The 187,339-nt window shown below is 72.3% G+C and carries 159 protein-coding genes and 1 pseudogene; 86 read left to right on the plus strand and 74 right to left on the minus strand.

Annotated features, from left to right (window positions below):
• The 4 genes from VA596_RS44730 to VA596_RS44745 form a co-directional block, all read right to left on the minus strand.
• A partial coding sequence (locus tag VA596_RS44730) for a LysE family transporter (RefSeq protein WP_323336402.1) occupies window positions 1-558 on the minus strand: 558 nt, incomplete at its 3' end.
• Between the two features lie 42 nt (window positions 559-600).
• Entirely contained in the window at window positions 601-1,704 is a 1,104-nt protein-coding gene (locus VA596_RS44735) for a DnaJ domain-containing protein (protein ID WP_323336116.1), read from the minus strand.
• A gap of 426 nt (window positions 1,705-2,130) precedes the next feature.
• Complete coding sequence (locus tag VA596_RS44740; protein WP_323336118.1) at window positions 2,131-3,714, minus strand: AMP-binding protein; 1,584 nt, start codon at window positions 3,712-3,714, stop codon at window positions 2,131-2,133.
• A 792-nt stretch (window positions 3,715-4,506) separates the two neighbouring features.
• On the minus strand, window positions 4,507-5,772 hold the full coding sequence (locus VA596_RS44745; protein WP_323336120.1) for a low temperature requirement protein A: 1,266 nt from the start codon (window positions 5,770-5,772) through the stop codon (window positions 4,507-4,509).
• 313 nt (window positions 5,773-6,085) lie between these two features.
• Between VA596_RS44745 and VA596_RS44750 the strand changes: the two genes are divergently transcribed.
• Window positions 6,086-6,247 carry a hypothetical protein gene (locus tag VA596_RS44750; protein ID WP_323336122.1) on the plus strand — a complete coding sequence of 54 codons (162 nt, stop codon included), beginning with the start codon at window positions 6,086-6,088 and terminating at the stop codon, window positions 6,245-6,247.
• A 1-nt stretch (window position 6,248) separates the two neighbouring features.
• Here the strand turns inward: VA596_RS44750 and VA596_RS44755 are convergent, their stop codons facing one another.
• Together VA596_RS44755 and VA596_RS44760 are read right to left on the minus strand one after the other, a co-directional pair.
• The gene (locus VA596_RS44755) at window positions 6,249-7,925 is read right to left on the minus strand and encodes an SIR2 family protein (RefSeq protein ID WP_323336123.1); all 1,677 of its coding nucleotides are present in this window, start codon (window positions 7,923-7,925) and stop codon (window positions 6,249-6,251) included.
• A gap of 142 nt (window positions 7,926-8,067) precedes the next feature.
• Window positions 8,068-8,946 carry an SAM-dependent methyltransferase gene (locus VA596_RS44760; protein WP_323336125.1) on the minus strand — a complete coding sequence of 293 codons (879 nt, stop codon included), beginning with the start codon at window positions 8,944-8,946 and terminating at the stop codon, window positions 8,068-8,070.
• A 642-nt stretch (window positions 8,947-9,588) separates the two neighbouring features.
• Here VA596_RS44760 and VA596_RS44765 point away from each other — a divergent pair.
• The 7 genes from VA596_RS44765 (at window position 9,589) to VA596_RS44795 (ending at window position 17,253) form a co-directional block, all read left to right on the plus strand.
• Window positions 9,589-12,000: a sensor histidine kinase gene (locus VA596_RS44765; RefSeq protein ID WP_323336127.1), complete on the plus strand. Its 2,412-nt coding sequence runs from the start codon at window positions 9,589-9,591 to the stop codon at window positions 11,998-12,000.
• Window positions 11,997-12,515 (plus strand): roadblock/LC7 domain-containing protein, encoded by a 519-nt coding sequence (locus tag VA596_RS44770; RefSeq protein ID WP_323336129.1) that lies wholly within the window; start codon window positions 11,997-11,999, stop codon window positions 12,513-12,515. The genes VA596_RS44765 and VA596_RS44770 overlap by 4 nt, the downstream gene beginning before the upstream one ends.
• Window positions 12,512-12,901 (plus strand): DUF742 domain-containing protein, encoded by a 390-nt coding sequence (locus VA596_RS44775; protein WP_323336130.1) that lies wholly within the window; start codon window positions 12,512-12,514, stop codon window positions 12,899-12,901. The genes VA596_RS44770 and VA596_RS44775 overlap by 4 nt, the downstream gene beginning before the upstream one ends.
• Before the next feature lie 32 nt (window positions 12,902-12,933).
• Window positions 12,934-13,704, plus strand: coding sequence for an MHYT domain-containing protein (locus VA596_RS44780; protein WP_323336132.1), 771 nt, complete (start codon window positions 12,934-12,936; stop codon window positions 13,702-13,704).
• Between the two features lie 89 nt (window positions 13,705-13,793).
• Window positions 13,794-14,315 (plus strand): PadR family transcriptional regulator, encoded by a 522-nt coding sequence (locus VA596_RS44785; protein ID WP_323336134.1) that lies wholly within the window; start codon window positions 13,794-13,796, stop codon window positions 14,313-14,315.
• Window positions 14,312-14,992 (plus strand): ABC transporter ATP-binding protein, encoded by a 681-nt coding sequence (locus VA596_RS44790; protein ID WP_323336136.1) that lies wholly within the window; start codon window positions 14,312-14,314, stop codon window positions 14,990-14,992. Before VA596_RS44785 ends, VA596_RS44790 begins: the two co-directional genes overlap by 4 nt.
• Entirely contained in the window at window positions 14,989-17,253 is a 2,265-nt protein-coding gene (locus VA596_RS44795; RefSeq protein WP_323336138.1) for an FtsX-like permease family protein, read from the plus strand. Before VA596_RS44790 ends, VA596_RS44795 begins: the two co-directional genes overlap by 4 nt.
• Window positions 17,254-17,259: 6 nt before the next feature.
• Here the strand turns inward: VA596_RS44795 and VA596_RS44800 are convergent, their stop codons facing one another.
• Both VA596_RS44800 and VA596_RS44805 read right to left on the minus strand, forming a co-directional pair.
• On the minus strand, window positions 17,260-17,814 hold the full coding sequence (locus tag VA596_RS44800) for a TetR/AcrR family transcriptional regulator (protein WP_323336139.1): 555 nt from the start codon (window positions 17,812-17,814) through the stop codon (window positions 17,260-17,262).
• 48 nt (window positions 17,815-17,862) lie between these two features.
• Window positions 17,863-20,073, minus strand: a complete 2,211-nt coding sequence (locus tag VA596_RS44805; RefSeq protein ID WP_323336141.1) for an aminotransferase class III-fold pyridoxal phosphate-dependent enzyme — start codon at window positions 20,071-20,073, stop codon at window positions 17,863-17,865.
• Window positions 20,074-20,368: 295 nt separating this feature from the next.
• On the opposite strand from VA596_RS44805, the gene VA596_RS44810 reads away from it, so the two are divergent.
• The 3 genes from VA596_RS44810 to VA596_RS44820 all read left to right on the plus strand — a co-directional run bounded on the left by VA596_RS44810 (window position 20,369) and on the right by VA596_RS44820 (window position 22,777).
• Window positions 20,369-20,836, plus strand: a complete 468-nt coding sequence (locus VA596_RS44810; RefSeq protein WP_323336143.1) for a hypothetical protein — start codon at window positions 20,369-20,371, stop codon at window positions 20,834-20,836.
• Window positions 20,837-20,861: 25 nt separating this feature from the next.
• Complete coding sequence (locus VA596_RS44815) at window positions 20,862-21,479, plus strand: hypothetical protein (RefSeq protein WP_323336145.1); 618 nt, start codon at window positions 20,862-20,864, stop codon at window positions 21,477-21,479.
• Between the two features lie 101 nt (window positions 21,480-21,580).
• The gene (locus VA596_RS44820) at window positions 21,581-22,777 is read left to right on the plus strand and encodes a GNAT family N-acetyltransferase (RefSeq protein ID WP_323336147.1); all 1,197 of its coding nucleotides are present in this window, start codon (window positions 21,581-21,583) and stop codon (window positions 22,775-22,777) included.
• A 28-nt stretch (window positions 22,778-22,805) separates the two neighbouring features.
• Here VA596_RS44820 and VA596_RS44825 read toward each other — a convergent pair whose 3' ends face one another.
• From VA596_RS44825 to VA596_RS44845, 5 genes are all read right to left on the minus strand, one after another.
• A complete protein-coding gene (locus tag VA596_RS44825; RefSeq protein ID WP_323336148.1) occupies window positions 22,806-23,219 on the minus strand; it encodes a hypothetical protein in 414 nt (137 codons plus the stop codon).
• Between the two features lie 75 nt (window positions 23,220-23,294).
• Window positions 23,295-23,915 carry a GNAT family N-acetyltransferase gene (locus tag VA596_RS44830; RefSeq protein ID WP_323336150.1) on the minus strand — a complete coding sequence of 207 codons (621 nt, stop codon included), beginning with the start codon at window positions 23,913-23,915 and terminating at the stop codon, window positions 23,295-23,297.
• Window positions 23,912-24,973, minus strand: coding sequence for an MAB_1171c family putative transporter (locus VA596_RS44835; RefSeq protein WP_323336151.1), 1,062 nt, complete (start codon window positions 24,971-24,973; stop codon window positions 23,912-23,914). Before VA596_RS44835 ends, VA596_RS44830 begins: the two co-directional genes overlap by 4 nt.
• Entirely contained in the window at window positions 24,966-25,472 is a 507-nt protein-coding gene (locus VA596_RS44840; protein WP_323336153.1) for a hypothetical protein, read from the minus strand. Before VA596_RS44840 ends, VA596_RS44835 begins: the two co-directional genes overlap by 8 nt.
• The gene (locus VA596_RS44845) at window positions 25,469-25,894 is read right to left on the minus strand and encodes a helix-turn-helix domain-containing protein (RefSeq protein ID WP_323336155.1); all 426 of its coding nucleotides are present in this window, start codon (window positions 25,892-25,894) and stop codon (window positions 25,469-25,471) included. The genes VA596_RS44840 and VA596_RS44845 overlap by 4 nt, the downstream gene beginning before the upstream one ends.
• Window positions 25,895-26,081: 187 nt before the next feature.
• Here VA596_RS44845 and VA596_RS44850 point away from each other — a divergent pair, with 187 nt between their 5' ends.
• A complete protein-coding gene (locus VA596_RS44850; protein ID WP_323336157.1) occupies window positions 26,082-26,342 on the plus strand; it encodes a hypothetical protein in 261 nt (86 codons plus the stop codon).
• A gap of 12 nt (window positions 26,343-26,354) precedes the next feature.
• Here the strand turns inward: VA596_RS44850 and VA596_RS44855 are convergent, their stop codons facing one another.
• Genes VA596_RS44855 through VA596_RS44870 form a run of 4 tightly spaced genes read right to left on the minus strand, consistent with a single transcriptional unit; the run spans window position 26,355 to window position 31,371 of the window.
• Window positions 26,355-27,311, minus strand: a complete 957-nt coding sequence (locus VA596_RS44855) for an NlpC/P60 family protein (protein WP_323336159.1) — start codon at window positions 27,309-27,311, stop codon at window positions 26,355-26,357.
• Between the two features lie 4 nt (window positions 27,312-27,315).
• Window positions 27,316-27,798 carry a poly-gamma-glutamate biosynthesis protein PgsC/CapC gene (locus tag VA596_RS44860; RefSeq protein ID WP_323336161.1) on the minus strand — a complete coding sequence of 161 codons (483 nt, stop codon included), beginning with the start codon at window positions 27,796-27,798 and terminating at the stop codon, window positions 27,316-27,318.
• On the minus strand, window positions 27,795-28,988 hold the full coding sequence (gene pgsB / locus VA596_RS44865; protein WP_323336163.1) for a poly-gamma-glutamate synthase PgsB: 1,194 nt from the start codon (window positions 28,986-28,988) through the stop codon (window positions 27,795-27,797). Before pgsB ends, VA596_RS44860 begins: the two co-directional genes overlap by 4 nt.
• Window position 28,989: 1 nt before the next feature.
• Window positions 28,990-31,371 carry a HAMP domain-containing protein gene (locus VA596_RS44870; protein WP_323336164.1) on the minus strand — a complete coding sequence of 794 codons (2,382 nt, stop codon included), beginning with the start codon at window positions 31,369-31,371 and terminating at the stop codon, window positions 28,990-28,992.
• Window positions 31,372-31,592: 221 nt separating this feature from the next.
• Here VA596_RS44870 and VA596_RS44875 point away from each other — a divergent pair, with 221 nt between their 5' ends.
• The 6 genes from VA596_RS44875 to VA596_RS44900 all read left to right on the plus strand — a co-directional run bounded on the left by VA596_RS44875 (window position 31,593) and on the right by VA596_RS44900 (window position 39,054).
• A complete protein-coding gene (locus VA596_RS44875) occupies window positions 31,593-32,474 on the plus strand; it encodes a hypothetical protein (RefSeq protein ID WP_323336166.1) in 882 nt (293 codons plus the stop codon).
• Between the two features lie 331 nt (window positions 32,475-32,805).
• Entirely contained in the window at window positions 32,806-34,737 is a 1,932-nt protein-coding gene (locus tag VA596_RS44880) for a hypothetical protein (RefSeq protein WP_323336168.1), read from the plus strand.
• Between the two features lie 21 nt (window positions 34,738-34,758).
• Window positions 34,759-35,766, plus strand: coding sequence for a right-handed parallel beta-helix repeat-containing protein (locus tag VA596_RS44885; RefSeq protein WP_323336170.1), 1,008 nt, complete (start codon window positions 34,759-34,761; stop codon window positions 35,764-35,766).
• Window positions 35,767-35,867: 101 nt separating this feature from the next.
• Window positions 35,868-37,328, plus strand: a complete 1,461-nt coding sequence (locus tag VA596_RS44890; RefSeq protein WP_323336172.1) for an FAD-dependent oxidoreductase — start codon at window positions 35,868-35,870, stop codon at window positions 37,326-37,328.
• Window positions 37,325-38,395 carry a hypothetical protein gene (locus VA596_RS44895; RefSeq protein ID WP_323336174.1) on the plus strand — a complete coding sequence of 357 codons (1,071 nt, stop codon included), beginning with the start codon at window positions 37,325-37,327 and terminating at the stop codon, window positions 38,393-38,395. Before VA596_RS44890 ends, VA596_RS44895 begins: the two co-directional genes overlap by 4 nt.
• 23 nt (window positions 38,396-38,418) lie before the next feature.
• Window positions 38,419-39,054 (plus strand): TetR/AcrR family transcriptional regulator, encoded by a 636-nt coding sequence (locus VA596_RS44900; RefSeq protein ID WP_323336176.1) that lies wholly within the window; start codon window positions 38,419-38,421, stop codon window positions 39,052-39,054.
• Here VA596_RS44900 and VA596_RS44905 read toward each other — a convergent pair.
• Window positions 39,008-41,404, minus strand: a complete 2,397-nt coding sequence (locus tag VA596_RS44905; RefSeq protein ID WP_323336178.1) for an FUSC family protein — start codon at window positions 41,402-41,404, stop codon at window positions 39,008-39,010. The genes VA596_RS44900 and VA596_RS44905 overlap by 47 nt on opposite strands.
• 112 nt (window positions 41,405-41,516) lie before the next feature.
• Between VA596_RS44905 and VA596_RS44910 the strand changes: the two genes are divergently transcribed.
• Entirely contained in the window at window positions 41,517-41,966 is a 450-nt protein-coding gene (locus tag VA596_RS44910; RefSeq protein ID WP_323336179.1) for a MarR family winged helix-turn-helix transcriptional regulator, read from the plus strand.
• A 204-nt stretch (window positions 41,967-42,170) separates the two neighbouring features.
• Window positions 42,171-42,431, plus strand: coding sequence for a hypothetical protein (locus VA596_RS44915; RefSeq protein WP_323336180.1), 261 nt, complete (start codon window positions 42,171-42,173; stop codon window positions 42,429-42,431).
• A gap of 96 nt (window positions 42,432-42,527) precedes the next feature.
• On the opposite strand, the gene VA596_RS44920 is transcribed toward VA596_RS44915, so the two are convergent.
• Genes VA596_RS44920 through VA596_RS44935 form a run of 4 tightly spaced genes read right to left on the minus strand, consistent with a single transcriptional unit; the run spans window position 42,528 to window position 48,598 of the window.
• Window positions 42,528-43,871: an MFS transporter gene (locus VA596_RS44920; protein WP_323336181.1), complete on the minus strand. Its 1,344-nt coding sequence runs from the start codon at window positions 43,869-43,871 to the stop codon at window positions 42,528-42,530.
• A 31-nt stretch (window positions 43,872-43,902) separates the two neighbouring features.
• Window positions 43,903-45,633: a CocE/NonD family hydrolase gene (locus VA596_RS44925; protein ID WP_323336183.1), complete on the minus strand. Its 1,731-nt coding sequence runs from the start codon at window positions 45,631-45,633 to the stop codon at window positions 43,903-43,905.
• Window positions 45,630-47,213 carry a CocE/NonD family hydrolase gene (locus VA596_RS44930; protein ID WP_323336184.1) on the minus strand — a complete coding sequence of 528 codons (1,584 nt, stop codon included), beginning with the start codon at window positions 47,211-47,213 and terminating at the stop codon, window positions 45,630-45,632. The genes VA596_RS44925 and VA596_RS44930 overlap by 4 nt, the downstream gene beginning before the upstream one ends.
• Entirely contained in the window at window positions 47,210-48,598 is a 1,389-nt protein-coding gene (locus VA596_RS44935) for an MFS transporter (RefSeq protein ID WP_323336186.1), read from the minus strand. The genes VA596_RS44930 and VA596_RS44935 overlap by 4 nt, the downstream gene beginning before the upstream one ends.
• Window positions 48,599-48,680: 82 nt before the next feature.
• On the opposite strand from VA596_RS44935, the gene VA596_RS44940 reads away from it, so the two are divergent.
• Window positions 48,681-48,812, plus strand: coding sequence for a hypothetical protein (locus VA596_RS44940; protein ID WP_323336188.1), 132 nt, complete (start codon window positions 48,681-48,683; stop codon window positions 48,810-48,812).
• 242 nt (window positions 48,813-49,054) lie between these two features.
• On the opposite strand, the gene VA596_RS44945 is transcribed toward VA596_RS44940, so the two are convergent.
• Window positions 49,055-49,795, minus strand: a complete 741-nt coding sequence (locus tag VA596_RS44945) for a TetR/AcrR family transcriptional regulator (protein WP_323336190.1) — start codon at window positions 49,793-49,795, stop codon at window positions 49,055-49,057.
• A 100-nt stretch (window positions 49,796-49,895) separates the two neighbouring features.
• On the opposite strand from VA596_RS44945, the gene VA596_RS44950 reads away from it, so the two are divergent.
• Together VA596_RS44950 and VA596_RS44955 are read left to right on the plus strand one after the other, a co-directional pair.
• Window positions 49,896-50,717, plus strand: coding sequence for an SDR family NAD(P)-dependent oxidoreductase (locus VA596_RS44950; protein WP_323336192.1), 822 nt, complete (start codon window positions 49,896-49,898; stop codon window positions 50,715-50,717).
• A 17-nt stretch (window positions 50,718-50,734) separates the two neighbouring features.
• Complete coding sequence (locus VA596_RS44955; RefSeq protein ID WP_323336194.1) at window positions 50,735-51,331, plus strand: TetR/AcrR family transcriptional regulator C-terminal domain-containing protein; 597 nt, start codon at window positions 50,735-50,737, stop codon at window positions 51,329-51,331.
• A gap of 12 nt (window positions 51,332-51,343) precedes the next feature.
• On the opposite strand, the gene VA596_RS44960 is transcribed toward VA596_RS44955, so the two are convergent.
• Together VA596_RS44960 and VA596_RS44965 are read right to left on the minus strand one after the other, a co-directional pair.
• Entirely contained in the window at window positions 51,344-51,835 is a 492-nt protein-coding gene (locus tag VA596_RS44960) for a universal stress protein (RefSeq protein WP_323336196.1), read from the minus strand.
• 11 nt (window positions 51,836-51,846) lie between these two features.
• Window positions 51,847-53,385: an MDR family MFS transporter gene (locus tag VA596_RS44965; RefSeq protein ID WP_323336197.1), complete on the minus strand. Its 1,539-nt coding sequence runs from the start codon at window positions 53,383-53,385 to the stop codon at window positions 51,847-51,849.
• A gap of 110 nt (window positions 53,386-53,495) precedes the next feature.
• Here VA596_RS44965 and VA596_RS44970 point away from each other — a divergent pair, with 110 nt between their 5' ends.
• Window positions 53,496-54,077 (plus strand): TetR/AcrR family transcriptional regulator, encoded by a 582-nt coding sequence (locus VA596_RS44970; RefSeq protein ID WP_323336198.1) that lies wholly within the window; start codon window positions 53,496-53,498, stop codon window positions 54,075-54,077.
• Window positions 54,078-54,143: 66 nt separating this feature from the next.
• Here VA596_RS44970 and VA596_RS50760 read toward each other — a convergent pair whose 3' ends face one another.
• Together VA596_RS50760 and VA596_RS50765 are read right to left on the minus strand one after the other, a co-directional pair.
• Window positions 54,144-54,545: an aromatic-ring hydroxylase C-terminal domain-containing protein gene (locus VA596_RS50760; protein ID WP_410171981.1), complete on the minus strand. Its 402-nt coding sequence runs from the start codon at window positions 54,543-54,545 to the stop codon at window positions 54,144-54,146.
• A gap of 78 nt (window positions 54,546-54,623) precedes the next feature.
• Window positions 54,624-55,609: pseudogene (locus VA596_RS50765) on the minus strand (FAD-dependent monooxygenase); the annotation flags it as partial.
• 36 nt (window positions 55,610-55,645) lie between these two features.
• Here VA596_RS50765 and VA596_RS44985 point away from each other — a divergent pair.
• Complete coding sequence (locus tag VA596_RS44985; RefSeq protein ID WP_323336202.1) at window positions 55,646-56,206, plus strand: TetR/AcrR family transcriptional regulator; 561 nt, start codon at window positions 55,646-55,648, stop codon at window positions 56,204-56,206.
• Window positions 56,207-56,375: 169 nt separating this feature from the next.
• Complete coding sequence (locus VA596_RS44990; protein WP_323336204.1) at window positions 56,376-56,987, plus strand: hypothetical protein; 612 nt, start codon at window positions 56,376-56,378, stop codon at window positions 56,985-56,987.
• Here VA596_RS44990 and VA596_RS44995 read toward each other — a convergent pair.
• Genes VA596_RS44995 through VA596_RS45005 form a run of 3 tightly spaced genes read right to left on the minus strand, consistent with a single transcriptional unit; the run spans window position 56,984 to window position 59,532 of the window.
• Window positions 56,984-57,442: a dihydrofolate reductase gene (locus tag VA596_RS44995; RefSeq protein ID WP_323336205.1), complete on the minus strand. Its 459-nt coding sequence runs from the start codon at window positions 57,440-57,442 to the stop codon at window positions 56,984-56,986. The genes VA596_RS44990 and VA596_RS44995 overlap by 4 nt on opposite strands.
• Window positions 57,439-58,236 carry a thymidylate synthase gene (locus VA596_RS45000; protein ID WP_323336206.1) on the minus strand — a complete coding sequence of 266 codons (798 nt, stop codon included), beginning with the start codon at window positions 58,234-58,236 and terminating at the stop codon, window positions 57,439-57,441. The genes VA596_RS44995 and VA596_RS45000 overlap by 4 nt, the downstream gene beginning before the upstream one ends.
• 51 nt (window positions 58,237-58,287) lie before the next feature.
• Entirely contained in the window at window positions 58,288-59,532 is a 1,245-nt protein-coding gene (locus VA596_RS45005; protein WP_323336404.1) for a helix-turn-helix domain-containing protein, read from the minus strand.
• A 386-nt stretch (window positions 59,533-59,918) separates the two neighbouring features.
• On the opposite strand from VA596_RS45005, the gene VA596_RS45010 reads away from it, so the two are divergent.
• From VA596_RS45010 to VA596_RS45060, 11 genes are all read left to right on the plus strand, one after another.
• Window positions 59,919-61,910 (plus strand): MMPL family transporter, encoded by a 1,992-nt coding sequence (locus tag VA596_RS45010; RefSeq protein WP_323336208.1) that lies wholly within the window; start codon window positions 59,919-59,921, stop codon window positions 61,908-61,910.
• 56 nt (window positions 61,911-61,966) lie between these two features.
• Window positions 61,967-63,541 carry a CocE/NonD family hydrolase gene (locus VA596_RS45015; RefSeq protein ID WP_323336210.1) on the plus strand — a complete coding sequence of 525 codons (1,575 nt, stop codon included), beginning with the start codon at window positions 61,967-61,969 and terminating at the stop codon, window positions 63,539-63,541.
• Complete coding sequence (locus VA596_RS45020) at window positions 63,538-64,473, plus strand: R2-like ligand-binding oxidase (RefSeq protein WP_323336212.1); 936 nt, start codon at window positions 63,538-63,540, stop codon at window positions 64,471-64,473. Before VA596_RS45015 ends, VA596_RS45020 begins: the two co-directional genes overlap by 4 nt.
• Window positions 64,470-65,918, plus strand: a complete 1,449-nt coding sequence (locus VA596_RS45025) for an MFS transporter (RefSeq protein WP_323336214.1) — start codon at window positions 64,470-64,472, stop codon at window positions 65,916-65,918. Before VA596_RS45020 ends, VA596_RS45025 begins: the two co-directional genes overlap by 4 nt.
• A 91-nt stretch (window positions 65,919-66,009) precedes the next feature.
• The gene (locus VA596_RS45030) at window positions 66,010-67,698 is read left to right on the plus strand and encodes a fatty acyl-AMP ligase (protein ID WP_323336216.1); all 1,689 of its coding nucleotides are present in this window, start codon (window positions 66,010-66,012) and stop codon (window positions 67,696-67,698) included.
• The gene (locus tag VA596_RS45035; RefSeq protein ID WP_323336217.1) at window positions 67,695-74,318 is read left to right on the plus strand and encodes a polyketide synthase; all 6,624 of its coding nucleotides are present in this window, start codon (window positions 67,695-67,697) and stop codon (window positions 74,316-74,318) included. The genes VA596_RS45030 and VA596_RS45035 overlap by 4 nt, the downstream gene beginning before the upstream one ends.
• Window positions 74,315-75,910: an acyl-CoA carboxylase subunit beta gene (locus VA596_RS45040; RefSeq protein WP_410171977.1), complete on the plus strand. Its 1,596-nt coding sequence runs from the start codon at window positions 74,315-74,317 to the stop codon at window positions 75,908-75,910. Before VA596_RS45035 ends, VA596_RS45040 begins: the two co-directional genes overlap by 4 nt.
• A gap of 13 nt (window positions 75,911-75,923) precedes the next feature.
• Window positions 75,924-76,904: an alpha/beta hydrolase gene (locus VA596_RS45045; RefSeq protein ID WP_323336221.1), complete on the plus strand. Its 981-nt coding sequence runs from the start codon at window positions 75,924-75,926 to the stop codon at window positions 76,902-76,904.
• 14 nt (window positions 76,905-76,918) lie between these two features.
• Entirely contained in the window at window positions 76,919-78,136 is a 1,218-nt protein-coding gene (locus VA596_RS45050) for a lipase family protein (RefSeq protein ID WP_410171978.1), read from the plus strand.
• Window positions 78,111-78,494, plus strand: a complete 384-nt coding sequence (locus tag VA596_RS45055; RefSeq protein ID WP_323336225.1) for a helix-turn-helix domain-containing protein — start codon at window positions 78,111-78,113, stop codon at window positions 78,492-78,494. Before VA596_RS45050 ends, VA596_RS45055 begins: the two co-directional genes overlap by 26 nt.
• Before the next feature lie 32 nt (window positions 78,495-78,526).
• Window positions 78,527-79,162 (plus strand): cyclase, encoded by a 636-nt coding sequence (locus tag VA596_RS45060; protein ID WP_323336227.1) that lies wholly within the window; start codon window positions 78,527-78,529, stop codon window positions 79,160-79,162.
• 57 nt (window positions 79,163-79,219) lie between these two features.
• Here VA596_RS45060 and VA596_RS45065 read toward each other — a convergent pair whose 3' ends face one another.
• Window positions 79,220-80,446 carry a helix-turn-helix domain-containing protein gene (locus tag VA596_RS45065; protein ID WP_323336229.1) on the minus strand — a complete coding sequence of 409 codons (1,227 nt, stop codon included), beginning with the start codon at window positions 80,444-80,446 and terminating at the stop codon, window positions 79,220-79,222.
• A gap of 142 nt (window positions 80,447-80,588) precedes the next feature.
• Here VA596_RS45065 and VA596_RS45070 point away from each other — a divergent pair, with 142 nt between their 5' ends.
• Both VA596_RS45070 and VA596_RS45075 read left to right on the plus strand, forming a co-directional pair.
• Window positions 80,589-81,059: a YdeI/OmpD-associated family protein gene (locus VA596_RS45070; protein ID WP_323336231.1), complete on the plus strand. Its 471-nt coding sequence runs from the start codon at window positions 80,589-80,591 to the stop codon at window positions 81,057-81,059.
• Window positions 81,060-81,070: 11 nt separating this feature from the next.
• Entirely contained in the window at window positions 81,071-82,030 is a 960-nt protein-coding gene (locus VA596_RS45075) for a threonine ammonia-lyase (RefSeq protein ID WP_323336233.1), read from the plus strand.
• Here VA596_RS45075 and VA596_RS45080 read toward each other — a convergent pair.
• From VA596_RS45080 to VA596_RS45095, 4 genes are all read right to left on the minus strand, one after another.
• On the minus strand, window positions 82,006-82,884 hold the full coding sequence (locus VA596_RS45080; RefSeq protein ID WP_323336235.1) for a hypothetical protein: 879 nt from the start codon (window positions 82,882-82,884) through the stop codon (window positions 82,006-82,008). The genes VA596_RS45075 and VA596_RS45080 overlap by 25 nt on opposite strands.
• 62 nt (window positions 82,885-82,946) lie before the next feature.
• Window positions 82,947-84,464, minus strand: coding sequence for a DUF2235 domain-containing protein (locus tag VA596_RS45085; RefSeq protein WP_323336237.1), 1,518 nt, complete (start codon window positions 84,462-84,464; stop codon window positions 82,947-82,949).
• Between the two features lie 137 nt (window positions 84,465-84,601).
• The gene (locus VA596_RS45090; protein ID WP_323336239.1) at window positions 84,602-86,644 is read right to left on the minus strand and encodes a cellulose binding domain-containing protein; all 2,043 of its coding nucleotides are present in this window, start codon (window positions 86,642-86,644) and stop codon (window positions 84,602-84,604) included.
• A 163-nt stretch (window positions 86,645-86,807) separates the two neighbouring features.
• Window positions 86,808-88,547, minus strand: coding sequence for a mediator complex subunit 15 domain-containing protein (locus VA596_RS45095; RefSeq protein WP_323336241.1), 1,740 nt, complete (start codon window positions 88,545-88,547; stop codon window positions 86,808-86,810).
• A gap of 364 nt (window positions 88,548-88,911) precedes the next feature.
• On the opposite strand from VA596_RS45095, the gene VA596_RS45100 reads away from it, so the two are divergent.
• The 3 genes from VA596_RS45100 to VA596_RS45110 all read left to right on the plus strand — a co-directional run bounded on the left by VA596_RS45100 (window position 88,912) and on the right by VA596_RS45110 (window position 92,320).
• Window positions 88,912-89,832 (plus strand): ABC transporter substrate-binding protein, encoded by a 921-nt coding sequence (locus VA596_RS45100; protein WP_323336243.1) that lies wholly within the window; start codon window positions 88,912-88,914, stop codon window positions 89,830-89,832.
• A gap of 1 nt (window position 89,833) precedes the next feature.
• Window positions 89,834-91,156: an NtaA/DmoA family FMN-dependent monooxygenase gene (locus VA596_RS45105; protein WP_323336245.1), complete on the plus strand. Its 1,323-nt coding sequence runs from the start codon at window positions 89,834-89,836 to the stop codon at window positions 91,154-91,156.
• Window positions 91,157-91,282: 126 nt separating this feature from the next.
• The gene (locus VA596_RS45110; RefSeq protein WP_323336247.1) at window positions 91,283-92,320 is read left to right on the plus strand and encodes an ion channel; all 1,038 of its coding nucleotides are present in this window, start codon (window positions 91,283-91,285) and stop codon (window positions 92,318-92,320) included.
• 442 nt (window positions 92,321-92,762) lie between these two features.
• Here VA596_RS45110 and VA596_RS45115 read toward each other — a convergent pair whose 3' ends face one another.
• The 5 genes from VA596_RS45115 to VA596_RS45135 are packed head-to-tail and all read right to left on the minus strand — an operon-like array spanning window position 92,763 to window position 98,346.
• The gene (locus VA596_RS45115) at window positions 92,763-94,085 is read right to left on the minus strand and encodes a cytochrome P450 (protein WP_323336248.1); all 1,323 of its coding nucleotides are present in this window, start codon (window positions 94,083-94,085) and stop codon (window positions 92,763-92,765) included.
• A gap of 49 nt (window positions 94,086-94,134) precedes the next feature.
• On the minus strand, window positions 94,135-95,538 hold the full coding sequence (locus VA596_RS45120) for an MmgE/PrpD family protein (RefSeq protein WP_323336250.1): 1,404 nt from the start codon (window positions 95,536-95,538) through the stop codon (window positions 94,135-94,137).
• On the minus strand, window positions 95,535-96,356 hold the full coding sequence (locus tag VA596_RS45125) for a cyclase family protein (RefSeq protein WP_323336252.1): 822 nt from the start codon (window positions 96,354-96,356) through the stop codon (window positions 95,535-95,537). Before VA596_RS45125 ends, VA596_RS45120 begins: the two co-directional genes overlap by 4 nt.
• Window positions 96,353-97,162, minus strand: a complete 810-nt coding sequence (locus VA596_RS45130; protein ID WP_323336254.1) for an HpcH/HpaI aldolase/citrate lyase family protein — start codon at window positions 97,160-97,162, stop codon at window positions 96,353-96,355. The genes VA596_RS45125 and VA596_RS45130 overlap by 4 nt, the downstream gene beginning before the upstream one ends.
• The gene (locus VA596_RS45135) at window positions 97,159-98,346 is read right to left on the minus strand and encodes a CaiB/BaiF CoA transferase family protein (RefSeq protein ID WP_323336256.1); all 1,188 of its coding nucleotides are present in this window, start codon (window positions 98,344-98,346) and stop codon (window positions 97,159-97,161) included. Before VA596_RS45135 ends, VA596_RS45130 begins: the two co-directional genes overlap by 4 nt.
• 246 nt (window positions 98,347-98,592) lie before the next feature.
• On the opposite strand from VA596_RS45135, the gene VA596_RS45140 reads away from it, so the two are divergent.
• The 9 genes from VA596_RS45140 to VA596_RS45180 are packed head-to-tail and all read left to right on the plus strand — an operon-like array spanning window position 98,593 to window position 108,147.
• Window positions 98,593-99,837 carry an ABC transporter substrate-binding protein gene (locus VA596_RS45140; RefSeq protein ID WP_323336258.1) on the plus strand — a complete coding sequence of 415 codons (1,245 nt, stop codon included), beginning with the start codon at window positions 98,593-98,595 and terminating at the stop codon, window positions 99,835-99,837.
• Window positions 99,834-100,847: a branched-chain amino acid ABC transporter permease gene (locus tag VA596_RS45145; RefSeq protein WP_323336260.1), complete on the plus strand. Its 1,014-nt coding sequence runs from the start codon at window positions 99,834-99,836 to the stop codon at window positions 100,845-100,847. The genes VA596_RS45140 and VA596_RS45145 overlap by 4 nt, the downstream gene beginning before the upstream one ends.
• A complete protein-coding gene (locus VA596_RS45150; RefSeq protein WP_323336262.1) occupies window positions 100,844-101,893 on the plus strand; it encodes a branched-chain amino acid ABC transporter permease in 1,050 nt (349 codons plus the stop codon). Before VA596_RS45145 ends, VA596_RS45150 begins: the two co-directional genes overlap by 4 nt.
• Entirely contained in the window at window positions 101,890-102,624 is a 735-nt protein-coding gene (locus VA596_RS45155; RefSeq protein ID WP_323336264.1) for an ABC transporter ATP-binding protein, read from the plus strand. Before VA596_RS45150 ends, VA596_RS45155 begins: the two co-directional genes overlap by 4 nt.
• Entirely contained in the window at window positions 102,611-103,312 is a 702-nt protein-coding gene (locus VA596_RS45160; RefSeq protein ID WP_323336266.1) for an ABC transporter ATP-binding protein, read from the plus strand. The genes VA596_RS45155 and VA596_RS45160 overlap by 14 nt, the downstream gene beginning before the upstream one ends.
• Window positions 103,309-104,658, plus strand: a complete 1,350-nt coding sequence (locus VA596_RS45165; RefSeq protein ID WP_410171979.1) for an MmgE/PrpD family protein — start codon at window positions 103,309-103,311, stop codon at window positions 104,656-104,658. Before VA596_RS45160 ends, VA596_RS45165 begins: the two co-directional genes overlap by 4 nt.
• On the plus strand, window positions 104,658-105,293 hold the full coding sequence (locus VA596_RS45170; RefSeq protein ID WP_323336270.1) for an aspartate/glutamate racemase family protein: 636 nt from the start codon (window positions 104,658-104,660) through the stop codon (window positions 105,291-105,293). Before VA596_RS45165 ends, VA596_RS45170 begins: the two co-directional genes overlap by 1 nt.
• Entirely contained in the window at window positions 105,290-106,669 is a 1,380-nt protein-coding gene (locus tag VA596_RS45175; RefSeq protein WP_323336272.1) for an FAD-dependent oxidoreductase, read from the plus strand. The genes VA596_RS45170 and VA596_RS45175 overlap by 4 nt, the downstream gene beginning before the upstream one ends.
• Before the next feature lie 8 nt (window positions 106,670-106,677).
• Window positions 106,678-108,147 (plus strand): dihydroorotase, encoded by a 1,470-nt coding sequence (locus VA596_RS45180; RefSeq protein ID WP_323336274.1) that lies wholly within the window; start codon window positions 106,678-106,680, stop codon window positions 108,145-108,147.
• Between the two features lie 24 nt (window positions 108,148-108,171).
• On the opposite strand, the gene VA596_RS45185 is transcribed toward VA596_RS45180, so the two are convergent.
• On the minus strand, window positions 108,172-108,990 hold the full coding sequence (locus tag VA596_RS45185; RefSeq protein WP_323336276.1) for an IclR family transcriptional regulator: 819 nt from the start codon (window positions 108,988-108,990) through the stop codon (window positions 108,172-108,174).
• Window positions 108,991-109,150: 160 nt separating this feature from the next.
• On the opposite strand from VA596_RS45185, the gene VA596_RS45190 reads away from it, so the two are divergent.
• Window positions 109,151-110,011 carry a phosphatase PAP2 family protein gene (locus VA596_RS45190; protein ID WP_323336277.1) on the plus strand — a complete coding sequence of 287 codons (861 nt, stop codon included), beginning with the start codon at window positions 109,151-109,153 and terminating at the stop codon, window positions 110,009-110,011.
• Window positions 110,012-110,304: 293 nt separating this feature from the next.
• Here VA596_RS45190 and VA596_RS45195 read toward each other — a convergent pair whose 3' ends face one another.
• Entirely contained in the window at window positions 110,305-111,090 is a 786-nt protein-coding gene (locus VA596_RS45195) for an alpha/beta fold hydrolase (protein WP_323336279.1), read from the minus strand.
• 66 nt (window positions 111,091-111,156) lie between these two features.
• Here VA596_RS45195 and VA596_RS45200 point away from each other — a divergent pair, with 66 nt between their 5' ends.
• The 4 genes from VA596_RS45200 (at window position 111,157) to VA596_RS45215 (ending at window position 119,609) form a co-directional block, all read left to right on the plus strand.
• Entirely contained in the window at window positions 111,157-111,828 is a 672-nt protein-coding gene (locus VA596_RS45200; protein ID WP_323336281.1) for a GntR family transcriptional regulator, read from the plus strand.
• Between the two features lie 94 nt (window positions 111,829-111,922).
• On the plus strand, window positions 111,923-115,117 hold the full coding sequence (locus VA596_RS45205) for a family 78 glycoside hydrolase catalytic domain (RefSeq protein WP_323336283.1): 3,195 nt from the start codon (window positions 111,923-111,925) through the stop codon (window positions 115,115-115,117).
• A gap of 13 nt (window positions 115,118-115,130) precedes the next feature.
• Complete coding sequence (locus VA596_RS45210; protein WP_323336285.1) at window positions 115,131-116,888, plus strand: SGNH/GDSL hydrolase family protein; 1,758 nt, start codon at window positions 115,131-115,133, stop codon at window positions 116,886-116,888.
• 312 nt (window positions 116,889-117,200) lie between these two features.
• Window positions 117,201-119,609, plus strand: coding sequence for a DUF7617 domain-containing protein (locus VA596_RS45215; RefSeq protein WP_323336287.1), 2,409 nt, complete (start codon window positions 117,201-117,203; stop codon window positions 119,607-119,609).
• A 49-nt stretch (window positions 119,610-119,658) separates the two neighbouring features.
• On the opposite strand, the gene VA596_RS45220 is transcribed toward VA596_RS45215, so the two are convergent.
• From VA596_RS45220 to pstC, 8 genes are all read right to left on the minus strand, one after another.
• Complete coding sequence (locus VA596_RS45220) at window positions 119,659-121,602, minus strand: DNA/RNA non-specific endonuclease (protein WP_323336289.1); 1,944 nt, start codon at window positions 121,600-121,602, stop codon at window positions 119,659-119,661.
• Between the two features lie 158 nt (window positions 121,603-121,760).
• On the minus strand, window positions 121,761-122,903 hold the full coding sequence (locus tag VA596_RS45225) for an FAD-dependent oxidoreductase (RefSeq protein ID WP_323336291.1): 1,143 nt from the start codon (window positions 122,901-122,903) through the stop codon (window positions 121,761-121,763).
• A 9-nt stretch (window positions 122,904-122,912) separates the two neighbouring features.
• Window positions 122,913-123,605: a TetR/AcrR family transcriptional regulator gene (locus VA596_RS45230; protein WP_323336293.1), complete on the minus strand. Its 693-nt coding sequence runs from the start codon at window positions 123,603-123,605 to the stop codon at window positions 122,913-122,915.
• Window positions 123,606-123,712: 107 nt separating this feature from the next.
• Window positions 123,713-124,426 carry an HAD family hydrolase gene (locus VA596_RS45235; protein WP_323336295.1) on the minus strand — a complete coding sequence of 238 codons (714 nt, stop codon included), beginning with the start codon at window positions 124,424-124,426 and terminating at the stop codon, window positions 123,713-123,715.
• A gap of 344 nt (window positions 124,427-124,770) precedes the next feature.
• Window positions 124,771-126,285 (minus strand): substrate-binding domain-containing protein, encoded by a 1,515-nt coding sequence (locus VA596_RS45240; protein ID WP_410171980.1) that lies wholly within the window; start codon window positions 126,283-126,285, stop codon window positions 124,771-124,773.
• A complete protein-coding gene (locus tag VA596_RS45245; protein WP_410171982.1) occupies window positions 126,285-127,082 on the minus strand; it encodes a phosphate ABC transporter ATP-binding protein in 798 nt (265 codons plus the stop codon). The genes VA596_RS45240 and VA596_RS45245 overlap by 1 nt, the downstream gene beginning before the upstream one ends.
• A 50-nt stretch (window positions 127,083-127,132) precedes the next feature.
• Window positions 127,133-128,278, minus strand: coding sequence for a phosphate ABC transporter permease PstA (pstA, locus tag VA596_RS45250; RefSeq protein ID WP_323336297.1), 1,146 nt, complete (start codon window positions 128,276-128,278; stop codon window positions 127,133-127,135).
• Window positions 128,278-129,264, minus strand: coding sequence for a phosphate ABC transporter permease subunit PstC (pstC, locus tag VA596_RS45255; protein WP_323336299.1), 987 nt, complete (start codon window positions 129,262-129,264; stop codon window positions 128,278-128,280). Before pstC ends, pstA begins: the two co-directional genes overlap by 1 nt.
• A gap of 246 nt (window positions 129,265-129,510) precedes the next feature.
• On the opposite strand from pstC, the gene VA596_RS45260 reads away from it, so the two are divergent.
• Window positions 129,511-131,817, plus strand: coding sequence for a hypothetical protein (locus tag VA596_RS45260; protein ID WP_323336301.1), 2,307 nt, complete (start codon window positions 129,511-129,513; stop codon window positions 131,815-131,817).
• On the plus strand, window positions 131,814-132,719 hold the full coding sequence (locus VA596_RS45265) for a class E sortase (RefSeq protein WP_323336303.1): 906 nt from the start codon (window positions 131,814-131,816) through the stop codon (window positions 132,717-132,719). The genes VA596_RS45260 and VA596_RS45265 overlap by 4 nt, the downstream gene beginning before the upstream one ends.
• Before the next feature lie 216 nt (window positions 132,720-132,935).
• Here VA596_RS45265 and VA596_RS45270 read toward each other — a convergent pair whose 3' ends face one another.
• Together VA596_RS45270 and VA596_RS45275 are read right to left on the minus strand one after the other, a co-directional pair.
• On the minus strand, window positions 132,936-133,973 hold the full coding sequence (locus VA596_RS45270; protein ID WP_323336305.1) for a PstS family phosphate ABC transporter substrate-binding protein: 1,038 nt from the start codon (window positions 133,971-133,973) through the stop codon (window positions 132,936-132,938).
• A gap of 218 nt (window positions 133,974-134,191) precedes the next feature.
• The gene (locus tag VA596_RS45275; RefSeq protein WP_323336307.1) at window positions 134,192-134,611 is read right to left on the minus strand and encodes a DUF1508 domain-containing protein; all 420 of its coding nucleotides are present in this window, start codon (window positions 134,609-134,611) and stop codon (window positions 134,192-134,194) included.
• Between the two features lie 269 nt (window positions 134,612-134,880).
• Here VA596_RS45275 and VA596_RS45280 point away from each other — a divergent pair, with 269 nt between their 5' ends.
• A complete protein-coding gene (locus VA596_RS45280; RefSeq protein WP_323336309.1) occupies window positions 134,881-135,579 on the plus strand; it encodes a peptidase associated/transthyretin-like domain-containing protein in 699 nt (232 codons plus the stop codon).
• 39 nt (window positions 135,580-135,618) lie between these two features.
• Here the strand turns inward: VA596_RS45280 and VA596_RS45285 are convergent, their stop codons facing one another.
• Window positions 135,619-138,747: an NACHT domain-containing protein gene (locus VA596_RS45285; protein ID WP_410171984.1), complete on the minus strand. Its 3,129-nt coding sequence runs from the start codon at window positions 138,745-138,747 to the stop codon at window positions 135,619-135,621.
• A gap of 387 nt (window positions 138,748-139,134) precedes the next feature.
• Window positions 139,135-140,061, minus strand: coding sequence for an AraC family transcriptional regulator (locus tag VA596_RS45290; protein WP_323336313.1), 927 nt, complete (start codon window positions 140,059-140,061; stop codon window positions 139,135-139,137).
• Window positions 140,062-140,143: 82 nt separating this feature from the next.
• Between VA596_RS45290 and VA596_RS45295 the strand changes: the two genes are divergently transcribed.
• Window positions 140,144-140,560, plus strand: a complete 417-nt coding sequence (locus tag VA596_RS45295) for a pyridoxamine 5'-phosphate oxidase family protein (protein WP_323336315.1) — start codon at window positions 140,144-140,146, stop codon at window positions 140,558-140,560.
• A 229-nt stretch (window positions 140,561-140,789) separates the two neighbouring features.
• On the plus strand, window positions 140,790-141,035 hold the full coding sequence (locus VA596_RS45300; protein WP_323336317.1) for an ATP synthase subunit c family protein: 246 nt from the start codon (window positions 140,790-140,792) through the stop codon (window positions 141,033-141,035).
• 42 nt (window positions 141,036-141,077) lie between these two features.
• Here the strand turns inward: VA596_RS45300 and VA596_RS45305 are convergent, their stop codons facing one another.
• A complete protein-coding gene (locus tag VA596_RS45305) occupies window positions 141,078-142,892 on the minus strand; it encodes an arabinofuranosidase catalytic domain-containing protein (RefSeq protein WP_323336319.1) in 1,815 nt (604 codons plus the stop codon).
• A 599-nt stretch (window positions 142,893-143,491) separates the two neighbouring features.
• On the opposite strand from VA596_RS45305, the gene VA596_RS45310 reads away from it, so the two are divergent.
• On the plus strand, window positions 143,492-144,853 hold the full coding sequence (locus VA596_RS45310; protein ID WP_323336321.1) for a beta-1,3-glucanase family protein: 1,362 nt from the start codon (window positions 143,492-143,494) through the stop codon (window positions 144,851-144,853).
• A 91-nt stretch (window positions 144,854-144,944) separates the two neighbouring features.
• Here VA596_RS45310 and VA596_RS45315 read toward each other — a convergent pair whose 3' ends face one another.
• Together VA596_RS45315 and VA596_RS45320 are read right to left on the minus strand one after the other, a co-directional pair.
• Entirely contained in the window at window positions 144,945-145,769 is an 825-nt protein-coding gene (locus VA596_RS45315; RefSeq protein WP_323336323.1) for an SGNH/GDSL hydrolase family protein, read from the minus strand.
• The gene (locus tag VA596_RS45320) at window positions 145,766-147,100 is read right to left on the minus strand and encodes an MFS transporter (protein WP_323336325.1); all 1,335 of its coding nucleotides are present in this window, start codon (window positions 147,098-147,100) and stop codon (window positions 145,766-145,768) included. The genes VA596_RS45315 and VA596_RS45320 overlap by 4 nt, the downstream gene beginning before the upstream one ends.
• A gap of 108 nt (window positions 147,101-147,208) precedes the next feature.
• On the opposite strand from VA596_RS45320, the gene VA596_RS45325 reads away from it, so the two are divergent.
• On the plus strand, window positions 147,209-147,868 hold the full coding sequence (locus VA596_RS45325; RefSeq protein ID WP_323336327.1) for a TetR/AcrR family transcriptional regulator: 660 nt from the start codon (window positions 147,209-147,211) through the stop codon (window positions 147,866-147,868).
• A 29-nt stretch (window positions 147,869-147,897) separates the two neighbouring features.
• Here VA596_RS45325 and VA596_RS45330 read toward each other — a convergent pair whose 3' ends face one another.
• Both VA596_RS45330 and VA596_RS45335 read right to left on the minus strand, forming a co-directional pair.
• Window positions 147,898-148,290 carry a hypothetical protein gene (locus VA596_RS45330; RefSeq protein WP_323336328.1) on the minus strand — a complete coding sequence of 131 codons (393 nt, stop codon included), beginning with the start codon at window positions 148,288-148,290 and terminating at the stop codon, window positions 147,898-147,900.
• A 90-nt stretch (window positions 148,291-148,380) separates the two neighbouring features.
• On the minus strand, window positions 148,381-149,280 hold the full coding sequence (locus VA596_RS45335) for an aldo/keto reductase (protein WP_323336329.1): 900 nt from the start codon (window positions 149,278-149,280) through the stop codon (window positions 148,381-148,383).
• An 83-nt stretch (window positions 149,281-149,363) separates the two neighbouring features.
• On the opposite strand from VA596_RS45335, the gene VA596_RS45340 reads away from it, so the two are divergent.
• Complete coding sequence (locus tag VA596_RS45340; RefSeq protein ID WP_323336331.1) at window positions 149,364-149,957, plus strand: TetR/AcrR family transcriptional regulator; 594 nt, start codon at window positions 149,364-149,366, stop codon at window positions 149,955-149,957.
• Window positions 149,958-149,967: 10 nt separating this feature from the next.
• On the opposite strand, the gene VA596_RS45345 is transcribed toward VA596_RS45340, so the two are convergent.
• Window positions 149,968-150,840, minus strand: a complete 873-nt coding sequence (locus VA596_RS45345; RefSeq protein WP_323336333.1) for a LysR family transcriptional regulator — start codon at window positions 150,838-150,840, stop codon at window positions 149,968-149,970.
• A 93-nt stretch (window positions 150,841-150,933) separates the two neighbouring features.
• On the opposite strand from VA596_RS45345, the gene VA596_RS45350 reads away from it, so the two are divergent.
• The 3 genes from VA596_RS45350 to VA596_RS45360 all read left to right on the plus strand — a co-directional run bounded on the left by VA596_RS45350 (window position 150,934) and on the right by VA596_RS45360 (window position 153,860).
• Window positions 150,934-151,761 carry a TIGR03620 family F420-dependent LLM class oxidoreductase gene (locus VA596_RS45350; RefSeq protein WP_323336335.1) on the plus strand — a complete coding sequence of 276 codons (828 nt, stop codon included), beginning with the start codon at window positions 150,934-150,936 and terminating at the stop codon, window positions 151,759-151,761.
• A gap of 76 nt (window positions 151,762-151,837) precedes the next feature.
• Window positions 151,838-153,067 (plus strand): HNH endonuclease signature motif containing protein, encoded by a 1,230-nt coding sequence (locus tag VA596_RS45355; RefSeq protein WP_323336337.1) that lies wholly within the window; start codon window positions 151,838-151,840, stop codon window positions 153,065-153,067.
• 316 nt (window positions 153,068-153,383) lie between these two features.
• Complete coding sequence (locus tag VA596_RS45360) at window positions 153,384-153,860, plus strand: winged helix-turn-helix domain-containing protein (RefSeq protein ID WP_323336339.1); 477 nt, start codon at window positions 153,384-153,386, stop codon at window positions 153,858-153,860.
• On the opposite strand, the gene VA596_RS45365 is transcribed toward VA596_RS45360, so the two are convergent.
• Window positions 153,857-154,255 carry an ATP-binding protein gene (locus tag VA596_RS45365; protein WP_323336341.1) on the minus strand — a complete coding sequence of 133 codons (399 nt, stop codon included), beginning with the start codon at window positions 154,253-154,255 and terminating at the stop codon, window positions 153,857-153,859. The genes VA596_RS45360 and VA596_RS45365 overlap by 4 nt on opposite strands.
• Window positions 154,256-154,483: 228 nt before the next feature.
• On the opposite strand from VA596_RS45365, the gene VA596_RS45370 reads away from it, so the two are divergent.
• Genes VA596_RS45370 through VA596_RS45385 form a run of 4 tightly spaced genes read left to right on the plus strand, consistent with a single transcriptional unit; the run spans window position 154,484 to window position 159,813 of the window.
• Window positions 154,484-155,425 carry an ABC transporter permease gene (locus VA596_RS45370; RefSeq protein WP_323336342.1) on the plus strand — a complete coding sequence of 314 codons (942 nt, stop codon included), beginning with the start codon at window positions 154,484-154,486 and terminating at the stop codon, window positions 155,423-155,425.
• Entirely contained in the window at window positions 155,425-156,420 is a 996-nt protein-coding gene (locus VA596_RS45375; protein ID WP_323336344.1) for an ABC transporter permease, read from the plus strand. The genes VA596_RS45370 and VA596_RS45375 overlap by 1 nt, the downstream gene beginning before the upstream one ends.
• Before the next feature lie 10 nt (window positions 156,421-156,430).
• Window positions 156,431-158,107: an ABC transporter substrate-binding protein gene (locus VA596_RS45380; RefSeq protein ID WP_323336346.1), complete on the plus strand. Its 1,677-nt coding sequence runs from the start codon at window positions 156,431-156,433 to the stop codon at window positions 158,105-158,107.
• Window positions 158,104-159,813 carry an ABC transporter ATP-binding protein gene (locus tag VA596_RS45385; protein ID WP_323336348.1) on the plus strand — a complete coding sequence of 570 codons (1,710 nt, stop codon included), beginning with the start codon at window positions 158,104-158,106 and terminating at the stop codon, window positions 159,811-159,813. Before VA596_RS45380 ends, VA596_RS45385 begins: the two co-directional genes overlap by 4 nt.
• Here the strand turns inward: VA596_RS45385 and VA596_RS45390 are convergent.
• From VA596_RS45390 to VA596_RS45400, 3 genes are all read right to left on the minus strand, one after another.
• The gene (locus tag VA596_RS45390) at window positions 159,810-160,523 is read right to left on the minus strand and encodes a DJ-1/PfpI family protein (RefSeq protein WP_323336350.1); all 714 of its coding nucleotides are present in this window, start codon (window positions 160,521-160,523) and stop codon (window positions 159,810-159,812) included. The genes VA596_RS45385 and VA596_RS45390 overlap by 4 nt on opposite strands.
• Window positions 160,524-160,594: 71 nt before the next feature.
• A complete protein-coding gene (locus VA596_RS45395) occupies window positions 160,595-161,866 on the minus strand; it encodes an LLM class flavin-dependent oxidoreductase (RefSeq protein ID WP_323336352.1) in 1,272 nt (423 codons plus the stop codon).
• Window positions 161,863-162,840 carry an LLM class flavin-dependent oxidoreductase gene (locus tag VA596_RS45400; protein WP_323336354.1) on the minus strand — a complete coding sequence of 326 codons (978 nt, stop codon included), beginning with the start codon at window positions 162,838-162,840 and terminating at the stop codon, window positions 161,863-161,865. Before VA596_RS45400 ends, VA596_RS45395 begins: the two co-directional genes overlap by 4 nt.
• 141 nt (window positions 162,841-162,981) lie before the next feature.
• Between VA596_RS45400 and VA596_RS45405 the strand changes: the two genes are divergently transcribed.
• Together VA596_RS45405 and VA596_RS45410 are read left to right on the plus strand one after the other, a co-directional pair.
• Window positions 162,982-163,176 (plus strand): hypothetical protein, encoded by a 195-nt coding sequence (locus VA596_RS45405; protein ID WP_323336356.1) that lies wholly within the window; start codon window positions 162,982-162,984, stop codon window positions 163,174-163,176.
• Between the two features lie 96 nt (window positions 163,177-163,272).
• Window positions 163,273-164,124 carry an alpha/beta fold hydrolase gene (locus VA596_RS45410; protein ID WP_323336358.1) on the plus strand — a complete coding sequence of 284 codons (852 nt, stop codon included), beginning with the start codon at window positions 163,273-163,275 and terminating at the stop codon, window positions 164,122-164,124.
• A gap of 1 nt (window position 164,125) precedes the next feature.
• On the opposite strand, the gene VA596_RS45415 is transcribed toward VA596_RS45410, so the two are convergent.
• Window positions 164,126-165,568, minus strand: coding sequence for an MFS transporter (locus VA596_RS45415; RefSeq protein ID WP_323336360.1), 1,443 nt, complete (start codon window positions 165,566-165,568; stop codon window positions 164,126-164,128).
• Entirely contained in the window at window positions 165,565-166,038 is a 474-nt protein-coding gene (locus VA596_RS45420) for a MarR family winged helix-turn-helix transcriptional regulator (protein ID WP_323336362.1), read from the minus strand. Before VA596_RS45420 ends, VA596_RS45415 begins: the two co-directional genes overlap by 4 nt.
• Window positions 166,039-166,171: 133 nt before the next feature.
• Between VA596_RS45420 and VA596_RS45425 the strand changes: the two genes are divergently transcribed.
• Window positions 166,172-167,167: an iron-containing redox enzyme family protein gene (locus tag VA596_RS45425; protein WP_323336363.1), complete on the plus strand. Its 996-nt coding sequence runs from the start codon at window positions 166,172-166,174 to the stop codon at window positions 167,165-167,167.
• A gap of 5 nt (window positions 167,168-167,172) precedes the next feature.
• On the opposite strand, the gene VA596_RS45430 is transcribed toward VA596_RS45425, so the two are convergent.
• Window positions 167,173-167,373 carry a CDGSH iron-sulfur domain-containing protein gene (locus VA596_RS45430; RefSeq protein WP_323336364.1) on the minus strand — a complete coding sequence of 67 codons (201 nt, stop codon included), beginning with the start codon at window positions 167,371-167,373 and terminating at the stop codon, window positions 167,173-167,175.
• Between the two features lie 553 nt (window positions 167,374-167,926).
• Between VA596_RS45430 and VA596_RS45435 the strand changes: the two genes are divergently transcribed.
• Both VA596_RS45435 and VA596_RS45440 read left to right on the plus strand, forming a co-directional pair.
• Window positions 167,927-168,430 carry an STAS domain-containing protein gene (locus VA596_RS45435; RefSeq protein ID WP_323336366.1) on the plus strand — a complete coding sequence of 168 codons (504 nt, stop codon included), beginning with the start codon at window positions 167,927-167,929 and terminating at the stop codon, window positions 168,428-168,430.
• Window positions 168,431-168,538: 108 nt separating this feature from the next.
• Window positions 168,539-169,195, plus strand: coding sequence for a phosphoribosyltransferase (locus tag VA596_RS45440; RefSeq protein ID WP_323336368.1), 657 nt, complete (start codon window positions 168,539-168,541; stop codon window positions 169,193-169,195).
• A gap of 9 nt (window positions 169,196-169,204) precedes the next feature.
• Here VA596_RS45440 and VA596_RS45445 read toward each other — a convergent pair whose 3' ends face one another.
• Entirely contained in the window at window positions 169,205-169,840 is a 636-nt protein-coding gene (locus VA596_RS45445; RefSeq protein WP_323336371.1) for a hypothetical protein, read from the minus strand.
• A gap of 18 nt (window positions 169,841-169,858) precedes the next feature.
• Here VA596_RS45445 and VA596_RS45450 point away from each other — a divergent pair, with 18 nt between their 5' ends.
• From VA596_RS45450 to VA596_RS45460, 3 genes are all read left to right on the plus strand, one after another.
• Window positions 169,859-170,035, plus strand: coding sequence for a hypothetical protein (locus tag VA596_RS45450; RefSeq protein ID WP_323336373.1), 177 nt, complete (start codon window positions 169,859-169,861; stop codon window positions 170,033-170,035).
• Between the two features lie 85 nt (window positions 170,036-170,120).
• The gene (locus tag VA596_RS45455) at window positions 170,121-170,306 is read left to right on the plus strand and encodes a hypothetical protein (RefSeq protein WP_323336375.1); all 186 of its coding nucleotides are present in this window, start codon (window positions 170,121-170,123) and stop codon (window positions 170,304-170,306) included.
• 322 nt (window positions 170,307-170,628) lie between these two features.
• Window positions 170,629-171,027 (plus strand): STAS domain-containing protein, encoded by a 399-nt coding sequence (locus tag VA596_RS45460; protein WP_323336377.1) that lies wholly within the window; start codon window positions 170,629-170,631, stop codon window positions 171,025-171,027.
• Here VA596_RS45460 and VA596_RS45465 read toward each other — a convergent pair whose 3' ends face one another.
• The gene (locus tag VA596_RS45465; protein ID WP_323336379.1) at window positions 171,028-171,903 is read right to left on the minus strand and encodes an alpha/beta fold hydrolase; all 876 of its coding nucleotides are present in this window, start codon (window positions 171,901-171,903) and stop codon (window positions 171,028-171,030) included.
• A gap of 161 nt (window positions 171,904-172,064) precedes the next feature.
• On the opposite strand from VA596_RS45465, the gene bglX reads away from it, so the two are divergent.
• The 3 genes from bglX (at window position 172,065) to VA596_RS45480 (ending at window position 177,596) form a co-directional block, all read left to right on the plus strand.
• Entirely contained in the window at window positions 172,065-174,290 is a 2,226-nt protein-coding gene (gene bglX / locus VA596_RS45470; RefSeq protein WP_323336381.1) for a beta-glucosidase BglX, read from the plus strand.
• Between the two features lie 129 nt (window positions 174,291-174,419).
• A complete protein-coding gene (locus tag VA596_RS45475) occupies window positions 174,420-175,109 on the plus strand; it encodes a P-loop NTPase family protein (RefSeq protein WP_323336383.1) in 690 nt (229 codons plus the stop codon).
• A 918-nt stretch (window positions 175,110-176,027) separates the two neighbouring features.
• Window positions 176,028-177,596 (plus strand): DNA polymerase Y family protein, encoded by a 1,569-nt coding sequence (locus VA596_RS45480; protein WP_323336384.1) that lies wholly within the window; start codon window positions 176,028-176,030, stop codon window positions 177,594-177,596.
• Here VA596_RS45480 and VA596_RS45485 read toward each other — a convergent pair.
• The 3 genes from VA596_RS45485 to VA596_RS45495 all read right to left on the minus strand — a co-directional run bounded on the left by VA596_RS45485 (window position 177,587) and on the right by VA596_RS45495 (window position 179,394).
• The gene (locus VA596_RS45485; RefSeq protein WP_323336386.1) at window positions 177,587-177,964 is read right to left on the minus strand and encodes a fluoride efflux transporter FluC; all 378 of its coding nucleotides are present in this window, start codon (window positions 177,962-177,964) and stop codon (window positions 177,587-177,589) included. The two genes, VA596_RS45480 and VA596_RS45485, sit on opposite strands and share 10 nt — an antisense overlap.
• Window positions 177,961-178,419, minus strand: coding sequence for a fluoride efflux transporter CrcB (gene crcB / locus VA596_RS45490; RefSeq protein ID WP_323336388.1), 459 nt, complete (start codon window positions 178,417-178,419; stop codon window positions 177,961-177,963). Before crcB ends, VA596_RS45485 begins: the two co-directional genes overlap by 4 nt.
• A 264-nt stretch (window positions 178,420-178,683) precedes the next feature.
• Complete coding sequence (locus VA596_RS45495) at window positions 178,684-179,394, minus strand: TetR/AcrR family transcriptional regulator (protein WP_323336390.1); 711 nt, start codon at window positions 179,392-179,394, stop codon at window positions 178,684-178,686.
• A gap of 51 nt (window positions 179,395-179,445) precedes the next feature.
• On the opposite strand from VA596_RS45495, the gene VA596_RS45500 reads away from it, so the two are divergent.
• Window positions 179,446-180,864: an MFS transporter gene (locus VA596_RS45500; protein ID WP_323336392.1), complete on the plus strand. Its 1,419-nt coding sequence runs from the start codon at window positions 179,446-179,448 to the stop codon at window positions 180,862-180,864.
• On the opposite strand, the gene VA596_RS45505 is transcribed toward VA596_RS45500, so the two are convergent.
• On the minus strand, window positions 180,813-181,238 hold the full coding sequence (locus VA596_RS45505; RefSeq protein WP_323336394.1) for a hypothetical protein: 426 nt from the start codon (window positions 181,236-181,238) through the stop codon (window positions 180,813-180,815). The two genes, VA596_RS45500 and VA596_RS45505, sit on opposite strands and share 52 nt — an antisense overlap.
• Window positions 181,239-181,288: 50 nt before the next feature.
• Between VA596_RS45505 and VA596_RS45510 the strand changes: the two genes are divergently transcribed.
• On the plus strand, window positions 181,289-182,524 hold the full coding sequence (locus VA596_RS45510) for an epoxide hydrolase family protein (protein ID WP_323336396.1): 1,236 nt from the start codon (window positions 181,289-181,291) through the stop codon (window positions 182,522-182,524).
• A 12-nt stretch (window positions 182,525-182,536) separates the two neighbouring features.
• Here the strand turns inward: VA596_RS45510 and VA596_RS45515 are convergent, their stop codons facing one another.
• Entirely contained in the window at window positions 182,537-183,319 is a 783-nt protein-coding gene (locus VA596_RS45515; RefSeq protein WP_323336398.1) for a maleylpyruvate isomerase family mycothiol-dependent enzyme, read from the minus strand.
• Between the two features lie 179 nt (window positions 183,320-183,498).
• Here VA596_RS45515 and VA596_RS45520 point away from each other — a divergent pair, with 179 nt between their 5' ends.
• Together VA596_RS45520 and VA596_RS45525 are read left to right on the plus strand one after the other, a co-directional pair.
• Entirely contained in the window at window positions 183,499-184,551 is a 1,053-nt protein-coding gene (locus VA596_RS45520) for an epoxide hydrolase family protein (protein ID WP_323336400.1), read from the plus strand.
• A 168-nt stretch (window positions 184,552-184,719) separates the two neighbouring features.
• Window positions 184,720-187,339, plus strand: a 2,620-nt coding sequence (locus tag VA596_RS45525) for an error-prone DNA polymerase (protein WP_323336408.1), incomplete at its 3' end; no start/stop codon positions are given.

Raw genomic sequence — 187,339 nt, forward strand, 5'->3', positions numbered from 1 at the left:
CGTTGCGGCCAGTGCGAGGCCCAGGGCGATGAGGATCGTGCCCACGACGCGGTTGAGGGCCGGTTTCGCGTGCTCGTACCAGCGCTGGGTGGCCGGGGCGGAAAACAGCAGGGCCACGCTCAGGTGCCAGGCCGTGGACGCCACGACGATCAGGGCGACCGCCGCCGCTTTGACACCCGCCGGTTCGCCCGGCGGGAGCGTCGCGGTCAGGACGCTGCCGAAGAACGCCGCGGCCTTCGGGTTGGTCAGATTGCTGACGACGCCCTGGCGGAACGCGCTCCCGCGCGCCTCGGGCGGGGCGGATTCCGGCGCGCGGGCGCGCAGCCACAGCCGGATCCCGAGCCAGGCGAGGTAGGCGCCGCAGACGACGCGCAGGGCCGTGGCCAGCCACGGCGTGCGGGCCAGGAGCGTGCCGAGCCCGAAGACGGCGACCGCGGCCAGCAGCCCGCCCGCGGCGACGACGCCGAGCGCGACCGCCAGCGCGGCGCGCCGGTTGCCGGCCGCCGCCGTGTGCGCGATGAGGACGAAGTTGGGGCCGGGGGAGACAGTGTCGTCCAGCGAGGTAGGCCAGCAGCACCGTGCCGAGGGTGGCGGCGGCGCTCACGCCGCCCGGCCGCCCCCGCCGACGACCTGGTCGCGCACGGACCGCAGGGCGTCGTGGTCCACAGTGGACGGTTCGGCGGCGAGCCATTCGCCGATCTCGTACAGGAACGTCTCGGGCGTCATCGGCGGGGCCGCCTCGTCGTCCGGGTCCGCGGTGGTCAGCTCGCCGCTGCGGCTGGGGTAGACGATCATCGCGCCGCGCAGCGCGACGCCGGGCAGCAGGTCGCGGTAGGCGGCGAGGCTCTCGGCGAGCCGGCTGCCGCCGCCGCGGAACGGCCGCCCGTTGCGCAGCAGCCTGCCGTCCTCGGCGGTCTCGTAGTGCCCGGGCAGCCACAGCTTCGATTCGATGAGCACCAGGCGCTTCCCGCACAGCACGGCGTGGTCGACGTCGGCGAACACCGAGCCCGGCCAGGCGAGCCCGTGGAAGATCCGCGCGCCGGGCAGCCGGGTCAGGTAGCGCTCCAGCAGCTCGGCGGTGAGCCGCTCGGCCAGCTCGTCGCGCTCGGTGCCGGGCGCGCCGAAGACGGTGCGGCCGCCGAACTCCTCGGCGAAGGCGTCCCGGGCGCGGGACGCGCGCAGGTAGCCGCGGGCCAGCCGCTGCACCAGCAGCGCGGTGCCGGCGGTGAGCACCAGCCAGGCGACCAGCACGGGCGGCGAGAACTCCACGCCGCTGACCAGGGGCAGCAGCACCAGCACCATGCCGCCCACCGCAGCGACGACCGGGGTGTGCCCCGGCCCGCGGCGGCGGCCGTGCCGCATCCGGGTGTCCTCGCCCGCGAAGTGCCACCAGTCGAGGTCTTCGGCGTCCAGGTCGGGCAGGTCGGGGACGAAGCCGGGCTCGTCGCCGAAGCGCCGCCGGGGTCGTGGCCGCACCGGGACCGGCACGACGGTGGCGGCCCGGGAACCCCGGGCGTCGTAGCGGTCGCGGCTGACCGGGTCGCTCAGGACGTCGTAGGCCTCGCGGAGCAGCCGGAACGTGCCGACCGTGCCGCCGGCGTCCGGGTGCAGGGACTTGGCGAGCCTGCGGTAGGCCGTCTTGACGTCGGCCGCCGTGGCGTCGCGGTGGACGCCGAGCACCTCGTAGTAGTCGACCTCGGGCACGCTGGCGTTCACCTCCGGATGGCTGCGCGAAGACTTTATGGGGTCGGGTCGCGGGGCCGGTCACCGCCTCCGCGGCACGGCAGGGTGATGGTCCCGCGGGCCTGGTCAGGGCGGTGTCAGGAGTTCTACCGCTCGCCTGGTGTGCCGTCACCGGCGCGCTCTGCCGACTCGCCGGGGTGCATGACGTGGCCCCGTCCGGGGCGGGCGTCACGTTTCCGGTGCTCCATTAGTGTCCACTGAGGACTGTTTGTCGCTCGAAAGTGGTGTAACGGCCGGGTTTTACCGGGGCGCGCTGACGTTGCGTAGCCGGAATCCACCCGGATGGACGCGAACAGGTGTTCGATTATCCGGGTATTGTTGTGGCATGTCCCCGGTTCCCCACGAACGTGACGGGCTCACCGCCACCCCACCTCGGCAGCGGGCCCGTCACCCCTCCCTCAGCAGGAAACGCTGCAGCTTGCCGCTCGCGTTGCGCGGCAGCGCGTCGACGAATCGCACCCGGCGCGGGTACTTGTACGGCGCGGCAACGGCTTTGGCGTGCTCCTGCAGGGCGTGCACGAGGTCCGGCCCCGCCTCGGCGCCCGGCCGGGGCACGACGAAGGCGGTCACCACCGAGCCGCGGTCCGGGTCGGGTGTGCCGACGACGGCGCAGTCGGCGACGTCCGGGTGCGTCAGCAGCACCTCTTCCACCTCGGGGGCGGCGATGTTGTAGCCGGAGGACACGATCATGTCGTCGCTGCGGGCGACGAACCGGAAGTAGCCCTCGGTGTCGCGGACGTAGGTGTCGCCGGTCAGGTTCCAGCCGTCGCGGACGTAGTCGGCCTGCCGGGGGTCGCCCAGGTAGCGGCAGCCGGTCGGCCCCTGCACGGCGAGCAGTCCCGGGGTGCCGTCGGGCACCGGCCGGCCGTCGAGGTCGAGCACGGTGGCGCGGAACCCGGGCACGGCGACCCCGGTCGAGCCGGGGCGGGCGGCCTCGTCGGCGGCGGAGATGAACACGTGCAGCATCTCCGTGCTGCCGATGCCGTCGATGAGGGGCCGTCCGACGACCTTGCGGTACCGCTCGGCCACGGCGGCCGGGAGGGCTTCGCCGGCGGAGACGGCGCGCCGGACGCCGGCCAGCAGCGGGCCGTCGCCGGAACCGAGGATCGCGCGGTAGGCCGTCGGCGCGGTGAAGAGCACGGTCACCGCCTGCTCGGCGACCGTCGCGGCCAGCTCCTTCGGGGTGGCGCGCTCGAGCAGGAGCACGGCCGCGCCGGCGTGCAACGGGAAGACGAGGAGGCCACCGAGGCCGAAGGTGAACGCGAGGGGAGGGGTGCCGCAGAAGAGGTCGTCGGCGGTGGGCTTGAGGACGTGCCGGGAGAACGTGTCGGCGATGGCGAGCAGGTCGCGGTGGAAGTGCATGGTCGCCTTCGGCGACCCGGTGGTGCCGGAGGTGAAGGCGAGCAACGCGACGTCGTCGGCGGCCGTCGGCACGTCGTCGAAGGCCGCCGGGTGCCGGGCGCAGCGACCGGCGAGTTCGGTGCCGTAGGAGACCACCGGCAGGCCGGGCGGCAGCTCGTCGAGCAGGCGCTCGTCGCAGAGGGCGACGCTGGGTTCCGCGCGCTCGACGATCTTGTCGAGCTCGTGGCGGCGCAGCATCGGCATGGTCGTGACGGCGACCGCCCCGGCCTTGAGGACGCCCAGCCAGCACGCCGCGAGCCAGGGCGTGTTGGTGCCACGCAGCAGCACACGGTTCCCGGGCACGACACCGAGATCGGCGGTGAGCACGTGCGCGATCCGGTTGGCGCGCGCGAGCACGTCGCCGTAGCTCCACGTCTCCTGCGGCGACCGCAGGCACGGCCGGCCCGGCCCGAGCCGCGCGACGGTGCCGTCGAGCAGTGCGGTGGCGGCGTTGAGCCGATCGGGATACCGCAGCTCCGGCAGGTCGAACACCAGCCGCGGCCACTGCCCCACGGGCGGCAGCCGGTCGCGGCAGAACGAGTCGATGTGAGCGCTGGGCGAAAGCGGCATCACGGCTCCTCGGGTCGGAACGACCTGCACCAGGAGAAACGTAGCACTGGTTGCGACCGTCGAGAAGACGCAATGCCGCACCCATGACGGCGACAACAAGAAGACGATGCCCCTGTGTTCACCAGGAACCGCACACAGTGACCACCCCTCGAGGAGGCGGCTGATCACCGACGCACAACAGACGGTCACCCGACCACAACGCCCCGGGCGGCGATGGTCGCAGCCACCACCGCGCGACCCGCGCGCGCCGAGAAGGCTGCCGGGCCGTCGGCGGCAGCCGGTCGCGCTTGCCGAGGCATTGTCGGGTCGCCTGTGGCAGTCGGTCGCGCGCTGAGGCTGTTGCTGGGCCCTGGCAGCAGCCGGTCGCGCGTGCCGAGGCGGTTGCCGGGCTGCCCTTTGCAATCGGTCACGCACGCCGAGGCTGCTACCCGGCCCCACCGCCCCGCTGCGGCCGATCGCTCGCCAGGGCGGCTACCGGGCCGCCCCCCGGCAGCCGACCACTCAAGCCGATGCGCAAACCGGTGGCCACCCGGTCCACGATGATGGTCGCGGCCCGCCACCAGTCAGCCTGTGGCAATCGGTCACGCGCGCTGAGGCTGCTGCCGGGCCTCCGGCGGCGGCCGGTCGCCTGCGCCAAGGCGGTTGCCGGGCGGTCGGTCACGCCCGCCAGCGCTGCCCCGGGTGAGCCCACGGTGGCGGCACCCCCAAGCCGGGATGCGGGCTGCGCCCAGCCACAGCCACCGCCGAAGCCACTCCGTCGGCTTCCCCCAGCACGGGGCGGATCGCCGAAACTCAGGCTCCCGAGTCCCGTTCCAAGTCCAGTTCCGAGGCCCTGAAGAACGCCGCCGGGTTGTCCGAAAGGCTCTCGAGCACCCCGTGCCGGACCCGGGCCGAGAGGGCGGCGCTGCCGACGGCCCACACCGCGATCACCATCACCACGGCCGGTGCCGACAGGACGTGGCGCAGCAGAGCCAGGTTCACCGTGGTGGCCAGCGCCGCTATCTGGAGCACGTTCACGTACCACTTGCGCGGCTGCATCGAGAACACGCGCGTTCCGCTGAGGTAGGCCGTCAGGCCGGCCGTGACGAACCACGCGGCGGAGGTCGGCGGGGACTCGTGCAGCGAAAGGTCCACCCCGGCCGCGACGAGCAGCAGCGAGAACGCCGGGAACAGGTGCCCGCCCGCGTACAGGAAGTAGGCCAGCGCCGGGTTCCCGCCGGAAAGGCCGAGCATGCGCTCGTAGATCTCCGCCGCCGACGTGAAGTACACCCACCACAGCGCGCCGGCGAGCACCAGGCCGCCGATCAGCGCGAGCCAGTAGCCGAGGTCGTCGGCCGGGCGGTCGAGCGCCGCGCCCCCGACCGTGATCACCAGCTCGCCGAGCAGCAGGATCATGAAGAGCCCGAACCGCTCGGACAGGTGCCCCGCGTCGACCGCCCGCCCCGGGGTGCTCGTCGGGGCGAGCAGCGAGCGCATCTTCGCCTCCCGGGACGGCCGGGGCCCGTCGTGGCGGTCGCGACGCCAGTCGTCGCCCTTGTCCAGCAGCAGGAAGCCCGCCTCCTGGATCAGCGCGAACGCCCACAGCACGAACACCCACGGCCGCGGGACGAACGCCGAGACCGCGAACACGGCCGCCGCCGCGGCGTAGCCCCAGGTGATCCGGCGGACCCCGGCCTTGCCCCGGCCGGACCACCAGTGCGCCACGGCCAGGATCAGCCGGACGCCGGCCAGCGCGCCCGCGAAGCCCGCCGGGTGCCCTTCGAAGACGTGGTGCGCCTGGGTGGCCGCGATCGCGCAAGGCACCGTCCCGGCGAGCACGAACAGCCGGTCGGTGACGCGGGTGTCGTCGCCGACGCGGTTGTAGAGCAGGGCGAAGCCGATCCACGTCCACCACAGCGTGGCGAACAGGCCCAGCGCGGAGGCGACGTGCGCCCAGCGCGGATCGGCGACGATCGCGTGTGTCACCTGGCTGACGGCGAAGACGAAGACGAGGTCGAAGTACAGCTCGACCCATCCGACGCGTCTGCCGTGCTCGGCGCTGTCCTGCTCCTCGGTCACAGCCGAAATTGTGCACTGTGCCTCGGACAGGGGGATGGGCGCGTTCCACCACCCGCCGTTTCTGTAACGGCGGAATGGGGGCGGACGACTCCCGCATTGAGCGGTTGCCTCGATGATACTACGGCCCGTAGCATCATCGACGCGGAATGCGACCCTGACGCGGAGTGTGATCGCATGAGCACCTGGACGAAGCCGTCCCCCGGTCGGCGTAATGTGGGTGCCGGAGAGTGGTATCCGACCCTCTCTCCAGAACGCCGTGCGATCGTCCTCGCAGACGGAACCGGTACGCGGCGCGAAAGGGTGTGCTGACGCCATGGACATCGACACGGCGGCTCGCGAGCAGGAAACCTCGCCGACGTCCGAACCGGGTGAGCCGATCATCGGCCAGTCCCCGCGGCGCAAGGTCGGGAGCTCGGTGTACGTCACCGTCCCCGGACCGGTGCCGATGATCAAGGCCAAGCAGAAGAAGAAATAGCTCAGCCGAGGTTCATGGCGTACTGCGCGGCCTGCTGGAGACTGCCGAGCAGGTAGTTGTAGCGCTCGGAGTCCAGCTTGCTGATCAGGGACAGGTGCCGGGGTGCTACCCGTTCGCCGTTCGCCTTGATGACGTAGGTCGAATTGAGGGTGATCGCGCCGACGGTGAGCACGTCCGCGGGAGCCTTCCCGACCATCCTGTCGCTTCCCGTCCCCGAAATGAGGATGGGGGCCGCGAGAATGCCCCGCCAGATCTGCGCGATCGGTGACGGTGTGAGGTTCGCGGCCTGCAGGTTGCCGGTGAAGATGGCTTGGGCGGCGGCGAAGTCGGAGCCGCGGTCGATGTTCACGTGGTGCCGGAGCGACCACTCCTCTCGGTGGGTGTACACCGAGGTCCCCACGAGGTTGATGGTGTAGCTCCGCCCGCCGTTCTCCTGGGTCCTGCTCCGAAGCCAGAGGAACAAGCCGAAGTTCTCGCCGTCGTTGCCGCCGAGGACGTGGTTGCCGTACTCGGTCGAGAACCGGTTCAGTACGTCCAGCGGACCATCGGGGATGCTCAGCGCTTTGTGCAGTCTCGTGGTGAGGTCCTCCGCGGCCTGGCCTGCGGGGATTTCGGCTTTCGGTGAGCAGCCGACGGCTGTGTAGCAGACATCGAGCGCTCTGGCGAACCGCCGGCTGTAGACCAGGGAATCGCCGACCGCATCGTCCAGCCGGTACCGCTCGGGTTCCAGGACGGCGAGGGTCAGGTCGGAAATCGCCTGGTTCAACTGCGAATACGACTTGAGGAAGATGGGCCTGAGGCCCAGTTTCTGCTCGAGGTAGCGAGCCGAGTTGATGGCGTAGGTCGCCGCGAGGGTCGGCGACACCCTGGGTACCGCGGGCGGGACCACGAGAGAAAATCGCGGCGAATTCGCGGGAGCACTCTCGTAGAGGGGGCCTACGAGGTTCGGGTCGGACATGCCGAGCCCGATGAAGATCGTGCAGGAGTCCTTCAGGGAGTCGGCGAGGATGGCCCGGACCTGAGCACCGTACTTGAGGAATTGCGACTCGGTGAGGAGAATCGGTTCCTCGTGGCCCGCTGCTTGCCGGATCCGGCCGTGCAGGTGCAGGACGCCGATTTGACCATCCCGGTTCCAGTCCTTCCATGCGCCCGTTTGATCGGACGGGACGGAGAAGGACTTCACATCGGCTCCGGCGAAGTAGGCCAAAAGCGCCTCTTCGAGGACGATGTCGAAGTTCGTGGTGAGCAAGCGGCTGTCGGTCCGCCGAACGTAGGCCAGCCGCGCGATCGACTCGGCCAGCAGGCCCGGTGTCACCTGCAGATCGCGCTGGTAGAGCGCCTTCCGGATGACCTCGTGCTCCTGGATGTCGCCCTTCGCTTCCTTGAGCAGCTGAAGGACGATCTCCGCCTTGCGCATCAGATCGGACTTGTCAGCCCTGGCGATCCGCTGAATGTTCTTGTCTGAGATCTCGTCAGTCATCTTCTCGATGAGGGACTGCCACGACGGCAGGCCGGAGTTCATCGAGACGCCCGCGCCGACCACGATCGTCAGCGGGAGACTGCGGTCTCGGACCGTTTCGAACAGTTCCGTGAGGTAGGTCTGCGTTTCAAAGGAAAAAGTGTCTCCGTCGTCGAAAGCGCTAGGATCGACGATTTTCGAGACGAATCCCTCTGGCATGCCCGTCCTCACGCGTCACGGCTGTGGTGTCATCTTGGCACCCGTGCGTCGTGAGGTCGGGCCGCGTGGTGAACTTGTTACGCCGTCCGGGAAGATCACGCTAATGGCCGAATGGGTCGTTACTCCGCGTTCCCGGAATTTGTCATTCTTTTGTCAAAGAAAGGGGCAGGTCGGCGCGGATCAGTTCCGCTTTCGCCATCGTGTCGTTGAGGAACGCGGGCAGGGGACGCCGGTAGCGCGCCGCGAGGGCGTCCGCGATGTCGGTGGTGACCCGCCAGCCCTGGCCGTCCAGCCAGGCCGCCGGGTCGCGGCGGGGCTCGGTGTTGAGCAGGCCCGCCATGCTGATGCCCAGGCGTTCGGCGGCCCGCATCGCCTCCATGCTCCGGTTCATGCCCTCGACGTCGCCGCCGGGGACCTGCTCCACGCCGAACCGGCTGCCGGGCGCCGAACGGGCGTGGACGAGGTCGAACAGCTCCTCCTCGGCCCGCGCGGGCAGGTACGGCAGCAGTCCCTCGGCGAGCCACACGGTCGGCCGGGTCCGGTCGAAGCCCGCCCCCTCCAGCGCGGCGGGCCAGTCGTCGCGCAGGTCCGCGGCGACGGGACGGCGGTGGCAGTGCGGCAGCGCGCCGAGGTCGTCGAGCACCTGCTGCTTGAACTCCAGGACCCGCGGCTGGTCCACCTCGTAGACGTCGCGGCCGTCCAGGTCGAGCCGGTAGGCGCGGGCGTCGAGGCCGGCGGCGAGGATCACCACCTGCGGGGCGCCGGAGGTGACGACGACCTCGTCGAAGAACCGCGACCGCAGGCCCATGTAGGCGGCCATCGAGCGCCACATCTCGTCGCCGTCCACGTCGGACGGGCCGGTCGGCAGCGGCTTGGGCGGATCCGCCGCGCGGACGAACTCGGCCGCGAACGGGTCGTCGACCAGGCCGCCGGCGGACTCCGTCGCGACGGCCCGCGCGGCCGCGACCGCCAGTGCCGTCAGGCCGACGCTGGTCACGATGTCCCACTGCCGGTGCGTCATCCGCGGGCCTCCCCTTGATCACTCGATCACCCCAGCATGACATTGCGCGACGGATCGAGTGCGTGGCGTGAGCGTTTTGCCCGGAATCGGAGTGTGTGGCGTGCGTCACCGGCTGTGATGTTCGGAAGTGTGCGCCGGACTCACGGTGCGTGCCGGAAATTAATAACGAACAACGCCCGGCGCGCTTTGTCAAATTGTGCCGATGTAGCGATCGGGTAACGCTGTGGGTAATTCTGCCGACGCCGGAAAAGATCCTTTCGGGAACATCGTGAGCCGGGCTAAGCACCGCGCGGAGCTGCGCGAACAGGGTTGTACGGTGTGCAAGGCGGAGTCGGCGGGACACGATGCGTGATATGTGCGGGCGTGTCGGAAAGTATTCGCGGTGCACTGTCGAAAATGTCGGTGTCAGGCTTGACAGGGGTGCTGGAGTTGATGTTCTCTGCAACCCGGCTCGGTCACGCCACGTCATTGGGAAAGCCGCAATTTCACCGGTTCGGGTGCCGGTGCTCGATCGTTCAGGACGTTCCGTGATCGGCCCGGGGGTCATCTCGTCCTGTCCGAGTTCGACGTCAGCCGCGCGCCGGCTGGGAATCGAGCGGTTCCACCATGCTTGACCGAGGCTCCAAAGCGCCCAGAGGGTCCATGCCACACCGGCCGGCCGACTCCCCGTGGTGGCCTGCGCACTGGAGCGTCCGCACCAAGATCAGCGTCGTCCTCCTGCTCCCCGTCCTGGTCGCCGTCGCGCTGGCCGTGGTCCGGATCCAGGGTGAGCTCGACCGGGCCACGACGCTCAGCGCGGCGCGCGACCGGCTGCCGGTGCTGCACGACACGATCGACCTGACCGCGTCGCTGAGCCAGGAGATGGTCGCCGCCGTTGCGGTACCCGGCGGCGCGCCGAACACCCTGACCGCCGCGGTCGACGCGAAGGTGAGCGCCATCCAGCGCGAAACCGGGTTCGCGCCGCTGACGGCCGACACCGGCCGCGCCCTCAACACCGCGCTCGGCAAGCTCGCCGGGATCCGCGCGGCCGGCGCCGCGAACGGCGACGTGCGCACCAAGGCCGCGGGCTACAACGACATCATCGCCTCGCTCGGCGACCTCGTGCCCGCGCTCGTCCCCGCCGACGTCGGCAGCGAAACGGCCGTCGCGGCCGACACCGCCCGGCTGCTGGTGCACCTGCGCGGCGAGCTGGCGACCGAGGAGACCTACGTGCGGGCGGCCGCGGCCAGCCCGGACGACGCGTCGCTGCGCCCGGCGGCCGTGTTGTCCACCGCCGAGCAGACCGTGCTCGGCGAGCAGGCCGGCCGTCAGCTGTCCGGCGCGCTGAAGACCCGGTTCGCCGCCGCGATCGCGCCCGCCCAGAACCGGCTCGGCACGCTGCAGGATCCCGACAGCACCGGCGCGTCGGCCCTGCTGTCGTTCCTCCCGTCCATCACCGCGGAAGTGCCCGGCGTGACCGGCGTGCTGAACGACGTCGCCACGCAGCTGGCCGGCAACGTGTCCGACGCGGCCGACCGCGCCCGTGCCGACTCCCTGCGCGACACGGCGCTCGTGCTCGGCGCCCTGCTCGGCGCGCTCGCGATCGCCCTGCTGGTCGTGCGGTCGCTCGTGACGCCGGTGCGGCGGCTGCGTGCGGCCGCCCTGCACGCGGCCAACGAGCAGCTGCCGGAGACCGTCCGGCAGGTCCGCGACGGCCAGGAGGTCGACTGGCGCGCCGTGCCGCCGGTCCCGGTCCAGACGGAGGAGGAGATCGGGCAGCTGGCCCGTGCCTTCGACGACATGCACCGCCAGGCCGTCCGGCTCGCCGTCGAACAGGCCGAGCTGCGCAAGCAGGTCAGCGAGATGTTCATGACGCTGTCGCGGCGCAGCCAGTCGCTGGTCGAGCAGCAGCTGTCGATCATCGAAGACCTCGAGTCGGGGGAGCAGAACCCGAGCCGGCTGGAGGAGCTGTTCCGGATCGACCACATCGCCACCCGGCTGCGCCGCAACGGCGAGAACCTGCACGTGCTCGCCGGTGGCCGTCCGGTGCGCCAGGGCCGCGAGCCGGTGCCCACGCGCGACCTGCTGCGGGCCGCGACGTCCGAGGTCAAGGACTACCGCCGGATCGCGATGGGCAACGCGCCCCGCAGCTCGGTGCAGCCGGAGGCGGCCGCCGACGTCGTCCACATCCTCGCCGAGCTGCTGGAGAACGCGACCCGGTTCTCCCCGCCGGAGCAGAAGGTCGCGCTGACCGCCGACCGCGGCGCCGACGGCGGCCTGCTGATCGAGGTCGTCGACCAGGGGCTGGGCATGACGGCCGCGGAGCTCACGGCGGTCAACGAACGCCTCGCCGCCGCCGGCACGGTCGGGCCCGAGACGACCCGGCGGATGGGCCTGTTCGTGGTCGGCAGGCTCGCCGCGCTGCACGGCGTCACGGTGCGGCTGCGGGCGACCGGGCCGGGCGGGCGGCACCAGGGGGTCACCGCCAGCGTGCACGTCCCCGGCGCGCTGGTCCTCGCCGACCTGGCGCGGCCGATCGGGGCCGGCCGGCCGGTCGAACCGGTGCGCCGCAACGGGTCGCACCGCCCCGTGGTGGTGCCGCCACAGGCGCCGACGCCGATCTTCGAGCAGGTCGTCACGAGCTGGTTCACCGAGCCGGTCGACCCGCCGCCCGGCCGTCCGCCGGTCGCGACGCCGGCCCCGGCGCCCGCCCCGGCACCGGCCGCGAAGCCGCAGCCGTCGCCCTCACCGGCCCAACCGCCGTCACAGCCGCAGCCGGTCGCCGAGTGGGCGACCCCGGCGGCGGAGCAGGCGCGCCACGCGGCGGAAAGCGCTCTCGAACCGGCGGCGGCGCCCCAGCTGACCGACGCCGGCCTGCCGACCCGGCGGCCCGGTGCGCAGCTCGCGCCCGGCGCGGTCGTCCCGCGCGTGCGCGAGCAGAACGGTGGCGGGTTCCGGGACGCCTCCGCCGTCCGGAACAGCCTGTCCCGGCACTACCAGGGAATGCGCGCGGCCCGGCGGCAGACCGCGTCGCGCACCGAAGAATCCGGAAAGGACGAAGTGGATCCGCGATGACGGAACTGCCCGAGGTTCACCACCACCGGCGCGCCCCCGGCGCCGACTCCGCGACTCGCACGCTGAGCGGCACCCTGGGGGTCTTCCCCGCGACGGCGCCACCGCCCGAACGGGCGGCCACGCTGAACTGGCTGGTCAACGGGTTCGTGCAGGACGTCACCGGGGTGGCCCACGCCGTGCTGGTGTCCGCCGACGGGTTGCTCGTCGCGGCCGACGAGACGCTGCCGCGCGAGCGCGCGGACCAGCTGGCGGCCATCGCGGCTGGGCTGTCCAGCCTGTCGCTCGGCACCGCCGAGCTGTTCACGGCGGGCCGGGTGGTGCAGTCGGTGATCGAGATGGAGCAGGGGTTCCTGCTGCTGATGAGCGTCGGCGACGGCTCCAACCTGGTCGTGCTCGCCACGACCGGCTGCGACATCGGCCTGGTCGGCTACGAGATGACGATGCTGGTCGAGCGGGTCGGGCAGAAGGTGGACGTGCCCGCGCGTGAGATGCCGGTGGCTCAGGACCGCCTGTGACCGACTACCCGCCGTTCGGCCCGGCCGGAGAGGAGCCGCGCCACGCACCGTCGCTCGCGCGGCCATACTCGTGGACCGAGGGCCGGACGGCGCCGGTGGTCGAGATCGCGGTCGAAGCGCTCGTGGAGACGACGGCCGCCGGCCGGAACGAGGCCTACCAGTCGACGAGTGCGCTGGCCCAGGTCATGGAGCTGTGCATCCGGCCGCGGTCGCTGATGGAGATCGCGGCGCTGCTGGTACTGCCGCTCGGCGTGGTCCGCGTGCTGGTCGCGGACCTGATGGAGGACCGGCTGGTCATCGTCCGCGACACCCTTTCGGACACCTCGTCCTGGGGCGAGCGCCACGACCTGATGGAACGCGTGCTGCACGGCCTGAAGGACCTGTGAGTCCCGCCGTGCCCCGGAGGAAGGACTGACCCATGGACCACGCGGAGAACTTCGCGCTGGGACGCTGGCTGCTCGTGCTCGCCTACCTGACCTCGGTGGTCGGCTGCGTGCTCGGCCTCGCCTGCGCCGTGCAGGCCCGCCACGCGGCCGACCCGCGCCACCGGCTCCGATGGCTGGTCCTGGCGTCGGTGTCGATCGGCGGCGTCGGCATCTGGCTGATGCACTTCGTCGCCATGCTCGGCTTCAGCACACCGGGGATGCCGGTGCGCTACGACGTCTTCCGCACGGTGCTGTCGGCGCTGCTGGCCGTGGCCGCGGTGTTCGTCGGGCTGCTGGTGGCGGGCAGCCAGGCCCGGATCGGCTGGCGGCTGCTGCTCGGCGGGCTGATCACCGGGCTCGCGGTCAACGTCATGCACTACACGGGCATGTCGGCCCTGCGCGTGAAGGGCGGCTTCACCTACGACACGCCGCTGGTGGTGCTGTCGGTGGTCATCGCCGTGGTCGCCGCGACGGCCGCGCTCTGGTTCGCGATCGTCCTGAACCGCCTGGTGCTGCGCGTGGCCGCCGGGTTCGTGATGGCCATCGCCGTCACCGGCATGCACTACACGGGCATGGCCGCGGTCCGGATGCAGATGGACATGGGCGCGCCGGACCCGTCGGGCACGGAGGTGTTCTCGTTCCTGTTCCCGGTGTTCGTCCTCGCGGCGATCGCGATGGCGGTGCCGCTGACGGCGGTCCTGATGGCGCCGGCGGTCGAGGCCGCTCCGAAGGCCGAGGTGGCGGCGGAGAAAGCCCTCGTCTGAGTGGTCGGTGTGCTTGCCGCGAGGCCGTGTAGATCGCTATGAACGGGGTGTATAAACCGGCGATATACTCCCGGTGTATAGTCGCTCGCATGTCGATCGGACTCACTCTGCTCGGGCTCCTCGAAGGCGGCCCGCGGCACGGCTACGACCTGAAACGTGCCTACGACGACCGGTTCGGGCACGACCGGCAGGTCCACTACGGGCAGGTCTATTCGACCCTCGCCCGGCTGCTCAAGCAGGGGCTCGTCGAGGCCGACGGGGTCGAGGTCGACGGCGGGCCCGAGCGGAAGCGGTACGCGATCACCGACGCCGGGGTCGCCGACGTCGGCAGCTGGCTCGCCACGCCGGAAAAGCCCGAGGTTTACCTGCAGAACACGCTCTACACCAAGGTCGTGCTCGCGCTGCTGTCCGGCCGGCCCGCCTCCGAGGTGCTCGACGTCCAGCGCTCGGCGCACCTCGACGCCATGCGCGAGCTGACCCGCCGCAAGACCGGCGGCGACCTCGCCGACCAGCTGATCTGCGACCACGCGCTGTTCCACCTGGAGGCCGACCTCCGCTGGCTGGAACTGACCGCGGCCCGGCTCGGCCAGCTGGCGGAGGAGGTCGCGTGAACGACGTCCTGCTCGAAGCCGCCGACCTCCGGAAGGCCTACGGCCCGACCGAAGCGCTGGCGGCCGCGAGCCTGCGGGTGCGGGCGGGCGAGGTCGTGGCGCTGATGGGGCCGTCCGGGTCCGGCAAGTCGACGCTCCTGCACTGCCTGGCCGGGATCGTCCGGCCGGACGCCGGGACCGTCCGCTACGACGGCGCCGACCTGGCCGGGCTGTCCGACCGCGCGCGCTCCGCCCTGCGCCGCACGGACTTCGGGTTCGTCTTCCAGTTCGGCCAGCTCGTCCCGGAGCTCACCTGCCTGGAGAACGTCGCCCTGCCGCTGCGGCTCAACGGCGAACGCCGGCGTGTCGCCGCGCAGCGGGGGCGGCAGCTGCTCGACGAACTCGATCTGCTGGACGTCGCCGGGAGACGGCCGGGGGAGGTGTCCGGCGGGCAGGGCCAGCGCGTGGCCGTGGCGCGTGCACTGGTGACCGGTCCGCGGGTCGTCTTCGCCGACGAACCGACCGGCGCCCTCGACTCCCTCAACGGGGAACAGGTCATGCAGCTGCTGACGTCGGCGGCCCGTGAGCGCAACGCCGCCATCGTCCTCGTGACGCACGAAGCCCGCGTTGCCGCCTACTCCGACCGTGAGGTCGTCGTCCGCGACGGCCGCACCCGGCAGTTCGAGGTGACCCGGTGATCCGGCGCTGGTTCGGCGACCTGGCGCTGGGGATGCGCCTCGCGCTCGGCGGTGGCGGCGCCCGCACGGCCCTGGTGCGGCTGGCCCTCACCGCGGCCGGGGTCGGCATGGGCGTGGCCGTCCTGCTGACCGCGGCGTCGGTGCCGCACCTGCTCGGCGCCCGGGACGGCCGGGCCGCCGCGCGGACGGCGATCGAGAACGGCCCGCCGGTCGCCGGGATCGACCCGGTCTACGTCGTCGAGCGGACGGACGAGTTCCGGGGCCGCGGCCTGCAGGGTTACCTCGTGCAGCAGACCGGGCCGGCCGCTCCCGCGCTGCCGGGGGTCGAGCGGCTGCCGAAGGCGGGCGAAGCGGTGCTGTCACCGGCGCTCGCCGACCTCCTCGCGTCGCCGGAGGGCGAGCAGCTGCGCCCGCGGTTCCCGCAGTGGGTGATCGGCACCATCGGTGACGCCGGCCTGACCGGCCCGAACGAGCTCTACTTCTACGTCGGGTCGACCACCGCGGCCGCGCAGCCGAACGCCGCCGCGGTGAGCCAATTCGGCGGCGAGCCCGCCGGCCGAGGCCTGACGACGCTGGAACTGCTGCTGGTCGTGCTCGGGGCGACGACCTGCCTGGTCCCCGTCTTCGTCTTCGTGGTCGCGAGCACCCGGCTCGCCGCAGCGTCGCGGGACCGGCGTCTCGCCGCCCTGCGCCTCGTCGGCGCCGACCGCGGTCAGGTGGGCCGGATCGCCGCCGGGGAGGCGCTGCTCGGCGCGTTCGCCGGGCTCGTGGTGGGCCTGGCGCTGTTCCTGCTCGTCCGGGCGCTCGTCCCGACGATCACCGTGTCCGCCTTCCGCGGCGGCATCTTCGGCGGTGACGTCGTGCCCGACTGGCGGCTCGGCGTCCCGGCCGTGGCGCTGCTGCCGGTGCTGGCGTGCGCCGCGGCCGTGGTCGCGCTGCGGCGGGTCGTCATCGAGCCGCTCGGCGTGGTGCGGCGCGGTACCCCGGTCCGGCGGACGCTGTGGTGGCGCCTCCTGCCCGCCGTCGTCGGCGGGGTGCTCCTGGCGGCGCGGTGGGAGACGGCGACGGCCGACGCCGGGGACACGGCGGTGATCACCGGGATGGCGCTGATCCTGATGGCCGTGCCGCTCGTGCTGCCGTGGCTGGTCGAGCGGGTCGCCGGCCGGTTGCGCGGCGGCTCGCCGGCCTGGCTGCTCGCCGTCCGGCGGCTGCAGCTCGACGGCGCGTCCGCGGCGCGGCTGGTGAGCGGGATCGCCGTGGTGCTGGCCGGATCGATTGCCCTGCAGGGGGTTTACGCCCGGGCCGAGAGCGACCAGACCGGCGCGGCGGACGCCAGGGTGCTGGCGAGCAACTTCGCGTCGAACCTCACCGAGGTCCGGGCGTTCACCGCCACCCTGCACGACCTGCCCGGAGCGCGTGACGTGCCGGTGAGGACGGGCGGGCGGCTGGTGGACGCGGCCGGCGCGGAGACCACGCTCGAGTTCGGCAGCTGCGCCGAGCTGCGGGCCAAGGGTGCGCCGGGCGACTGCCGCGACGGCGACGTGTTCGCCGTCGGGACCCCCGCGCCGGACGCCCACCACCCCGCCCCCGGTGACCGGCTCTGGTTCCTCGGCGCCCGCCGCGCCGACCCGGACGTCCCACCACAGTGGACGATCCCGGTGGACCGCTTCCGCACGGTGCCGGGACATCCGGCGGGCCTGCTCGTGACGCCGGCCGCGCTGTCGACGGCGACGGCGGTCGGGCTGATCTCCACCGCGACGATCCCGGCGGCCGACCTGGACCTGGTGGAGCAGGTCCGCAACGCCGTCGGGCAGCTGGGCTGGAACGGGATCGTCTACTCGCTCGGCACGGAACGCGACGGCACCTTCGCGCTGATCGCCCACGTGCTGTCGGTCGGGTCGATCCTGGTGCTGCTGCTCGCAGCGGGCAGCCTGATGATCGCGGCGTGGGAGCAGCTGCGCGAGCGGCGCCGCAGCCTCGCCGCCCTGATGGCCAACGGCGTCGGCCGCGGGGTGCTCGCCCGGTCGCTGCTGTGGCAGATGGTCATCCCGGTCGCGGTGGCGGTGGTCGTCGCGGTGGCCGCCGGGCTGGGCCTCGACTGGCTGCTGCTGACGCTGGTGGTGCACCGCACGATGGTGGTCGACGTCTCGACGATCCTGGTCCTGGCGGCCACGGCGGCGATCGCGGTGCTGGGGGTCACCGCGGTGACGCTGCCGGCGCTGTGGCGGTCGACGAGCCTGGAAAATCTGAGGGAGGAATGAGCGTGCTCAGCTCCGCACGACCCGCAGGCAGAGGCGGGTGAGCACGGCGCGGAGCTCGTCGTCGGGCAGCGCGTCGAGGCGGCGCGTGACCACGCCCAGGTCGCTGATCAGGGAGTAGGCGGCGATCTCGTCGGTGGTCGGGTCGGGGCCGAACAGCAGGTGCAGGGCGCGCTCGGCGAGCTCGTCGAGGGTCCGGCTGATGCCGGGGTGCCGCCGCACGATCGGGTCGGCCTGGCTCATCGGCGCGAGGGTGCGGTACGCCGTGACGACCTGGTCGACCCAGTGGGTCACGTAGAACTCGAGGCGCTCTTCGCGGCCACTGATCCGCTCGAGCGCGTCGAGCCCGGCGGCCAGCGCGGCGACGGTGGGTTCGAGGAGCGCCTCGAGGATGGCGATCTTGGTGCGGAAGTAGTAGTAGACGTTCGCCTTGGTGACACCCATCGTGTCGGCGATCTGCTGCAGGGAGGTGGCGTCGAACCCGTGTTCCAGGAACAGCTTCCGCGCCGTGTCCAGCACCGCTTGCCTGGTCTTCTCGGCCTGCGCCGCCCGTACCGCCGCCACGCCGTCATCGTAGCGTCGCGCGCCCTCGGCCCGGCGGGCGCGCGGAGGTCAGGCCCGGACGACCTCGCCCAGCCGTGCGACGAACTCGTCGGCGTGGCCCGTCTCCCAGACCAGCGGCGGGCGGACCTTCAGCACGTCGCCGCCCGGGCCGGTCAGGCCGGCGAGCACACCCCGCTCGACCAGGGCTTCCAGCAGCGAGCGGGCGACCTCGCGGGACGGGACGTCTCCGGCGGGGAGGACGTCGATGCCCGCGAGCAGGCCGGTGCCGCGGACCTCGCCGAGCACCGGGGAGTCCAGGGCGCGCAGGCCCCGGCGGAGGTGCGCACCGACCTCGACGGCGCGGGTGGGCAGGCCGGTCAGCTCCAGGACGTCGAGGACGGCGTGGCCCGCGGCCGCGGCGGCCGGGGTCGCGGCGAAGGTGGAGAAGTACTCGTAGCGGCCGGCCAGGACGTCGGCGATCTCGCGCCGGGTGACGACGGCGCCGATCGGGTAGCCCGCGCCCATCGGCTTGCCCAGCGTCACCAGGTCCGGCGTGATCCCGGCGAGCCCGAACCGCCACAGCTGCGGGCCGCTGCGGCCGTAACCCGACTGGACCTCGTCCGCCAGGTACAGCGCGCCGGCCGCGTGGGCGCTCTCGACCAGCCCGGCGAGGAAGCCGGCGGGGACGTCGAGGATGCCTTCCGACGTGAACTGCGAGTCGGCGAGGACCAGCGCCGGGCGCAGGCCTTCGGCCGAAAAGGTCGGCGTGGTTACGGAATCCCGTGGCGCGGCGAACGTCCCGACGTGCGGTGGCCGGTGGCCGGGCGGCCATTCGTTCGAGCTGAGGTCCGCCATCCACTTCGACGAGCCGTGGTAGGCGTGCTCGGCGATGATCGCCGCGTCGCCGCCGGTGTACTCGGTCGCCAGCCGCCACGCCAGTTCGTTCGCCTCGGTGCCGGACGTGGTGAACAGGCACGTGTCCAGCTCCGGTGGCATGGTCGCGAGGATCCGCTCGGCCAGCGAGACGATGCCGCCGTGCAGGTACCGCGAGTGGGTGTTCAGCTCGCCCAGCTGCCGCCCGGCCGCCCGCGTGACGGCGGGGTGCGCGTGCCCGACGACGGCGACGTTGTTGTACGCGTCCAGGTACCGGCGGCCGTCGCGGGCGTAGAGCCAGGTGCCCTCCCCGCGGACCAGCTCGAGCGGGCGGCGGTAGAACAGCGGCGACAGGCCGCCGCCCATCGCCGCGGCCCGGCGGGCGGGCAGCTCGCGTTCCGGGACGGCCGTGGCGAGGTCGCGGGTCCCGGCCAGGCGCGCCAGCCGGTCGCCCAGCTCGTGCGGGCTGAAGGCGCTCAGCTGCGCCAGTACGCGCTCGCTGGTGTCGTCGTACTGCGTGATGTAGCGCTCGTTGTCGCGGTGCGCGTCCCGCCGGGTCGCCGACACCGCCAGCGTGGTGAGCAGCCGGGCGATGACTAGCTCGCCGAGCACGCCCACCTCGTCCGGGCTCAGCGCACGGTGCCGCTGGTAGCCGCGCAGCACGGCTTCCGTGCCGCGCCAAAGGTCGTCGGACCGGCGCACCACCGACGTGAGGGTGGCGGCCAGGTCGGTGACGGCGGCCGTGTGGTGCATGTCGCCGAAGTCGATCACCCCGGTGATCGCGCCCGCCTCGGCCAGCACGTTGGTGAGCGTGACGTCGGCGTGCTGCACCCCGGACGGCAGGGTGGCCGTCGCGGCCAGCGCCGGGGCCACCCGCGCGACCAGCTCGCCGAAGTGCCCGATGCCCGACCCGGCCACCACGGCGGCCAAATGCCGGACGTCCCACAGCAGGGTGCGGCCGGCCGCGGGGTGGAAGAACCCCTGCAGCGCCAGGGAAACCCGCGCTGCGACCGCGCCGACCTCGGCCGCGAGCCCGTCGTCCAGGGGCTTGCCTTCGAGCGGGGCGCCGGGCAGCAGCGTGATCAGCCGGGCCAGGCACCCGCGTCCGGTGTCGTCCGTCAGGTGCGCGACCACCTCGCCCGTCCGCGTGGCGACGGACTCGGGCACGGGCAGCCCGGGGTCCGCGGTGTGCACGTGCTCCAGCGCGCGGACCTCCATGTCGACGACGTCGGCGCGCTCGGCCGGGTTGGAGATCTTGAGGACGAACCGGCCGTCGACGAGCACGTTCCGGTCGCGTTCGCTGTCCAGGGGCTTCAGCACCGGGTCGGTCAGCCGCCACTGGTCGCCGAGCGCGGCACGCAGGCTTTCGGAACCGAAAGCCGGTGCCGGTTCCGTGAAGAGGCTCATGCGGAGACGTCCTTTCCGGGACAGCGGGTACCGGCCCGCCTTCCATGGTGAACGGCCGGTCGTGGCCGGGGTAGACCACATCGAGGATCTGGTCAACGGCAAGAGTCTGGTCAGGACAGTGCACTTCGGAGTCGAACGGGCAAACCGGGCGGTAACGACGGGCAGTGCGTCGGCGGCCCCGATCGGCCTGACGTAACGTCGAATTCACGGATAACCCGGCCATTCCGGGCGTTTCACGGTCCGGAATTCGACGAGAGGAATCGTCATGACGAACAAATGGACGAGAATCGGTGCGATGACCGCGGCTGTGGCGACGGCGGCATTGGTGGGCGCGGTACCGGCGAATGCGCAGGCCGAGCGGCATTGTGTGCTCGACTCGGAAACCGGTGCGCAGCACTGCTTCGCCGACTACCAGCAGGTGCTCTCGTACGCCTCACGCGGCACGCAGCGCTCCGAGGTCGCCACGCAGTCAAACGGGGATGTCGTGCAGGGCACGTTCTTCGACGGCCCGGACTACACGGGCAGCTCGTTGACGATCACCGGGCCGGAACTGTGCAAAAAGGACGGCTGGGTGAACTGGCAGTTCGACCTCGGCGACGACTGGAAGAACAAGATCACGTCCGTGCAGCCGTGGGGTGACTGCTGGATCTGGCTCTACCCCGAGCCGAACCTCGGCGGTGACCGGGACGGCCCCTTCAAGGAGAACAACGGCAACATCGGGTCCTACATGGACAACCGCACCCAGTCCATCGGCTTCAGCTGATTCCCCGACGCGAAGGAGAACGACCATGACCAGCAAGCGCACGGCGTGGACGGCCGCGGGGATCGGCCTCGTGACCGCTGCCGGACTCTTCGTCACCGCTCCCGGAGCCTGGGCCGACGGCCAGCCGACCCCGCGGGAACTGCTCGACAAGTGCAACAACGGCACGGATTCGTGCGTGTTCCACCCGGCCGGTGCGCCGGAGGAGCACACCGGGGCCGGCCACCAGGTCGGCGAGACCGCCTACAACTGCACGCAGGACCTGCAGCGCAGCACGGTGAACTGGTCGGACACCACCGGTGAGTCGAACAGTTTCGGCGTTTCCCTTTCGGCCGAGTACGGCTTTTCGGAAGTTTTCAAGGTGTCCATCGAAACGTCGTACCAGCACACCTGGGAGTCCTCGCACACCGAAGGTCAGGCGACCAATGTCGACGTCCGGCCGGGGGAGAAAGGCTGGGTGGAGCGCGCGCCGAAGATGCAGAAGGTGCACGGGACCTACGAAATGCATTTCGGTGACAAGTTCTACGACCACTACATCTGGTACCAGGACTTCGACGCCGACGGCCCGCTGCCCGGCTCGGCCGGCGACATCACGCAGCACACCGCGGCGATGAGCGACCAGGAACGCGCCGAACACTGCGGCTGAGACCGGCCTGCCGGAATGTCGAGGGGGGGATCCCGGACGGCCGGAATCCCCCTCGACAATTCGGTTGCCCGGCCGCCGCGAGACGCTGCAGGGTGACCGGCATGGAGATCCGTGCCACCACCGACGAGGACCTCGAGGTCTACCTCGACACCCTCCACGCCGCGTTCGCGCGGTTCCGGGACGCTCCGGCCGACAGCACCGGGTCCTGGTGGTCGGCGTACGAGATGGAGCGCAACCTGCTCGCCGTGACGGCGGACGGGCGGCCCGTCGGCACCACCGGGGCGTACTCCTTCGAGCTCACCCTGCCCGGCGGGAGGATTCTCCCGGTTTCGGGGGTCACCAGCGTCGGTGTCCTGCCCTCGCACCGGCGTCAGGGCGTGCTCACCGCGATGATGCGCCGCCAGCTCGCCGACCTGCGGGCCCGCGGCGAGTTCCTCTCCGTGCTGCTCGCCTCCGAGGCCCTGATCTACCGCCGGTTCGGGTACGGCCCGGCGACCTACACCTCCCGGCTGACGGTGCCCCGCCACCGAGCCGCCTTCCGGGCGCGCGAAGACGTGAGCGGCTCGGTCGAGCTGCTGCGGCGCGACGGGTGCGTCGAGCTGCTGGAAGAGGTCTACGACCGCTACCGCCGCGCCCAGCCCGGCGCGCTGTCCCGGCCGCACCGCTGGTGGGCCGCAGGCGCGGGCCATCCGCCGATCTCACCGGCGCCGCGGTTCGTCGCCCTCCACCGCGACGCCGGCGGCGTTCCGGACGGGTACGCCAGCTATTCGGTCACCGACGGCACCCTGACCGTCGACGAGACCATCACCACCGGCGACGCCGCCTTCACGGCACTGGCCCGGTTCGTGCTCGGGCACGACCTGGTGACCAAGGTCGTCTTCAAGCAGGTCCCGCCCGGGCACCCGCTGCGCTGGCAGCTCGCGGACTTCCGCGCCGGCGAGGTGAGCGACGACACCGACTGGCTCTGGGTGCGGCTGCTGGACGTTCCGCGGGCGCTGACCGCGCGCGGCTGGTTCACCGACGGCGAGCTGGTCCTCGACGTCGACGACCCGGCGCTCGGCGAGCACGGCCGCTACCTGCTGACTGTCCGGGACGGCCAAGCCGACTGCGTCCTGACGGACCGTGAGCCCGACCTCTCCCTGGACGTGAGCGACCTGGGGTCGGTCTACCTCGGCGGCACCACCCCGAGCGTGCTCGTGCGGGCCGGGCACGTCCGGGCCCACCGCCCGGGCGCGGCCGCCCTCGCCGACGCCCTCTTCCGCGGCGAGCGCACCCCGCACTGCCTGCACTGGTTCTGACCCGCTTCGTCCACAGTGGACGAGGGCGTCAAGTCCCGTGGTGGTAGGCGGTCAGCCGGATCCGCAGGTCGCGCAGGGTGGCGACGCCGATGGCGAAGCTGTAGACGGGCCGGTAGCCGGCGCCGCCGGTGTCGTCGCCGCACGGCCCGCTCAGGTAGACGAAGCCGTCTTCGGGATCCCGCCGCGGCTCGGACCAAGCCGCGCCGGTGCCCGGCGTGCGGCCGTGCCAGTACGCCGGGGTCTTCATCACCTCGCCGAGCGCGGCGATCAGGCCGGGCAGGTCGACGTCCGCGACGCCCAGGCCGCGTCCGGCCCACACCCGCGGCAGCGCGCGGGCGGCGGTGTGGTCCTCGACGAGCGGCGCGCAGCTGAAGACGGCTTCGGCTCCGTCGATCCGGACGGTCCAGCGTTCCATCGCCCGGGTGGGACAGATGACCGGCATGGCCGCTCGCTTCCTCCCCAGGACGTGCACGCTGATCGTCACTGTAGCCGGTGGAGCCGCCCCCGATCGAGGACGTCAGGCGCCGCCGACGGCGCGGCCGAGGTAGGTGACGGACGGGTGTTCGATGCCGAGGTCGTGGAAGCCGAGCCGGTCGTAGAACGCCCGCGCCGGCCGGTTGGCCGTGACCATCACCAGGTGCACGCCCGGCACCGCCCGCTCGGCCAGCGCCGCCAGGTACGCGGTGATCAGCGCGCGGCCGTGCCCGCCGCGCTGGTGCCCGGGCAGGATGTCGATGTGCAGGTGGGCGGGGTAGCCGTCCAGCTCCGGGCGCACCATGTCCTCCGGGGTGTGCAGGACCCCGAGCAGCTCGTCGGTCGGTGTGGACGGCGGGCCGGAGGGCGCCGGGAAGCGTTCGGCGACGCCCGGCAGGTAGTCGTGGCGCAGGCGGGCCGCGAACGCCGGGGTGTCCGCCGTGCCGACGAGGTACCCGACGGCGGTGCCGTCGCCGCGGTCCAGGACGAACGCGAGATCGGGCTCCAGCTCCAAGTAGGGCGCCAGGAAGATGACCGGCAGGAGGTCGTCGTCGGGGTGCACGCCGCGCGCGTCACCGCCTTCGAGTCCGGTTCGGACGCACACGTCGAATAGGGCGGCCCGGTCGTCCGGGTGGTAGGGCCGGATGTGGTGCGCCGCCGTCATGACACTGCCGCCGAGATGGTCCGGTGTTGCCGGAAGGCGTCCGCGAGCAGGCAGAGGAACTCGACGTCGCTGGCGAGGTCGTGGCCGCCGGGCAGCGGCGCGGGGTCGGACAGGGGTGGCGAGCCGGCGGCGCGGGCGTGCAGGGCCGCCGCGATGGTGGCAGCCTCGGCCTCCGGGCCGTCCAGCCCCGGCGGGGCGGCGGGGCGGTGGGGGCGCAGCGCGAGCAGGCCGTCCCGGATCTCGATGACCTGGCGGTAGCCGCGCAGCCGGGACGGGAACAGCGAGCCGAAGAGCCCGGGCGGTTCCAGCGCGATCGCGGGCTCGGCCCGGTAGAGCGCGAGCCACAGCGGCGCGAGCCGGCGGTACTGGCGCCGCCGGCGCAGCCAGCTGGCGAACGCGGGCAGGGCGACGCCGGTCAGGACCAGGACGTGCGCGCCCGTCGGGAGGGCCTTGGCCAGCAGGAAATCGTCGCCGAAGGCGAACGTGACGGACGTGCGGTCCGAGAGGTCGAAGGCGACGACGGTCCGCGAGACCATGTAGAGCGCCGCGACCGCGGCACCGGCGACGACCAGCCCGAGGCCGGTGCGCAGCACGCGGTCCGATGTCGCCCGCGCAACCCGCAGGCACACCCCGGCGACGATCAGGTACCCGGGCAGCACGGCGAGCGCGTAGACGACGCTGTATTCCAGCACCCACGGCGACTGCGGGCTCTGGTCCGGAGCGGCGAAGAACACCACGCACAGCGCCACGCCCGAGAGGACGGACCACGCGGTCTGCCAGCGGGCCTGAACGTCGAAGCCGTGCAGCCGCAGCATGGTCTCGGCGCCGGCCCAGACGGCGACGAGCATGCCGAGGTGACCGATCAGCTGCTCGAGGTCGTCGAAGCCGACCGTGCGCACGAGGGCTTCGAAACCGGGGGTCAGCGCGGTCTGGGAAACCGCCAGACCGAGCACGCACAGCCGCACCAGCCGCCGGCCGGGAGCGGGACCGGGGCGCAGGCAGAGGACCACGACCCACGCCAGCAGGGCGGGGCCGTAGCGGCGGACGAGCTCAGCCATGGGCGCCGCCGTCGTCGAGGGCCGAGCGGAGCCGGTCGGTGAGCGGGTCGCGCGGGCGCGCGAACTCCGCGCGCCCGCCGACCAGGGAGGCGAAGATCTCCGCCTCCTGCTCCTCGACGCTCGTGTAGCCGGTCCGGCCCAGCACGCGGCGCACCATGGCCGGGTCCAGGCTGGGCAGCAGCAGCCGGGCCTGCTCGGCCGGGGTCACCGAGACCGGGTAGTGCTCGCACAGCATGTGGCCGATCTCGTGCAGCACTATGTGGTCCTGGTGCGGCGGCGTCGTGTGCTGCTCGTAGGCGATGAAGTCGGTGGTGTCGGTGGCGATCCAGAGCCCGCACACGTCGGTCAGCCCGGGTAGCGGCAGCAGCCGGATCGGGCGGCCGCGCCGGGCGGCGAGCCCGTCGCAGAGCGCGCGCACGTCGAACGGCGTGGGCAGCGAAAGCTGGCGCAGCACCGCGTCGCAGCGGCGCCGGACCCGTCGCCGGCCGGACCGGGTCATCGGTCCGTGTCGGCCGGCGGCTCGGGCAGGCCTTCGAGCTCGCGGACCCGGTCGACCATGTCGCTGATCGTTTCGAGGCTCTTCGGCGACAGCCCGCGGGCCCGCAGCGCGATCTGCCGGACCGGCGCCTCCCGCAGCGCGCTGAGCAGCGTGAGCTCGGCGTCGATGCGCTCGGCTTCGCTCTCGTCGAAGAAATAGGCGGCCGGCACGCCGAAGAATCCCGCCAGGGCCTCCAGGTGCCGTTTGGTGGGATTGTCCCGCAGGCCCTTGCGCAGCTGCCACAGGTAGGTCGCCGAGATGGTCGGGCCGCCCCGGGCCCGGATCGCGTCCGCGACCTGCTCGAACGAGTATTCGTCGCCCCCGGCCGGGCGGACCACGCCGAACAGGTGGTCCAGCTTCGCGGCGAGGGTGTGCTCAGCCATGCCCGGAACTATACCCAGCCCGTTAACTGGCGTGAAGCCAACAACGGGACGGCGCTCAACGCCAGTTGACAGTTCGATTTTTCTCTGTTTACGTTGTCCGTAGGGCTCATCAACTATGGTGAATCCTGCGGGTTCCAGGGGGGAACCGGCTGTTTCGCGGTGGGAACCAGCGAAGAGGGGAACGCTGATGGCGTTCACGTGCAGAGCTCTGCGTGCCGGGGCGGCGGCCGCCGGGATCACGCTCACGATGGCCACGACGGTGACCGCGCCCGCCGAGCCGGCCACCGGCGGAGCGGGCCGGGTCGTCCGCAGCGAACGGCCGACGGGCCTGATCGTCACGAAGGTCGTCTTCAAGGTGCGCGCCGACGGCGTGAGGGTCGCCGTCCCGGTCGGGTCGTCCCGGGTGTTCCCGACCGTCCACTACACGCTGCCCGGACCCGGGCTGTGAGAGCAAGCGGGCTCAAAGCCGTTTCGCTGCCCGGAAACCCTGCGCGTACCGGCCCGTTCCGTCGAGGCACGACGCGCCGCCGAACGCCGGCCCGTCCGCTCTCTTGCGGCTGGCCAGCACGCGGCGGTGGCCGTCGCCGTCGAGGCCCAGGAAGAGGCCGACCTGGGACACCGGTGCGCCGGGCCGGTCCGGCGGGCCGAAGAACAGCAGGTCGCCCGGCTGGAGGCGGGCGAGGCCGGTGCCGGTCACGATCGGCGTGCCGGGCCCGAGCGTCGCCATCGCCGCCGCACCGCGGGGGAGCCCGGCGCCCGCGATGTCCTTGCCCAGCAACGGATAGCCCGCACGGTAGCCGTAGACCAGCCGCACGAAACCGGCGCTGTCGAGCGAGCCGCCCCGGCCGGGATCGGCCTTGTGGCGGACGCCGTCGGGGAAGCGCCAGGCGATCCCCAGGTAGCGGTCGAAGTCGGCGCCTTCGCCGAACGCGGCGTCGCCGGCGATCCGCAGGCCGGTGCCGTCCCGGACGGCGGGGGCGCCCGCGGTGTACTGCAGCGCGATCGCGAGCACGTCCGGGGCGGTGCTGCCCGCGGCGCCGGCCAGCCACGGGCCGAACCAGTCCGCCCGCTCGGCCCCCGCCGACCACGGCCGGGGCGCGAGCCGGACCCACGCGGTGCTCGTCACCGCCGCCTTCGCGTCGCGGAAGGTGCGCGCGGGCCCGGCCAGCACGACGGTGCGGGAGCCGTCGGTCAGCGTCGCCACCACCGCGCCGGAGGCGGCGGTGACCACCGTGCGGGGCGGGTCGGCGAGCCGCGCGAAGCGGTAGCCGCCCCGGTCCGCGGTCGCCCCCGTCGACGCCGCCACCGCGGCGATCGCCGCTTCGTCGCGCTCCTGGTTCGCGTAGTGCACGGAGACCACACCCGACACCGCGATCACCACGGCCAGCAGAAGACTCCGGACTGCCGTTCGGTTCACCGCGTCACACCGCCGGGACGAGCCCGATGAGGACACCGCTGGCGAGCACGGCGTAACTGACCAGGCTCACCCCGCCGGTCGCCAGCAGCGTCGGGCCGGGCCGCTGGCGCACGAGCTGGTAGGCGATCAGCCCGGGCACCACGAACCCGAGGGTCTGGTGGACGAACAGCAGCGGGTAGTCGGCCTGCACGAAGACCACCAGCGACACCTGCAGCACCACGCCGAGCAGCACCACCGCCGCGAACAGCCGCTTGCCGTAGAGGATCACCAGGCGCTGCAACGCTTTCGTGCCGGCGTAGGTGAGCGCGGTCATCAGCACGATGACCGCGGCGCGGCGGTAGTCCTCCACCAGCGTCAGCGCCAGCCAGCCGGGGGTGATCATGCCGCCGGGGGACAGGTTCGTGGCCAGGTAGCAGACCAGCGACAGCAGCAGGCCGATGGCCAGGCCGACGGTCGCGATCTCCGGCGCCAGCTCGGCGGTGCTCATGCGCGGGCCTCCGCGGGCACGGCCGGCAGCTTCGCCAGCTCGTCGATCAGCAGCTCGCCCTGGCCGTGGATGTTGCCGATCGCGACCAGCGACCAGTCGCCGCCGGTGCCGGAAAGCAGGTCCCGCACCAGGTCCCGGCCCGGCCGGTGGCCGCCGAGGTCGACGACCCGGTCGTGCCAGGCGGCCGGGATCGCCACCCGCGCGCTGCGGGTGGGCTCGCCGATGAGCACCACGCGCTCGGGCGCGATCTCCGGCACGAGCGCGCCCATCTGGCCGTTGCGCTCGACGCGGTCCGGGCGGCAGTTGATCACGACGTGCAGCGGGTCGCCGATGGCGCCCTGCCCGCGCAGCCGGCCGATGTTCATCAGGGTCGACTCCGGGTCGTTGGCGGCGAAGACGTTCGCGAACCGCAGGCGGCTCCGCCCGGCGAGGTAGTGGTGCACGCGCAGCACCCCGGGGTCGGGCGGGGCCGCCCACATCCCTTCGAGCGCGGCCCGGCGCGGCACCCCGGCCAGCTCGGCGACGGCCAGCGCGATCGCGACGTTCTCCTTGAACGTGATCCAGCCGAACCCGCTCATTTCGTTGTCGGACACCGAATCCGGGTCGGCCACGACCAGTTCGCAGTCCCGTTTTCCGGCTTCTTCGCGCAGGATCGCGAGCCGGTCGCGCTCGGCCGTCACGCACACCCCACCGGCCGGCATGGACCGGCACAGCGACCGCGCGACGTCGTCGAGCGTCGGCCCCATCTCGGCCAGGTGGTCCTCGCGGACGTTGCACAGCACGCCGATGGTCGAGCGGATCAGCTTGCGCTGGTTGATCTCCTGCAGTTCCGGCAGCACGGCCATGCACTCGATCACCAGCGCGCCGGGCCGGTACGCGGCCGCGCGGCGGACGATGCCGATCTGCTCGACGACGTTGGCGATGCCGAACTTGCGGTACACCGGTTCCTCGCTGCCGTCGGGGTGGATGAACCGGGCCGCGGTTCCGGTGGTCTTCGCCACCGTCACCACGCCGCCGCTGCGCAGCGCGCCGGCGCACAGGCGGGTGATCGAGCTCTTGCCGCGGATCCCGTTGACCAGGACGCGGTGGCGGATGGCGTGCAGCCGGGCGTAGTGGTGGCGCTGCTCGACGATCCCGCCGGCCAGCAGGGCGCCCGAGCCCAGCAGCAGCACGCAGTAGAGGAAGACCACGTCAGGACCTGCTCCCGGCGAGCACCGGCTCCGGAGTTTCTTCGACCACTTGTCCTTTGTGGAGCTTCAGACGGCAAAGCTCCACACAGGACGCGACCGTGCCTATCTCGTCCTGCCGCTGCGGATACCCGGGCTCGGCCGCCCCGCCCGCGGCGACCAGTTCCGCGGCCGCGGCGACCCGGCGCAGCGGCCGCACGACGACCAGCTCGTGCCAGCCGAACAGCAGGAGCGCGAGCACCGCGGTGACCAGGGCGGCGGCCCGGGCCCCTTCGCGCCCGGAACCGTCCCCGCCGGCCGGCTGCTCCGCCACGACGACCCAGTCCAGCGAGGCGGCGGTGCCGGTGCGCGCGAAGAGCCGGGCGGTGACCTGTGTGGGGCCGGGCGCCTGGCCTGTTCTTGCTGCGGCGGTCGCGGCGAGCAGGGCGGGGTCACCGAGCCGGTCGAAGGCGAGGTAGCCCCGGGTGTCGGCGATGGTGCGGTCGCCGTCGTCGACCACGCGCACCCGCGACCCGGCGGCCTGAAGCGGCGCGGCGAGCCGGGTGACGTCTAGTTCCCCGACGAGCGTGTGTTGGTCAGCGAGCCCGGCGTAGGCGTACACGACGGGCACCCGGCCGCTGGTGTTGTGCTGCCGCAGCCCGTCCCCCGGGGGCGGTGGCCCGTCCCGCAACGGTTCCCGGCCGGCGCGCTGCTGCACTGTTCCGGCGGTGTCTACGACGTACACGCTGCGGAAGGCCGGATCGGCGGACAGGCGGTCGACCATCGGCTGCGCTTCGTTCGACAGCCGTGCCGCCGCCCGCAGCTCGGCGAGGCTGCCGGTGAGGCTGGAGCGAAGGGCGTCGGCGGAGCGGTCCAGGCGGAGTCCCTGTTCGGCGACGAGCGCGGCGGGCACGTCGGCGCTTTGCTGGCCGAGGGTGCAGAAGATCGCGGCGGACCAGCCCAGGAGGGCGACGGTCACCAGCCCGACGAGAAGCCGCGCGGGTATGCCTCGGCGGAGGGTTTTGGGTGCCGGGTCGGGGGCTTGCGTGGTTCGGTGGGTTGGCGAAGGTGCGTTGCCGAAGAGCCGCGCGGGCACGCCTCGGCGGAGGTTTTTGGCTGCCGCGGCAGGGACTCGCGTGTTTTGGTGGGTTGGTGGGGGAGTGCTGCCGGGGTCGGCTGGGAGCTGCGCGAGCACGCTTCGGCGGGTGGTGACATGCGCCGAAACCTCGGCCGGCGCATCGTGGTCGGCAGGTGCTGTGCCGAGGTTGGTCGGGAGCCGTGCGGGCAGGCCTGCCGAAGTGGCCGCGCCTGCGTTGCCGTGCAGCTGGCGGTGGCAGCTTTCCAAAGCCGCCGCGGTTCGTCGTACCTCGGCGAGGCGGGACTGGCGTACCCGCGCCACGTGGTCCCCGGATGCGACCGCGAGGGCATCAGTCCGCAGCCGCCGGATCGGTGCGACCAAGCCTCGGCGCAGCAGGAGTGTGCCGCCTGCCGCGAGGGTCAGCAGTGCTGCCGCCGCAATGACAGGCGGCCATGGCGACGGGGGCGGGTCGGCCGGGAGCCACGTCAGCGTGACCACCGCGAGGCCGAGGCCGCCCGCCGTCGCTCCGGTGCTCACCGGGGCGTACGCGACCACCGGGGCCGTCGGGTTCGGGCCCGGGGACACCGCGCCCGTCAGGACTCCGGAACCCGGTGTGCGACCGGCCGTGTCCAGCAGTGGGCGTACCTCGGCGGGGACGTCCGCGCCCGTGCTGCCCAGGACCGTGCCGCCGGTTGTGACCAGCCGGAGGTGACGGGGCGGGGACGGCGTCGCCAGGCGCAGGGCGGTCGACACCACCAGCACCTGCCCGGTGCGGGCCCCGTCCAGGGGGACCGCGCTCAGCACCAGGGGCACGTCGCCGGGGCGGGCGGCCGGGCGGACCGTGAGGCGGCCGAGGTCGACCCCGGACAGCGAGTCCAGCGCGACCGGCTCGCCGTGCGCGGCCCGCAGCGCGCGGGAAGCGCCGTCGATCAGCGCGACTCCGCGCCACGACGGGTAGACGGCGCCCAGCGCGTTCAGCAAGTGGTTGTCGTCCGGGTCGTCGAACGCCGGGGCACCGGCCGCGAGCCGGAGGTCGTGCGCGGTCGCGGTGGCCGACGTGGCGACGGCCTTGGCGAGCGTCTCGGCGTCACGGCGCTGTGCCGCGACGGCACCCGGCGGCACGCTGGGTGCCCCGCCGTCGAACACCGGAAGCGTGCCGAAGCCCAGCGCGCAGAAGCAGGCGACGAGGAACGCGGCCACGAGCCCGGCGGCCGACGCGACACCCACGCCGCGCGGGAAACCGGCCTCGGGCAGCCGTTCCCGGAGCCGATCGGCCGGCCGCGCGCCGGGCACCAGAGACGAAAACGGCTTCGCACTGCGAGTGCGCATGCACGCTCCTAGAGCGGACCAAGGCGGCGGTCGACGGGGGGAGTGGGCCCGGCAGCGGCGGCAACCACCAGGCTCTTTATTAGGAAAGTTTCTTTCCGAACTGGACCAGGATGATCCGCACCCGCCGAGCTGTCAAGACCCAACACCGCCGGAGCCGCCATTCGGGGTGTGACCACCGGGAAAGGTAAGCAGCACAACGAATCCGTGTACCCTCCGGTGCGGTGAGCTGCAAGCAGGCGGTGTTGTCCGCCCTCGCCCTGCTGGTCGTGCCGGTGCTGGTCCTGGTCTGTCGCCCGGTTCCGAAGACCGGGACGCCCGACACGCTGCGCGCCGAAATTGCGGCCTTCACGGGCGCACTGTCCGCGAGCCAGCCCTACCGGCCGCCGGACGCTTCCGAGCGCGCCACCGCGGCCCGCGGCTTCGCGGACCTGGATTCCCTTGCCACGAAAGACCTCGCGAAGCTGGGGTTCACGGTCGAGGACCTCGTCGACCCGGTGACGCGCCGGCCGTACACGCTCGTGCGGAACGAGCCGGGCACCGCCCGCGCGTGGGGGATGTTCCTTCTCGACCGCTCGGCGCCGCCCTCGCTCGCCGTCGAGGTGCCGCATCCCGCGTTCGACCTGCGGACGGAGCTGTTCGGGCTGGACCTCTGGCGTCGCACGCCGGGCGCGGTGCTGATGATCGCCGGCGCGCACCGCCGGGCCGATGGCGACCGGGCCGACGTCGCCCACGAGGCCGGTTCGGTGTTCCAGGTCGTGGCCGCGGGCCTGGTCGGCCGCGGCCTGGCGCAGGTGCAGCTGCACGGCTTCGACGACGCATCGGCGCCGGGGTACGACATCGTGCTGTCGCCCGGGTCCGGCCGGGCCGGTGGCGCGGCCGTCCGGCTCGGTGACGATTTCGGGAAGGCCGGGTTCGCGGTCTGCCGGGCGTGGCTGCAGGTGTGCGCCGGCCTGGAGGGGGAGACGAACGTCCAGGGCCGGCTGGCCGAAACCGCCGGTACCGCCTTCCTGCACGTCGAAATGAACCGCACGCTGCGAGACGCCGACGCGTCCCGCGCCCGGGCCGTGCAGGCCCTGGTGGACGCCCAGGTCGGCCGTCCTTGAGGACTTTGTTAAGAAGGTATCTTTACTAACGGCAATCGAGCATGTACCGTTCGTTGGCAACGCCGCCTTCATGCAGTCCTGGTGCGAACCAGTCAGCTACGGAGGAGCCTTGTCCAGACACGCGATGATCCCGGCCACCAGCGCCCGTGGTGTCCCATCGCCCGAGGCGAGACAGCCCGTTCCGGACGCCGGAACCCGCGCTGCCGCCTGAGTCCCACCCTTCGCTCCGGAAGTCCCCGACGGGTTCCGGCGCGCCCTCAGCCGGGCTGAGCCGGGTCGTCCCGGTGCCCCCGCCGCCTTCTCCGCCACCCACTCATCCGGAGGGTTCACCTTGTCACGAAAGAAAAATGTCGCCGGCGTCGCCGCGGCCGCGTTCGTCGCGGCCGGCCTCGTCGCGATGTCCCCGTCCCCGGCCACGGCCGTCCCGCCCGGGCCCGGCGCGCTCACCACGCTGGACACGTCGGCCGGCAACCGGGCCGCCCCGGTAGCCGGGCTGTACGACTGGAGCAAGGCCGGCTTCCGCGGCGGCCAGAACCTGCCCGGCGCCAGTGCCGTCAACCCGAGCGCGAGCTGCCAGATCACCCCGGCCCAGCTCGCGAGCACGTACAAGGTCAAGCCGGACGACGGTGTCGACGACACCACCGGCATCCAGGCGGCCATCGACAAGATCCACGCGTCCTGTTCACCGTCGGGCAGCTACACCAAGCTGAGCCTGATCACGTTCCCGGCCGGGACGCTGAACGTCACCCACGAGATCCACGTCGACGCGAACTACCTGATCCTGCGCGGTGCCGGCACCGACCAGACGAAGTTCGTCTACACGCCGGACAAGAACACCGAGTACGACGTCGTGACGCCGGACGGCGACCAGTGGGACCAGCACGAGATGAACTACGAGGACGGCTCCGGCGGCTGGCTGTGGCCGGGCCGTGGCCTGTTCCGCGTGCAGTCGCGCGGCGTGGATCCCAGCTACGCCAGCGAGTACAAGTCCGCCCCGGCCAACCGGAAGGACATCTTCGAGGGCACGATCAACGTGCACTGGAAGGCCGGCGCCAAGCTGCGCGAAAAGCCCGGTGACAAGGGCTTCGCGGCGCGCACCGGCGACAAGACCGTCTACCTGGCCACCAGCGCCAAGACCACGAACATGAAGGTCGGCGGGTTCATCAACATCCGGGCCGCGAACTCGATCAACTTCTACAAGTCGATGAACGCCTACCCGACGACCTGGCCGCTGCAGAACCTCCACATGCGCCAGCAGTGGTTCACCATCACCGCGATCGACACCAAGAACCACACCGTCTCCATCGACAAGCCGCTCGAGTACGACGTCCCGGTCGACTCCACTTCGGACGGTTCGGCGGCCATCGACGGCAGCGCCTACGCGTCCAAGGCCTCGCCGATCGTGGACCCGATCGTCGGGGTCGGCTTCGAGAACTTCTCCTTCACGCAGTCGGCCCCGGCCGGCGTCACCGAGGCGCAAGCGAAGGACAACTACGGCAACCTGGCGCCCTCGCTGGCCATGCAGGGCATCGTGTTCAAGTGGGCCGCGAACTCCTGGGTCACCGGCATCCACTCGATGATGACCGGCTCGCACCCGATCGTCACCGAGGAGGCCAAGAACCTGCAGATCGTGAACAACGAGCTGGACGGCTCGTGGAACAAGGGCAAGGGCGGCAACGGCTACTTCCGCGGCTCCCGCGTCTGGGACTCGCTCTACGCCGGCAACACCACCCGCGACCTGCGGCACTTCACCTTCCAGTGGTCGGCCTCGGGCAACGTCGTGATCGGCAACGACATCGACTCGGACTTCAACATCCACGGCGGTTACGAGCGCAACAACCTGTTCGAGCTCAACACCAACAAGGTCTCCTACGCCCACCGCTCGGGCAGCTGCACCGCGCACTGCGGTGACGAGGGCGGCGACGCGCCGGACGACTCGACGTGGTTCCCCATCTACTGGTCGACCGGGCAGAAGGCGGTCAAGTGGTCCGGATCTTCTGGTCCCCGCAACGTGTTCTTCAACAACACGATGACCAAGCAGGTCACCGCCGGCGCGGCCTACACGCCGTACTACCCCGACCACACCAAGATCTACCAGTTCGGCTGGGACGGCTCCGCCTTCCACCACCTGGACGTGGGGGGCAAGCCGATCGTGGACTGGGCCCACAACGAGCAGAAGGACTACAGCGGCGGCCACGGCGTCGACGACTCGAAGACCAGTACCGCGAAGTCGTTGTTCCTCAAGAACGTCCCGGCGAGCTGACCGTCCGGAAAGGACTCATCCATGATCAAGACACTGACCGCGTTGAGCCTGATCGGGCAGCTCGTGCACCCGGCGGCGACGACCATCAATGTTTCCACCGCGACCCAGCTGTCCGCCGCGCTGTCGGCGGCCAAGCCGGGTGACACGATCTCGCTGGCCGACGGCGACTACAGCGGTGCTTTCGTGGCGACCAAGCCGGGCACGGCGTCGTCGCCGATCACCCTGACCGGCAGCGCGAAGGCCGTGCTGCACGACCCGCTGTTCAACCCCGGCGACACCGACTGCCCGTCCGGGCAGACCGGCTACGGCCTCTGGCTGCAGGGCGCGAGTTACTGGAACATCAAGGGAATCTCGGTCACCAACTCGAAGAAGGGCATCGTCCTGGACGGTGCCACGCACGTCACGCTCGACGGCGTGACCGTGCACGACATCGGCGCCGAGGCCGTGCACTTCCGCAAGAGCAGCGCCTACGGCGTGATCAAGAACTCGACCGTCTACAACACCGGCAAGGAGCAGCCCGGGTACGGCGAAGGCGTCTACCTCGGCTCGGCGAACAGCAACTGGGAGTGCTACGGCACCGGCGGCGGCTCGAGCCCCGACGCGGGCAACTACATCCAGGTGCTGAACAACAAGATCGGGCCGGGCGTGGCGGCCGAGGGCATCGACATCAAGGAGGGCACCCACGACGGCCTGATCTCCGGCAACACCCTGGACGGCACGGGGGAGAAGAACGAGAACTCGGCCGACTCCACCATCGACGTCAAGGGCGACAACTACACGATCACCGGCAACAAGGTGAGCAACGGGTACCTCGACGGCATCCAGACGCACAACGTGTGGGAGCAGACCGGCTGCGGCAACACCTTCACCAAGAACACGTTCGTGGTGACGAACAAGTCGGGCTGGGGCATCAACTCGACCAACCAGAGCGACTGCGTCTCCCAGAAGAAGCCGAACGTGATCGGCGCGTCGAACACCTCGACCGGCGGCAAGGGGGTGTCGAAGACCCCGGTGACGCCGGGGACCTGACCGGTTCGGCCCGGCCGGGCCGTCGCTGTCCTTGACATGCTCCCCACGTCATTCATACATTCAATGTCCCGTTGTATGAATGACGTGGGGAGTTGGTCCGCATGCGGCTCGGCAAGACCGCCGTCGTCCTGGGTGGCAGTGCCGCCGGCCTGTGCACCGCCGGGGCGCTCGCCCCGCACTTCGACGAGGTGCTGGTGCTGGAACGCGACGAGCTCCCGGCCGGGGCCGCGCACCGCCGCGGCGTGCCGCAGAGCAAGCACCCGCACTTCCTGCTGAACTCGGGCCGCCGGGCGATCGGGGCGCTGTTCCCGGGCTTCGAGGACGACCTCGTCGCCGCGGGCGGGCTGCACCTGATGCCGTCCATGGACGCCGCCTACCTGGACGGGGCGGGCTGGTCGGCGCGCAAGCGCAGCGCAATGACGATGATCTACGGCTCGCGGATCCTCATCGAGCGGGTGCTGCGCGACAAGGTGCGGGAGCTGGCGAACGTCGTCATCCGCGAGGGCGCCGCGGTGACCGGCCTGACCGTGCGGGACGGCCGTGTCTCCGGTGTCGACTTCTCGACTCCGGACGGCGGTGAGCACCTCGACGCCGACTTCGTGGTGGACGCGATGGGCCGCGGGTCGGCCGTCGGCGGCTGGCTGGTCGCGGCGGGCTGGCCCGAACCCGAGGTGCGCACGCTCGACGCCAAGGTCACCTACACCTCACGCTGGTACGACCTGCCGCCGGAGCGGCCCGCGTCGTGGTGGTGGCGGCACCTGGTGATCATGCCGACCCCGGACAAGGGCGAGCACCCCGCCGAGCACGAGTTCCTGGTCAACTTCTTCCCCATCGAGGGCGACCGCGTCATCGCCTGCATGGGCTCGTGGGGCCTGGACATGCCGCGCACCGCCGACACCTTCGTCGAGACGGCCCGCCGGGTGCGGACGCCGTTGTTCGCCGCCGCGATGGACCGGTGCGCGCCCACCTCGGAGGTGCACCTGACCCGCTCGACCGGCAACAAGTGGCGGCGCTACGACCGCTGGGCGAGCCCGCCGCGGGGGCTGGTGTTCGTCGGCGACGCGATCTGCGCGTTCAACCCGTTCTACGCCCAGGGCATCAGCTCCGCGGCGGGTTCGGCCCTGCTGCTGCGCGAGCACCTCGAGCGCGCGAGCGGGCTCGACGCGGCGTTCTCCGCGCGGTTCTTCACCGCGCAGCGCAAGGCACTCGGCGTGCCCTGGTCGCTGGCGATGGCCCGGGACCAGGGGTACGCCTGCGCGGTGGGCACGGAGAAGCCGCCCGAGTGGCGGCGCCGGCTTCTGGCGGCCGTGTCCGGCCCGGCGTTCAGCCTGGTCGTCGGCGCCGCGCGGGAGTACGACGTGGTCGACGAGCACTTCGCGAAGGTCTTCAACCTCGACGAGTCGCTGGGGGAGATGCTGCGCAACCCGCGCGTGCTCGCGGGGCTCGTGCGCTACCGGATCCGCGCGGCGCTGGGGAAGCACCGCGTGCCGTTCGGGTTCGACCCCCGCGCCGAGCCACCGGCCACGGACTACTCGACGGCCGCGGCCGCCGCCGCGCGATGAGCGACGGGTGCGGGCCGGACGCCGACGCCGTCACCCGCGGCCTCGGCTTCGACTGCCACGACGTCGCCCCGGTCGTTTCGGTCCGCTGGCCGTGGGACCTCGCGCACTGGACGATGCCGCTGCTCGAGGTGCTCGTGATCGCCGGCGCGGTGTTCGCCCTGGTGCACGCGATCCGCCGGCACCGCGCGGGCGACCCGGTCAACCTGGCGTTGTGGTTCGCCTCGCTGGTCTACCTCTTCGTGACCGAGCCGCCGCTGTACTTCCCGGAGTGGTTCGGCCTCGACCGGCTGTACGGCTTCGTCTTCGCCCACAACCTGTTCACCGTGCAGTTCATGGGGGACCGGCTGCCGCTCTACATCGTCGCGTTCTACCCGATGATCAGCCAGCTCGCCTACGAGCTGGTGCGGTCGCTCGGGGTCTTCCGCAGCCGCGGCCCGCTGGTCGCCTCGGTGGCGGTGGCCTTCGTGTGCCAGGTGTTCTACGAGGTCTTCGACCAGCTCGGTCCGCAGCTGGGGTGGTGGGCCTGGAACCCGGGCAACCGGCTCGTCAACCACCCGGCGCTGGCGTCGGTGCCGATGAACAGCATGCTGCTGTTCGCGTCCGTCTCGATGGCGGCGATGACCTGGCTCGTCGTGAAGCTGGCCGGCCGGCGACGCGGCTGGTCGCTGGTCTGGCGCGTCCTGGTGGCGGGCGTGCTCACCCCGCCGACGATGGCGATCGCGGGCCTCCCGTCGAGCCTGGCCGGCACGAACACCACCGCGCAAGCCTGGATCCTCGGTGCCGAACTGGGTCTGCTCTGGCTGGCCGGCGCCGGGATCCTCCTGACGCACCGAGGGAATCCCGAGCCCTTGTCCGCCTTCGTGCGGATCTACCCGGCTGTCTACTGGGGAGCGATGGCGGTGTTCTGGATCGGCGCGCTGCCCGCGTACTTCGGCGCGGACCACGGCGTCACCCGGGACGGCACGCCGATCGGCAGCGGGCCGTACGCGCTCGCCTGCTTCGCCGGGGCCGGTCTGGTGCTGGCCGCCCTCCACCGCGCCCGGCGCGAGGTCCCCGCGCCCGTCTGAGCGGGCTCGGGGAAGATGACCGCATGGGGTTTCACGGCTGGCGGGGCAACCCGCCCGGGACCGAGGACGAGGCACGCCGCCGGATCGTCGAGGCGGCGACGGCGTGCCTCGACCGCGCCGGGCTCGCCAAGACCAGCCTCTCCGACGTCGCCGCCGAGGCCGGCGTGACCCGCCAGACGGTCTACCGCTACTTCCCGGGCCTCAAGGACATCCTGCGCGCGGTCGGCCTGGCCGGCGTCGAGGAGTTCGCCGGGCGGATGGAACGGCACCTCGCCTCGTTCGGCAGTCCCGCCGAAGCCGCCGTGGAGTCCGTCGTGTTCGCCGTCCGGACCGTGCCCGACGAGCCCTACCTCGGCCTGCTCCTGCAGGCGGGTGAGGCGGACTTCTTCACCGACGGCGTGATCTCGCCACTGGCGTTCTCCTTCGGCGCGAGGATCCTGGCCAACGTGCCGGTCGACTGGGCCGCCGCCGGTGTCACGACCGACGAGGACCTCCAAGGACTCGCCGAGATCCTGATGCGGCTCTTCATGTCCTTCCTGCAGTACCCCACGACGCCGGAGCTCGGCGACGACGAGCTGCGCGCGCTCGTCCGCCGGTGGATCGGCCCGGCCTTCAGCGGAGCCGGACGTCGCGGCGGTGGCACTGCCGGCGAGCCGTGAGCCAGATGTCCTGCACCACGCCGCGCCCGCGGTGCGCGAGGACCGTCGAGGCCGACGGCCCGTGCCGGTCCGCCGCCGTGATCAGGACGTAGGAGCCCGCCCGCGGGGCCTGCAGCGTGAAGGCGCCGTCGGTCGCCGACGTCGCCCGCGCGGTCTGATGGCCGTGCGCGTCGACCAGAGTCAGGGTGGCCCCGGACAGCGGTGACCCGGTCGCGCCGTGGACGTGGCCGCGGATCTCGGTGACGCACGGCGCGGCCGGTTCGGCGAGCAGGCCCGGCTCGTCGCCGGTGGCGATCTCGTGCAGCAGCCGGCGCAGGTGGATCAGCTCGACCAATACGGGCTCGTCCGCGGGGGAGCAGTGCTGCGTGAGGGCGGTTTCCGCCAGGCCCAGCAGGGTGGCCGGGTCCGTCTCGCCGGGTTCGGCGACGGCGGTCGCGACGTCGGCCAGCGCGCGGGCGGGCCCGGCCAGGGACCGGTCGTTCGCGCGGCCGCGGCGCAGGACGGCGACCAGCCGGTGGGTGTGCTGGACCAGCGTGGCGGCCAGCGTCAGCCGGTGGCGGGTGGTGCGGGAACCGCCGCCCCACGGCACGGCGGCCACGAGCGGCGCGGCCACGAGCCGCAGCTGGCGGAGGTCGTTGTCCAGGACCCGGACCTTGGCGTCCAGGTCGGCGGCGTCGGCGTGCCCTTCGAACCGGTCGGCTGCGGCGTTCAGCAGCTCGCCGAGGGTGCGTGCGAGGGCGCGTTCGGTGGTGCGGACGGTGTCACGGGTGCTCAGCGGCGTCAGCACCAGGCCGACGCCGACCCCGATGGCCGCGCCGATCGCCGTCTCCTCCAGCCGCAGGACGAGCAGGCCGGGGGAGAACTCGTTGAGCACGCTGTAGAGCTGGCTCACCATGATCGTGACGAAGAAGATCATGTAGGCGTACGACAGCCGCTGCAGGTAGAAGCCGCAGAACATGCTGCCGATGATCACCGCGACGACCGCGCCCGGGTGCCCGGCCGTCAGGTGCGCGAGGCCGATGCCGGCGCCCAGCCCGACCAGGGTGCCGGCCACGCGGTTGACCGACTTGAGGAACACCTCCGAACGGGTCGCCGTGCCGGTGAAGGCGACGAACGCGGCGATCACCGCCCAGTAGTAGCGCTGCTCGGACAGCAGCCGCCCGAGCACGATCGCGAGCCCGCCCGCCACGGCCACCTGCACGGCCTGGCGGGTGGTGAAGTCGAGGCGCCGCAACGGGTTCCACGCGCGGCCGCGGGGTGCGACGTCGCCGGCCGCGGCGGCGGAGCCGGGCAGCGCGCCCATCGCGATCGTCACCGCGGGCTCGAACTCGCCGGTGTCGGCGAGGCCGTCCCGGTCGGCGCGGCGGACGACCTCGAGGTAGTCGGTGACGGCGACGGCGACCAGCCGCACGGGGGAGGTGCCCGCCCGCGCGAGCAGCGTCTGGGCGGCCTGCCCGGCGGCGGCGTAGTCGTGGCGGGCGAACAGGCCGAGCACGCCCGCCGCGCGGCCGGCCGGCTCCGGCTCGGCGCCGAGCTGCGCGCAGGCGGTGACGAGCAGGTCGATCGCGAGCTGGGCGTCCATCGTCGTGCGCCGGATCGCCGCCGCCGAGACGCCGCCCGGCAGCACCGTGACCTCGGCCGACCACGCTTCGACCATCAGCGCGGACTCGGCGAGCCGGGCCTGCGCCGCGTGGATCCGCCGGGCGAGCTGCTCGCTGGGGCCGTCCGCCAGCAGCGTCGCGCAGAGCCGGACGACCGCGCGGGCCCGGGCGCCGAACGCGCGGCGCGTGCGGTGCAGCGTCCGGCCGGGGTGTCCGCGCAGGACGGTCAGGCACAGCACGAGCACCCAGGCGCTCGCGATCACGACGGCGAGCAGCATGGCGGGCAGCCCCTGGAGCGTCGCGTGCAGGAACGCGGCGAAGAAGTAACCCATCCAGACCATGAAGCCGTAGAAGAAGAACGGGATGCCGAAGCGCCGGACGAACACGGCGGTGAACATCACGACGACGAACACGCCGAGCATCAGGTCGGTATGCGGCGCGACCGCGATGCCGAGCGCCATCCCGAGCCCCATCGCGACGGGGAACAGCGCGGCCGTGCGGACCTTGAGCCACGCGCCGCCGCCGGTCAGCGCCATCGAGCCCATCATCGCGGTGATCGCGCCGAGCAGCACCGCGACCAGCGTGGCCTGGGGCGTCGCCCCGGTCAGCCTCGCGAAGACGTACTCGACGGCCAGCCCGGTCGTCATCGCGACGGCCGCCGAGACCGCGCTCTGCAGCCGGGTCATCCCCGGGTCGGAGCCCATCGCCTTGTCCCTGATCCGGTGCACCGCCGCCGACGCGCGTCCCATCCGAGTGACTTCTCCTACCCCCGGTCGCGGATATCGGTATCATGCCGATAATTACCGGTATGATACCGATATGCGGGCGGCCGGGCAATCGGCCGGAAGGTAGGTTCTGCGGATGGACGCGCTCGACCTCATCGAGGCGCACACCGCGGTCATGGTGCGCAACTTCGAGCTGCTCAGCCGTCGCACCGACATCTACGACGAGGTCGACCGCGCCGGGTACCTGCTGCTGCGCACCCTGGAGGTGACGGGGCCGGCGGACATCACCACCCTGGCGATGAAGCTCGGCCTGGACCCGTCCACGGTGGGCCGCCAGGTGTCGGCGATGACGGTCGCCGGCCTGGTCGAGCGGACCCCGGCGCCGGAGGACCGCCGCCGGAGCATCGTCGTGGCGACGGAGGAGGGGCGCGTGCGCGCCCGCCGGGTCCACGACCGCCGCCGGGACAACCTGGCCGCGATGTTCGCGGGTGTGCCGGAGGAGGACCTGCGGGTGATCGGGGAGTCCTTTGCCCGGTACAACCAGGCGGTCGCCCGGCACTACGACGTGAGCGTGCTGACGGACTGAATGTGAATCCGTTGTTGGCCTCCGGATAAGAAACATCGAATACATCGAAAGCATCACTCTTTCGAGTGGATCAGTGATTGCTTTGAGTTATTGGGTGCAAAATTTGTAACTCTCACGGTGAGTAGATCGACTGTTTGAGGGTCAGCTAGCTGCGATCCGTGACAACGGGAGTCCGCGCGGATCATCGACGGGAGGCCGAAGCCGATGGGTGTTCCTGATCATGCGTTCCCGATCGCGCGGAGCCGCGCCTCCCGCCGCTCCCGGATCCGGGTGGACGACCGGAACCGCTGGCTGCTCCTCGTTTTGGTGACGTTCGCGGTGGTCCCCGCCGACGACGGCGGCAGTACCTGGGCGATGGTCGGCACCGTGGCCGCGGTGGCTCTGTTCGCCGTGGCGCGCCGCGCGCTGCGCCGGGCCGCGGCGAAGGTCGACGCGGCGCTGGCGGACGAACTCGACCCCCGGTGACGTGCGGAAACCGGTTTCCCGGGATTCTGGAAAAGGTCCAGGAATGGGCTCGAATTGGATCGGGTCAATTTCGGGTCACGCCGGGAGCCCGGCGCGTCAGCCGGTCGCGACCACGAAGGCCTCCCGTTCCGCGGCCGAGCGCTCCTTGAGCGCGAGCACGGCGGCCAGCGTGACCAGGCAGGCCACGAGCATGTAGGCCGAGACGGACAGGGACGTGCCGGTCAGCCCGACCAGCCAGGTCGCGATCAGCGGGGCGAAGCCGCCGCCCAGTACCGCGCCGAAGGCGTAGGCGAACGACACGCCGCTGTAGCGGACCGCCGTCGGGAACAGCTCGGCGTAGGTCGCGGCCTGCGGCCCGTACGTCAGGCCGAGGCCGAACGCGAGCACGACGACGGCCAGCACCAGCAGCGGCACGGACCGGGTGTCGAACAGCAGGAAGAACGGGAACGTCCACAAGGCGAGGGCGAGCGTGCCGGCCAGGTAGGTCCGCCGCCGGCCCCACGTGTCCGACCAGCGCCCGGCCAGCAGCGTGAACCCGCCCCACGCGACGGCGCCGGCCATGCCGACCAGCAGCATCGTCGTGCTGGACAGCTTCAGCGTCCGCGTGCCGTAGGAGGTGATGAAGGCGATCAGGATGTAGCCGATCATGTTGTTCGCGACGAACAGCCCGATGGCGACGACCAGCTCGCGGGCGTGGGTCTTGAACAGCACCTTCAACGGGGCCGAGCGGCGGCTGCGCCGTTCCTGCAGCTCGGTGAAGACCGGGCTCTCGGCCACCCGCGCGCGGACGAAGAACCCGACGCCGACCAGGACGATCGAGAGCAGGAACGGGATGCGCCAGCCCCACGCCTGGAACTGGTCCGCCGTGGTCGACGCCGACACCGTGAAGAAGGCGAAGTTGGCCAGCAGCAGCCCGATCGGCACGCCGATCTGCGGGAACGAGCCGAAGTAGCCGCGTCGCCCGGGCGGGGCGTGCTCGACCGACAGCAGGGCCGCGCCACCCCACTCGCCCCCGGCCGACAGGCCCTGCAGCAGGCGGAACAGGACCAGCAGGATCGGCGCGGCGATGCCGATGGCGTCGTAGCCGGGGAGCAGGCCGACCCCGACGGTGGACAGGCCCATCAGCACGAGCGTGGCGACCAGGACGCCCTTGCGGCCGAACCGGTCCCCGAGGTGCCCCGCGACGACCCCGCCGATCGGGCGGGCGGCGAAGCTGACGCCGAACGTGGCGAACGACGCGAGCAGCGCGGCCGTGGCGTCCAAAGCCGGGAAGAACTGCCGGCCGAACACCAGGCCGGCGGCCGAGGCGTAGACGAAGAAGTCGTACCACTCGATCGTGGTCCCCACGAGGCTGGCGGTGACGACCCGCCTCAGCCGGCGGGCCTGGTCCGGGTCGGCGGGTCTCAGTGCGGGCGTGGTGGCGGCGGGTTCGGAGGTCATCGTCGTCCTTCCGGTGCGGTGCGCGGGTTTCTCAGGAGGCCGGGCCCCAGGTGATCGGGCTGGTCGTGAACGAGTGCGGCGCGGCGAGCGGCACCGTGACCGACGAGGGCGCCCACGGCGCCCGGCTGACGGCGGACCGCCCGGCGGCGAGGTTCGCGCTCTGCTGCGGTGTCGGGGCCGGCTGGAGGTGGAAGCCGGCCGGGGCCTGAGCGGTCAGCACGACCTGGAGCCGGGAGCCGGCCGGGAGCACGGTCAGGTTCGGCAGCACCGCGATGTCCAGCCGCACGGTCTCGCCCGGGGTGAGCAGCCGCCGGCTCGCCTGGGTGAACGGGTGGCTCGGCTGGATCAGCGTGTGGCCGGCGCCGTACCAGCTCCGCCGGGTGTCCAGCTCGCGCAGGCTTGCCAGGAGCCCGCCGTCCGACACCTTGGTCACCGCGCCCGACGGCGACACGAGGTTCACGGTCACCGCCACGTACGCGTCGGGTGCGGTGGATTTCAGCTGGACGCTGACGTCGATCGGGCCGTCCAGCACGGCGTCCCGGGTCAGCGGCGCGGTCGTGTAGGTGGGCGCGGCGGAGAGTGCGTCGCTCCCCTCGGTGGCGGGCCGGGTCGTCGTCAAGGTGCCGTTCCCGCCGAGGTAGTACGTACCGGTGCCGGTGGACGGCGGCCAGGCGGCGGTGTCGACCCAGCGGTCGCCGCCGTTTTCGAACAGGTGCAACGGTTTCGCGGTGTTCGCCATGCCGGTCGGCCGGCCCTTCAGCCACGTGTCGAACCACTCCTTGCGGAGGTTCGAGAGCACGTCCTCGTTGACGTGCTGACCGTGCGTCCACGGGCCCACGATCGCCTGGTACCGCCCGGTCACGCGCTCGCCGGCCGCGATGGGCGCGGTCACCGGACGGCCGAAGTAGGCGTTCTGCGCGGCCACGTAGGCGCCGATGTTGCCGCCCGGGAAGAGGTCCTTCCAGCCGGCCTCGCTCAGCGCGGGAACACCGTTCGCGACGATCCGCGGCATGAACTCCTGGACGTCGATCCCGTGCCAGTAGGCGTTGTCGTACGACCGGGCGCCGCCGGTCGTCAGGTCGCCGGCCGTGACCGACAGCGGATCGGTGAGCGGGTCGTCCTCCGGCCCGCGCGGGAAGGCCCGGGAGATCGACGGGATGAACGTCGTCGGGACGCCGCCCACCGTCGCGAGGTCCTGGTACATCTGGGAATCCGTGCAGAACGGGGCGATCGCCTTGAGCGCCGAGTGCGGGCCGACCTCGGCGGCGGTGTACCACTGGTCGACGCCGAGGTACGAGCAGCCGTCGAGGCCGACGGCGCCGTCGGAGCCCGGCAGGGCGTGCGCGGCCCAGTTCACGAGCGTGGCGCCGTCCTGGCCCTGCCGCCTGCCGAACCAGTCCAGCTGCCCGCCCGAGGTGCCGGTGCCGCGGACCGAGGCCGTGACGTAGATGTACCCGCGTTCGACGAAGTAGGCCCCGCCGGCCCGGGGATCGGGGCCCGCCATGCCGTACGGCGTCTGGGAAAGCAGGACGGGGAAGGGGCCCGGTGCGCGCGCCCCGGTCACCGGATCCACCGGGTAGACGACCCGCGCGGACAGCACGACACCGTCGTCCATCGTGACGGACGCGGGCACCGCCTCGCTCTGCCCGTAGGTCGCCGGCTCCGGCTTCGGCCGCCAGCTCGCTTCGGCCGGTGCCGGGACGACGGTGACCGCGGCCAGCGCGAGCAGCGCGGCTCCGGCCAGCCGGCGGGCCTTCTTCATGCGGACTCCTCGGTGGACACTGCTTCGACGGGCAGGGACAGGGAAGAACCGGTGCAGACGAGCGTGTAGCGGGCCGGCGCGGGGTTGCGGGCGAAGCGCGGGTAGGCGCCGCCCGAGACCTGCAGGCGGATGCGGTGCCCGGCCAGGAAGCGGTGGGCGCAGGAACCCAGCCGCAGGCTCACCGCCCCGGACGTCGTGGTGAGCCGGCCGAACGACTCGGTCACGTTCCACGACCGGCCGCGGTCGTCGACGTCGCACAGCCGCACGAACAGGTCGGGCCGGGCGGCGGCGTCCACCTCGAGCCGGAGTTCGAGGTGGGGCGCGCCGACGACGTCGAGGTCGGCCTCGAGCGGCGCCGAGGTGAAGGTGACGACGTCGTCGCGGCTTTCGAGCGGGCCGTTGTCCTGGCGGCCCGCCTTGGCGGACATGTGCCGTCCGCCGACGGCGGGCGTCGGGTCGGCCGGGTCGTAGGCGAACCCGGCGGTGCCCGGGGCATCGGCCGGTTCGTCCCGGAGCTGCCCGCTGCCGTGCAGGCTGAGCGTGTGCTCGCCGGTTTTCGGTGGCCACGACGGCAACGACCGCCAGGTGCCGGCGCCGGTCAGGTGGATCCGGACGGGCGCGGGGCGGCCGGACGCGGTGCCGCGGAGGTGCCGGCCGAACCACGCCAGCGCCTCGGGATCGGCGACGCGGGCCGCCTTGAACGTCGTGTCGAGGTGGGTCCAGGGGCCGATCGTCATGGCCACGTCCACGCCGCGGTCGTTCAGGGCCTGGAACTGCTCGAGCGTCTGGTCGACGAAGACGTCGTGCCAGCCGCCGATCAGCAGCGTCGGAACCCGGCTCGTGGCGAGGGCGGACGTCGCGTCGTAGTCCGTCCAAAAAGGATCGTCGAGGTCCGGGTGGCCGAGCCATTCGGCGAACCACGGCGCTTTCGTGCCCAATGCGCTTTCCGCCGCCGCTTCGGCAGTCGGTTCCCGCAGCGCGGCCTTGACGCGGCGGCGCGCGGCGAGCATTTCGGCCAGCCCGGCCCGGATGGTGGCGCTCCAGACCAGGAAGTCCTCCAGGGCGAAGGATCCCGAGCCGCGCAGTGCGCGGGCGAAGTCGTGCGGGCCGACCACGACGGCCGACGCCCGCAGCTCCGGCGGCGGGTCCCGCAGCAGCGCCCACTGGGCCCAGCCGAGGTAGGAGCCGCCGATGGTGGCGAGCCGGCCACCGAACCACGGCCGGGTGCGCAGCCAGGCGACGGTGTCCTGGCCGTCCGACGCCTCCTGCGCCATCGGCCGGAACGTCCCGGTCGAGCCACCCGTGCCCCGGACGCTCTGCACGACGACCTGGTAGCCGCGCTCGGCGAACGCGCGCCCGTGGACCAGGCTCTCCGGCAGCCCGCGCCCGTACGGCGACCGGATCAGGACCGTGCCGTGCGCCTTCCCCACCGGGAGGTAGACGTCGGTGAGCAACTGCGCGCCGTCGGCCGTGGGAACGCGGAGGCCGCGTTCGACCGTGTAGGCCGTCGTGGCCGGCGGCAGGCCGAACACCTTCCGCTGGACGGCGCTGAGGACGCCTGGGTGCCGGGCCTTCGTCATGACTTCTCCTCCTGGTACCGCGGTTCGCGGACCGGCCGGGGGTAGAGCACGCCGGCGACCACCGCGGCCGCGGCCAGCGCCACGGCCGCGCCCCAGAACGCCGCGTGGTACCCGGCGATCTCCCCGCCCGTCCCGGACGCGGCCAGGGAAAGGCCGGTGAGCAGCGCGATCCCGATCGAGCCGCCGATCTGCTGGGTCGTGTTCACGGTGGCCGACGCGATCCCCGCCTGCGCCGGGGCCACGCCGTCGGCCGCCGAACTCATCGCCGAGCCGAAGACCGCGCCCAGGCCGAGCCCGGCCAGCAGCAATCCGGGCAGGACGGACGTCGCGTACGCGGTCTCGGCGCCGATCCCGGTCAGGTAGACGAATCCGGCCGCCGCGAGGGCGGAGCCCGCCGTCACCGGCAGCCGGATGCCGAACCGGGGGACGAGCGCGGCGCCGGAGGCCGCGGAGCCGACGGCGACCGACACGGCCATCGGCAGGAACGCCACGCCGGCGAGCACGGGGGAGAAGCCGAGCGTGCGCTGCAGGTAGTAGGCCAGGAACAGGTACATCGAGAACATCCCGACCGCGGCGAGCAGCATGACCAGGTACGACGTGCCGCGCGTGCGCGAACGCACGATCGGCAGCGGCAGCAGCGGGGCGGCCGCGCGGGTTTCGGCGAAGACGAACGCCACGAGCAGGACGACACCCGTCCCGAGGGAGGCCAGGGTCGCCGGGTGGGTCCAGCCGAGCACTTCGGAGCGCCCGAAGCCGAGGACGAGCGCGAACAGCCCGGTGACGACCAGGGCCGTGCCCGGCCAGTCCGTCCGCCCGGCGCGCGCCTGCGCGGGCGGCAGCGTGACCAGGGCGCCGGCGATGACGGCGGCCGCGATCACGACGTTGACGAACAGGCACCACCGCCAGGACAGCGTGCCGGTGAGGACCCCGCCGAGCAGCAACCCGACCGCGCCGCCACCGCCCGCGACGGCGCCGTAGACGCCGAACGCGCGTCCTTGGTCGCTCGTGCCGCGGAACGTCGTCGACAGGATCGCCAGCGCGGCCGGCGCCAGCAGTGCGCCGAACACCCCTTGCGCGGCCCGCGCGGTGACGAGCACGGCGAAGTCCGGCGCCCAGCCGCCGAGCGCCGAAGCGACGGCGAACCCGGCCAGGCCGGTGACGAAGCCGGTCCGCGCGCCGACCCGGTCGTTGATACGCCCGCCGACGAGCAGCAGGCTCCCGAAGGCGAGCGAGTACGCCGTCACCACCCACTGCCGGTCGGCGTCGCCGAAGCCGAGGTCCGCCTGGGCGGCGGGCAGCGCGATGTTCACGATGGTCGCGTCCAGCACCACCATGAGCTGGGCGAGCGCGACCACGACGAGCACGCGACGGCGATCTGGCGGCATCCGCACCTCCGTATCGGAATAGCTATTCCGGATAGTAGCACCCTTGCGCGCGGTGTCAGGGCGAATCGGAACAGCAGTTCCGATGGACGACGGGCCCGGCACCGAGGACGCGCTTCAGGACTCCGCGCGCACCACCTGGCGGGTTACCGCGCTCGTCTGCATCGCGCCGCAGGACGGTTTCCTGTTCCCGGACAAGGAATTCCTGGACCCGTAGGGTGTCGAAGCCCCCTGTGTGCGAGCCCGCGTGGCCACCGACGACCACATGATCCCGCCGCCCGTGCAGCGCGCCATGGCCGCGCCGTCCACGAGTCGCAGCCGTAGGTGGCGACGGCCGTCCGACCCGGGCCCGTGGTTCCCGCCACCCCCTCGGCGGCGGGGACCACGGCTACCGGAATAGCAGTTCCGGTCACGGGAGGTTACCACGCCGCGGCGTGAAATCGAGGGGCTCGCGAACCGTCAGGGGGCCGCGGGGCCGGACATCCGCTTGCGCCGCTGCCGCTCCAGGGCGGCGATCTGCCGGTTCGTGAGCCCCGGCTCCGGCAGCGGGGTCGGGGCGTCGCGGGCGGGCTGCAGGCTGTCCATCAGGAAGCCGATCATCCGCCGGTACAGGCGGGGGTGGCTCGGGCCGCCGAACTCGACCGACGTCTGCACCGCCATCGACAGCAGCAGCAGGTCGCCGGCCACCAGGTCGTCGCGCACCAGGCCGGCCTCGCGGGCCCGCCGGACGAGCGTCTCCAGGTGCTTGCCGGTGCGGTTGTGGCTGTCCTCCACCAGTTTCGCCAGCCGGTGCGGGGTCCGGGGGCGCGACCAGCCGAGCGTCTCGCTGTAGGACCCGGTCAGCAGCTCGCGGAAACCGCGGTCGGGGGCGATGGTCGTGATGCAGTCCTCGAGGAACCCGCCGATGCCGGCCCACGGGTCCGCGGCGAGGCTGGCGTCGAGCGCCTGCTGCTCCGCGCGCGCGAACTGCGGCTCGTACACCTCGTGGATCAGGTCGTCCTTGGTCGCGAACGTGCGGTAGACCGTGGCGACGCCGACGTCCGCGGCCTTGGCGACGTCGGCCAGCGTGGCGTTGCAGCCCTGCTCGGCGAAGACGTCCGCCGCCGCGGTCAGGATCCGCGCGAGGTTCTCCTTGGCGTCCCGCCGTGACGGCCCCGGGCGGGCCGCGGCGCTCGGACCGGATGCGCGTGACTGGGACACCACTCCAACCTACCGGCCGTCCGGCACGCTTGACTTTTTGGTCACCGACCAAGTACTACTGAAGGTACTTGGTCAGTGACCAAAAACCGAAGGAGGCACCATGTCCGGCAAGACCTGGATCATCACCGGCGCGTCGAGGGGCTTCGGCCGGGAATGGACCGAAGCCGCCCTCGAGCGCGGCGACCGCGTGGCGGCGCTCAGCCGTTCCGACGGAGCGTTCGACGACCTGGTCGAGCGCCACGGCGACACGATCCTGCCGCTGAAGGCCGACGTCACCGACCGCGAGGGCGTCACCGAAGCCGTGCAGCGGGCCGCCGACCACTTCGGCGGGCTCGACATCGTGGTCAACAACGCCGGCTACGGCCTGTTCGGCATGGTCGAGGAGGTCACCGAGCGGCAGGCGCGCGACCAGGTCGAGGTGAACCTGCTCGGCCCGCTGTGGGTCACCCAGGCGGCGCTGCCGCACCTGCGCGCCCGCGGCGGCGGCCACATCGTGCAGGTGTCGTCGGTCGCCGGCGTCTACTCCCTGCCCGGCCTGGGGATCTACCACGCGTCGAAGTTCGGCCTGGAGGGCTTCACCGCCAGCCTCGCGGCCGAGGTGAAGGACTTCGGCATCAAGGTCACGCTGGTCGAGCCCGCGGGCTACGCCACCGACTGGGCCGGCCCGTCGGCGGTGCACGCCGAACGATCGCCGGTCTACGACGGGTTCCGCGCGGCCATGAGCCGGCCGGCGTCGACGCGGGGCGAGCCGAGCGCCACCCGCGGCGCGATCCTGCGGGTCGTCGACGCCGAGGAGCCGCCCCTGCGGATCTTCTTCGGGCCGGGCCCGCTGCCGCTGATGAAGCAGGAGTACGCGGCCCGGCTGGCGGAGTGGGAGCGCTGGGACGACGTTTCCCACGCCGCCTTCGGTGCGTCTCACTGACTTGTACGATGACCAAGATGCGCTGGACACCGGACGACGTGCTCGACGCCGCGTTCGCGACGCTCGAGGCCGAAGGGCTCGAGAAGCTGTCGCTGCGCGGTGTCGCCCGCACGCTGGGCGCCCACCTCAACTCCGTCAGCTGGTACGTCAAGACCAAGCAGACGCTGATCGAAACCATGGCCGACACGATCGTCGGCACCGTCCGGACGGACGACCTGCCGGCCGACGCCGTCGAGCGCGTCCGCGTGGTGGCCCACCGCTACCGCGCGGCGATGCTGGCGCACCGCGACGGCGGCCGGCTGGTCGCGGGCACGTACGCCGGCACGGGCAAGACCCTGCACCTCGCCGACACGATCGTCGGCGCCCTGCTCGAAGCGGGCTACCCCGAGCCCGACGCGGCGCGGTTGTGCTGGGCGATCGTCTACTTCACGCTCGGGCTGACGCAGGAGGAGCAGACCCCGGCCGGCACGCCGACGCGCGAGTTCGGGCAGCTGCTCGAAACCGGCGCCTACCCGGCGCTGGCCAAGGTCGGCGCGCAGCTGATGGTCGCGGACTCCTTCGACGCCCGCTTCGGCTACGGCGTCAACGCGCTCCTGCGGCTCCCGCCGGGCTGAGCGCCCTGGCTGTCAGGGCACCACCAGCACCGGCCAGTGGCCGGACCGGATGAGCTTCGTCGCGACCGAGCCCGCGAAGCGGTGGCCCGCTTTCTGCGACGCGCCGACCACCACGGTGTCGACCTGGCAGCGGTCGGCGGTGTCGCGAAGGGTCGTGTACGGGTCGCCGAACGTCCTCACGAACGTGACCGGGACCGCCAGCTCCTCGGCCGCCGACCGCATCTGGTCGCGCAGTTCGGCGTACAGCTCCAGGGTCGTGTCGTGTTCGACCGCCGACGCGACCGCCGGCCCCAGCGTGGACAGCGCCGAGCGGTACGCGACGAAGGCGACGATCAGCCGGCCGCCCTGGCGCCGGGCCAGTCCGAAGGCGAACGCCGTGGCCCGCATGGCCGTGTCGGACCCGTCGGCGCCGGCCAGGATGGCCCGGGTCGCCGGGTCCGGGCGCGGGCCGAACTTCTCCACAGTGGACTCGAAGGCGTTGAGTTCGGCCGCGCTGCCACCCATCGTCGTTCCCCCTACCCCGCGATCGAGTCCGACGTGACGGTGTCGTCCTTCTTCTGCTCCAGGTCGATCGTGGTGCGCAGGGTGATCGGCTTGAGCAGCGCCGCCGCGATCACGCCGACGACGGCCACCGCGGCGGAGATGAGGAAGATGTGCGCGGTCGCGTCGCCGTAGACGGTGTGCACCACGGTCTGCACCTGCGGCGGCAGGGCCTTGAGGTTCAGCGCGCTGACGCTGCCCGTCGAAGCCTGGCCCGCGGGCACGTGCAGCGCGGTGGACAGGTCGGCGGTGACGCGGTTGGCGAGGACCGCGCCCAGCACCGAAACGCCGATGGTGCCGCCGAGGGACCGGAAGAACGTGACGGACGCGCTCGCCGCGCCGAGGTCCCGCAGCGGGACGTCGTTCTGGACCGCGAGCACGAGGTTCTGCATGGTCATGCCGACCCCGATGCCGACGACCGCCATCGCGACGCCGACGATCCACAGTGGAGAGTCGTGGTCGACCGTGCCGAGCCCGAGGAAGCCGAGCACCAGGATCACCGTGCCGGACACGATGTAGGGCTTGATCTTCCCGGTGCGGCTGATCAGGCGCCCGGAGACGGTCGAGGACACGAGCACGCCCGCCATCAGCGGCATGGTCAGCAGCCCGGCTTCGGTGGGGGAGTAGCCGCGGCCGATCTGGAAGTACTGGCCGAGGAACACCGCGCCGCCGAACATCGCCATGCCGACGGCGAGGCTCGCGATGATCGCCAGCGCGGGCGTGCGCTGGACGACGATCTTCAGCGGCACGACGGGTTCCCGCACCTTCTTCTCCACCACCAGGGCGAGCCCGAGGAGGACGAGACCGCCGGCCACCATGACCCCGGTCGGCCACGAGATCCAGTCGAAGGTGTTGCCGACGAACGAAACCCAGATCAGCAGCACGCTGACCCCGGCGGCGATGAGCGCGGCGCCGGCGTAGTCGACCTGGACGTCGTCCCGGCGCACGGTCACCAGCTTGAGGGTGCGCTGCAGCACGACGAACGCGACCACCGCGATCGGCACGCCGACGAAGAAGCACCAGCGCCAGCCCAGCCACGGCACGTCCACGATGAGGCCGCCCAGCAGCGGGCCGCCGACGGTGGCGACGGCCATCACGGCGCCGAGGTAACCGTTGTACCGGCCGCGTTCGCGCGGCGGGATGATCGCCGCGATCACGACCTGGACCAGCGCCTGCAGGCCGCCGACGCCGATGCCCTGGAACGCGCGGGCGGCGATCAGCTGCCCGGTGTCCTGGCTGAACCCGCTGATCATCGAGCCGGCCACGAAGATCACGATCGCGACCTGGACGAGCGTCTTCTTGTTGAACAGGTCGGCGAGCTTGCCCCAGATCGGCGTGGTCGCCGTCGCCGCCAGCAGGGTCGCCGTGACCACCCAGGTGTACTGCGTCTGGGTGCCGTTCAGCGAGCCGATGATCAGCGGCAGCGACGTCGACACGACCGTCGAGCTGATCATGGCCACGAACAGGGCGAGCAGCAGCCCGGACAGCGACTCCAGCACCTCGCGGTGGCGCATGGCGGTGTTTCTTTCCGTTTCCACAGGACCCCTTCACGTCTCCGTAAATTATTGCCCACTGTGCAAACTTGCGCAATGGGCACTTTAGGTCCGGTCGTTAGGCTGGGGCCATGGAGACGCTCGACACGCTGCGCACCCGCAAGAAGGCGGCGACCCGGCAGTCGCTGCACGAGGCGGCGCTGCGGCTGGCGATGGAGCGCGGGCTCGACGGCGTGACGGTCGAGGACATCGCCGACGTCGCCGGCGTCTCGCGGCGGACGTTCTCCAACTACTTCGCGAACAAGGAAGACGCGATCCTGCACGCCGACCGCGAGCGCACCGGGGTCCTGGTGTCCCTGGTCGAGAACCGGCCCCGCGGCGAGCAGCCGTGGCCGGCCCTGCGCGCGGCGTGCGCCGAGCTGTACCGGGCACAGACCATCCCGGACCGCGAGTGGGCGGCCCAGCTGCGCCTCCTCCGGCGGCACCCGTCCCTGCTGGCGCGGCAGGTCAGCGACCAGTTCACCCTGGAACGCGACCTGGCGGCGGTCCTGGTAGCGAGGGGCCACGGCCTGGAGGAGGAACTGGCCCACCTCATGGCGGCAACGTTCTTGACGGCGGTCCGCACAGCGAACGTGCGCTGGCTGGAGGGGCCGGGGGACCAGCCGCTGCCCGGGCTGGTGGACCACCTGCTCAGCCGCCTCGACCCCCGCTGACCACGCCGGTCATCGGTTGGCCGTTCGGAGACGGCCGACACGGTGTGAGGTTCTGCCGGACGTCGGTTATTCGTGTCCCAGCCACCGCGTCAATGCGGCTTCCAAGCCGTCGGTACCCCCGGCTGATGCCCAGGCGACAAAGCCATCGGGCCGCACCAGCAAACCGCTCAACCCGGCGTCCTCCGCGCGGCTCCGGACCAGCTCGAGACGGCTGGCATACGGCTTCGCCAGCACCGCCACCTCCTCGTCCCCGGCGAGGTCGACGAGCAGGGCCCGGCCCTCGTGAGCGGCGAGCAACGTGCCGTCCAGCCGGGGTGCCACCGAGCCGACGATCGGGTGGCTGTCCCCGAGGTCGTAATGCTGGTCCAGGCCGGAGATCCGCTTTGCGTAAAGGGTTGCGCCGTCGCGGGTGCCGAGGAAGCGGGTGACCACGTCCCGGAGTGCGCTGCTGTAGGCGTCGCCGCGCATGGCGGCCACCTGGGCGCGCGTCCAGTCGAGGACGCCGGCGCCGATCGGGTGGCGCTCTTCGGTGTAGGTGTCGAGCAGGCCGTCGGGGGCCCGGCCGCGGACGGTGGCGGCGAGTTTCCAGCCCAGGTTGACGGCGTCGCCGAGCCCGAGGTTCAGGCCTTGGCCGCTGAACGGCGAGTGCACGTGGGCGGCGTCGCCGCACAGCAGCACCCGGCCGCGCCGGTAGGTCGTGGCCTGGCGCGCGTGGTCGGTGAAACGGGTGCCGCCGTCGGCGACGGCGGTCACGTGGACGTCGAGGCCGCTGACGTGCCGGAGGCTCGTGTCCATCTCGGCCGCGGTGACCGGTGCGTCCCGGTCCGCCGGCGGGCCGTCCAGCTCGACGGTGCGGATCCAGCCCGGCCGCGGCCCGTGGACGTAGAGGCCGGTCGACGTGTGCTGCCAGCCCTTTCCCAGCAGCTCCGCGCCCTCGACGGTGCCCGTCGCCTGGCGGACCGTGATCGTCGGGTCCGTGCCGGGGAAGTCGAACCCCGCCCGGCGCCGGATCAGGCTGCGGCCGCCGTCGCAGCCGGCGAGCCAGGCCACGCGCACGTCGCCGCCGTCACGCAGGTGCACGGTGACGCCGTCCTCGTCCGCGTCGAACCCGCTCACCTCGACCCCGCGCCGGACCTCGACACCAGCTCCGCCGCGCGCTCGCCGAGGATCCGCTCCACCTCGACCTGCTCGACGGGGACGTACCAGGCGGGACCGCGGCCGAGCAGGAGGGGATCCTGCTCGTCGACGGCGCTCGCCGGCACCTGGATCCCGCCGAAGTGCCCGGCGAAGGGCGCCCGCTTTCCCTTGGCCTGGAACGGCAACTGCCCCTGCGCCGCCTCGATCGCGGGGAGCAGCCCGCGCCGCTCGAAGATCTCGGCGGAGGCGGTGTTGATCCCCGCCGCCTTGGGTGCGGTGTCGGGCTCGGTACGCCGTTCGGCCACCACGACCCGGATTCCGGCCAGCGCCAGCTCCGTCGCGAGCAGCAGGCCGACCGGCCCGGCACCGGCCACGAGCACGTCGTAATCCGTCATATAAGATAGACTACTCTATCCAACGGAGAGGTGACGATGCCCGAGCGACGCCGCGGAGCGGCCCTGGAGAAGGCCCTGCTCGACGCGGCCTGGGAAGAGCTCGCCGCCCACGGCTACGCCAAGTTCACGATGGACGCCGTCGTCCAGCGCGCCGGAACCAGCCCGCCGGTGCTCTACCGCCGCTGGTCCGGCCGCGACGAGCTCGCCCGTGCGGCCGTCGCGCACGTCCTGGACCAGGCCCGGGTCGAGGTCCCCGACACCGGGAGCCTGCGCGAGGACGTCCTCACCCTGATGCGGGAGATCAACCGCACGCGCGCCCGGTTCGTCACCGTCATGAACGCGCACCTGGCCGGCTACTACCAGGAGACCGGCACCGGTCCCGGCGACCTGTTCGCCGCGAAGCACCGGAAGGGCGCCGACGTGCTCTTCGACCGCGCCGTCGCCCGCGGCGAGATCGACCCGGAGCGCCTCAGCGAACGCGTCAAGTCACTGCCCTTCGACCTGCTGCGCCACGAAATCCTGGTGACCTTCGCCCCGGCGCCCGACCACGTCCTCGAAGAGATCGTCGACACGATCTTCCTGCCGCTCCTGAGCTGAAGCGCCTTGTCCCGCGGCCCTCCCGTTCCGGAAGCCGTACTTCTGCCATCGGCGGTTCCCGCGCTGACGACCGGGCCGCGCATGAGAGGCTGACCACGGCCGTAGCCGCCGACGCGAGGTGGCGCACCGTTGGGGGGCGGTCCGTCGAAACGTCGAAACCGAGGCCGCCATGACGTACCCGCCGAATCCCGGCCAGCCGCCGTACCCGGGCCAGCAGCCCTACCCGGGGCAGCAGCCTTATCCCGGCCAGCCGCCGTACCCGGCGCCGTCGGGTGGTTTCCCGGCGCAGCCGTACCCCGGTCAGCCCTACCCGCAGGCGCCCTACCCGGCGCCGGGGTACGGGATGCAGCCGCTGAAGCCGAGCGGGGCCACGGCGATCACCGCGGGGGTGCTCGCGGTGCTGGGCGGGCTGCTCTACCTGCTCGGCCTGATCGGCAACGTCGTGCTGCTGGCGAACCTCGGGACCGTGTACTGGCAGAACGTCCTCAGCCTGGTCGAGGTCGTGCTGCTCGCGGGGACGCTGCTCCCCGGCGGCATCCTGCTGTTCGTGCGCAAGCCGGCGGGCCGCGTGCTCACCATCGCCGGCAGCGGGCTCGCCATCCTGGTGACCGTGCTGTCGGTCGTGCTCAACGCGGCCGGCGTCGGGGCCCTGAGCACCGGCCTCGGCGGCATCCGCCTCGGCGGCGCGATCGTCGGCCTGGTGCTGGTCCTCGTCCCGGCCGGGGCGACGCTGACCCTCGCGCTCGTCAAGCCGACCGCGCTCTGGTGCGCGAGCCGCTAGCCCCAGCTCAGGAACCGGTAGTGCAGCCCGGTCGAGGACTCCAGCCACGCCCCGGTGGAGTCCGCCGGGCGGCCCACGTCCGGGGCGCGGGTGTCGCCGTCGAACGACTCCCGCAGTTCGGTGACGACGATCCGGTCCGCGAACGGCAACGCGGCCCGGTACACCGCCGCGCCGCCGATCACCCAGACGTCCCCGGCCGCCGCGGCCAGCGCCGGCTCCAGCTCGGGGAACGTCTCGGCGCCGTCCTGCGGCGTGCCCGACAGCACAAGGTTGCGCCGGCCCGGCAGCGGCCGGAACCGCGGCGGCAGCGACTCCCACGTGCGGCGGCCCATGAGGACGGTCGCGCCCGCGGTCAGGGTGCGGAAGTGCTTGAGGTCCTCCGGCAGGTGCCAGGGCAGCGTGCCGTCGCGGCCGATGACGCCCTCGGCCGACTGCGCCCAGACGAGCCCGATCACACCGCCACCGGCGCCTTGATGCCGGGATGCGGGTCGTAGCCCTCGACCGTGATGTCGTCGTAGGTGTAGCCGAACAGGCTGTCCGCCGGCCGCAGGCTCAGCGTGGGGAACGGCCGCGCCTCGCGGGAAAGCTGGGTTTCGACCTGTTCGACGTGGTTGTCGTAGACGTGGCAGTCGCCGCCCGTCCAGACGAAGTCGCCGACACCGAGGCCGGCCTGCTCGGCGATCATGTGCGTCAGCAGCGCGTAGCTCGCGATGTTGAACGGCACGCCGAGGAACAGGTCCGCGCTGCGCTGGTAGAGCTGGCAGGAGAGCTCGCCGTCGGCGACGTAGAACTGGAAGAACGCGTGGCACGGCGGCAGCGCCATCCGCGGAATGTCGGCCACGTTCCACGCGGACACGATGATCCGCCGCGAGTCGGGGTTCTCGCGCAGCGTGCGCAGCACCTCGGCGATCTGGTCGACGTGCCCGCCGTCCGGGGTCGGCCACGACCGCCACTGGACGCCGTAGACCGGGCCGAGCTCGCCGTCCGGCGCGGCCCACTCGTCCCAGATCGTGACGCCGTTCTCCTGCAGCCACGTGACGTTCGAGTCGCCGCGCAGGAACCACAGCAGCTCGTAGGCGATCGAGCGGAAGTGGACCTTCTTCGTGGTGATCAGCGGGAAGCCGTCGGACAGCCGGTACCGCAGCTGGTGGCCGAAGATCGACCGCGTGCCGGTGCCGGTGCGGTCCGCCTTGCGGGCGCCGGTGGCGAGCACGTGGCGGAGCAGGTCTTCGTACTGCGTGTCAGGCATGCCCTGGAGCGTAACGAGCGGCTGCGCCGAATGGCGCAAGGGCCGGGCCGATCACGGTTCGTCGTCGGAAGACTCCTCCGGCGGGCGCGTGCCGAGGAGCTGGTGGGCGCGCAGCGCCATCTGCATTTCCAGGCGCTGCAACGGGTCCGCGAGGCGGTCGCCGAACAGGCCCGTGAGCTGCCCGACGCGGTAGCGCACCGTCTGCGGGTGGATGCCGAGCGCCTGGGCGATGTCCGGGGTGCTGCCGTTGTGCTCCAGCCAGCTCAGCAGCGTTTCGGCCAGCCTGATCTGCTGCTTGACCGTGAGGGACGCGAACGGCGCGAGCACCTTGTCGGACAGCCGGTCGAGCAGGAACCGGTCCAGCAGCAGCCAGAGCGTCGAGAGGTGGTCCGCGGTGCGGGTCACCGCCCGGTCCTCGACCAGGCCGCTGCGGACGAGGTCCAGGGTGCTGCGGGCCCAGCGCCGGGACGTCGCCGCCTCGGCCGGCCGGACGCGCGGGCCGACCGCGGCCCGCCAGCCCGGCAGCCGGCCTTCGAGGCCGGGCAGGTCGCGGTCCGGGTCCGGGGTCAGCAGGCAGGGCTCGCTGCCTTCGAGGTCGAGCAGCACGTCGTCCGGCAGCTGGGGCGCGGCCGGCGGGTGCTGCTCGTCACGGGGTTCGAGCACGACGACGGTGACCCACTCCGGGATCTCCCACTTCGCGGCCTTCGCCGTCGTCGCCACCGTGGCCGGTGCGGACGCCGGGGTGGCCAGGAGCAGTTCGAGCAGCCGTCTGCGCCGGCGTTCGAGCGTGCCTGTCGCCCGTGCCTGCGCGAGGGTGTAACCCTGCACCGAGCAGGACGAAATCTCGTCCACGTAAGCGAAGATGGCCTCCGCGCCGACGCAGAGGATCGCCGCCGGGAGCCGGTGGACCTGACCGAACTGCGCGACGTAGCGCCACGCGGCCCGCCCGCCCGCGCGGTAGGCGGCCTGCAGCGAGTTCAGGCTCCCGCCGTCGTGGTAGACGCGCTTGCCGACCTCGACGAACATCTTCGGCCAGTCGTCCTGTGTGGACTCCCGCTCCTCGACGGCGTCGATGCAGCTGACGACCGCGCGCTCGATCGCGAGCACGATCACCTTGCCGAACTCGCCTTCGAGGGGCTTGGCGTACTCGGGCACGGCCCGCTGGATCTCCTCGAGGATCCGCCGCGCGACGGGGTCGGCGTGCGGCCGGAACCGCCGCGCGATCTCGGGGGGCAGCGAGCACCAGAGCCGTCGCGCCTGACCGGCGTTGCGCGGCTGCGGGACCAGGTGCTCCACGCCGTGCGAAACCGCCCGCTCTCCGGTCGTCCGCGTCACTGGTCACCCCTTGCCGCACGACGGCGGCGACTTCTCCGGTGAAGTCCGCGTGACACACCGCGTGCTCACGTGGCGCCTGACGCTCCGGCACCAGACGCGCACGCCATGTACTCACACGCGGTCCGATTTGGCAACCGTTGATCTTGTGCGCGGGTGAGGCCCTGTCGGTTCGCGAACACCCGGAAGGGAGAACTTGTCACCATCCGACAAAGCCCCCGGGGCGGGGTGACACTCACCTCCGGACGGGGTTCGCCGGGCGGATTTGTGAGCTGGGACGGTATCTTCGCCCGCGCCCCGGTTGTTAGCGTGATCAGCTGTTTCCGCTGCTCACGACCGGGGAGGACAGGATGACGGCGCTCGTGGCGTGGTGCTTCCGGCGGGCGCCGTGGGTCGTCGCCCTGTGGCTGGCCGCGCTCGGCGGGCTCGTCTTCGGCGCCCTGCACACCGGCGTCGCCTACCGCGACACGGTCGCCCTGCCCGCCGCGGACAGCTCGGTGGCGGCCGCTCTGCTGCGCGACGCCGGGGCTGCGGGGGACCAGGAACGCGTCGTGGTCCGGTCGGACGGCCGCGCGCCGGTCGACGCGCTCGCCGGCCGGCTGCGGACCCTGCCGCACGTCGTCGCGGTCGATCCCGGCCCGGTGTCGGACGGCGTCACCGTGCTGGACGTCCGGTTCGACGCCGAGGCCGAGGTGCTGGGCCAGGCGGTGGCCGACGACTTCGCCGGTGTCGTGCGCGATGCCGGGGTGCCGGCCGGGGCGTCCGGGCCGCTCGCCGCGATGACCGCGGCCGCGCCCGGCCTCGGCAACGCCGGGATCGGGCTGGTCGCCGCCGCGGTCGTGCTGCTGGTGGCGTTCGGCTCGCTGACCTGCGTGCTGCTCCCGGTCCTCACGGCGTCGGCGTCGGTGGGCTGCGCGCTCGCGGTCGTCGCGCTGCTGTCGCACGTCATGACCGTCCCGAAGATCAGCACCGAGATCGCCGCGCTGCTCGGGCTGGGCGTCGGCGTGGACTACGCGCTGTTCGTGCTCACCCGCTACCGGCAGGGGATCCAGGACGGCCTGGCCGCCGAACACGCTCTCGCGGCCGCCGCGAGGACGTCGTGCCGGAGCGTGGTCTTCGCCGGGGTGACGGTGTGCGTTTCCCTGTTCGGCATGCTCACCGTGGGGATGGCGTTCCTGGACGGGATCGCCGTCGCCGCCGCGGTTTCCGTGCTCCTGACGATGTTCGCCGCGCTGACGTTGCTGCCCGCGTTGCTGCGGCTGCTCGGACGGCGGATGCGCGTCCGCCCGGTCCGTCCCGGCGGGCTCTGGACCCGGCTGGCGCAGTCGGTGACCGCCCGGCCGGCGCCCTACGCGGCGGCCGCCGTCCTGGTCGTCGCCGTGCTTTCGCTGCCGATGACGGGCCTGCGGCTCGGCGTGCCGGGCGCGGAGCTGGATCCGCCGGGCAGCGTCACCAAGGTCGCCGCGGAACTCCTCGAGGACGGGTTCGGGCCGGGCGCGAACGGGCCGATCCTGCTGGTCGGCCGTCTCGACCACGCCTCGGCGGAGACGCTGCGCCAGACCGTGCTGAGCCGGGCCGACGTCGGCCCGCCGGCGTACCTGCCCGGATCCGTCGCGGTCCTGACGGCGGTGCCGCGGACCGCACCGGACGACCCGGCCACGGCCGACCTGCTCGGCTGGCTGCGCGCGGTCGCCGGGCCGGACGTCCACCTCGGGGGTGTGGTGGCCACCCAGGCCGACTTCTCCGCCGCGATCACCGGTCGGCTGCCGCTGTTCCTGCTGAGCGTCGTCGGCATCTCGGTGCTGGTGCTGGCCTGGGTGTTCCGCAGCGTCCTGATCCCGCTGACCGCGGCGGTGATGAACCTGCTCACCGCCGCCGCGACGACCGGCGTGGTGGTCTGGGTGTTCGGCGCGCCCGTCGAGCCTTACCTGCCGGTGTTCCTGTTCGCGGGCCTGTTCGGGCTGTCGATGGACTACGAGGTCTTCCTCATCGCGCGGATCCAGGAGGAGTGGCGCCGCGGGGCGGACACCCGCGGCGCGATCGTCGAGGGGCTCGTCTCGACCGGGCGGACCATCACCGCGGCCGCGCTGATCATGGCGCTGGTGTTCGTCTCGTTCGCGTTCGTGGACGCGCGGGTGGTGCGGGAGGCCGGGGTCGGCCTGACGGCCGCCGTGCTGCTGGACGCCGTGCTGATCCGCTGCCTGCTCGTGCCGGCGGTGATGGTCCGCCTCGGTGAAGCGAACTGGTGGTTCCCGCGGCGGTTGCGTTCGCGTGAGCACCGTTCCCGCACAATTCCTGTGCCGGATGACAAGCGCGAAGTCCTGACCTCTGCCGACCATTGATTCCCTTACGGCGCGTTGTTAGTTTTCGGAAAACCCGGTGAAAGGAGACGGCCGAAATGATGCGCGCCGGTGCGGTTTCCCTGGTCGTCGCCGTGACCACTGTTCTGTTTCCCGGTGCCGCGGCGGGATTCGCCACCAGTTTTGCCGACGTGCCCGCGGCCGGGGGCATCACCCTGGGCGCGATGGTGCTGCAGCCGTCGTCGCCCGGCCCGCACCCGCTCGCCGTCCTGATCGGCGCCTGGGGCGGTGGCCGCACGCAGAACATCATCCCGGCTCGTGACCTGGCTAACCGCGGTTACGTCGTGATTTCCTACGGCGCCCGCGGGTTCGGCGAGTCCGGGGGAGCGGTCGAGGTGGCCGGGCCGGACGACATCACCGACGTCTCCACGGTCATCGACTGGACGCTGGCCCACACGGCCGCCGACCCGGCCCGGATCGGCGTCGGCGGGGTGTCCTACGGCGCCGGGATCGGCCTGATCGCGGCCGGGTTCGACGCGCGGATCAAGGCCGTCGCCTCGCTCAGCGGCTGGGCGGACCTGGTCGCGTCGCTGACCCAGAACGACACCCGCCACGGCCTCGCCGGGCTCGTGCTCTACCTGTCGGGCAAGGCCAACGGCACGCTCAGCCCCGAGACCGACACGATGCTGACCAAGTTCCTGGAACCGGCGATCTCCGACGCCGACTCGCAGGCCGTGATCGACTGGTCCCGGCCGCGCTCGCCGTTGTCCTATGTGGACCGGATCAACACGAACCACCCGGCCGTGCTGGCCATCCAGACCTGGAGCGAGACGGTCTTCCAACCCGGACAGATGGCCGATTTCTATCAAAGACTCGCCGGCCCGAAGCGTGCCGAATTCGTGCCGGGCGACCACGCCGCGTCCGAGTCCGGCGGCCTGCTGGGCCTGCCCAGTGACACCTGGACGTCGGTCTACCGCTGGTTCGACGCCCACGTCGCCGGCACCGACACGTCGATCGAGACCGAGCCGCCGGTCGTCACCCGCGCCCGTCCCGGGACGCAGCGCCCGGAATACCGGCCGGACTGGCCGTCGTTCGTCGCCCCGCCGTCGCGGTCGTACCTCGGCCGCGACACGCTGCAGGCCACGCCCGCTGTCTGGACCAGCAGCATCGCGGCGAACCGCGACACCGTCGCCAACGGCGGCATCCCGCTGGCCACCTACAGTCTCGAGGCGCTGAGCGGGAACCCGCCGACGGCGTTCCTGTGGCAGGTCGACCGGGGCAGCGGCGCGGTCTGGACCCAGTCGCCGGTCAAGGCGGCCACCCAGCTGCGCGGGTCGTTGCGCGCGCACCTCACAGTCGTGCCGCCCGCCACCGCCGGGACGGTCGTCGCCTACGTCTACGACGTCGACCCGCTCGGCACCGGCAGCCTCGTCAACTACCTGCCCTACAGCTGGAAACACGCGACGCCGGGGCAGCCGCAACCGGTCGACCTGGACTTCTCGCCGACCGCCTACACCGTCGCCGCCGGCCACCACCTCGCCCTGGTCGTCGACTCGAAGGACCCGCTGTTCCTGGACTGGAACACCGGCGACGGACGGCTCGGCTTCGTCTCGACGGCGGCCGACCCGTCGTGGCTCGACGTGCCGGTGCGCAAGAGCGGAGCGACGCCGTGACCGTCACCCGCGAGGAGTTCACCGCGCTGCGCGCGGGCGGGCTCAACTGGGACGTCCTGCCGCTGCGGCTGTTCGCCAAGGGCAACAACAAGTTCTGGAACCCCGCCGACCTGGACTTCACCCAGGACGCCGTGGACTGGGCCGCGCTGTCGGAGCAGCAGCGCTTCGCCGCGACGATGCTGTGCGCGCAGTTCGCCGGCGGCGAGGAGGCCGTCACGCACGACATCCAGCCGTTCCTCGCCGCGATGGGCGCCGAGGGCCGCTTCGCCGACGAGATGTACCTGACGCAGTTCTGCTTCGAGGAAGCCAAGCACACGCAGGTGTTCAGGCTCTGGCTCGACGCCGTGGGCGTCACCGGCAACCTGCACGAGCACGTCGAGGACAACCCGGGCTACCGCGCGATCTTCTACGACGCGCTGCCCACCGCGCTCGGCCGCCTGCGCGAGGATCCCAGTCCCGCCAACCAGATCCGCGCGTCCGTCGTCTACAACCACGTCGTCGAAGGGGTGCTCGCGCTGACCGGGTACTTCGTGTGGAACCGGGCCTGCCGGGCGCACGGGATCCTGCCCGGCATGCAGGAGCTGATCCGCCGCATCGGCGACGACGAACGACGGCACATGGCCTGGGGCACGTTCACCTGCCGCCGTCACGTCGCGGCCGACGACCGCAACTGGCAGATCGTGCAGGACGAGATGCAGGCCCTGCTGCCGCACGCCATCGCGCAGATCGAGTGGACCACCGCCCGGCTCGACGGCGACCCCTTCGACCTGCGGATGGACGGCGTCATGGAGTACGCCGCCGACCACGCGATGCGCCGCCTGCGCGCGATCGAAGCGGCGCGCGGGATGCCGGTGGCGTCCATCGACCTCGACTACAGCCCGGAACAGCTCGAGGAGGACTTCCTCGACGAGGACAACGCGGCGGGCTCGTGAGCGGCCGGAAGGCGCCGACGCTGGTCGTGGTCGCGCTGGGCGCGTTCGTCACCACCCTGGACAACAACATCGTCGCCGCTGGGGTGCCGTCCATCGCGCGGGAACTCTCCCTGGATCTCTCGGCCCTGCAGTGGGTGAGCATCGGCTACATGCTCCCGTTCGCGAGCCTGCTGCTGGTCGCGGGCACGCTCGTCGACCGCTGGGGCCAGCGGCTGACGCTGTCCGCCGGCTTGCTCGCGTTCGGGCTCGGCGCGGCGGTCGGCGGCCTGGCCGGGTCCGCCTGGGTGCTGGTCGGCGCGCGGGTGGTGCAGGGCCTGGCGGCCGCGTTCCTGGTGCCCGGCCTGCTGAGCCTGCTCCGGACCAACCTGGACGCGCGCGGCCGGGCTGTCGGCGCCACGCTCTGGACGGCGAGCCTGGCCGTCGCGCTCGCGCTCGGCCCGACCCTGGGCGGCCTGCTCAGCGAATACCTCGGCTGGGGCTGGATCTTCTTCGTCAACCTGCCGTTCGTGGCCGTGATGCTGGCCCTGCTGCCGGTGACGGCCGGCGCCCGCCGCGACTCCGGTGGCGGCCGCCCGGCGATCGGGTCGATGACGCTGGTGACGGCCGGGCTCGTGCTGCTCACCGTGGCGCTGGTCGAGTTCGGTGACGACACCCGCACCGGTGACGTCGTCCCGTCGGTGCTGGCCGCGGGCGGGCTCGGGTTCCTGGCCTGGTTCGCCGTCCGGGAGCGCCGGGCCCGCGAACGCCTGGTCGCACCGGACCTGACCGGGCAGCGGGTGTTCGTCGGCGCGCTCGCCGTGCAGCTGCTGTGGGGCCTGGGCGTCTCGGGCGTCTTCTTCTTCACCCCGTTGCTGCACCAGGAATCCCTCGGGCTCAGCCCGGTCCGGGCCGGGCTCCCGCTGGTGCTGGTGGCGGTCGCGATCATGGCCGCGACGCCGCTGGTGCCGTGGGCGGTGACCCGGTTCGGTCCACATCGGACGGTCGGGGCCGGGCTCGTCGTCGTCGCCCTCGGGCTGCTCGCCGTCGCGCTGGTCAACCACATCCCCGAGGTGCTGCCGCGCGCGCCCGGGCTGGTGCTGATCGGCGCCGGTTCGGCCCTGACCACGCCGCTGACCTCGCACGCGCTCGAAGTCGTGGCCGAACGGCACGCCGGGACCGCGTCCGGCCTGCTCACGGCGTCCCGGGAGCTGTCCAGCGCCCTCGGCGTCGCGCTCGTCGGCGCGGTGCTGACCGCGGTGCGCGCCGCCCGGCTCGACGCGGGTGTCGCGGCGGGTCCGGCGCTGGCCGGGGGCTACACGGCCGGGCTGCTGGTCGCCGCCGGCCTCGAACTCGCCGGGGCGGTACTGGCCCTGACGGTGTTCTGGGCGCGGAAAACCCTTCCCGCGGTGACAAGCACGACCACAGGTTCTCCGTTTCCCGATGAGTACCGCGTTTCCCGCGATTGACACTCCGAGTTCGGCCGAAATACAGTTTGTTTATTCGAAGGTGAAGATCGGCGCTCCACCCGAATTACTCCGACGCTATCGGCGAGGGGCTATGGAAACCATTTCTCAGACGGCCTTCGCGCGGCCAGTCCACGACGCACTCGACGGCGATTCCTTCGCCACCCTGCTCGGCAAATGGGCCCGGCGCCTGGGTGACGAGGTCGCGGTGACGTTCCTGGACTACCGCACCAGCCCCGACGGCCGCGCGGTGAGCCTCACCTGGCGCGAGCTGGACGACCGGGTCAGCGCCGTCGCCGCGCACCTGGGCACCCTCGCCGCGCCGGGCGAGCGCGCGGCGGTCCTGGCCACGCAGTCCGCCGACTACGTGGTCGCCTTCCTCGGCGCCCTCCGCGCCGGCCTGGTCGCCGTCCCGCTGTTCGCGCCGAACCTGCCCGGCCACGCGGGCCGTCTCGCCGCGACCCTCACCGACTGCGCGCCGCAGGTCGTGCTCACCACCGCCGACCTGACCGGCGAGGTCGGCGGCTTCCTCGCCACCCACGACGTCGACGCGGCCCTCGTGGCCGTCGACACCCTGCCGCCGGTCACGGGCGAGCACGAGTGGCACCGCCCGGCGCCGGACGAGCCGGCGTACCTGCAGTACACGTCCGGCTCCACGCGCTCGCCGGCCGGAGTCGTGCTGACCCACCACAACGTCCTCTCCAACGCCCGGCAGTGCTGCGCCGCCTACGGCGCCGAGTCCGGCACGACGTCGACGATCAGCTGGCTGCCGCTGTTCCACGACATGGGCCTGATCCTCGGCATCGGCGCGCCGATGTTCGGCGGCCTGACCTCGGTGCTGATGGACCCGCTGGCCTTCCTGGAGCGGCCCGGCCGGTGGCTGCGGGCGCTCTCGGCCAGCCCCGGCGGGATCAGCGCGGCGCCCAACTTCGCCTACGCCTACAGCGCTTCCCGCGTCACGGACGACGAGAAGAGCTACCTCGAGCTGAGCCGGGTCGTCTCGCTGATCAACGGCAGCGAGCCGGTGCTGCCCGCGACCATCGCGAAGTTCCAGGCCGCGTTCGGCGAGTGCGGGCTGCGGCCGGAGGTCCACCGGGCGTCCTACGGGCTGGCCGAGGCGACCGTGCTCGTCTCAGTGACCGACGCGGGCACGCCGTCGCGCCAGGTCACCTTCGACCGCGGCCGCCTGGCCGAGGGGTTCGCGGTGCCCGCGCCCTCCGGCACCACGCTGGTCTCTTGTGGACGGCCAGTGGACCAGCGGATCCGCATCGTCGACCCGAACGGCGAACCGGTCGCGGACGGCGAGGTCGGCGAGATCCGGGTGAGCGGGCCGAACGTCGGCCAGGGCTACTGGGGTCGTCCCGAGGCCTCGACGTTCCGGAACGGCTGGCTGGCCACCGGCGACCTCGGGGTCTGGTTCGAGGGTGAGCTGTACATGACCGGACGCCTGAAGGACCTGGTGATCGTCGACGGCCGCAACCACTACCCGCAGGACATCGAGCAGACCGTCGAAGCCCATCCCGCCGTGCGGCCGCATTCGGCCGCGGCCTTCGCGATCCCGCACGACGAGGGCGAGGTGGCCGTCGTCGTGCTTGAACAGGCGAAGAACTCCGACGGTGAGGTCGCCGTCGGAGAGTTGCGCGCGGCGGTGTCGGCCGAACACGGCCTGCGGCTGCACGACGTCGTCGTCCTGTCGCCCGGCGAGGTGCCGCGTACCTCCAGCGGAAAGATCAGCCGGGCACTCTGTCGAAAGTCCTATCTGGACGGACGGTGGGCGCGATGACCCCGGACGCCATCCGGGCCTGGCTCGTCGAGCGGGTCGCCGAGATCACCGGCGGGCCGGTCGATCCCGACCGTCCGCTGCAGGAAGCCGGACTGTCCTCACGGGACGCGACGATCTTGACCGGCGACTTGGGCCAGTTCCTCGGACACCCTCTCCCGGCGACCTTCGTGTGGCAGCACCCCAGCATCACCGCGCTCGTCACCGCACTGTCCACAGTGGATGTCGAGCGCCCGGCTCCGGCGCCGATGGCGGCAGGGGAGCCGATCGCGATCGTGGGTGTCGGCTGCCGCCTGCCCGGCGGTGTCGAGTCACCGGCGCAGTTCTGGCGGTTCCTCGACGCGGGCGCCGACGGCATCGGCGAAGTCCCCGAGGGCCGCTGGGAGTCTTTCGCCCCGGCCGAGGCCCTCGCCGGACTGCCGCGTCGCGGCGGGTTCCTGGGTGACGTCGCCGGGTTCGACGCCGCGTTCTTCGGCATCACCCCCCGCGAAGCCGAGGCAATGGACCCGCAGCAGCGGACGCTCCTGGAGGTGACCTGGGCGGCCCTGGAGCACGCGGGCATCCCGCCCGGCTCGCTGCGCGGCACCCGGACCGGCGTGTTCGTCGGGCTGTCGGCCAGCGAGTACGGCTACCTCACGATGACCGACGTCACCGGCATCGACGCCTGGTCGGGCACGGGCGCGGCGGCGAGCATCGCCGCGAACCGGCTGTCGTACCTGCTCGACCTGCGCGGCCCGAGCCTCACGCTCGACACGGCGTGTTCGTCGTCGCTGGTCGCCGTGCACCAGGCCGTGCAGAGCCTGCGCCGCGGCGAAAGCGAGACCGCGCTGGTCGCGGGCGTGAACCTGCTGCTGTCGCCGGGCATCACCGCGAACTTCCACCGCGCCGGGGTGCTCGCGCCGGACGGGCAGTGCAAGCCGTTCGACGCCGGCGCCGACGGGATCGTCCGTGGTGAGGGGTGCGGCGTGGTCGTGCTCAAGCCGCTGAAGGCCGCCCGCGCGGCCGGCGACCGCGTGCTGGCGGTGATCCGCGGCAGCGCCGTCAACTCCGACGGCCGTTCCAACGGCATGATGGCCCCCAACCCGGACGCCCAGGCGGCGTTGCTGCGGGACGCCTACGCCGTCGCCGGCGTCGATCCGTCCTCTGTGGACTACGTCGAGGCGCACGGCACCGGCACGCTGCTCGGCGACCCGATCGAAGCCGGGGCGCTGGGCGAGGTCCTCGGCGCCGGGCGCGAACCCGGCCGCCCGCTGCTGGTCGGCTCGGTCAAGAGCAACCTGGGCCACCTCGAAGGTGCGGCCGGGATCGCCGGGCTGATCAAGGTGGTGTTGGCCCTGGTGCACCGGCGGCTGCCGCCGAGCCTGAACTACCACGAGCCCAACCCGCACATCGACTTCGACGGCCTCGGCCTGCGCGTGGTGGCCGCGGGCACCGGCTGGCCGCGGTACCCGGGCACCGCGCGCGCCGGCGTCTCCGCGTTCGGCTTCGGCGGGACCAACGCCCACGTCGTGATGGAGGAGTGGCCCGCCGCGGCGTTCCCGCCCCGCGCCGACGCCGGCGGTCCGCGGATCTTCGTGCTCTCGGCGCGCTCGGCCGACGTCCTGCGCGCCCGCGCTCTTGAGCTGGCGGACTGGCTGGATTCGCCCGCCGGACGGGCCGTGCCGCTGGGCGCCGTCGCGTCGACGCTCGCGACCCGGCGCGAGCACCTTCCCGTCCGCGCCGCCGTCGTCGCCGAGGACCGCGGGGCTCTCGTGAACGCGCTGCGCGACGTCACCCCTGACGAAACCCGGGGGCGCGCCGACGTCGTGTTCGTCTTCTCCGGTTACGGCTCGCAGTGGCCGGAGATGGGCCGCGAGCTGCTGCGGACCGAACCCGCGTTCCGCGCCGAGATCGACGCGCTCGACCCGGCCTTCCGCGCCGAAGCGGGGTTCTCGCTGCGCGAAGTCCTTGCGGGGGAACGGGAACTGCCCGACCTGGGCGCGACGCAGCTGGCGTTGTTCGGCATGCAGACCGCGCTGGCCGGGCTGTGGCGGGCGCACGGCGTCGTCCCCGCCGCCGTGCTGGGGCATTCGATGGGCGAGGTCGCCGCGGCCGTCGTCGCGGGCGCGCTGGACGTGACGGACGGGCTGCGCGTGATGGCGACCCGTGCGCGGCTGCTCGCGGAGGTCGACGCGGCCGGCACCGGCGCGATGGCCGTCGTCGAGCTGTCCCCGGCGGAGCTGGCCGAGTTCCCCGACGTCACCGTCGCGGTGTACGCGTCGCCGACGCAGTGCACGGTCAGCGGGGACGCCGACCAGGTCGACGCGCTGGTCGCGCACGTCGAGCAGCTCGGCCGGCTCGCCCGCCGTCTGCCGGTCCGCGGGGCCGGGCACTCGGCCGCCGTTGACGCCGTGCTCGACCGGTTCCGCTTAGCCCTGACCGGGTTGGAGCCCGGTCAGGCCGAAATCCCTTGTTACAGCACCGTTCTTGATGATCCACATGAGACACCGACGTTCGACGTCGAGTATTGGGCGGCGAACCTGCGCCGTCCGGTGCGGTTCACGCAAGCCCTCGCGGCGGCGACGGACGACGGCCACCGCGTGTTCGTCGAGATCTCGCCGCACCCGATCGCGCTGGCCGCGGTCGAGCAGACCACCGGCGGCGCGGCGATCGGCCTGCCGACCGGCAGCCGCAAGATCGGCGAGCGGGTGGCGTTCCTGACCAGCCTGGCCCGGCTGCACGTCCTCGGCCGGCTCGGCGTCCTGGACCACGGTCCGCGCACGGCACCGGTCGAGCTGCCCGGCCCGATCTGGCGGCACGAGCGGTTCTGGCCGTCGCGGCGGCCTGGGGCGGGTGTGCACCCGCTGCTCGGTGTCCACATCGAACAGCCCGGCGGCGACCTGCACCTCTGGCGCGGCGACGTCGGCACTGCGCAGCTGCCGTGGCTGACCGACCACGCGGCGATGGGCGTCCCGCTGTTCCCGGCGACCGGTTTCCTCGAACTCGCGCTGGCGGCGGGGGACCGGATCGGTGACCTGGAGCTGCACCAGGTGCTGCCGCTGGCCGAGCACACCGAGGTCACCACGAGCCTTTCCGGCGGGAACGTGAGCGTGCACGCGCGTTCCGGGCCCGGCTGGGTCCGCCACGCGACGGCGCGGGTCCTCGATGGTGCACCGCCGCCGACGCCGTTCGGTCCCGTTTCGGGTGACCCCGTCGACGTCTACCGGGCTCTGGAAGACCTGGGCCAGAGCTACGGCCCGGCGTTCCGCGGCCTGCGCCGAGTCGTGGCCACACCCGGCCGGGCGTCGGCGTCGATCGCGCTGCCGCCGGAGGCCCGGGACCACCCGGCGTACCGGCTGCACCCGGCTCTCGCCGACGCGTGCCTGCACGCACTGGCCGCCACGACCAAGCTCGGCGACGCCGCTGGCCTGTACCTGCCGCTGACGATCGGCGAGGTGACGCTCGCCGGTGACCCCCGCGGTGGTGTCCGGGTGGACGCCGTCCTCGACTCGGTGGACGAGTCGGGTGCCGGGCTGCTGGGCAGCGTCCAGCTCGTCGACGCCGAAGGTGCGGTGCTGGTCGAGTTCCGGGACGTCTACTGCCGGCGGTTCCAGCGCCCGACGCTGCCGGGCCGGGTCTTCGAGGCGGGGTGGGAGCAGTCCGAGCTGCCGCCCGCCGATGCGAACGGGACGCACAGCTGGGTCGTGCTCCGGGAAGCGCCGGAGCACGAACAACTCGACGACGCCCGGTGCACGGTCCCCCTGGGCGACCGCGAAGGCCTCGCAAAGGTCCTTCGCTCGGGCGAGGTGACCGGCGTGCTGGCCATGGTGGGTTGCGCGTCCGAGCTGGGCACCCCGGACCCGTCCCGGGCGGCCGCCTTGGTCTTGACGCTGTCCTCGGTGGCCGCCGAGCTGGCGTCCTTGCCAACGCCACCACGGTTGTGGCTGGTCAGCGCAGGCGCGGCAGCGGTCGAGCCGGGCGAGCCAGGCCACCCCGACTTGGCGGCCCTGCGGGGCTTGGTGCGGGTCCTGGCGTTCGAGCACCCGGAGCTGAGGGCAACCCACCTGGACTTCGACGCCGAGCCGGACCCGGCGCACCTGTGGCTGACCAAGCTGCAGGAGGAGGTAAGGGCAGACACCCCAGACGACGAGATAGCGTGGCGCGAAGGCATCCGCTTCACCCGGCGCCTGGTACGCCCGACCCTCACCGAGCCACCGCCTGGCGGCCCCGACGGCAACGGCCCGGCGATCGCCTCGACGCCGCCGGCTTCGGCCGATGGGGGCGCGGGGCATGGCCGCGTTCGTACTGAGATCGCCGAGCCGCCGCGTGCCTCGGTTGGCGGGGTCGCGGGGCGGAATGGCGTTTGCACCCAGGCCGCGGAGGCATCGCGAGGTTCCTTGGGCGGGGTTGCCGAGCGGGATGGCAGTGGTCCGGCCGTCGCGGAGGCACAGCGGGGCTCGGTTGCTCGGCGGGATGGCAACCACTCGGCCGCCGCCGAAGCGTTGCGAGGTTCGGCCAGTAAAGATGCCGTGCCTGTCGTCCGTAAAGGTGCCTACCTCATCACCGGTGGCCTGGGCGGTCTCGGCCTCGTCGCCGCCAAGTGGCTCGCCGACCGCGGTGCCACCCGCCTGATCCTCTCCGGGCGAAGCGGTCCCACTCCCGACACCGAAGACTTCCTGCGCGACCTCAACGTGGACATCCAGGTCCTCACCGGCGACATCGCCGAACCCGGCACCGCCGAAAAGCTCGTCGCCGCCGCTGGGGACCTGCCCCTGCGTGGGGTGCTGCACGCCGCCGGCACCCTCGCCGACGAGGCCGCGATCGGACTCACCAAAGAAGCCGTCGAGAGCGTCTGGCGGCCCAAAGCCCTCGGCGCATGGCGGCTGCACGAAGCCACCGCGGGCCTCGACCTCGACTGGTGGCTCCTCTACTCCTCCGCCGCCGCGCTGTTCGGCTCTCCTGGCCAAGCCGCCTACGCCACCGCCAATGCCTGGGCCGACGCGCTCGTCGCCTGGCGGCGCGCACAAGGACTGCCCGCCGCGACGATCAACTGGGGGGCCTGGGGCGAAGCCGGCGCCGCCGTCGGCAGCCGGAATCCCGTGCTCGAGCCGCTCGGCACCGCCGAAGCTCTCGACGCTCTCGAGGTGATCCTCGGCAGCGATCGCGAAGCGACCGGCGTCGCCCGCGTCGACACCGAGGCCGTGCTCGCGCTGTTCCCGCGGCTGGCCGAACGCCCGTTCTTCGAGCTGTTCGTCCCAAGCGAAGGACCGTCCACATGGGACGGCATGGCCGCGCTGCACAAGAACGACCCGGAGCAAGCACGGAAGGCGATGACCGACCACCTGGCGGCCCTCGTCGCCGGGCTCATGGGGTTCCCCCGGGGTGAGGTCGACCGGCACGCGCCGCTCACCAGTCTCGGCCTGGACTCGCTGATGGCGATGCGGGCCCGCGGCGCCGTGGAACGCGACTTCGGCCTGCCGCTGCCCGTTCCGCTCCTGCTGCGCGGCGCGAGCCTCACCGAGATCGCCGGGCACCTCGCCGAACAGGCCGGGTTCGGCGCGGGCGCACCGGCCGAGCCGCGGCCCACCGTGCTCGGGCCGCGGGACCCCGCCGAACGGTGGGTCGCCCGGCACTGGCAGGCCGTGCTCGGCGGGCCGGAACCGGGGGTCTACGAAGATTTCAAAGGCAACGAAGACCAGACGAAAAGGCTGCGAGAAGCCTTCGCCGAGGACCTCGATGACGTCCCGGACGCCGATCGGCTGTTCGCCACGCCCACCATCGCCGCGATGGCCGACCTGCTCCGCGCGCAGGTCGAGGGCTTCGGCGGCGGTCCGGTGCGGCTGCTGCGCGACGGCGTCGCGGCCGACCCCGTCTTCTTGTTCCACCCGGCCGGCGGCCCGACGAGCGTCTACCAGGAACTCGTCCGCCTCCTGCCCGAAGGACAACCGGCCTACGGGCTGGAGCGGATCGACGAAGAGGACACCGTCGAGGGCAAGGCGGCGTGCTACGTCGAGCTCCTGCGCGAGATCCAGCCACACGGCCCGTACCGGCTGGGCGGCTGGTCGTTCGGCGGCTGCCTCGCCTACGAGACGGCCAAGCGCCTGACGGCGGCGGGGGAGAGCGTCGACGTCGTCTTCATGATCGACACCATCCTGCCGCTGCCTGCACCCGAGACGAAAGACCTGCTCCTCGACCGTTTCGACCGGTTCGCCGAGCACATCGAGCTGACCTACGGCGTCCCGCTGGAGATCCCGCGGGCCGAACTCGAGCAACTCGGGGAGCACGACCAGATCCGCCTCGTGCTGAACCGGCTGGCCGCCCAGGTGCCCGGCATGGGCCAGGGCGTCCTGCACCACCAGTACACGTCCTATGTGGACGCCCGCGTCGCCGAACGTTACGACCCCGGGCCGTACGCCGGGAAGGTCCTCCTGCTGCGCGCGCAGGACCCGCACCCGCTGACGACCACCCTCGACCCGCGGTACCTGCGGACCGACGACCCCCTCGGGTGGGACGCGCACTGCGCGGACCTGGAGATCGTTCGCGTGCCCGGTGACCACCTCTCGATGATCGACCCGCCGCACGTGTCGGTGATCGCGGACGCCCTGTCCGCCGTGCTCACCGGACTGCCCGCAGGAAGGGGATGACGATGACGCTCGAAGACCTCAGCTTCGCGCCGACGACGTCGTTCCGGATCGCCGACCTGGCCTCGCGCCAGGACGAGGTCGTCCGGATCGCCGAGAAGCGCGCGATCGACCGGCAGCACGCCAAGGGGAAGCTGACCGCCCGCGAGCGGATCGACCTGCTGGTCGACCCGGGCTCGTTCGTCGAGCTGGACCAGTTCGCCCGGCACCGCTGCACCGAGTTCGGGATGGACGCCCACCGCCCCTACGGTGACGGCGTCGTCACCGGGCACGCCACTGTGGACGGACGGCAGATCTGCCTGTTCTCCCAGGACTTCAGCGTCTTCGGCGGCAGCATGGGCGAGGTCTTCGGCGAGAAGGTCCTCAAGGTGATGGACCTGGCCATGACGCTCGGCTGCCCGGTCGTCGGCATCAACGACTCCGGCGGCGCGCGGATCCAGGAGGGCGTCGTCTCGCTGGCCTACTACGCGGAACTGGGCCGCCGCAACGCCCACGCCTCCGGCGTGATCCCGCAGATCTCGATGATCATGGGCCCGTGCGCGGGCGGCGCCGTCTACTCGCCCGCGATCACCGACTTCACCGTGATGGTCGACGAGACCTCGCACATGTTCGTCACCGGACCGGACGTCGTGCACGCCGTGACCGGCGAACGCGTGACCGCGCAACAGCTCGGCGGCGCGGCCACCAACAGCGAGGTCGCCGGGAACGCCCACCACCGGGCCGCCGACGAGCACGACGCGATCGAGTGGGTCCAGACCCTGCTCGGTTACCTGCCGTCGAACAACCTCGACCCCGCCCCGGACTACGCCGACGACACCGCTCCCGAACTCACCAAGTCGGACATGGAGCTCGACCGGATCGTCCCGGACTCGCTCAACCAGGCCTACGACATGACCGAGGTGATCGTCCGGCTGGTCGACGACGGCGACTACACCGAGATCCACAGTGCCTTCGCGCCCAACATGATCTGCGCGTTCGCCCGGATCCAGGGCCGCTCGGTCGGGGTGGTCGCCAACCAGCCTCGCCACCAGGCCGGCGTGATCGACATCGACGCGTCCGAGAAGGCCGCGCGGTTCGTGCGGTTCTGCGACGCCTTCGGCATCCCGCTGCTCACCCTCGCCGACGTTCCCGGTTACCTGCCCGGCGCGGACCAGGAACGCGGCGGCATCATCCGCCGCGGCGCGAAGCTGATCTACGCCTACGCCGAGGCGACCGTGCCGAAGGTGACCGTGGTGACGCGCAAGGCCTACGGCGGCGGGTACGCCGTGATGGGTTCCAAGCACCTCGGCGCCGACGTCAACCTGGCCTGGCCGACCGCGGAGATCGCGGTGATGGGCGCGGAAGGCGCGGTGCAGGTGCTGCACCGGCGGGAGCTCGCCGGGCTGCCCGCGGCGGAGCAGGCCACCGCCCGCCGCCGCCTCACCGAGGAGTACCGCGAACGCCACGCAAGTCCTTACCTGGCCGCCGAACGCGGGTACGTCGACCAGGTCGTCGCGCCGTCGCAGACCCGCCTGCAGGTGGCCCGTGCGCTGCGCACGCTGCGGAACAAACGGCAGACCCTGCCGGCCAAGAAGCACGGGAACATCCCCCTGTGAGAACGGAGAACAGATGAAGCTCCAGCGGGCCGGACTGGCGGCGGTGCTCACGGCCGTGCTGATCGGCGCGAGCACGGCGTCGGTGGCCGCCGCGGCCCCGGTCACCGCCGACGACGGCGCGAAGGTGACGCAGGAGACGTGGCTGGACGCGCGCACCGTCGACCTCAAGATCAGCTCACCGGCCCTCGGCACTACGGGCATGGTCCGGCTGATCGTGCCGGCGGGCTGGCAGGCGCAGCCGACGCGCACCTGGCCGACGCTCTACCTGCTGCACGGCTGCTGCGAGCCGGTGGACTACAAGTCCTGGGACCAGTTCACCGACGTCAAGGCGTTCACCGCGGACAAGGACGCGATCCTCGTCATGCCCACCGACGGCGCGGCCGGGATGTACACGAAGTGGTGGAACTTCGGCCTGAAGAACACGCCCGACTGGGACACGTTCCACACCGCCGAGGTCCGCCAGATCGTCGAGCGCGGTTACCACGGCGGCACGCGCCGCGCGGTCGCCGGCGTGTCGATCGGCGGGTACGGCGCGCTCGCGTACGCCTTCCAGCACAAGGGGATGTTCGGCGCGGCGGCGTCCTACAGCGGCGTGCCCAACACGCTCTTCCCGGGCACCGCCGGGGTCATCAAGGGAATCCTGGCGCGGGCGGGGTTCTACAACTTCTTCGACCTCTGGGGCGACGAGGTGGCGACCTGGCCGATCTGGTCGGCGCACAACCCCTACGACCACACCGACGCCCTGCGCGGCACCGCGCTCTACCTCTCCTGCGGCAACGGCCAGACCGGCCCGCTCGACCCGCCCGGGCAGTCCGACCCGCTGGAACCGTCGGCCCTGCTGACGTCCCAGAGCTTCACGGACAAGCTGAAGTCGCAGGGGATCCCGGCGACCGTCGACTACTACGGCCCCGGCACGCACAGCTGGCCGTACTGGCAGCGCGCCCTGCACAACTCCTGGCCGATCCTCGCGAACGCGCTCGGCCTGCCCGCGTGAAAGTCCTTTCCCCGATGGAGGTTCCGGTGAAACGCAAGGTACTCCTGGCTCTGCTGAGCCTGTCGCTGCTGGCGGTGGGTGTAGCGATCGTCGGCTCTCCGGCGGCCGCAGCGCCGGCCGCGGTCGGCCTGCCCGGGCCGTTCGACGACTCCTTCTACAAGGCCCCGGCCCCGCTGCCGGCCGGGCAGCCCGGTGACGTCCTCCGCTGGCGCCCGTCCGTGCCGCTGATGAACGCCGCCAACGCCGACGCCTGGGAGGTCATGTACCTCTCGACCAACGGGCAGGGCCGGCCGGACGCGGTGACCGGCACCATCCTCGTCCCGAAGGGCGTCGACCCGGCGAAGGCGCCGATCATCGGCTACGGCGTCGGCACGCAGGGCCCGGCGTTCAAGTGCACGCCGTCCAAGGCGATCGAGCGCGGCACGCTCTACGACCAGCCGGCCATCAACGACTCGCTCGCCAGCGGGTACGCCGTCGCGGTCACCGACTACGAGGGTTACTCGCCGACGACCGTGCCCACCTACATCACCGGGCAGTCGATGGGCCCGGCCGTGATCGACTCGGTCCGCGCGGCGCAGCGCTTCTCCCCGGCCAAGCTGTCGAAGACGGCCAAGGTGATCTTCCAGGGCTACTCGCAGGGCGGCGGCGGCGCCATGTGGGCGGGGGAGAAGCAGCCCACCTACGCCCCCGAGCTGAACCTGGTCGGCGTCGCGGCGGGCGGGGTCCCGGCCGACCTGACCGAGGTCGCCAAGGGCCTCGACGGGTACATCGGCTTCGGCTTCCTCGCCTTCGCCGCGGTCGGGCTCGACGCCGCGTACCCGGACCTGAAACTGGACTCCTACCTCAACGACACCGGCCGCCAGCAGCTGAACGACGCCAAGCAGAACGCCTGCGTCGTCGAGCTGCTGACCAACTACCCGTTCAAGAAGATCAGCGACTACACGACGTCCAACCCGCTGGACACCCCGCAGTGGAAGGCCCGGCTGGCGCAGAACAAGCTCGGCGCGAACCCGCCGCGCGTGCCGGTGTTCCAGTACCACGCGAGCACCGACGAGATCGTCAACACCCCGCAGGCCGACGCGCTGCACAAGACCTACTGCGCCGCCGGGGTGCGCGAGCAGTGGAACACCTACGTCTCCGACCACCTGTCCGGCATCTTCGCCGGCAACGGGGACGCGCACCAGTGGATCGTCAAGCGGTTCGCCGGTGACCCGGCCCCGTCCAACTGCTGACCGGCTGCCCGTGCACGACGAGCAGCAGCAGGACCTGGCCGCGCGGCTGCGCGCGTGCCGCGAAAGCCACGGGCTGACCCAGCGCGCCGTGGCCGGCCGGCTCGGCGTGCCGCGGTCGGCGATCTCCGGGATCGAGGCGGGCACGCGCAAGGTCGACAGCCTGGAGCTGAAGGCCCTCGCCGCGCTCTACCGGCGCCCGGTCGGCTACTTCCTCGAAGAGCCGGCCGGGTCGCCGTCCGAGCCCGCGCGGCTGCTCCGGCTCTACCAGTGCCTGGCCGAGGGGGACCGCACCCGGCTGGTCGAGTACGCCGAACTGCTTGAAACCGCTCGCACGGCAAGACGTTTCTCCGTTCGTTAGGTCCCGTCACCATCCACAAAGGAGTGGTCACCATGACGAAGTCCACCACGGCTCTGCGTTCCTTCGGTGTGCTGGCGGTCGCCGGTGCGGCCGCCGCGGCTCTCGCCGCCCCGGCGTCCGCGGCCGTCGTCCCGGTCAACCTGGACTGCCAGGCGAACGCGCCGATCGTCGGCCCGCAGCAGGCGAACCTGACCCAGGGCACCGACGTCACCGCGCCGGCCACGGTCGCGCCGGGCGCCGCCTTCGACATCGTGGTCGACCCGGCGCCGAACACCGTGCCGGCCACGGTCGCGGGATTCAAGCTCAAGCAGGTCAAGAACTTCGCGCTGAAACTGCCGGTCCCGGCGAACTCGACGTACGTCGGCTCGGCCCTCTCCGGCGGCTCCGGCCTGGGGTCCGGCACGCCGACGATCGCGGTGTCCGGCGGAGTGGCCACGCTCAGCTTCGCGGGCCCGATCGCCGGTGGGGCCGCGTTCGAGCTGCCGACCATCACGTTCCACCTGAAGGCCGGCACGTCGGGCACGATCCAGACGAAGCTGGCGGGCACGAGCTACAGCGACCCGGGGCTCACGTTCACGTCGGTGGTCAACCAGATCTTCGACATCTCGGCCCCGACGGCCTGCTTCCCCAACCCCAGCCCGGTCTTCACCACCACGACGATCGGCTGATCCTCGGATCGGGGCCGTGGCGGCCGGGTGAGCGTCACCCCGGCCGCCACGGCTCGGTCACCCGGCGTCGAGCGGCCGGGTGCCCCGCAGGCGGTGGGCGTGCAGCGCGAGCTGCATGTCCAGCCGCTGCGCCGGATCGTTGAGGCGATCGCCGAACAGCTCGGTCAGCTGGTTGAGCCGGTACCGCACGGTCTGCGGGTGGACCTTGAGGACCTCGGCGATCTCGGGCGTGCTGCCGCGCCCCTCCAGCCACGCCATCAGCGTCTCGCCGAGCCTGTCCTGCTGCTTCGCGGTCAGGCCGGTCAGCGGGCCGAGGGCGGTGCGGGTGAGCTCGGCGAGCAGGAAGTCGTCGTGCATCAGCCACACCGTGCTGAGGTGGTCGGCGCTGTGCACGACCGGGCCCGCGTCGATGACCCCCTCCCGCACCAGCTGCAGCGTCCGGGACGCCCACCGCAGCGACGTCGCCGCCTCGGCCAGCGGCACCCGGGGACCGACCGCCAGGTGCCAGCCGCGCAGCGCCGGCTGCAGGAGCCGCAGGTCGCGCTCCAGGTTGGCGGAGAGGAGACACGGCTGCGTGCTCTCGAGGTCGACCAGGACGTCGGCGGGCAGCGAGGGGCCCGGCTCGTCGTCGTGGTGCCGGTCGGCGGGGGACTGCAGGGCCACGGCGTTGACCCGCTCCGGGAGCGGCCAGCCGGCGGCCTCCGCCGTCGCGGCGACGGTCTTCGGGGGCGACGGCGGGGTGGCCAGCAGCAGGTCGAGCAGCCGGCGGCGACGGCGTTCGAGCGTGCCCGCGGCCTGCGTCTGGGCCACCGTGTACCCCTCGACGGAGTAGGAGGAGATCTCCTCGATCACCGCGAAGATGGCTTCGGCGCAGACGCACAGCATCGGGGTGGGCATGCCGGTGCGCTGGCCCCACGACGCGATGTAGCGCCAGGCGGCCTGGCCGCCGACGCGGTAGGACGCCTGCAGCGAGTCGAGGCTGCCGCCGCCCTTGTGGACGCCCCGGCCCACCTCCCGGAAGAGCTCGTCCCACTTGTGCCGCCCGGGCGGGCGGCCGCCGATGCTGTCGATGGAGCCGATGACGGCCTCCTCGATCGCCTTGATGATGACCGTGCCGAACGCGCCTTCGAGAGGTTTGGCGTATTCGGGCACCTCACGCTGGATGGCTTCGAGGATCTTCTTGCCGAGGTTGTCCGCGTGCGGGCGGAACCGCCGGGCGACCTCGCCCGGCAGGGACACCCACAGCGTCCGGGCCTGGCTGCCCGTCTCCGCCGGTTCGCTCATGCCGGAGCTCCTTCCCCGGTCATGGACTCACGCGCGCCGCGGTCGTGCAAACCGGGCGGTCCGGGCTGAGGTGCGGTGATGAAACCCGGCGACGCGGATGTTGCGCGACTGCTAAAGGCTCGTCGTGTGCGACGATCGGGGCATGGGTGCGCAGCGGTTCGACGCCGTCATCACCGCAGGTCCGCGCGGTGCCGGGGTCATCGTGGTGCCGTTCGACCCGGACGCGGAGTGGGGCGCGAAGGCCGACCACCCGGTCGGCGGCACGATCGGGGACCGCCGCGTCCGCGGCCGGCTGACCGCGCGCGACGGCGGCTGGGAGCTGACGGTGACGCCGTTGTGGTTGCGCGACACGGCCACGGCGGTCGGCGACGAGGTGACGGTCGTGCTGGCCCCGGAAGGCCCGCAGCGCGGTGACCTCGCCGACGACATCGCGGCGGCCCTGGAGGCCGACCCGGCGGCCGGCGCGTTCTTCGACACGCTGGCCCAGTTCTACCGCAAGGCCTACCTGCGCTGGATCGACGGGACGAAGGGCCGCCCGGACGTCCGCGCGGCCCGGATTGCCGAGGTGACCGGCCTGCTCGCGGCCGGGACCAAGCAACGGCCCCGGCCGTAGGAGGCTCGTCCGTGCCACCGGAAACGCGCTTCGACAGCGCCCGGATCGAAGCCGCCCGCGGGGTCATCGACCCGGTCTTCCTCGACACCCCGCTGTATCCCTGCGACGCACTCGGGCGCGCGCTCGGCTGCCGGGTCAGCGTCAAGCTCGAAACGGCGAACCCGGTGCGCAGCTTCAAGGGCCGGGGCACCGAGCTCGTCGTGAACGGCCTCGCCGGGCGTGCCGCGGTGTGCGCCAGCGCGGGCAACCTCGGCCAGGCCCTCGCCTGGTCCGCCCAGGGCCGAGACGTGGCGGTCACCGTCGTGGCGTCGCGGTCCGCGCCCGCCGCCAAGCTCGACCGCATCCGCGCGCTCGGGGCCGAGCTGGAGCTGGTGGACGGCGACTTCGACCTGGCCCGCGAGCGGGCGGTGGCCATCGCGGGGGAGCGGGGGATCCGGCTGGTCGAGGACAGCCTGGACATCGAGACGTGCGAGGGCGCGGCGACCATCGGCCTGGAGCTGACGGACACCACGCCGTCGTTCGACACCGTGCTGATCGCCCTCGGCGGCGGGGCGCTCGCCACCGGCGTCGGTCACGTCCTGAAGGAGCGCGCGCCCGCGGTGGACGTGCTCTGCGTCCAGCCGGCGGGCGCGCCGGCGATGACGCTGTCCTGGCGCGCCCGGCGGGTCGTGACCACGGAGTCGACCAGCACCATCGCCGACGGCGTCGCGGGACGGCTGCCGCTGGCGGAGGTCCTGGCCGACCTGCTCGTCGTCGCCGACGACGCGCTTCTGGTGCGGGAGGAGTCGATCATCGCCGGGATGCGGCTGCTGCTGGAGCACGCGGGCCTGGTCGTCGAGCCGTCGGCGGCCCTCGGCGTCGCGGCGATCCTGGAGGACCCCGAGCGTTTCGCCGGACGGCACGTGGTCGTCCTCGTCTGCGGCAGCAACGTCGACCTGCCCGCGTATCACCGCTGGCTGGGGAACGCGTAGAAGCGCAGCGCGACCTCGCGGGTGCCCGGCGCGGGACCGCCCCGCTGGTGGCAGTACGGCGCGAGCATTTCCCGGTACGCGGCCTCGAGCTCCCTCAGCTGCGGTTCGGTCACCCGGACCTTCGCCCGCTGCGTCCCGGCCCAGGCGCCGAACTCCTCGCGGTGGGCCGCGGCCCAGGACAGCAGGCGCAGCTCCCGCTCGTACAGCTCGTCGAGGTAGGCCGCGACCAGCGAGCGGTGCGGTTCGTCGAACTCGTCGGGCCGGGGTTCGCGCAGGTGCTGCGGGATCGCGTGCCAGACGCCGTCTTCGTGCCGCTCGACGTAACCGCCCGCGGCCAGGACGTCGAGCGACGCGGCGATCTCGGGCGGCGGGCGGCCGGTGGCGGCGGCCAGGTCGTCCGCCGAGGCGGGCAGGGCCCGCAGCACCCGCCCGTGCCCCGGGTCGGTGTGCACCTCGACGTCCCGGGGCGACACCGCGCGCCGGGGTGTCCCGGCCAGCAGCCGTCGCGCCACGACCAGCAGCACCACGGCGATCGGCAGCTCGCCGAACACGGCCAGGAGCACGCTCGTCCACCGGTCGGGTGAGGCCCAGTCGAGCAGGACGTCGAACCAGGCGTCGCAGCACAGCAGCGCGGCGGTCGCGGAGAGCAGCGGCACGGCGGACCGGCGGCGGTGCAGCCCGAGCCAGGCGCCGCTCGCGAAGCAGCACAGCAACGCGACGTCGAAGCCCACCCAGGCCGTCCGCCACTGGCCGGTGTCGTACCGGTCGGGCAGCGTGTGGGCGAGGTAGACCGTCCACGGGACCAGGAACACGGCCGCCGCGCCGAGGAACACCAGCACCATCCGTCGGATCATGCCCCGAAGCTAGGGATCCGGGCCGGCGTCGGCATCGGGGATTTCCCTGATACCGGCCGGTTCTAGGTGAGCCGCCGGACCGTCAGGCGGACCGAGCCGCGGTTGCCCGTGTAGCCGAGCCAGCTGTCGTTGGCGAAGGCGTGGAAGTAGCCCGGCTTCGGGTTGGTCCAGCTCGCCAGGCCACCGCCGATCGGGAACGGGTCGTGGGGCTGCAGCACGTCCTGCTCGTCGAGGTGCTGCGCCGCGACCGCGCCGACCAGCGCCATCCACGGCTCGGCCTCGCAGCGGCGGCCGCCGAACGAGCGCACCTTGCCGTTCTCGTCGAGCTTGGCCAGCCGCGCCTGCAGCCAGGCCGACGTCGTGGCCAGCGCGTGCAGCAGGTCCTGCAGGTCGAGCCGGGACGTTGCTTCGGCGCCGTCGGGGTGGTGCGCGACCTTCCCGTCCAGCCAGGTGCCTTCGGCGCTGAACGTGTACTCGCCGGGTTCGAGGTAGAGCCCGGTCCAGTTCCACGGCTTGCCGGCGTAGACGTCGACGGTCGCGGACTCGCCCACCGCGAGCCGGCGGCCCTCGCGGTAGGGCCCCGCGGTGATCGGCGGCGCCGCCTGCCGCTCCCAGGCGGACTTGTCGAGGCCGGGGGAGCCGGGGGTGATGAACGGGAAGGCCCGCGGCGCCGGGCACAGGACCGTGTAGACGCTGCGGAGCGAGTTGTGCAGCACGTCCTGGGGATCCGGCTTGATCTGGTCGACCATGGCCTTGTCGAAGGTCAGCTCCGTCACGGACTCGACCTCGTCGATCATCCACTTCAGCGCGCCGTCGGACAGGCCGGTGCGGTCGTGCCCGCCGCCGACGTCGCTGTGGTCGCCCGGGAACCAGACCTGCTTCGCGGTGCGCCCGGGTCCGACGTCGGCCAGGTTCGTCCACAGGGTCGGCGCGAACGGGCCGCGCATCTCGTCGATCGCGAGCGCCTGGCGGGCGTGCTTGACGTGCTCGCCGAGCTTGGTGTCGTGGAACCGGGGGAGGTGCCCGGCCCGGTCCTCGAAGAACTTCAACGGGCCCAGCCAGTCGGGGATGCCGAGGGAGCCGACCGTGTCCCAGACCCCGAGGAACTCGATCGGGACGACGTCGGCCGCCGCGGCGGCGTCGGCGCGGTAGTCCTCGTCGAACAGCTCGCCGACCTTGGCCCAGAACCGGTTCGGCCCGGCGGTCTTGAGCGACGGTGGCAGGCCGCACTTGCCGAGCATGCCCCCGAGGCTGCGGACGGTGAACGCCCCGCGGCTGAACCCGAAGAGGTAGATCGCGTCGCCGGGTTCGTAGGTGCGCGCGAGCCAGGCGTAGGCGCCCTTGACGTTCTCCGAGAGGCCCTTGCCCACCAGCCCGCCCTGCAGGTGGTCGAGCATTCCGGGCCCGGTGCCGACACCGGGGTGGTAGTACCGCAGCTGGGTGTCCCCGCGGGCCACGGCGTTGTGGATCCTGGCCACGTTCGTCGGCGAGGGCTGGCCCTGTTGCTGCTGGTCAGGCGTGTTCCACGTGCCGTCGCAGCAGACGACGAGATGCCGCTTCGGGGTGTCCGGCCCGCTCATCTGACCACCTTCGATCCACTCGGGATGCTGGGGGAGTCGCGTCGATCTCTCCCGTGGTTACAGTCCCGGCGGGTGGAGGAGGCGGTGAGCGGTGCCGGAGATACCGGGCGGCCGCGCCGCCCGGCATCTCCGCATCGTCAGGTCGCGGCGCAGACGACGCCGTTCAGGGTGAACGCCGTCGGCAGGATGTTCGGGCCGCCGTAGTCGGCGGTGAAGCCCGGGTCCGCGCTCTCACCCGGGGCCAAAGCCGTGGCCGAGGTGACCGTGACGGTGGTCCCGGTCTGCGTCCACGTCCCGTTCCAGCCGCCGGTGAGGTGCTGGCGCCCGGTCGGCCACGTGAAGGTCAGCGTCCAGTTCGGCGCCGGTTTCGTGCCGGTGTTGGTGACGTGCACGCCGCCGACGAACCCGCTCGACCAGTCGCTGACGTCGGACATCCGCGCCGCGCAGTCGCTGCGCGCCGGGGTGCCCGTGGTGAACGTCAGCGGCGGCGAGGCCCAGGAGACCTTGCCCGCGGTGTCGCGCGCCAGCACGTTGACCGTGTACCGGCTGCCCGGGACCAGGTTGCCGACGGTGAACGACGTTCCCGGCGTCTCGCCCCACTCTTCGCTGGTCGCGCCGGTGGTCCGGTAGACCTCGTACTTCGCGACCGGGCGGCCGCCGGGCGCGGACGCGGGCCAGGTGAGCGTCGCCGTCCGGTCGGTGACCGGGCCGGCCGTCACCGGGCCGGGGGCGGCCGGGGCGCCGGTGACCGCGGTCGCCGGGTGCAGCACGAGGGTGGTCAGGGAGTACGGCGGCAGCGTCCGGCTCGCGCTGCTGCCGCCGGTGGTCTCCGCGATCGACGTCGCGCCGTTGGTGAAGGTGAGCACCTGCGACGCGGTGGCCGCCGGGGTGTAGCCGGCGTAGTCGAGCGCGACCGTGTGGGCGTTCCCGGGATCCTTGTTGAGCAGCAGCACGGAAAGGTCGCCGTCGGGCCGGCGGGCGGCGTGCGCGGCGACCAGCGGATCGCTCGTCCCGGTGCGCACCAGCTGGTCACCGGGGCGGGCGAACCGCCCGAACATCGCCAAGGCGTGATACGGCGCGAACGGCGTGTTGAGCGCGGGTTCGCAGACGCCGCCCAGGCACGTCGCGCTGGAGAGCAGGCCCATGTCGCCGTAGTCGGTCTGTCCCTCCACTGTGGACACCTGGGTCGCGCCGTTGTGCGTGTCCCACCAGTCGACGGTGAACACGCCGTTCTCCAGCATCGCGCCGTAGGTGTCCGCGGCGAACAGCGCGCCCGGCTGGGTGTTCATGCCGACCGGCGTGTTGGTCTCGGTCAGCGCGATCCCGATCCGCGCGGAGTCGGCGCCGGCGTACTGCCCGATCTGGCGCCGGACCTCGTACATCATGTCGCCGACCTGCTCGGTCCTGGTCAGCGCGTCCGCCGCCGTCGCGCCGCTCGGGTACCAGTGCAGTACGGCGAAGTCGATGTGCGGGCCGGCGATCGACAGGACCGTCTGGTTCCAGGACGCGGCGTCGCCGGCACCGACGATGCCGTCCGGCCAGTTCGCGGGGGTCGTGAGCACCGCGCCGATCTTGACCGACGGGTCGACGGCCTTCATGGCCTCGGCGTAGGCGACGACGCCGTTGGCGTACGCCGTCGGGCTCTTGTCGGCGTGGTCGTCGGCTTCCCAGTTCGCGCCGTAGTGGCCGTTGCCGTAGAGCTCGTTGCCGATCTCCCAGTACCGCGCGCCGTAGCCCTTGGTGACGTTGGCGTACCGGACCCAGTCGGCGGCTTCCTGCGGGGTCCCGGTGCCGTAGTTGGCGATGATGATCGGCTGGGCGCCGGCCCGCCGGACGCCGCCCATGAAGGTGTCGAAGTCGGTGCCCGGCGCGACGTAGCCGCCAGGCGCGGTGTTGTCCTTCCAGTGGTAGATGTCGCCGTAGGAGCCGCCGGGGTAGCGCAGCATCCGGACGCCGGCGCCGCCCATCAGGTCCGCCACGGTGTCGGTGCCGAGCTGGCTGTCCCAGACGGCGTGGTTGGCCCCGAGCGCGGTGTCCGGCACGGTGGCCAGGCCGGCCCGCGCGTTCACGGTGACGGTGACGTCCGCCTCGGCGGCCGCGGCCGGGGTGACCCCGGGCAGCGCCCCGAGGAGCACGGCGACCGCCGTCAAGGTGGCGCGGCGAAGTGGTCGAGCTGTCATGGAACCCATCCTCACTCGTCCTGGATCGACGGAATGCAGATGGCTGAGAGCGCTCCCAGAAAGCGAACCACCGGGACCGCCGGAAGTCAACGCCGGTGTTCGCCGAGCCGCCTGGTTCGAGGCCGGCCGGGGTGGGCACCTGGCCGGTGCCCACCCCGGGTCGTCAGCCGACCTTCTGGATCTTCGCGTTGCGGATGAGCTGCTTGCCGGGTTCGTGGATCTGGTTGAACGCGGCGTTGTTCAGCAGTGCGCAGCTGCCGGACGTCGAGGTCACCGGGACCGTGATGGCCTTGTCGTTGTCCAGGTTGGTGACCTTCAGCATGGTGCCGACGGGAAACTGGTTGCTGGACGCCGAGGGCGTGCCCCCTTCACCGGAGAGGGTGACGGTCGAGCCGGCGCAGACGACGTCCCCCGCAGCCTGTGTGTTCGTGGCCTGTTCACCAGCGGCGGCTTGCGCGACACAGCCGGCCGCGACGGCCGCCGCCTGGTCCACGGCCTGCTGGTCAGCAGCCTTGCCCTTCTGCGCACCGGCCCCGTTCTGCCCGGTGGCCATACCCTGCTGCTGATCGCCAGCGGCGGCATTGGGATCGGCAGCGGCAACACACTGGAGAATAGCCGCACAGTCTTGCCCGGCGGCAACGTCCTGAGCCGCCGCACCCTGTTGGTCGGCCGCGTTCGGGTCGGCCGCACCGTTCTCGTCGACCATGCCATTCTGGGCGGCGCTGTTCTTGTCGGCCATGCCGTTCTGGGCGGCGCTGTTCTTGTCGGCCGCGCCGTTCTGGTCCGCGGCCTTGTTCTTGCCCGCCATGCCCTGCTGGGCCATGCCGTTCCCGGCTGCCCCGTTCTGGTCGGCCATCCCGTTCTTCGCGGCCGCATCGTTCTGGTCCGCCATGCCGTTCTGTCCGGAGGCGCCGTTCTTCCCGTTGGCCATGCCGTTCTGCGCCGCTCCGTTCTGGTCGGCGGCGCCGGTCACCGCCTCCTGGTTGGCCATGCCGTTGGCGTCCACGGCCGCGGCTTCCTGAGCCAGACACTGCTGAACGACCGCGCAGGCCGCCGCGTTCTGGTCGGCCGCCGCGTTCTGGTCCGCCACGTTCTGCTGGTCGGCCATCCCGTTCGCGGCGGCGCCGTTCTGGTCGGCCATCCCGTTCTGGTCGGCCGCACCGGCGTTACCCTGCTTCGCGGCCATGCCGTTCTTCTTGGCGGCCATGCCGTTCTGTGCCGCGCCGTTCTGGTCGGCGGCGCCGCCCATGCCGTTCTGTGCCGCGCCGTTCTGGTCGGCGGCGCCGCCCATGCCGTTCTCAGCGGCGCCGTTCTGATCGGCCGCGCCGTTCTCGCCCGCGGCCTTGTTCTTGCCCGCCATGCCCTGCTGGCCGGCCATGCCGTTCTCGGCGGCACCGTTCTGGTCCGCCATACCGTTCTGCTCTGCGGCCCCGGCCATGCCGTTCTGCTTGGCGGCGCCGTTCTTCTTGCCGCCCATGCCGTTCTGGGCCGCGCCCTTGTCCGCCGCCGCGCCCTTCTGGTCTGCGGCCATGCCCTTCTGCTCGGCCACCTCGGTGCCGTCGGCGGCGCCGGCCACCGCCGCGCAGTCGACCGCCGCCTGGTTCGCCGCCACCGCTCCGTCGCAGCCCGCGGCCTGGCGCCGTTGCTCGATCTGGTCGACCACCGCCTTGCGGTTGGCTATCCGGGCCGCGGACTGGGCGTCGGGTGCCGCCTGCTGGCCCGCGATGAAGCCCAGGTTGTTCTGCAACGCCGTGTCCAGGCCGGCGCAGTTCTCGGTCGCCGCGTTGCTGGCCGGGCTGCTCAGGGCGATCGCCGTGGCGGTCGCCCCCGCGACTCCCAGCAGGGCGACGAGTCCGATCGTCGCCGGTTTGCGGTGTCGTCCGGTCGTGCGCACGTGGGGCATCAGCCCCTCCTCTCGGGTCGCCACCTCACCACTGCACACGGGAGATCACTCCGAGTGGTTCAGACAGATTCCCCTTCGGCGGCGAAAACGCCCATCACCCAAGCAAAACAGGATCAGTGTCCATTGTGGACCAATGTGCTCCTATCAGAGTCGAAGTCATGAGGAGGTGAACTGCCGGCGCCCTGGCCCGATGTTGACGGCATCCCTAACCTCCAAAGAAGATGTTGACAGGTTAGCACGCGTCGTCTAACCTTCGAAACCGGGCCAAGGTGGTTATGCCGCCGGCGGTCCCAGCATCTGGGTTTTGTCGTACCCCCTGGTTAGGGTTCGTTCGTCTGGATCATGGAAAGAGGAGTGTGGGCACGTGCGCTGGAGCCGGACCATCCGAATCACCGCGTCGGCGGCGGTGGCCGTCCTCGGCCTGACCGCGTGCGGGGGCGGTGGCACCGATCAACCGGCCGCGCCGGGCAAGGGCGGGGCGCCGATCGTCGTCGCGTCGTTCAACTTCACCGACAGTCAGATCCTGGCGGAGATCTACGCCGGCGCGCTGGAGGCGAAGGGCTACCCCGTGACCAGGAAGCTCAACCTGGGCTCGCGTGAGCTGATCTACCCGTCGCTCAAGTCCGGTGAGCTGCAGTTCATCCCGGAGTACCAGGGCTCGGCGATCACGACCGGCTTCGGCAAGGAGCCGGTCAAGGACGCGAAGGGTGAGCACGACCAGCTGGCGAAGCTGTTCGAGCCCGACGGCATCGGCCTGCTGGACTACGCGCCGGCCGAGGACAAGAACACCTACATCGTCAAGGCCGATCTCGCCCAGTCGAAGGGCATCGCGACCATCGGCGACCTGAAGAAGCTCGACAAGGTCGTCCTGGCCGGCGGTCCGGAGTGCGAGAAGCGGCTGACGTGCTTCAAGGGCTTCACCGACATCTACAAGCTGACGAACGCGTCGTTCCAGACCGTCCAGGAGATCGGGCCGCGGGTGCAGCAGCTGAACTCCGGCGCCGTCACGGTGATCCCGGTGGACTCGGTGAGCCCGTCGGCCGGTGACCCCAAGTACGTCGCGCTCAAGGACGACCTGAACATGGTGCCCACGGAGAACGTGGTGCCGGCCGTGAGCAAGAAGGTGCTCGACGCGCGGGGCGCGGACTTCGCGGCCGTCGTCAACGCCGTGAGCGCGAAGCTGTCCACCGACGGCATGCGCGAGCTGAACAAGCGCGTCGACTCCGACGGTGAACCGGCCGCGGACGTGGCGAAGGACTGGCTTTCGCAGCAGGGGCTGGCCTGACATGCCGGACAACACGGGACAGCTGCACTTCAACGCCTTCATCTGGCCGAACGGCTACCACGAGTCCGCCTGGCGCGTCGTCGAGGACGACGTCCGCGGCGTGCTCGGGCTGCCGTACTACGCGGACATCGCGCGCACGGCCGAGCGCGGCCTGATGGACACGATCTTCCTGGCCGACAACATCGCCATCGCCGAGTACCGGGCCACGCACCTGCCGCAGACGCAGTTCGACCCGATCTCGGTGCTCTCGGCCCTGGCCGCGGTCACCAGCCACATCGGGCTGATCGGCACCGGTTCCACGACCTACAACAAACCGTGGGAGCTGGCCCGCCGGTTCGCGACGCTCGACCACCTCAGCTGCGGCCGCGCGGGCTGGAACATCGTCACCACGATCACGCCGCTGGCCGCGGCGAACTTCGGCGAGCGGGCCCATCCCGACCACGCCGACCGCTACACGCGGGCCCACGAGTTCGTCGACGTCGTGACCCGCGCGTGGGACAGCTGGGAGGACGGCGCCGTGGTCGGCGACCGTGAGCGCGGGGTGTGGGCGGATCGCGCCAAGCTCCACGCGCCCCGCTTCCACGGCGAGTTCTACGACGTCGAGGGGGTCCTGCCGTTCCCGCGTTCGCCGCAGGGGCGGCCGGTGCTGGTCCAGGCCGGGCAGTCGCCGGCCGGTATCGCGCTGGCCGCGCGGTACGCCGAGCTGGTGTTCTCCGGACCGCCCTCGCTGGAGGCGGCGGCCGCGTTCCGGGCCGAGCTCCACGCCCAGGCGGCCGCCGCGGGCAGGGACCCCGCGCACGTACTCGTCCTCCCGGCGCTGATGGTGACGCTGGGTGGTACCGAGGCCGAGGCGCAGGAGAAGGCCCGGCGGCTGGAGGAGCTGGCGAGCCCGGAGTTCCGCTGGCAGAACATCCTGTACACGGCGGGGCTCGACCCGGACGGGTTCGATCCGGACGTCCCGTTGCCCGCCGAGCTGTGGACCGGGACGTCGAACGTGTCGAGCCGCGCGGGGGAGCTGTTCGCCCTGTCGCGCGCGCAACCGGAGGCGTCCCTGCGTGAGGTGGCCCTGCAGCTCAGGAGCGGCGCCGGCCAGTCCCACTTCGTCGGGACACCCGAACAGCTGGCCACGCACGTGATGGAGTGGCAGGACGCCGGCGCGGTCGACGGCTTCACCATCATGGGCTCGACCCTGCCCTACGAGCTGACGGCGTTCGTCGACCACGTCGTGCCCATCCTGCAGCGCAAGGGCCGGTTCCGCACCGAGTACTCGGGCCCGACCCTGCGCGATCACCTGGGGCTGGCGCGCCCCGGCACCCGCCCGTGAAAGGGGTCCGGACACAGTGGACCGTGGTCGTCACGGTCCGGTAAAGCCCGTTGTGCCTGGTCCCGGCGTGTGATGTCGTGATCGGAACTGTCCTCAAGGGACGTTCGGCGTGGCGGGAGGAGGGGCGTGTCCTTCATCCTGTCCCGCCTCCTCGCCCGCTGGATCCTGCGTGCCGGGTGGGCGCTGCCGGTCGCCGTCGTCGTGTTCGTCTTCGTGACGAGCTGGCCGCTGATGGTGCTGGCCGAGCCGGCCGGCAGCGAGCTCGTGCAGCCGGGCAACTACTGGTGGTACTTCGTCGTGACCGCGTCGACGGTCGGGTACGGCGACTTCTCGCCGGACACGGTGGCCGGGCACTTCGTCGGGGCGTACGTGATCGTCGGCGGGATCGCCACCCTCACCACGGTCTTCACCCGGCTCGCGACGCTGCTCGAGCAAGCGAAGGGACGGCGGATGCAGGGTATGGAACCGGTGCGGCTGAGCGGCCACGTCGTGCTCGTCGGCTACCTCGCCGGGCGCACCGAGCGGATCGTGGCGCAGCTGCTGGCCGACGGCGTCACCGGGCTGGCGCTCTGCGCGGGCGAGGACGTCACGGTGCACCCGATGCCGGCCCAGCCCGTGGAGTTCGTCCGTGGCGAGCTCACCGCGCCGGAGGTGCTGTCGCGGGCCGGGATCGAGCGGGCCGCCACGGTGCTCGTGGACGTCCGGGACGACAACGAGGCGCTCGCCGTCGCGGTCCTCGTGGACCACGCCACCACCGCGGCGCACGTGGTGGTCACCATGCGTGACATGGAACGAGCCGAGCTGATCGGCTACGTCGACCCACGGATCACCTGCGTCCAGTGGCACACCCCGCGGATGATCACCGAGGAGGTGGTGTCGCCCGGGATCGCCGAGGTCTACACCGAGCTGATGACCAGCGGCGGCGCGGGCACGTACTCGGTCACCCTCCCGGAACGCCTCGGCGCGCTGTCGGCCGAGCACTGCCGCGCCACGCTGGGGCAGGTCTTCGGCGCCACGGTGCTGGCCGTCCGCGGCGAGCGCGGCCTGACGGTGAACCCGCCCTGGGACGGCGACCTGCCACCCGGCGCGGTGCTCTACTACGTCAGCTCCCGCGCCCTCGGCCGCGACGAGATCGAACGGGCCCTGACCGGCGCATCCCGTTGAGAGATCGCCTCATCGCCGGGTGTGCCACCCCGGCCGCCGACTTGGCCGGTCGCAGTGGCGGCGGTCGGCGGCTCGTACCGCCGCGGCGGAACCGCCGACATGGTGACGGGGGTGGCCACCACGGCGGCCGGAGCGGTGACGGGTGTGGCCGGCATGGCGGCGGGTGTGGCCACCACGGCGGCGGGTGTGGTCGGCATGGCGGCGGGTGTGGCTGACAGTGACCGAAGTGGCTGACACGGCGGCCGGAGCGCGGCGGGTGTGGCCGGCGCGGCGGCCGGAGTAGCCGACATGGTGACGGGAGTGGCTACCACGGCGGCGGGTGTGGCCGGCACGGCGGCCGGTGTGGCCAATATGGCGGCCGGAATGGCCGGCACAGTGACCGCAGCGGCCACTACCGAGAGTGGAGCGGCGGGCACCGTGCCGAACGGGCGCAGCGCAGCGCCTAGGCGAGCGTGGCCGGCAGGTACTCGTAACCGCGCAGGATGCGGGTCTCCCGGCGGCGGCTTCCCGGGCTCAACGCCAGGGCCGGGAACCGGTCGAAGATCGTCCTCAGCCCGATCTCGCCTTCCATCCGGGCCAGGGTGGCGCCCAGGCAGTGGTGGCGGCCCGCGCCGAACGAGACGTGGTTGCGGGCGCCCTCCCGGGTGACGTTGAACGTCGCCGGGTCGGTGAAGACGCCCGGGTCGCGGTTCGCGCCGGCCAGCACCGTCGTCACCACCGCTCCGCGCGGCACGGGCACGCCGGCGACCTCGGTTGCGCGCACCGCCACGCGGCCGGTCAGCAGCACCGGCGGGTCGTGGCGCAGGACCTCCTCGACCGCGTTGCTCCACAGCTCCGGACGCTCGCGCAGCACCGCGAGCTGGTCCGGGCGCTCCGTCAGGAGGGCGATGCCGCTGCCGAGCAGGTTGACCGTCGTCTCGAAGCCGGCCGCCAGTACCAGGCCCGCCGTCGACTTCAGCTCGGCCTCGGTGAGGCCGACGCCGTCGTCGCGGGCCGCGACGAGCCGGCTGAACAGGTCGTCGCCGGGGTGGCGGCGCAGGTGGTCCAGGTGCTCGCCCAGCCAGGTGTCGAACTCGGCCAGTGCGGTCTCGACGTCGCGGAACGTGCGCCAGCCCAGGCCGAGGTCGAGGCTCGGCGCCGCCGCCGCGCCCAGGGAGAGCACCTTGCCCACGTCGGCGGCCGGGACGCCGAGGATCTCGCTGATCACCGTCACCGGGAGGAGCCCGCAGTACGACTCCACGAGGTCGACCGGCCCGGCGGGGTCGATCCGGCCGAGCACCTCGTCGGCGATCGCCTGGACGCGCCCGCGCAGCTGCTCGACGGCGCGCGCGGTGAACACGCCGGTGACGAGCTTGCGGTAGCGGGTGTGCTCGGGCGGGTTGACCGCCAGCAGCGACGGCGGCCGGACCGGGTGCAGGTACTCGCCGGCCGACCACTCCATCAGCCGCCCCAGCGCGGAGCCGTCGGAGCCGAGCACGCCGGTGCGGAAGTCGTCGCTGGAGAGCACCTCCCGGACGGCGGTGTGGTGGGTCGTGATCCAGCCGAACCGGGTGCGGGCGACCGGCCCGGCGGCGCGGATCTCGTCGAACAGCCCGGTCAGGTCCCGCCCGGCCGCGGCGTCGTCCACCAGCCGGCCCTGCAGGTCGCCGCGCCGGGCCTGGCGCAGCAGCACGGCCCGCGGCAGCGCGTGCCCCAGCCCCCACCGGATCACCGGCTTCGTCCGCCCCAAAGCGCCTTCGACGACCGTTTTGCCGAACCGGGTCACGTTTCTCCCACCTTCGCCGCAGGACTCGGGTCCGGTCCAGCCTAGATCGTCAGGTGCGCAGCAAACCGGTCAGCTCCGTGAGGTCGCTTAGCTCGGCGAGGCCGTAGGTCAGCTCCGTGATCCGCCCGCTGACCTCGGCCGGGAGCACCCGGGCCGCGTTCAGGCGGAACTTCGTGGCCAGCTCGTCGGCCGAGAGCGGGTTCTGCGGGCCGCCGCGGTTGGCGTCGACGCGTTCCTCCAGCTCACGGCCGTCCTGCAACCGCACGCGCAGGACCGCCGGGAACTGGTGCGGGAAGATCTCGTCGCACCGGGCGTCCGGGACGCACGTCACCTTCGCCGCCAGCTCCAGGCGGGCCGGGTCCGCCGCGGCCTCGTCCGTGAAGTCGTCGTGGAAGACGCCGAGCCCGCCACCGCCCAGCAGGCCGGCCGCCACCGTGTACGGGCCGGAGAACGCCGCGTGGTAGCCCGACTTCGGCCGGATCTTGTCCTCGCGCGGCTCGGCGATCGTGCGCAGCACGGACGTCGGCGCGCCCAGTTCCAACGAAACGATCTCCGCCGGGTCGACACCTCGGGCCCGCAGCCGCCGGGCCGCGTCGATGCCCGCGTGCGTGAAGTGGTTGCAGGGGTACGGCTTGAAGAAGATCCCCGGCAGCTCCCACCGCTCGCCGAGGCCGTCGACGATCGCGTCCACATCGGACTGGTCGCCGCAGAACGCCTGCAGCAGCCCGAACCGGCCCTCCAGGACCGTGGGCGGGCCGGTGATGCCGTGCCGCGCCAGGCCCGCCGCGGTCACGGCCGCGTGGGCCGCCCAGCCGCAGTGGATGCGCTTCACCGTCCCGCCGGTGCGGTTCGCTTCCAGCAGCCCCGACCCCATGCTGGCCGCGATGCCGATGGCGTCGGCGATACCCGAATCGTCCACATCGGACAGCATGGCCGCGGCCGCCGCCGCGCCGAGGGCGCCGCAGATCGCCGTCGCGTGCAGGCCGCGCTCGAAGAACACGGAGTTGCCCAGTTCCTCGTCGTAGCCCGCCATCCCGAGCCGCACGGTGATCTCGACGCCGACGCCGATCGCGTCGAGTAGCTGGGCCCCGGTCGCGCCACGGGACTCCGCGACGGCCAGCGCGGCCGGCACCACCGACGCCGACGGGTGCAGCACCGACGGCAGGTGCGTGTCGTCGAAGTCGAGCGAGTGCGCGAGGGTGCCGTTGAGCAGCGCCGCACTCGGCTCGGGCAGCCGGTCGCCGGTGCCGATTGCGGTCGCCCGGCCGGTGCCACCCCACTCCCGGACCAGGGCGCCGACGGCAGCCGCGGGACGCTCCGAGGTGGCGGCCAGGCTGTTGCCGAGGACGTCGAGCACACGCCGCGCGGCGTCGTCCCGCAGCTCCGGCGGCAGGCCCTTGGCCCGCACCGACGTCGCGAACGCGGCCAGCTGCTGGACGATCGTCGCGGTCATGCGGACACCGCCGCGAGGGGACGCACGGGGGAGCCGGTGCCGCCGACGATCCGCAGCGGCGCCAGCACGAACACGAACTCGTGCACCCCTTCGGCCGCGACGGCCTCCAGGTTCAGGTGCTCCAGGATGAAGATGCCCGACTCCACGAGCAGGATCCGGTGCACCGGCAGCACGGCGTGCCCGGCGCCGGCCGGGATCTGCTCGTAGGCAGTGGTGTCCGCGCCGGTGGCGACGACCCGGCGGGCCGCCAACCACTCCGCCGCCGACGTCGTCGCGCCGGGGACGCCGGTCTCCTTGCCCATGTACGCCGTTGCGTCGTCGAAGTTCCGCGCCCAGCCGGTGCGGATCAGCGCGACGTCGCCGTCGCCGGGCTCGGTGCCGGCCAGCTTCGCGGCCGCGTCCAGGTCGTCGGCCGTGACGCCGTACCCCGGTTCCAGCGTGGGGACGTCGTGCACCGCGGCCACGTCCAGGAGCACCGCGCGCCGCAGCAGGCCGGGCAGGTTCTCCGCGCCGTGGGTGCGGAACACGCCGCCCTGCTGGGCTTCGGCGGCGTCGACGTCGCCGTGCAGCTTGCCGTCGTGGCTGACGTGCGAGAGCGCGTCGATGTGGGTGCCGACGTGCCCGCCGGTCACGATGATCTCGTTGGCGGCCGACCCGCCGTCCGGGCGGCGCATGTCGCCGTGGCGGCGGATCAGCGTCATCCGGAACCCGGGGTGATTCGGCGAGCAGGGCATGCCGGTGAAGAACGGCTGCCCGAGCTCGATCAGCCGGACCCCGCCGGCGACCGCCGACAGCAGCGGATCCTGGGGACGTGTCATGAGTGCTGGCCTTCCTTTTCTTCCGCCTCCGCGAGCGAGAGCACCCAGCGGGCGCGCGCCACGATCGCGGCGTCGACGAACTGTCCGTTGTGGTCGATCCAGGCGGACGAACCAGCCGACGAGAGCAACTCGCGTGCCCACGCCGTCTCGGCCGGATCGGGCGCGCAGACCTCGTGCACCACGCGAATCTGGGCGGGGTGGATCAACGACCGGCCGAAGAACCCGGCCCGACGACCGGCTTCGGTGCTCGCGCGCAGGCCGTCGAGGTCGCGCACGGCGGTCCAGACGCTCTGCACCGGGCTCGGCAGCCCGGCGGCGCGCGCGGCGACGACCACCCGGGACCGTGGCCAGGTCAGCGCGTCGCCGCCGGTCACCCGCAGGTCCGCGGCGAGGTCGGCCTCGCCCAGCGAGATCCCGGCGACGAGCGGGTGCGCGGTGGCGATGACCAGCGCGTTCTCCACGCCCAGCGCCGATTCGAGCACCGGGTACACCGGCACGCCGAGCGCGTTGGCGACCCGCCGCAGCTCGCCCGGGTCCTCGCACTTGGGCACCCGGACGCCCGCCGGGGCGTGGGAAGCGAGCGCCTTGATGTCGGCTTCCCCGGCAGGGGTGCCCGGCGCGTTGATCCGGACGAACGCGGTCGCGCCGTCGCCCAACGCGTCCAGCACCCCTCGCCGCGCGTCGTCCTTCGTGGCCGCGGCGACGGCGTCCTCGAGGTCGATGATCACGGCGTCCGCCGGGCCGGCCAGGGCCTTCGTGATCCGGTCCGGCCGGTCACCCGGGACGTAGAGCCAGCTGCGGATCACTTGATCACGCCTTTTTCGCGCAGCGCGGCCAGTTCCGGCTCCCCGAGGCCGTACCGGCCGAGGACCTCGGCGGTGTGCGCGCCGAGCGGCGCCCCGGCCGTGGTGAGGTGCCCAGGCGTCTCCGACAGCCGGAACAGCACGTTCTGCATCTTCACCGGCCCGAGTTCGTCGTCCTCGACGGTGGCGATGCTGTTCAGCGCGGCGAACTGCGGGTCGGCCATGACGTCGGCGGCGGTGTAGATCGGCGCGACGGCGGCTTGGGCCTCCTCGAACGCCTTGACGACGTCGTCGCGGTCGCGGTCGGCGATCCACGAGCCGACGGCGTCGTCGAGCAGGTCGGCGTGCTGCGCGCGCTCCGAGCCGCTGGCGAACCACGGCTCGTCGATCAGCTCCGGGCGCCCGACCAGCCGCATCACGCGCTCGGCGATCGACTGGGCGCTGGTGGAGATGGCGACCCAGCTGCCGTCGCGGGTGCGGTAGGTGTTGCGCGGCGCGTTGTTCGTGGAGCGGTTGCCGGTGCGCGGCTGCAGCGTGCCGAGCTGGTCGTAGGCGATGATCTGCGGCCCGAGCAGCGTGAGAATGGGCTCGATGATGGCCAGGTCGACGACCTGCCCGCGCCCGGTCTGGTCCCGCGCCCGCAGCGCGGTCATCACGGCGTACGCGGTGGTCAGCGCGGCGATTCCGTCGGCGAGGCCGAACGGCGGCAGCGTCGGCGGGCCGTCCGGTTCGCCGGTGATCGCGGCGAACCCGCTCATCGCCTCGGCGAGCGTGCCGAAGCCGGGCCGCTTGGCGTACGGGCCGACCTGGCCGAACCCGGTCACCCGCGTGAGCACCAGGCCGGGGTTGATCTCGCGCAGCTCGTCGTAGCCGAGGCCCCAGCGCTCGAGCGTGCCGGGGCGGAAGTTCTCCACGACGACGTCGGCGTCGGCCACCAGCTTCTTGAAGATCTCCTGGCCCTCAGGGGAGCCGAGGTAGAGGGTGATCGCCTTCTTGCCGCGGCCGAGCATCTTCCACCAGAGGCCGACGCCGTCACGCTGCGCGCCGTGGCTGCGGACCGGGTCGCCCTTCGGGTGCTCGATCTTGATCACCTCGGCGCCGAAGTCGCCCAGCAGCGTCGCGGCCAGCGGGCCGGCGAACAGGGTGGCGGTGTCGAGCACCCGGATCCCGGACAAAGCGCCCGTCATGGGGCGTACCTGCCTTTCTCGTCCGGCGGCCCGAGTTTGGGTGCCCGTTTCGCCGGGGGGAACAACTGTGAACGTCGTGTTTCGTGGTGACGTCTCTCCGTGTTCCCCAAGTTCGCACTGATCACGCCCGTCCGTCAAGTTATGCGCAGATGTTGACCTGACGTCGGGCCGGGTGTCACGATAGCCGACAACAAATCTGGCGTTTCGCTTAGCGGAACGACAGCCCTTCCAGTGGGAAGAGGTGACATGACCGCACGAAAACTCGTCGCGGCGCTCGGCGCGTGCGCCCTGCTCGCGACCGGGTGCGGGGGCTCGGCGCCGATGGGGGCCGGCGGCGCGGCCGCGGGGCGGGACGAGGGCCCGGTGAAGATCGGCGCGCTGCACCCGGTCAGCGGCTCGAACGCGGCCGACGGCCTGCAGATGCGCCGCGGCGCGCAGCTGGCGGTCGACGCGATCAACGCGGCCGGCGGCATCAAGTCGCTCGGCGGCCGCAAGGTCGAGCTGGTCACCGGCGACACCCAGGGCAAGGCCGACATCGGGCAGAGCGAGGCCCAGCGGCTGATCTCGGCCGGCGCGGTGAGCCTGGTCGGCACCTACCAGAGCGCGGTGAGCACCAACGTCGCCGTCGTGGCCGAACGCAACCGGGTGCCGTTCGTGATGGACGTGACCGCCTCCGACGCGATCTTCTCCCACGGCTACCAGTACTCGTTCCGCGTGCAGCCCGGCAGCAAGGCGATCGCGACGGCCGCCGCCCAGTACCTGAAAGCGGTTTCGGACCAGGCGGGCAAGCCCGTCCGGAAGGTCGCGTTCCTGCACGAGCAGAGCGACTTCGGCAGCGGCGCGGCCGACGCCTTCAACGCGGCCGCGAAGCAGCTCGGCATCGCGATCGGGCCGAACATCAGCTACGACGCCACCACCGTCAGCGACCTGACCGCCCAGATCACCCAGGTCAAGGCGTCCGGCGCGGACGTGCTGGCCGTCGCCGGCTACTACCGCGACAGTCTCTTGGCGGCCAAGGCGATCGCCTCGGTGAAGCCGGACCTCAACGCGGTCTGGGGCGTCTCGAACGGCGCGTACGACCAGCCGAAGTTCGTCGCCGACGCGGCCGCGCTGGGCAACCTGTACTTCAGCGCCAACTACCACTACGACGCGACCAACCCCGAAACCGTCGCGCTGCGCGAGAAGTACCAGCAGCAGTACGGCGACCCGATGCGCACCGGCGCGGTCCTGTCCTACGACGCGGTCCAGGTGATCGCGCACGGCGTCGAGCAGGCCGCGAGCACCGACCCGGAGAAGGTGCGGGACGCGATCGCCGCCGCCCAGGTCGCGCCCCTGACCGTCGGGCGCGGGCCGATCCAGTTCGCCCCCAACGGCGACAACCGCAACGCCTTCCCGGTGCTGATGCAGGTCCGGGACGGGCGGGTCCAGCAGGTGTATCCCCCCGAAAAAGCCGAATCCCGGCCCGACTACAGGGTGGCGTGGCGACCATGACCGAACTCGACACCGGGGCGCCCGTCGTCCCCGAAACCGCACCACCCGACCGGAAGGCCCAGGAGTGCAAAGGTTTCCTTGGCCGCGCCGGAATCGTGGCCGCCGTCCTCGTGGTGGCGATCGTGGTCGCGCTGCTGCAGTCCGGCAGTGGCCTGGTGGTCTGGCAGTCCGTGGTCACCGGCATCCTGACCGGCGGGCTCTACGGCCTGATCGCGATGGGGCTGACGCTGATCTTCGGCGTGCTCGACATCGTGAACTTCGCCCACGGCGCGTTCCTCGCGGTCGCCATGTTCATCTCCTTCGGCATGGTGCAGGCCACCGGGCTCCACCCGTACCTGACGCTCGTCGTCGCGGTGCCGGTGCTGTTCCTGCTCGGCGCGGCCGTGCACCGCGGGCTGCTGTCCGGCGCCGGCGGCCGGTCGCTGGAGAACCAGCTGCTCATCACGCTCGGCCTGTCGCTGCTGCTGGAGAACGGGCTGCTGCTGTTCTTCGGCGCCGAGCCCAAGACGATCGCGTTGCCCGGTGACTTCCAGTTCCCGTTGCTGGGCGCGGTGGTCGCGGGCTCGCGGCTGTACGCGTTCCTCGGCGCCGTCGTGCTCGGCGGGCTGCTGTTCTGGCTGCTGCGGCGCACCCGGCTGGGCACGGCGATCCGCGCGGTCGCCGCGAACGCGCCGGGCGCAGCTTTGGTCGGCATCAACGTCCGCCGGATGCACACACTGACCTTCGCGATCGGCACGGCGTGCGCGGGGGCCGCGGCGGTGCTCGCCGGCCCGCTCGTGACCGTGACGCCGACGCTGGGGGAGCAGTTCAACATCACGGCGTTCGTGGTCGTGGTGCTCGGCGGGATGGGCAACGTCGTCGGCGCGCTCGTCGGCGGCCTGCTGATCGGGCTGGTCGAGCAGCTCACCACGATCTACCTGGGCGGCCAGAGTTCGCTGCTCGGCGTGTTCGTGGTGTTCGTGCTGGTGCTCTTCCTCCGTCCGCAGGGCCTGTTCGGGAGGCGCGCATGAGCACGATCACCATCGCGGCGCCGACCGGTTCCGAAGACGCCGTCAAGGCACCGCCGCTGCGGCCGCAGAACCGGCAGTTCGCGATCCTCGCCGTTCTGGTGATCGTCGCGATCCCGCTGCCGCTGATCCTGCCCGCCGCGCAGGGCGCGGTCGCCGTGCGGATCCTGATCTTCCTGCTGATGGCCGTCGGCTGGAACATCATGAGCGGGTTCGGCGGGATGTTCAGCTTCGGCCACGCCGCCTACTTCGGCCTCGGCGCCTACACCAGCGCGTACCTGCTGGTGAAGCACAACGTGTCGCCGTGGATCGGGATGCTGGCCGGGATGGCGGTGGCCGCCGCGGTCGCCGTCGTCATCGGCTACTTCTCCTTCCGCTACAAGCTCCAAGGCGCCTATTTCGCGCTGGCCACCTTCGCGTTCGCGGAGATGCTGCGGCTGATCGTCACGAGCAGCGCGTTCGCCAACAAGTCCGTCGGTTACAGCGTGCCGCTGATCCAGGGCTCGTCTCTATGGAAGATCCAGTTCCCGGCCGGCTCGCCCGGGTACTTCTGGGTGGCGCTGGTGCTGGCCGGGGCGGCGGTCGCGATCAGCATCGGCTTCCTGCACTCCCGCGCCGGCCGCTACGTCACGGCGATCCGCGACGACGAGCTGGCCGCCGCGTCCCTCGGCGCCCCGGTGCTGCGGCACAAGCTGATGACGGTCGCGCTGTCGGCCGCGATCACCGCCGTGGCCGGCGCGTTCTACACGCAGTACTACCTGTTCGTGAACCCCGATCTCGGGTTCGGCTCGGCCATCTCGATCCAGGCGATCGTGCCCGTGGTGATCGGCGGCATCGGCACGGTGTGGGGCCCGGTGGTCGGCGCGATCATCATCGGCTCGCTCACCGACGTCACGGCGACGCTCCTGCGCACGCCCCCGGGGTTCCTGGGCTTCCTGCAGGGCCGCAGCGGCCTGGACGTCGTGCTGTACGCCGTGCTCGTGATCCTCATCGTGCGATTGCTGCCCAAGGGGATCGTCGGAACGATCGCTGCGAGGTGGCGTCGATGAGCATCGTGGAAGTCACCGGCGTCGGCAAGGCGTTCCGCGGGGTGCACGCACTGTCCGATGTGGACCTGGACGTCGCCGAGGGCGAGATCCTCGGCGTCATCGGGCCCAACGGCGCGGGCAAGACCACGCTCTTCAACGTCATCTCGGGCGCGCTGAGCCCGGACACCGGCCGGGTCCGGCTGGCGGGCGACGACGTCACCGGCCGCGCGCCCGACCGGATCGCCCGCGCCGGCATGGTCCGCACGTTCCAGCTGATGCGGCCGTTCGCGAGCATGACGGTGGCGCAGAACGTCAGCCTCGCCGCGCAGCACCACCGGCTGAGCGCGAAAGCCTTGCGGGAGCACGCACTCGACGTCGTCGAGCGGGTCGGGCTCGGGCCGTGGGCCCACCGCTACGCGACCGACCTGCCGACCGCCGGGCTCAAGCGTCTCGAGCTGGCCCGTGCGCTGGCGACCCGGCCGAAGGTGCTGCTGCTCGACGAGGTGCTCGCCGGGCTCGTCCCGGCCGAGCGCGAGCCGGTGCTCGACCTGCTCGCCGGCCTGCGCGAGCAGGAGGGCGTCACGCTGGTGTTCATCGAGCACATCATGGCCGCGGTGATGCGCCTGGCCGACCGGGTGCTCGTGCTCGACCAGGGCCGCGTGCTGGCCGTCGGGTCACCCGAAGAGGTCACCAGCGACCCGCGGGTCATCGACGCCTACCTCGGTGAGGAGCCGACCCATGCTGACGCTTGAGAAGGTGTGCGCCGGGTACGGCCGGATGCGGATCCTGCACGACGTCGACCTGCGCCTCGACGCCGGGGAGATCGTCGCGCTGGTCGGCGCGAACGGGGCCGGCAAGACCACGACGCTGCGCAGCATCTGCGGCCAGCTCAAGCCGCTGTCGGGCACCATCACACTCGACGGCACGCCGACCGCCGGCCGCCGCCCGGACGAACTGGTGCGCGACGGCCTGGTGCACGTGCCCGAGGACCGGGCGCTGTTCGGGACGCTAACCGTCGAGGAGAACCTGCGGATGGGCGCGTGGACCCGCACTCCCGAGCAGGCCGCGAAGTCGCTGAAGGAGGTCTACGAGCTGTTCCCGGTGCTCGCCGAGCGCCGGACGCAGGTCGCGCAGACCTTCAGCGGCGGTCAGCAGCAGATGCTCGCGATCGGCCGGGCGCTGATGGCCGGCCCGCGGCTGCTGATGCTCGACGAGCCGTCGACCGGGCTTTCGCCGAAACTGACCTGGACCGTGCTGGAGGCGGTGCGGCGGATCCGGGACAGCGGGGTGGCGGTGCTGCTGGTCGAGCAGAACGCGAAGCAGGCGCTGGCCATCGCCGACCGGGCGTACGTGCTCGAGAGCGGGGCGGCCGTGCTGGAGGGCACCGGCGCCGAGCTCGCCGGCGACAACCGCGTCAGGAAGGCGTACCTGGGACTGTGAAACGCGAACGAGCGGCTTCCGCCACCGCTTCGCTGGGTGCGTGGGTGTCCGAACTGGACGTCACGGGGGTCCCGGCCGCGGTGCTGGACCGGCTCGCCCTGGTGCTGCTGGACGTCGTCGGCGTCACCGCATTGGGTGCTTCGCTGCCGGAGCAGCGGGCGCTGGCCGACGCCTGGACCGCGCCGCCCGGGCCGGCACCGCTGATCGGCGGCGGCCGGCTGGTGACCACCGACGCGGCGGCCTGGCTCAACGGCGTCGCGCTCGTTTCGCTGGAGCTGGACGAGGGCCACAAGTACGCCAAGGGTCACCCGGCCGCGCACGGGTTCCCCGCGGTGCTGGCTTTGGCGGCCGAGCTGGACAGCACCGGTGCGGACACGGCCGCGGCGCTGCTGGCCGCGTACGAGGTCGCCGCGCGGTTCGGCCGCGCGACCACCCTGCGTCCGGGCGCGCACCCGCACGGCAGCTGGGGCGTGCCCGGCGCGGCGGCCGGTTGCGCGCGCCTGCTCGGCCTCCCGCCGGGCGCGGCCGCGGCCGCCATCGACACCGCGGCCGGAATGGGCATCGCCGGGCACTTCGACTCGGCGACCCAGGGCAACCCGGTGCGCAACGCGTGGCTCGGCGCCTCGGCGACGTCCGGGCTCGCCGTCGCCCGGATGGCCGTGGCCGGGATGGCCCGCACCACGGGCACGGCCGCGCTCTCGCTCGGCACGGTGCTCGGCGAGTTCGAACCGGAGGAGCTGACCGCGGACCTCGGCACCCGCTGGGACATCACGCGCGGCTACTTCAAGCGGCACGCGTCGTGCTCCTTCACCCACCCGGCCGCCGACGCCGTGCTCGACCTGCGCGCGCACCCGGCGTTCCGCATCGACGGGATCACGCACGTCCTGGTGGAGACCCACGTCCTGGGCGCCGGACTGTCCGATGTGGACTGGTCGAACCGGCTCTCGGCGATGTTCTCGACGCCGTTCGTGGTCGCGACCGCGGCCTTGACCGGTGAAGTGGGACCGGACAGCCCGCTCGACGACCCGGACGTCCAGGCGCTCGCGAGCCGGGTGCGGCTCGTCGAGGCCGCCGACCTCACCACGCGCCTCCCGGCCGAGCGGGCGGCCCGCGTGACGGTCGCCTTCGACGATGGCACCTCCCTCACCCGCGAGGTCCCCAACCCGATCGGCGACGCCGACCACCACCCGCTGACGGAGTCCGACCTGATCGGCGTCCTCGGCAAATGGCTGCCCGGGCCCGTCGTGGACCGAGCCGCCGCCCTGGGCCGCGACCTGCCCGGCCTGCCCCGCGTCGGCGCGGCGTTGCGCGAGCTGGCCGGAACCGATGAGAAGGAGCTGAGCTGATGCGTGCCCTTGCGGTGACGCCCATTCACCTGCCGCCCGAGGAGATCCGGCGGCGGCAGGAGCGGTACGACCGGCTGGCGCCGCCCGGCCTCGAGATCGAGCTGCGGGACGTCGGCCCGTCGGCCCCGAAGACTCTCGACACGGACGAGTCCATGCGCGTCTCGGAGCGTGAAGTCGCCGCCGCGCTCGCGGCCGCCGGTGACGGCTGGGATCTGGCCTTCCCGGACTGCGTGCTTGACCCGGCGGTGCCCGACGCCGTCGCCGAACCCGCGTTGCCGGTGCACGGCCTGCTCAAGCTGTCGGCCACCTACCTCGCCGCGAAGGGCGTGCGGTTCGGCGCGGTTGTCCGCAACGAGGCGATCGCCGAGGAGTTCTCGAAGCGCATCGCCGCCTACCGGCTGACCGAGTACCTCGCCGGGATCCGCGTGCTGCACCTGCCGTTCTCCGCCATCGCCGAGACCGAAACCTGGAACGCGGCCCTCGGCACCGCCGTGCGCGAGCTGGCCGAGCTGGGCGCTACGGCGGTGATCAACGGCTGCTCCGCCGTCGACGTCGAGCCCGCCGACCTGCCTGCGCGGATCGTCGACCCGACGGCGCTGGCGATGCGGCTGCTGGCCGTCGAGGAGCAGCCGTGACCGGCGGACCCGACCTCGTCGTCGCCGGGGCGGGCGGCGGCCTCGCCGGGGCCCTGCGCGCGGCCGAGCTGGGCCTGAATGTCCTGGTCGTCGAGGCGAGCGAGCACTTCCGGCGCGGCAACAACACCTCGATGTCCACGGCGATGTTCCCCGGCGCCGGCTCCCGCTGGCAGACCGAGGAAGGCGTCGACGACTCGCCCGAGCGGTTCGTCGCCGACATCATGGCCAAGACGCACGGCCAGGCCGACGCCCGGCTGGCCCGCACCCTGGCCGAGGTGAGCGCGCCGCTCGTCGAGTGGCTCGCGGACTCGGCAGGGCTGCCGTTGTCGCTGGTCACGGACTTCAACTACCCGGGCCACTCCGTCCCGCGCTGCCACTCGATCCCGGGCCGCCACGGCTCCGGCGTCATCGACCACCTCGCCCGTCGCGTGACCGAGCACGACAACATCGAGCTGCTCGCCCCCGCCCGGCTGGTCGACGTCCTGTCCGATGTGGACGGTGTCTGCGCGGCCGTCGTCCGGTACCCGGACGGGACCGAGGAGGAGATCCCGACCCGCGCGGTCCTGCTGGCCACCAACGGCTTCGGCGCCGACGCTGACCTGGTTGCCAAGCACCTCCCGGAGATCGCGGGGGCGTTGTACCAGGGGAGTGACCAGTCCCTCGGCGACGCGCTGCGCATCGGCGAGAAACTGGGCGCCGCCACCGGGTTCCTCGACGCCTACCAGGGCCACGGCGCGGTGTCCGCGGCCGCCGGCACGCTCGTGGGCTGGGCGACGATCATCCACGGCGCGATCCTCGTCGACCTCGAAGGCCGCCGCTTCGGCAACGAGATCCGCGGCTACTCCGAGTACGCCGCCGAGCTGGCCGCGCGTCCCGGCTCGACCGGCTGGATCGTGCTGGACGAGACGATTTTCGAGCAGTGCCAGCCGTTCCAGGACTTCCGGGACGTCGTGTCGGCCGGCGCGCTGGTCTGGGCCGACGACGCGGCCGGGCTCGCGAAGGCGACCGGCCTGCCGCCGGACGCGCTGACCGAAGAACTCGCCACCGCGGCCGCGATCGCCCGCGGTGAACGCGAAGACGGGCACGGCCGCACCAACTGGGAACGTCCGCTGTCGGGCCGCTACGCCGCGGTGCGCGTCGTGCCCGCGCTGTTCCACACCCAGGGCGGCCTGCTGGTCGACGAGCACGCCAACGTTGTCGACCCCCAGGACCGCCCGATCCCCGGGCTGTACGCCGCCGGGGGCGCCGCGGCGAGCATCTCCGGCCACGGCGCCGCGGGCTACCTGCCCGGCAACGGCCTGCTGCCCGCCTTCGGGCTGGCCTACCTGGCCGCCGGCGACGTCGCCCGGCGCCGCACCCCCGACCCCGCAAGCTGAGGAGAGAAATGGCAACGACGGAACTGCTCGTGAAGAACGTCCGGGTCGTGCGGCCCGACGACGCCGACGGGGCCGAGCCGGAACTGCTGGACATCGCCGTGAACGACGGCACCATCACGCGGGTGGCGCCGGACCTGCCCGCCGGCGACGCCGCCCACGTCGTGGACGGCCGCGGGCTGCTGGCGTTCCCCGGCGTGGTCGACGCGCACCAGCACTGGGGCATCTACAACGAGCTGGCCACCGACACCCGCACCGAGAGCCGCGCCAGCGCCCAGGGCGGCGTCACGACGTCGCTGACGTACATGCGCACCGGCCAGTACTACCTCAACAAGGGCGGCAGCTACCGCGACTTCTTCCCCGAGGTGCTCAGCGCGTCCGAGGGCAACGCCTACGTCGACTACGCCTTCCACCTCGCGCCGATGAGCTCGCAGCACATCTCCGAGATCCCTTACCTGGTCGAGGAATTCGGCGTCACGTCGTTCAAGATCTTCATGTTCTACGGCAGCCACGGCCTGCACGGGCGCTCGACCAGCCAGAGCGACTTCCTGATGATCCCGCCGGACGAGCGGTACGACATCGCGCACTTCGAGTTCGTGATGCGCGGCGTCCAGCAGGCGCGCGAGGTCCTGACCGAGTACGCGCCGCACCTGTCGCTCTCGCTGCACTGCGAAACCGCGGAAATCATGACGGCGTACACGAAACTGGTCGAGCGGGACGGCTCGCTGACGGGGCTGCGGGCCTACAGCGCGTCGCGGCCGCCGCACTCCGAAGGCCTCGCCGTCACCATCGCGTCGTACCTGGCGCACGAGACCGGGCTGCCCAACATCAACCTGCTGCACCTGTCGTCGGAGAAGGCCCTGGAAGCCGCGCTGACGATGGGGAAGGCCTTCCCGCACATCGACTTCCGGCGCGAGGTGACGATCGGGCACCTGCTGGCCGACGTCGACACCGCGTCCGGCATCGGCGGCAAGGTCAACCCGCCGCTTCGGGAGCGTGAGGACGTCGAGGCGCTGTGGCGGCACGTGCTCGCCGGCGACGTCGACTGGGTCGTCAGCGACCACGCGTGCTGCCGCGACGAGCTGAAGTTCGGTGCGGATCGCGACGACGTCTTCCTGGCGAAGTCCGGGTTCGGCGGCGCGGAGTACCTGCTGCCCGGGCTGGTCGGCGAGGGGGTCAAGCGGGGCTTGTCCTTGCAGAGGATCGCTCAGCTGACTTCGCAGAACCCCGCGCGTCGCTACGGCCTGCTGAAGAAGGGCACGATCGCCGAGGGCTTCGACGCCGACTTCGCGCTGGTCGACCCGGACGTCCGGTGGACCGTGCGCGCGGCGGAGTCGGAGTCGACGCAGGAGTACACGCCGTTCGAGGGCTTCGACATGACGGCGAAGGTGACCGACACGTTCGTGCGGGGCCACCACGTGTTCGCCGACGGCAAGATCGCCGGCGACCCGGTCGGCCGCTACCTCAAGCGCGGCCGGTGATCCGGGGGCGGCCGGTGGGGTTTCCTACCGGCCGCCGGACTCCTGTAGCCAGGTCCAGCTCTGCCGGATCTCTGCCGCGGCTTCGCGCACGAGGTCGCGGTAGCGGCTCACGGCGTCGGGGGTGAAGCGGTACTGCGGGCCGCAGATGCTGATCGAGCCGTGGACCTCGCCGTCCGGCCCGAACAGGGGAGCGGCGACGGACCCCGCGCCGGGCTGGCGTTCCCCGAGCGACACGGCGACGCCGTCACGGGCCACCTCGCCGAGGACCTCGCGCAGCCGTTCGGCGGTGGTGATGGTGTGCTCGGTCAGCGCGGGGAGTTCCTGCTGCAGCAAGGCTTCCCGGCGGTCCTCGGGCAGGGACGCGAGGATCACCTTGCCGGACGAGCCGGCGTGCAACGGGAAGCGCCGGCCCAGCTCCACGGTCATCTTGATCTCGCGGGTGCTCTCGAACTGGTCGAGGTACACGCGTTCGTCGCCGACCAGGCCGGACAGCGTGGTCGTTTCGCCGGTGACCTCCCGCAACCGCCGCAGGACGGGGGTCGCGGCGATCCGGGCGTCGAACCGCCGCAGCGCGCTCGCCCCCAGCGCGACGGCCGCGGGGCCGAGCCGGTACCCGGCCACGCCGGGGTCGACGGCCAGCATCTCGCGCGAGACGAGCGACTGCAGGATCCGGTAGACGACCGCCTTCGACAGGTCGAGCTCCCGGCTGATGGCGCTGACGCCCAGGTAGCGGGGGCCACCGGTGAAGAGGAGCAGCACATCGGCGACCCGCGCGGCGGCCTCGGTGCCGGCGTTCTCCGACGGCGCGGCGGGCTTGCGCCCGGCGGTACTGTTGACGGCCAAGCTCGGGGTCCCCTGATTCCGGATCGTTTCGCTGGAAGGAACGATTTCCCTGGGACTATAGCACTTTGACGCGCGGCTGTTCCGGCCAGCGATACGGTTGTCCCGAGCGGCGAGCCGGTACTCCATTTAGAGTAACGACATCGCCGTCACTGGAGGTGTCTTGCTGCCCGGGGTACCGGCTCGCCGCTGGCTGATCGTCGCCGTCACCTGTCTCGCCGTCCTGGTCCTGGTCTACGTGCTCGCCGTCTGGACCGTGCCCGGGCAGGAGCTGGAGAACGCGGCCCTGCGCGGGGCCGACCAGGCCGCCGCTCGCGACCAGGCCGTGGCCGACCAGAGCCTGTCGCGGATCACCGTGTACTCCCTGGGGGTCGCCGTCGTGCTGGTGGCCGTGGCCGGCCTGCTGCGCCGGCGCCCGGACCTGGCCGTCGCGGCGGTGGGCGTGATCGTCGCCGGGCAGGTCGTGACACAGGTGCTCAAGCGGTGGGTGCTGCCGCGGCCGCCGCTCGTGCCGCTCACCGGCCACTACGCGGGCAACAGCTTTCCCAGCGGGCACACCACGATCGCGATGACGGTGCTGTTCGCCGCCCTGCTCGTGGTCCCGTACCGCTGGCGCGGCGTGACGGTGTTCTTCGTGCTGTTCTGGGCGGTCGGCATCGGCGCGTACACGGTGACGGCGAAGTGGCACCGCCTCTCCGACACGGTGGCCGCGGACGCGATCGCCCTCGGGCTCGCCTGCCTGGCGTCGTGGTGGCTCGCCCGCCGGGGCGCGGTACGCCGGCACGAAGGCCCGCGCAAGATTCTCCGCGTGCTCGTGGTGACTTTCGCCGCCCTGACCGGGCTGGTGTTCCTGGCCCTGGGCGGAATCCTGATCGGGGCGACCCTGTCGGGGGAGGGGCTGGACGCAACGCTGCGCGACAACACCTGGGTGGTGTACCTGGCCGCGAGCTCGCTCGCTTCGGCGTGCTCGGTGGCCGCGGCGCTGGTCTTCCTGGGCACTTGGCGACGGCTGGAGATCGCCTGAAGGTCTTTCAGGTCACGGATCCGGCGGACGGGAGTTCGCGCGCGACCGGTTGACGGCGGGGAGCTGAGTGCGGTCGGCGCCGGCATGGGTGGGATTCGCGCGCTTCGGGTCGTGCGTGGCCGCGTGATGTGGGGGCGCTGAAGGTGTCGGCGTTGGTTCGGTTCGTGGAACTGGCGTGGGTGGGGAGCTGCGCCGGCCGGCTCACGATGGGGGTGCAAGGGTGCCGCGGTTCAGATCGCGGAACTGGCGTGGGTGGGAGTTCGCGGCGGCGCCGAACGTGGTGGGCCCCTGTGTCAGGTCGCCGAACTCACCCGTGCGAGCAGTTCGCGCACGGTGGCGAGCACCTCGTCCGGGTGATCCAGGTGCACGCTGTGCGTCGCGCCCGGCCAGCTCACCACTGAGCCGCCGAAGGCGGTCGCCAGCCGCTCGTGTGCTTGCCGTACCGCGTGGTCCGGTTTGCGGTCTGCGGTCACCACCACTGCTGGGAGCCGGGGGAGATCGGCCTCTCGCAGGCCGCGGGCCAGGTCGGTGATGCCGCGGACCGAGCGGGCCAGCGTTGGGATGTCGAGTTCGGCGGTGCGGGCCAGCGCGGCCGCGCAGTCGGGGCGCAGCTTCTGACGTCGGCCGCTTCGCAGGGCGGCAGCGCGGAACGCCGCGGCGAGCGGGCGGCGTAGCCCGGGCACCGACGCCAGCCTGCCTAACGCGACCGTCATGCGTTCCAGGCCCGCGCACGTGCGGGCGTCGTTGATCGGGGTCGGGTCGAGCAGGACCAGGCCCGCCACCTGCTCGGGGTGGTCGCGGGCGAGCAGCACCCCTGCCGCGCCGCCGAGGCTCTGACCGACCACGACGACGGGGCCACAACCCAAGCGGTCGATGAGCGCGCTCAGGTGGGCCGCGGCGCCGGCCAGTGAGCCGTCCACAGTGGACGTGCCGGTGCCCGGGCGGTCGTGCACGATCACCCGGGCGGTGAGGCCTTCGACCAGTCCGGGGAAGAAGCCGTCGCAGGACTCGGCGCCGCCGGGCAGGAGCAGCACCGGCGGGCCGGACTCGCCGTGCACCTGGACCCCGTCGATCTCCATGCGCGCCCCTCACTGTTTCATGCAACAATCTCCCACGCATTGTGACACAATCTGCGAAGGGGAACCATGGCTGTGCAGGCCGCGCCCGAGCGGATCGCCGCGGCGGTGCGCGCCGAGCTGCTCGACGGCGCGCACCCGGTCGGCACCCGCTTCCGCGAGGAGGACCTGGCGGACCGCTTCGACGTCGGCCGGCACACGGTCCGCTCGGCGCTGCGGCTGCTCGTCGAGCGCGGGCTGGTGGTGCACGAACGTCATCGCGGCGCGCTCGTCGCCCCGCTGAGCAAGGCGCGGATCGACGAGGTCTTCGACTACCGCAAGGTCCTGGAGCTCGGCGCGTTGCGCATGGCGCTGGACGCCGGCGCGGACCTCGGGCCGGTGCTCACCGAGGTGGAACGCCTCGAGGAGCTGGCCGAACGGACGCCGAAGCCGTCGTGGCGCGAGCTGACCGGGGTGCACAGCGCGATCCACCGGGCGATCGTCGCGGCCGCCGGCAACCGGCACGTGCTGGACAGCTACCGCCGCTGCGAGGACGAGGTGCGCCTGCTGCTCACCTTCGTCCGGCCGGACTTCGACGCCGCGAGCCTGGCGGCCGTGCACCGGAAGCTGGTCGAGAAGCTCCGGCTGGGCGGGGAAGCCGCGACCGAAGCCTTGACGGAGGACATCGACCACGCCGGGCGGGCCGCGTTGCTGACCGCGCTGCGCCGGGCCGAGGAGAGCGCGCGCCTGCTCGGACACTGAGCCGGACTGTTGTGTGGGTCACACCCGCGGTGATAAGGTGACCTGAAACGTTTCAAGTCGGAAAAGCACCGCCCGTCCAGCGAGTGGAGCACCCATGTCCGGTCACCCCGCACGCGTAGTGCTCGCCTTCCTCTGTGCCTTGCTGGCGACGCTCTTCACCGACACGGCCGCCCTCGCGGGGCACCGCGACGCGAGCCTCGAGGCCTACGACCTGCGCGTTGACAACGTTGTCAACCCGCTGGCCACGTCCGGGACGCCGGCGCTGAGCTGGAAACTGCGTTCCGGCCAGTCCAATGCCCGGCAGGCGGCGTACCGGATCCTCGTCGCCAGCAACCCCGGCCTCCTCACGGCGAACCGGCCCGACGTCTGGGACAGCGGGAAGGTCGTGAGCGGGGACTCGGTCGCCGTGCCCTACCGCGGCCCGGCCGCCGGGAAGCGGAACTACTGGACCGTGCAGGTCTGGGACGCCCGCGGCGGCGCGCCGAGCACGGCCGCGTCCGCGTGGTGGGAGAGCGGGCCGTCCGGCTGGGCGGGCGCGAGCTGGATCAGCCCGGACGCGGGCAGCGCGTACACGTGGCAGGACTTCGACCTGGACCTGGACTTCACGATCAAGGCCGCGGCAGCGAGCGTCGTCTTCCGCGCCGCGGACGCCGACGACTTCCTGATGTGGCAGGTGAACGCGGCCACGACACCGGGCAAGGTCCTGCTGCGGCCCCACGTGAAGAGCCACGGCGCCTTCTCGCTGCTCGGCGAGGTCGACCTGAGCGCCGTCATCACCCCCGCCACCGTCACCGCGCCGCACCACCTGCGCCTCGAGGCCAACGGTGACACCGTTGTCACGTCGATCGACGGCACGCAGGTCGACTCCCGCTCGGTCGGCGCGGCGACCACCGGAACCCTCGGCTTCCGGACGTCCGTCAGCCAGGGCACGGCCGAGGTCGCCCGCTACGACAACGTCGCCGTGCACGCTCTCGACGGCACAGCACTGTTTTCCGACGACTTCTCGTCCACACCGGACCCGCGCTTCCCCGGCGTCACCGTCATCGACGGGCAGCTGGAACCGCAGGGTGACCCGGTCCTGCTGGCCCAGTCGCCGGACGCGCCGCTGCTGCGCCACGAATTCGTCCTGGACAAGCAGGTCGCGTCGGCCCGGGCGTACGTCTACGGCCTCGGGTTCTACGAGCTGCGGCTCAACGGCGAGAAGACCGGCGACCAGGTCCTCTCACCCGCGAGCACCCCGTACGACCAGCGCAACCTCTACGACTCCTTCGACGTCACCAACCAGGTCCACATCGGACAGAACGCCGTGGGCCTGTGGCTGGGCAACGGGTACGGCCCGCGGTTCAGCCAGTACGGCTTCCGCTGGACCGGCCCGAAACAGGGGATCCTCGCGCTCGCCGTCACCTTCACCGACGGGACGACCCGGACCGTCACCACCGACGACACCTGGCGGTGGTCCGACGGCCCGGTGACGGCCAACGACCTCTACGCGGGGGAGAGCTACGACGCGCGTCTCCAGCAGGACGGCTGGGACCGGCCGGGCTTCGACGACGCGTCCTGGCACCCGGTGCGCACGGTCGCGGCGCCCAGCGCCAGCCTGACCGCCACCACCGCGCCGCCGGTCCGCGTGGTGCAGACCCTGCGCGCGGTCTCGGTGAAGCAGCCTCGCCCGGGCGTCTACGTCTACGACTTCGGGCAGAACTTCGCGGGCTGGGCGCAACTCCGCGTCGCCGGGCCGCCCGGGACGACCGTGCGGATGCGCACGGCGGAGGAGATCAAGGCCGACGGCACGCTCGACACCAGCACCAACCGCAACGCCGCGTCCACCGACACCTACACGCTCGGATCCGCCGCGGGAACCCAGGTCTACGAGCCGCGGTTCACCTACCACGGCTTCCGCTACCTGGAGCTGACCGGCTTCCCGGGCACGCCGGACCTCGGCAGCGTCGCCGGCCGGGTCGCGCACGCCGACGTCGCCGCGATCGGGCACGTCGAGACGTCCGATCCGCTGCTGAACACGATCTGGGCGAACAACCGGCGTGCCGTGCTGAACAACTCGATGAGCCTGCCCACCGACAACCCCGTCCGCGACGAGCGGACGCCGCCGGGCATGGACGTGCAGGCCTACCACGACGCCTCCGTCCTCGACTTCGGCATGGACGGCTTCTACGGCAAGTACCTGCTCGACCTGCCGCCCGGCACGGCCCTGCCCAGTGACGCGGGCAACGCCCAGCTGCCGGACATGGGCGGGGGCTCGGTCGACCTCGCCTGGTCGCTCTACGAGCAGTACGGCGACCTCGGGCGCCTCGCCGCGGCGTACCCGAAGATGAAGGCGTTCGTGGACACCAATGCGGCCGCCTATCCCGGCCGCATCTGGCCCGACGACCGCGGCTTCGGCGACTGGTGCCCGCCCGATCGTGGCCCGAACGCCAACGGCGGCCAGGGAAACCCGTCGGCGGGGGACTGCTTCAGCGAGCGGTCCGTCGTCAACACGGCCCTGTCGTTCCGGCAGGCCGACGACGTCGCGAAGGCCGCACGGGCCTTGGGGAACACCGCCGACGCGGCCCACTTCGCCGGGCTGGCGACGTCGATCGCCGACGCGTTCAACGCGCACTTCCTCAACGCGGCCGGCACGACCTACGGCGACGGCCGCCAGACGACCAGCATCCTCCCGCTGGCCTTCGGGATCGTGCCGCCGGACAAGGTTGCCGCCGTCGGCGCACAGCTGGCCGACACGATCCTGACGAAGAACGGCGGCCACCTCGACACCGGCATCTTCGGCACCCGCTACCTGCCCGAAGCGCTGGCCAAGGCCGGCCGGATCGACGTCGCGCTGACCGTGCTCGACCAGAAGACCTACCCGGGATTCGGGTACGAGATCAGCCGCGGCGCGACGACCCCGTGGGAACAATGGACGTACGAGTCCGGCATGGAAACCCACGACCACGCCATGTTCGCGGGCGTCAACGCCGCGCTGTACACCCAGTTCGCCGGGATCACCCCGGCCGCGCCCGGGTACTCCGCGATCGCCTTCGCACCGCAGGTTCCGGCCGGTCTCGGGCACGTGTCGGCGTCGATCGACACGGTCCGCGGCCCGGTTTCGTCGGCGTGGACGCAGTCCGCGTGCCGGCTCGATCTCACCGTCACCGTGCCCGCCGGCACGACGGCCACGGTGACCGTCCCGGGTACGCGCGTGACGGCGCCGAAGGGGTCGTCGCCGCTGCCCGGCGCGAACCGGTTCTCCGTCGGCTCCGGCACCTGGACGTTCACCGCCCGCACCTGCGACTGACTGGGAGTCCTCCGTGAAGCGCATCCTCTTGGCCGCCTTGGTGGTCGCCGGTCTCGTCACCCCGGTCGGTACGGCCGACGCGGCCGTCAGCTACCCGAACCTGGCGGCCGCCTTCGACAACGTCGGCGTCAGCACCGCCGCCCAGCCGGCCGCGGCCGATCTCGACGGGAGCGGGCACAGCCTCATCGCCGAGGACCTGGCCGCCGCGGGCTGGGATCCCGGGCGCACGGTCACCGTCGACGGCGCGCCGCTGCCGTTCCCCGCCTACGCACCCGGTGTCGCGGACAACGTCGTCGCCGACGGCCAGCGGATCGAGGGCTCTTTCACGGGTGCGGCGCTGTCGTTCCTGGTGACCAGCACCGGCACGGCGTCCGGCGGGAGCGGGACGATCGAGTACGCCGACGGGCACGTCCAGGCCTTCCAGCTCGGCGCGCCCGACTGGTACTTCGGGCCGGGGGACCGGATGACCGTCTCCTTCCCGCGCTGGAACACCCCGAGCGGCCCGAACCCGTTCTCCGCCAAGCTCTACACCGTTGCGGTCCCGCTCGACCCGGGTGTCCCGGCCACCGCCGTCACGCTGCCCGTGATCACCAACGGCGCGGCCCTGCACGTGTTCGCGCTCGGCACGCGGCCCGAGGCGGGCGCGTGGACGGGGACGTGGGCCGCGGCGACGGACGACGGCCTCGACGCCGGGCCGTGGACCGAACGCACCCTGCGCATGGTCGAGCACACCAGCCGCGGCGGCTCCCAGGTGCGCGTCCGGCTCGACAACGCCTACGACCCCGGGCCGCTGGTCGTCGGCCACGCCACCGTCGCGGTGCGGCAGGCGGGCGCGACGCCGGTGAGCACGCCGGTCACCCTGACCTTCGGCGGGCAGCCGGAAGCCGCGCTGCCCGCGGGCGGCCAGGCCGTCAGCGACCCGCTGCCGTTCGCGGTGCCGGCCGACGCCGACCTGCTGGTGAGCCTGTACCTGAAGGGGACGGTGACCAACGCGCCCAAGCACAGCATCGGGCTGCAGGACATGTACACCACCGCGGACGGCACTGGCGACCACACGGCGGACGTCGGCGACTTCCCGTCGGCGGGCACCTTCGGGTTCTGGACCGTCCTCAGTGGAATCGACGTGGCCGGCGCCGACACGGCCGGTTCCGTCGTCGCTTTCGGCGATTCGATCACCGACGGCTATTCGTCGACCCCGAACACCAACAGCCGCTGGCCGAACTTCCTCGCCCAGCGCCTGCTCGCCAGCGGCCAGCCGACGGTGCCCGGGGTGGTCGACGAGGGTATTTCGGGCAACCGGATCCTGCAGGACGCGTTCAGCGGTTTCCCCGACGGCCGCACGGCCGGCGTGAGCGGGCTGGCCCGGCTGAACCACGACCTGATCAGCCAGACCGGGGCGCGCACCGCGATCGTGCTCGAGGGCATCAACGACATCAACAGCGACGCGAGCGCCGACGACGTCATCGCCGGGCTGAAGGAGATCGCCGCCGGGCTGCACGCGGCCCACGTCCGGGTGCTGGCGGGCACGCTCACGCCGATCAAGGGCTGCAGCTGCAGCAATGACGCGCACCTCGCCGCCCGCGATCAGGTGAACGCCTTCATCCGGACGAGCACCGGGGTGTTCGACGGCTGGGTCGACTTCGACGCCGCCGTCCGCGACCCGGCGGATCCGGAGGCGATGCTCGCGGTGTACGACTCCGGCGACCACCTGCACCCCGGCGACGCGGGGTACCGCGCGATGGCGGCGGCGGTGCCCCTCGACGCGCTGTGAATGTCCGTTTCGCGGAAGTGATTGCGAAATAATGCCGCGGATAGGGGAAAGCGGTAACTCGAACGGGTGACGGCATACGTGCGTCCAGGTGACGTCATCGCAAAAAGCTCATCGCCGGAACGAAAGTTGTTCATTTCGCGGTGGTAACGAACTGCGCCGTTGGCGTCGCACCTTTCGGCGCCCGGGTGACGGCGCTTCAACGGGTTCCCGCCGCGACATACGATTCTTCTTCGGTCGGGGGAAAATCCTTTTCCGGAAAAGAATCGAGGGCCCTTCATGCGAAGACGCATGCGTGTACGCCGCTGGGGAGTGGTGGGTCTGCCGCTCGTGCTCGTGGCCGCCGCCTTCCCGCTGCCCGCCTCGGCCGACCCCGCGCCCCTCGCCGCGGTCTCGGGCCTGGTGAAGTCCGTGCAGGGCACCGGTTCCCCGGCCGCCCACGGCGCCACCGCGAACTGGGTCGTCGGCTACGACGACCAGGCGAGCGCGACCGGCGCCGCGGCCGTCACCGACGCCGTCGGCGCGGGCCAGTCCTACCAGTCCGGGTCGCTGCACGCGCCGCCCGGCTGGACGCCGTCGTGGTCCACCGACGGCAGCACGTTCACCGGCACCGAACCCGCCTCCGGCGTCACCGCCGTCCGCGCGAGCAACCCGCGCTCCGGGCCCGACGCGACCTCGCTGTCCGGCGCCCTCACCCCGCCCGTGCAGGCGGTCACGACGGCGACCGGCGGCGACGGCTTCACCCCGCTGCTGTACCGCACCCCCGACGGCACGCTGCAGGCGTGGAACGTCTTCCACCACGTCAACACCACCAACCCGAAGCTGGTGTGCACCGACGTCGGCACCGGCCAGCGCTGCCCGGGCGGCCCGTGGCCGAAGCCGCTCAACACCACGCCCGGCCCGCTCGGCAACGGCGCCACCGGCGACATCGCCAGCACCCTGACCCCGCAGTACGTCCGCAACCCGGCCGCGCCCGCGCAGGTCTACTACCCGGCCCTCACGGCCTCCTCGGTCGGGGTCGGCTGCCTCGACCTGGCCGCCGCGGCGAACTGCGGGTACTGGTCGCTGACCGCGACCGGCGGTTCCCCGTCCGCGGTCAACAGCATCGCGGGTCTCGTGGAGAGCGGCGGCAACCTGTACGGCGTCGTGAGCACCGGCGCGGTCGTCTGCTGGACCATGGCCACCAAGACCGCGTGCGGCGGCCAGCCGTACGCGCCGATCGTGCCGCCCAGCAACAACCAGCCGGGGAACACCCTCGCCCACATCTACGGCGCGATGACCGTCGTGGCGGGCAAGGTGTTCGCGACGACCTCCGTGCCCGGTGCCGGCCGGCCTTCGCTGGGCTGCTTCGACCCCGGGACGGCGTCGGCGTGTGCCAACTGGCCGACGTGGAAACCGGTCGGGCCGCCCGGGAACTACACCTACAACGCCTACACCGCCTTCAACGCGGCGGGTGACCAGGTGGGCGCGTGCTCGTCGACGACCGGCGGCACGGACGTCACCACCTGCTTCGCGCTCGACGGCTCGGCCCTGCCGGCACCGCCGGTCGCGGCCGCGCTGCCCGGCGGGGTGTACGTCTTCAACCCGGAGGTCGTCACCGACCCGGCCGGCCACCTGCGCAGCTACCTCGCGATCTGGAACGGGGGCAACCCCGGCGCGGCGCTGTGCCACGACTGGACGACCGGCGCGGCGTGCGCGGGCCTGCCCGGCCCGATCACGCACCCGAGCGCGGCCGGCGGCAACACGCGGGACTACGGCTACACCTTCGACCCGCCCACCGGCTGCCTCCTCGGCCTGGGCGACGGGGGTGTGCTGTTCTCGATGGACCCGGCGACCGGCGCCACGCCGTGCGTCCGGTCCGGCGGGCAGGTGACGCTGAAGCCCGGCGACTTCTACTGCGACGGCGGCACCGGGCACGTCCAGGGGTACACGGCCGCGCGGCTGGCCGGCATCACGCCGGCCAACGTGAACTTCGCCGCGTCGCGGGTGACGGTCGTCGACCAGAACGGCGCGGTCGTCCCGACCCCCGGGTTCGCGCCGGACGGCTCGGTCGACCTGAGCGGCGTCTCGGCCGCCGCGCACACCTCGCTCACGGTGACGACATCGCTGGTGCTGACGGGCGCGGGCGACTTCGGTGGTGGCAACCAGCCGCAGCTGGTCGTCGACTACGCCGGTGACGCGCCGCAGCTGTGCTTCCGCACGACGATCGCGGCGGACTGCGCGGTGACGTCGGTGGCGAACACGGCCACCGGCACCGACACGACGGGCGCGTTCACCTCCAACACGGTGACGCTCCCGGTCGCGCCGGGCGCGGGCTGCACGCCGACGGTGGTGGTGCAGAAGGAGATCTGCACGTCCGCGACCGTGGCGAAGTGCGGTCCCGGCGGTGCCGGGCCGTGGGCGAAACAGGCGCCGGTCGGGCTCTTGGGCCTGCTGAACGCGACCGCGTACTGGCGGATCACGGTGACGAACCAGGGTCCGGTCGGCATCACCGCCGGCCAGGTCGTGGACAGCGTGGAGCCGTCGTGCCAGACGGGGCCGTTCACGCTGGCGGCGGGCGCGTCGAAGCAGGTGTACTGCTCGACGTACGCCCTGCTGAGCCTGTTCCCGATCACCAACCGCGCGAAGGCGGGCTACCTGCCGGTGAACGTCCCGCCGTCGACCCCGCCGACGTACACGGACTGGTCCTCGGCCAAGGCGTGCTCGCTGCTGTGCGCCCTGTAGCAGGCTGAACTCCCCGCCCGTGGTGGCTCGGCCACCACGGGCGGGGCGCTCAGAGGACGATGTCGTCCAGGCTCCGGATCTCGGTGGCCTCGGACGTCGACTCCAGGCCGGTCAGCGGATCGGCGGCGGTGAGGTCGCCGAAGGCGAGACCGGTCAGCTTTTCGATGCGGCGCACCGGAACCTGGTAGGTGCGGTAGGCGCCGTAGTCGAATTCGGCGGGGGCGGCTTCGAGGCCGTGGATCAGCTCCTCCTGGCTGAGCAGGTACGCCGTCGCGGACAGCCGGCCGGCGGCGTGCACGGTCGCCACGACCTTCCAGAACTGACGGGGGAGCTGGACCCCGCGGTAGCGGTCGTCGTCCTCGGCCAGCACCGGGCCGGTGACGACGGTGACCCTGATGTTCTCCTTGTCCGCGTTCTTCAGCACGTAGTCCTCGAGGCCGGCCCACGTGGTCCGGTTCTGGTTGAAGTCCTTGTGCTGCGGGGAACAGTTCGTGAAGTGGAAGGTGTCGTCGTTGCCGAGCTGGGCGATCGCCGCCGTCGCACCCCACGCCGGGTCGAGGCGCCGGACCAGGTGACCGCGGTCCAGCGGGTTGTCGCGGTAGATTTCCTCGCCGATTTGCTCGCTCACGTCGACCCGCGGGTCAAGCGACCAGCGGTCCGCCTCTCGGCGCAACGGCTGGCTGGTGCCGCCGTCGATGTTGACCGCGGTGAAGAAGGCCAGGCCGCGCTGCTTGTTCAGGACGACGCTGAAGTGGTGGTAGGGCAGCACGTACCGCGGCTCGGCGGTCGCCTGCCGGTTGGTCGCGGCCAGCGGGACGAGCGTCTCCGGCAGCGTCGGCAGCGGCACCCGGTGCCCGGGCAGGAAGTCCGGGTCGTACCCCTCGCGGTTCGTGTAGTCCGGGTCGATCCGGATGCTCTCCGGCGCCCGCGTGGCCGGGACCGCCTCGGCGCGGAGCCGGATGTCGAACGGCATCGTGAGCGCCTGCGGCGTCGCGGCCGGGACGTCCACTGTGGACCTGGGGGTGCGCTCGGCCCGGGTGGAAAGCCGGTCGACGAGCACCTGCTGCTCGGGGGAGAACTGCTGTCCCCGCAGGAACTCCAGCAGCTTGCTCACCCGGATTCCCTCGTTCAGGTAATCGCCGAACTCCGCGTGCCCGTCCGCCGGGACGCTGGCGTGGTGCAGCGCCACGATCTCCCACTGGTCGTTGAACACCGGTGAGCCCGACGACCCGGGTTCGGTGTCGGTTTCGTAGTGCAGGAAGAGGTCGAGGATGTCCACGACGCGGTTCTCCCGCAGGGCGATCTTCTTCTTTTCGCCCTTCGGGTGCTGGATGATCGTGACGAAGTCGCCGATGATCGCCTTGCCTTCGGCGCCGATGAGGCGGTTGTGGCCGAACGGGCCCAGGTCGGCCGCATCGGCCTTGACGGCGACGAGCGCGAAGTCCAGTTCGGGGTCGGCGACGAAGAACCGGTCCGGATCCAGCTTGAAGGCCCGCACCGGGACCGGCAGGCCGTCGACGCCGTCCTGGTAGTTGAACTCGATGTTGCTGAACCCGGCGACTTCGGCGTTCGGCAGCACGTGGTGGTTGGTGAGCAGCAGGTCGGGTGACACCAGTGATCCGGTGCCGTAACCCTGCAGCCGCCCGCGGGCGTCGCGGATGCTCACCCGGCCGACCGCGCTCGCGGCCGTGACCCCGCCTTCGAGGTACCCGACGCCGAGCAGGTCGTCGGTGACGATGATCCGTTCCAGGATCGCGCTCGCGGCCCGCATGGCCGCGGGATCACCCGCCGCGATCGCCGCCGGGCTCACCGGCCGGACGTCGGGGTAGTAGCGGCCGAGGCGGTCGATCCGCGTGGCCACGCGGCCCGGCTCGTCGGCCTTGGCCAGGCCGCCGGGCTCGCGCAGCACCGCGATCTTGGCCCGTCTGGTGTCGATGCGGTCGTCGGCCCGTTTGGCCGCGGCGTCCTGCTGGTCTGTCGGTCCGTACGTCACGATGCCCTCCCCGGAGGCCGTTCCGGACGATTCGGACGATCGTCGGAAACAGTGCCTTAGTCGCAGCCTCGGAGGGCGTGTTACAGGGCGAAGTGCGTGTCGGCGGAAATCCTTTCCGAGCCGTTATCGTGAATTGCTCACACACTGTGCGGCAATGATCAAGAATGGGCCGCCATCTGGGAGAAGAAGCCGGCGATCTCCACCGGCGCGGTCGGGGTGAAACACGACGCCAGCCCCTGGGCGGACTCGAGTGAGGCATTTTCGGCGCGCGGGAACATCGCGGTTTCGTACCGCGCCAGCGCGGTCTCGAGGTCGTCCGGGTGCTCGAGGATGGCGCGGGCCAGGTCGGCCCCGTCGATCAGGGCGAGGTTCGCGCCCTCCCCGGCGTACGGCGACATCACGTGCGCGGCGTCGCCGACGAGCGTGACGCCCGGGACGCGCTCCCAGCGGTGCCCGGCCGGCAGGCCGAAGATCCGGCGCGGGGTGATCGTGTCCGAGCTGGAGCGGATGAGGTCGTGGAACACGGGCGCCCAGTCGGCGAACGCCCCGAGCAGGGCCTCGCGGGCCGCGCCGGGGTCGGCCCAGTCGACATCGGCGGCGTCCAGCCAGTCTTCCGGGACGCGGAGGGAGGCGCCGAGTTCGAGGTCGTCACCGCCGTGACCCAGGAAGCCCTTGTTGTCGGAAAGGGCGAAGACCATGCCGGGGCCGACGAGCTCGGCCAGTTCCGGGTGCTTCGCCGTGGCGTCCGGGACGAGGAGCTCGAGGTGGGTGACCCCGCAGTACTCCGGGGTCGCGGGCGACAGCAGCGGGCGCACCTTCGACCAGGTGCCGTCCGCGCCGACCAGGAGGTCGGTCTCGGTCGTGCTGCCGTCGCGGAAGGTGAGCTCGTGGCGGCCGCCGCCGAGCGCGCGGACCGCGGTGACCTTGTGGTCCCACACGATCCGGCCGGGGTCGAGCGAGTCGAGGAGCAGGGAGCGCAGCACCGTCCGGTCGATCTCCGGGCGGCCGCCCTCACCGCCTTCGGGCCCGGTGTCGACGTGGACGTGGGCGTTCTTGTCGAGGACTCGCACGTGCTCGCCCTGCGGGTGCGTGTGGCGGCGGAACTCGTCGTAGAGGCCGGCTTCGCGCAGGGCGAGCTGGCCGGTTTCCTCGTGGATGTCGAGGGATCCGCCCTGGCGGCGCACGCCGGGCGAGACGTCCAGTTCGTGGACGGTGGCGGAAACCCCGTGGTTCTGCAGGATGCGGGCGAGGACGAGGCCGGACAGGCCCGCCCCGACGATCGTGACGGAAGGTGAAGACATGGGAGGTCCTTAGTGGTCGGCCGGCGGCGGGCCGGCGGTGAGGATGCCGTCGAGCAGGACGTCGAGGGCCCAGTTGGCGCGCGAGGCGCCGGTGCCGGAGACGAGCGCGGCGGCGAGCGGGGCGATGTGCGGGTACCGCTGCGCGTCCACCGTGGTGATCTGCGTGGCGAGGGCGGACAGCGCCTCGGTCTTCTTCTCGGAGGCTTTCGGGCCGCTGTGCTCGACGGCGACCGCGGTGGGGTAGAGCAGGAGCAGGTCGACGCCCCAGGCCGCGGCCCGGTCGCTCGCCCCGCCTTCGCGCAGCAGGGCCAGCACGGTGTCGACCAGCGCCAGGTAGTGCGGGCCGCTGGGCTGGGTGGACATCGCCATCCGGGCGATCCCCGGGTAGCGGAAGAGCAGCTGCCCGTAGCTGCCGAGCAGGGCCTTCACCCGGTCACGCCAGGTGCCGGGGCCCGAGGTCGTCGGATTGATCTCGCCCAGGAGCACGTCGAGGATCTGCGCGTGCAGGTCCTCGGTGTTGCGCACGTAGACGTAGAGCGACGCGTGCCCCGAGTCGAGCGCGGCGGCGACCCGCCGCATCGTCACCTTCTCCAGGCCCTCGTCCCGCAGGATGCCGAGGGCGGTGTCGATGATCCCCTGCCGGGTGAGCGCGGCCTTCGCCGGCCGCTCACGGCGGCTGCGGGGCTTGTCGTCCTGGGGCATAACACCACCGTAGCACGACCATGGTCGTGACGACCATGGTCGGTGCTGGTTACGGGTGTTTTTCTGGACGGGTCACGGGTCGATAGTGGGACGGCGCCTCGCTGTGATCACGCCCATGGCCGGTGCAGGTAGGGCAGCGAAGTCAGCGTCTTGGTGGCGATGAGCGCGTCGGCGGCGTGGTGCGTGGCCAGGCGGAGCACCTCGTGGTCGCGGGCGGTCGCGGGGTTGGGGATGGCCAGCACGGTCATCCCGGCCGCGTGGGCCGAGCGGATCCCGGAACCCGAGTCCTCGACCGCGAGGCACCGGCCCGGGGCCACGCCCAGGCGGCGCGCGGCGAGCAGGTACGGGTCGGGCGCGGGCTTACCGCGGGCGACGTCGTCACCGGTCACGATCGCGGCGAACCGCAGGCCGGACGCCGCCACCGCGGCCAGGACGTAGCGGGCGGGGGAGGCCGACACCAGCGCGACCGGCCCCGCCGCGGCCGCGGCGGCGACCAGGTCCGCGGCCCCGGGCAGCAGCCCGAACCCGCCCCGGGCCAGCGCGTCGACCATCCCCTCGACGCACTCGGCCACGGCCGCCTCCGGCGTGAGGCCCGGGCAGCGCCGCGCGAGGTCGTCCGCCCAGTGGCCGGTGCTCCGGATCGCCGGGGTCCCCGTGTGGCGGGCCGCGACGGCGCCGACGACCCGGGCCCACGTCGCCGCGCTGTCGGCGAGAGTCCCGCCGAGATCGAACACGGTGGCCTCGAGCACCAGCCGGCCCGATCGGCGGGGCGATCCGATGCCGTCCAGGGCGGCCGTTCCGTCGCGGCGAGCGAGATCCATGACCTGTCCTCTCGGGGGCGGTGCTGCGGCCGATCCATGATCGACACGGCCGGCGGCGCACCGCACCTCGAACCCGCCCGGGTAACCCGAAGCGGTGACGGCGGCTCGGAGCCGTACTGCGGTTGCTGCGCAAGATGCGCGTACGGGCCCCGCTGGGCGTTCTGTTCAGCGGGATCCCGAACCCCACGACGAGTCCGATCGCCATCGCCAACGGGTTGAACGCGAAATCGCCGACCCTCGTGTCAGGCACGATGACCCCGGCCGCGGCCGGGCCCGCCAGCATGATGGCGGGAACCCGCTTGCCGCGCCCAAGGTCGCCTAGCCGGCTTCCGCCGTTACAGCCGTCAGGACCGCCGGAAGCGGCGCAGGAGTCCGCGGGCCAGCAGGGGAGCGATGATCGCTCCCAGCAGCACCAGCGTGGCCCAGCCGCCGATGCCCGGGCCGCCGCCGTCGTGGTCGTACGCGGCGGGGGCCGCGTCGCGCCAGTCCTTCGAACCGCCGTTGGCCAGCTCGTCCTCCGGGGACGCCGTCGCCGTCGCCGTGCCCGCCGAGGTCGACGGCCCCGCCGATTTACCCGGTCCGCCGGTCGGGTTGGTCAGCTTCTTGACGCCGCCGATCTTCTCGAACGGGTCGGGCGGGCTGGCCGCGCCCGCGCCGAGGCCGCCGTGGAACGTCGGGTTCCGGCAGTTGCCCGCGTTGAGCTGCTTCGCGGGCTGCCCGGTCAGCCGGGCGTTGGAGTTCATCATCTCCTGCGACAGGTTGGGCGGCAGCGGGGAATACCCGATCCTCGCCATGTTGACCTGGCCGTCGCACGCGATGTGCTCGAGGAAACCGGTCATCGTGTCGGTCTTGCCCTGCGCGTCGTAGCCGCCGCGGCAGGTGTCGCGGCCGGTCGTGCACGGCATCATGAGGTAGGAGTACGCGGAGATCGGGTACGTCTTGGGGTCCGGGTTCGTGTAGACGCCGTCGAGCTTCTGGCTCAGGTCGGGCCGCAGCTCGGCCTTGGTGAGCGCGGCGGCGATGTTCTCCGCGAACGGCTGGGTGTACTGGTGCGCCTCGTTTTCCACCCACACCGTCGGCGCGTGGTACTTCAGCGCGTAGCTGAATTCGTCGTAGCCGATCGAGAACGGGACGCGGTGCAGGCCGACCGCCTGGGCGATCTGCTCGGAGTCGCCGAACAGCTTGTAGAAGTCGGCGTCCGGCCCGCTGTAGGGCAGCTGGATCGGGCGGACGCCGTCGGGCAGCGGGCCGATGCCGGTGCCTTCGTTCCGCTGCACGAACGCCTTGTACGGCCCGGGCGCGGAATGCGCCACGAAGTCGTAGAACAACGCGGTGGTGCCCGACTGCGCGGTGCGGCCGAGCAGCGTGATCGGCTGGTCCGGCAACGCCTTCCCGCCGTTGGTGGCGCTGATCGCCGGGTCGTTCCAGCGGGTGATGTCCCGGCTGAAGATCCGGCCGATCACCTCACGGGTCAGGTGCAGGTAGTCGACCTGGTTCCCGCCCGCGTCGGTGACGTCGTACATCACCGCGACCGCGCCGGCGACGTCCGGGACGTACTGGTAGCCCCGCTGCTCGGCCGACTGCCCGCCGCCGCCCGCCGCGATCAGCGACGTGATCTCGGCTTCGGTGCCGGCGAAGTCCACCGTCCGGTCGCCGTACTGGTTGACCCCGGTGGGGGAGCCGCGGGTCGCGTAGTTGATCGGGATGCCACGGGAGTTCGCGCCGTTCTGCCAGTCGGACATGGCCGGGCCGACGTAGGTCGAACCCGATCCGGTGACCTTGTCGAGCGCGGCCGCCTGCGGGGCCGTCAGCAGCAGCACGCTCAGCACGGTCAGTGCGAGCGCGGCGACCTTGCGCATCAGCCGAACCGTCCGTTCACGTAGTCGTGGGTGCGTTCGTCCTCCGGCGAGCCGAAGATCTTCGACGTCGGCCCGTGCTCGATCACCCGGCCCGGTTCGTTCTCCGCGGCGAGGAAGAACGCGCAGTGGTCGGAAACCCGCTGCGCCTGCTGCATGTTGTGGGTCACGATGACGACGGTGACCTCGTGCCCGATCTCGGCGATCGTCTGCTCGATCCGGCGGGTCGACGTCGGGTCCAGCGCGGAGCACGGCTCGTCCATCAGCAGCACGTTCGGCTGCACGGCGAGGGACCGCGCGATGCACAGCCGCTGCTGCTGGCCACCCGAGAGCGCGCCGCCGGGGGAGCTCATCCGGTCGCGGACCTCGCGCCACAGCCCGGCGCGCTGCAGGCTCTGCTCGACGAGGGCGTCCTTGTCGTCGCACTTGACCCCGGCCAGCTTGAGCCCGGCGAGCACGTTGTCCCGGATGGACATCGCGGGGAACGGGTTCGGCTTCTGGAACACCATCCCGATCCGCAGCCGGACGTGCTGGGCGCGGGTGCCGTCGGCGTAGATGTCGGTGCCGTCCAGCAGGACCTCGCCGGCCAGGCTCGCCGACGGCACGAGCTCGTGCATCCGGTTGAGGATCCGCAGGAACGTCGACTTGCCGCAGCCCGACGGCCCGATCAGCGCGGTCACCTCGCGGGCCGGCATGTGCAGCGACACGCCCTCGAGGACGAGGCGGTCGCCGAACCACGCGGCGACCCCGCGCGACTCCAGTTCGGCGGCACCGGGCGGCGGGCCGCCGGTCAGGCGCACCGCGGCGGCGGGTGCACTGTCCGAAGAGGACAGTTCGATCGTGGTGTCGGTCACCGGGTCTCCTGGTTCCGTTGCGCGGTCGTCCGCCGGGCCCGGCGCTTCGACCGGTCACGCCCGGCGACGCGGGCGAGGGCGAACAGGGTGAAGATGAGCAGGATCAGCACGAGCGCGCCGACGTAGCCGCGCTGCTGGACGTTCTCCAGCGGCTCCTTGATGTAGCGGTAGACGAACAGCGGCAGGCTCTCCTGCGGGCCGCCGACCGGGTTGGCGTTGAGGAAGACCGCGCCGAACGAGGTGAACAGCAGCGGCGCCGTCTCGCCCGCGACCCGGGCCACGCCGAGGATCACCGCGGTCGTGACGCCGGTGCGCGCGGTCGGCAGCACCACCGACCAGACCGTCCGCGCCCGGCTCGCGCCCAGCGCCAGCGACGCCTCGCGCAGCCCGTCGGGCACCAGTCGCAGCACGACGTCGATCGTGCGGGTCACGGTGGGGAGCATGACCATGGTCAGCGCCAGCGTCGCCATCAGCCCGCTGTAGCTGAAGAACCCGACACCGGCCTGGATGCCGGGGATGATCAGGGCGGCGTAGACGAACAGGCCCGCGACGATCGAGGGCAGGCCGCTCATCGCGTCGACCATGATCCGGACCGGACGGCGGAAGCGCGAGCGGGTCTCGTTGAGGAAGACCGCGGTGAGCAGCCCGAGCGGGACGACCAGGACCAGCGTCAGCGCCGTCTGCTCCAGGGTGCCGACGATCGCGTGCAGGCCGCCGGTGTCGGTGACCGGGTCGGTCGGGCCGACGGTGGACATGTCGTGGTCGAAGAAGCTCAGGCGCAGGTACGGCGCGCCGTGCACGACGATGTAGCCGAGCAGGAACAGCAGCGGTACCAGCAGGCCCAGCGCGCCGGTGACGACGACGGTCGAGACGAGCCGATCGGCGGCGGCGAGCCGGCCCAGCCGGTCGCGGGTGACCAGGTACAGCATCGCCAGGTACAGCCCGTAGGCCACGACGAGGTCGGCCAGCCAGCCGGGCGAGGTCAGCAGCAGGTGCAGCACGAACCACGTCAGCAGCACCGCCGAGACCGCGCAGCCGAGCGCGGCGAGGCGGTCCTGGCGGGTGGTCGGGGACGTCCGGCGCTTCACGAGCGGCCGCGGCCGGACCGAGGTTTCCGCCGCGCGGGGCAGGGTCGTGGTCATCAGGCGTCCACCCCCGCCCCGGAGCGGCTGCGGGAGATGATCACCGACGCCGTGAAGTTGGTGGCCAGCGTGAAGACGAACAGCACCAGCCCGGCGGCCATGAGCCCGCTCAGCGCCAGCCCGGACGCGCCGGAGTTGTTCGCGATGAAGCCCGAGATCGTCGCGCCGCCGAACTGCAGGACGTGCGTCGCGATCTGCGGGACCTGGGGCAGCAACAGGGAAACCGCGATGGTCTCGCCGAGCGCGCGGCCCATCCCGAGCATCGAGCCGCCGATGATCCCGCCCCGCCCGAACGGCAGCATCACCGTCTTCACCATGCCCCACCGGGTGCTGCCGAGCGCGAGCGCGGCCTCCTTCTCCCCGGGCGGCGTCTGGGAGAAGACCTCGCGGATGATCGACGTCGTGATCGGCAGGACCATCAGCGAAACGACGAGCCCGGCGATGAACATCGAGTTGAGGAACAGGGTGTTCTCCTGGCGCGCGAACGGCGGGAACCAGCCGAAGTTGTCCGTCAGCCACTGCGACACCGGGACGACCTGGGGGCCGAGGAAGCTGAACCCCCACAGGCCGTAGAGCAGACTGGGGATCGCCGCCAGCAGGTCGACCAGGCCGGTCAGGAACCCGCGCAGCCGCCCGTTCGCGTACTCGGTGATGTACAGCGCGGCGAGGATCGACAGCGGGACCGCGACGCAGACCGCGATCAGCGCCACCACCACCGTGCCGTAAAGCAGGCCGAGCACCCCGAGCGCGCCGTTGGCGGCGTCGAACTTGACCGTGGTGAAGAACCCGAAGCCGCTGGCGTCGAAGGCCGGGCCCGAACGGTAGACCAGGAAGAACCCGATCACGACGAGGATCGCGAGCATGGCCAGGCCCGCGCCCGTGGTCACCCGCCGGAACGCGCGGTCCGCGCGGGAGGGCAGATCGGCGACGGCCCGCCGGACCGGGGACCCGGGAGGCGGCTCGGGCCGGGGGAGCGCGACGGTCACGGAAAGCCTTTCCTGGAGGGGACTTCGAGGGCAGCAGGCATCGCCCCTGCCGAGGCCAGTATGTGCGGGAGCCCGCGGGGAAAGGTGTACGCGCGGAAAACGCCCGACGGGACGTGCGTGAATCAGTTTCGGCACCGGCTCCGGGTCCATTGACCGTGCCCTCCGGACTCGGGGAGGTTGGGGCCGGGCGCGCGCCGCCGCGGTGCGCGCCGTCTGTCATCGTGCCTTGGAAACCGGGGGCCTTCCGTGTCTTTCGTCCTGCTCAGGCGTGTCGGGCTGGTGCTCGCCTGCGGCGTACTGGCGGTGCTGGGAAGCGCTGTCCCGCCGCCGGCGCTCGCCCAGGAGAGCCCGCCGCCACCCGCGTACACCCTCCGGACCGTGCCCGCCGACCTTTCCCGGGTGCAGGACGGTGATCCGCTGCAGGTGGTCGTCTCCGGCCTGCCCGCGGGCAGCCTCGCGCAGCTGAAGGTGTGCCCCACCCAGCTGCCCGACAACCTGCTGAAGCCGGACTTCTCCACCGGCTCCGTGCAGTGGGTGCCCGATCACGACTTCGGGTCCCGCGTGCGCAACTACTGCGCCGAGGAGTTCAGCGACGAGCTGACCGGCCAGCGCTCCGGCACCCACAACGTGACCCGGGTCCGCAGCCGCACCAGCGGTGACGTGGTGTTCGACGTGACCGTCCCGCGTGGACAGTCGAAGCCCGGGTTCGTCGGCTTCGACCCGAAGTACACCAACTTCGACAAGGACGAGAACTTCCCCTGGGCCGACAACCCGCTGCTGTCGCAGGACCCGGCGACCGGCACCCAGATCCGGACCCGGTCGTGGTCGTACTCGTGCGACGAGAACACGCCGTGCGCGCTGACGCTGGAGATCGTCGGCGCCGACGCGGCGGGGAACCCGTTCGACGTCTTCGACAACTCGAAGGTGTTCCGCCCGGCGGCGCCGGGCCTGACGGTGCGCGGCTGCGGCGGGATCGGGCAGCAGACCCTCAACGCCAGCATGCCGGAGCGGTTCGGCCGGACCGCGGTGGCGTGGAACCAGCTGCTGTGCGGGCCGACCGCCGGGGAACAGCCGACCACGATCGTCGGCGAGACCGAGGACGCCGGCCTGAAGGCGTTCGACACCGGCGCGTCCGACGTCGTGGTCACCGGTTCGGGGAGCGCGCTCGCGTCGCAGACCGTGCGGGAGCGGGAGTACGTCCCGGCCGGGCTGAACGCCGCGGTCGTCGCCAGCACCGGCTGGTCGCCGACCGACACCGACGACAACGGCTCGCCGCTGATCTCCCAGGTCACCGCCCCGTTCTCGATGACGTTCGACGAGCTGGCCCTGATGCTCAGCCACGGCGGGCAGAACCCCGACTCCACTGGGCGCGGCGGCATCTTCCGGGACGACTCCGCGTTCGTCGCCCGGAACCCGGCGCTGGCCAAGGTGCAGGCGTCGCCGCTGCCGAGCGAGTTCCTGAACCCGGTCGTCCGCGCCGGCGCCGACCCGACGGCGTTGTTCTGGGGCCTCACCGGGGAAGCCGGCGCGGGCACCGTCCCGGCCGCGGTGAGCAGCGTGCTCACCCGCAGCGCGCCGTCGTCGTGGCAGTTCCCGGCCCTGAAGGAGATCTACGGCGACGCCGCGGGCAAGTCGCCCGAGGTGATCACCGACCTCGGGGTGCTGGACCCGGGCGCGAACCCGCAGCACAACGTCGACGCCAAGGTCGGCCAGCTCGCCGTGCGCAAGGCCGTCGACAGCGTGATGACCGGGACCAGCTCGAGCTGTTTCGGCGGCTGCCTCAACTGGGTCGTCACGGACCTCGCGACGGCGCGGGCCTACGGCTGGAAGCCGGTCGCGCTGCCGAACGCGAACGGGCAGTTCGTCGAGCCGACGGAGGCGAGCCTGCAGGCCGCGGCGAACAGCATGAAGGAGGGCCCGGACGGCACGCTGCAGCCGGGCACCGCCACCGACCCCGCGGCTTACCCGCTGACGTTCGCGGAGTACGTCGCGGCGCCGGTCAACCCGCTCGTCGACGCGCAGTGCGCGCCGCTGACGGCCAAGCAGGCCGAGCTCGCGACCGTGCTGCGGATGGCCCGCAACGGCGGGCAGGGCGTGCTGGCGCCCGGCCTCGCGCCGCTGACCCCGGTATTGGCGGGCGAGGCCGAGACCCGGGCGGCGAAGATCGGGACCGGCACGGCGGCCGAGGCGTGCCAGGAACGGGAAGAGGCGAAGAACCCGCCCCCGGCCGGGTCCACGGGCACCGGGGGCACCGCGACTCCGGCGTCGAACCCCGCCGCCGCGGCGAACACCCCGGCGGCAGCGGTCGGGCCCGCCCCGGCCGCGGTGCCGACCCAGGCGAGCGTGCTGGCGGCCAAGAACCTCGCCGACTCGGTGGCGATCCCGCCGTTCGCCGGCGCCGGTGTGCTCGGCGCGCTGATCCCGCTGCTGGCGTTGCTGGTGCTGACGACGCTCCCGTCGTTGACGGCGTACGCGACCGCGGGCCGGCCCGCGCCACCGTGGCTGAGCCGGACCGTCGCGCGGTTCCGCTTCCGCCGTGGTGGTGTCGCGTGAGCACGGTGACCGAACCCCCGGCCGAGTCCGAAGTGGACGATCGGCTGCTCGCGTTCAGCCCGGGGTGGATCGCCACGACGGTGTTCGCCTGGCTGGTCACCACGGTCGTCGCGCTGGCGCTGGTCGTCTACGCGCTGGGCCCGATGGTCCAGGCCGCCGACCAGCGCACCGCGCTGGCCGGGATCCGCGGCGAGATGGACCGGGCGCTGGGGGCCAGCCAGAGCCTCCTCGGGGCGCCGCCGCCGACGACGCCGATCGAGTTCGGCGCGCCGGCCGCGGTGCTGGAGATCCCGAAGCTGGCGCTGCGGCAGGTGGTCCTCGAAGGCGTGTCGAGCGCGGAGACCGCGTCCGGCCCCGGGCACGTACCGGGCACGTCCGGGCCCGGCCAGCCGGGCAACGCGGCGATCGTCGGCCGGTATTCGGGGTACGGCGGCCCGTTCGCGTCGCTGGCCCGCCTCGCCCCGGGTGACGAGCTGGTCGTCGCCACGCCCCAGGGCGTTTCGGTGTACCGGGTGCATGACGTGGCCACGCGAGCCCTGGACGAGAGCGTCGACTACGGCAAGACACCGGACGACCGGCTGACCCTGGTGACGTCGACGTCGTGGTGGCCGCTCGCCGCCACGCAGGCCACGGTGGTGACGGCCGGTCTCGAAGGCCGCCCGTTCCGCCCCACCCCGCAGAACGGCCGCGCCGACGTCCAGGACGGCCGCACGGGCGACCCGGGCGCCTGGGCCGCGCTGGCCCTGGCGTTCGGCGCGTTCGTGGTGGCAGCCGCGGGCGCGACCCTGCTGTACCGCCGCTGGCGCCCGGTGTCGACGTACGTGATCACGGCACCGATCCTGCTGACGCTGGTCTCACTGGCGGCACTGGCGTTGTGGAAGCTGTTTCCCGCCTGGGCCTGAGAGCCGGCTCGCACGAAGGCCCGGCGCCCGAGGGGCGCCGGGCCTTCGCCGTTGGTGCCGCGGCTGCCGGTTTGTGGGTCTGCCACGGCTTGTCGTGAGTGTTTAGAAGGGTTAGAACCCGTCTAAACACTCACGACCACCCGGCCACAGGAACAGCCGCGAGGGACGCGAAAGGGGCCCGGCGCCGCAGCGCCGGGCCCCGCTTTCGTTACCGCGTCAGGACTTGGTGCAGGTGAGGGTGCCCGTGCCGGTGATCGTCTTGAAGCCGTACTTGACGATCGTCGCCGCGAGCTTGCCGCCGCACAGCGGGCTGGCAGTGGTGGCCGTGTCGGTCGGGTCGAAACCGACGCCGCGCTTGGCCGCGTTGTAGGAGCGGCTGCGGGTGTCCAGGACGTGGAAAACGAGACGCGAGCCGAGGAACGTGTCGGTGAACGCCGGGGCGTAGCTGCCCGCCGAGCCGGACACCGGGGCACCGTCGGAGCCCGCGTCGGTCAGCTTGTTGACGGTGTAGCCGTTGCGCTTGTTGGTCAGCACGCCGTTGCCCTGCGCCACCCAGCTCGCGATCGAGAACGGGGCGATCGCCGCGGACTGGTCGGCCGCCGCGATGCTCGTCGCGTCGTTCTCCTGGAAGCGGTTCACGGTCAGGCCCGAGATCGTCGCCGGGTCGAAGCCGAGGACGGTGCCGGTGAAGAAGCTCAGCGTGCCCGAGCCCAGCTGCGGCAGGTAGAGCTTGATCGCCGCGTTCGTGCCGCCGACCTGGTTCCAGTTGGTGATGGTGCCGTTGTAGATGTCACGCAGCTGGGTGAGCGTCAGCGTCAGGCCGGCGCCCGCGCCGGTCGAGGAGGACGACCAGGTCACGCCGTCCCGCGCGAACGCGTAGTACTCGAAGGTCGACGGGTCCGAGGTGGCCCGGCCCGAGGACGACCGCGCGATGTCCACGGCGCCGTTGCCGGCGTCCGCCGATGCCTTCAGCGCCGCCTTGCCCGCGCCCGAGCCGTCGGGCGGGAGGTTGCCCGGGTTGGTGTAGGTGATGGCCGGGTTGAAGATGTCGGCCGGCACCGTGAACGAGGCCCCCGAGGCCAGGGTCGGCGGCACGTCGACGAAGTTGTCCGGGTCGGTGTTCCACGTCCGCGGCAGCTTGTTCGCGTCGGTGAAGACCGCGCCGGTGATGCCGAAGATGGTGTCGGAGCCGACGGCCGCGACGACCTCCGGGTTGCCGTTCGCCGGCGGCACCGCCACGGCGGTACCGGTCATGACGAGGCTTGCGCCGGCCGCAACGGCCGAAACACCGAGAAGACGAGTGGTACGAGCACGCATCGTGTTGACACTCTTTCTCTGCTGGTCCCCATAACGCCGCGGGATCCCGCGGCCTCTTCATCTCCTCGCGGCAGCCTGTCCGACGGCACTGTTTGGCGTTCCCGCCCGACGTCGTGGTGGTTAAGGTCCGGGAAACACGGGCGCATCCGGTCCATTCACGCGGAATCGCCGGCGGAGTTCCGCCGGTACTTCTGCCGCCAGTCCACGACCGTTTCGATGTCTTCGACACTCGCGGTCATGGCGGCCAGCCGGAACCGGTCCAGTCCACGCTGGGCTTCGATCCGCCGCCCGTACGCGTGCGTGGCTTCGGCGACCGACACGCCGTCCAATTTGAGCAGCCAGCGCCAGCGTCCGCCGCTGATGTGCCGGAAGTCCGTGCTCAGCAACTCCATGTGTGCCTTGAGGACCGTGATGGCCGCCAGGCATTCGGTCTCCCGCGCGCAGTCGGCGACCCCCGCCCCCAGCGAGACGTTGTTCCCGCCCAGCAGCCGCCAGCGCAGCGTCCGCTGTTCGGTCTGGACGAGCTGGAATCTCGGCCGGCTGCGCAGGCGGCCCGCGGTGTTCCCCCGTGTCACAGTGGACTCATCGTCGGGCGCCCCGCGCGGGGTTACCGCATCGCGTTAAGGCGCGACGGCTTGGGGATGAACAGTTCCGGCGGTACTCCGAACGGCCGCGCGTGTTTTTGTCCGGCCGGAACAATTCCCGGACATTCGTGAAGGACCGACGGCCGGGTCCTGAACGCCGCGGGAAAACCGGCGAAGTGGGGAAACGCTCTCCCGCGCGCCGCCGACAGCCCCAACGTCAGCGCCGGCTCCCGGCGCTCGAGAACCCATTGGGGACAACCATGAGTCGTTTCATCGCCCGGTTCACGGCGGGTATCGCCGTCGCGGCGGCCGTCCTGACCCTCAGTGCCCTCCCCGCCACCGCCGCCACCACGGCGGACCCGGCGGTCACGAAGCTCACCGCCCAGGCCGGCAGCACCCGGGTCGACGCCGGCACCCCGGTCACCATCAGCGGGCGCCTGACCAGCGCGGCCAAGCCGGTCGCCGGCGTGACCGTCGGGATCGCCTACTGCACCGAGGACTTCTGCGGCGAGTTCGACGCCCAGCCCGTGACCGACGCCAACGGCCGCTACCGGGCGACCGTGACCCCGATTCGCTCCGGCCACTACCGCGCCGACTTCCTGCCCGCCGACGAAACCCTGGCCGCGGCCAGCGCGAGCACGGCCGACGTCGTCGTGATCCAGCCCGCGAAGATCACGTCGTTCACCGCCGCCCGCGGCGCGGACGGCACGATCACCGCGGCGGGCACCATCGACTTCCCGCGCTTCACCCCGCCCTCGATCCCGGTGAAGGTCGAGTACCTGGCGGCGGGTTCGGTGTGCTGGACGACGGCCGCCACCGTCGAAGCCCAGTGGAACGGAAGCGCTTTCGGCTTCTCGGCCACCGCGCAGCTGCGCGGCCCGGGTGTCTGGCGCGCGTCCTACGCCGGGGTCGCCGACGAGTTCCACTCGGCGACCAGCGGCTTCGTGCTGGTTCGCTGACGCACCAAGGGGCGGCGGCTTCCCGGCCGTCGCCCCGGTTCAGCGCTCCCGGCGCTCGTCGGCGTGGAGCACCACGTCGGCTTCGGGGAGCGCGTCCCGGACGGCCCCTTCCTGGGCCTTCGGGACGCCGTGCAGCTCGACCCGCACCGGGCCGAGACGCCGTAGCCGCACCAGGTCCGCGACCGGCTCGGTGGTGGTGAGCGCGAGCCGGCGCAGGGTCGGCAGCGCGGCCAGCTCGCCGACCTCCTCGACGCTCGGGATGCCGGCCATCGTGACGGCTTCGACCTCGGCCAGGCGCGTGATGCCGCGCAGGTTGCGCTGGTCCGCGCGCACCGCGACCTCCAGCTCGCCGACCCGGAGCCCCTCCGGCAGCAGGTCCAGGCCCTGGGAGAGCTTCCGGTGCCGCAGGGACAGCCGCGGCAGGAGGGTGCCGTCGAGGGTGCGCAGCGCCGTGATGGCTTCGAGGGACCCGGCGTGCAGCCGCAGGTCCGTGATCCCCATCCGGGCCAGCGCCGACAGGTCGGTGAGCGCGCTGCTGAACCCGGAGATCCACAGCGACCGCAGGCCGGTGCACTCGACGAGCTCGTCCAGGTCGTCGACGACGTCGTTGGACTTGAGCTCGAGGTGGCGCAGGTCGTGCAGCCGGGGCAGCGGGTGGATGCCGCGCGCCCGGTCGTCGAGGGGCACGTCGCCGACCAGCTGCAGCGCCTTGAGGGTGCGCAGGTGGTGCAGCCGGCGCAGGACGTCCCACCGGTGCACCTCCAGCAGGTAGTCGCCGAACTCGACGTTGGCCAGCGACGTCGCCGCGTACTCCTCGGAGTATTCGTTGTACCGCCAGGCGCGCAGCAGCTCGTTGATGACCGACCGGCGGTGGGTGCCGCTGAACATCCGGATCTTCTCCCACGACTCCTCACCGCCGATGAGGGCGAGCGCGCGGATGACGTGCGCGGCGATCCGGTCGGGGCGTTCGCCGGTGCGCGCGGCCAGCTCGTCGATCTCGCCGGGACCGGGCAGCAGGTCGATGACGAACGAGCCGGCCTTGGCGAGCATCTCGGCCTCGTCGAACCCGGCCGGCGGGACCAGGCCGCGCACGGCGGCGAGCACGTCGGTGCGGACCTGCTCGGGCTCGATGACGTCGACGTGCCCCAGCGCCGCGGCCGCCAGCAGGACCAGCCGGTCGGCGACCTCGTGGTCGCGCCGGGTGCCGCGCCGGTTCGCCCGGTCCAGTAGCCGGGCGAGCAGATCGCCGGCTTCACTGGCGCGTGCCTGCGCCGCGACCATGAACACGACCTCGTTGAGCGCGTCGTCGTGGGCGTGCTCGACGACGTAACCGATCTCGCCCGCCTTGACGAACTCGCCCGCGGCCAGGAAGTCGCGGAAGGTCCGGTGCACGAACGCGATCCGGTGGTCGGCCTCGTTCTCGCGCAGGACGCCGCTGCGCTCGAGCAGGTGCCGGAGCACCAGCTCGGGCTCGACGCCCTGGGAGCGCAGGCCGGACATGGCGCGGCCGAAGCGTCTCGTCGCGTCGTCGCGGTGCACGAGCAGCTCGGCGTTGCGGACCATCGGCGCGGCGAACCGCTCCAGGAGGATGATCTTCTCCTTGTCCGACATCCGCAGCTCGTCCTCGACCTGGACGCCGCGGCGGGTGTCCCACTCGCCCAGCAGCAGCTGCAACGCCTTGTCCAGCAGGTCCTTGCGGCTCTGCGGCAGGTACATGTTCTCCCGGCGGTAGAGCGCGCACAGCAGCGAGCAGAGCAGCGGGCTCGACACCAGGCCCCGCACGTCCGGGCGGGCCGCGAGCGCCTCGCCGAGCCGTTCCTCGCAGCCGGTCAGCCAGCCGCGCTGCACCTCGTCGGTCTCCAGCGCCCGCGCCGCGGCGTACCAGTGCGCGACGAGCTCGCGCATGCCCCGGCCGCTGAGCGGGAGCAGCTCGTACCGGGGGAGCGGTTCGCCGGCCGAGGGCCAGTCCTCGTCGACCGCCGAAGGCCGGGTGCTGATCACGTAACGGGCCTCGGGATACCCCCGCAGCAGGCCTTCCAGCCAGCGGCGCACGACCTCGCGGCGCGGCTGGAGCACCTCGTCGACGCCGTCGACGAGGACCATGGCCCGGCCGGACCGCAGCAGCGCGCTGACCCAGCCCGCGGGCTTTTCGCCGGCGAGCGCGGGCGCGCTCACGCGCACGAGGTCTTCGGGCTGCGGCAGCTCCCCGTCGGCGAACTGCCGCAGCGGGACGAAGAACGGCACGACGCCGTGCCACGGGTCGTCGTCCTCGGTCTCGGCGCGCAGTGCGGTGGTCGCGGCCGTGTGGGCCAGCCACTGCAGGAGCGTGGTCTTCCCGGCGCCGGCGCCGCCGACCAGCAGGACGTGCCGGTCGGTGGCCAGCGCGTGCGCCGCGTCGGTGCCGGTGCCGGTCAGCGCGGTGTCGGCGGGGGAGAGCGAGCGGCGGGCCAGCGAGGGCACGGAGTAGAACTCCGCGAACGAGTGCCGGGCGGGCGCGCGGCCCGGGCCGACCTGGAACAGCTCGAAGGTGGCGTACGAGCCGGCCAGGTAGGACTGGTAGTGCCGCTCGAAGGCGTCCGCGGCGGAGCGGGCGCGGCGGTCGGGCTGCCCGCCCAGGGTCTCCACCTGGCGCCGCAGGTCCGTGATCTCCCCGGCCATCGCGGCCTGGACGGCGTGCATCACCTCATCGACCGCACGGGCGCGCCGCGCGATCCGACGGCAGCACTCGGTCAGCAGCCGGTCGAACGCCTCGACCCCGTCCGGCCCCAGCGCCGCGGCCGCGAGGGGCCGCCGGCCCGCGGCGGCGGTGCGCGCCTTCAGCCGCGTTTCGTCGGTGAGCACGGCCGGGTCCGCGCGGACGAGCCCGCCGACGTCGGCCGCCACGAGCGCGTCGGCCACGGCGTCGAGCGCGGCCTGCCAGTCGCCGTCGGAGAGCGCGGCGAACTCGACCCGCCGGAGATCGGCCAGATCCTCTTCGGCGGCCAGCAGCTGCCGCGCCGGATCACCCAGGGCGCGAAGCTTGCGCTGCGCGCCGAGCCGATCGGCCCCACGCTCGACGGCCCACTGGTGCAGCGCGGAGAACGTGGCCCCGAGAGCGGCGACCAAGGCGGACGACAGCGGATCGACGGTGACACCCCCACGATGACGAACCCGATGATCACAGTGTATCGAAGGCGCAGCTCCCGCGCCCCTGCGCGCAGGACGGCCACCTCATCAGGCGGCGGCCGCCGACCCGCAGGCACGCCCGGTTCGGGCCGCCGGGATCAGCGCGGTCGCCAGAGCCGTGGCCTGCTGCTTCCACCCGGCCGCCGTGAGCCGGATCGGCATTTCGGTGCGGCCGCCTGGGCTCCGCTGTGGCGGGACCTTCGCCGGTGCACCGAGCGCAGCCGGAGCAGCGAACCTGTAAAGACCAGGCGAACCAGCGACCCGCGCACCGAGCGGATTCGCGATCTCGGCGAGGCATCCAAAGCCTGCCGACCCAAACCGAAACGCGGGCCCGGGCCACCCGGCATCTGGTGACCTCTCCGACCCGGACCGTCTTCTGTGGACGGTGGCTCAGCCCCGAGATCCCGCGTGCTGCCGGAAATCGCTCGGGTTGGTGCCGCGGACCCGTTTGAAGGCCGCGCTGAAGCCGAACGGGTCCGCGTAGCCGACCTCGTGGGCGATGTCCGCCACCGTCGCCGTGTCGCGCTCCAGGAGCAGGTCCGCCGCGAGGGCCATGCGCCAGCGGGTGAGGTAGGTCAGGGGTGGCTCGCCGACCAGGTCGGCGAAGCGCTTGGCCAGCGTCGAGCGGGACACGCCGGTGCGGTCGGCCAGGGCCGCGACCGTCCAGGGTGCCGCGGGCTCCGCGTGCAGCAGGCGCAGGGCGTGGCCGATCACCGGGTCGCGCTGGGCGGCCCACCAGGCCGGGGGCTCGCCGCCGGGGCGGTCGAACCACTCGCGCAGCGTGCAGACCAGCATCCAGTCCAGCAGCCGGTCGAGCACCACCTGCTGGCCCGGCGTGTCGACGGCGGCTTCGGCGGCCAGGTGGTCCAGCACGGCGTCACCCGTGCCGCCGGCGTCCACGCGCAGCACGACCGGCAGCGCGTCCAGCAGCCGGCGGCTGATCTCCCCGCGCACCGGGTAGGCCCCGGTGATCAGGGTCGCCGCCGCGCCGCCGTCGGTCCAGCCGCGCCGGTGCCGCGTCCCGCCCTCCTCGGGCGCCGCGCACAGCTCGCCGCAGGCGACCGGCTCCGCCCGGGTGCCGACCTCGTCGACGAAGGTGAACGTCTTGGGGCCGCGCACGACGACCGTGTCGCGCTCGCGCAGCGGCTCGGGCGGGCCGTGCTCCGGCACGATCCAGCCCGCACCGCCCAGGACGGTGCACAGGGTCAGCGGCGCGCCGTCCACGAAATGCAGGGCCCACGGCGGGGACAGGGCCGAGCTGCCGAACAACGAGCCGTGCGCGCGCACACCGCGGAACAGGTCACCGAACACGTCCACCCGGCCAGACTAGACGAATGGACATGCGAACCGGGCATTCACCTATGGACTCGTCCGAGCCAGGCCCGTTGAATCGGACGTCATGAGCACTGACACGAGTTCCCTGACGGCCGACGACCTCGAGTTCCTCCGGCGCCCGCTGCACGGCTTCCTGACCGTGGCCGGGGCCCAGCCGCGGCCGGTGTGGTTCGAGGCCACCGCCGACGGCACGATCCAGCTGTTCACGGCCCCCGATTCGCTCAAGGTGCGGCGCCTGCGCCGGGACCCTCGCGCGTCGCTCGTCGTCGCCGCGCCGGTGGGGGAGCGGGAGCGCTGGGTGTCGGTCGCCGGCCGCGCCACGGTGGAACCCGGCGGCGCGCACGACCTGAGCCGCCGCCTCGCCGCTCGGTATTGGGACCTCACCGACGCGGACCGCGCCGCCGACCTCGCCGGAATCCTGGCGGAGGACCAGGTTCGCCTCGTCCTCCACCCGGAGACGGTGCACCGCTACACGTTCTGACCGACGCCCGGTTCCCTTCAGTGATATGCTGGGGGTGGCCGAAACAATCGGCCCTCGAAATCTCGGCCCGACATTTTTCCTGCCCGGCGAGATCAGCTACCTCTGCGACCACCGCCGATTCCCGGCGCCGTGGAACAGTTCCGCCCTTGCTCGATCGCTCTTCATTGCGACACACGAAGCCGCTGCTCCACGCGAGCGTGCGCGTGGACCGATGTGAAGGGGAATGTCCATGAACGACGCTGTTCTGGCCCAAACCGTCAACATCAACCCCGGCCTCGCCGCCATCGGCTACGGACTGGGCGCGATCGGCCCGGGAATCGGCGTGGGCCTGATCTTCGCGGCCGTCATCAATGGTACCGCCCGGCAGCCGGAAGCGCGAGGGAAACTGCAGACGATCGGTTACTCGACGTTCGTGCTGACCGAGGTGCTCGCGCTGATCGGCATCGTCGTCTATTTCATCACCGCCACCAAGTGAATCCGCGGTGCGGGCACCCGGCCGGGTGCCCGCACCGAGGGCTCAGAGCAGCGCGAACTTCTGCGCCGCCGATCCGTTGCAGTCGTAGATCTGCAGCCGCGTCCCGTTGCCCGTCGCGCCGCTCGGCGAGTCGAGGCAGCGGCCCGACTGCGGGTTGCGCAGGGAACCGTCCGCCTGCTGCGTCCACCCCTGGCCGCCGACCCCGTTGCAGTCCCACAGCTCGACCTGGGCGCCGTTCGCCGTGCCGTTGCCGACGATGTCCAGGCAGCGGCCCAAGGTGCGCAGCGCGCCGTTCGACAGGTGGAACCAGTGCTGGTCCACGGCGAAGGACTGGCAGTCCCACAGCTGCACGGCCGTGCCGTTCACGCCGTGGTCGTCGCCGGCCACGTCGACGCACTTGCCGCCGGGGCCGGTGATCGGGCCGCCGCCGGTGACCGAGAACTTCTGGGCCGCCGAGGCGTTGCAGTCGTAGATCTGCAGCCGGGTGCCGTTGGCCGTGGCGCCGTTCGGCGCGTCGACGCACCGGCCGGACTGCGGGTTGCGCAGCGAGCCGTCGGCCTGCTGGACCCACTTCTGGCCGCCGACGCCGTTGCAGTCCCACAGTTCCAGCAGTGCGCCGTTCGCCGTGCCGTTGCCGGTGACGTCGAGGCACCGGCCCAAAGTGGACAGTGAGGAGTCGGCGTTGTGCGCCCAGTGCTGGTCGGACGCGTTCGCCTGGCAGTCCCACAGCTGCACGGCGGTGCCGTTGCCGCCGGTGTCGTCGCCGGCGACGTCGAGGCACTTGCCCCCGGGGCCGGAAACCGTGGCCGCGTAAGGAGGTGTCCCGGTCGAGCCGGAGTAGCCGACGGAGACCACGTTGGCCTGCACGGCGTCGTCCGCGGCGTCGGTCGGGTAGCCCGCGGTCATCACGCCCTCGAAGAACGAGCCGATCGAGGCGTTGCTGTTGTCACCGCCGGTGCCGAGCACGATCGAGCCCTCCTGGTGCATCGGCGTGTAACCGTCCGAGGGCAGCGTGCCGTTGTACCAGGTGGTCAGGCCGCCGCTCTGGGAGTTGCCGCCCTTGAGCGCGAACGTCGTCTGGCCGTTGTTCTTCAGCAGCGCCGTGACGAACGGGGTGGCGTTGCCCCGGTTGGCGGTGTTGGAGCGGTTGCCCTGGAACAGCCCGTTCTCCAGGTCGCCCGCGACCCACGGGCCGATCCCGGTGCACGGCGGGAAGTAGCACGTGGTCCCGAGGTTGACCGCGTCCATGTGGCCGTTGCCGGTGTCGGCGATCTGCGCTTCGACGTTGCCGTAGTCGAAGCAGCAGCCGCCGTTGACGTGCGTGCCGCTGGCGACCATGTACATGCCCTCGGGCTGGCCGTTGACCGCGACGCCGGCGCCGACGTAATGCCGGTACCCGGTGCCGGGGGAGACGTAGACGCCGTAGACCTTGTGCCCGCCCGCGGTGACCGGCAGCGCGGAGGCGATGGCGGCGACGTCCTGCCCGCCCGCGGTGCCCGGCCCTTCGACGGTGAGGTCGTTGTGGCGCGGGGACTGGTCGTAGATCACCGTGATGGTGCACGTCGTCCCGGCGCAGAAGGAGTCCTGCGCGGCGGCGTTGGCGTACCCGCCCGCGGCGAGCAGGCCGATGTCGGTCTCGGCGCGGTCGGAGGCGCGCTGCACGCGGTAGAGGTTGCCGGCGTAGGCGGAGTAGAGAGCGCGGGTGGTGCTGTGCGCGGCGACGCACTGCGTGCCGGCGGCGCCGTAGATGTCGCAGGGCAGGGAACCGGCGGCCTGCGACGCGGTGGTCAGGCCGAGCATCGTCCCGAGAACGAGCAGCGCGGTGGTGACGATGGTGAGAAGTCTTCGGCGGGGCACGGGGACCTCACTCTCAAGCCGCAGGTCAGGGACCCGGGCGGATTTTTACAACGTTGTATTTCCGCGAGAGAAGGGGGACTGGGCACATGCGGTGGGGATGGGGCGAGGGTAGGTCCGCGTTCTCGATCGTGTCAACCGTTCACGAGATGCCCGGCCGGGGGTGGCCATCCGGACGGTCTAACGGGGCAGGATCCGTTTCGTGGCGCGGGATGCGGCGCGGCTCGCCGGCGCTATGGGCGTGCCGGGGGACGACGCGTCCGGTGGCCGCGGTCCACGCCCGGAGTCGCGCACGAGGGCGTCCGTCCACAGAGGACGGCAGAGGACCGGGGGCACGGCGCCGCTGGGCATGGCTGACTCCAGGTGAGTCGGCCCCTGGGCGGGTGGCGGCGCCACGCAGAGGGTGAGGTGAATCGGTTCCGAATATCGCCCTCCGGCCCCGGACTTGTCAAGCCTTGACAGGCCGGGGGCGGTGGTATGAACCTTTTCACCGTACGTCCCCGGCCGTCCCGGATGCCCGGGCCCGCCGGTCAGGGGACGCCGGACGACGCCGTCCCCTGACCGGCGGCGGGTCCGCCCCCTTTCCCGGCCAGGGAGGAACCATGCCCACGATCGCTCCGCCGCGGCGCCGACGCCGCGGACCCGCTGCCCGGTTGGCGACGCTCGCGGCGGCCTTCACCGTCGCCGCGCTCGGCTTCGCCGCACCATCGGCCCATGCCGCGGACACCCTGATCTCCCAAGGGAAACCCGTCACGGCGTCGTCGACGGAGAACGCCGGCACGCCCGCTTCCGCCGCGGTGGACGGCAACACCGCCACCCGCTGGTCATCGCAGTTCAGCGATCCACAGTGGATCCAGGTCGACCTCGGCGGCGCGGCGACCGTCTCCCAGGTCAAGCTGAACTGGGAGGCCGCGTACGCCACCGCGTTCCAGATCCAGGTGTCCGACAACGGATCCAGCTGGTCCACTGTGTACCAGACGACCACCGGCACCGGCGGCAACCAGACGCTGACCGTGACCGGCTCCGGCCGCTACGTGCGGCTGAACACGACCGCGCGGGCCACCCCCTACGGTGTCTCGCTGTGGGAGTTCCAGGTCTTCGGTACCGGCGGCGGCACCACCCCGACCGGGCCGGGCACCCCGCCCGACTCCTTCTGGGGCGACACCGGCAGCATCCCGGCCGCGCAGAACGTGCTCATGGTCAAGGTGCTCAACCGGACCAACGGCAAGTACCCGGACAGCCAGGTGTTCTGGAACTTCGGCGGCCAGACCCACTCGATCGCCGAGCAGCCCTACATCGACATGCCGGCCAACTCGGCCGGGCGGATGTACTTCTACCTCGGCACGCCGAACGGCCAGTACGCCGACTTCATCGAGTTCACCGTCGGCCCGGACGTCTTCAACGGCAACACCACCCGGGTGGACGCGTTCGCGCTGAAACTGGCCATGCGCCTGCACGCCCACGACGGGTACGACGTGCAGGTGGGTGACGACTACGGGACCTTCCAGGAGGACCGCGCGGCCACGTTCGCGAAGTTCCAGGCCGAGGTGCCGACCGAGTTCAAGGGCCTGGCGACGGTGAACGCGCCGTACCGGATCCCGGCGCCGGGCAGCGCGCCGGACTTCCGCGCCGGCGGCCGCTACGCGAACTACTTCACCGCCTACGCGCAGTCGGTCGGGGTCAACGAGCCGACGTCGAACATCACCGGCTGCGCCGGTTCGCTGGCCGGCAACCCGAACATGTGCGCGGCGCTGAACCGGCACACCGCGCAGCTGCCGGCGTCGCAGCAGCAGGACCCGGCGAACTACTACAAGGCCGCCCCGGCGAACTACTACGCGAAGTACTGGCACGACCACGGCATCAACCACCTGGCGTACGGCTTCCCGTACGACGACGTGGCCGGCCAGTCGTCGTTCGTCTCCCACGGCGACCCGCAGTGGCTGGAGGTCGCCGTCGGCTGGTGACCGGCAGCGGCGGTGCCCCGGAGCCGGCCGGCCCCGGGGCACCGCTGTCGACGGGGCCCTGTGCGTCGGGTTTCGCCGTGACCGTCGCCGCTCAGCTCCGGGTGCGGGCCACGCCGTCGATGATCGCGGCGGCCGCGGCCATGCCCGCCGCGTTCGGGTGGTACGGGTAGGCCGGTGACGCCGGGGCCGCGCCCTCCAGCCAGCGCGTCGCCGGTGCGGCGCACAGGCCGTGGCCCGCGCTCGGGCCCCGGATGTCCACATAGGACGCCCCGCCCCGCGCGGACCGGTCGGCCAGCATCACCATCAGGCGGTCGAACGTCGCCTGGATGTAGCCCGCGTCGGCGGCGGTGTACGGGTCGGCCGGGTAGCAGCCGCCCGGTTGCCAGTAGGTCAGGTAGCCGGTGACGACCACCCGGGCGGCGGGGGAGCGGCGGTGGATCTCGGCCAGCGCGGCCGCCACCTTCGGTGCGGTGGCGGCGATCCGCGTGGTGAACACGTCGGCGCCGCCGGAGGTGTACTGGTCCCGGCACGACGGGACGACGGGCCGGTCGGGGCTCGCGCACGTCACGAAGGCCGAGCTCAGCGCGATGTCGTTCGCGGCGATCGCGAGCGTCACCAGGTCGGTGTCCCGGCGCAGCGCGTCGAACTGCGGCGCGACGATCCCGGCCTGCCGGCCGGTGAGATCGGCCGTCGTCGCGCCGGAGCAGGTCACGTCCGTGAGCGACGCGCCGAGCCGGCCGGCCAGCACGTGCGGCCAGTTCCGGTCCGACCGCAGGCACGTCGTGTCGATCTGGTCCGGGATCAGCGGTCCCGCCGCCGACGAGTCGCCGAGCGCCACGTACCGGATCCGCGCGCTCGCCTGCGCGGGCGCGGCGACCAGGCACGCCAGCAGCGCCACCACCAGTGCGTACCTCACGAGACCGGCTGCTCTTCGCTCGGCGTGACGGAGAGGTCCTTCACCGCGGCCCGCCGGATCGACCAGCCCAGCACCGGCACCAGCGCGACGGCGACCGCCGCGGCCGCGGCGAACACGTAGTACGGCGCGACGAGGCTGTCCGTCGAGCCTTCGACGAGGCCGTAGACGTACGGGCCGACGAAGCCGCCGGTGATCCCGAGCATGTTGATGAACGCGAGTCCGGCCGCGGCCATCAGGCCGGACAGGCGCGACATCGCGACCGACCAGAACAGCGGCAGCGTGCCGAAGGCGAAGAAGTTCGAGATGAAGAGCAGGCTGATGCTCCACACCGGGTTCCGGGAGACGAGGAAGCCCACGAGGACCAGCAGCACGGCGGCCGCGCAGATCCCGATGAGCGTGACCTCGTGGCCGTACCGGCGCTTGAACCAGGGGAAGAACAGCACGCCGGCCAGCCCCGAGATGCCGCCGCTGCCCGCGACGAGGCCGATCAGGAACGGGCTCTGCAGCCCGAGCGACTGGATGTAGGCGGGGAAGTTGAAGCCGATCCCGCCGCCGATCGACTGGTTGATCAGGTAGATCGCGCCGAGCAGCAGCACGGTCGGGTGGCCGAACGCCCGCCGCAGGTTCCCGCGGACGTGCGTCGGAGAAGCCGCGGTGTCGCCGACGGCCCGTTCCGAAAGCACGGCCGCTTCCTCCGCCGTGAGCCACTTCGCGTCCGTGGGACGGCTGGGCAGGAAGAACCAGACGAAGACGCCGATGAGGACGGTGACCAGGCCTTCGACGAGGAACATCCACTGCCAGCCGCGCAACCCGGCGAGGCCGTGCAGTTCCATCAGCGCGCCGCCGACGGGGGAGCCGATGATGACCGCGACGCAGGGCGCGACGTAGATCAGGCCGACGATCGTGACCCGGTGCTTCTGCGAGAACCACTGCGTGACCATGTACATCATCGCCGGGAACAGGCCCGCTTCCGCGGCGCCGAGCAGCAGCCGCAGGACGTAGAACGACACGTCGTCGCCGACGAACATCATCGCGGCGGAGACGAGCCCCCAGGTGATCGCGATGCGCGTGATCCACAGGCGGGCGCCGACGCGGTAGAGGATCAGGTTGCTGGGCACCTCGAGCAGGGCGTAGCTCACGAAGAACAGGCCGGCGCCGAGCCCGTACGCCGCCGCGCTCAGCCCGATGTCGGCCGCGAGCGAGGTCTTGGCGAGCGCGACGTTGGTGCGGTCGACGTACGACATGAAGTAGGCGATGCCGAGCACCGGCAGCAGCCGCGTGACGGCCTTCCTGGTGGCGAGTTCGTGCAGGAGGTCTCGTGCGTTCGTCATTGGACGCCCTTCAGGTGACTTCTCACTCTGATACCGTCTGACCTGCAATACTACGGAGTATCACGGTAGAGTTCGGCGTGTGTCGGTGTCAACCGCCGGAGTACGGGCGTGCGACGATGGGACACCCGGAGCGAGGAGGACGGCCAGGTGAGCGCGAGCCCCGACGTCGAACCCGGTGCGCGGAGCAGGATCCTCGACGCCGCGGCGGAGGCCTTCATGGCGACCGGGTTCGCCGGCGCCACGATCGACGACATCGCGCGGGAGGTCGGCGCGACCAAGGGCCTGGTGTACTACCACTTCCGGTCGAAGTTCGACATCTTCCTCGCGGTGTACGAGGAGGCGATGGGGCGCGTGCGCGAGCGGATCGAGGTGCACGCCCGCGGTGACGGCACGGGCCGCGACAGGCTGGTCGCGATGTCGGTGGCGCACGTGGTCAACCTGATGGAGGACCTGGCCTACCACCACGTCGTCCACCAGGCGGTGCGCGGCCAGGTGGCGACCGCGCTGAAGGCCCGCCAGGTCGAGGCGCTGCAGGCGCTCAACCGGCTGCGCACGGACTACGAGCAGCTGTTCCGGACGGTCGTGGAAGCCGGCATCGCCGACGGCTCGCTGCGCGCGGTCGACGCATCGCTCGCGACGCGGACGCTGCTGAGCAACCTCAACGCGGTCGACACGTGGTTCCGCCGGATCGACGACCAGCCGGCCGCCGAGGTCCACGACCTGGCGTGCCGGATCGTGGACCTCGTGATCGGCGGCCTGACCGGCTGAGCCCGGTACGGCTCAGCCGGCGGGCCGGCTCAGAACTCGTCCGCCTTGGTCAGCTCGTGCTCGAACGCGTCCGCCCGGGCGACGAGCGTCTTGAGGGGACGCTCGAACTCGTGCTCGATGCTGAGGTCCTCCAGGGGCAGCGTGTGCTTGAGCAGCGCGACCCCGTCCACGATCGCCGCGCCGCCGGCGGCCGACGCCCCGGCCAGCTCGAGCAGCTGCCGCAGGTCGATCTTGTCGGCCCAGCCGACCGGCGAGGAGATCTCGATCCACGCGCCGCCGTCCAGCTCGGGCAGGTGGTGCACCGTCGCCTGCTGCGTCCGGTCCTGCGGCCCGGCGAGGCGGAACCGCAGCCAGTCGCCTTGCTCCTCCAGGACTTCGTACCGCGTCCGGACAAAGTTGATCACATCGGTCCAGGTGGTCACCCGCTCCGCCTCTCGCCTAGGACCTTCCAGCAGGAGGAGCATCTCACGCCGCCCGGGCGCCGGGCACTCCGGACATACCGACGCCGGCGATCAGCCGAGCGCCATGTCCTGGGAACGCGACGGGACGGCGTCGAGCGTGGCGAGCGTCGCGTCGTCGAACACGATCGCGCCGGCGGCGACGTTCTCCTCGAGGTGCCCGGCCGTCGCGGTGCCGGGGATGAGGTGGACGTTCGGGGCGTGGTGCAGCAGCCAGGCCAGCCCGATCTGCGACGGCGTGTGCCCGAGGGACTCCGCGACGGTGTGCACGACCGGCTCGTCGGTCACCTTCGGCAGGCCGGGGAACGCGCCGCCGAGCGGGAAGAACGGCACCCAGGCGATGTCCTCGGCGACGCACAGCTCGAGCATGTCCTCGTCCTCGCGGCTCACGAGGCTGTACGCGTTCTGCACGCAGGCGATGCCGGCCGGGAGCGCGCGGCGCAGGATCTCCAGGGTCACGCTGCTGAGCCCGATCGCGCCGATCTTGCCTTCGTCGCGCATCGCCGTCATGACCTCGAGCTGGTCGTCGAGGTCGACGAGCTGGTCACCTTCGGCCTTGAGCCCGGGCCGGGTGTCCAGGCGGCGCAGGTTCACGACGCCGATCTGCTCGGTGCCGAGGGTCCTGAGGTTGTCCTCGACGCTCGCGCGCAGCTCGTGGGGGCGCTGCGCGGGGCGGAGCCGGATCGGGCCCTCGGGGTTGGGGTCGGCGCCGACCTTGCTGACGACCAAGACGTCGTCGCCGGGCCGCAGCGCGTCGCGGATGACGCCGTTGACGAAGGTGTTGCCGTAGAACTCGGCGGTGTCGATGTGGTTCACGCCGAGGTCGATCGCGTGGCGCAGGAGCGCGACGGCCGCGTCGCGGTCGTCGTGGAGGCGTTCGAGCTGCATGGCCCCGTACCCGACGCGGTGGACGGTGCGGCCGGCGAAGGGGGCGGTGGCGGAAATGGGGGGCATGGTCATCCCGTCCTCGTGCGATGATGGAGAAGCGGAGGAACCTCCGTTAAGTCGACCGTAGCACAACCGGAGGTGCCTCCGCTTTGTCGTCCCCCGATCCGGCGTCCGAACCGGCGTCCGCCGACCGCCCGGTCCGCTCCGACGCGCGCCGCAACCGCGAGAAGCTCGTCGAGGTCGCGCGGGCCGCCTTCGGCGCCGCCGACGGCACCGTCGCGCTCGAAGCCATCGCCCGCGAGGCCGGCGTCGGGATCGGCACGCTCTACCGGCACTTCCCGACCCGCGAGGCGCTCGTCGAAGCCGTCTACGCCGCCGAACTCGACGACGTCGCCACCAGCGCCCCGGCGCTGCTGAAGCGGCTCCCGCCGGAGCTCGCCCTGCGCGCCTGGATGGACCGCTACGTGGCCTTCTTCGAGACCAAGCGCGGAATGGGCGACGTCTTCCGCGCCGGCGTGGCGTCCGGCCGGATCGCGACGCCGGTGACGCGCAAGCGCATCACCGGCGCGATCGGCACGATCCTCACCGCCGGGGCGCGGGCCGGCGTCTTCCGCGCCGACGTCGACCCCGAGGACGTCACGATGCTGGTGCTCGGCGTGCTCCTGTCCACGGCGAACGACACCGAGCCGGAGCGGACCGGGCGCCTGCTGGACCTGGTGGCCGACTCCCTGCGCCCGAAGTAGGTCCGGGCCGTCAGGCCATCACGGCGTCGCGGAAGGCTTCGACGTGGGCGAGCGCGCACTCGGTCGGGAGGTCGGCGGGGATGACGACGCTGCCGGTGATCGTCATGGCCGGCTCGAGCGGGATCGCGCTGACGCGGGTGGAGCTGATCTCGGCGACCTGGTCGGCGGGCAGCACCGCCCAGCTGCGCGGATCGGAGCCGACCTCGACGATCGTGTCCTGGGTCGTGCCCACCGGCCGGCCGAGGCGGGGGCGCACCCCGGCCTCGCGCAGCGCGGCGGTGAGGGCGTCGTGCAGCGGCGGGTCGTGCTGCCGCGCGGGCAGCCGCAGGACGCTGCCGGCCAGTTGCGTGATGCCGACGACCGTCTGGTGCGCGACCGGGTGGTGCCGGGACACGACCGCGAGCAGCGGTTCCGTCCAGGTCGGCAGCACCCGCAGGCCGGGGGCCGAGAGCACGCCCCTGGCCAGGACCACGTCGAGTTCTCCCTGCCGCAGGGCGTTGAGGCGGGCGTCGAGGGGCAGGTCGGCGAGGACGACGTCGAAGGGCGATCCCGCTTCGCGCAGCGAGTCGATGCCGCGCTCCAGCCGCGTGGTGAACCCGGGGGCCGTGCCGATCCGCATGGTGCCCGCGGACGTCTTGGCGGCGAGCCGGACCTGGTCGGCGGCCGCGAGGGCGCCGCGCGCCGCGTCGAGCACCCGGCGTCCGGCCGCGGTGAGCCGCACGTGCCGCGGCGAGCGATCGAACAGCCGGACGCCCAGCTCGCGTTCCAGCCGGGCGATCTGCTGGCTGACCGCGGGCTGCGCGATGTGCAGCCGCTCGGCGGCCCGGCCGAAGTGCAGCTCGTCGGCGACCGTGACGAAGTACCGCAGCGCCCTCAGTTCCACCCGTCCTCCCGCCTGCGACGATAAGGCCACCTTATCGCTGCGCGTGCGCCCTGGATCTGGTTCGGCGCGGGGGAGCGGTGCTGAAGTCGTCTCATGAGTATCGATCTTGGTTTGCTCGGCGCCCACCTGCGCGAGCACGAGGTGTCCCCGGAACGGGCCGCCGGACTCGAGGAAGCCGGTTACGGCACGCTGTGGCTGGACGCCTCGCCGCCGGCCGACCTGAAGCTGGTCGAGCAGCTGCTCGACGCGACCACCCGGATGGCCGTCGGGACGAGCGTGGTGAACGTGTGGACCGCCGACGCGGAGACCGTCGCCGCCTCCTACCACCGGATCGTCGCTCGGCACCCGGACCGGTTCCTGCTCGGTGTGGGGATCGGGCACCGCGAGGTGCATGCCGAATACGCGTCGCCGTACGGAAAGCTGGAGTCCTATGTGGACACGCTGACCGCGGCCGGGGTGCCGGCCGACCGGATGGTGCTGGCCGCGCTCGGCCCGAAGATGCTGCGGCTGGCCGGTGAGCGCACCGCCGGGACCGTCCCGTGCATGATCACCCCCGAGCACACGCGGCGGGCCCGGGCCACGCTCGGCGCGGGGAAACTGGTGCTGCCCGGGCACTTCGCGCTGCTGGAGACCGACCCCGGACGCGCCCGCGCGATCGCCCGCTCCGCCCCGCCGGGCACGGCGCTGCAGGTCACCAACTACACCGCCAACCTGCGACGGCTAGGCTTCACCGACGACGACTTCGCCGAGCACGGCAGCGATCGCCTGATCGACGCCCTCGTCCTGCACGGCGGTCCCGCTGCCATCGCCACGGGTGTTCGCGCGCACCTGGACGCGGGCGCGGACCACGTCGGGATCTACCCGCTCGGCGACGACCCGATCGGCACTCTGCGTGGGGTCGCCGAAGCTGTGTTGCCCTAACCGGACCGCAACCGGGCTGGACGTGATCATCCTTTCGTGTGATGAACATGCGTTCGAGGGGCGGTAATCTTGGTGTGTGGACAGCGAAGCGGTGTGGAAAGCAGATGCGGTGGCCTTGGCCGACCGCATCTCCACGCTGCTCGGTGTCGTGCGGTCCGCTGAGGCTGAAATCGGTTCCCTGCTTGTAGAGATCGAGTCTCGTGGTGTGATGGACCTGTTCGGATATCGCTCTGCTGCCCGATTGTTCGAGCACCTGGCCGATGTTCCCAAGGTGGCCGCCGAACGTGTGGTGAAACGGGCGCGGGCTCTGAACGCCGGGCGTGCTCTCGACGGTAGTCCCGTGCCTGCGGTTGCTCCGGCGACCGGGGCGGCTGCTGCTGGTGGTTCGTTGAGCACTCCGATGGTCGATGCGATTGTCGGGGTTCTGGGGCAGCTTGCGCCCGAGCACCGTGATGACGCCGAGCGGAGCTTGCTGGCCTTCGCTTCCTCGGCTGGGCACAAGCAGGTTGCGGCGTTGGGTGCGCGGATCGTGGCCCACCTCGATCCCGACGGCGCCGAGCCGGTTGGGTCCGAACCTTCTGCGCCCACCCGGGAACTTTCGTTGCGCCGCAAGAGAACCGGGGTGTGGGAGCTGACCGGCCGGTTTGACGAGGAGACCGGCACCCGCGCCGGCGCCTTGCTCGACTCGCTGGCGGAGCGTCGCAGCGGCGACGAGGGTGCGGACTTCCGATCCCCGCAGGAACGCTATGGCGATGCCTTCTCCGACGCGATCGACCTCGCGTTGAACTCGCCGGACCTGCCGATGCAGGCCGGCGAACGAGCGCACGTGATGGTCGCGGTCTCGCTGTCGGACCTGAAGTCCGGCGTAGGCCAGGCCAGCCTCGGCGACACCGGCACCATGTCCGCGGCTGAGGCACGGGTGCACGCCTGCGACAGTATGCTCATCCCCGCAGTGCTGGGCGAGAAGAGCGAACCCCTGAACCTGGGCCGCTTGCGCCGCCTGATCTCCGCCGGTCTGCGCCGAGCGCTGTTCCTGCGCGACCGTGGCTGCGCGTTCCCCGGCTGCCACCGCCCACCCCGGCACTGCCAGGGTCACCACATCCGTCACTGGGCCGAGGGCGGTGCGACAGAGCTGGGCAACCTGGTGCTGTTGTGCGCTCACCACCACCGGCTGCTGCACCGCTCAGGGTGGGAAGTCCGCATTGCTGCGGACGGCCTGCCGGAGTTCCGGCCACCGGCGTTCCTGGACAAACGCCGAAAACCCAGGCGCAACAACCTTCACCAACCGTTGCCGTTCGCGGCTTGACAAGCCAATGGGCCGCTCGACGGCTGCCTCGGCTGGACGGCAGCGGTTCCACCGGCGAACTGGGCAACTCAAGCCGGGCCTGCCGACTTCGCCGTCGGGCGTCGCGCGCACCTGGAGGCGGGTGCGGACCACGTCGGGATCTACCCCGTCGGCGACGACCCGCTCGGCACTCTGCGTGGGGTCGAAGGTCAGTGGTTTCGCGCACTTGGAGGCGGGCGCGGAGCACGTTGTCCTAGGCTATTCCGACCCTGAAGGCCAGCGGTTCCGCTCCATGGACGCGCTGGCCGGGGCGCGGCGGGGTGTCCAGAATGCCCGCATGACAGCCTGGACCGACGGAGCCCGGCCGGCGGTCGAGGTGACCGTGGCCGTGCGGATCCGCGTCGACCCCGGCCGTGCGGCCGACCTCACCGCGCGGCTGCTCGAGTCCTTTGAGGACACTCTTGGCGTGCGGTTCGGCGAGCGCCCGGACGCGCAGGTCGTGGACCTGGCGACGCGCCGTCCTGCCGTGCGGATCGAGGCCGGGTCGCGGCGGGTGCTGGTCCGGGGGAGCGCGCTGGAGCTGACGCGGCTGGAGTTCGAGCTGCTGCTGTTCCTGGGCCGGCACCCGGACGTCGTGTTCGACCGGCGCACGTTGCTGACCGAGGTCTGGGGCTCGGTCCACTGCGGGGTGCGGACGGTGGACGTCCACGTCCGCAAGCTGCGCGGCAAGTTCGCACCGGAGCCGGCGCCGATCACGACGGTGCGCGGTGTCGGCTACCGGTTCGACAGCTCCGCCGAGGTGGTCGTGGTCTAAAGCGCGATCCGCGCCCACACGGTCTTGCCCTGCTCGCGGACCCGCTGGCCCCACCGCGCGCTGACCGACTTGACCATCTGCAGGCCCAGCCCGCCGTCGGGCACCGCGGGCCGGGTGCTCTCGTCGGAGACCTCGAGCACGGCGTACCCCTCGAGGACGGTGAGCCCGACCCGGCGGCGGCCGGTGCCGTGGAGCAGCGCGTTGGAGGCGAGCTCGTCCAGCACGATCAGGACGTCGCCGACGCGTTCCGGATCGATTTCGGGCTGCTGGCCCTCCAGCACGGCCCGCGTCCACTGGTGCACCTGGGCCAGGTCGTCCCGGTCGACCAGTCCCATGTCGCAGCGCACGGCCGCCTGGGCGGTGAGCGGGCTTTCGTGCCTGTCGTCGGAAGTCACCCGGGGTCCCCCTCGTGTTTCGGCAACGACGGGAGGTACCCAGCTCACGCAGCGTTCAAGCATGTGTCCGCCTGGTGGACACCGGATCGGAAAATTCCCCGGAAAGAGGCTGGAAACGGCCGCAAGGGCACGGTACTTTCCGTCCACATGATGAGACGGTGGATCGATCACCGGTGAACGACCCTACGATCCGTGATCGTCACTCGATCGGCTGAATGTGAAGGTGCTGTGGCCAACCCTCCGCCGACACCCACCACCGGTGTCACGCCCGTCGCGGCGCGCTCGCTGCCGTCCGCCGTGTGGCGCGCCGTCCGCTCCGGGTGGTGGACGTCGACCTGCGCGGTCCTGATCGTGCTCATCGTGCTGCTCGCCGCCGCGGCCGGCCTGTTCGTGCTGGTCGAAGGGCAGAGCCTGAACCCGGACATCGCCACGCTGGGCCCGACCGGGCTGCCCGCCGGCGCGCTCGGCGGCGTCAGCGGCGCGCACTGGTTCGGCGTCGAGCCGCTGACCGGCGTCGACCTCTTCGCGCTCGCCGCGCACGGCGCCCGGACGTCGCTGCTAGTCGGCCTCGGGGCCACCGTGCTGGCCACCGCGCTCGGCGTGGTGATCGGCGTCAGCGCCGGCTACCTCGGCGGCTGGTGGGACCGGCTGGTCACCTGGACCGCCGACGTCATCCTCGGGTTCCCGTACCTGATCTTCATGATCGCGCTCGGCGCGGTGCTGCCGGTCGACTTCCCGCGGCAGTTCACGCTGGTCGTGGTCCTCGGCCTGTTCGGCTGGCCGCGCGTGGCGCGGATCGTCCGGTCCCAGGCCCTCACCCTGGGCAAGCGCGACTTCGTCGCCGCGGCGCGGGTGATGGGCGGCGGGCCGTGGCACGTGTTCACCAAGGAGCTGCTGCCCAACCTGTGGGCACCGATCATCGTCGTGGCCAGCCTGTCCATCCCGTCGATGATCGGCAGCGAGGCCGCGCTCTCGTTCCTCGGCGTCGGCGTGCTGCCCCCGACCCCGAGCTGGGGCCGCACGATCAGCACGGCCATCGACTTCTTCGAGACGGACCCGATGTACCTCGTCTTCCCCGGCCTGCTGCTGTTCCTCATCACGCTGGCGTTCAACGTCGTCGGCGACGCCATCCGCGACGCGCTCGACCCGCGGTCCGGGGGCGGCGCCTGATGCGCACCGCCCGCTTCGTCGCGACCCGGTTCGCCGGGATGCTGCTGGTCCTGCTCGTCGTCGCCTTCGTGACGTTCGTGGTGTTCTACGTCCTGCCCGCCGACCCGGCGCGGATGGCCTGCGGCCGCCCGTGCTCGCCGGAGAGCCTCACGATGGCGCGGGAGTTCATGGGCTACAACAGCCCCTGGTACCAGCAGTTCGTCGACTTCCTCGGCGGCATCTTCGGCGGCCGCACGTTCGGCACCGGCGTCTCCGCGATCCACTGCACCGCACCGTGTTTCGGGTACGACTTCCAGAACAACGTCGACGTCCTCAGCGAGATCGGGAGCCGGATCGGGGTCAGCTTCTCGGTGGCGCTGGGCGCGGCCGTGATCTGGATCGTCCTCGGTGTCGGGCTCGGCGTGCTCTCCGCGCTGCGCCGCGGCTCCGCCGTCGACCGGATCACCATGGCCGCCGCGATGGCCGGGGTGTCCATGCCCGCCTACCTGGCCGGGATGATCGGCATCACGATCTTCGCGTTCGCCCTCGACGTCGTGCCGAAGAACGGGTACGTGCCGCTGACCGAGGACCCCGCGCAGTGGGCGTGGCACCTCGTGCTGCCGTGGCTGGTGCTCGCCTTCCTGCACGCCGCGATCTACGCCCGGCTGACCCGCGGGCAGATGCTGGAGACTCTCGGCGAGGACTACATCCGCACCGCGCGGGCGAAGGGCCTCACCGAGCGCAAGGTGGTGGGACGGCACGCGCTGCGCAACGTCCTGCTGCCGGTGGTGACGGTGTTCGGCGTCGACCTCGGCTCGCTGCTGGCCGGCACGGTGATCACCGAGCGGATCTTCGGCATGGCCGGGGTCGGGCGGCTGCTGGTCGACGCGATCTCCTCGCTCAACCTCCCGGTGCTGCTGGGCGTGACGCTGTTTTCCGCGCTGCTGGTCACCTTCCTGAACTTCCTGGTCGATCTCTGCTACGGCGCGCTCGATCCGCGAGCCCGCCTCGTCTGAAGGGGAAACGATGAAACGGGGACACTGGCTCGTCGCGGGGGCTACAGCGGCCGTCATGCTGCTGACGGCGTGCGGCGCGAACGACACGCCCGCCGCGCAAGGCGGTTCGGTCAAGCCGGGCGGGGACCTGGTCCTGCTCAACGACGCGCCGTCGATCACCTGGGACCCGGCGAAGAGCTCCAACCTCGTCGTGACCACCCTCGGGCTGGTCCACCGGCGGCTGACGTCGTGGGACGTCGCGCCGGGCAAGGACACCACGGTCGTGCCCGACCTGGCCACCGACACCGGGCGCCCCAGCGACGGCGGCAAGACGTGGACGTTCACCCTCAAGGACGGCCTGAAGTACAGCGACGGCACGCCGATCAAGTCCGAGGACGTCAAGTGGGGCCTGGAGCGCTCGTTCGCGCCCGCGTTCTCCGGCGGCCTGTCCTACCACAAGGACCTGCTTTCGCCGGGCCTGGCGTACAAGGGCCCGTTCGACGGCGGCAAGGAGCTCGACTCCATCCAGACGCCGGACGCCAAGACGATCGTCTTCCACCTCGCCCGCCCGTACGGCGACTGGAACTGGGTCGCCAGCACCCCGGCGTTCTCGCCGGTGCCGAAGGGCAAGGGTGCCGAGGCGAACTACGGTGACCACTCGATCGCGTCCGGCCCGTACCAGATCCAGAGCTACGAGCGCGGCAAGTCCGCGAAGCTGGTCCGCAACCCGAACTGGGACCGCGCCACCGACCCGACGCGCAAGGCGAACGCCGACACCGTCGACTTCGAGCTCGGCCAGGACACCAGCGTCATCTCCAAGCGCCTGATCGACGACACGGGCAAGGACCGCAACGCCTTCGGCATGTCCTTCGCCTCGCCCGCGCAGCTGGCGCAGATCCAGGGCAGCGCGTCGGCCAAGTCGCGGCTCGTGACGTCGGAATCCGGGGCGCTGTCGTACCTTTCGCTCAACACCCAGCGCGGCAAGCTGGTGGACCCGAAGGTGCGCCAGGCGTTCCAGTACGCCGTCGACAAGGCCGCCTACCAGGTCGCCAGCGCGGGCAACGCCCAGCTGGCCGGGGACGTCGCCACGACGCTGATCACGCCCGGCCTGCAGGGCCGCGAGCAGTACGACCTCTACCCGGCGCCGCCGTCCGGCGACCCGGCGAAGGCCAAGCAGCTGCTCGCCGAGGCGGGCCTGCCCAACGGGCTCGACGGCCTGGTCCTGGCCACCCACAACGAGAACGGCTACCCGGAGAAGGCCGCGGCGATCCAGGCCTCGCTGGCGCGGGCCGGCATCAAGGTGACGATCAAGCCGCTCGACGAGGACACCTACACGTCCGAAGTGGACACCAAGGGCCTGTCGGACTACGACCTGACGCTCACCTCGTGGCAGCCGGACATCCCGTCGGCCAACGCGAACATCCAGCCGCTGTTCCAGTCGACCGAGATCGGCAACGGCGGGTACAACGAGTCGCGCTACAGCAACCCGGACGTCGACCGGCTGATCGCCGAGGCGCAGGCCACCATCGACCCGGCCGCGGCCGGCAAGAAGTGGGCGGCACTGGACAAGAAGATCCTCGCCGACTCGCCGGTGGTCCCGCTGCTGTACAACCGCAACTCGTTCCTGCACGGCTCGAACGTCGGCGACGTCGAGATCGGCAAGTTCCCGGCCTACGTCGACTACCGCAAGTTCGGGATCGTCCAGTGACCGGAGCCGGACTCCTCGAGCTGCACGACGTGGCGGTCTCCTTCGGGGACGTCGAAGCCGTCCGCGGGGTCGGTTACGAGGTCCGCCCGGGCGAGGTCGTCGCGGTGGTCGGGGAGTCCGGCTCGGGCAAGACGGTCACCGCGATGTCCCTGCTCGGCCTGCTCCCGGCCACGGCGAAGGTGTCCGGGCGCGCGGAGCTGGCCGGGCGGGACCTGTTCACCCTGACCCCGGCCGAGCTGCGGGCCGTGCGCGGCAACGACGTCGGCATGGTCTTCCAGGAGCCGATGAGCGCGCTCAACCCGGTGTTCACCATTGGCGACCAGCTCGTCGAGGCGATCCGGACGCACCAGGAGCTGACGCCCGCGGCGGCCCGGGACCGCGCGATCGAGCTGTTCGGCCTGGTCGGGCTGCCCGCACCCCGCGAGCGGTTCCGCTCCTACCCGCACGAGCTGTCCGGCGGGCAGCTGCAGCGCGTCGTGATCGCCATGGCGGTGGCCAACGACCCGAAGCTGCTGATCGCCGACGAGCCGACCACGGCCCTGGACGTCACCGTGCAGGCCGAGATCCTCGAGCTGCTGCGGGACCTGCGGTCCCGGCTCGGCACGGCGATCCTGCTGATCACGCACGACATGGGCGTGGTCGCCGACCTCGCCGACCGGGTCGTGGTGATGCACGACGGCGTCGTCGTCGAACAGGGCGACGTCCGCACGGTCTTCACCGCGCCCGCCGAGGACTACACGCGGCAGCTGCTGGGCTCGGTCGTCTCGCTCAGCACCGCGGCGACGACCGGGCTCCAGCGGGCGCTGGCCGCCGACATCGAGGTCTCACCGGGGCACGTCGCGGCCGGCGAACACCCGGCTGTGGCGTCGGTGCCGGACGTCCCGGCCGAGAAACCGCTGCTGCGCGTGGAAGACCTCGCCGTCACCTACCGCGGGCGGTTCCGGGCGGTGGCGGTCCGCGCCGCCGAGGGCGTGAGCCTGCACGTCGAGCCGGGGGAGGTCCTCGGCCTGGTCGGGGAGTCCGGTTCGGGGAAGAGCACGGTCGCGCGGGCGGTCACCGGCCTGCTCGCGCCGACGGCCGGGTCGGTCCACATCGGCGACGTGGACATCACCCGCGCGCGCGGGCGCGCCGCGAAGGCGTTGCGACGGCGCATCGGTGTCGTGTTCCAGGACCCGCTGTCCTCGCTCAACCCGCGCACGACGGTGGGGGAGAGCGTCGCGACGCCGCTGCGGCTGCACAAGGCCGTCCCTGCGTCCGAAGTGGACGGACGCGTGGCCGAGCTGCTCTCGGCGGTCCAGCTCTCGCCGTCGCTGCGGACGCGCTACCCGCACGAGCTGTCCGGCGGCCAGCGGCAGCGCGCCTGCATCGCGCGGGCCCTGGCGCTGCGCCCGGACCTGCTGGTCGCCGACGAGCCGACGAGCGCCCTCGACGTCACCATCCAGGCCCGGATCCTCGACCTGCTGCGCGACCTGCGGCACGAGTTCGGGTTCGCGTGCCTGTTCATCAGCCACGACCTCGCGGTGATCGAGCAGCTCGCCGACCGGGTCGCGGTGATGCACCGCGGCCACGTCGTCGAGCAAGGTCCGACGAAGGAGGTGCTCACCGCGCCCGCCCACGCCTACACCCGGCGGCTGCTGTCCGCGGCCCCGGTGGCCGACCCGGACGCGCAGCGTCTCCGGCGGGAAGCCTGGCGCCTGCTGCGTTAGGAGCGACGCCAGACAGCACCGCGCTGCTCGTACTCCAGCACCGACTCGACCCCGACGGCCACCGCGGCGCCCAGGTACCGCGTGACCAGCCACAGCGCGAGATCCAGCCCGGAGGTGACCCCGCCCGCGGTGACCAGGTCGCCGTCGTCGACGACGCGGGCGTCGACCACCTGGCCGCCCTGGGCGGCGAGATCCGCCTTCGCGAGGTGGTGGGTGGTGCACGGGCGCCCGCGGGTCAGGCCGGCCGCGGCGAGCGCCATGACGCCGGTGCAGACGCCGGCGACCAGGACACCCGACTGCCGCGCGCGAACCAGGCCGCGCAGCACGCCGGGCTGCTTGATCAGGGCGTTCACGCCGGGGCCGTCCTTCGCGGCGTAACCACCGCCGGGGACGACGAGGACGTCACCGGCGGCGGGGTCCCAGGCGCCGGGCACGGCGATCTTCGTCCCGAACGTGCCCGCGACCTCGCCGGGACCGCCGGGCTTGACCAGGCTGAGCCGGACCTGGCCGCCCGCGTGGCCGGCGTGGCCGAACACGGCGACGGGACCGACGACGTCCTGCTCCTCGACGCCGTCGTACAGCAGGATCTGGACCGCCAGCGGCCCGGAGCGGGCCGGAGCGGCGGACGCCGTCCCGGCCGAGGCGAGGCCGCCGAGGGCCGCGGCGCCGGTCGAAGCCGCGGACACCCGGAGGAAGTCCCTGCGTTCCATGCGTTTCTCCCCGTGGTCGAAGTTTCTCCTTCCACAGGTCGTGCGCGGCGGGGCCGTGGTTCCCGCCGCTGTCAAACGAGGTCGAGGTGCTCCCGCAGCGTCGTCCCCTCGTACTCCGTGCGGTAGACGCCGCGGTCCTGCAGTTCCGGGACCAGGCGGTCGACGATGTCGTCGAGGGCGGCCGGGACCAGGTGCGGGCTGATGTTGAAGCCGTCGACCGCGCGGGTGCGGACGTAGCGCGCCCACTCGTCGGCGACCTGGCCCGGGGTGCCGACGAACCCGTGCTGGCGCGGCTGCACCTCCAGGACGAGCTGGTGGATGGACAGCTTCTTCGCCTCGGCCAGCTCACGCCACTGCCGGATCCGGTCGAGCTTGCCGGTGCGGTCCGCGATGGAGATCGTCCCGCGGGACGGGTCCAGCTCGCCTTCGCTCGGTTCGACGTCGGGGAGCGGGCCGTGCGGGTCGTAGGCCGACAGGTCCTGACCCCAGTACTGCTCCAGGAACGCAACCGCGCGCTGCGGCGAGATCTGCCGGCGCCGGATGTCCTCGGCGCGTTCGGCCGCGTCCGCCGGGGTGTCGCCCAGGACGACCGTCGCGCCGGGCAGGATCCGGACGGCGTCGGCCGGGCGGCCGTGGCGGGCCAGCCGCGCGCGCAGGTCCTCGGCGTAGGCGACGGCCTTGTCGTAGGCGGTGTTGGCCGAGAAGACGACGTCCGCGTACCGCGCGGCCAGCTCCCGCCCCCCGGCGGAGTCCCCGGCCTGGAACAGCACCGGCCGGCCCTGCGGGCTCGCGGGCACGGTCGGCGTCGCCCGGAGTTCGACGAGGTCCGTGTGCCGGGCGACCGGGCCGGTCTCCGACCAGAGCGCCAGCGCCGCTTCGACGAACTGCTCCGCCCGCTCGTAGCGGCGTTCGTGGTCGAGCCAGCCGCCGCGGCGGAAGTTGGCGCCGGTCCAGGCGTTGTCGGTGGTGACGATGTTCCAGCCCGCCCGGCCGCCGGACAGGTAGTCCAAAGTGGACAACCGGCGGGCGAGGTCGGCCGGGAAGTTGTACGTCGTGTTCTGCGTCGCCACCAGGCCGATCCGGCTCGTCGCGGCGGCGAGCGCGCTGAGCTGGGTGATCGCGTCCGGGCGGCCGGCGACGTCCAGCGCGTGCACCCGGCCGCGGTTCTCCCGCACCCGCAGGCCCTCACCGAGGAAGAACGCGTCGAACAGCCCTCGTTCCAGCGTCCGCGCGACGGACACGTACGTCTCGATCGCGGTGTGGTCCGCGTTCGACGGGTCGTCCCACAGGTACTGCGGGCCGACGCCGGTGTAGAACACCCCGAGGTGCAGCCGGGCGCTCATGCGGCTCCCTCCGCGAAGAGGCTCGCCGGGCGCGGCAGGCCGAGTGACGTGCGCAGGGTCGCCCCCGGCTCCGGCGGGACGAGCAGGTTTTCCTTGCGCAGGGCGGGTAGCACCTCCTCGATCAGCCGGGGAAGGTCCGCCGTGTGCAGCCGGACGCCGTCGACGCTCGTGGCCAGCCAGCCGAGCAGCTCGACCAGCCCGGGCGCGGATCCGGTGTAGCGCAGCCGATCCCGGTGCGGCCGGCGCACGCCGGTTTCGAGCAGCACCTCGACCTCGGCGAAGACGAGCGGCGCGCCGGACTCGCGGGCCCGCTGGGCGCGGCGCCGGACGTCCTCGAGCCCCGTGCCGCCGACCAACACGACGTCGGGGCGCGCCGCCTCCGCGAGGGCGTCGGGCGCGAGCACGACCGGCCGCCCCTGCGGCGGCCGCGGCGTGATCAGCGGGCCCTTGACCGAGAACGTGGCGCCGGTGAAGTCGACGTGGTGCACCCGGTCCGGGTCGAGGTAGCGCCCGGTCGCGACGTCCTTGACGACGGCGTCGTCGTCCCAGGAGTCCCACAGCCGCCGCACGACTTCGACGACGTCGGCGACTTCGCGGTGCAGCTCGGCCGGGTCGAGCTTGCTCCCGCCGATCGTGGCGAGGGCTTCGGCGGAGCCGTCGGCGGCGACGATCCAGGCCGCGCGGCCGCGGGAAGCGTGGTCGAGACTGGCGAGCTGGGCGGCGAGGTGGAACGGCTCGGCCGTCGTGACGTTCGACGTCGCCGCGAGCCCGACCCGGTCGGTCAGGGTCGAGACGTAGGCGGCGCGGCCGGTGGCGTCGAGCCGGAAACCGCCGCCGGGTGGCAGGGGCGAGTCGTCGAAGGTGACGAACGAGAAGCCGCCGGCTTCGGCGGTGGTGACGGCATCGGCCAGCGCGCGCGGGGCCACCCGCACGTCGTCGCCGTCGAGCTCCATCGCGAGGTGCAGTCTGGTCATGAGCCCCCCTTTCGTTCCCTTTCACAGGTATCGGCTCCCGAACGTGGTCGCACGCGCGTTCAGGATGTGGACGGCCTGTCCGGCGCCCGGCGCCGCGCCGACAATGACCCGCATCCGGCTTTCCGGCGGGAAGGGGCGGCCGTGCGCATCCTCCGGGCCATCGCGAGGGTCTTCACCGGGTTCGGCTGGGTGGGCTGGGTGCTGACACCCCCGGCCGGCCCGTACGACCTGGGCACCGTCGTCCCCCTCCCACGCCCGGCGGCGGGCGCCGACGTGCCGAGCGTCCCGTTGAGCGCACGGGAACGGGAAACCTTCTGGCGCATCGTGGGCGGCTGAGCGCCCTGGACCGGAGGTCCCGCTTTATTGCGAACGGTGTACGCAGTGGGCTACCTTCGAAACTGCGAACGTCGTACGCAGATCACTGGGGGATCCATGGGCGAGTACCGCACGGGCACGGCCGGCTCCGCCGACGGCACGGTCATCGGCTACCGGACCCTCGGCAGCGGGCCGGCGGTGCTGCTGGTGCACGGCGGGATGAAGGCGGCCCAGCACCTGATGGAGCTCGCGCGGGTGCTGTCCGACGGCTTCACCGTGCACGTCCCGGACCGGCGCGGACGCGGTCCCAGCGGCGCCCACGGCGCGGACTTCGGCGTCCGGCGCGAGGTCGAGGACCTGCAGGCCCTGGCCGCGGCGACCGGGGCGACGCGGATCTTCGGCCTGAGCTCCGGCGCGCTCGTCACGCTGCGGACCGCGCTTGAAACCCCGTCGCTCGACCGGATCGCGCTGTACGAGCCGCCCCTGTCGGTCGGCGGCTCGGCGCCGGTCGGCTGGGTTCCGCGCTACGAAAGGGAAATCGCCGCGGGCAAGCTCTCGGCCGCGCTGGTCACGTCGTTGAAGGGGCTCGGCACGGAACCGGTGTTCGGGCGGGTGCCGCGGTTCCTGCTCGTGCCCTTCCTGACCGTCGGCGCGCGTCTCCAACGCGGCCGTGCCGACGGTGACGTGTCCATCCCGGACCTGGTCCCGACGCTCGGCTACGACATGCGCGTCATCCGGGAGATGGCCGACACGGCACCGGACTACGCGGGGCTCAAGACCGACGTCCTGCTCCTCGAAGGCGCGAAGAGCCCGGTGTACCTCCACCAGGCCGTGGACGCGCTTTCCGCCGTGCTGCCCCGATCCCGCCGCGTCACCTTCCCGGGGCTGGGCCACGAAGGTCCGGAGGACGAAGGAGACCCGCGGTCGGTCGGCGCGGCGCTGCGCGACTTCTTCGCGGATCCGGCCTGACTCAGGGGACCGAGACCTCCGCTGTCTCGACGGGGAGGTCGTCGGGCCGGGCGCGGCGGGGGAACAGCGGGGAGATGAGCAGGAACAGCCCGATGACCACGGCCTGGACCACGAGCGCGTCGCGGAAGCTCTCGGTCACCCGGCCGGCGACGGCGCCGGCGAAGAACACCGTGCTGAACACCGCGACGCCGACCGAGCCGCCGATCGACTGGACCGCCGACAGCACGCCGGAGGCGGACCCGACCTCGTCGTCGGCGACCGCGCCGAGGACCGTGTTGAACACCGCGGCGATCACGATGCCCGCGCCGATCCCGGCGACGACGCTGCCGGGCACGATCCGCCAGATCGTGAAGGCACCGTCGCCGGCCAGGGCGAACCACAGCCAGGCGACCCCGGCCAGCTGGACGACGGCCCCGGCCTGCAGGACGCGCCGGCCGAGCTTGGCCGCGAGCAGCCCGCCGCTGACGCCGCCGCCGACGGCGGTGCCCAGCGCGACCGGGAGGTTGCCCAGCCCGGCCTGCCCGGCGGTGAAGCCTTCGCCGAGCTGCAGGAAGAACGTCAGCACCAGCTGGGTGCCGATCAGCCCGCCGAAGAACAGCGCGACCGCGGCCAGCCCGACGGTGAACGCGGGCTTGCCGAACAGGGCCGGGGTGACCAGCGGAGTGCGGTCCCGGCGCACGATCCGGCGCTGCCACAGCGCGAACACGACGTAGCCGATCGCCGCGGCGGCCAGGGAAAGCCACGTCCACAGTGGCCATCCCGACGACTGGCCCTCGTTGAGCGGCAGGACCAGCAGAGCGGAGGCCCCGGCGACGAGCACGGCCCCGGCGACGTCCACGCGCAGCGTCGGGGTCCGGGCGCCGTGGGGCACCAGTCGCCGGGCCAGCACGAGCGCGACGAGCCCGATCGGCACGTTGACCAGGAACACCAGCCGCCAGCCGAGACCGGCCAGGTCCCAGTCGACGAGCGCGCCGCCCAGCACCGGGCCCAGCACACCGCCGAGCCCGAGCACCGGGCCGAAGACGGCGAGGGCCCTGGTCAGGTCGCGAGGGGTGAGGTTGTCGCGCAGGATTCCCAGCCCCTGCGGCAGCATCATCGCCCCGGCGACCCCCTGGACCAGCCGGAAGGTGATCAGCAGCCCGATGCCCGGCGCGAGCGCGCACGCCAGCGACGCGAGGGTGAAGGCCACGAGGCCCACGAGGAACATCGGCCGCCGGCCGTAGCGGTCGCCGAGCCGCCCGCCGAGCACGAGGCCCGCGCCGAGCGTCAGGGCGTACCCGCCGATCACCCACTGCAGGCCGACCGGGCTCGCCCCGAGGGAGCGTTCCAGCGACGGGCCCGCCACGTTGACGATCGTCGAGTCGAGCAGGTCCATCAGCTCGACGACGAGGACGGTGGCCAGCAGCCACCACATCGTCCTCTTCATCGGCTTCTTTTCGGTCATGACGTGCTCGCGAGGGCGTCGGCGGTCCCGGTGTAGATCCGCACGACACCGGCCAGGAAGGTCTCGACGACGTCCCGCTCACCGGGGCCCAGCGCCTCGACGAGGCCCTCGACGCCGCTGAGCAGCGGGTGGAGGTGGCCGAAGATCCGCGTCGTCGACTCCGGCACCGGCTCGACGAGCACCTTGCGCCGGTCGGTGGCGTGCGGGCGCCGGGTGACGTGCCCGGCCTGCTCGAGCCGGTCGACGATGTGCGTGCTCGCCGCGGTCGAGACCCGCAGCCGGTCCGCGAGGTCCTTCGCGGTCAAGGGTCCTTCGCTGGCCAGGTGTTCCATCGCCGCGAGGTCCGTCGGGTTGACGCCCAGGGCGCCGCTGAGGCGTTTCTCGATGACGCGCGTCAGCGTGCCCACCTCTTGGAGGCGCTCCATCACCGCGTTGCCGACGCCCGGGGCGTCGACGTGCCAGGAAGTCATGGCAAGAAGACTACTAAAGAAGTTACTAACTACATTAGCGAAATACTGTGGTCCTCGACACCCTGGCCCGCCGAGGCGTGGGGTGCGCGATCACGGGGTATCCGCCGATTTCCTGTACCTACCTGGAGGTCCGATGCGCCTGCCCGCCACCCGGGGGCCCGTCAGCGACGAGGTCGTCCGTCTCCTGCGCGGCGCGAACCCGGCCGAGAGCCTGGACTTCGGGCCCGCACAGCCGGCCGTGCACGACGAGGACCTGCAGCTGTCCCTGTGGATCTGCTACGAGCTCGGCTACCGCGGGTTCGACGACGTCGACCCGGACCAGGACGGCGGGCTCGCGCTCCACGCCCTCCGGAAGGACCTCGAAAAACGGTGGCTGACCGGGCTGACCGCCCTCGTCGCGCCGATCGAGGCCGACCCCGCCGACGTGCCGCGGGCGCTGGCCCGGCTGGCCGCCGCCGACGGCGGCCCGTCACTGGCGAAGTTCCTGCAGCGCAAGGCCTCCGCCGCGCAGTTCGGCGAGTTCGTCGCGCACCGCTCGGTGTACCACCTCAAGGAGGCCGACCCGCACAGCTGGGCCATCCCGCGCCTGAGCGGGCGGGCGAAGGCCGCGCTGGTCGAGATCCAGGCCGACGAATACGGCGGCGGGCGCGTCGAAGAGATGCATTCGGAGCTGTTCCGCACGACCATGCGGTCACTGGGGCTGGACGACGGCTACGGCCACTTCGTCGACGACGTGCCGGCCGTCACGCTGGCGGTGAGCAACCTGATGTCCCTGTTCGGGATGAACCGGCGCTGGCTCGGTGCCGCGCTCGGGCACCTCGCGGCGTTCGAAATGACCTCGTCGCTGCCGAACCGCCGTTACGGCAACGGGTTGCGGCGCCTCGGCGGCGACGCCGCGGCGACCCGCTTCTTCGACGTGCACGTCGAAGCCGACGCCGTGCACGAGCAGATCGCGGCCCACGACCTCTGCGGCAGCTACGCCGCCGAGCACCCCGAGGCCGCCGGGGACATCCTGTTCGGCGCCGCCTGCGGGCTGGCGGTGGACGCGGAGTTCGCGGCGCACCTCCTCGGCAGCTGGGAAGCCGGCCGGCCGAGCCTGCGCACCCGCGCGCTCTCCGGTGCGGCGTGACACCGTCACCTGTCGCGGCCGCGCACCTTGTGCGTGCCGTCGCAGAAGGGCTTCACGGCCGACCGGCCGCACCGGCACAGGGCGACGACGGTGCCGCGGGGCCGCAGGACCTCACCGTCCTGGGACCGGATTTCGACGTCGCCGCGGACCAGCAGCGGGCCGTCTTCGTAGGGCGTGATGGTCGCCGGGGCAGGCTCGTGTTCCATCGGCGGCGGGTACCCCGGCGTACCGGCGGCCAACCGGCGCGCGCCCGATGACCGGCGGCGGCCGCGGTGCTCGCCCGGCTGGGCACCGGCGCCGCCGGGATCAAGCCGGAGCTGTACGAGTCCCAGGTCGAGACGGTCACGCCGGTGCAGACGAGCCTGGCCGACGTGGCCGTGCTGTCCACCGGTGACGACCGGTACCGGCTCGTCGCCCGGACCCACCGGGGTTCGTTCACCGGCTACCAGCGGTGCCTGGGCGGGCTCGTCGACTGCGGGGTCCTAACCGACGATCAGCTCGCCGCCGGGTGCCCGCTCGCATCCTGCTCGCGGCCCTGCTGCGCCGGCGCCACCCGGCAGCGCGTGACCGCCGCCGGCGAGCACGATGAAACGAGGGGCCGGATCGGCCTGTCCGTCCTCAAAGGACTTTCCGGCCCCGCTCGCGGGGTACGATCCACCCGCACAGCGCCGGAGCGCCCAGTCCCCGCCTCGCGACGATCAAAACCATCGACGCCGGCCGCGGAGAGAGCAGGCGGCCGGCAGGGCAGGAGCTCCGATCGTGAAACTCGACGTCTTCGATTTCCCGCGCCCCCGCCGTCCGCTCCCGGAAGCCGCACCGGCGTCGTTCCCGGTCGCCGGGCAGCGGGTCGTCCACGCGGTCTTCGGCGCTTCCGGCGGCCGTGAGTCCCCGCCGCCGCGCTACCACGACCTGGCGATCACCGTCGAACGGTCCGGGTGGGCGCAGGTCGTCGCCGTGGTCGGCGACGTCGACCTCGGCACCGCGCCTATGCTCCGGCACGCCCTCGACGAGGCACTCGGCCGGGCGCCGCGGCGGATCGTCGTGGACCTGTCCCTCGTCCGGTTCCTGAACGCCGCCGGGCTGGAGGTGCTGCTCGACGCGCACCGCCGCGCCGGCCCGGGCACCGACCTGCGGCTGGTGGCCACGACCCGCGCGACCTGGCGGCCGCTGCAGCTGACCCGGACGCACGAACGGCTGGTCGTCCACGCTTCGCGGGCGGCGGCGATCGCGGCGCCGCGCCGGGCGGACGAGGACGCCCGCTGAGCAGGCTGCGCACGCCGATGCCGAACGGCGCGCGCCCGATGACCAACGGCCCTCGTGCGCCGGTGCGCACCGGGGTGATGCTGGGGAGAGTCTTCTACGGGGGTGGCCATGCGGTTCCGTGATCGCCGGGAAGCCGGCGAGCGCCTCGCGCTCCTGCTGCGCCCGCTGCGCGGGCACGAGGCCGTGGTCCTCGGCCTGTCCGCAGGTGGCCTGGTGGTCGGCGGCGAGATCGCCGACGTCCTCGGCGCGCCACTGGACATCCTGCTGACCCGCCGGATCGAGTTCGCCGGACCGCCGGAGACGAGCCTGGGTGCCGTCGGGGAAGGCGGCCTGCTCGTCTCGGATCACGCGGCCATCAAACGGTTCGACGTCACGCCGTCCGAGCTGACCCGGCTCGCCGGCCACGCGCGGGCCGAGCTGGCCCGGCAGGTCGCCGTCTACCGGCACACCGTGGCGGCGGCCCCGATCGCCGGCCGGACGGTCGTGCTCGCCGACGACGGCGCCGCCACCGGCACGACCGCGCACACCGCGATCCGCGTCCTGCGCGCCCGCCAGGCCGGCCGGATCGTGCTCGCGGTGCCGGTCGCCCCGAGAGGCGTGCTCGACCGGCTCTCCCGTGAGGTCGACCAGGTCGTCTGCCTGCGGCCGCTGTCCTGGATGCACGCGGTCGGCAACAGCTACCGGAAGTTCTCCGCGGTGGCCGAAACGGACGCGCTCGAGCTGCTGCACCGCGAACCCCGCCTGCCGACCGAGGTCCCGCGCTGACGACGGGGATCAGCCGGGCAGGCGCACGGCGATCTCGTCGCCCAGCGCGGCGCCGCCGGTGAGCTCGAGGTGGTCGCCGCTCCAGAACCGGCCGGGGTCGTACCAGTTGGGCCGCCGGCCCTTCGGCAGCAGGCCCATGGCCTCGTAGGTGAGCGCGACGATCTCCGCGCAGTAGCCGGACTCGAGGTCGGCGTCCCGGGTGTCCCGCTTCCGGGACGGCAGCCGCCCGCCCAGCCAGCGGGAGGCCAGGCGCGCGGTCGACGGGAACGGCGTGCCGTCCAGCCGCGCGACGGTGCGCAGGACCGCGTCCTCCATCTCCGCGGTGACCGGGTGGTCGAGCTGGCGCAGCCAGACGCGCTGGTGGTACTTCCCGGCCCACACCTGCACCGCGCGGCTCAGGTCGTGCAGCTGGGCGCCCCGCTGGTGCGTGCCCGACCAGACGTCCGGCAGCGAACGGCCCAGCTCGGCGTGCCACATCAGCGGCGGGAGGTCCTCGATCACCACGGCCATGCCGACGTGGTTGACCGGGCTGTTCGTCACGACGCGGATGGTCCGGTCGGCCGCGGACCGGCCCCGGAACAGCCACAGGTCGCCGGTGCGCGTCACGGCCACCGCTTCGTCGAGATCGAGCTCGCTGGCCGGCACGGGCAGTAGCCTAGGCCGATGCGCTGGTGGAAGACAGTAGGACTGGCCGGACTCGTCGGGGTCGCCGCGACCGGGGTGGTCGTGGTGCGGCAGGAGCGCCGGCGGCGCGCCTACACCCCGGACGAGATCCGCGAAAAACTCCACGAGCGCCTCGCCGCCACCCCGCCGGAGTCCGGAAAGGACCAGGCAGGCTGACCGGCGCCGGATCAGCCGTTTCGTACCGTCCACACTGCCCAGGGACGGTGCTTCCCCTGGGGACGTTCGTCCTGGTGACGCCGCCGTGGAGTTCCTGACGTGGCAACGGGATCGGGTGCTCGCGGTGGCCAAGGGCACGGCGACGAGCGCGACCGGGTTCGTCACCGTGGTCGTCGTGGCGTTGCTCGAGCAGGAGATCAAGGCGGACGTGCCGCGGTGCCGGGTTGCCTCCTGGGCGCGGCCGGCCTGCTGGTGTTCGCGGCGCGGATGAGCACCGGCGTGCGGGCCTCGGCCGGCGTCGTCTTCGTGAAGCCGCAGCCCGTTCGGCCGCCGGTGGAACCGCCCGGCGGGCCGCCGGAACCGGCGACCGCGCGGAATCTCCGCACCGTGCGCGCGAAGCGGCCGCCGAAGGACCTCCGGCCGTCCGCGTCTCCGGTTCGTGATGCATGAAGTTCACCCGATCCGGGTATGTTCGGGGTGTCCGCGGTTCAGCCGAGTAGCCGTTGTCCCATTCGCCGGTGTTGCCGCACCGGTTCAGCGGTGGCGGCCCGGCTCTCGTTGTCGCCATCCGCCACGGAGGTGACAGCAAGATCATGCGCGATCCCTTGACCCGGTTCCACCAGGCCACTTCGACGCTCACCGTGACCACCACCCACGACTCGACGGTCGTGGCCGCCACCGGCGACCTCGACGGCGCCGTCGCCGACCACCTGCTCGCCCGGCTGTCCGAAGAGCTCGCACTGCGGCCGCAGGCGCTCGTCGTCGACCTGACCCGGGTCGGTTTCTGCTCGGCCCGGATCCTGCGCGTGCTGCTCACGACCTCGGCCGACGCCCACGCCGCGGGCATCCCGTGCGTGATCGTCAGCGACCAGCGCGCGGTCCGGCGCCCGATCGCCGTGCTGGGGCTCGACCACCTCCTGCAGGTGCAGGAGAACCTCGCGGCCGCGCGGGAGTGGCTGGCGGTCCTCGGCACCGTCGGCGCCACCGGCTAGCTAGCCGGTGCGCGGGAAGAACCCGGCGAGCGCGGCGGCCAGCGCCTCCGGGTTGTCCTCGGCCATGTGGTGCCCGGAGTCGATGGCGTGCCCGCGCAGGTCGGTCGTCCAGTCCCGCCACACGCCGAGGACGTCGCCGTAGAGGTCGGCCAGGTCGTCGCGGCTCGACCAGAGGACCAGCGCCGGGCAGGTGATCCGGCGGCCGGCGGCGCGGTCGGCCTCGTCGTGCGCGCGGTCGACGCCCAGGCCGGCGCGGTAGTCCTCGAGCATCGCGCGGACCGTGGCCGGATCGTGGATCGCGCGGCGGAAGTCGGCGAAGTTCTCCGCGCCGAGCCGCTCGGGGGAGTTCTTCGCCGGGACGCCGTACCAGGCGTCCGGGTCGTGGTTGATCGCCTGCTCGGGCTTGTCCGGCTGGGCGAAGAAGAACCAGTGGTACCAGGCCCGCGCGAACCGCGCGTCACAGCGGGCGAGGGCCTCGCCGATCGGGACGGCGTCGAGGATCGCGGCCGCCCGGATCGTGTCCGGGTGGTCGAGCGCCAGCCGCGTGGCGACGTAGGCGCCGCGGTCGTGCCCGGCGACGGCGAACCGGTCGTGGCCCAGCCGCCGCATGAGGGCGACGCAGTCCGCAGCCATGACCCGCTTGCTGTACGGCGTGTGCTCACCGTCCGTCGCGGGTTTGGTGGACTCGCCGTAACCGCGCGTGTCGGGGCAGACGACCGTGAACCGCTCGGCCAGCAGTGGCGCGACCCGGTACCAGGTCGTGTGCGTGCGCGGGTGGCCGTGCAGCAGCAGGACCGGCGGGCCGGAACCACCGTGGCGGACGCGCAGGGTGACGTCGCCGACGTCGACCCGCTCGAGTTCGAACCCGTCGAACACGGTCAGGCCGCCGTGACGTGGTGACGGAGCGCGTTCATGGACGTTCCTTCCGGTCGCGGTCGCGTTTCCGGCCTATTCTGGCTGATCGATTCTCACTCGAAAGGGGCCCCGCCATGCAGCAGCCCGAGAGTCACGCAGCCGATCAAGCCACATCAGACGGAGTGAACCGGCGAAGCCTGCTCGCCGGGGTCGGCGGCCTCCTCGCCGCCAGTGGGGTCGCCTCGAGCGGCCTGCTCGCCACGCCCGCCGCCGCGGACCCCGTCTCCCGGCCCGAGCGCGACGGCCGGGTCGAGGCGCTGCTCAGGAAGATGACCCTCGCGGAGAAGCTCGGGCAGCTCCAGCTGCTCGGCAACGAAGCCGACGCGCGCACGGCGCTGGCGACCGGGCAGCTCGGCGGCGTCTTCTCGGTGGTCGGCGCGGCCAAGCTGAACGCGCTGCAGCACATCGCCGTCGAGCAGACCCGCCTGCGCATCCCGCTGATCTTCGGCCTGGACGTCATCCACGGCTACACCACCAACTTCCCGATCCCGCTGGCCCAGGGCTCGAGCTTCGACCCCGCCGTGGCGGGCGCGGACGCGTCGGTGTCGGCGAAGGAGGCCCGGCGCAGCGGCATCCACTGGACGTACGCGCCGATGATGGACGTCACCCACGAGCCGCGCTGGGGGCGCATCGCCGAGGGGTACGGCGAAGATCCTTACCTGGCCACGAAACTCGCCGTCTCGAAGGTCCGCGGTTACCAGGGTGACGACTACTCGTCGCCGGACCGCCTCGCCGCCTGCGCCAAGCACTTCGTCGCCTACGGCGGCGCCGAGGGCGGGCGCGACTACAACACCGTCGACGTCTCGCTGCAGCGGCTGCACAACCTCTACCTGCCGCCGTTCAAGGCGTCCGTCGAGGCCGGCGTGGCGACGGTGATGGCCAGCTTCAACACCATCAGCGGCGTGCCCGCCCACGGCAACGGCTACGTCCTGCACGACGTCCTCAAGGGCTCGTACGGCTTCCGCGGGTTCGTGGTCAGCGACTACACCGGCGTCCAGGAGCTGATCCTGCACGGCCTCGCCGGCGACGGCGCCGACGCCGCGGCGGCCGCGCTCCCGGCCGGGGTCGACATGGAGATGGTCAGCACCAACTACGTGCAGTACGGGCAGCAGCTGCTGGCGCAGCGGCGGATCACGAACGACCAGATCGACGACGCCGTCCGCCGGATCCTGCTGGTCAAGTTCAAGCTGGGCCTGTTCGACCGGCCGTACGTCGACGAGGCCGGCGAGGTGAAGGCGCCGTCGCCGGTCGCGCTCGCGGCGGCGCGCCAGGCCGCCGGGCGGTCCATGGTGCTGCTGAAGAACGACGGGCCGGTGCTGCCGCTGGCGAAGACCGTCCGCTCGGTCGCCGTCGTCGGCCCGCTCGGGACGGCGACCTACGACCTCAACGGCACCTGGTCGGGCCTCGGCACCGGCGCGGCCACGACCCCGCCGGTGACCGTGGTCGACGGGATCAAGGCCGCGGCGCCGGGGGCCACGGTGACCTACAGCGCGGGCTGCACCGTCGACGGCGCCGACACGAGCGGGTTCGCCGCGGCGCAGCAGGCGGCCCGCGCGGCCGACGTGACGGTCGTCGTGGTCGGCGAAACCGCCGCGATGAGCGGTGAAGCGGCGGCGCGCAGCACCATCGACCTGCCGGGCGTCCAGCAGCAGCTGGTGGCCGCGATCAAGGAGACCGGGAAGCCGTTCGTGGTGGTCCTGGTCAACGGCCGGCCGCTGACGATCCCGTACCTGCACGACAACGCCCCCGCGATCCTCGAGGCGTGGGCGCCGGGCGTCCAGGGTGGCAACGCGATCGCGGACGTCCTGTTCGGCACGGTCAACCCGGGCGGCAAGCTGCCGGTGAGCTTCCCGCGCGCGGTCGGCCAGATCCCGATCTACTACAACCACGAGAACACCGGGCGCCCGGCCGACCCGGCCAACAAGTACACGTCCAAGTACCTCGACCTGGAGTCCGGTCCGCTCTACGAGTTCGGCTTCGGCCTGTCCTACACGACCTTCCGCATCGACGGCCTGCGGCTCTCGGACACGCGGATGTCCTCGCGCGGCGGCCGCATCCAGGTGAGCGCCAAGGTGACCAACACCGGCGGCCGCGCGGGCGACGAGGTCGTCCAGCTGTACCTGCGCGACCCGGTCGCCACGATCGTGCAGCCCGTCCGGCGGCTGCGCGGTTTCCAGCGGGTGACGCTGGCGGCGGGCGCGTCGACCACGGTCACGTTCACCCTCACCCCCGACGACGTCGGCTTCTACGACAACGCCGCGAAGTTCCGCGTCGAGCCGGGCAAGATCGAGGTCTACGTCGGCAACAGCTCGGCCGCCACCCTGACCTCGAGCTTCACCGTGACGTGAGCCTCCCTTGACAGGGGCGGCGGTCGTCTCGCAGGATGCGAACAAGTGTTCGATGAGTGTCCTGGGTTCGCCCGCCGGTCTCCTGTGGGTGTCTCCGGTACGAGTTCGTGGTGCTGGAGGTGAGCAGTGGTGGCGATACCGGAGGCGCTCACGTCCATCCCCGGAGTGCGGACAGCCTCGGAGCTGAACCCGGACGTCACCCATTCGGGTGAGTCACTCCCGGTAGCCCCGGCGCTCGCCGGCCTGTTCCCGGCCGGCGGGCTCCGGCGCGGCACCACGGTGTCGGTCACGGGCTCGACGTCCCTGGTGCTGGCACTGCTCGCGGAGGCGACGAAGGCGGGCTCGTGGGCGGCGGTCACCGGCCTGCCGGACCTGGGCCTGGCGGCGGCCGCCGAACTGGGCGTCGACCTGGACCGGATCGCCCTGGTCCCACGCCCCGGCGCCGAGGTGGTCGCGGTCCTCTCGGCCCTGGTCGACGGCTTCGACCTGGTGGTACTGGGCCCGGTGCTCGCCCGCGGCGTCCGGCCGCAGGTGGCCCGCCGCCTGGCCGGAAGGGTCCGCAACCGCGGCGCGGTCCTGCTGACGGTCGGGTCCTGGCCGGGCGCGGAGCTGGAGATCCGGGTCACCGGCCGCCGCTGGCGCGGAGCCGGCCTGGACGGGTACGGGCATTTGCAGGCCCGGGAGATCGTGGCGACCAGCCAGGGGCGCGGTGCGGCGGTCCGGCCGCAGGCGGTTGTGGTGCAGCTGCCTGGTCTTGGTGGTGCGGTGGTGGCCGGGGAGCCGCGGTCGGGGCGGCGGTTGGTCGAGGTGGCCGGGTGAGTGCCGGGCGGTTTTTGGTGAGGCGCCTGGACTGGCTGGTTGGTTCTGTGATGGCCGGGCTGTTTTTGGTGTGGTGCCCAGCCTGGCCGATTGGTTCTGCGGTGGCCGGGCGGTTTTTGGTGTGGTGCCAGGCCGGGCTGGTTGGTTCTGCGGTGGCCGGGCTGGTGAATGGCGTTGCGGCGGCCCGGCCCCGGTTGCGCGGTCTCGCTGGCGCGGTTGTGCTCGGCCGGTGGTCGGCGGAGGTGGAAGGCCGTGAGGGGCATCTTCAGGGACTGGATGTCCCTGAAGATGCCCCTCACGGCTTCAAGCCCGGGTGTCGAGTTGTCGAGATGGCCGGGCGGTCTTGGGTGTCGTGGTGTCTGGTCGCTGGTGTCGCGGCGGTTCGGCCGCGGGTGATTGTGTTGCGGTTGCACGGTTTTGGTGGCGTGGTTGTGGCGGGCGGGCTGCCGTCTGGGTGCTGGTTGGCCGAGGTGGCCGAGCGGCTTTGGGTGTCGTGGTGTCTGGTCGCTGGTGCCGCGGCGGCTTGGTCGCGGGCGATCGTGGTGCGGTTGTGCGGTCTTGGCAGCACAACCGTCGCCGGAGGGCCGCGGTCCGGGCGCCGGTTGGTCGAGGTGGCCGGGTGAGTGCCGGGCGGTTTTTGGTGTGGTGCCCGGTCCGGCCGGTTGGGCTGCGGGCGATTGCGTTGCAGTTGCCCGGTCCTGGTGGCGTGGTCGGCCGGCGGCAGCCGGGTGGTCGAGGTGTCTGGGTGTCGTGTCCGGCCGCTGGTGCTGCCGCGGTTCGCTCGCGGGTGGTTGTGGTGCGCGGGCTGCCGTCTGGGCGTCGGGCGGCCAAGCGGCTTCGGGCGTCGCGGTGCCCGGTCGCTGGTACCGCGGCCAGGCTGCGGGCGGCTGCGTGGCCCGGCTCCGTGGTCGTCGGCGGGTGAGGTCCGATGCTCCCCGGCTTCTGGTGCTGTGGTGCCCGGACTGGCCGGTTGTTGCCGCGGGCGCGGCCGCCGGGACGCCGCCCCTTGTCCCCGCCGCGGTGTTCTCGGCCAACCGGGTCGTGGCCTGTTCCGCGGCCGCGCGGCGGGACGGGGTCGGGCGGGGGATGCGGCGTCGTGATGCGCAGGCGCGGTGTCCGGATCTTGTAGTGCACCAGCACGATCCGGAGCGCGATGCGCGACTGTTCGAGCCGGTTGCCGCGGCGGTGGAGCGGCAGGCCGTGGGGGTCGAGGTCGTGCGGCCCGGGATCGTCGCGGTGCCGGTCACCGGTGCCGCCGGGTACTTCGGTGGTGAGGAGGCGCTTTCCGAGCTGCTGCTCGACGAGGTGTCGGCGGGGGCGGGCGTGGAGTGCCAGGTCGGGATCGCCGACGGGCTCTTCGCCGCGACGCTCGCCGCCCGTCGCGCCGTCCTGGTGCCGGCCGGCGGGACGGCCGAGTTCCTGGCCCCGCTGTCGATCGCCGAGCTGGACCAGCCCGGGGACGACCGCGGTGAGCTCGTCGGCCTGCTCAAGCGGCTCGGGCTGCGGACCCTCGGCGCGTTCGCCGCGCTGGCCGAGCGTGACGTCGCGGGCCGCTTCCCGCGTGACGCGATCACCGCGCACCGACTGGCGCGCGGGCTGTCGGAACGGCCGCCGCTGCGCCGGGCCCTGCCGCCGGAGCTGTCGATCACCGAGGAGTTCGAGCACCCGCTGGAGCGCGTCGACGAAGCCGCGTTCGTCGCGAAGACGTTGGGGGAGCGGTTCTTCGCGGGGCTGGCACGGCACGGGCTGGCGTGCACTCGCCTGGCGATTGTCGCGGTGACGGAGGCGGGGGAGGAGCGGGTGCGGGTGTGGCGCTGTGCCGAGCCGCTGACCGCGCGCGCGACGGCCGACCGGGTGCGGTGGCAGTGCGAAGGCTGGCTGACCGCCCGTGACGCCGACCGCCCGAGCGCCGGGATCGTCCGGCTGCGGCTCGACCCGGAGGAGGTGGTCGGCGGGCATGCGCTGCAGCTGCAGCTCGGGTCGATGGGCCGGGACGCCGACGTCGCCGAACGCGCGGCCCGCGCGCTCGTCCGGATCCAGGGCCTGCTCGGCCCGGAGGCCGTGGTCACCCCGCTGCTCGACGGCGGCCGCGGCCCCGCCGAGCGCGTGCGGCTCATCCCGTGGGGCGATCCGCGGACGCCCGTCTCCCCGGACGCGCCCTGGCCGGGACGGCTGCCCGCGCCGTCCCCGGCCGTCCTCGCCGACCACCCGGCCCGGGTGCTGGACGAGCGCGGGGACGTCGTCGGCTGCACCGAGCGCGGCGAGCTCACCGCGCTGCCGGCGACCGTCGACGTCGAAGGACGGCCGTCGCGGCCGGTGCTGGCCTGGGCCGGGCCGTGGCTGCACCACCCGGCGCTGCCGTCCCGGGGGCGGCGCGTGGCGCGGCTGCAGGTGGTGCTCGCGGACGAGGACGAGCAGATCGCGCTGCTGCTGGCCGTCACCGTCGGCGATACTCCACAGTGGACGGTCGAGGGCAGTTACGACTGAAACACCGCGTGGGCCACGGCCGTGCCCAGGTAGGCCGCGCCCAGTCCGGCGACCACGCTCACGACGACGTTCGCGGCGGCGAAGAACTTCGCGCCGGTTTCGGCCAGGCGGAGCGTTTCGTAGGAGAACGTCGAGTACGTGCTGAGGGTGGCGCACAGCCCGGGACCGATCAGGTGCTGCAGCGGCTGGGGGACGGTCGTCGCGGTGGCGGCGCCGGTCAGGAAGCCGAGCACGGTGCAGGCGACGAGGTTCACCGTGAAGGTGCCCCAGGGGAAGCCGGTGTCGTGGCGGCCCTGGACGGCGTGGTCGGTCAGGTAGCGCAGCGGCGCGCCGACCAGGGCGCCGGCGACGACCATGAGCCAGTTCACGAGCGGCTCCCGAGACGCAGCGCCCGGCGGGTGAGCGCGGCCGTGACCCAGACCGCGGCGAGGGCGGCGGCCACGGTGGCCGCGAGGTAGAGCAGGGCGGTCCCGGCGTGGCCGCCGTCGAGCAGGCGCTGGGCGTCGACGGCGTAGGTGGAGAAGGTGGTGTAGCCGCCGAGGATGCCGGTGCCGAGGAACGGCCGCACCAGCGGGTGAGCCGTGGGCACGGCGGCGATGACCGCCATCAGGACGCCCATGGCCGCGCAGCCGGTGACGTTGATCCAGAACGTGGTCCACGGGAACCCGCCGGCCGCGGTGGGCCACAGCAGGGTGGCGCCGTAGCGGGCACAGGCTCCGACCACCCCACCGGCCGCGACCGCCCCGACGGTCTCGAGAAGACGGCGCCTCGGCGGCGGATCGGCGATGTCCGGGTCGACGGGCTCGGGATGTTCGACGGACACGGCAGGCAGACTCCTACCTGATCGGGCACGAGGACGACTCGTGCGGCTGGTTCAGGTAGGGACCGTTGGCGGCGCGTGGCCGCGGTTCGGGTACGGCGGGCCCCACCGCCGCGCGGCCACCGGCGAAAGTGACTGCGAGGCTAGGTTAACAGCGCGGCCAGGACGCTTGATCGCAGGTACCGGGCCTGGCCGATTGGTCGGGTTCAGGCCGGATCGCCGGCCGCGACGCCCTGGTCCGGCCGAGCACCGAGCGAGCCCGGCCGGTCACGAGCCCAGGTTGCCGATCATCAGGGTGACGGTGAAGTCGAACCGCTCGTGCCCGGTGCCGGACGTCAGCTCCACGGCGTGGCGGCGGGTGTGGGGGAAGCGGTCGGCCGGCAGGGCGCCGAACCGGTCGACCAGCTCCTCCCGGCTGAGGACCCAGTCCTGGTCCGGGTGCCGCCGCTGGACGATCGAGCGTTCCAGGGCGTAGCCGCTGACGTAGAGGGTGAGCGCGTCGCGTACCCAGGCCGCGGTCTGCGGAGCGACGCCGCCGGCGAGCAGGATCGCCAGGATTCCTTCGCTGACCCGCAGGGTTTCGAGGTGGGTGGGGACCATGGCCAGCGCGGCGCGGGAGACGCCGGGGTACTTCAGGTACTGGTCGCGGATCCGGCTGTAGACGTCGAGCAGCTGCTGCTGCCACCTCGCCGGGTCGGGCTCGGGCAGGACGATCTCGGCGTGGAGCCGGCCGATGATCAGGTCGTCGAGGTCTTCCTTGTTGACGATGTGCGCGTACAGCGACGACGGCCCGGCTTCGAGCACCGCGGCGACCCGGCGGATGGTCAGCGCGTCGTAGCCCTCGGTGGCGATGACCTGCAGCGCGGCGTCGGTGATCCGGTCGGCCGTGATGGGCGGTTTCCGCGTCGCGGACGGCGCGGAGCCGGCGCGGGGCTGCGCGTGGCGGGCTTCGCGGCGCTGCCGGGGGTCGGTGGGCATGCCGTCACCCTACCTTGACACGAACTAAGTTCGTCATCTAGAACTAAGTTCGTGACTATCGAACTTAGTTCGCCAAAGCCTCTGACCCTCGGCCAGGCCTGGCTCGTCCTGGTCGTCGTGATCGTCGCCGAGCTCATGGACCTGATCGACACCAGCGTCGCCAACCTCGCCGGCCCCTCGATCCGCGCCGACCTCGGCGGCGGCCCGATGACCCTGCAGTGGGTCCTGTCCGCCTATACCGCCGCCTTCGCCCTCGGCCTGATCACCTCCGGCAGGCTCGGCGACCTGATCGGCCGGCGGCGGCTGTTCCAGCTCGGCATGGCCGGCTTCACCGTCGCGTCGCTGGCCTGCGGCCTCGCGCCCAGCGCCGGGTTCCTCATCGTCGCCCGCCTGTTTCAGGGCCTGTTCGGGTCGGTGATGATCCCGCAGGGCCTGGCCCTGGTGAAGATCGTCTTCCCGCCCGAGCACCTGCGCCGGGCCCTGATGCCGTTCGGTCCGATCATGGGGCTGGCCATGGTGGCCGGCCCGATCCTCGCCGGGTGGCTGCTGCACCTGGACCTGTTCGGCAGCCAGTGGCGCTCGATCTTCCTGATCAACGTCCCGTTCGGCGTCTTCGCCGCCGCCCTCGGCTGGTGGGTCCTGCCGCGCCACAGCGGCGAGGACCGCAACGCGCGCCTCGATGTCCGCGGCGTCGGCCTGCTCACCGCCGGTTCGGCGCTGCTGATCGTGCCGCTCATCCAGGGCCGCGAGCTCGGCTGGCCCGCGTGGACCTACGCGATGATCGCCGCCGCGCTGGTGGTGTTCGGCCTGTTCGTCGTGTCCGAACGCCGCAGCGACCACCCCGTCGTGACCCGGTCGCTGTTCGGCAAGCGCAGCTTCGTCGTCGGCCTGCTGGTCGTCGGCGGGTTCTACGCCGCGCTCAGCGCGTTCGTCCTGGTCGTCAACCTGCTGCTCCAGTCGGGCCTCGGCTGGACGCCGCTGCAGACCGGCTTCGCGCTGATCCCCTGGGCCGCGGGCACCGCCGCCGCCACCCTGCTGTCCGGCGCGGTGCTCGCCGAGAAGCTCGGACGCGCCAACCTGCACCTCGGGCTGGCCATCGCCGTCGCCGGCCTCCTCGGTCTCTGGTGGACGTGCGCGCACTGGGGTGACGCCGTCACCGTGGCGAAGCTGACGCCCGCCCTGCTCGTGACCGGCGCCGGCTCCGGGTTGCTGTTCGTCCCGCTGTTCGACTTCATCCTCGGCGACGCCACCCCCGAAGAGGTCGGCACCGGCGCGGGCGTGCTCAACGCCGCCCAGCAGTTCGCCGGCGCCCTCGGCGTCGCCGCCCTCGGCTCGGTGTTCTTCGCCCGCGTCGGGCAGCCCTCGGCGCAGTCGTACTTCGCCGCCGCCGAGCTGGTGTTCGGCATCTGCGCCGGCGTCTACGTGCTGGTGCTGCTGCTCGTCGGACTGCTGCCCAGGAGAGCGGGGTGACCCGGCTTCGAGGCGTGCGCGGCCGCGCGACGGGACAGGCCCGGGTCCGCCGCGTACCAGTGGCCGGTCCGGCTCGGCGGTGGGTCGTCGGAGGCCGGTACCCGGCGGCCGAGCCGCTTCTGCTTCCGCCGCGAGGCGGCGTAGGCGGCCTCGGCGATGCGCCACTGCGCGCGGCTGTCCTCCAGCGCCGCCAGCGCACGCAGCAGGGCCTGCTCGTGCCGCTGGTACGGCCCGGCCAGTTCGGCGAGGAAGCTCAGCGTCGCCCGGTAGCCGATCGGGTGGTACAGGCGCACGCACGAACACAGCGCCGCGACCCGACGGCCGTGGGCCAGCCGGCCGTTGCGCACTCTGCGTGCCCGCTCGCCGAACCCCATCCGGCCAGTTTAGTGAAGCGCACCACCGGTTTCCGCGATAATGGCCCGCGATGACGACCTCACGCGCCTTCCCGCTGGAACCGGCCCCGATCCACGTGCCCGACGAGGTGCTCGACGACCTGCGCGCCCGGCTAGCCCTGACCCGGCCGCCGCTGGACGAGGGGAACGAGGACTGGTCCTACGGCGTCCCGGCCGGCTACCTCGGTGAGCTGGTCGCCTACTGGCGGGACGGCTACGACTGGCGCAAAGCCGAGGCCGCCATCAACGCCTACGAGCACTACCAGGTGAGCGTCGCGGGTGTCCCGGTGCACTTCATGCGCCAACCCGGCCGCGGCCCCCGCCCGATCCCGCTGCTGCTGACCCACGGCTGGCCGTGGACCTTCTGGCACTGGTCGAAGGTGATCGACGCGCTCGCCGACCCGGCCGCGACCGGCGGCGACCCCGCCGACGCGTTCGACGTCCTCGTGCCGTCCCTGCCCGGTTTCGGGTTCCCCGGCCCGCTCACCGGCTTCCCGGACGTCAACTTCTGGAAGGTCGCCGATCTCTGGCACACGCTGATGACCGAGACCCTGGGGTACGAGCGGTACGCCGCCGGGGGCTGCGACATCGGCGGGATCGTCTCCAGCCAGCTCGGCCACAAGTACGCCGGCGAGCTGTACGGCATCCACATCGGCTCCGGGCTGCCGCTCGACTTCTTCACCGGCCCGCGCGCCTGGGACTTCGCCCGGAACCGGCCCCTCACCGACGACCAGCCCGCCGACGTCCGCGCCCGCATCGTCGAGCTGGACCACCGCTCGGCGTCGCACCTCACCGTGCACATGCTCGACGGCGCCACCCTGGCCCACGGCCTGAGCGACTCGCCCGCCGGGCTGCTCGCCTGGCTGCTGGAGCGCTGGAACGCCTGGAGCGACAACGGCGGCGACGTCGAGTCCGTCTTCACCAAGGACGACCTGCTCACCCACGCCACGATCTACTGGGTCAACAACTCCGTCGCCACGTCGCTGCGGTACTACGCCAACGCCAACCGCTACCCGTGGACCCGCGCCCACGACCGCACCCCGGTGGTGGAGGCGCCGGTCGGCCTCACCTTCGTCACGTACGAGAACCCGCCCGGCGTCCACACCGCCGAGGAGCGCGTCCGGGCGTTCGAGGCCGGCCCGCAGGCCGCGTGGTTCAACCACGTGAACGTCACCGCCCACGACCGCGGCGGCCACTTCATCCCGTGGGAGAACCCGGATGCCTGGGTGAGCGACCTGCGCCGCACCTTCCGCGGCCGCCGGCCCTGAACGCCGTGCTGGTCAGTCGCTGGCGTGGGCGGTGTTGTCGATCCAGTGCTGGGCGAGGCTCGTGTCGCCCTCGACGGCTTCGCTGCCGGAGAGAGGCAGACGCCGGGTCAGGATCCGAAGCAGCGATCCGGCGGGGCCGGTCACCGTCACGTCGGCCTGCCGGGTTTCCGGCTGCCACGTCGCCCCCTCGGCCTGCCGTTCGACGAACCAGGCCGCCGCGGTGTCGGTGGCCCGCCACTGCAGGGTCTGCCCGGTGCCCCGGATGGCGTGCGCGGACTCGGACCGCTGCATCTCCCAGGTGGGCGACGTCAGCATCGTGAAGTGGTTGTCGATGAGCGCAGCGGCGACGTCGGCTTCGACGTCGAGCGGCCGGTCCGCCGCGATGGCCCCGTCGAAGCCGTGGACGACCGCCTCGTTCAGCATGCTGGACATCCAGAACTGCGCCCCGGACCGCGCGTCACCCGCGGCGTTGAAGACCGGCGCCTCGAGCGCCTCGTCGGAGCACGCGTCCGCGACCCGCTGCGCGGACCGCGCCAGCCACGCCGGCCACTCGCCGGGATCGGCCGGCGGCGTGGCCATCTCCGTGGGCAGCTGCGTGGGATCGGTGATGCGCCGTTCGATGATCTCCGCGACCCAGTGCTGGGTCTGGCCCAGGTGCGCGACCAGATCGGCGACGGTCCACTTCGGCGCCGTCGGCACGGCGGCGTCCGGCCCGGCCGCGACGGCCGACTCCGCCAGGCGCCGGGTGTGCTCGACGATCGCGCGCCGGGTGGTTTCCGCGTTCAGCTCAGTCATGGTGGCGTGTCCTCGGTATCCGGTGGTCGTGCCCCCTGCGGGCGCTTTCGACCACGCGTCGAACGACGGTAGCCGGGATCGACAGGGTCTCCGGGAATTTCGGGCCGGGTGGGCCGGCACCGTCCTGATCGGGTGATCGAGGACAGCAGCTGACCTGGTCCGATCCTAGGTTGATCTTCATGAGCGCCGACATCACTCCGTTCCGGATCGACATCCCGCAGGCCGAGCTGGACGACCTGCGCGAGCGCCTGGCCCGCACCCGGTCGCCGTACCCGGTGCCGGGCGCCGCATCGGACTGGGACCGGGGCATCCCCGCCGGGTACCTCCGCGACCTGGCCGCGTACTGGGCCGACGGGTTCGACTGGCGGGCCTGCGAGGCCGAGCTGAACACCTACGAGCAGTTCGTCACCGAGATCGACGGGCAGACCATCCACTTCGTGCACCTGCGCTCACCCGAACCGGACGCCACGCCGCTGCTGCTCAACCACAGCTACCCGACCTCGTTCGTCGAGTTCCTCGCCGCGAGCGGGCCGCTGACCGATCCGCGGGCCCACGGCGGTGACCCGGCCGACGCGTTCCACGTCGTCATTCCCTCGCTGCCCGGCTTCACCTTCTCCAGCCCGCTCTCCGCGCGCGGCTGGAACCTCGAACGGACCGCGCTGGCGTTCGGGGAGCTGATGACCCGCCTGGGTTACGAGCGTTTCGGCGTCGAGGGAGGCGACCTCGGGGCCGGCGTGACCGGCCGGGTGGCGGACCTGCTGCCCGACCGGGTGATCGGTGCCCACACCCACGGCGACCGGCTCCAGCTCGGCATGGTCGGCGAGGATCTCCCGGTGCCGGACGGCCTGAACGACGGCGAACTCGAGGAACTCGAGGCCGCGCAGCAACGCTGGTCGCGGACGAAGGGCTACCGGGTGCTGCATTCGACCGAGCCCAACGCCCTGTCGGCGGGGCTGGCCGATTCCCCGGTCCTGCAGCTGGCCTGGATCGCCGAGAAGTTCTCCGAGTGGGCGCACCCCGCGACGCCGATCAGCCGCGAGAACGTCCTGATCACGGCCAGTCTCTACTGGTTCACCCGGACCGGGCCCGCGGCGGCCGACTTCTACTGGGAACTGGCCCACGCCGGGAACACCGGCTGGGGCGGATCGTCCCCGGTGCCGCAGGGCCAGTCCCTCTTCTACAGCGACCCGGTCGTCCGCCGTGTCCTCGCCGCCGGCAACTCCGGCAGCTGAGGCACTGACGACCGTCCCTTGTGTCCATCGCCTCACCTGCAGTTATCGGCGTCACGACGAGTTGACAGCGGGTCCCGCCGGTCCCAGGATCGACAGCGGAAATCGTACGTGTGTTCGAACAGTGGTCGCTGCCTTCCCCACAGCGAACTCGTGGCGGTGGGAGCAGTGGTGGCGTTCAACAACCCGAATGTGCCGTGGTCCGAGGTCGAGCGGGTCGCCTCCGGGCGCGCTCCCTTCCCGGGGGACGGCAGTGACTCGCCCGCGTGGTCGCGCAAGCGGGACGGGTACGCCGGGGCGCCCGACGACCTGCGCGACCGCCGGGGCCGGGACGACGGCGGGGAACGGGTGCGGGCGCCGTACGCGGAGCTGCACGTCCACTCGAACTTCAGCTTCCTCGACGGCGCCTCCCACCCCGAGAACCTCGTCGAGCAGGCCGCGCGGCTGGAGCTCGACGCGCTGGTGCTGACCGACCACGACGGGATGTACGGCGCCGTCCGGTTCAACGACGCCGCCCGCGAGCTCGGGGTGCGCGTCGGGTTCGGGGCCGAGCTGTCCCTCGACCTCCCGGCGCCGCAGGGGGGTGAGCCGGATCCGGCCGGGTCGCACCTGCTGGTGATCGCCCGGCGGCAGGACGGGTACCACCGGCTCTGCCGGGTGATCTCCCACGCCCAGCTCGCCGGGGGTGCGAAGGGCCGCCCGGTCTACGACGTCGAGGAGCTGGTCGGCGAGCTGGCCGGGCACGTCGTGGTGCTGAGCGGTTGTCGCAAGGGTGCCGTCCGCCGCGCACTCGCCGGTGACGGGCCCGCGGCCGCGCGTGCCGAGCTGGCGCGGCTGGCCGACTGGTTCGGGCGAGGCCATGTCGCGGTCGAGCTGATCGACCACCGGCTGCCGTCCGACACCGCGCACAACGACGCGCTCGCGGGCATGGCCGCCGAGCTGCGGCTGCCGACGATCGTGTCGAACAACGTGCACTACGCCCGCCCGGACGACGTCGTCGTGGCGGAGCTGGTCGCCGCCGTGCGGGCGCGGCGCTCGGCCGAGGAGCTGGACGGGTGGCGGCCGCCGTCGGGGCAGGCGTTCCTGCGGTCCGGCGCCGAGCAGCGGCGGCGGTTCGAGCACCGGTACCCCGGCGCGGTCGGCCGGGCCGCGGTCCTCGGCGTCGAGGTCGCGTTCGACCTCCAGGTGGTCGCGCCGGACCTGCCGCCGTTCGACGTCCCGGCCGGCCACACCGAGATGTCGTTCCTGCGGGAGCTGACCTGGGCCGGCGCGCTCACCCGCTACGGGACCAGGGAGCAGAACCCGAAGGCCTACGCCCAGCTCGACCACGAGCTCGACCTGATCCGGACGCTCGACTTCCCCGGCTACTTCCTCGTGGTGTGGGACATCGTCCGGTTCTGCAAGGAGGCGAACATCCTGTGCCAGGGCCGGGGATCCGCCGCGAACAGCGCGGTCTGCTACGCGCTGGGGATCTGCCACGCGGACCCGGTGAAGTGGAACCTGCTGTTCGAGCGGTTCCTGGCGCCGGAGCGGGACGGGCCGCCGGACATCGACATCGACATCGAGTCCGACCGGCGCGAAGAAGCCATCCAGTACGTCTACGGCAAACACGGGCGGCTGCACGCGGCGCAGGTCGCCAACGTCATCACCTACCGCGCGCCGTCCGCGATCCGCGACGCCGCGAAAGCGCTGGGGCACAGCCAAGGGCAGCAGGACGCCTACGGCAAGCTCGTCGACCGGTGGGGTGGCGTCGCCGCCACGCAACAGCAGACCGCGGGGGAGATCCCCGGTGACGTCCTGGACCTCGCGGCGCGGATCGAGGACTTCCCGCGCCACCTCGGCATCCACTCCGGTGGCATGGTCATCTCGAAGCAGCCGGTGTCCGAAGTGGTCCCGGTCGAGTGGGCCACCATGGCCGACCGCAGCATCCTGCAGTGGGACAAGGACGACTGCAATACCGTCGGCCTGGTCAAGTTCGACCTGCTCGGCCTCGGCATGCTCTCGGCGCTGCACTACATGATCGACCTCGTCGCCGAGCACGGTGAGTCCACTGTGGACATCGGGAACCTGGACCTGGCCGACCCCAAGGTCTACGACATGCTGTGTGACGCCGACGCCGTCGGGGTGTTCCAGGTGGAGTCCCGCGCGCAGCTGGCGACGTTGCCGCGGTTGCGGCCGCGGAAGTTCTACGACCTGGTCGTCGAGGTCGCGCTGATCCGGCCCGGCCCGATCCAGGGCGGCTCGGTGCACCCCTACATCCGGCGGCGTCGTGGTGAGGAGGAGTGGCAGCACGCGCACCCGCTGCTGGCGTCCAGTTTGGACCGGACGCTCGGGGTGCCGCTGTTCCAGGAACAGGTGATGCAGATGGCCGTGGACGTCGCGAGCTTCACCCCGGCCGAAGCCGACCAGCTGCGCCGGGCCATGGGCGCCAAGCGATCCAGTGCCCGGATGCGCGCGCTGATGGCGCGGTTCTTCGACGGCTGCGCCGCCAACGGCCTGGACCGGGAGCTGGCGACGCGGATCTTCGAGCAGATCCACGCGTTCTCCGGGTACGGCTTCCCCGAAGCGCACTCGATGTCGTTCGCGCACCTCGTGTACGCGAGCGCGTGGTTCAAGCTCTACCACCCGGCCGCGTTCTGCGCCGGGCTGCTGCGCGCGCAGCCGATGGGCTTCTACAGCCCGCAGTCCCTGGTCGCCGACGCCCGCCGCCACGGCGTTCTCGTGCGGGAGCCGGACATCAACGCCAGCCTCGCCCACGCCACCCTCGAACCCGAACCCGCCAGTACCGGCG

This window comes from Amycolatopsis heterodermiae (genome assembly GCF_034929455.1).
Lineage (GTDB): Bacteria > Actinomycetota > Actinomycetes > Mycobacteriales > Pseudonocardiaceae > Amycolatopsis > Amycolatopsis heterodermiae.

What these genes read in the sequence shown, in the direction of transcription:
- VA596_RS45095 (WP_323336241.1), bottom strand. Translation starts at nt 88,547, where the DNA reads ATGCCCCACGTGCGCACGACCGGACGACACCGCAAACCGGCGACGATC.
- VA596_RS45395 (WP_323336352.1), bottom strand. Translation starts at nt 161,866, where the DNA reads ATGAGCGCCCGGCTGCACCTCGGGGTGTTCTACACCGGCGTCGGCCCG.
- VA596_RS44890 (WP_323336172.1), top strand. Translation starts at nt 35,868, where the DNA reads ATGCGGCTCGGCAAGACCGCCGTCGTCCTGGGTGGCAGTGCCGCCGGC.
- VA596_RS45205 (WP_323336283.1), top strand. Translation starts at nt 111,923, where the DNA reads ATGTCCGGTCACCCCGCACGCGTAGTGCTCGCCTTCCTCTGTGCCTTG.
- VA596_RS44985 (WP_323336202.1), top strand. Translation starts at nt 55,646, where the DNA reads ATGCCCGAGCGACGCCGCGGAGCGGCCCTGGAGAAGGCCCTGCTCGAC.
- VA596_RS45380 (WP_323336346.1), top strand. Translation starts at nt 156,431, where the DNA reads ATGAAACGGGGACACTGGCTCGTCGCGGGGGCTACAGCGGCCGTCATG.
- VA596_RS45120 (WP_323336250.1), bottom strand. Translation starts at nt 95,538, where the DNA reads ATGACCGCGACGATCGTCCAGCAGCTGGCCGCGTTCGCGACGTCGGTG.
- VA596_RS45230 (WP_323336293.1), bottom strand. Translation starts at nt 123,605, where the DNA reads ATGCCCCAGGACGACAAGCCCCGCAGCCGCCGTGAGCGGCCGGCGAAG.
- VA596_RS45125 (WP_323336252.1), bottom strand. Translation starts at nt 96,356, where the DNA reads ATGACACGTCCCCAGGATCCGCTGCTGTCGGCGGTCGCCGGCGGGGTC.
- VA596_RS45040 (WP_410171977.1), top strand. Translation starts at nt 74,315, where the DNA reads ATGACGATGACGCTCGAAGACCTCAGCTTCGCGCCGACGACGTCGTTC.
- VA596_RS45415 (WP_323336360.1), bottom strand. Translation starts at nt 165,568, where the DNA reads ATGACCGAAAAGAAGCCGATGAAGAGGACGATGTGGTGGCTGCTGGCC.
- VA596_RS45300 (WP_323336317.1), top strand. Translation starts at nt 140,790, where the DNA reads ATGAACGACGCTGTTCTGGCCCAAACCGTCAACATCAACCCCGGCCTC.
- VA596_RS45515 (WP_323336398.1), bottom strand. Translation starts at nt 183,319, where the DNA reads ATGACTGAGCTGAACGCGGAAACCACCCGGCGCGCGATCGTCGAGCAC.
- VA596_RS45015 (WP_323336210.1), top strand. Translation starts at nt 61,967, where the DNA reads ATGATGCGCGCCGGTGCGGTTTCCCTGGTCGTCGCCGTGACCACTGTT.
- VA596_RS45440 (WP_323336368.1), top strand. Translation starts at nt 168,539, where the DNA reads ATGCGGTTCCGTGATCGCCGGGAAGCCGGCGAGCGCCTCGCGCTCCTG.
- VA596_RS44785 (WP_323336134.1), top strand. Translation starts at nt 13,794, where the DNA reads ATGTCGATCGGACTCACTCTGCTCGGGCTCCTCGAAGGCGGCCCGCGG.
- VA596_RS44825 (WP_323336148.1), bottom strand. Translation starts at nt 23,219, where the DNA reads ATGCCGGTCATCTGTCCCACCCGGGCGATGGAACGCTGGACCGTCCGG.
- VA596_RS44940 (WP_323336188.1), top strand. Translation starts at nt 48,681, where the DNA reads ATGGACGACGGGCCCGGCACCGAGGACGCGCTTCAGGACTCCGCGCGC.
- VA596_RS45270 (WP_323336305.1), bottom strand. Translation starts at nt 133,973, where the DNA reads ATGACCGGTACCGCCGTGGCGGTGCCGCCGGCGAACGGCAACCCGGAG.
- VA596_RS44955 (WP_323336194.1), top strand. Translation starts at nt 50,735, where the DNA reads ATGCGCTGGACACCGGACGACGTGCTCGACGCCGCGTTCGCGACGCTC.
- VA596_RS50760 (WP_410171981.1), bottom strand. Translation starts at nt 54,545, where the DNA reads ATGCGCGGCGACGCCTACAGCAGCGCACTCCGGGACGTGGTCACCCGC.
- VA596_RS44860 (WP_323336161.1), bottom strand. Translation starts at nt 27,798, where the DNA reads ATGAGCACCGCCGAGCTGGCGCCGGAGATCGCGACCGTCGGCCTGGCC.
- VA596_RS45155 (WP_323336264.1), top strand. Translation starts at nt 101,890, where the DNA reads ATGAGCATCGTGGAAGTCACCGGCGTCGGCAAGGCGTTCCGCGGGGTG.
- pstA (WP_323336297.1), bottom strand. Translation starts at nt 128,278, where the DNA reads ATGACCACGACCCTGCCCCGCGCGGCGGAAACCTCGGTCCGGCCGCGG.
- VA596_RS44895 (WP_323336174.1), top strand. Translation starts at nt 37,325, where the DNA reads ATGAGCGACGGGTGCGGGCCGGACGCCGACGCCGTCACCCGCGGCCTC.
- VA596_RS45225 (WP_323336291.1), bottom strand. Translation starts at nt 122,903, where the DNA reads ATGTCTTCACCTTCCGTCACGATCGTCGGGGCGGGCCTGTCCGGCCTC.
- VA596_RS44765 (WP_323336127.1), top strand. Translation starts at nt 9,589, where the DNA reads ATGCCACACCGGCCGGCCGACTCCCCGTGGTGGCCTGCGCACTGGAGC.
- VA596_RS45010 (WP_323336208.1), top strand. Translation starts at nt 59,919, where the DNA reads ATGACGGCGCTCGTGGCGTGGTGCTTCCGGCGGGCGCCGTGGGTCGTC.
- VA596_RS45140 (WP_323336258.1), top strand. Translation starts at nt 98,593, where the DNA reads ATGACCGCACGAAAACTCGTCGCGGCGCTCGGCGCGTGCGCCCTGCTC.
- VA596_RS45150 (WP_323336262.1), top strand. Translation starts at nt 100,844, where the DNA reads ATGAGCACGATCACCATCGCGGCGCCGACCGGTTCCGAAGACGCCGTC.
- VA596_RS45410 (WP_323336358.1), top strand. Translation starts at nt 163,273, where the DNA reads ATGGGCGAGTACCGCACGGGCACGGCCGGCTCCGCCGACGGCACGGTC.
- VA596_RS45180 (WP_323336274.1), top strand. Translation starts at nt 106,678, where the DNA reads ATGGCAACGACGGAACTGCTCGTGAAGAACGTCCGGGTCGTGCGGCCC.
- VA596_RS44780 (WP_323336132.1), top strand. Translation starts at nt 12,934, where the DNA reads ATGGACCACGCGGAGAACTTCGCGCTGGGACGCTGGCTGCTCGTGCTC.
- VA596_RS44750 (WP_323336122.1), top strand. Translation starts at nt 6,086, where the DNA reads ATGGACATCGACACGGCGGCTCGCGAGCAGGAAACCTCGCCGACGTCC.
- VA596_RS45350 (WP_323336335.1), top strand. Translation starts at nt 150,934, where the DNA reads ATGAGTATCGATCTTGGTTTGCTCGGCGCCCACCTGCGCGAGCACGAG.
- VA596_RS45335 (WP_323336329.1), bottom strand. Translation starts at nt 149,280, where the DNA reads ATGCCCCCCATTTCCGCCACCGCCCCCTTCGCCGGCCGCACCGTCCAC.
- VA596_RS44965 (WP_323336197.1), bottom strand. Translation starts at nt 53,385, where the DNA reads ATGCGCCACCGCGAGGTGCTGGAGTCGCTGTCCGGGCTGCTGCTCGCC.
- VA596_RS45080 (WP_323336235.1), bottom strand. Translation starts at nt 82,884, where the DNA reads ATGATCCGACGGATGGTGCTGGTGTTCCTCGGCGCGGCGGCCGTGTTC.
- VA596_RS44810 (WP_323336143.1), top strand. Translation starts at nt 20,369, where the DNA reads ATGACCGCGGCTGTGGCGACGGCGGCATTGGTGGGCGCGGTACCGGCG.
- VA596_RS45280 (WP_323336309.1), top strand. Translation starts at nt 134,881, where the DNA reads ATGAGTCGTTTCATCGCCCGGTTCACGGCGGGTATCGCCGTCGCGGCG.
- VA596_RS44925 (WP_323336183.1), bottom strand. Translation starts at nt 45,633, where the DNA reads ATGAAGAAGGCCCGCCGGCTGGCCGGAGCCGCGCTGCTCGCGCTGGCC.
- VA596_RS45070 (WP_323336231.1), top strand. Translation starts at nt 80,589, where the DNA reads ATGGGTGCGCAGCGGTTCGACGCCGTCATCACCGCAGGTCCGCGCGGT.
- VA596_RS45430 (WP_323336364.1), bottom strand. Translation starts at nt 167,373, where the DNA reads ATGGAACACGAGCCTGCCCCGGCGACCATCACGCCCTACGAAGACGGC.
- VA596_RS44950 (WP_323336192.1), top strand. Translation starts at nt 49,896, where the DNA reads ATGTCCGGCAAGACCTGGATCATCACCGGCGCGTCGAGGGGCTTCGGC.
- VA596_RS45240 (WP_410171980.1), bottom strand. Translation starts at nt 126,285, where the DNA reads ATGCGCAAGGTCGCCGCGCTCGCACTGACCGTGCTGAGCGTGCTGCTG.
- VA596_RS44900 (WP_323336176.1), top strand. Translation starts at nt 38,419, where the DNA reads ATGGGGTTTCACGGCTGGCGGGGCAACCCGCCCGGGACCGAGGACGAG.
- VA596_RS45035 (WP_323336217.1), top strand. Translation starts at nt 67,695, where the DNA reads ATGACCCCGGACGCCATCCGGGCCTGGCTCGTCGAGCGGGTCGCCGAG.
- VA596_RS44970 (WP_323336198.1), top strand. Translation starts at nt 53,496, where the DNA reads ATGGAGACGCTCGACACGCTGCGCACCCGCAAGAAGGCGGCGACCCGG.
- VA596_RS44990 (WP_323336204.1), top strand. Translation starts at nt 56,376, where the DNA reads ATGACGTACCCGCCGAATCCCGGCCAGCCGCCGTACCCGGGCCAGCAG.
- VA596_RS45295 (WP_323336315.1), top strand. Translation starts at nt 140,144, where the DNA reads ATGAGCACTGACACGAGTTCCCTGACGGCCGACGACCTCGAGTTCCTC.
- VA596_RS45495 (WP_323336390.1), bottom strand. Translation starts at nt 179,394, where the DNA reads ATGCCCACCGACCCCCGGCAGCGCCGCGAAGCCCGCCACGCGCAGCCC.
- VA596_RS44850 (WP_323336157.1), top strand. Translation starts at nt 26,082, where the DNA reads ATGGCGTTCACGTGCAGAGCTCTGCGTGCCGGGGCGGCGGCCGCCGGG.
- VA596_RS44830 (WP_323336150.1), bottom strand. Translation starts at nt 23,915, where the DNA reads ATGACGGCGGCGCACCACATCCGGCCCTACCACCCGGACGACCGGGCC.
- VA596_RS44845 (WP_323336155.1), bottom strand. Translation starts at nt 25,894, where the DNA reads ATGGCTGAGCACACCCTCGCCGCGAAGCTGGACCACCTGTTCGGCGTG.
- VA596_RS44910 (WP_323336179.1), top strand. Translation starts at nt 41,517, where the DNA reads ATGGACGCGCTCGACCTCATCGAGGCGCACACCGCGGTCATGGTGCGC.
- VA596_RS44960 (WP_323336196.1), bottom strand. Translation starts at nt 51,835, where the DNA reads ATGGGTGGCAGCGCGGCCGAACTCAACGCCTTCGAGTCCACTGTGGAG.
- VA596_RS45195 (WP_323336279.1), bottom strand. Translation starts at nt 111,090, where the DNA reads ATGGAGATCGACGGGGTCCAGGTGCACGGCGAGTCCGGCCCGCCGGTG.
- VA596_RS45200 (WP_323336281.1), top strand. Translation starts at nt 111,157, where the DNA reads ATGGCTGTGCAGGCCGCGCCCGAGCGGATCGCCGCGGCGGTGCGCGCC.
- VA596_RS45085 (WP_323336237.1), bottom strand. Translation starts at nt 84,464, where the DNA reads ATGAGCGGGCCGGACACCCCGAAGCGGCATCTCGTCGTCTGCTGCGAC.
- VA596_RS45045 (WP_323336221.1), top strand. Translation starts at nt 75,924, where the DNA reads ATGAAGCTCCAGCGGGCCGGACTGGCGGCGGTGCTCACGGCCGTGCTG.
- VA596_RS44920 (WP_323336181.1), bottom strand. Translation starts at nt 43,871, where the DNA reads ATGACCTCCGAACCCGCCGCCACCACGCCCGCACTGAGACCCGCCGAC.
- VA596_RS44740 (WP_323336118.1), bottom strand. Translation starts at nt 3,714, where the DNA reads ATGCCGCTTTCGCCCAGCGCTCACATCGACTCGTTCTGCCGCGACCGG.
- VA596_RS44760 (WP_323336125.1), bottom strand. Translation starts at nt 8,946, where the DNA reads ATGACGCACCGGCAGTGGGACATCGTGACCAGCGTCGGCCTGACGGCA.
- VA596_RS44915 (WP_323336180.1), top strand. Translation starts at nt 42,171, where the DNA reads ATGGGTGTTCCTGATCATGCGTTCCCGATCGCGCGGAGCCGCGCCTCC.
- VA596_RS45235 (WP_323336295.1), bottom strand. Translation starts at nt 124,426, where the DNA reads ATGGATCTCGCTCGCCGCGACGGAACGGCCGCCCTGGACGGCATCGGA.
- VA596_RS45460 (WP_323336377.1), top strand. Translation starts at nt 170,629, where the DNA reads ATGCGCGATCCCTTGACCCGGTTCCACCAGGCCACTTCGACGCTCACC.
- VA596_RS45420 (WP_323336362.1), bottom strand. Translation starts at nt 166,038, where the DNA reads ATGACTTCCTGGCACGTCGACGCCCCGGGCGTCGGCAACGCGGTGATG.
- VA596_RS45030 (WP_323336216.1), top strand. Translation starts at nt 66,010, where the DNA reads ATGGAAACCATTTCTCAGACGGCCTTCGCGCGGCCAGTCCACGACGCA.
- VA596_RS44930 (WP_323336184.1), bottom strand. Translation starts at nt 47,213, where the DNA reads ATGACGAAGGCCCGGCACCCAGGCGTCCTCAGCGCCGTCCAGCGGAAG.
- VA596_RS45060 (WP_323336227.1), top strand. Translation starts at nt 78,527, where the DNA reads ATGACGAAGTCCACCACGGCTCTGCGTTCCTTCGGTGTGCTGGCGGTC.
- VA596_RS44935 (WP_323336186.1), bottom strand. Translation starts at nt 48,598, where the DNA reads ATGCCGCCAGATCGCCGTCGCGTGCTCGTCGTGGTCGCGCTCGCCCAG.
- VA596_RS45505 (WP_323336394.1), bottom strand. Translation starts at nt 181,238, where the DNA reads ATGGGGTTCGGCGAGCGGGCACGCAGAGTGCGCAACGGCCGGCTGGCC.
- VA596_RS45135 (WP_323336256.1), bottom strand. Translation starts at nt 98,346, where the DNA reads ATGACGGGCGCTTTGTCCGGGATCCGGGTGCTCGACACCGCCACCCTG.
- VA596_RS45360 (WP_323336339.1), top strand. Translation starts at nt 153,384, where the DNA reads ATGACAGCCTGGACCGACGGAGCCCGGCCGGCGGTCGAGGTGACCGTG.
- VA596_RS45145 (WP_323336260.1), top strand. Translation starts at nt 99,834, where the DNA reads ATGACCGAACTCGACACCGGGGCGCCCGTCGTCCCCGAAACCGCACCA.
- VA596_RS45400 (WP_323336354.1), bottom strand. Translation starts at nt 162,840, where the DNA reads ATGACCAGACTGCACCTCGCGATGGAGCTCGACGGCGACGACGTGCGG.
- VA596_RS45320 (WP_323336325.1), bottom strand. Translation starts at nt 147,100, where the DNA reads ATGACGAACGCACGAGACCTCCTGCACGAACTCGCCACCAGGAAGGCC.
- VA596_RS45310 (WP_323336321.1), top strand. Translation starts at nt 143,492, where the DNA reads ATGCCCACGATCGCTCCGCCGCGGCGCCGACGCCGCGGACCCGCTGCC.
- VA596_RS45520 (WP_323336400.1), top strand. Translation starts at nt 183,499, where the DNA reads ATGAGCGCCGACATCACTCCGTTCCGGATCGACATCCCGCAGGCCGAG.
- VA596_RS44870 (WP_323336164.1), bottom strand. Translation starts at nt 31,371, where the DNA reads ATGCGCACTCGCAGTGCGAAGCCGTTTTCGTCTCTGGTGCCCGGCGCG.
- VA596_RS45050 (WP_410171978.1), top strand. Translation starts at nt 76,919, where the DNA reads ATGGAGGTTCCGGTGAAACGCAAGGTACTCCTGGCTCTGCTGAGCCTG.
- VA596_RS45390 (WP_323336350.1), bottom strand. Translation starts at nt 160,523, where the DNA reads ATGGAACGCAGGGACTTCCTCCGGGTGTCCGCGGCTTCGACCGGCGCC.
- VA596_RS44885 (WP_323336170.1), top strand. Translation starts at nt 34,759, where the DNA reads ATGATCAAGACACTGACCGCGTTGAGCCTGATCGGGCAGCTCGTGCAC.
- VA596_RS44815 (WP_323336145.1), top strand. Translation starts at nt 20,862, where the DNA reads ATGACCAGCAAGCGCACGGCGTGGACGGCCGCGGGGATCGGCCTCGTG.
- VA596_RS44840 (WP_323336153.1), bottom strand. Translation starts at nt 25,472, where the DNA reads ATGACCCGGTCCGGCCGGCGACGGGTCCGGCGCCGCTGCGACGCGGTG.
- VA596_RS45090 (WP_323336239.1), bottom strand. Translation starts at nt 86,644, where the DNA reads ATGACAGCTCGACCACTTCGCCGCGCCACCTTGACGGCGGTCGCCGTG.
- VA596_RS44770 (WP_323336129.1), top strand. Translation starts at nt 11,997, where the DNA reads ATGACGGAACTGCCCGAGGTTCACCACCACCGGCGCGCCCCCGGCGCC.
- VA596_RS44805 (WP_323336141.1), bottom strand. Translation starts at nt 20,073, where the DNA reads ATGAGCCTCTTCACGGAACCGGCACCGGCTTTCGGTTCCGAAAGCCTG.
- VA596_RS45425 (WP_323336363.1), top strand. Translation starts at nt 166,172, where the DNA reads ATGCGCCTGCCCGCCACCCGGGGGCCCGTCAGCGACGAGGTCGTCCGT.
- VA596_RS45105 (WP_323336245.1), top strand. Translation starts at nt 89,834, where the DNA reads ATGCCGGACAACACGGGACAGCTGCACTTCAACGCCTTCATCTGGCCG.
- VA596_RS45170 (WP_323336270.1), top strand. Translation starts at nt 104,658, where the DNA reads ATGCGTGCCCTTGCGGTGACGCCCATTCACCTGCCGCCCGAGGAGATC.
- VA596_RS44905 (WP_323336178.1), bottom strand. Translation starts at nt 41,404, where the DNA reads ATGGGACGCGCGTCGGCGGCGGTGCACCGGATCAGGGACAAGGCGATG.
- VA596_RS44755 (WP_323336123.1), bottom strand. Translation starts at nt 7,925, where the DNA reads ATGCCAGAGGGATTCGTCTCGAAAATCGTCGATCCTAGCGCTTTCGAC.
- VA596_RS45510 (WP_323336396.1), top strand. Translation starts at nt 181,289, where the DNA reads ATGACGACCTCACGCGCCTTCCCGCTGGAACCGGCCCCGATCCACGTG.
- VA596_RS44820 (WP_323336147.1), top strand. Translation starts at nt 21,581, where the DNA reads ATGGAGATCCGTGCCACCACCGACGAGGACCTCGAGGTCTACCTCGAC.
- VA596_RS45375 (WP_323336344.1), top strand. Translation starts at nt 155,425, where the DNA reads ATGCGCACCGCCCGCTTCGTCGCGACCCGGTTCGCCGGGATGCTGCTG.
- VA596_RS45065 (WP_323336229.1), bottom strand. Translation starts at nt 80,446, where the DNA reads ATGAGCGAACCGGCGGAGACGGGCAGCCAGGCCCGGACGCTGTGGGTG.
- VA596_RS45000 (WP_323336206.1), bottom strand. Translation starts at nt 58,236, where the DNA reads ATGCCTGACACGCAGTACGAAGACCTGCTCCGCCACGTGCTCGCCACC.
- VA596_RS45450 (WP_323336373.1), top strand. Translation starts at nt 169,859, where the DNA reads ATGCGCTGGTGGAAGACAGTAGGACTGGCCGGACTCGTCGGGGTCGCC.
- VA596_RS44835 (WP_323336151.1), bottom strand. Translation starts at nt 24,973, where the DNA reads ATGGCTGAGCTCGTCCGCCGCTACGGCCCCGCCCTGCTGGCGTGGGTC.
- VA596_RS45160 (WP_323336266.1), top strand. Translation starts at nt 102,611, where the DNA reads ATGCTGACGCTTGAGAAGGTGTGCGCCGGGTACGGCCGGATGCGGATC.